Genomic DNA, 224,642 nt, shown 5'->3' with positions numbered 1-224,642 from the left:
CCGTGTCTCAGTCCCAGTGTGGCCGTTCACCCTCTCAGGTCGGCTACGCATCGTCGCCTTGGTGAGCCGTTACCCCACCAACTAGCTAATGCGCCGCAGGCCCATCCGTAAGTGACAGATTGCTCCGCCTTTCATTATCTCACCATACGATGAAATAAATTATCCGGTATTAGCTACCGTTTCCGGTAGTTATCCCAGTCTTACGGGCAGGTTGCCTACGTGTTACTCACCCGTCCGCCGCTAACCATCAGGAGTGCAAGCACTCCGTCAAGTCCGCTCGACTTGCATGTATTAGGCACGCCGCCAGCGTTCGTCCTGAGCCAGGATCAAACTCTCCAATAAAGGATGAACAAATCATTCGATCAACGACCGAAGGATTTTTCATCCGAGATGGAAGGAGTCTCAAACCCGAAGGTAAGAGGTGTTCCATCAAGGTGTTTGACTTGCTCATTTTGAAACTGACGAGAAAATTAATTCTCTTAGGATGGAATTTCAATTGACACAAAGTCGATTTAAAATCCATCTATTTAATACTCACTCGTTGTTCAGTTTTCAAAGATCAACTTCACTTATCAATCCGGCGCTTCAAAATGGCCGGAATAATAATATACCATATCGATCTGTATGTTGGCAACCAGAAATACTTACCAACTCTCTGATCGTTCAGCCGTTTTTGCGGCCGGAATAATAATTTAACACATTCGCTTTTGAAGCACAAGTTATAATTTTTTCCAACCGGTTTAATTGATGTGTTCAACTTGACCGGACATTTATCTTAACATGACTGTTTTGATAATGCTAATTGTATATCCTTCCAGCTGTATCTCTATTTCGGATTCTTCTATATGAAGGTTCAGCATCTAGAAAAAAACCCGCGTTTCCGCGGATTTTGGACTTGAGACAATTAGCTGTTATTATTGTAGCGCCTTTGTAAAGACTTGAAACAAGACGCCGAACTTGTCGGTAACCATTCCGTAAGCCGGACTGAAAAAAGTCTTTTGCAGCGGCATCTCAATGATGCCTCCCTTGCACAAAGCATTAAAGATCCGCTCCGTTTTCTCCGCATCATCCGTAGTGAGGCAGATGGATAACATTCCGCCCATTTGCTGTTTCTGTCCGGGAAAAGCATCGGAGAACATAAACTCCGATTCTCCGACCTTCAACGACGCGTAAGACACGCGGTCTTTCATCTCCGGAGGCAAAGGAAATTCGGGGTTTTCCGGCATTTCGCCAAAAGTCTGCATATAAACGATCTCGGCTTCCAACGCTTCTTTATAAAAAGCGATAGCTTCTTTAGCGTTCCCATCCATCGTTAAGTACGGAGTTAATTGCATGGCCATGAGTTTCACGCTCCTCTTAAGTAGTCCATGCTATCATACAATCATTTCAAGTGGTTTTCCACTTGCTCCAACTTCAGCCGGTCTTCCTCCAGACTTTCTTTTGCCCGTTCTATCGGCTCTTGGTTCATACGCCCTTCAGCTTGGGCCACTGAGTTCTCCGCTTTGTTCAACGCATTGCGGGCGTTCTGCACCGTCTCCTCAGACGGATGGGATTGTGCCTGCTTCAAGGCCCGATGAAAATTCTCAACAGATTCCTGGGCGTGGGATATCGGGTTTTGCGATTGTAAACTGGAAAAGGGATTTTCCTGCACGATTATTACCTCCTCAAAATCGGTTTCTTCTTCTTTCCTAATCTGAGACAAAGCCGTGGATATTATACTTCAACGCCCATGTACCCACTCAGCGCGAACCCTCTCCCACTTCATTTTGCCCCTGTCCCCCCGTTCCCTTATAATTATTAAATTAAGGAGCTTTAACAGGGAGGAATTTTATAATGAAAGATTTCGACAAGTTATTGGAAAAATACGCCGAGTTGGTCGTAAAGGTAGGTGTAAATATACAGCCCGGGCAGGTTCTCATCGTTCAATCTCCGCTCGAGACCGTTCAATTCACCCGCTTAATTGTTTCCAAGGCTTATGAAGCCGGTGCAAAATATGTTCAAGTCGAATGGGATGATGAAATGATCTCACGCATTCGATACGAGAAGGCCCCGGATAATTCCTTTGAGTATTACCCAAAATGGCAGGCTGATATGATGGAGCAATTGGCCGAAGGCGGAGGCGCTCTACTGCACATTAAAGTTCCCGATCCCATGCTGCTTAAGGGAGTTGACGGAACGAAAGTATCTACAGCTGTTAAGGCTGCAGCCATGGCCCGTGAGAAATTTCAAGGCTACATTCGCACTAATAAAGTCAGTTGGTCGCTGATTAAGGCTCCGACTCAAGCTTGGGCAAACAAAGTATTTGCAGATCTGCCTGAGTCCGAACGGATTGATGCGATGTGGGAAGCGGTATTTTTAATGAACCGGGTTGGCAACGATGATCCCGTGGCCGCTTGGCAAGAACATATCGGCAATCTGAAACAAAGACAGAATTACATGAACAACAAACGCTATAAGCGCCTGCACTATCGAGCTCCTGGTACGGACCTCAAGGTGGAGCTTCCGGAAGGACATCTGTGGCTCGGGGGCGGCGATCACAATGAAGCTGGCGTCTATTTCGTAGCGAATATGCCGACCGAAGAAATTTACTCCATGCCCCATCGGACAGGGGTCAACGGAACAGTTACAAGCACTCTACCTCTTAATTTGAATGGACGGCTGGTGGAAGGCATCCAACTGACGTTTAAGGACGGAAAAGTAACGGACTATCAAGCGAAATCAGGTCGTGAGCACCTTACTTCCCTGCTCGCCACTGATGAAGGAGCTTCCTTCCTTGGCGAAATCGCGCTCGTACCGCATGACTCTCCAATATCGCGTTTGAATCGTATTTTTTACAACACGGGGGTAGATGAAAATGCCTCCTGCCACTTTGCGCTGGGCAGCTCTTATCCAGTGAATATTGAAGGGGGCACCAAACTTTCCAAACAGGAGCTTTTGGCTAAAGGGGCGAACGTCAGCTTAACGCATGTCGACTTTATGATCGGCTCGGCTGAATTAGACATCGATGGCGAACTGGAAGACGGAACGATCGAACCGGTTTTCCGCAAAGGGAACTGGGCTTAATATTTGAATCTTCCCATTAAAAAGATCATTGTCTATGCTCATCCATTGGATTAGCGAACGACAGTGATCTTTTTATTTTTGCACAAAAAGAAGACTCCGCGGTTTGGAAACCGCAGAGCCCTCTAAACGTGGGAAGCGATATTACGAGATTAAGCAATTTTCCAATTGCTAGGGTATTCTACCGGATAAGAAACGAAGCAATTTCTTTCGTCTCTTCCTTTTTCCAAGAGAGTTCATGGTGAATCAACGCCTTTCCGGAGCATAAAATATATGACATCCGTCTGCTTTTGATCATTACCACTTCCCACTTATCTTATATATAACCGTCACATCGTCCATGAATCAATTTTCCAAATAAAATCTACAATCGTTCGGCAATCCGTTCGGCTGTCTTTTGCCCGTTAGCGATACAGTCCGGAATACCGACTCCATAATAGGAGCAACCCGCCAAAAAAATACCTGGATAAGCTGCGGACATTTTCTTCTCCAGCGATTGCACCAGCTCATGATGCTTAATATGGTAATTCGGCATCTCCTCCAGCCACTTGGTCACCAAATGTGTGACTGGCTGAGCTTCAATACCTAAACTGCTTTTGATATCTTGAAGAGCGACCTGCAGCAGGTCCTCTTTTGACATACTTTGAAGCTTGCCGAACGACGATCCCGAGCTCTTATAGAATAGGCGCACCAAAAGACGGCTCTCTGCTGAAGTATGGCTCCATTTGCGGCTAGTCCAGGTACAAGCGTTGCATATAACATCTTCCGATTCCGATACGATAAAACCGGTCCCGTCCGCGGGCAATTGCTCGTCGGGAATATCGAAGCCGAGATACACGCTGATCATTGAGCTATTTTTTAATTCGTTAAAATCTTCGTTCAACTCAGAATCATTAAGAACGGATTGGGCCACGGCATGCGAAGTGGCAAGTACGGCGCAATCCGCTACAATCTCCCTTTGATCGGATAGCGTAATCGTATATTGCTCGCCCGACTTTGCAATCGATTCGGCTCCCACTCCAATTATAAATTCCGCCTCAGGTAGTTCGCTTTCCATCTTGTCTACCAAAGTCGAAACCCCGTTTTGAAAGGAGAAAAATTTACGGTCTCCCTTCCCCTTGAAAACCTGACGGTTTTCCGCCAATCCCTTCATGATACTGCCGTACTTGTTTTTGTAATCCAGCAAATAAGGAAGTGTAGATGCAATCGTAAGCTCATGGAGCTTGCCGGAATAAACCCCGGACAAAACGGGACCGATCTGCTTTTCCACAATCTCTTTGCCGAGAAAGGCTTCGAGAAATTGGCCTACCGAATCATTTTCGGTAAATTGTCCGTCGTTCGTTGTGTAGTAATCCTTTAAGGCTTCCACTTTTCCTTCGGCCGAAATCAGCTCGCTGTTCGCCAGCGATTCCAGGCTCAACGGGATACCGAACACCGCCTCTTCCGGAATCGGCTTCAGTCTGCCATCCGCGTATATGAACGATTTGCCTGTTGCATTATAGACAACCTCGTCCCGCAGGCCCAACTCGTCGATCAATTGATCCATATTAGGCTTCCTCGTCACGATCGAGTCTGCGCCAGCTTCCATGACAAAACCATTGCTTGAAATAGTATTGATTTTACCGCCCAATTTGCCGTAAGACTCCACGACCACAATGCGGGCATCCAGATTCCGCTCCTTAATCTCGCGATTCAGATAATAGGCCGCGGACATGCCTGTAATACCTCCGCCAATGATGACGACTGTTTTCAAATTGATTCCACCTCGATTAGAGAACTGTTTCACATACTAAATTACATGATACCCCAATTACGAAGCGGGAAACAATGATTGCAGTCACTTTGCGGCGGAAATGTGAAAACCCGGCCAGATTATGGCCGGGCTGTTTACTTATTGGTGATTCGTGCCTGTATAAATCAGTATGGCATCGCGCAGAAATTCCGCCGTACCCGGTCGGGTTTGATCGTAATAGGCCTTGAAGCGCTCATCGGCCACATACATTTGCGCTAACCCCGCATGTGCATCCTTGGAATATTGATCCCAATAAAAAGTGAGCCATTGCTTATGCAGATCAGCCGCCTGTTGTGCCGCTTCTCCGGCAGGGTCACCAGTTTGCATCCCTTCTGCCAAGGCTGCGAACATATCCCGTTCCAATCGCTGAACTTCCTCATATTCGGCTTCGGTCATATTTTTAAGCTTGGCATTCGATTTATCGACCGTTGCGTCGCCGTATTGCCCACGGATTTCCGCCCCGTATTTCGCTTCATTTTCATCAATCAGCTTCTGCTTGAAGCCTTCGAATTTTTCTTGATCCGTCATCGTTATTCTCCCTTCCTGCGCGGCAATCGTCTTGTCTACGTTGGCGATTAGCGCGTCTAATTGCTTCTTTTTGTCCAGGAGCCGTTCACGGTGTTCGATCAGCGCTTGGGTCCCGTCAAAGGATGGATCGGTGAGCAACATCTTGACTTGTTCCAGGGAAAAATCAAGCTCCCGATAAAACAAAATTTGCTGCAGCCGGTCTACCTCTGCCTGACCATAAATCCGATACCCGGATGAATTTATTCTCGCCGGCTTGAGAATATCAATTTCATCGTAGTATCGCAGCGTCCTCGTACTGATTCCCGCCAGACGCCCCAGCTTCTGAACCGTATATTCCATGTCATCGCCTCCCGACAACCCAAGTGTACTCCTTGACGTTGCGTCAAGGTCAACAACTAAAATAAATTTACCCTAAAAAGTGAAAGATCACACTAAGGCGCAGCACACGGCGTGCGGTGCTGAGTTATTAATCGAGAACGGACCATAGTCGTTAGTTACACCGATACACATTTGGAGTTAATGCGCCTATTGATGCTTTAGTCTCTTTAGCTAACCTTTGCGTTCTGATACCCTGATTCGCTCGTGTCGATCCAGTGCATCAAAGTTTCTCTGCTGTGTTTAGGTTTGAGGTTTGCTGTGGTTAATCTGTTGTGGTTACTTTGTTGTGTTTACTTGTTTTGGTTAGTTTGTTGTTCTAATTGTGTCCCTCGTGATCATTTTCTCTGTTGCGTTTAGTTTGTTGCGTTTAGTTTGTTGGGTTTAGTCTAATGTGTTAGTTTCCCTTTTTGTTTGGTTTCTCTGGCGTAGCTTGTTACTCCTGGTCGACTATTGTGCTCGGTTATCCAAGCTTGCGCTGATATGCTGATGTGCTAATGTTCTGGTCAACATTTCGACGATCCCATGCCTAACGGTCATGAGAGACCTTAAAGTACTAAAAAAGGTAAGTTTGAGCGGCTAACGGACATAGAAGACCTTATTTGTCTGGTTTGAGGCTCAATCTGCCGAATATCCTACTGTTAAGGTCTCTGGTGACCGTTAGATTTAAAAAGCGGCAAAAAAGAGCTGATTAACGTCTCTCATGTCCGTTAAAATTCCAAATCTGCTCAAACATCAGCTGATGATGACTTAAGTAAAACAAAAGCATATAAAAATCCCATCCTATAGAAATCAGGATGGGATAAACGATGTGAAAGCTATGCGACGAATCGCAGCTTACCAAGCGTAGGCTTGAGGCGCTTCTCCGCCAGGTCCGGGGAAGATTTCGTCCAGTCTTTTCAGCTCGGCTTCGCCGAGCTTGATGTCGACGACGCGCAGCGCGGTCTCCAGCTGCTCCAGCGTCCGCGGCCCGATAATCGGCGCGGTCATCGCCGGATGCGTCAGCGTCCAAGCCAGCGCGACGTTCGCTTCGCTCTCGCCGAGCTCGCGGCATAGCTGCTCGAATGCTTCCAACTGGGCGCGATGCTGCTCGACGCGCCCCGGGTTGTTTGCCCGCTTCGAGCCCGGCGCCGGACGCAAGGCATTCCCGCCGAGCAGGCCGCCGTCCAGCGGGCTCCAAGCGATGACGCCGATGCCATGCTCATCGGCAGCCGGCAGCACTTCCAGCTCTGGCAATCTGCAGAGCAGGCTGAATTTATGCTGCTCGGAGACCAATCCGAGCATCCCCTTCGCCTTCGCCTCGTATTGCGCCTTCACCAAGTCGCGTCCAGCAAAGTTACTGGAGCCGACATAGCCGATTTTCCCCTGATGCAGCGCAATATGGAACCCTTCCCAAAGCTCGTCCCAAGATACATTCCGGTCCACATGGTGCATCTGGTACAACTCGATGTGATCGGTTTGCAGACGGCGGAGCGATGCTTCCAAATGCCGGCGCATTTTATAGGAAGATAGCCCGGCCGCATTGTTCGGCCCGTCATTTGCGTCGTTCATTTCACCGTAAAACTTTGTGGCCAGCACAACCTTTTCCCGGCGTCCGCCGCCTTGCGCAAACCACTTGCCGATGATTTCTTCCGTTCTACCGGCATTTTCGCCCCAGCCATAAATATTGGCGGTATCAAAAAAGTTGATCCCCGCATCAACGGCCGCATCCATAATTTTGAACGCTTCGCTTTCTTCCGTATCGACTCCAAAGTTCATCGTTCCCAAGCACAGCTTGCTCACTTTTAATCCAGAACGTCCCAAATAGCTGTATTTCATATCGTTATCGCTCCTCGTGTATGTTTTATATTTTTCCTTCGCAGTAACCCAGCCCTCCACCACCTCCCTTCCATCTCGCTAACAATCTGGTATCATTAATGTAGCTTCAAATCTTTTTATCAAGAAAGGTAGATCCAATGAGTTCACCCTTAACACAGCGGATAATCAAACTGCTCTGCGGCCGCATCTCCTATGACCGGGGCGAGGCATATCTCCGGCAGAAAAAAGTGAGCTTCACGCATACCGATCCGGAATCCGGTCAATATCAGGCGAATGTGTACGGGACCGATTCGCATCGTGTATACGTGCATATCGATCTCAACGGAGATGTAAATGCTGAATGCAATTGCTCCGCCTTTATTTCATATAACAACTACTGCAAGCATATAGCAGCCGTACTTCTGGGCATACATGAGATGGAAAACGGCTCCTTTTCACCGGTGCATTCCATCTCATTACTGCATCAGGAAGACCGCTATGATTCAACCTCTCTATTAGAAGAGACAAACAATGGATTGGGGAGCAGGAACTTTCCTAAACCGCCAAACGGTTCGACGCGCGACGTCTGGCTGGCCCGCGATATGATGGGACTGTTCGATCCCAAAACGCCGCGGAGGAACCGGAGTGAAACTCGTTTTGACTCCCGTACCCGCATCCAGGCTGAGTTTATTTTGAAACTGGTGCCTTACGGGGCAGGCAGGCATATTTTCGGCATCGAGCTAAAAATCAGGAACAAACGGCTTTACATCGTAAAACAAGTCCGTGAATTTCTCGAATCGCTGGATGCTGGAAGACAGGTGCTCTTTTCCGAACATTTCACCTACGACCCGGCACTGCACAGCTTTGAACGCACCGACGACGACATCATCCGCCAACTGATTGCCGTCTCCCGAAATGAACGTCTTTATCGGGAAAGCCTCTCTGCTCAGAACAATTCGGTACGTCGTTCCAGCGGCGTTGAAGAACGAATACTGCTAATTCCTCCTTATGCGTGGAACCAGATGCTCCCGAAACTGCTGGCGGCTGCGTCCGTAAAAATTGAACCGAAACGTGGTCCGGCTTGGAACCTGAGCTTGTCCGATGAACCTCTTCCGGTAATGTACTATTTCGACCAGTCCGACGAGGAAGGATATCGGCTTGGCGTTCAAGGGCTTGATGAGCTTACGATCCTGGAACCGTACGGGCTCGTGCTGGCCGACAAGAACCTGCTGAAGCTTCCGGAAGACGGCTGCCGCCGTTTGGCCGAAATAAAAAACATGCTGGAAGCCTCGCGCCGGCAGCATATCCGAATTGCCTCCGAACAAATCGAACCGTTCATGCAAAAAGTGCTTCCCGGCCTCCTGAAGCTTGGAAACGTAGAGATTGCGGACTCCGTCGCGGACCGCATGGTTCAAACGCCGCTCAAAGCTCGGCTCTATCTGGACCGAGTACGGAATCGCCTGCTGGCCGGTCTCGAATTCCAATACGGGGATATCGTATTGAATCCCTTAGAAGAAGGAACCGGCAGAGGCAGCGAGCTCATCGTGCTGCGAGACGACGAAACGGAACGAAGCATCCTCGATTTGATGGATGAGAGCGACTTTACAAGAACGGAAAGCGGATATTTCCTTGTCGATGAAGATGCGGAATACGACTTCCTCGTGCATGTCGTGCCAAGGCTGGAACAAATGCTGGACGTCTACGCCACTTCGGCGGTCAAGGTCCGCATACGGCCGGTGTCTGCTCCTCCCAAAGTATCCGTCCGGCTCGGCGAACGTACGGATTGGCTGGAGATCTCGTTTGACTTGAACGGAATTTCCGAACAGGACATTCGCGGTGTGCTGGAGGCGCTGGAAGTGAAGCGTAAGTATTACCGCCTCCCCGATGGGGCGCTGATGCCGCTTGATAGCGAAGAATTCAAGCATATCGTTAATTTCATGAACGAAATTGGTCCACATCGGCTGTTCGAGGACGGAACCGGATTTACCGTCCCAGTGACCAGAGGACTGCATCTGTTGGAGGAACAACGTTACGGCAACACGATCAAGCTTGGAAAGAGCTTCCGCCAACTGCTGCATCACATCAAAAATCCGGACAACCTGGATTTTCCCGTACCCGAATCCTTGGCCCCGGTGCTGCGCGATTATCAGGCCTATGGATATCACTGGATGAAAATGCTTGCTTACTACCGCTTTGGCGGCATCCTGGCGGACGACATGGGACTGGGAAAAACGCTGCAAAGCATCGCTTTCCTCGTCTCCGTTTTGCCGGAAATCCGGGCTCAGGAGCTGCCCGCCATCATCGTCGCTCCCGCATCGCTGGTGTACAACTGGCGGAACGAGCTCAAGAAATTCGCTCCGGAAATCCGCTGTGCGATCGCCGATGGAAGCAAGGGAGAACGCCTTCGAATCCTTAACAACACGCGGGATACCGATGTGGTGATCACCTCTTATCCGCTGCTGCGCATGGACATAGAACAGTTTGCCGCCAAGTCGTTCCACACGCTCTTTCTCGACGAAGCCCAAACGTTCAAGAACTATACGACTCAGACGGCGCATGCGGTCAAGGCCTTACAGGCCAAGCACCGCTTTGCTCTCACAGGTACACCGGTCGAAAATGCGCTGGAGGAACTTTGGTCGATTTTTGATGCCGTATTCCCGACCTTGTTCCAAAACCGTAAGCAATTCAATGATTTGACTCGAGAACAGGTCGCCAAAATGATTCGTCCTTTCCTGCTCCGCCGCCTGAAGACCGACGTGTTAAAAGAGCTTCCCGAGAAGATTGAATCCGTGCAGGCATCGGAATTGCTGCCGGAACAGAAGAAGCTGTACGCCGCCTTTTTGGCTCAACTTCAGCAAGAAACCTTGAAGCATTTGAACGAGGACAGCTTCCAGAAGCACCGCATCCGGATTTTAGCCGGATTAACCCGGCTGCGCCAGCTATGCTGCCATCCCGCCTTATTTGTGGACAACTATGAGGGCAGCTCCGCTAAATTTGAACAGTTGCTGGAAATCGTCGAAGAGTGCCGCAGCGCAGGGAAACGGATGCTGATTTTTTCCCAATTCACCGAAATGCTTGGCATGATTGGCAAAGAGCTAGGATACAGAGGCGTACCTTTCTTCTATCTTGATGGAAAAACGCCGGGTTCCGAGCGAGTCGAGCTTTGCACCCGATATAATGAGGGCGAGCGCGACCTGTTCCTGATTTCTTTGAAAGCCGGAGGAACTGGGCTTAATCTGACCGGGGCGGACACCGTCATTCTTTATGACCTGTGGTGGAACCCTGCGGTCGAACAGCAGGCGGCCGACCGGGCTCACCGGATCGGGCAGACCAATATCGTTCACGTCATCCGCCTGGTTACTGAAGATACCGTTGAAGAAAAAATGTACGAGCTCCAGCAAAAGAAGAAAGACCTGATCGACGAAATCATTCAACCGGGACAGGAAGCCGTATCCTCTCTGACCGAGCAGGAAATACGCGATATTTTAATGATTTGAGCCATGTTAAAATAATTAACGAATTTAGGTTACTTCCTCCCGATTATACTTTCTTCTATTCACATTAATGAATGTCGGGATGTTTGTTCTTCATGTCATTATGTAATAAACAAGCCGGACTGGACACACTCCAGACCCGGCTTGTTTTGATGTTGCCTGTTATTTTATGGCGAAGACGTCCCGTAAACCTCAAATTCGTACAGCGAGTAACCGTAGGGGGTTCCTCTTTCCGAGCCTAACATTCTCACGTAACGTGCATTATGTGGCGAAAAATCGATCTCATCCACTCCCCCATTACCATCTGTCGTTGAATTTACATCCGTCCATTGGACCGGGGTACCGCTCGAATCTGTCGAGACCTGTATCTTATATTGCTTGGCGTATGCAGCTTCCCACTTCAGCGTCACGCCGGAGATGCTTTGCACACTCCCGAGATCCACGTAAATCCATTCCGGATCGCTTCCTTCATTACTGGCCCAACGCGACATCAGATTGCCGTCAAATGCTTTGTCAGCTTCAAATCCTGAGCCCTCGATCGAGCTGGATACGGCCGGCTTGTTCAAGGCGAGGTTTATGATCGGCTGCTCTGCCTGCCCCTCCGGCACCCACCAATTGCCCGTGATAAATAACAAATTCAGCAAATTATAAGTATCGCTAAAATAGTCCTCGCGCTTGTTCTTCATCCAGTCCCAACCGGCGTTAATCCAGGCCTGATTAGCACTGTCGGCGGTTCCGGCCGAAATAAAGGGCGCTACGAACACGGCAGTTGCATAATCGCCAATGGCGGTGCCTTTCAAATTGTAGCCGTTCTTGATATTGGCCGGCGAGCCGTTGGCCTTTGTCTTGATCCAGCCGGTTATCTTATCTGCAGCGGCTTTACCTCTCGGATCCCCGTAGAAGGCGTAGTCCATCACTACTCTTAACGGAAATCGGCTGGCGTTATAATAATATTGATTTGTTTCCTTAAATTCATCCAGATACCATTCAGGGGCCGGTTTCGGCGGATTGCCTACCACAAAATCGGATACCAGCCCGGTTGTCGGCGAATAGGCGGCTGTGAACTGATCATATACCGAATATAAATTGTCGATGACCTGGATCCATCCCGCATCTCCGGTCACCTCATAAAATGCTCGAAAATGACTCAACATCCAATCGGAGGGTCTGGTATTCAAAGCATCCTTGGCATCCCAGTCGCCAAGATTAAGTCTGTTGTTCGTTGTGACATAGCTTACTTTGATACCGTCATTGATCATTGTTCGGGCTTCGTCTAAATAATTAACGGCCCCATCCGAGCCCCACTGCTGATGAGCCAGAATTAACGAATAGGCAATATCAAGATCGCCGTCGGTAGCCGAACCGAAATGGCCTTGGGCTTTAGGACTGTCAGCGACAACCCAACCCATCAGATGGGGATTGCCCGAACTCTTGTAAGCGCGTGCAGTTTTAAACAAACCGTTGTAAATATTCTGTGCATTGGGGTCATGGCCGGCCATCAAAACCGTTATGATCATGCCGTACCCTTGACCTTCGGAGGATCCCAGCGCTTTGAAGCCCTCCGGATCTCCGGTAATATCTCCCTTGACATAATATCCTCCGGGGAGTGAGGACAAATCATGCTTCAAATACGTGGCCTTCCAGTAATCGTAATAATCGGAGACAGATTTGTTCATCGCATTTTGAGTAACATGGCTCGGTTTGATCATTCCGGGGTAATCGACTTGCTGGGGAAAAGGTTTACTTATTCCGGCGGCGTACGAGGTCTGTGCTGGGATCCCAAAACCCGCGGGGAGCAGGAGCGCAAGCGCAAGAAGCATCTTCAGCACCTTCGGCTTTCCATGGCGGATTGGGAGCGCCTTTGTCCTTGTTAAATCCATGATCATTCCTCCTTAAGTAGTAAATAAATGAACTACGCTAGCGGAAGATGTCTTAGCAAGGATGTCCTATAAAGGCATCATATTACAATTTCAGGTAAATATAAACCACTTGAGCTCCACGTCTGTAAAGAATGTTTGTAAATAGCGGTAACGGGTAACTATAAATAAGGAATTACCACAGAACAGTCACAGAAGGAGGACATTAACATGCCACATCAAGATAATCAATCTTTTCAAGATGAAGCAGAACTGCGGAATAAACCGGATCATGAAGGGGATTCCCTTGCTGAAAAGAAAAAAATGGAGAACGGCGTAGATATCGAGCCCGAGGCCGATGAATGGGTTGCCAAACCGGTAGCCTTTACTGAATCGGACAGTAAAAAAGAATAGATTGCAAATCACAACCGCCCGGAATACCGGGCGGTTTTTAATTATGCTGTTATATAAAGCGAACCGGAAGGGCTAAAACCTGCCTTAGTCGAATAATTGATTAATGAATAGTAAATTCTTGTTATGAAACGGAGAGGATAAGCATGGGGGTGTTTGCGGACGATTTGCTGCAGGACAAGGTTGTTTTAATCACCGGCGGAGGAACCGGCCTCGGGCGGGCCATGGGCAGCAGATTTCTGGAATTGGGAGCGAAACTCGCCATATGCGGCCGGCGTGAGGATATGCTAATTCAAACAGCGGAAGACCTTGGAACGGAACATAATGAGATATTCTATAAAAGTTGCGATGTAAGAGATCCCGACCAGGTTCAAGCCCTTGTGGCTGCCGTAGAGGAACGATTCGGCCGCATCGATGTGCTCGTCAATAATGCAGCAGGAAACTTTATCAGCCCTACGGAACGTTTGTCCCATCGTGCCGTAGACGCCGTACTGGGCATCGTGCTTCACGGCACATTTTACATGACGCTCGAAGTCGGAAAGAGCTGGATCGGCCGTCAGCAATCCGGAACGATGCTGAATATTGTGACCACTTATGCCAACACAGGGTCGGGATACGTTGTCCCTTCCGCTGCAGCGAAGGCCGGCGTTCTGGCATTAACCCGCTCCCTCGCCGTTGAATGGGCACCTTATGGAATTCGGCAAGTGGCGATCGCCCCGGGCCCGTTTCCGACGGATGGGGCCTCCTCTCGCCTCTCTCCTACACCGGCTCTGGAAGAAAAAATGATGTCTCGCCTCCCCCTTGGTCGAACCGGGTCACCGGAGGAACTGGCGGACTTGGCCGCATTCCTCGTTTCGGATGCCGCCAGCTATATCAACGGTGAAGTCGTTACCATAGATGGCGGGGAATGGCTGCGCGGTGCCGGCCAGTTTAACGATCTTTCTTCCGTCAGCCCCGAAGAGTGGGATCGTCTCGCAGAATTGACCCGTAAGGGAAACAAAAAATAAAGCAGGCTTGCTACAGCAAGCCTGCCTTCCTTAGAAAACCTTTAACTAAATAAATTTGATAGCGGACCCGATCCGCTTTAGCTAAACTCCAGCAAGTTTCTACCGTCACAGCCCGAGCTTTTAACAACCGGGCTGCCGCTGTGCGGGACGAGCCCGGCAGTTCATGTAACCGGAGATTAAAATGATGAGACTTCTTGGAAATCGTGCGATTTATGTCTTTAATCAAGCGCCGGGCTTGGGGAATACTGCGATTACCGGGGTTGGTAATCAGCGTTTGTCCGAGACTGCTGGCGCGAACCTGGGATAATCCGTTTGCTTCGTGTAAATCCAGATACCACTCCAAGCCGTAACGCTTGGCTAATTGATACAAGGCGCCCGCTAAGGGATGACGGGCGGCCATGCCGGATTTGCGGGGAAAAGTGCGGTTTAAATCTGGTACGCCGCGGATGTTTTTCCGGAATGCACTCTGATTTACAATCGGGACGATTATTAATGTCCCTTTGCGAATTTTGAGATGTTGCGTCAGAAACTGATTCGCCAATTGCTGAGCTGCCGCTACACTAGCTCTTTCGTTACCGTGAATCCCCGACACGACCATGACATGCGGTCCTTTGCTCTCCCCTCGGATCACATAGTACGGCGTAGCGTAAGGCGTTGAAGCAGCCAAGGTTAGTCTTTGAACCGGCATGAGACTTCACCTCCCCCGACCTGATAGGTATTTATATGCAAGGTCAGGACAAGAGGCTTGGACGGGAGTTTATTCCTGCGGCCTTTTATTCCGCCGGATCATCATCACCATAAGTAATAAAGCAGGCATTGCCATTTGAATATACGGGTAATATCTATTTAACACGAGATCTATTCCCACCCACAAATGATGGGAAAAGTTAGGGGATATGAAAGAAGCGGAATAAACCATCAAGCCTACGGGGATTACCCATTTTTTGTAGCCTGTCGCGGTGATCTGAGAGAATCCAATCGCTGCCCCGATATAGAATAAAAGTATTTTCGTACCCAAACCAATGAAAAGTACGAGTACAAACAAGACATCCATTCTTTCAAACACTTCCGCAAGTTCGATTAATTGTACAACTTGCAGCAAAGGAAATACAGTCATTTCGACAATCGTCGGACCCAGCACAAGCAAATTAATTTGATTGATGACGATTAAAGCGACTGCAACAACTATATACGTGATAAGAACTGAGGCGCGGAGATGCTTCGCTTTTTTTACGAGCGGAAAGAATACGAGAAATAACAGCGTCTGCGCAAACGGAAAAGAAACAATTTCCGGAACGGCAGCATCCCATACAGGCTTTATCCCGTTTTCAAGAACAGGCAGCATATATTCAAATTTAATCATGCCTTCTCCCGCAATCATAATGACCAATAGGAAATAGCTTACGATCACAATAGGAAGCAAGACTACGCATACCAAAAATACCATATGAATGCCATAACGTGCACTGTTGGCAAGGACCAGTAAGGTAATTAGCATAATGATCGGCAATGGAGTCCGATTAAGTAGCGCAAATGCACCAAGCTCTCCTAAATCCCTGAGATTTCGCGAGGATTCATAAGCAAAATACAAGGCAAAAATAAGAGCAAAGATGGTACCTATCCACTTTCCCAGATAATGACGGCATAACTCGAATAAATCCCTTTCCGAATCTCTCCGGTAAATGCCCAAGTAAATCAGGAGCAATAGAAAGCCTAATCCTGCGCCAATCAGCATAGCAATCCAAGCATCCTGTTTCGCTTCTACACCCATTTGGAACAGCGTCGTACTACCGACTTCAAACAAAATCAAGCCTGCAATCAACTCAAAGTTTCTGCTTTTTCCAGAACTCATTTCATTCAACCCTTCTACCGATTGTTCAGTTCAACTTCCATCTTTCCAATCAAATTCCTTGGTGAGATTTTTGAATGATTTTTTAAATAATCCCGGGCGCTTTACTGATACTTTAACTTGAACATCGAGCTCGATATTTTCATAATGCTCCGGCCAAGAACCTTTAATCTTCCTCCAGTCATTCGGATATTTCCGGTGCACTTTATCAGCAAATCCAGGCAAATCAACTCGCATTTTTTTTAAAGCCTTCCAACCGATATCAATATAATCGAGAATTTCCTTTTCTATGTTTCTCTCGATGATTCGGATGCTCTCCGGCTTGGTCAGATCATCCTTACATTGAAATTCCAACAGATTTCCGGCGGCTTTTATTCTAATTTTCATTTTATAATGGTCTCCTACCTTTTCCGGCGTAACCTTTGTTTTGGAAGTTATGACGCGGAACGAGGAGTTTTTATGCTGTAAATCATCTTGTGTACAGCCGAAAGAAATCGTACTCCCCTTTACCTGATCCGATAGCCAGGAGATTCCAAAGCTTTCCTGGCGATTCATCCATCCTACAAAATGTTCCCTGCGGAAAACCCCTAAACGTGAAATTTTTAGCTTACCCGGTGAGGATGTCAATTTCTCAGCTTCCTGTGATTCCAGTTCTCTACTTTCCCCGCCCGTAAATCGGATCTCGGGTACGCCGGCCGCTCCGGAATCGGAAGTAATCTTTTGTGCCAACTGATACATTTTGATTAAAGGAAAAATTGAGGAAAAGCTGGTTTCTTTTCGTAAAATTTCAGATAGAGCCGCACCCGGCATTTTTTCTGGAGGAATTAACTTTTTAAGAATATCCTTTGCTTTTCCATCAGTGATAGCAACAAGTACCGTCTCCCGGGCATCAATATTCCGGAAATACAGGTCAAGGATTTGCATTAACCCTTCCTTCGCCGCTTCCTTACCGATGATCAAAACGTCCGTATGCCCAAAATACAGCCTACGCGGGTTTTCAACATAACCCAGGTCCGCAGCTTCGCGAATGGTTTCCCCTTTAGTAGAAAAGACATGTATACTCGGATTCGCCCCTCCCCCTCCGCCGCCTTGGCCGGTCCCTACGCTGGACGGAACGATGATTTGATAAGACATCACCCATTTTCCATCCTGTCTGTCAAATCCGGTGGCGATCGTAATACCGATTTCATTCAATTCCGTACGGTTCCAACATCCAGTTATCATCAAGCAGACGATTAGTATGATGCAGCCTAAAACAGCTTGACGCATGGGTTCAACCTCCTATTTTTCCTTCCGGCCCTCTTTTCCCGCAGAAGGCTGCCGCATCTTATTTTGCATACTGATATAGGCAGGACGTGTCTTCATGAATGGCCAAGGGACCCGGATAAACACGTCTTTAAGATTGGACATGCTGAGCGGAGCTACTGGCAAAAAATAAGGGACACCGAATGAGCTTAATGAAACAAGATGAATAAAGAGCGGGATAATTCCCGCGAGAATTCCGAATAACCCGAAACTCCCCGCCAGCAGCATTAGAGCGAATCGGACAAGCCGGGCAGCTGCGGACATGCTGAATGTCGGAATAACAAAGCTTGAAATAGCGGTGAAGGAAACGATGATAACCATCGCTGCGGAGACAAGCCCAGCCTGAACTGCCGCTTGTCCTAAAACAAGCGCTCCGACGATGGAAATCGCCGGTCCGACGACCCGGGGCATACGAACGCCAGCTTCCCGAATGACTTCGAAAGTCAATTCCATGATTAAAGCTTCCAACAATGCGGGGAGGGGGGTCCCTTCCCGTTGTGCGGCCAGACTAATTAACAAAGTTGTCGGGATCATCTCCTGCTGGAAGGTTGTTACGGCGATGTATATAGATGGAAGTAGCAAGGCGCTTATAAATGAAAATAGACGAATCAGGCGGAGAAACGAGGAAATATCGTATCTTTGATAATAATCTTCGCTGGATAAGAAAAATTTGAAAAAAGTAACCGGTAAGAGAAGCACAAATGGCGTACCATCCACAAGAACCGCTACAAGACCTTCCAGCAGGTTGCCAGCGACGCTGTCCGGCCGCTCCGTGTTCATCACCGTCGGAAACGGAGTAAACGACACGTCTTGAATAAATTCCTCAATATATCCGCTCTCCAGAATGCTATCCGTTTGTATGGCGCCAAGACGCGCAAATACCTCTTTCACTACATCGGGATTTGCAATACCCTGAATATAAGCAACACTAACTCGCGTCTGAGTAAGACTGCCGATAAATCGATCTTCAAATCTCAAATCTGCCGATCGGATTCTGCGTCGCAGCAGCGATATATTGGTTGAAATATCTTCGGTAAATCCCTCTTTCGGTCCGCGAATGACCGTTTGGGAGGAAGGTTCTTCAATAGCCCTTCTCATTCCACCGGGCAAAGAAACTGTGAAAGCCTCTTTTATGCCATCTATCAATACAACGGAATCCCCCCCCAATATTGCTTGAATTACCTCGGATTTTGTGAGGGCCAGCTTCGTGTCTCTTGCGGGCAAATCCTCTTTAACATTTCGAAAAGGATCCTTGACCATGATGCCGTTGATGTCCTCTTGACCAATTTTTATAATAAGATCATTTAACTGAGTCTGATCAACCAAGCCATCAATGTAACAAATTGCAGCATATGCGGCGTTTTCTCCCGGATGAACAAACTCCCGTATGATAAAATCTGAGCTTCCGCCTAAAGTCTGCCGGAGTACAGTAAGCTTTTCCGACAATGAGGATGTGAGATTCACCGATTCTTCCTGACCGGATATTCCTTGGTCTATCGACACAGGGTCTTGGAGTTTTGCGTTTTTTTGCTTCTTCAATCTTAAGCGGAAGTGTCCAAGCTTGTTCATACGCGCAACCTCCTGTAACAATGTGGTATCTTGTAATATACCCTTAGCCAATTTCTGTATACTCTTAGGAGATAGCAGATAAAAAAGCCTAAGCATTTCGCTTAGGCTTTGAACATATTCGTTTCTACTCCATTATTAATTTTCTATAGTAGCTGCTTTACTCTTATCCCTGGACACAAAGTAGACGACTAAATACAGGACGATAAACAGCACCATAAAACCCGCGGAATATCGGTACATTTCAGCGTAATTCGTAACCGAAGCAATGGCACCCAGTAGGATCGCGCCGATCGCCACACCGAAATCGGTAGAGTTATAAAACATACTGTTGGCCGCCCCATATTGATCCGGGGAAGAAGTGCGCAGCATCCAAGCCTGAATCGTCGGCTGAATCGCTCCAAATCCAAGCCCGTACAACAATGCCGACACGATCAATAACGGCAGCGACGTTGCGAAGGACAACACCGTCATGCTGGCCACCACGAGCAGCGCTGCGGGAAGTAATACGGCCGCATGTCCTCTGCGGTCAAACACCCGGCCGGAAATCGGACGGATAATAATGATGGTGACCGCATTAAACAGGAAGAACAGACCTACCTGCTCCAGATGGACGAATTCTCCGAACAGTGCGATAAAGCTGAGCAGCCCGCTATATGTAATAGACAAGACTACATTAAGCAATGCCGGAAAAATCAGCTTACGATTGAAACGCCCCCGTTCCGCCTGCTTGACTTCCCCGCCGCTCGGTTCAATCCGAGGAGCCGCCGGTAGCGAGCGGGTAAGCAAGAGGATCGGAATAATTAAAACAACAGTTACCGTCCCAATCACGGTAAGCGTGCCGAAACTCGACTGTTTCATCACATTCAAACCGATCATCGGTCCGACGGACATCGCCAGGCTGGTAGACAAGCCGAAATACCCGATTCCTTCACCCATACGGCGAAGCGGGATGATTTGCGAAACTAGGGTCGGAAGAATTGTGCTGGCAATTCCGAACCCGATGCCATATCCTGCTCGCATAACTAATAGCGTGCCCACGGATCCGGCGAACACATAGATGCCGGTTGTAACGGCCGCAATCACCAGACCGGCAAACAGCAGTGCATTACGGGATAGTTTTCTCAGTAAAGCCGCCGTCATAAATCGCGTAACGATGGCAGAAAGAGCAAATACGCTTGTTACCAGACTTACCTGCAAATCGCCGGCTTGAAATTCATTTTTAACGTAGGCCGGAAATGACGATAATAACATCTGTAGATTTAAAAATAATAAAAACGCACAAAGCGTTAATGAAATAAACGATTTTGTCCATAAGATTCCCTGTTGTTCTTCTTGATGCATATTTTCTCTCCTATCTCCTGTCTATTCCTTCTCGTTAGTATCTATTATTTGTGTGACATGTTCATTGATCCGCAATAGAAATTCCGTAAGCAGGGCATACTCTTCGGAAGACAAACAGCGTTTGACCTCTTCCGTTACTCCCTCCTCGATGGGTAATGTTTCGCGAATCAGTTCCTTTCCCCGTTCTGTGCTGTAAACAAGGAAAGATCTTCGGTCCTGCAGGCCCGTTTGTTTGTACACCAGACCTTTGCTTTCCAGATGATCCAGAATGCGTGTCGTGGTCGGCTTATCCTTTCCGGTCCGCGACGCAATTTCGCGCTGAATCATTCCTTCGGAACGGTCAATCTGATGCAGAACCGACCATTGTTCAGGCGTAATGTCATGTTCTTTCAATCTTTTTTGCAATAGAGTCGCTATTTTTCTGTAAGTGACACCCATAATAAAACCAATGGCCAAATTTCCGCTTTGGTCTAGTGTAGTCATTTGAATGTTCCTTTCACTCTTGAATAATAGTTGCATAGACAACTATATAAAAGACAACTATATTTGTCAAGTCGTCTTGCAACGTGTAAAACCCGCCAAGGCTTTATCCCGGGCGGGCTAATAAGGAAGTCGTCATGCTGTTTAGGTAAAATAAGTTTAATGTCAGGTTAGGTAACCCGAAAAGTCCCTGTACCGAACGCACAGAGCGTGCCATCCTCCAGTCTGGAGAACGCCTGAGCGGTAATCGACTTGCGAGAAGAATGAAGCAGCTCGGCGGTAGTCGTGATGCGCCCTTGCCCGGCTTTGGCAACATAGTTCATATTGAGGTTTGTGGTGACCACGCTTGCCTCCGGCTTGGCAATCATGGCCAGCATGCCCATAGCCGAATCGATCACTGAAGCATACACTCCGCCATGAACAATGCCGATCAAATTCAAATGATGACGCTGGATTTCAAACGACACGACAACCTGCCGGTCATTCACCGTTTCGATCGTGCATCCGAGTACGTCCCAGAATGTGCCTGCCGCCGCCCGATTCCACTCCTCCCATTTCGGGTGCCTCCGAAATGAATCCGCTTCCATGATTTTGTCCTCCTCGCCGCTTGTCATCTACGTCGTCACGTCTAAACTGTTTTGCTTGCCTCATCCTTTATCGAAATTCACGCTGTCCTGTTCGCTATTGTTTCGCGCAGCTTCTTCTTCGATCAACTTCCGGCGCAGCACTTTACCGGCCAGCGTCTTGGGAAGACTATACCTGAATTCGTAAACCTTCGGGACCTTATAGGCGGCGAGCTTCTCCTTGCACCATTGCTTCAGTTCATCCGCATCCGGCACCGCTCCAGCCCTAGGCACAATATATGCCTTCACCGTCTCGCCCCGATAAGGGTCAAAAATTCCGGCGACGATTGCTTCCTCCACATCGGGATGCTCGAAAAGCACCTCCTCCACCTCCCGGGGATAAATGTTGTAACCACCCGCGATAATGAGGTCTTTTCTTCGGTCCAAAATATAGAAATACCCGTCTTCATCCATTCTCCCCAGGTCCCCGGTCAACAGCCAGCCGTCCTTTAGGCATTTGTAGGTTTCCTCGGGCTGATTCCAGTATCCCTTCATCACCTGAGGACCCTTGACCGCAAGCTCCCCGATTTCCCCGAGGGGAACTTCTTCAAGCGTATCCGGCTGAACGATTTTAGCGTCGGTATCTGGAAAAGGAATGCCGATCGAGCCGGTCTTTCGTTTCTCCCAAATGTTATTGGCATGCGTCACCGGGGACGCCTCCGTTAGCCCGTAGCCTTCGATCAGCTTGCCTCCGGTAATCGTCTCGAATCGGGTCTGAACTTCCAGGGGCAGCGAAGCTGCCCCGCTGATGCAGACATTGATTGAAGATAAATCATAACTCCCAATCGCCTGATGATTGATAATCGCCACATACATGGTCGGCGCTCCGGGGAACACCGTCGGCTTCTTTTTATGGATCGTCTGAAGCACCTGGTTAATCTCAAACCGGGGAACGAGAATCAGCGTTCCGCCGAGGGCGACAGCCTGGTTCAGCAGTACAGTCAAACCGAATACGTGAAAAAACGGCAGCGCGGCCATATACCGTTCCATACCTTGCCTGGAGCGATAGAACCACAGCTTGGTTTGCAGGGTATTGGCGACCAGATTGGAATGAGTCAGCATGACCCCTTTCGCAAACCCGGTCGTTCCTCCTGTATATTGCAGCAGCGCAAGGTCTTTGTCCGCACTCACTGGTACCTGAATCGGATCGCCCGAAGATTGCTTCAGCAATTCCTTAAAGGATAGTACTTGCTCGTTATAGGTCACGTGCGCGGCCATGCCGTCTTTTTTGGCTTTGATCGGATACAGCAAGTTTTTCGGAAACGGCAGCGCATCTTGAATGGAAGTCACAAGGATAAATTCCAAAGGCTTTGTGCCCATCGAGTTCTGCACCCTTTGGACAAGCGCGTCCAAGGTAACGATCAGGCGAGCTCCCGAGTCCGTCAATTGGTGCTCCAGCTCCCGAGGCATGTACAGAGGATTGGTCATCACAACGATGCCGCCGATCAGAAGCGTACCATAGTAGGCGATGACCGCCTGCGGACAATTCGGAAGCATAATCGCTACACGGTCCCCCTTGTTAATTCCGAGGCGCTGCAGCGTTCGGGCAAACCGATAACTTTTTTCCAACAGCTCGGCATACGTCATTTTTTTTCCCAGAAAATCAAGCGCATGCACCTGTGGATAGCGTTCTGCTGTTTGAATAAGAAACTGGGCTAAATTTTGCTTCGGATAATTATAGGTCGGTGGTACTTCGACAGGATAATGTCTTAACCATGGCTTGTTGGACAACATCGCCTTACCTCCCATCCGATCAGCTTCATTACACCACGTACTTCTCCGCCTCAATAACTTTGGATGCAATTTGGCGTTTCAGTTCAAGCGTATTTACGGCGGAGCGTTTCGTCAACTTTTTAAGCACGGATAGCTGCGTGCGGAGCACATCACCGGACTCCATGGCCGCGAGCACCTCTTTTGCCCAGGCTTCGATCCAGCCAAACTGCTCCTGGACAAACGCTACCGTCATAGCGATTGCGAGCCCGGCCTTGTCTTCTCCGGAACGGTCGATACATTTTTTAGTTCGGGAGAGAGCGCTTTCCATCGCAAAAATCGAAATCATGATATCCGCCAAATGGCTCAAAATTTCCTGCTCCTGCTCCAGCTTCAACTGGTATTTTTGCACCGCTTGAGCTCCGGTCATCAGGAAGATCTTTTTCGCCATGGCAAGGAGATGTGTCTCCGGCTCTAACGTCCCTTCGAACTCCTGCGTCGGCATAGGCTCCATCAATTCCGCCTGAAGCTTCATCGCTTTTTGCATCAGAGGCAGCTCGCCCTTCATCGCCCGTTTGACCAGTGTTCCCGGAATGAGCAGCCGGTTGATTTCATTCGTTCCTTCAAAAATCCGGTTAATCCGCGAGTCGCGGTAAATCCGTTCAATCGGGTACTCTTGAATGAAGCCGTAACCGCCGTGAATCTGGACACCTTCATCCGCCACGAAATCCAGCGCCTCGGACCCGAATACCTTGTTGATGGAGCATTCCAACTGGTATTCCGCAATCGCTTTGGCGGACTGGTAGCCGACATCCGCGCTGCCATGATCCACCTCGGCCAGACTAATATCAAACAGCCCGGCAGTCCGGTAGACCATGCTCTCCAGTACAAAGGTGCGGATATTCATCTCTGCCAGCTTTTTACCGATGAGCGGAAAGGATGAGATTTTACGGCCGAATTGACTCCGTTCATTAGCATATGCGGAACTGAGCTCGATGGCATCCTTCGCCGCGCCAACACACCCGGCAGCCAGTTTGAAACGCCCGATGTTCAGAATGTTGAACGCGATCAAATGACCTTTGCCTACTTCCCACAGCAGATTCTCTACCGGCACCTTAACATCCTCAAGGATCAACGGACAGGTGGACGAGCCCTTGATGCCCATTTTCTTCTCTTCCGGTCCGATACTGACGCCGTCCATTTCCCGCTCCACGATGAATGTGCTGAAATCCTTGCCGTCGACCTTGGCATACACGATAAAAATATCAGCAAACCCCGCATTTGTGATAAATTGCTTCGTGCCGTTCAGCACATAATGCGAACCGTCTTCCGACAGCTTCGCCGTCGTTTTGGCACCGAGCGCATCCGACCCGGAGGACGGTTCCGTCAGGCAGTAGGCGGCGATTTTCTCGCCGGTGGCCAGCAGCGGCAAATATTTTTGTTTCTGGGCTTCGGTGCCGAAATAAACGATCGGCAGTGTCCCGATGCCGACATGTGCGCCAAAGGAGAGCGCAAAGGAGGAAGCCTTCGTCAGCTTTTCATTAATCAGCGTCGTGCTCACTTTATCCAGCCCCATGCCCCCGTATGCTTCGGGAACATCAGCTCCAAGCAAACCCAGCTCACCGGCTTTGTTCAAGAGCTCCACCGTCAGCTTGTAATCCAGCTTTTCGACCTCTTCATCGCGGGAAGCGACCTCGCCTTCCACAAACTGCTCCGTCGTTTCCGCGATCATCCGCTGCTCTTCGGTAAAATCCTCCGGCGTCACGATCCCCCGGTAGTCCACATCCTCAATGACAAAGCTGCCGCCCAGTACTTTGCTTTTGCTTATCGTCTCATGACTCACTTGCGATCCTCTCCTTTGGTTTGAATTTGGAGCAATAATCTGAGGCATAAATATGAGCACAATTATGATCAAACATTTGGAGTATTCATTTGGCATTCATTTGGAGCAAAGATTGGAAGCTTACAAATGGAGCGTTCCATCTATGCTTACTTTCGAGCTTTTCTCTGCCAGCTTTATCTGCTAACGAACCGTACAATGCTTATTCAGAGAAAAATGACCTTTTTCCAGATCTAACGAACTCCAGCGGCGCTATTGAGTAAATTTATGCTCAATAAGTACCACTTTTCTCGAAATAAGGTTACTGAGGTTCGTTAGAATCTCAAATTGCCGTTTTTTTGCCAAATAAGGTTCGCTGAGTTCGTTAGGGTGCATAGTGGACGCATCGGGGCTAATCCCTGGGCCATCATAGGTGCGTCGCGAGTGCTTTATGAGTGCATTGAGTGCATCGTATACTCCGTGTTCTTCCTTAGTGCAGAACTTTAGCTTGCTTTCAGGCCTTTTCCCTGCTAACGAACAGCACTGTGCTTCATCCCTAAGCATGAACCTCGAACACGCCAGCCGCGCCCATTCCTCCCCCGATGCACATGGACACCACGCCGTATCCGCCTCCACGGCGGCGAAGCTCGTTGATCAGCGTGGCGGTGAGTTTGGTTCCGGTGCAGCCGAGCGGATGGCCAAGGGCAATCGCTCCGCCGTTGACATTGACTTTGTCTTCGTCGATGCCGAGCTCGCGGATGATGTGCAGGCACTGCGACGCGAAGGCCTCGTTTATTTCGAAAAGCGAGACGTCGTCCAGGCTGATGCCCGCCATCTCAAGCGCCTTCGGAATCGCCTTCACTGGGCCGACGCCCATCAATTCCGGCTCTACGCCGGCCAAAGCGAAGGAGCGAAACGTCGCGAGCGGCTTCAAGCCGAGCTGGTTGGCGCGCTCTCGGCTCATGAGGGCAACCGCGGCCGCACCGTCGCTCATCTGCGACGTATTTCCCGCTGTTACCGTGCCGCCGGCTTTAAAGCCGGGCTTCAGCTTCGCCAAAGCTTCCGGCGTTGTATCCGTCCTAACCCCCTCATCGGTATCGAAAACGACTGTGTTCCGTACCAGTTTTCCGCTGTCCCCAATTTGGGAGAGCTCCGCCTGAATCGGAACGATCTCTTCTTTAAACCTCCCCTCGGCAATCGCCTTCGCCGCTTTCATATGCGAGCGGAATGCGAATTCATCCTGATCTTCACGGGAGATGCCAAACTTCTCCGCCACCCGTTCGGCCGTATGTCCCATGGCCATATACACTTCCGGCATCTCATCCACAATTCTCGGATTCGGCGATACCTTGAACCCGGTCATCGGCACATGGCTCATGCTTTCGACGCCTCCAGCGATCATTATTTCCGCATGACCGAGCATGATCCGCTCCGCAGCAGAGGCGATCGATTGCAGACCGGAGGAGCAAAACCGGTTGATCGTAATTGCGGGAACCGTCACCGGAAATCCGGCATACAGCGACATGATACGGGCAAAATTAAGCCCCTGCTCACCTTCAGGCATCGCGCAGCCGATGATGATATCATCCACATCCTCTTTATTCAGCCCCGGCGCCCGTTCAACGACGGCTTCCAACACCGCTTTCCCGAGATCGTCGGCACGGGTCTGTGCCAAACTGCCCCGCTTGGCCTTGCCCACCGCCGTTCGTGCCATAGACACAATCACTGCTTCTTTCATAAACTCACCCTCCCTTTCCTTTTTCTAATTCCGCAGCGGTTTGCCTTTGGTGAGCATGTGCTGCATCCGTTGTCTTGTTTTCGGCTCGCCGCATAAGCTCAGGAATGCTTCCCGCTCCAAGTCCAGCATGTGCTGCTCCGTTACCCAAGAGCCGGGCGGAACATCTCCTCCCGCCAGCACATGGGCCAGCTTGTTGGCGATCAGCAGATCATGGTCACTGATATATCCGCTCTCCCTCATGCCCAGCGCTCCCAACCGCAAAACCGCTTTGCCTTCCGTACCGACTACACGCAGCTTCGTTTCGGCAATCGGTTCGTATCCCGATGACGCCATGCGAAGAACCGCCTGTTTCGCTTCATAAATCGTATGGTCGGGATTCAGCACGACCCGGTCCGACGGTCGTAAGTAGCCCAACTTCTTCGCATCATGTCCGCTAGTCGATACTTTCGCCGTTCCGACCGTTTCGAAGATCCGGTTAATGTATGGCTGCAGATCCGCTTCAGGCAGCCCGGCCTGTTGACTGGCCCGCAGGGCAAGCTCCTTGCAGCCGCCCCCGGCGGGAATGAGGCCGACGCCGACCTCCACCAATCCATAATAGGTTTCCGCTGCTGCGATTACCTGATCGGCGGGCATACAAGCCTCCACACCTCCGCCTAACGTCATTCGATGCGGTGCGGCTACTACCGGTTTCTCAAAGCGTTTCAGGCGGTACATCGTGTTCTGGAACAGGCGGATAATATCATCCACTTCATCCCATTCCTCATCCTGCGCTTCCATCAGCAGCAGCATCAGATTGGCCCCGACACAGAAGTTTTTGCCTTGATTGGCGATGACCAACCCGTTAAAATTACTGCGAACCTCCTCTACACTCTGCGAGATCATCGCCAAAATATCCCCGCCGATCGCATTGTTCGGTGAATGGAATTCCAAACAGGCCACGCCGTCGCCGAGATCGATCAGGCTTGCTCCGCTGTTTCCCTTCACCACCCGGTTTTGCGCTTTCAGGTCCCGAAGCGAGATGACTTCCGGCGGCTGTTCCACCTGTTTATAACGCCCATCCGATACATGGAACAGCTTACCGTCTTCTTTCTTATAAAAAGAGGTGTTTCCCTCCGCGATCCAGTCTTTCACCCAAGCCGGAACCGTCATCCCCTCGGCTTCCATCCTGGATACGGACTTGACCAGCCCGATCGCATCCCAGGTTTCAAACGGACCGAGTTCCCAGTTGAATCCCCATTTCATCGCTTCGTCGATTTCCCGCACGGTATCGGCGATTTCACCCCGTTTTTCGGCGGCATAGATGAGCACTTGCTTCAAAATGCTCCATGCTAAATCCGAATACCGGTCGCCTCCGGCCAACAGCGCAGCAGTTTTGGCCTTGGCGCCTTTCGCCAGCTTGGCGGCCTCCAGCGACCCTGAAGCCGCCTTCCCCTGCGGCCGGTACTCCATACTTTGCAAATCAAGAGCCAGGATTTGGCTGCCTTCCGGCCCCTTGACCTTCTTGTAAAAGCCCTGGCCGGATTTTTCGCCCAATCTGCCCTGCGCCACCATCTGCTTCAGCACCTCAGGCGCCTCAAACACGGATTTCTCCGATTCATTCGAAACGTTCGAAAACACATTGTCCGCCACATGAAGGAAGGTATCGAGCCCGACCAAATCCAGAGTGCGGAACGTTGCGCTCTTGGGCCGTCCCATTGCGGGTCCGGTGACTGCGTCCACTTCCTCTACCGTGTAACCTTTTCGTATCATCTCGCTAAGGGTAACGAGCAAGCCGTAAGTACCGATCCGGTTGGCGATGAAATTCGGCGTATCTTTGGCCAGTACGACCGTTTTTCCCAGCGTACGCTCGCAAAACCCGCTTAAGTCCGCTACCAGCCCGGCATCCGTCGTTTCACCGGGGATGATCTCAAGCAGTTTCATGTACCGGGGAGGGTTGAAGAAGTGAGTGCCTAGGAAATGCTTCCGGAACTCCGGAGACCTTTCTTCCGCCATCGCATTAACGGAAATCCCGGAGGTATTCGTACTGACGATCATTCCTGGCGACCAATACTGCTCCACTTTGGCCAAGAGTTCTTTTTTCACCCCCAAATTCTCAACGACCACCTCAATGACCCAATCGACTTCCTTAATCTGCGACAAATGATCCTCCAGATTGCCCGGGGTAATACGCTCGGCAAAATCGTTATCATAGAGCGGAGCCGGCTTACTTTTCGCCATTCCTTTGATCGCCGAAACCGCCAGCCGGTTGCGCACACTCGGGTGCTCCAGTGTATACCCCTTAGCGGCTTCCGCCTCGGTCAACTCGGTCGGGACCCTATCCAGCAGCAAGCAGGGAATGCCTGCGTTGGCAAGTACGGCGGCGATTCCCGAGCCCATGATTCCGGAGCCGATAACGGCCGCTTTGCGAATTGGTTTATTCATATTCCGAACCCTCCATTTCACTTGTTCATCTCATATAGCTAGAACACCGACATCTCCAACAACTCGGCGATATCCCGGGCCTGGACCTGATCTTCGACCTCCTTCATCTTGGTGCCGTCCTCCAGCATGGTCAGACAATAAGGGCAGGCGCTGCTAATCACCGTCGGCTTTACCTCCAGCGCTTGCTCCGTGCGGGCCAGGTTGACGCGCTTGCCGCCCGTCTCCTCCATCCACATCATCCCGCCCCCGGCTCCGCAGCACATCGCATTCTCCCGGGCACGTTCCATCTCGACGAGTTCCACGCCCGGGATCGCTTTGAGCACATTCCGGGGCTGGTCATAAACATCGTTGTAGCGACCCAAATAACAGGAATCATGATAAGTGATCCGCTCCTTCACTTCATGCTTGGGCGTCAGTCTGCCTTCCGTGATCAACCGGTCCAGCAGCTGCGAATGATGCCATACCTCCACGCCTTCCAAACCAAACTCCGGGTACTCATTTTTGAACGTATTAAAAGTATGCGGGCAAGCGGTAACGATTTTCCGGACCCCATATTTCCGGAAAATCTCAATATTCTCCAGGCAAAACTGCTGGAACAGCAGCTCATTGCCCATACGGCGCGGGGTGTCCCCCGAGTTTTTCTCCTCGTTTCCGAGAATCGCGAAGCTTACGCCGGACTCTTTGAGCAGGCGGGCAAACGCCCGCGAGACTTTGCGGCTGCGCAGATCATAAGAGCCCATCGAACCGACGAAGAACAAATACTCAAACTCCGGATTCTCCTTGACGGTCGGCACGGTGATCCCTTCCACTTCCCCCGTCCATTTGGCGCGGTCGTTGCGGCTGATACCCCAAGGATTACCCTGCCGCTCGATGTTGGTAAGCGCCCGCTGGCCTTCCTGCGGCACGCTGCCCTGCATCAAGACGAGATGACGGCGCAGATCGATAATTTTGTCCACATGTTCATTGCCGACAGGGCACTGGTCTTCGCAATTGCGGCAGGTCGTGCAGGACCAGATCTCCTCCTCCGTCATGACGTCGCCGATCAGCTCCAGACTCACGGGATCTGCACCTTGCTCCCGCTTTTGCCAGGTTTCCTTTTGCCAATCCAGTGTCGGCCGGATATCGGTAATTCCCACGGAATCATTCCAATTCACTCCGGGAGTCATTTCCCCCGTCATTCCATGCGTGGACAGCCCTCCCGGCGCGAACGCAAACTCCGGTGCCCAAGGCGATTTTCCCGTGATAGCGGTGCCTTTTTCGGTCAAATGATCCCGCAGCTTGGTGATCAGATGCATCGGAGACAGCGCTTTACCGGTGTTCGAGGCCGGACAAACATTCGTACAGCGACCGCATTCTACGCAGGCATAGAAATCCAGCATCTGTTTCTGTGTGAAATCTTCGATTTTCCCGGCGCCGAAGCTTTCCGCTTCTTCATCCTCCAGATCGAGGGATTTCAATCGGCCGACCGGCTCCCTGCGCCGCAAACCGATATTGATAGGAGCCGTAATAAGATGAAAATGCTTCGACTGAGGTACATAAACAAGAAAGGAGAGCAAAATCAGGAGATGCAGCCACCAGAACACGTAAAATAAAATTTTCGCCGCCAAGGCCGAAAGGCCGGAGAACGCTGCTGCTATAAGTGAGGAAGCCGGAGCCAATGCCGAAGGTTCCAAATCGAGCCATAGACGCTCGAAGCCCAGCGACAAAACCACCGAGAACATAAGCGAGTAAATGAAGAAAACGACCAGACTGGGTTTCCAGCCTCTTTTCAAACGAGGGAGCTTCTCGCCGTAACGACGGTACGCCGCATAACCCATAGCGATCAGAATCAGCAGAACCGTCAGTTCCTGCAGCAATCCGAATACGTCATAGGCCGGGAGCGGCAGATGCCCTCCCTCCGTCAATCCTTTTACGATCAGATCGATCGCTCCGAACTGCAAAATGATGAATCCGTAAAAAATGACGAAGTGCATGATTCCGCTTTTGCGGTCCTTCAACAATTTCTTTTGCCCGAACACCTGAGCCAGAAATTCGCCCCAACCCCCTTTAAGACGTTGCCCGAAATCCGAGGGCTGCCCAAGTTTTAAATAAAGGTAGCGATGATAGACGACCCTGCAGAACAAAAAAATGCCCCAGCCCGTCACCGCCAAAAACAATGCCAAATTGATGATCTGCCACACCATCCCTGCCCCCACCCTTCTTCAAGACTAGTTAGAATTTCTTTAGTCCAAGCCTAGGTAAGCGTTTACAACGTGATTTTAAAAAATGGCGCTTCTATTGACAAAGCGCTTGGGTTCCCCTAAGATTAAGAAAAATGAATGAGTATTCATTCAGTTGACTTAAATTTTAGCATTGAGGTGTCGTCATGACAAGTAGGAAACAGGAAAAATTTGAAATGATTTTGGACGCCGCCGAAAAAGTCATTGCGGAGAACGGGTTTCACGGGTCCCAGGTATCCAAAATCGCCAAGGAGGCCGGAGTCGCGGACGGTACGATTTATTTATATTTCAAGAAGAAGGAAGATATCCTCATCTCCCTGTTCGAGGACCGATTGGGGAAACTGGTCGCCCTCTTCAACGCCAACATTCAGGAATCGAATACGGCGGCCGAAGCGCTTCACAAAGTGTGTGAAATCCACTTCACCCAGCTCGAGCAAAATGTGGCCCTGGCTTATGTGACTCAAATCGAGCTGCGCCAGAGCTCCCTGGAACTGCGCAAGGCGATCGGCTTGTCGGTAAAGCCCTATATTCAGTTGATCGAGCATATTTTAAAAAGGGGGATGGAAGAACAGTCGTTCCGCGCTGATTTGGATACGAAGCTGACTCGCCAGCTCATCTTCGGGGCCATGGACGAGGTCGTCACTTCCTGGCTCATCTCGGGACGGAAGTATTCCTTGTCCGCTCAGGTTGACGGAACGGTGGATTTTTTTCTGAGAGGTTTACGGTAAAAGGTTGTCTCAATAATGATCATTTTGAGAGGAGACGTGCCTGATGAACATTTACGTAATTCTGAAGCAGACCTTTGATACGGAGGAAAAAATCGTTATTCAAAACGGTGAGATTCTTGATGACGGTGTGAAGTACATTATTAATCCGTACGACGAGTATGCCGTGGAAGAAGCTCTTCGGCTAAAAGAACAGCATGGCGGTACCGTGATCGTCGTATCCGTAGGACCGGATCGGACCGCCGAGGCGCTGCGAACCGCACTGGCGATGGGCGCCGATGAGGCGGTGCTGATCTCTGACCCGTCGATCCGGACCGATGAGTCCGGTATCGCCGCCCTGCTCGCCTCCTACTTCGGAAGCCAAAGCTATGACCTTATTCTCGGCGGCTACTTCTCCGTCGATAACGGCGCGGGACAGGTCGCTGTCCGGTTGGCCCAGCTGCTGGACATTCCTCATGCTTCCGCGATCGTGAAGCTGGATGTATCCGGCGGGCAGGCCGTCGCCGTCCGTGACGCGGAAGGTGACAGCGAAACCGTTGAAATATCCCTTCCTGCGCTGTTCACTGCCCAACAGGGCCTGAATGAGCCGCGGTATCCCTCCCTGCCCGGCATCATGAAAGCCAAGAAAAAGCCGTTTCAACAGCTCGGCTTGAACGAGCTTGGCATCGATGCGGAATCCATCGTATCCAAGACCGAACGGATCGAGCTTTTCAACCCGCCGGAGCGCAAAGCGGGGATCATTTTGCAAGGCGGATTGGCCGAACAAGCTGCTGAGCTGGTTCGACTGTTGAAGACCGAAGCGAAGGTTCTATAGCTGATGAAAGCGTCAACGTCTACTTATTGAGGAGGGATATTCATGAGTAAAACGTTTATGGTCGTAGCGGAAACGCGTGACGGGAAATTGCGCCAGGTTTCTTTGGAAGCGCTTCAGGCCGCGGAATTGGCAAAAGAAGACGGCGATCAAGTGACCGCCGTTCTGCTCGGATATGAACTTGAAGGACCCGCGGAAGAGCTGGCCCGTTGTTTTCAAGGACGGGTTCTCGTCGTGGATCACCCGGATTTAAAGTCCTATTTGGCGGAAACCTATATTTCCGCGCTCTCTCAAGTCTTGAGCTCCATAACCCCTGACTTGGTTCTGTTCGGTCATACGACCGTTGGCCGCGACCTCGCCCCGCAAGTCGCTTCCCGCCTCCAGGCCGGTCAGATCTCCGATGTAACGGCGATCGAAAATTCTGGCGGCGATATCATTTATACTCGCCCGGTCTATGCGGGTAAAGCCTTCGAGAAGAAGCGGCTCATTGGAGGATCCGGCATTATTACCCTGCGCCCCAACAACATTACGCCCGCCGGACCGGCTTCCTCTCCGGCTGAAATCGCCGCTTTCGATTATACACCTGCGTCTTCCTTGCGCTCGGTGATCAAGGATGTGGTCCGTAAAGCGACGGGCAAAATCGATTTGACCGAGGCGAAGGTCGTCATCTCCGGCGGACGCGGCGTCAAAAGCGCCGAGGGCTTCAAGCCGCTCGAAGATCTGGCCGAGGTGCTGCATGGAGCTGTCGGTGCTTCCCGCGGCGCCTGCGATGCTGGCTACTGCGATTATGCCCTCCAAATCGGGCAAACCGGAAAGGTTGTGACGCCCGAAATTTATATCGCCTGCGGGATTAGCGGCGCTATTCAGCACCTCGCCGGCATGAGCCAGTCACGCGTTATTATCGCGATTAACAAAGACCCGGAGGCGCCAATCTTTAAAGTTGCCGATTATGGCATCGTCGGCGATCTGTTCGAAGTCGTTCCTCTTTTAACCCAGGAATTCAAACAGGCGCTGGCCTGATTTCTTAAATAAATACACTATGGGGAATTTTTCATACCCGGCATTATTCCCAGAAACCTGGTCATCCAGGTTTTCTTTTTTTTCCCGAGGCGGTACGTCATCCTTCGTTCCCTGCATTCATTCCTGACCTGGGCGATACTGACTTTCGGATTATGAAATGTCTTCAATTCCAGTTCTCTTCTGTAAAATTCTTCGTAACTCAACTTGCCCCTCTCCCTTCCTACTCCATCGCTGTTCCGCTATGATATTTGTTACCATTATCTGCTATGAAATCAGGAAGAAAAAGTGTACACTATGTAAAACGCGTTTCCCCTTTTAACGTGCAAAGGCCGATGACATAAGGAAAAATGACAGTTGGACATTGCATTTCGGGGGATGACCGGATTGCTTTGGGGAGGTGTAATATGCTTACGGCAGAACGTTACATTACGCTGCTAAACCACTTTGCCGGGCCGGTGTCCGGAGAGCAGGATGAGTATGAAGCGACGCTTGAAGATTTAACCGAACTCTTTCATTGTACGGAACGGAACGTGAAACTGATCGTCCGCAAGCTTCAGGAGGAGGAATTGATTTGCTGGCTACCTGGTCGTGGCCGCGGTAACCGTTCCCGGATTCGTTTTATGGTCAATCGGGATCTGTTTCTGCTGGAGTTTGCCAAGCGGCTGGCGCAAAAAGGGGAATACCGGTCGGCTTTCGAGTTCCTGCATCAGTTCGAAGAGGATAAGACTATTTTGGACCAGTTTATTAAATGGTTGAATGACCAGTTCGGCGTGGAAAAAATCACCGCGGATGCCCAGGGAAAGGACGTATTCCGTCTCCCCGTTTATCGCTCTCCCGTCTCGCTGGACCCGTCGATGCTTTTTTTCGGGTTTGATTCCCATCTGGTACGGCAATTGTTCGACCGGCTGGTGGAATACGACTCTGAGCGTGAGGAAATCATGCCGAGAATCGCCCATCACTGGGAACATAACGATTCTGGCACCGAATGGACTTTTTATTTGCGCAAAGGGATTCAGTTCCATCATGGCAAGGTTCTAGCTGCAGAGGATGTGGTTTTTACCTTGGAACGATTGCGGACCTCGATGAATTCCTGGCTGGTCAACATGATGAATAGCGTAGAAGCAATTGACACCAGAACCGTAAAAGTCACCCTGCGGCAACCCAACTGGCTGTTTCCCCGCTTAATGTGCTCTTCCTGCGCCTCCATCGTACCTTCGGATTTATCCGCCAAAGAGGAACGGAGCTACTGGAGATTGCCCAGCGGCACGGGGCCGTTCAAAATCGTACATTGGTGCAACAACCGCATAGAATTGGTAGTAAATGAGGGGTATTTTATGGGAAGGCCTTACTTGGACGGGGTTAAGCTTATTTTTATGCCGGAGAACATCCCTAACGCATCCAAATTAAAATGGGAGCATCTCGTGGCGAATGAATCGCATACTCCAGCGAAGGCTGAGGGAGACTGGCAGCGAATCGAAACGCTCAGCAAAGGTTGCAGTCTTATCAGCTGGAACCGAAATAAGGAAGGCCCGCAGCAATCCCTCTCTTTCCGGCAAGCCGTTAATCTGATCATCGACCGCTCGGCCCTGATTCAACATTCCGGAAAATCCGGATATCCCGCAAGGAGTTTCTTACCGAGGGAAGAAGCCGCACTGGGCGTCCATTGGCATGATGCCTCCGCCGCCAAGCGTTTGCTTGAGCAATCGGGCTACGACGGCACCCCCTTCGTGCTGATTACCGGGGAATCGGAATGCGAGGATGCGGAGTGGATTCGCCAGCAATGCGCCTCCATTGGTATACCGGTTATCATCCGTTACGAAGAAAAAAGCTCGCTCACCAAAACGGAAACATCCCAGGAGGCGGATGCCTTGCTGATGTGCCTCGTTTTTGCCGATGATGAGGTTTGTGAATTGGAGAGCTTCCTGCAGGAGAACAGCATGATTTATCAGCATCTCGATCCGGGGCTCAGACAGTGGATCTTCGGGATTACTAATGAAATTTTCGCCACCCCGTCCAAAGGAAGACGCAGCGCCTTGCTTCAGCAGATCGAATACCGGCTGCAGGACGAAGCCCAACTGCTGTTTCTCGTGCACCAGAAGCTCAACACCTACGTTCACCCCTCCATCCGCGGGCTCGTTATCAATAATCTGGGCTGGATGGATTTTAAGGATATCTGGCTCACAAAAAGGAACGAGTCTGAACTCGATGCCCGAAGAGCTTGAAAATGCAAAAAAGCGTTTGACAGCCGAACTGTCAAACGCTTTTTTTCTAAGTATATAATCCTGCTTAATTAAAAACTTTTACGCGGCTTTCGATCGGTGCGAACTGTTTCTCGCCAGGCTCAGCCACGATGCTGCCGAACGGCATTTGAGCCAGCAGTTTCCAGCTCTCAGGCAGGTTCCATTCCTTAGCTACTTGCTCGTCGATCAACGGGTTATAGTGCTGCAGCGATGCGCCTACGCCTTCGTTTGCCAGAGCCGTCCATACTACAAATTGCAGCATGCCGTTGGATTGATTGGACCATACAGGGAAGTTGTCGGCATAAGCCGCGAATTGCTCCTGCAATCCTTGAATAACGGCTTGATCTTCAAAGAACAAAACGGTGCCGCGTCCGCTGCGGAAAGCGCCCATTTTCTCTTCCGTCGGAGCAAAGCTGTCAGCAGGTACGATTTTACGCAATGTTTCCTTGGTCAAATCCCAAAACTTGTCGTGCTGCTCACCAAACAGAACAACTACTCTTGAACTTTGCGAGTTGAAGGAAGATGGCGTATGATTAACTGCTTCCTCCACGATCTCTTGGATCCGGGATTCCGATACCGGAATATCTTTGCTAATTCCATATACGCTGCGTCTTGTTTTAACTGCATTTAAAAATTGACTCATTAAATTTCTCTCCTTCTTGCTTTTAAATTATTTACTTACGTTTTTTAAGTGACTATGGATAGTATATTACATGAACATAATTTGATTTGCAAGCATGAGATTGCAATAATTAGATTTCCCCCAATCTTTTTTGTTAAGTCTGGGTTATAATGGGAGAAACAAGCACCTTTGGGGGAGGTCACTTTCTTGGCAAGAACTAAAATTTTCATCAGTTCCGTAAATGAAGACGGCCTAAAACCTTTGCGCCGCAACGTTTTCCGGGAGCTTGAAGCCTTGGGGCACGAACCGGTCATGTGGGAAGAAAATTTGGGCCCCTGGCCCGCTCATGTTGACCCCGTGGTCCGCTGTCTGGAAGCGGTGGAGGAATGCGACATCTATCTGCTGTTTATTGGCGGCAAAGCCGGTACATATCATTCAAAAGCGAAGAGAACTGTAACACATATGGAATTCATCAAGGCGCATGAGCAGGAAAAAACGATTCTCGTATTTGGAGACGTCGAGGTCAAAGCCGCTTTCTTCGGGCAGGTCAAGCCTATTCTCGATCAATATATCGACGGTTTTATTAACAAAGAAGAGCGATTTCCAACCCCGTCACATATGATGGAAATGCTACAAGGAGACGAACGGGTTCCGCAAAATATCGATCCTTATGTCTGGTACTTGCTTTATGACATGCTAATGCGGAAAGTGTATATTGACGACTTGTCACTCGGGGTAATGATAGATTGGAAGGTGTATTTCAGCGATCTGCTGCGGAGAGGTTCCCTGTTGCTGCCTTTGGAGGATTCCATTGAGCAGAATGCCGACCGGCTTGACCGGTTTGACGAAGCATTCGAGCTTATGACCGGCTTGTTACCGAATCTGCGCATTTCCGGATTCCGACAAGCCGATAAGTTCCTTGAATTGATTATGCACCGCTTATCCGGCGGGTCGATCGAGCAAACTTATGGGCCTTATATGTCCGAATGCGTTGGGTATTACAGTGATTGCTGTGCAGCCACACTTTACGAGCTCCGTGAAAACGGCCTGAATCTGGTGTCTAAATCGGGAAGCGCGGCTTCCGTCGCCCTGTTTGCACTGGACGATAAGAGCTCTTACGCGGTGCTCACCGTCGATTTAGGCGATCCTGGAGAACAAGTGTTTTTTAAAGAAGCGAAGAGTATGTTCTACCACTGCATCAGGACGGGAAATTATGTCCTTACTCTGCATTATCCGGCCGATCCGGACTGGAATTATAAGAAATTCATCCACTACAAAGAAAGTGTCAACCATGCTATAATGAGTAAAAATCCGCTGATCATCGAAATTATCAAACTTTTTTTGGGAGGAATGCAGCCATGAGTACTGGAGTATTCGTATCCAAGAACGGCCGGGTAAGCAAAGCTGTCGGAATTCAGCCCAAGGAAGCGCTGTTGTTTGCTCCCTTAAATAAAAATTCCTCGCAAATATTGCGTGAACAGCGCACCGCCATGAAACGCAACAACAAACAAATTAAAGACCGATTTGCCCAGGCCTCAAAAAGGGCATAAACACAAACCGCTCTACCGGTTCTTTGACCGAATAGAGCGGTTTTTTTGTTTCTGCGAGATAATGCAATTAGGCCAACAATTTCAGGCCGACGGCTGCGGACAAAACCATCGCGATGAAGATAAGCCGCTTAATATCTTTGGACTCTCCAAAAATAAACATGCCGACCAAAGCGCTACCGACCGTACCCATTCCTGTCCATACGGCGTAGGCGGTCCCCATAGAGATCGACTCCATAGCGAACGAGAGCAGCACCAGACTCAATATAAAGCCTCCGAACAGTAAGGCAAAAGATTTAAAATCCCGCGACCGGTTTAAGCGGTTGATTCCGGCAACTCCGACGACTTCGCCCAAACCGGCTAGAACTAATAATAGCCATGCCATGTTACTGCACCCCCTTCGTTTGAGGCTCCACGGTAACGATTTTCAATCCGATCACTCCGGACAACAGCAAAAGAATCAGCAACAGCTTCATGATCCGGAACGGTTCCCCGAAAAGCACCATTTCGGCAATTACGGTGCCAGCCGTTCCGATTCCGGTAAATACCGCATAGGCGGTTCCGACCGGCAATTTCTTAGTTGCAAGGATAAGCAAATACATGCTCATGATCAAGGCAAAGCCGGTTCCTGCCCATGACCAGACATCGTGCGAATGCTTTAAACCGATAACCCAGCCGATTTCCAGCAGTCCCGCGACCCAAATGAGATTCCAATAACGTTTCATGATCTTCTCCCCCTCCAGTTTCCGCCGTATATCTTCCCTCTCGGCTAACAAACAATAAGCCCGGGAAGATATCTGGCTTCGATATCCTCCCGGGCTTTTATCCCTCCGTGTCCGCAGAGTATGCTCTGCGTGTTCCCTCTCGGACCAAGACCGGCGAACCGCCGCGGAACCCTAGAGAACAAAGTGACACTAATATTACACGATTTGGATAACCCGGTCAAGAGGGCGGTTACTTTTTCCTAAACAGGCCAATAAGCATATATAACACGAAAATAGCAACCCCGCCGATTATAACACAACGAATGAAACGAACACCCACCGCCATCCAATCACTCCGGAACGAAGAAGCCGATACGAACAAGCACAGGATGCCCAACAGCATAACGGCTACAGGCAATAGCCACTCGAATTTCTTCATCGCGGAGTTCCTCCCGTTTCTTCCACCGGCGAAGGAAATGGAAATGTGACTTCAAACCGGCTTCCCGTTCCTGGTGTGCTTATCACATAGATCTCCCCGCCTTGCAATTCCACAAGTTTTTTAACGATGGACAGACCAAGTCCGGTTCCTCCAAACTTTCGGGATCTGGATTTTTCCACGCGGTAGAAGCGTTCGAATATCAACGACAATTCATTCTCGGGAATTCCCACTCCCGTATCCTCCACAGCAAATAGCAACCGGCTCTCTCTCGTGTCAACGGTGACAATGATCGAGCCTTCTTCCGTGTAACTTATCGCATTGTCGAGCAGATTGATCACGATCTGTTCCATTCTCAGCCCATCCCCTCGCAGCCTAGGAAGCGGGCCATGGCAATCCAGCTTGAGCTCCAGCCCCTTCTGTTTGGCCCTCCACTCCATTTTGTGGACGGCCTGTTCCACAATTTCCTCGAACTCCAGTAGATCCGGATTCAACTCAAATCGGCCTTCTTCCATTTTGGCCAGTTCGAACAAATCATTGACCAGCCGTTGCAGGCGAAGGCTCTCCTGCTCGATAATTCCGAGATATTGATCCCGCTCTTCATCGGTCTCATACAGCCGGTTCTTCAGCACTTTGGCATACCCCTCGAGATAAGTTATCGGAGTGCGGAGCTCATGTGAAATATTGGCAAAAAACTCCTGCTGGGAATCCCGGTACCTCTGCAAATGTGCCGCCAGATCATTGATGGATTCCGCAAGGGAACCCACCTCATCCCTACTGGATATATCCAGCCGGGTCTCCAGCTCCCCTGCCGCGATTTTTCGCGTGGCACGCTGCATTTGAAGTAAAGGCCGCGACAGGATCTGCGCAATCAACCAAGTGATTCCAAGCGCTAGCAAAAACGCCCCAAGCCCCGCCAAAACCAGCAACTGGCGAACATTGCGAAGTGAAGATTCCATATGAGATGAAGAGGCCAGAACATATAGGGCTTCCGTTTGACCGTCTCCATGGCTGACAGGCATCCCGATCATAAAAAAACGCTGGCCACGGTCATCCGTATATTCCTCCCGAACCTTACTTCCTGAAAGAATCGAGGAGACATCTTCCGATTGAATAAATGACCGGTCAGCCGGAATATGCCGTCCCGAATGAAGTACAATGTTCTCTTTTCCATCTACATAAAAAACGCTGACTTCAGAAAATTCAGCAAAGTCCTTGATCATTTCCTGGGTCGTCGTGTTCGGAGAGGAAGCCATGGCTACCATATGCTTGGACAGTTCTTCTACCCTTGTCGTCATCTCGGTACGATAGAAGTTGGAGAACATCACATCAAGAGCAAATCCAAGCGCCACCAGAACGACCAGAAACACACCCACAATAATTAAGCCCAGCTTTTTTCCGATCCGATTGCTGATCATGGCCCTGTGTTACCGTCAAAAAACTTGTAGCCGATCCCCCAGATGGTCTGGATGGGGTTGTATTCCAATCCGGCTTTACTCGTCTTTTCCCTTATATTCTTCACATGGGTATCCACGACCCGGGGGTCACCAAAATAATCGTTCCCCCACACCCGTTCCACCAGCTCTTCTCTAGGAAATGCACGTTTCCCGGATTCAGCCAGAGCAACCAGAAGATCGAATTCCTTCGGGGTGAAATCTACCGGCCGGTCTTTGACATAGACCTGACGGCCTTCCGGCAAGATCAGCAGATCGGTAAAGCTCAGCCTGAACTCAGGCTGGACCGCCTGCTTATTTACGACAGACCTGCGGATCAAGGAGTAAATGCGGGCGATCAGTTCCTCCGGTTCAAACGGCTTCGTCAAATAATCATCCGCCCCAAGTCCCAAGCCGCGCACTTTATCCTTCGTCTCCGAGCGGGCGGTCAGCATAAGAACGGGAACCTGGCTGCGGGCCCGGATCCCTTGGCAAACCTGCCACCCGTCCATATCGGGCATCATCACATCGAGCAGGACGATGTCGAATTCCTCCCTGTCGATCCACGCCAGCGCTTCATGTCCGTTCGAGGCTTCCTTTGCCTCAAAGCCTTCTTTTAGCAAGTAAATACGGAGCAGATTCCGCATATTCCATTCATCATCCACGATGAGTACCTTTAACTTCATAAGCTATGTCACCTGCTACTATCGATTTCGAAATATGTTTATATTATATCTGATAATTATGTAGAAAAAATGAAGCATGTTGAGCGGATGGGACGGCCTCCGTCTCGGCATCGCCAGGTGGTTTATATCTATCCTAACGGACACAGCGGCCGTTATTTGGGCAAAATAGATCGGTTTTGAATTCTAACGGACACCACAGCGCTTAATAAGGAGTTTTTACCCAGCTGGGGTCCCTTTTTTAGCGAATAAGGTCTCCTGTGTCCGTTAGATTTTCAAAACAGCGAATTTTCTGGAGATAACGGCTCTGGTGTCCGTTAGAAGTTGCGGTTTCAACAAAAGAGCCCCGGCACTCAACCCCGGAGCTCTTTTGTTGAAACATCATCAGATCACAAATTGGAGGTATCGTCAAAGCGGTATCCGCTTTGCATCATAGTCCCGCTTTGCTGCATTCCATTTCCCTGATGGCAGTTTTGATACATTTGATTGAGCTCTCCCTCGGACAGCTGTGGATGCATCTTTTGCATGAACGGCAGCATGTCCCCGAATGAAGGAGTCCCGTCCGCCGCATAAACGGCAGTTCCGATCCCTAGCGTCAACAGGATGGCTCCCAAGCCGGCAATCCATTTTTTGTTCACAGTGTTTCGCCTCCTTGGACCCCATATTACTTAATAAGTTTGTGGTTTTTGTGGGGACCGTGTGAAAACGCCGTGAACAAAACTAATGTCCCATGCTTCCGTGGCCTTCGCCTTTAGCGGATACGATTTCGAGCATCTCGTCGATCTCGGCCTGTGCCGCATATGTCAGGTCCTCTTCATTCCCTGTCAGCCAAGCATGATTGTAAGGACCCTCCGCCGGAGTATCCTCATACTTGGGCTGAATGGACATGACATAGTCCATCACGGAGCCGGGCATCTTGTTCTTATCCGTAAAAATGAGCGGAGCATGCTTGCCGAGATGGGAGAACGGTGCTGCCGCTATTGCAAGTTCCGGTCTTCCCTTATTCAGGAAGGACAAATTATGGCCCGGTGTCGTAATTCCCCAGCCAAAGCCGGTTTCCGGGTCTTTGAATTTTGCAAAAGCGATCGCGTTCTCATAGACATCATCACCAGCGATTCGCGTTACTTTTCCGTAGTTCTCTAATTTGCTCTCAACATCCTTCGAAACGGCCGCTTCGGGTCCGATCAAATAAATATGAGCCTGGCCGTTTCTTTTTTTCAACGCTTTCTCCGTTTCCGCCGGAATGGCGTCTTTCGTTACATAGAGAAGCGGCTCCGGCATATGGGCAATCCAATTGACTGCGGGAAGCGTATATTCCGGATTATCCAAGGAGCCCACAACGACGGATTTTGGAAGCTCGCCGGCGGCTTCTGCGTAATAAGCGTCAATGGCTTCCGCGACGGCCGCAGGCTCGTCCCCTTGAATATGATCAAATTTGAGCTTCATTTGCTTTAATTCAACCTTTACGGCTTCAGAGACGGGACCAACAAGCACGGCTTGAACTCCGCGATTGCTTTCCGCCCCTGTAGGTGCGAGGCGCTTCAGTTCATCAGCTGTAACCCTCGGTAACCCGTCCTTTGTCACGAACAATATCGGCCCGTTGTTGGGATGGTGAACCAGATCGGCACTGGCAGCCGCGATTCCCCAGTTTCCGGGATCCACCAGTACCACGCTTCCCGGAGTATTGCTCTTGGCGGTTGCGGGCCATAACGACCTCGACACCAAAACCGCTGCTTCAGCCGGATCCGATGAATTGACCCTGGTAGTATTTTTGGTTGCGATCCAAGGGGCTTGCCCTTGTCCACCCCCTTCTTCTGCGGCCGTGGCCTTCACTGCATTGCTATTGCTCCCCTCCGCGCCGCTGCCGGCCGATGACTGGCATCCGGCGATCACAACGCCGGTGAGTAAGAGTAAGGATAGGCCGATCGTCCATTTTTTATTGTTCATAATAAATCCCTCCATTTTCCATATTTCCATATTTCCGGCCTTATAAACTTACCCCGAATGTATGGAGAAACTGTGAAGCGGATATGGAGATTTCGCAGGGTCGACTTGTATCACCGATTTCTTTGATCTAACATAGACACAGAGGGATTGAGATCTACTCCAATATAGACTTAGATAAACAAAGGAGCGAAATCATGAACAACAAACTATTCACACCGTACACCATAAAAAATGTCACTTTAAAAAACCGGATCGTCATGTCCCCAATGTGCATGTACTCTTCTCCGAACAAAGACGGGAAAATCGCGGATTGGCACCGGATCCATTATGCAACCCGGGCCGTTGGCGGCGTGGGTCTGATCGTTGTTGAAGCGACGGCTGTTCTGCCGGAAGGCCGGATTTCTTATCGCGATTTGGGCATCTGGAACGATGAACATGTCACCGGCTTAAAAGAAATTACGGACCTGATTCACCAAAACGGGGCCAAAGCGGCGATTCAGCTTGCCCATGCCGGCCGGAAAGCCGAGCTGGACGAGCCGATTTATGCTCCGTCGGCCATTCCTTTTCCGGGAATGCAGACACCTGTCGAGGCTGATGGTGATTACATACAGAAGGTTGTCGGCGCATTCAAGGATGCAGCCCGCCGGGCGAAGGAAGCCGGATTTGATATTATTGAGCTGCACGGCGCCCACGGTTACCTGATTAATCAATTTCTGTCCCCGCTAGCTAATAAAAGAAAGGATCAGTTTGGCGGTAGTGCGGATAATCGGTATCGGCTGCTCGGTGATATTATTGAGGCCGTTAAGACCGTATGGGACGGTCCGATCTTCGTCCGCGTTTCCGCTAATGAATATGACGAAAACGGAAATACGCTCGACCAATATATTGAATACGCACGTATAATGAAAACCCAAGGCGTAGATTTGATCGACTGCAGCTCCGGCGCTGTAGTGCCTGCAAAAATCAACGTCTTTCCCGGTTACCAGGTAGATTTATCCGATCAAATCCGCAGCCAGACCGGCATCGCAACCGGAGCCGTCGGTTTGATTACCAATACCGCTCAAGCCGAAGAGATTCTAAGCAATGAACGCGCTGATTTGATATTCCTCGGACGGGAATTGCTCCGCAATCCGTATTGGGCTTTAAATGCCGCCAAAGAGCTTGGCGCCGAGATCGACCGGCCTCAGCAATATGGGAGAGCCTGATCCCACCGTTAATTCCATTGAAGCGTTAATGAAAGATAAGAGAAAGAGGATCACATAAGGAGTTGGCAAAAGAATGACAGATAGAGCAAGCAATCCGTCCATAGGGCGGGACCCGCAAGCGCCAGTCAAGCGGGTGCTTATCATGACCGCGGTCGAGGCGGAACGGGACGCCGTGCTCCGCGGTTTGAGCCACGCTTCTGCTGCGGGGGCTTCCTCCGCAGCAGAAGCTGGCAGCGGGCCGGCCGTTGACGTGCGGCTGGCCGGGGTCGGGCCTGCGCTGGCCGCGGCGGCTACGGCGGCCGAGCTGGCGGCCGGCGCTTACGACCTCGTCGTCAGCGCCGGCATTGGCGGCGGCTTCGAGAGCCGCGCGCCGGTCGGCTCGCTCGTGGTCGCGAGCGAGATCATCGCCGCCGATCTCGGGGCGGAGACGCCGGACGGCTTCTCCAGCGTGGACGAGCTCGGCTTTGGCTCGGCCCGCGTGACCGTCCATGGCGGCCTGGCCGCACGCTGGGCTGATGCTGCTCGGGACGCCGGCCTCCCCGTTTGCCAGGGACCCGTGTTGACCTTGTCCACGGTCACCGGCTCGGCGGCCACGGCGGACCTGTTGGCCGACCGTGTCCCCGGTGCGGCCGCGGAGGCGATGGAAGGCTACGGTGTCGCCGCAGCCGCCCACCGCCTGGGCATTCCCGCGCTGGAAATCCGAGCGATTTCGAACCGCGTCGGCCCGCGCCAGCGCGAGCTGTGGAAGATTGGCGAAGCGCTTCAAGCGCTTGAACAAGCCTGCTCATTACTACCGGAGGTGCTGCAATCATGAATATAGCTTTTTCCCCTTGTCCCAATGACACTTTTGTATTTCATGCCCTGGTGCATGGGCTCATTCCCGGTGCGCCGGAATTTGATGTTACTTACGCGGATATCGACATAACCAACGGCCTCGCAGCCTCTGGCAACGGTCCCGATCTCCTGAAAATTTCATACGCCGCCCTGCCTTGGGTGCTGGACGAGTACGCTTTGCTGCCTTGCGGCGGGGCGCTCGGCCGCGGCTGCGGTCCGCTCGTCCTGACGGCGGACGGCCAGCAAGACCCGGCAGCCCTTACCGGTAAACGGGTCGCCGTGCCGAGCGAACGCTCGACCGCCTACCTGCTGTTCCGGCTATGGGCCGCACAAAACGTGCCGGGCGGCATCGGTGAAATCGTCGTACTTCCGTTCGACGAAATTATGCCGGCCGTACAAAACGGCTCCATCGACGCCGGGCTCGTCATTCATGAAGCCCGGTTCACGTATCCGACCTACGGTCTGCATATGCTCGCCGATCTTGGCAGCTGGTGGGAGTCGGATACCGGCCTTCCCATCCCGCTCGGAGCCATCATCGCCCGGCGCTCGCTGGATTTGGAAGCCGTCTCCGGTTGGATCCGCGCTTCCGTCGAATACGCTTGGGCCCATCCCGAAGCCTCTGCGGAGTACGTACTCCAGCATGCTCAGGAAATGTCCCCGGACGTCACAAAGGCCCACATTAACCTATACGTCAACGAATACACGGCGAATCTGGGCGATGACGGTTACGCTGCAATTACGGCTTTGCTTGATCGAGCTGCCCGGGAAGGGCTAGTTCCCGCAGTCGATCTCTCCCGGCTTAAAGCGGGATCCAATGTTACTAAATAACAAATAGGAAATAAAAAACCACCCTGAGGCGATTATATGTCCCAGGGTGGTTTGCTTTAGGTTCGCGCGGTGCTCCCGGCGCGCCTTCACTTCTGCTTATCCTCGCATCTGCTGTTTGTCCGCATATCAACCTATCCACTAGTCTGCTTTTGCAATCAGAGGTTCGATGGCTAACGAACCCTACAATCGTTATTTATCGTTTTTTCCCTCTTCATGTTTTTAACGAACTCAGTAAACCTTATTTGGCAAAATAACTACCCAATAGACCCATCTTCGCTCAAATAGCGAGTCTGAGTTCGTTAGCTTCAAAAGGTACTGAAAAATGGGCACATAGCGATGCTCAGATTCGTTAGAACTGTTATTCAAAGCAATTCAAATTACTTGCCTAACACTGGCCCACTTCTTACGCCCCGCCAAACCGTTGACGGTATCCGCATTTGCGGCACAATTCTTCCACCGCAATACGGCGCGAGAATCCGTCGTACAACCGGTTCGCCCGTTCACCTTCCACGATTTCCGAGAACGGTGTCTTATAGACATTTCCCAGGTTGATAACGCCTTCCCCATCCAGACAGCAAGGAATGACCGTCCCGTCTACAAGGATTCCGGCTTGATTGCGAAGCGCATGGCAAAAACCGCGGCCGTCGTCTTCCTTAGCCCTTAAATCCGGCCAGTCAAATTCATGATCCTGATTCAGGTAAATGCGGTCAGCCAGTTTAATGCCGCTGCCGGGCACCACCTTCTCTTCGATCCGAAAATCCAACCCGAATTCCTTCTCGATCAACTCCAACGTCGCCCTGTTTCGGCTGCGTTCAAGGTTGGTCTCGTTGTCCTTCGTTAAATTCCATAGACGGAACGATACGATCATCTCGGAGGCTGCCGTCGCTTCCCTCACGAAGGACAAAACACTGGTGATATACCCTTCTCTGTCCGTCGATCCCTCATGCCCGTCAAAGCTGTGCAAAGAGAAATTCATCTGCCGGAGCGCCGGCTTACCTAACAGCTTATGAGCGTTTTTGCGAATCAATGTACCGTTGGTCGTAATGTTGACTTTAAACCCTTTTTCATGACTGATATCCAGCAACTGATCGATTTTGGGATGCAGCAGCGGTTCTCCCTTGACATGAAAATAAATATAATCGGTGTGCGGCTTGATATCATCAAGAATTTTGCTGAAATCCTCCACCGAGATAAATTGAGATTGACGGTGGGTCGGAGGACAAAAACTGCAAGCCAGATTGCAGATACTCGTTGTTTCAATATAGAATTTTTTGAATTTTTTCATAATTACCTTTAACCTGCTTCTCTACGGTATTTTCACACATAGAACCTATTCTATCGTATTTTCTCATTCATCCCAACAGCAAATTTCTAGGGGTGGCAGCATTAGTCAAAAAATTGCATGTGCGGCTTGTCCGCCTTGTAGTATTCCATGCGATCCGCCAACGTTCCGGTATGAAATTCAAATTGGTGTCCGTCCGGATCCAAGAAATAAACCGACTTATAATCCCGGGCATCCCGGCTGCGCCCCTCCAGTACGACAGCACCCGCCTGCTCCAGTTTATCCTTCCATCGATCCAAATCTGCTTCCTCGACCGTGAAAGCGATATGCGTATATGTATGGACGTCACTGTCCCGTTTGACATCTTCCTGATTCAAGGCAATCCAGAGGCCATTGAGGTCAAAATAAGCCAAAGACCTTCCCTTTACAAGCAGCTTGGCATCAAAAACGTTCTGATAAAATAAAATGGACTTTTCCAGATCCGATACGGAAAAGCAAAAATGGTTTATTCCTTGCAGCTTCATCCTGTTCCCTCCGTTTCGATCCACCCAGCGGGACCGGAGCTCCCGATCCCGCCGATTTTGGGCGTACAACGCCGGTATGCGCCCATCGCAGAAACTATGCTGTTACCGGCTGCACATTCAACTCCACATTCTCAATAATGATCGGAGTCCCTGCCAATATCATATCCAAGCCTAGGCGGAGCGTCAAAGCTGAAGGATCAATGGAATATAGCCTGCTCTCTTGCAGCATCCCATTCACAAACAAACGGGAATAACTATTCAAAGACAAGCCTTCAATCGCTTCTACCGGTTCCCCAACATCGTTTGTAAATTGGCTGGCTTCAACGACCGTCAAAGCTGCTAATTCGGTATCGGGAATATAAAAATATCTGTAAACCCTCGGCACAATCGTTATATCCGAGCTACCCGGCGGGCCTTGCGGGCCTCGGGGACCCTGAATCCCTTGTTCTCCTTGTGGTCCCTGAGGCCCTTCCGGACCGGATACACCTTGTTCTCCTTGTGGTCCTTGAGTGCCTTCCGGTCCTTGTAACCCTCGCTCTCCTCGTTCTCCTTGAGGTCCTTGCAATCCTTGCGGTCCCTGCGAGCCCTCCGGTCCAGGTGCCCCGCGTTCTCCTTGCGGTCCAACCGGACCCGGCATTCCTTGTTCTCCCCGTTGGCCCTTTACTCCTTGCTCTCCTCGTTCTCCTTGAGGGCCCTGAGGTCCTTGTAACCCCTGCAATCCCTGAGGTCCCTCCGCTCCAGGTGTACCTCGGTCTCCTTGCAGCCCCTGTAAACCCTGTGGTCCCGGAATTCCCTGTGGTCCCTGAGCGCCCTCAGGTCCAGGCGCACCGCGGTCTCCTTGCGGTCCAACCGGACCCGGAACTCCTTGTTCCCCCTTCATCCCCATCGGCCCCGTCGGTCCGGCGGGGCCGCGTAGTCCATCTCTGCCTTTTCTCCCGGGCGGACCCGCAGCTCCAAACACTCTCCGCTGGATGGGCTTTCTCCGCTTTCTCTTACGCCCCAACGATCCCTTCCGGCCCGGTATTATCGAATGTTTTGCCTTACCTGGCGAGTCCAATTGCCGCGATTTGCGTTTAAGCCTACCATGGCCGGGGCGAGCCCGCCAATTACATGGTTTGGGCGGAGGACATACGCAGGAACGACTTCTTTTCTTTTTATAGGAAAAGTGTCTTTTCCTCTTAAACAAAGGATCACCTCCCATTGTCCTATAACCTTCAATATCATATGTCGATCTCCCGGCTATGAAATAGACGAACTGCCTGAAATCAGGAACATTTGACCTCAAGAAGGAAGAAACGCCGTTTCATCGAGAAAAACTGATCATTAACTGTTAAGGAATCGAGGATTGTCTCGATATCCTGCTGATTAGGAGGTGAATCCATAATGCCAGTAATCAAGCCTGTTTTCACTGCTGTTGCCAGTGCTCCGGTATCTACCGGCGGAGTAATCACCACTTCAATAACTCCGTCCATTACCCGCTATTTTGCAACGATAACGGCTGCTATGATCGGAGCAACCGACACTACAATTACTGCCGCAAGCTTTACGGATGACGCGGATGCGGCCATCACAACGTTGCCGGCTTTGGCTGCCAGCGATTATTTCAACGTTTATATTAACGGGGTTTTGCAGCAGGCGTCCTTATCGACGCTTTCCACCGCCAGTCTGGTATTGGACACGGTTGATTTGATCGAAGGAGTTCCGGTCCAACTGGAAATTGGAAGCTTTACGGGTGTAACTTCGGATATTACGACCCAGCCCGTCATATCGGCTCCCACCATCACGATCATCACCTGATTCTCCGATGAACATGGATCGACCCGGCCAATGGCCGGGTCACAATTCCATAGTTACTTCGAATCCAGAGCTGGAATCCGCCCAGTACTCTTGGCCTGTTGTGCATAGTATAGAGCAAATAAGAAGAAAAGGTGATGTAATGGCCAGTTTTCGTAAAGCTTATTTGCTTAAGCAGCGTTATTCCGCACGAATGCTAAGACAACGGGGAATTCATGGCATCGGGGTCGGCTTTAAAGAGCCGTCGAAACCGCATAAAGGAGCAGCCATCATCGTATATGCGGACGCAATTTCCGCTGCGTCCGGCAAAAACAGGAAAGGCAAATCTAAGCCCAAGGCCCTCTCTCTGCCCGCAAAACTGAAAGCCGAAATTCCGGTGCGCATTGTGAGATCAACCAAATTTCATAAAAACAGCTTGCTTCCCTCACGCTTCCGTCGAAGAATTCGACCTGTCCCTGCCGGATACAGCGTGGGTACTCCTAATGTCTCGGGAACCGTAGGCTTGATTGTCAGCGACAAAAAAAAGCCCGGAAGCCGATTTATTCTAAGCAACAACCATGTGCTGGTCAACGAAAATTCGAATCGGCCTTCCGCGACGGTCCAGCCGGGCGGAGCTGACGGCGGTACCGTACCTCGGGACAAAATCGGAAGCGTGCAACGATTCGTCAAGCTTCACAAGAATAAGCCCAACTTCCTCGATGCGGCGCTCTCAAAGCCGCTGCGCCGCAACCTTCTATCCCCGTCTTATGCGGTTTACGGAAATGTACCTGGCTTCGTCCGCTCTTACGCCATTGGCGACAAGTTCAAAAAGGTCGGCCGGACAACAGGAGCCGTTACCGGAACCGTTGAATCGATTCACACGGATATTCAGGTCAACTATGGAGATTACGGTAATTTGGGAACGATCACTTTCAAGAACCAGAGCGTAATCCGGGGCAAGCGTCCGGTATCGCTAGGCGGAGATTCCGGTTCTGTTTGGCTGACACGCCGGGGCAATCTTGCCGCAGCCGTTAATTTCGCGGGTACGGAAGAAGGCCGTCTCTCCATCGCCTATCCCGTCGAATGGTTCATGAAGGTATTCGGTACCCGTGTCGCGCGCTCCGGTAGACGTTCGATCCTGGCACCGGCTAGAGGCGGTAAGCAAAAATACATGTGCGTTCGTCCGTTAGGTCGTAAAACGGAAAAAACGCTGCGGCCAAAACAATGCCGCTTTGTATCCAAATCATAAAATAAAAAGAGGAAAGCCCCTTTTCCTAGCGGCTCAATCGGCCGGGTCAAGGAATGCTTTCCTCTTCATATGTGGTCGTACTTTACGCTCTTATTCCATAAAGTCCTTCAAACGCTTGCTGCGACTTGGATGTCTGAGCTTCCGCAACGCCTTGGCTTCGATTTGACGAATCCGTTCCCGGGTTACGCCAAACTCTTTACCTACTTCTTCCAAGGTCCGTGTTCTGCCGTCATCCATACCGAAGCGCAGCCGGAGCACGTTTTCTTCCCGCTCGGTTAGCGTATCCAACACTTCTTCCAACTGTTCTTTCAAAAGCTCATAAGCGGCTGCCTCCGCCGGAGCCAGAGCGTCATGATCTTCGATAAAATCACCCAGATTGGAATCGTTCTCTTCACCGATCGGCGTTTCCAGGGAAACCGGTTCTTGGGCGATCTTCATAATCTCCCGAACTTTCTCAGGCGTAAGATCCATTTCCTTGGCGATTTCTTCCGGCGTCGGTTCCCGTCCGATCTCTTGCAGAAGCTGTCTGGATACACGAATCAGCTTATTAATGGTTTCCACCATATGCACCGGAATCCGGATCGTTCTCGCTTGGTCGGCGATCGCTCTTGTAATGGCTTGACGAATCCACCATGTCGCATAGGTGCTGAATTTGAAGCCTTTGGAGTAGTCAAATTTCTCAACCGCTTTAATCAAGCCCATATTTCCTTCCTGAATCAAATCCAGGAAGACCATACCGCGCCCTACATAGCGCCGGGCAATACTCACGACCAGTCGCAGGTTCGCTTCAGCCAGACGACGCTTGGCCTCTTCGTCCCCCTGCTCGATGCGTTGAGCGAGTTGAATTTCCTCATCGGCGGACAAAAGAGGTACCCGTCCGATTTCCTTTAAATACATACGGACCGGATCATCGATTTTTACGCCTGGCGGCAGCGTAAGGTCATCTGTAAAATCAAGTTCACTGCGCTTTGTCAAATCCTCTGTCATGGCTCAGACCCCCACCCTAATAAATGGAAAAGAATAACAAGATTTTTCTCTAACAACGGTATACTCTATTTGACAAATTAGTGCTAATATGCTATTATATAAGCGATGTTGATTAAGTTAGCCCATTGATTTGACTATCCGTCATTTTAACATATTTATTATGGCTTTACAAGATCATTTTTTACTAATGGAAATGAACGCTGGTCTATAGAGATCAGCGTTTTTTTATTTTCTTCATATAATTCGGTCTTAATCCTGCTGTTCCGTGCGCTTTTCCCAAACCTGCTGCAGTGCTTTCTGGAAAACTTCCAACGGCTGAGCTCCAGATACCGCATATTTCTCGTCCAAGACAAAGAACGGCACCCCGCGGACCCCGATTTCTCCAGCCAACCGTTCATCTCTCCGAACTTCATCCGCAAAGGCGTCAGATGCTAATATATCGGCTGTTTCCTTTCCATCTAATCCAATTCCTTCGGCCAGAAAAATAAGTGTATCCATATCGCCGATATGTAGAGAATCCGTAAAATAAGCTTTAAATATCCGTTCGGACATCTCGGCCATTTTTCCTTGCTCCCCCGCATAATGAGTCAAGCGGTGAGCATCAAACGTATTCGTCGGAATCATAGTGTCGAACCGGTAAACCAGCCCCTCTTCCGAAGCTTGCCCCGCAACACGGTCATTGGCTGCTTTCGCCTCATCCAACGACATCCCGTATTTTGCTGCCAAAATCTCCTGCATACTCGTCCTGATTTCCTTCGGAGAGGAAGGATCCAGCTCAAAGCTGCGAAACACAACTTCCACTTCATCTTTATGAGGGAATTGCTCCAGCGCTTTTTCGAATCTTCTTTTACCGATATAACAAAACGGACAAGCGTAATCCGACCAAATCTCCACCTTCATAACGTATTGCCTCCCATTTGCTTCTTAGCTGTCTCAGCGAATCAAGCCAAGCTCTTTGGCCTGTTCTTCTGTAAGTATAAATTGCTCCGTCTCCCAGATCTCATCATCATTTGTAATTCCGAACATGCTCATCACTTGTTTCCATATGCCTTTTTCCAGAGCTTCATGCTGGGTGATCATAATTTTCATGGACCCATTGCCCCCTTTTCCGTTCGTCTTCCGCCTTATTCCCTGATTAACCGGATCATCGGATTTTGAAGCTAAAGAAGTTCTACGTACAATGAGGAGCAAATATTCCATGGCTTAGGTTACCCCGAATAAAAAAGTCCAATTACAATTACGAATTAATCCATAAGTCCTATGGCTTTATGTGCCATTTATGACGAATATAATAACATACCCCTTTCTCAGGTCGCAAATCATTCCCGGATTTCCGGGACAAGATTCGGCTTAAATACGGGATAATACATGCTATGCAGGAGGTTAGGCCTGGAATAACCCGATTATAAGAGAATCCTCTCATCATGTCTCTACGTTGCTCCTATCCCGCAATGAACGAACTTACTATTTCCATAAAGGAGTGTACTTTCTCTTGAAAACAGGATCCTTCCTCCGCAGATTTACTTTGAGCATGGTATTTGCTCTAATGATTTCGTCTTTCGGCTATGCGCTGAAACCGGCTTTGGCAGAACCAGAGACGAGCACATTGACCAAGACGACCTGGCTCTGGCATACTCAACTAATTCAAACTTCACCAGCCGAACTTCTTGATTTTTCCGAATCCCAAGGAATCGATATTATTTATCTTCAAATAAGCACTAAAGTGCAACCTGCTTCCTACAAGAGCTTCATCCGTCAGGCTGGCGAGAAAGGAATCGAGGTCCATGCGCTAAACGGTGCCCCAGACTGGGCCCTTGCTACTAGCAAACCCAAATTGGATGCTTTTATGAAATGGATTAACGATTACCAGGCCACAGCTGCTCCCAATGAAAAGTTAAAAGGCATTCACGTCGATATCGAGCCGTACCTGCTTCCGCAATGGAAGACCGACTGGGCTTCCCTGGTCGGGCAATGGCAGAAAAATGTCGACGATCTCGTAGAACAGGCGAACGCGGCAGAATTGCCTCTTTCCGCAGCGTTGCCTTTCTGGCTGGACAATGACAATTACAAGGTTCCGGACAGCGATCAAACCTTAAGTTCCTGGATGATTTCCCGCTTTGAATCCGTTACGCTGATGTCTTACCGCGACAATGCCAGCGCCATTTATAATACGGCCAAGGGCGAGCTTTTAGAAGGAGAGCGGCTGAACAAAAAGGTGTACACCGGCGTGGAAACAAAGCCCTCATCTGAAGGCAACTTCATTACTTTCTATGAGGAAGGTAACGGCGTTCTGAATGAACAAATGCTTGAGCTTGAGAAGTTAGCCTCCACTCATTCGTCCTTTGGCGGAATAGCCGTGCATGACCTGGTCGGATGGATGGACCTGGTTCAACGGGACAAGCCAATAAACTAAGAACATTAACCCCGGTCAGAATCCGTAAATATCGGATATGGCCGGGGTTTTGTATTTCATTAGGCCAGCCTATTTATTCCTTGACACAATCAGTACATCACGGGCGGTTGATTTTCGAATTACGCCAAGTCCAATAGCGGGACTGATACTCAAGCATCTCTGCCAACGTCTTCGCGTCTGCCCCATTATAATCTGAGTAGCTCCTAATTTGTCCGCTTTCGATAAAAGCGTATCGGCTATCCTGCAACGCCGAGGGCTGGTCAACAGATCAAATGTCCCTCCAAGCCGTTGCGTTAATCTTTTTATTTGTAACAATTCCTGATCTTCTTGTAGGGAAGCCTGTTTACGTATATCCACAAACGCGACATGCCATTCCGCCTTCAGGCGGTAAGCAAGCCTGAATCCATGCCGAATAATCCTCTCGGCATTCGGGCCTTTGTCTACGCATACGAAGATCAATTCTTTTCTTCGCCAAGGACCGCGGAGCGAATTTCCGCGATCCCAGGACTCCAGCCTTTCGTCGACATCATCGGCGATCTCCCGCAACGCCAATTCACGCAGAGCGATTAAATTCCCGATCTTAAAGAAGGACTGCAATGCTTGATCTACCTTGGAAGAAGCATAAATCTTGCCTTCTCTTAATCGCTGTTGGAGCATCTGCGGAGTCACATCAATCAATTCCACTTCATCGGCCTTCCGAAGTAAATCATCGGGTACGGTTTCCCTTACCCGTACCCCTGTCACCTGCTCTACCGCATCGTTCAGGCTCTCCAGATGCTGCACATTTACCGTGGTAATGACGGATATACCAGCATCCAAAATTTGAAGAATATCCTCGTACCTTTTCACGTGCAGGCTTCCGGGGATGTTCGTATGGGCCAGTTCGTCAATTAAAACGACCTCGGGATAGCGACTTAGCACAGCTTCCGTATCCATATCTTCCAACTGTGATCCCCGGTAAACCGCCTTGCGCCGTGGAATGATCTCCAAACCACCAAGCTGTGCGACCGTTTCGCGTCTCCCATGCGTTTCAAGCAGCCCAACGACAACATCGACCCCGTTGCTTCTCAGCAGGTTTCCTTCCCGAAGCATGGTATAGGTTTTACCGACACCTGGCGAAGCTCCAATATACACCTTGAACGTCCCCCGGTTAAGCCGTATCTTCTGCTGCTCCGCTTCTTCGGGAGTATGCCTGCGGAATGTTTTAGCATTTGCATTCGGGAGGCCTTGTTCGTATTCATGATGTCGTATCGGCATAATACGCTCTCCTTCTGTATCCGCCCGGTCGGCCATCAGGAACAAATCGGTATGCGTTAGCTTGCGCAGTAATCCATGGATGACGGAGCCTGTAAAGATTTCCTGCAACCGGCTCAGTTTGGAGTGCCCCATTACAATCCTCGTCACCCCCATTCTGGTTGACAATTCCTTCAGCTTGACCGGCAAAAGACGGCGGCCCGGCAAAGGCCACTCCGTAAACTGGGCGCCAATCTTACTACAGAGTTTAACAATCGAGCGTTTAAAAGCCTCCTGCTCCTTCGTAAGCTTGATTCCTGGCTTCACGAAACTGGCCACAATCAAATCACCGTTCAGACGTTTAGCAATCTGTTGTCCTCGGCGAATATAGATTGAAGCGTTCCAGTGATATTGCACCGAAACGAGAATCCGTTCCGAGGCCCCGGAAGGGCCCGACAGTCCTTCTGTTTCACGATGGCGGTTCAACAACTCATTCACGCCTTCGGCTACTAACCGCAGCGATAATTCGCGCAATACCGCCAGATTGTCGCGGCGGCAAATCGATGGATGTACCTTTTTTCCGAGCAATCCCGCTTCGATCCGTTTCATCACCGTTTCCGGCGCAACATCGATCAACCGGACTTCATCCGCCAGATCCAGTGTCCCCGGCGGGATAGTCTCTTCTGCCTGAATACCGGTTCGCTGTAAGGCAATCTCATCCGCTCCTGCCAGCTCATATGCATTGATCGTGGTAATCACGCTGATTCCTTGTTTGAGCAGAAACAGGATGTCCTCAAGCCGGGTGTTGAATTTAGCCCCAGGCCGGTTGCGATGTGCCAGATGATCGACTAGTACCACCTCCGGATTCCGCTTAACAAGCTCCTCCACTGGCAAATCCTTTTTTTCCTCACCATTCTTCATCCAATGGATACTTGGAATCCGGTCCAATCCGGCAAGTTGCTCTACTGTCTCGGGTCGTTGCAGTGTCGTCACCGCACAGATCACGACATCGATACCCCGCTCCTTTAACTGCTGACCCTCCCTAAGCATTTGGTAGGTCTTTCCCGTACCGCTGGCGGCTCCAATCAATATTTTGAATTTTCCATGCTTTAGCCGCTCGATCGATTCCAGCAGCTCTTCCGGCGTTTTTCTGCGAAAGGTCGTCATCGCTGGCATTTCGCTCCTATCATCGGCTCATTCCGGCCATTTCCTTTTGTAAGGCCAAATTCAGCTTAAGCACGTTTACTCTCGGTTCGCCGAATATCCCCAGATCCCTACCTTGTGAAGCCTCTTTGATAAGATTTCGTAACTTCTCTTCCGAAACTCCGGACAACTTGCTTACACGAGAAATTTGAACTTCTGCGGCTTTATTCGTGATATGCGGGTCCAGCCCTGACCCGGAGTTCGTAATTAAATCAATAGGGACCAGGTTTACCGGTATATCCGGATTATTCTTGGACCAATCGTTCAACGAGGCCTGCATCCGCTTCATCAATTCAGGATTCGAGGGTGCATAATTGTTAGAACCCGACCCTTCGGCATTGTATTCAATGCTCGACACGCGGCCTTGGAACCAATGAGGGTCCGTATAGGATTGGCCAATTAACTCGGAGCCGATAACGATTCCTTCGCTATTCTTCAACTGACTTCCGTTAGCCTGATGAGGGAACAACAGCTGAGCTAAACCTGTGCTTGCCAGCGGGTAAAGAACGCCGCAAATAACGATCAAAATAAGACTGAACCGCAAGGCGGCCCAAAAAGTAGTTCCGAATGAAGCTGTCAATGAAGCGCTCTTGGTATCTTGAGTTTGGATATGATTCATGAAGGAAAACTCCCTTTCCACTTTTTAAGGGGATCCGGTTTGCCGAAGCAAACCGGTCTGCATATTTGTTAAATCCACAAATGAACCACCAGGTCAATCAACTTGATGCCGATAAACGGGGCTATGACACCACCGACTCCATAGATCAGCAAATTTTTGGAGAGCAGCCGCTGGGAGCTCATCGGTTTATAGGCGACGCCGCGCATCGAGAGCGGTATCAACAACGGGATAATAACCGCATTGAAAATCAAGGCCGACAACACTGCGGATAACGGGGAGCCGAGCCCCATGACATTCAGGGTATTCATTTGCGGTACAGCCAGCATGAACATTGCCGGAATAATGGCAAAATACTTGGCAATATCATTTGCGATACTGAACGTGGTTAGCGCACCGCGGGTCATCAGCAGCTGTTTGCCGATGGCGACCACTTCGATGATCTTGGACGGGTCGGAATCGAGATCGACCATATTGGCCGCTTCCTTCGCAGACACCGTACCGCTGTTCATCGCCAGGCCGACGTCCGCTTGGGCCAGCGCCGGAGCATCATTCGTGCCGTCCCCGGTCATGGCGACGAGTTTGCCTTGCGCCTGTTCACGGCGGATCACCGCAATTTTGTCCTCGGGCTTACTCTCGGCTATAAAATCGTCGACCCCGGCTTCACGGGCGATCGTTGCCGCCGTCAGCGGATTGTCCCCCGTACACATGATTGTTTTTATGCCCATCTTCCGCAGTTGATCAAAGCGTTCCTTCATTCCCGGTTTCACCGTGTCCTTCAAATAAATAATCCCGTAAATCCGGCCGTCTACGGCAACGGCAAGCGGAGTTCCGCCTTCTGTCGCAACGTGTTGGCTCTTCTGTTCCAAATCGCCCGGGATGGTTCCGCCTTGTGCTTGAACCCATTCGCGCACGGCATCTACCGCTCCCTTACGGATTTTGCGGCCATCTTTCAAGTCGATGCCGCTCATCCGCGTCTCCGCCTTGAACTCCACAATTTCTCCGCCCTCAGCCATTTCCGCGTCAAATGTAAATCCGCGCACCTTCGTAAACTCGATGACGGAACGGCCTTCCGGCGTCTCATCCCGGAGGGACGCTATCGCCGCCCAAGCGGCAAGCTCGCTCTCTTGTTCCCCTTGCGCAGGAAGGAACTCCGATGCCATACGGTTCCCGTACGTGATCGTTCCGGTCTTATCCAGGATCATCGTATTGATATCCCCTGCCGCTTCCACCGCTTTACCTGACATCGCCAACACATTGAACCGGGTGACCCGGTCCATGCCTGCGATGCCGATGGCGGACAGCAGGCCGCCGATGGTCGTAGGTATGAGACAAACGAGCAAAGACACGAGGACGGGAATTTCAAGCTGAATGTTTAAAAAGTCGGCGATCGGCTTTAACGTGACAACCACGATCAAGAAGATCAGTGTCAGTACGGTAAGCAACGTGCTCAGAGCAATTTCGTTCGGCGTCTTTTGCCGTTTCGCGCCTTCGACCAGCGAGATCATACGATCGATGAACGATTCTCCGGGATCGCTGGTGATCCGCACGACGATGACATCGCTCACGACCAGCGTGCCGCCGGTCACCGAACTGAAGTCACCGCCAGCTTCCTTGATGACCGGGGCGGATTCCCCGGTGATAGCAGACTCATCCACAGAGGCTAGCCCTTCGATAATTTCTCCGTCGCCGGGAATCATCTCGCCTTGTTCAACAACGACGATGTCCCCCTTGCGTAAGTCCGTAGATGGCACTTCGCGAAGCGCTCCGCCTACAAGCTTATTTGCAGTTACCTCTTGCTTCGTCTTTTTCAGCGAATCAGCCTGCGCTTTCCCCCGCCCTTCAGCCAAAGCTTCGGCAAAGTTAGCAAACAGCACCGTGAAGAGCAGAATCAGGAATACCGATAAATTAAAACCGAATCCATTACCCGAACCGGACAGGTTCGGAAACAGCAGAAGGAGCATTACGATGGCCATGCCGATTTCGACCACGAACATGACCGGGTTTTTCATCATTGTGGCCGGATTCAACTTGACCAGGCTTTCCACCGCAGCCTTACGAATGATTGGACCAGTAAGCATAGTTTTACGACTGTTCGACATCCTTTAACCCCTCTTTCGCTTATCCTAAAGTTAAAAACTCGGCAACCGGGCCCATAGCAATGACCGGTAAAAACGTGAGCGCACCGATAAGGAGCACCGTTCCAATCAATATGCCGACGAACAGGCGGTTGTCGGTACGCAAGGTACCGATCGTTTCCGGAATCGGCTCCTTGGACATCAAGGAACCCGCAACGCCCAGCAAGGCTATGATGGAAACATAACGCCCAAACAACATGACCAGCCCGGTCGTAATGTTCCAGAACGGTGTATTGTCCGCCAGTCCTTCAAAGCCGGACCCGTTATTTGCGGCAGAGGAGGTGTATTCGTACAGCACCTGGGATAAACCATGGAAACCGGGGTTCGTGATTGCACTTTGCCCCAGATCCGTCATAAAACTGATCGCAGTCGGCACAAGAATGATAAACGGATGCGCCAATATCGCAATGGCGATCAGCTTCATTTCCTTAGCCTCGATTTTGCGGCCCAGAAATTCCGGCGTCCGGCCGACCATCAGGCCGCAAATGAACACACCTAGAATGGCGTACATCATCATGTTCATAAGGCCGACGCCTTTTCCGCCGAATACGACGTTCAGCATCATTTGAACCAACGGAACCATCCCGCCGAGCGGCGTTAAAGTATCATGCATATTGTTGACACTCCCTGTCGTAGCGGCCGTCGTTACAGTGGTAAACAGCGTGGATCCGGCGATCCCAAAGCGAACTTCTTTCCCTTCCATGCTTCCTTGCGCAGCATCGATACCCAGTGCGTTGATTGCCGGGTTCCCCGCTTTTTCCGAGAAATAGACGGTGGATAAAAAGACGAGAAATAGAATCATCATGGCGGAGAAAATGACCCAGCCTTGTTTCTTATTCTTGGCGAACAATCCGAATGTGTATGGCAATGCAGCACCCATCATCCACATCGACCACATTTCCACGGCGTTACTCAAACCGTTCGGATTTTCAAAGGGATGTGCGGAGTTCACTCCGAAAAATCCCCCGCCGTTCGTCCCCAAATGCTTGATCGACTCGAGCGAAGCGACGGGCCCCATCGAAATTCGCTGCAACGCGCCATCCAGCGTATGAACCGTCAAGGTCGGATCCAACGTCTGTGGAACCTGCAGTGCCACGAGAATTAAGGTAACGAGCAAAGCTGCCGGCAGAAATACACGGACATGTGCTTTAATAAAATCTTCAAAGAAGTTTCCTATCGTTTGCCCTCTCTGCGTCAAACCGCGGATAAATGATATCGCTACACACAAGCCGCTGGCGGCTGAGGTAAACATCATCATCGTAATGACGGCCATTTGAGAGAAATAAGACAGGGCCGACTCTCCACTATAATGCTGTAGATTCGTATTGGTCATAAAGCTGATGACCGTATTGAATGAAAGCGACGATTCCATGTTTCCCATCCCATTAGGATTCAAGGGAAGAAACTGCTGAATCCGCAGAATCAAATAGCTTACTCCCACCAGAACGGCGTTCGTCACAATCATGCTAAAGGCGTATTTTTTCCAGCTCATGCCTTCACGGCGTTTGAAACCGACCAGCTTATAGATCAGTCTTTCGAAACCTCCGAATATGTTGTCGGTACGGTTCGATTCCCCGGAAAACACATGGTATAAATAAGTGCCCAGCGGTTTCACCAGTACAATGATGACGCCGATCACAACTAACATTTGCACTAAATCCATTGGGATCCCCCTCAAAAGTAGGCTTTTTAAAATTTCTCAGGATGAATCAAGGCATAGATCAAATAAAGAAATACGAACAGGACGACCAACCCGATCCCTATCATGGCGTATCCCCCTCCTTTAATTCCTGTTAATCCCCGGTTTCCGGAATGCCGTTTGCTAAAAATCCGACCTCGCAGGAACCCGAATGAATCACATAAGTCGCTCCAAGGCCCTTGTAAATCATTCTCGGATGCTGCTCCGGCGTAATCACGATTATTGGGCTCGATGTCCATTGACGGCATAACTGCAAATATCGACATGTTAAAGTTAGCGTAGTTTCAAAAATAAAGACCCTCCCGATCCGAAATTCGGGAATCCTCCAAGTTTTCTCATCCTCCGTCTTCACCCGGATCACTTGAACCGTCCCCAATTTACGAGCCCGTTTCTCCTCAGTTTTGTTGTTCACGAGAACCGCAACATTCCGCCGCTTAGACAACAGCAGCCGTACAAAATTCAGCCCTGCCTGATTTGGCGCAGCAATGAGGATACAATCTTCCTCCACCTTTGTTTCCTCCCTCAGATAATAGCAAGACCTAAAGCCCCTCCTGGTGAGGTAGACTTTACTAGTAAGCTCAATCCAGTACTTTGCACAGCAAAAAAGCCGCAGGAAAGGAAGGAACCTTTCCGCAGCTTCTGACATGGTGTTCATAACCATGGTGAGCTTATGGCGGTTGCCTCTCCCAATTACGCTTACGAGGTTAGCTGTCGGATTCGGGCGCGAGAGTCGCCCTACGCTGGAAATTAAGGATATTTCCGGCGATTCACCCCATGAAACGTTCCGATCCCAGATCGGCGTTTCGTTGGTTCCCCCGCTACTGCGTTAGCAGAATTCAGCGAAAAAGACATTATTATTCATTTCGATTTTTCATAACAATTTCAGTCAATTTTTCAATTTAGGCAATAAAAAACCACAGAGGCACCTTGGCGCTCTGTGGCCTACTCATACGGCTGACAGTTCACCCATCCTCTCTTCATCCACGCTTACGAAGTTAGCTGTCGGATTCGGGCGGTGAGAGTCGCCCTACCCGAACGGAATCCATGGTTTCCGTCCGGGATTCACCCCTGTCCGTTTGCGGTCTTTAACTCTCACATTAAAGACGGCAAACGAACGAAACGGCTTCTTGGCCTAGGAGCCAAGATAGATGCGCCGCAATTTGGTTCCCCCGTTTTCCCGTTGCCGGGAAATTCAGCGATCGACAAATGGTATGATATTTGTTTCATGGATTGAATCATAACTCCGGCGCCGAATCCAGTAAAGTCAGGCAACCGGTTAAAAACAGTTTGCAATTGCCAATTATATGAAACGGGAGCGTTTTCATAATGGTTAAACTCTCTCATTTACGTCATATCTCTTTAATGCTTCATTTTTCATTCCATTATATTAAAGGTCATTAAACGGTTATTGCCCTAAGAAAAATACTACGGCTACAATACAATTGTAAACGTTTACAATTATTCCGGATAGAAAGCGAGGGGTATTCATGCCGATTCGTCAACAAAAGAAAGCCTTATTGAATCAAGTTGTAGGTTCATTGATTTTCAAAGGGTTGACTGCTTCTCTATTCCTTTGCTTCTCTTTTATCCTCGTGGCTCAGATCCCCTACGCTCACGCCGAATCCATGCTGACCATCGATTCTCCGGCGGAAGGTGATCAGGTACCTCCGGGATGGCTGCGGGTTACGGGAGGGTATACCGAAACTTATGACATCAAATTGATTATTAACGGAACCGAACAGCTTAACTCCGTAAGAGAGGACTTAAATGGACCCGAAAGCGGCACTTGGTATGCGGATGTCGACGTATCCAAATACGACGGCAACATCTCGCTGATTGCCAAGGGAGTGCAGAGTTCGTCTCGTTATGGAATCTCCACGGCTACGACATCGGTGTATGTCAATAATCCCGAAGCCAGCCTCCCTGTTGTGAAGATTACAAATCCTTCGGACGATGAAACCGTCCACGGCTCGGTCCCTGTAAAAATCACCGTCGACGCCAAGAATTCCGTTGAGCTGGTAGAGATTCGAATCAACGGCGGGCCATGGATGAAAGCAAAGCAAACCGGGAACCACTATCAATTCAAATGGGACGCCAAAAATCTCGGTAACCGGACCTCCAGTCTGGAGGCAAGGGCCTTCGACGAATTCGGCAATGAAGGCCGGAGCACTACGGTTTATGCTCATACCGGGAACTGGGCTCCCGAACCGGTTACACTTGAAAAGCAAGACCGTGCGATGTGGATCTGGGAAAAAGCCGCCTACAATCTCTTTTTGAACCCGGGCTCCAAATCGGCGTTAAAAGCGCTTGCCGATGATACCGGAACCTTCGGCTCCGATCCGATCACCACCTTTTATATCGGCGTTTTTCCGTATGAGGGTGTAGACATCCTTGAAGACCAGCCTGAGGCTGTCCGGGAGTTCGTAAAGTGGGCGCATGACAACGGCTATCGGGTCCACGCCTGTATCGCCGGAGGAACCGTACCTCCCTATTATGGCGCCCTGGCTCCATATCACGGCAATGCAATCCATGAGATGGAAAAGGTCATCAATTACAACCTCTCCTCCTCCGCAGATGAGCAGTTTGATGGGGTGAATGTCGATATCGAGCCTTATATTTTACCTGAGTTTAAGACCGATAAACCGGCCGTACAGCTTCAATATTTAGATGTGCTTCAAAAAATGATTCAGCGCAGAGACGCCGCCGGCATTGACCTTCCTTTCGGCCCGGCGATCCCGAGATGGTTTGATAGCAGCGACACTTCCAGCAATATTACTTGGAACGGTCAGACCAAGTGGCTGTCCGAGCATGTACAGGACATCAGTGATTATATTTCAATCATGGATTACCGGGACACCGCCGAGGGCGGTCCTGGCATTATACCTCAAGCTCAGGCCGAGCTTGCCTATGCCAATGCGATCGGGAAACCGGATTCGGTCATCGTAGGGGTGGAAACGCTGGACATTGCCAACAGCGGAGACCCCGAAACAATCACATTCCGGGAGGAAGGCCGGACCTATATGGAGAGTGAACTGGATAAAGTTTATACTGCCTTTTCCGGAGATCCGGCTTTCGGCGGCATTGCGATGCACCATTATGACTCGATACGCTGGCTTCCTTCCGCTTGGGGACCTAGTGGATTTAAGTGGACCATGAATCCGCCGGATACAGCTCCTCCTACCGGAGTAAGCAGGGAACCGCAAGCCACTGCGTTCGATTTCAGTACCATTGAACTTTCCTATGGCAGAGCCTCCGACGATTCCGATATTGAGGAGTATATTATTTACCGCGGCACCGAGCCCGGATTTACGCCGGATGATTCCAACATCGGGGGAACGTCGAGAAACCTGACTTATCGCGATACCGGATTGCTTCCTAACTCCGTTTATTATTACAAGGTAGCCGCCGTCGATATCAGCGGGAACATCGGTCCAGTTTCTAGCGAAGTTTCAGCCGTGACCGGAAATACGACCCTGCGCCCTATGATTATCGGGGACATGAACATCGTGTTTAACGGCACGCAGGGAAAAGTAACGCTACAAGTCATCGATCTGGAAACCGGCGAAGGAATTACTGCTGACGTTCATGGCCGGTTTACCTACAACGGCGGAAAATATGTAGATCTGATCACAAATGCTGCCGGATCCGCCACCGCTACTTCCGAAACGCTACCTAAGGCAGCGGGGCTTGTCGGCTTCTGGCCGCAACGAATCGCCGCCCAGGGATATTATTGGGCTTCCGCTTATGACCGTCCGCATACCGTTACCGTGTCTTGGCCAGAAAATGAGTGATCTGAGTAAACGAAAGGGACTGCCTACGGGTCAATAAGACCTGTAGGCAGTCCCTTTTACATTTTGGCAACTGCTTTAGCTGTCGATTTGCCAGTCGCAATAGCCCGGTGTTAGTTAAGATCTCCCGGACGCCAAGATCTTACCGCGCCAACCATATCCGCTGCATTCTGAGTGATCGTTTCGTAACGCTTTTCCCGAATGAGAGCAGGATTTACCAGGCATCCGCCTAATCCGACCGCTGTAGCACCCGCCTCTAAAAATCCATGAATATTGTCGAGACGCACGCCTCCCGTCGCAATCAAAGGAATCCGGTCGAGCGGGGCGGTTATCTCTTTCAGGTAACCCACTCCAAGAGAGGCCATCGGAAACACCTTCACCGCAGTCGCTCCCGCTTTCCAGGCCTTCACGATTTCCGTAGGCGTCATCGCTCCGGGAAAAACGGCTATTCCTTGTTCAAGCGCATAAGCCACAACCGCCTCATCCAGATTCGGGGAAACCAGATATTCCGCCCCAGCCCGGACCGCTTCTTTGGCCTCCTCGAGGTCCAGCACGGTGCCTGCCCCAATCTTCATCCGTTCTCCGAATGTCTCTCTCCAGCTTGAGATCATTCCTAGCGCGCCTTCCGTATTCAACGTCACTTCAGCAAACACAATCCCTCCCAAGCTAAGCGCTTCGGCAACAGCTTTCCCCTGCTCCTTCGGCACACCGCGCAGGATAGCAATGATTTTCTCCGCCTTCAGCCGATCCAATAAGGAAGTTGTCATCTCGTTCCCCCTTAATATGTATTTGAGTCTGCCTATATTTTAACCTATAGACCATGACTTGAGGAGCTTGACCCGATATAATGAAAAGGTAGTGTAAACCTTTCCATAGGAGTGATAATTATGAAGCTGACTTATTTGGGACATTCCTCCGTGCTTATCGATACGGGCGAATTCACACTCATCATCGACCCCTTTCTGACAGGAAATCCGGTGGCTTCGGCCAAAGCCGATGAAATCAAAGCCGATTATGTACTCCTGACCCATGGACATTTCGACCATATCGGAGATGCTGAAGCTATTGCCAGAGCCAACGGGGCCACGATCATCGGAATTGTGGAATTGGCTGACTTCTTCAAAAACAAAGGATTAACAACCGCTGGCTTGAATCTGGGCGGATCGTTCGTTTTCCCGTTCGGGAAATTGACCTTGACCCCCGCCCTCCACAGCTCATCCGTAGAGATTGACGGCACCAATGTGTATCTGGGCGTAGCAGCAGGAATCTTGCTGGATCTCGGCGGATTCGTTCTCTATCATGCCGGCGATACGGCATTGTTCAGCGACTTGAAGCTGATCGGAGACCGGCGACAGATCGATCTTGCTTTCCTGCCGATCGGTGATTATTTCACTATGGGACCGGAGGATGCGCTGCTTGCGGCCGAATGGCTTCATCCCAAGCATGTCGTCCCTATTCACTACAATACCTTCGGACTCGTCGCCCAAGACGGAGCGAAATTTGTGGATCAATTAAAACACAAAAACATCATCGGCCATGCGCTCAAACCAGGAGAAAGCCTGGACACCCCCAGCCTGGACCAATAACTGCAAAAGTAAAACAAAACTCCACAAATCTTCCTGGCGAAGGTCTGTGGAGTTTATTTATTTATGAACATTCAAAACAATAATTAAAGGTTCAGTCCGTTAACTCCTTGCCCTTTGTCTCGCTTCCCAGCAGCAATACCGCCACGGCGCCAACCAGGATAGTAATGAAGAAGATCCAGAATATTGCACCGATGGACACCTGCCGGGCAACCAGCATACCGACAAGGTAAGGGCCGATAATGCCTCCCACCCGGCCGAAGGAAGCAGCCAAACCTACTCCCGTAGAACGAACCCGAGTCGGATATAATTCGGGCGTATAAGCGTACATCCCGCCCCATGCTCCAAGATTAAAGAACGACAGACAGATTCCTGCCGCAATGAGCATGCCTTCGCTTGTCGCATTGCCGAACCAGGCAGCGCTTGCCGCAGTCAGCAGCAAATACACGACAAGCACGAATTTCCGGCCGAATTTTTCGATAAAATAAGCGGCCGTGAAATATCCCGGCAGTTGCGCGAGCGTCATAATCAGTACGTATTCAAAGCTCTTCACCAGGCTGAAGCCTTTGAGCATCATAACGTTAGGAAGCCACAGAAACATGCCGTAATACGAAAAAACGACTGTAAACCAAAGGATCCAAAGCATAATCGTAGAACGTCTATGCGGGCTCGCCCAAACCGATACGAACCGTTCCCGGACCGATAGCTTTTTTTGCCGGCCTCCGGCGATGTTCTGGGTAAAGCGAGGCGGGTCCTGAATCGATTTGCGCAAATAAAGCGCATAGAGAGCCGGTATTGCTCCGATCAGGAAAGCGGCCTGCCAGCCGAATTTCGGAATGACGAAATAGGCGATCAAAGCAGACAGTATCCATCCGGCGGCCCAGAAACTTTCCAGCAGAACTACCATTCTTCCCCGGTCCTTTGCCGCTACCGATTCCGATACAAGCGTGGATGCCACCGGCAGTTCCCCGCCCAGTCCAAAGCCGGCTACAAAACGCAGCAAGCATAATACCGCAAACCCGGTTGCCGCTGCGGACAAACCGCTGGCGATCGAAAAAATAAGGAGCGTCCAAAGCAGCACAGCTTTGCGGCCGTACTTGTCCGCCATGATGCCGGCGATCGCCGCGCCGAACGCCATGCCGACCGAATTAATGCTGGTGAAAAACCCGGTCTGCTGCGGTGTCAGGCTCCATTCGGCCGCCAGTGCCGCGGCGATAAACGAAATGATGCCTACGTCCATCGCATCGAACATCCAGCTGAGGCCGGCGCTCATTAGCAGCTTCCGCTGTTTGGGCTTAGGCGCAATTTCAGCAGTATTCATTTGTATTCCCCCACTCATCCTCAAAATCAATTTTTCTATCTCATATCTTGCATCTTATTTTAGCAAATAATGCTATTTTTTTCACAAAAAATTTGACAGCACAACCATACCGATCCCTTTCACATTTAAATGACCGGAATGTAGTTCTGTCACAATATCCTCGCCAAAAGCTACTTCCCATTTCCCCAGCTCCGGTAAAGAAAAGGTTTGTGATGAAGATGAAGCATGATATAGAACATATAAATTCCGGGCCGGGTCTCCTCCTGCATGTTCCCTTAACGTAAAAGCAACGGCGGATTCCGCACCCGCTGTCGGCTCGAACCGAAGGTGCCGGGAAATCTCTGCTGCGGTTTTCAATCGGAAAGCAGGATGCCGTTTCCTCAGTTCAATCATCTTCCGAATGGCCTCAACTTCATCCTGATATGCCGCACACCGGGACCAATCCAGTTGATTTACGGCCGGGGGAGCCTGATAGCTGTTGCCTATCCCGCCCTTGGTACGCAGAAATTCCTGGCCCGCATGAAGAAACGGGATACCTTGACTGGTGAGCACTATTCCCGCAGCCAAACGCTGCATGCGCCTGCGTTCATTTTTATCGGCTTTCGCGGCGGAACAGGACAGTTTATCCCATAGCGTATGATTATCGTGACATTCGGCAAAATTCACGCACTGCGTCGGCTCAGACGCAAATCCGTGCACTTCATTGTTATAGGAAATCGATCCGACGACGCCTTTCATGATTTCCGGCTCCAACCCTTTCCCTCTGCTCACGAAGCCAGTTTGATCAGGCTTGAAAATATCTCCCTTAAGCGCATTTCGAAGCTCCCCGTTAAAATGGGCAATGCCCGGCATCCTGCCGGCTTGCTGTAAATTAGCCCTGCGCTCAGCCTGAAGCTCCGTCTCCATAATCCATCCCTCACCGAGCACTAGAATAGACGGATCGATTTCATCCAATCTCCGGCGGATTTCGTTCATCGTGTCGACATCAAGCAAGCCCATCAAATCGAATCGAAACCCGTCCACCCGGTATTCGGTTGCCCAGTAAACAACGGAGTCAATAATATATTTAGACATCATGAACCGCTCGGAAGCACAATCATTGCCGCAGCCCGATCCGTTCGAGAAGCTCCCGTCCTTCTTGTAACGCAAATAATAACCCGGCACCAGCTTCGTGAAATGAGCAATGTATCCGTCGTAAACGTGGTTGTAGACCACATCCAGAATTACCCGTAATCCCTGTTCATGCAGCGCTTGAACGGCTTGCTTCAGCTCGCGGATCCGGAGCCCGGGCTGAAAAGGATTGCTGGCATACGAGCCTTCCGGCGCATTAAAGTTTTTCGGATCATATCCCCAGTTGTACTGCAAATTCTCCTTGCCAGTCGCTGCAGTCTTTTCTTCGTCCACACTGGCTTTTGCAAAATCCTGAACCGGAAGAAGCTGCACATGGGTGATTCCCAAATGCTTCAAATGGTCCAATCCGGTTAGAATGCCTTGCGGCCCCCTTGTTCCCGTTTCCGTGAAACCCAGGTATTTCCCCTTATGCTGGATCCCGCTCTCCGGGTGAAGTGAGAAATCCCCGACATGCACCTCATAAATGATGACATCGGTTGCCGAAACAAGCGACGGCTTATCCGGGGTCCAGCGTGCAGGATTGGTTTTCTGTAAATCCAGAATAACGCCTTTGTCCCCATTGATTCCTACTGCTTTGGCATAAGGGTCTACCGCCTCGTTCCAGTTGCTCCCTACCCGGACGACAAAAGTATATAATACCTGGTCCAGATTGCGTTCCACCGTCAATACCCAAGTCCCCGAATCGCTCCGGGTCATCACAAGATCCTCAAACGATTCGCTCTCGGCATTCGGATATAATCTTACCTTGGCTTCCGAAGCAGTTGGAGCCCAAAGCCGAAATTGCGTCCGTTCCGGGCTATATTTCGTACCCAGATCGTTACCGTCATACCGGTATGCCTCATCAAATTCGCGCGAAAAAACAGAGATCCCCCCGGTTACGGCTGGATCTCCATAGTCAGTTACCATTTTTCTTTCCTGCTGAACCGCCAAATCGGTCCCTCCTCGATATCGGATACATTCTACACTTCATTTATAAACATAAAGTGTTCCTCCGAACTTCAAGTTATACGCACGGGACAATTCGGTTGCAGCAGAGTTGGTTTATGCGGTCATACCGCGGTCTTTTTTCATCATTAACCGTTGTCTTACAAAAAAAGCGGCGAGCAGTGCCAGCAAAAATATAGCATAGGACAAAATCAGCAAACGGAGATCCATGTTCGGAAACACGATCGAAGCGCTAAGAATTCCGAACAGCCAAATACTCGACAGATTGCCGATAATATTGGACCAAGTGTAGGATCCCGTCTTCAAATTGGACACCGCCGACATAAATGAAATGAGATTATTAGGCATGATCGGAACGGTACGCAAGAAGATAACGGCCCAAACGCCGTAACGGTTCAGGCTTTTTTGCCAGCGTTCATACTTCTGCAGCTTGGACAGCCACCTTCGGTTAAACCAGTCGGAAAACAGAAACTTGCAGAGCATATAGACAGCCATGCCGGCTACCGAACCGGCGATCCAGCTGGCCAGCAATCCGTTCATCACGCCCAGTACGGAAATGTTCAGCATAACGATTGTGGCAAATGGAAAAATGCCGATGATGCCTTGGATCAAAGCAAGAGGAATCGTAATCAGTAAAATCCAAAAGCCTTCGATCTGAGTGACTTCGAGCAGCCACCCGGTAAATTGTTCAATCCATTCATTCAATGTAGTCCTTCTCCATTCTCCTCGTTCCCGTCTATTCTTCTTCCTAAAATGACCAAATCGCGCTCAACCCCGTCCAGGTTCGCCACCCGCGGTAAAAAGGCCCATTCTTCGAAACCGAATTTACGCAGCAGGGAAAGACTTGGCTCATTATGTGCAAACACAAAACCAAGGAGCGTCTTTACGGAAATACTCGGACTAAACTCGATGGCCTTCTTCAGCAGTATGCTTCCTAGACCTTTGGCGCGATGATTCCCCGAAATATAGATGCTGATTTCCGCAGTCGCGTTGTAAGCCGGTCTTCCGTAAAAAGATTGAAAGCTAAGCCAGGCGACAATCTCATCACCGGATTTCATGACCCAAAGCGGCCTTGAATCGGGTAAATGCTCCTCGAACCAGCGCAGCCTGCTATCCACGGTAACCGGCTCCAGATCGGCTGTCACCGTCCGCCCGGCAATTGTCTCATTGTAGATCGATACAATGGCTTCCAAATCGGACAGCTTGGCGTCTTCAATCGTGTAACCTTCAATTTCTGATTTGTACATAGTGTTCTACCGTCGGGAAGGGATCGTAAAAATGATGCAGCAGCGCCTTCCATTCTTCGTATTGGGGCGATTTTCTGAAGCCTATTTCATGATCCGCAATGGAGTTCCATTTTACGAGTAAAATATATTTATCCGCAGTTTCTACACACTTATGGAGCTCATGGTCTATGTACCCGTGCATCTGAGATATAATTTTGGAAGCTTTGCGGAAATTGCTCTCAAAATCGTTGATAGTTCCGGGCTTCACGCGCAGCTCGGCTACCTCAAGTATCATCACTTCATCCCCTTCCATTTTTATGATTATATCATGTACTCAGTGCTTTATGAATCCAAATCGCGGCGATCGAACCTTCCCCCATGGCGACGGTAACCTGCTCCGCATGAACGCCCAGATCTCCGGCTGCGAATACGCCCGCGATGTTCGTCGCCTTACTGCGTGGGTCGGTTTCGATATGCTTATTATGGCTCAGAGAGACTCCGAGTTGACCAGCCAGTTCCGAATGAACCTTATTCCCTCCAAATGCGATAAATCCCCGTTCCGCCTCAAAAAGGCGCCTATCCTTCATCACCACGGCTTTAATATCACCTTCGTGTCCTTCATTCCCTGTTCTCACTTCCTCAATCTCACCCTCCTCATAACCGATGTTTAACGATTTTAGAGACTCCATTCTGTCAGGGGAAACCGTTTCTGATTCATGATTCAAATAGATCAATTCCTTAGTCCGATCCGCAAGAATCATCGCCATATCGGCCCCTGCATTTCCCGAACCCATCAGCACCGTGCGCCGATTCTGAATTTCATGTCCGTCGCAATCCGGGCAAATATACACCGTGGAACCCAAAACAGACAGAAGTCCGGGAATATCGGGGAATCGGTCCATCACTCCCGTTGCCAGCAGCAGAGTTGCAGCTCTATATTCCGTCCCGTTCGCTCCTGTTAATTTAAACTGTTCATCGGTTTGTTCCGCGTGCAAGATCCGGTCGTGTTTGAAAGAAACCCCTAAAGATTCAGCCTGCTTTTGCCCCCGGCTGCGGAGCTCCGGACCCGAAATGCCGTCCGGAAACCCCAGGATGTTGCGATAATTTCGGCAAATGGCCGATCTGCCATCCCCTGCGTCGATAACAAGCACTTGATGGCGGTCATATCTGCCTAATTGAATGGCTGCCTGTAATCCGGCGATTCCGCCGCCCACAATAATACAATCATAAACCATGCACATTCTCCTCTCCGATCTTCCTGATTAATGTCCCCGCGGATGAATCGTTAAATGCATCCCGGCCTTCTGTTTCACTCCCTGTGCATACGAGGTAATGAACCGGGAGAACCTATGCGGTATATTAAACACATTTCGGCATTTTTAAAGGAGGTGAAATCATGGATAAAATTTTGGTGAAGCTGCTCGGAAACGGAGTCATCGTAGTTGCCATGATGATGATTCTCAGCAACGCCTCTTTTATCGGTTCGCTTCTTACGGCGGTTGCACTATCCGCTTTGGCTTATTTGTTCGGCGATTTGTTCATCCTTCCGCGGACCAACAATATGATTGCGACCCTCACAGACGGGGTGTTGGCTTTCGCATTTATTTGGGCCCTTTCCGCCAATGCTGCCTGGACCCTCTCCATGGGCGAGATTTTATCGACCGCCCTCGTGCTTGGCATATTCGAATATGCCTTCCATATCTGGCTGTTGAGAGACGGCATCCGGCGGGACAGCAGCGTACGTGTGCGATGATCTTACAGCGGTGCAAGCTATGAAAAAAGCCTATTGCTATACGGGAAACTCCGTTCGGGACTGACCCCATAACGTGAGACAAATTAAAACACCTTCAAGAGAATGCAACCATGTCGTAAGATATGGAGACAACCTTGGAGGTGTTTTTGCGTTGGCAACAAGAGTAAGTTATCCATTAGAAGTTAAAATGAAAGCTATTGAAATGAGACTGGCTGGTATACCGGTGAAGGAAGTCATGGAGCAGTTAAACATACGAAACAAGACACAGTTGAAAACTTGGATGAAATGGCATCGGAATGGGGAGTGGAACCGGTTAGAGCAGCCCGTAGGTAAACAATACAGCTATGGCAAAGGACCCGAATATACTTCGGAGTTAGAGAGGGTAAAAGCCGAAAACCGGTTTCTGAAACAACAACTAGATCTGCTAAAAAAGTACAGAGAACTCGAGAGGAGGTTTCGTCAAGGATCGTAGTAGAGTGGGTCGAGTCTGTCCGGAGCGAAGTTAGTGTGAAGCAAGCGTGTGAATGGATAGGTGTCCCTCGCGCCACTTATTATCGCTGGAGGGCCGAATATAAGAACCGACCTGAGGACCACATGGTAGAGAAAATTCGCGAACTATGTATACAGCATAAATATCGTTATGGATACCGAAAAATAACCGCCTTGCTTCAGAGAGAGGGCACGGTAAACCACAAACGCGTGCAACGGATCATGCAGCGTGAAGGGCTGCAATGTCGTGTCAAAACCAAGAAACGGAAACCCACAGGGCAACCAGTACATATCGCGGACCATCTGTTAAAGCGACAGTTTGAAGCCGATGCACCTATGCAAAAACTCGTAACGGACATTACCTATTTGCCGTTTGGCGGGAAAATGTTGTATCTGTCGAGTATTTTAGACTTGTTTAACGGAGAGATTGTGGCATACAGTATAGCTGACAAGCAGGACACTACATTCGTGCTAGACACACTCCGTCAGTTGCCATCTCTACGAGGCGCAATACTCCATAGCGATCAAGGCAGCGTCTACACATCCCAGGCGTATCAAGAAGCTGTAAAGGGAAAAGGCATTACCATGAGCATGTCCCGCAAGGGTACGCCCGCTGATAATGCCCCCATCGAATCGTTTCATTCCACGCTAAAGTCTGAAACGTTCTATCTCGAAGGTTTAACCTGTACGACGACGGCAATCGTCGAGCAGACCGTTCGAGACTACATCTTTTACTATAACTCAATTCGCATTCAAACAAAACTAAACAACCAGTCACCGGTAGATTACCGACGACTGGCTGCCTAAACTTGTAAGGTGTTTTGATCCCTGTCTCACAAACGGGGGTCAGTCCCGTTCAGCAATAGGCTTTTTATAATATCTTAGGAGCCGAGGACCACGCGGTCATCCGACAGCTTATGCCCGCTGATGCGCTCAAATTCGCCGATCAGGCGCTCCATCGTCAAATCGCGCTTCGTTTCGTCATCAACGTCAAGAATGATGCGTCCGGCATCCATCATGATGAGCCGGTTCCCCAGACGGATCGCCTGCTCCATGTTATGGGTAACCATAAGGGTCGTCAGCTTCAGCTCGCTGACGATATTTTGCGTAAGCCGGGTAACCAGCTCGGCACGGGCCGGATCAAGCGCGGCCGTATGCTCGTCAAGCAGAAGGATTTGCGGTTCCGTAAACGTCGCCATCAACAGGCTGAGCGCTTGGCGTTCCCCGCCGGACAAGGTGCCTACCTTCGCTTTGAGCCGTCCTTCAAGTCCGATGCCAAGGCGGCTGAGCTGTTCGCGGAACATGCCGCGACGTTTGGAAGTGACTCCGAAGCTTAAGCCCCGTGTTTTCCCCCGGGAATAGGCCATCGCCAGATTCTCCTCAATCGTCATATGCGGGGCCGTTCCGGCCATCGGGTCCTGAAATACCCGGCCCACCCACTTGCTGCGCCGGTATTCCGGCAAGTGGCTGATTTCATGGCCGCCGATCCGTACTTCACCGGCATCAGGTTTCAATACGCCAGAAATCATATTCATCAGCGTCGACTTACCGGCCCCGTTACTTCCGATGACCGTTACGAAATCACCTGGACGCAAATCGAGATTCACGTCGATCAACGCGATCTTTTCATCGGGGGAACCGGGGTGAAACAGCTTGGATACATGATTCAGTTGCAGCATCAGAGCCCACCCCCCACTTGTTTACGGTCCGGCATCGAGATCATTTCCTCGGAGCGGATACGCGCCAGGCTCTTTTGCTTCCACGTCCTGCGAGCGGATGGGACAACCAGCGCGATTACTACAATCACCGCCGTAATCAGCTTCAAATCGGTCGGTTCCAGCCAGTCGATCCGCAAAGCCAGCGCTACGACCACACGGTAGACGATGGAACCGAGCACGGCCGCTAAGGTGGCGAAGAATACGGTCCGCGCTCCGAAGATCGCCTCGCCGATAATGACGGAAGCCAACCCGATTACGATCATTCCGATCCCCGAAGAGATGTCGGCAAAGCCGGATTGCTGGGCGATCAGCGCACCGGACAATGCCACCAATCCGTTGGAAATACTGAGCCCCAGAATAATCGTATTGTCCGTATGTGTTCCGAAACTGCGGATCATGCGCTGATTGTCCCCGGTCGCGCGGAGCGCCAACCCGAGGTCGGTACGCAGAAACAGATCAAGCAGCACTTTTACAATTACGACGATAATCGGCATCAAAATTAGCGGCGCAATGGAGTTAAACACCGTATTTTCGCCAAGCAAACTGATGTTGGGCTTACCCATAATCCGCATATTAATCGAATAAAGTGCGATCATCATCAAAATCCCGGACAAGAGTCCATTGATTTTCCCTTTCGTGTGCAGCAATCCGGTTACCGCTCCGGCAACCAGGCCGCCCAGCACGGCGGCAAGGGTAGCGATCCAGGGAGAGCTTCCTCCCGAGATCATAACCGCGGCGATCGCACCGCCCGTTGTAAAGCTCCCGTCAACCGTTAAATCCGGGAAGTCAAGGATACGAAACGTAATGTAAACGCCAAGTGCCATCAAGGCGTACAGCAATCCGGATTCGAGGGCTCCAAGCATTTGGGTCGTCATGATGTATTCCTCCTACATTTTAGGCAAGGCCCTATTGGATCAAATTGTTCTCCTGATCCTGAACTTCGTTTTTCATGGCGTCGGTCACTTCAATGCCCTGCTCGGCAGCGGCTTTTAAGTTGAGGATCAGATCCAGCTTGTCAGGAACCGTCACACTCATGTCGCCTACCTTCTTGCCATTCTTGAGCACCTCTACCGCCATCTGGCCGACTTGATAGCCGTGGTCGAAATATTTGAAGCCGACCGTTGCAAAAGCTCCGTTCTCTACGGTATCACGGTCTGCGGAGAAGAAAGGAATATCATTATCGTTCGCCACTTTGATCACTGAATTGACGGCTTCGACAACCGTGTTATCCAATGTAATGTAAATGGCATCCGCCCGGCCTACCAGAGATTCCGCAGCTTGTTTCACTTCGGAAGTATTGGTTACCGCAGCTCTTACCATTTTAATGCCGCTCTTCTCCAATTCCTTCTCGGCAAGATCAGCCATGACAACCGCATTCGGTTCGCCCTGATTGAGTACGACGCCTACATTTTTTACATCCTTAAAGTTCGTTGCGATGAAATTCATCAGCTTCGTAATCGCTTCAGGATTCGTATCGGAGGCGCCGGAGATATTACCGCCCGGTTTCTCCAAATTATCGACAAGCTTTGCATCGAGCGGATCTGTCACGGCTGCGAATAAAACCGGAGAATTCTTCACTTGACCGGCGAGTGCGATAGCCGGAGGCGTAGCGATCCCCAGAACCAGATCATATTTCTCGCCCGCGATCTTTTGAGCAATGGACATGTTGTTCGTAGGATCGGCTTGGGCATTGCTATAATCTACGGTCAGATTTTCTTTTTCAATCAAGCCTGCATCTTTCAACGCCGCCATGAAACCTTCCCGGGTTGCATCCAGGGACGGATGCTCGACGTACTGCGAGATTGCGATTTTGTACGAGCCTTTTGCCGTATCATTCGCAGCTCCTTCATTCGACGTATTTGCCGCGTTTCCGGCGCCGGTGTTCGTGTTAGCGGAGCCCGGCGTCTTCGCCGTGTTGTTTCCGCAGCCCACAACGCCGATCAACAGAGCCGTCACCGCCAAAAACATGCTTAGCTTGTTCCTCTTTTTCATTCTAAAAACCCCTCTCTCATTTTAATAATGTCGGCCTGAAAGATTTAGGCCATGAAAGCATGATCCTGTTACCGCTTTTACAGATGAAAGTATTAAAGCAAGAAGGTGTGAAGGGATGCAGTCCCGCTCACCGATGTATTATTCCTATATTAAATGGTGGTCAATTATCCGTCAATCAAAAAAAGAGTCCGTTTTCAGGACTCTAAACTTTGGAATCAAAAAAATGATGTTGTGCTTTCAGTCCGCTCTCTGTCCATTCCAAAATGCCGAACGAATACCTCGGCTGTCTCCTTTTATCGGTGGGTGATCCCGGATTAAAAAGCAGGATTCCATCCTTCCGTTCAAGCAGCGGCTGATGGGAATGACCGAACAGGATCGCATCCAATGTCTGGCCGGCAAACGTTCGAAGCGCTTTGTCCTTGGCGGTGCCCCGTCCTTCCGGCAAAAAGCCATGAGTGAGTCCGATTCTTGCGGCTCCACCGCCCACCGTGATCACCTTATGGTATCCAAATCTGCGGACTATCTCGGCAGGATCGTTATTGCCTGCCACCCCTTCAACCGGAGCCAGCGAGGCAAGCTGATCCAGCACATCGATGGAAGTCCAGTCTCCCAAATGAATGATCATATCCACCCGGCGAAAAGTTTTCAGAAGGGCAGCCGGCAAGGCCTTCGCTTTGCGCGGCATATGCGTATCCGACAAGACTCCGATCCGCATCCTTCCTACCTCAGCGGCGAAGCGGCCATCCGGATATAAGTATGCCTGCGCCCTCGAATCGCTATCGACAAAGCCATGATGTTCTCGGGGTTCGCCATTCCGGAATAACCGGCATCGCCGATATGCAATATATCGGCGCCTGCACGCTTGGCGCTGAGTGCGATCGTCCGGACTGTGCCTTCATCGGCACCTTCCTGACTCGTACCGATCGCAGCTAATGCCAAGGCGCCTTTCTCTTTCACCTCCGCGATGATTCCCGCAAGTTCCTCTTCCCGGAGTCCCGGAACGGTTCCCGGCGCCGGAAACAGAACGATGTCGGCGCCCGCTTCGGCAAAAGATACGGCGGCCTCCCTGTCGATGACGCTTCCCCGCGTGCCGGCGCCATGCATTTTACCGGCGATGATCAAGCCGCCGAAATGCTCCTGCGCGGTTCCGATCGCCTGTAGGATCTGGGCATTGGTCACCCCGGTCTTTGGGTTGCCCGTCAGGCAGACGAAATCGCAACCCAACTCTTTCGCCTTTGCCAGACTGCGGGCCGTTGCGCGGCGCCCTTCCGGCAATACGTTCAGGGATTCCACCGCATCGGCCGAAGCGTCCACCGGCTCCAGATTGATGCCGACCGGCAGCCCGGTCAATCGTTTGATTTCCGCAATCGGGTTCGAGACCGTTCCGGCTCCGCTATCCGGATTGAAAATATCGAACGGAACAATACCGCGTACCTCCGGCTGAAACACATCAAACACGTTGAGCAGAATCAAATCCGCTCCAAACGCCTTCGCCAACTCGGCATTCGTGATTTCCGGCAGCAGCGGCTGCGAGACGACGACCGTCTCCGCCATCACCGTCCGGCCTTCTGCGGCCAGAATGGCGCCTTTGAGCTCCTCACGCCCCATTTGCCGAAAATTCGAAGCCCGGCAATCCAATATTCTTTTCATAGGGTCACCTCACTAGTTCTAAGATAAAGGTTAAAACCTCTTAAGATATACTCTGGCCTCATAGGGGCGCAGTTTCAGACGGGTAAGATCCTCCCCTTTTTTGGGCTCGAAATTGGAGATCAACAGCTCCATTCCTTCAGGCTCCAAACCGTCTGGCATTTCAAATACCGGCTCTTGACCGAAAAAATTCAAAATCACAAGCAGCTGCTCATTCTCCAATGTTCGGGTATACGCGTAAATTTCTTCGTGAAGCGGTAGCAGCAGCTTGTATTCGCCATAAACGATCACTTTATGTTTCTTCCGCAGCTCGATCAGCTTCTTATAATAATGATAAATCGAATCCGGATCTTTCATCGCCCGAACCACGTTGATTTCCATGTAATTCGAGTTGACCTTCAACCAGGGCTGCCCCGTCGTAAAGCCCGCATTCTCGGTAGCGTCCCACTGCATGGGCGTCCGCGCATTATCACGGCTTTTGTTGTGGATCGCCCTCATGATGTCTTCTTCGGGAACGCCTTGCTGCCGCTTTTCCTCATAATAGTTCAGCGTTTCAACATCCCGGTATTCATCGATAGAGTCGAACGCGACGTTGGTCATTCCAATTTCTTCGCCTTGATATATATATGGCGTCCCTTCGAGCGTATGAATGAACGTTGCCAGCATTTTAGCCGACGGTACCCGGCATACGACATCGTTGCCGAACCTGGAGACCGAGCGCGGCTGGTCGTGATTGCATAAATAATTCGCATTCCAGCCCCGGTTGTGAAGAACAATCTGCCAATTGCTCATGATTTTCTTAAGTTCGATCAGGCTCCAGGGGACCATATCCCATTTCCCGCTTCCGGCAGAGGCGGCATCCAGGAACATATGCTCAAACTGAAACGTCATGTTCAACTCACGCCGGCCATCACCTACGTAGTCAAGCGCTTGCTCCGGCCCGAGACCGGACGTCTCTCCAACCGTCATAATATCGTAGAAATACAACACTTTGTCGTAAAGATTTTGAAGCAGGGTGTGTACGTTTTCCAGATTGGAGAACATGTCATAAGCACGAACCGTGGGCGACTGATGCGGATTTTCCGCATCCGGCAGTCCCTGCTGCTTGACGATATGGGCGATAGCATCGAACCGGAAGCCGTCGACGCCCTTTTTCAGCCACCACTCGACCATATCATGCAGCTTCTCGATCACCTCCGGGTTTTCCCAATTCAGATCCGGCTGATATTTGGAGTATAGATGAAGGTAATATTCGTCCGTCTCCGGATCATACTCCCATACCGACCCGCTGAAATAAGACTCCCAGTTGTTCGGCGGACCTCCGTTCTTCCCTTTGCGCCATATGTAGAAGTCCCGTTTGGGATCATCCTTGGATCTCTTCGAATCAAGAAACCAGGGATGTTCATGTGAAGTATGATTAAGCACCAAGTCCATCATCAGTTTCATGCCGCGGATATGAATCTCTTTCAGCATGAGATCAAAATCCGCCATCGTCCCGAATTCCTTCATTATATCGCAGTAGTCGCTAATATCGTATCCGTTGTCGTGATTAGGTGATTTGTAAATCGGGCAAACCCAGATTACGTCGACGCCGAGGTCCTTCAAGTAATCCAGCTTGGATATGATCCCCTGGAGATCCCCGATTCCGTCTCCGTTCGAGTCCATGAAGCTGATCGGATAGATTTGATATACCACGCTCTCTTTCCACCATTTCGGATTCATCTGCCATGCCTCCTTATTTTCCTTATCTATAACATACCCGATTCAGCAAGGTTTCCCGCATCTCACATGAAAGTCAGCGGCTCCCCGATTCGATAACCTTGTAGTATAATTAGAAAATCTATTCCAGAAGAGGTGGATCAAAAAGTCATCTTTCCACGACGAAGAGGATCATGAAGCGGATTCGACGTCGAATCTTGAATTCAGCCGGGCCTTCCGTTGCTCACGTACCTAATGTACGCTCCGCTACTCAGCCCCTAGCTTCATCCAACCTTCTTGGTCCTGAAAACCTGACTTTTTGAACTTGCACTAGAAAGGAACACATCCATGAGTCTTACTGTAGAAAATACTTCTGTTTCTCAAGCGCCAAAATCACGGTCAAGCCGCATGAAGGCCGCGATCATTCTGGGCAGCTTATCGGCCTTCGGCCCGCTGTCGCTGGATATGTATTTGCCCGCCTTGCCCAAAATGGCTGGCGATCTTCACACCAGCGCTCCGATGATTCAGCTCAGCCTGACGGCTTGTCTGCTCGGTCTTGCCCTCGGACAGCTTATCGTCGGCCCGCTAAGTGACACGCGGGGGCGCCGCGCTCCGCTGATTATATCGATGGCTGCTTACGCCATCAGTTCACTGCTCTGCGTTTTCGCACCGAACGTGGCCGTCTTGAACATACTTCGCTTCATTCAAGGTCTGTCCGGCTCCGCCGGCATCGTTTTGTCCCGTGCGATCGTGCGGGATATGTATTCCGGCTCCGAGCTGACCAAATTCTTCTCGCTGCTGATGCTGATCAATGGCGCGGCACCGATCCTTGCTCCGATCTTCGGAGGACAGCTGCTGACCTTCGTCTCGTGGCGCGGCGTATTCGTCGTCCTCACCCTGATCGGCGTCTTAATGCTGCTGTCCGTATTGCTCGGCCTTCCGGAGACCTTGCCCAAAGAGCGCCGTCAAAGCGGAGGTCTGGGCGAAACGCTATCGACCTTTTCGCGGCTGCTCCGCGACCGGCTGTTTATCGGCTACTGCCTCTGCCAGGGACTCATCTCCGCGGCGATGTTCGGATATATTTCGGGATCTTCCTTCGTCCTGCAAAACCTGTTTCATGTCTCCGAGCAAACGTTCAGTCTCATCTTTGCCATGAATGGTCTCGGAATCATCTTTGCCAGCCAGATTACCGGACGCCTGGCGGGGAAAATCGACGAGTCTACCTTACTCCGTTTCGGTATCGGCCTGGCCGCCGCCGCGTCGCTTGTGTTGCTTGGCGGCATTTTGACGGGCGGAGGCTTGGCCGCCGTGTTGATCCCGCTGTTCTTTGTCGTATCCTGCGTAGGTATCGTCGGCACCGCCAGCTTTACGCTCGCCATGCAAAACCAGCGGGACTCCGCGGGGAGCGCTTCCGCTTTGCTCGGCCTGCTGCCATACATTCTCGGAGCGGCCGTCGCGCCGCTGGTAGGTCTCGGCGGCGAAGAGACCGCCTTGCCGATGGGCCTGGTCATTGCCATCTCCGATGTCGGTGCCGTCCTGTGTTATCTTTTCCTCGTTATGCCCATGCGTAAACGGGGTTAATAAATGAAGATTAATCCCCAATCCAAACCGAAAGTGAGGAATAGATCATGTCGAAATTACTTAATGGCATAGGATTTGCTTCCATCATCGTCAGTTTTCTTGCAGGGATTACCCAAGGTATATATGGAAGCGGGTGGCTGGCAGCTCTTCTGCAAATCATTGGCGGGATTGTGGTCGCGATCATATTTTTTGCATTAGCCCTCATCCTTGATCGTTTGGACGAAAACCGTGAATACTTGGAGATCCTGCTTGATAGAACGGAAAAGCCAGTCTCAACTACTTCTCCCTATCCGGCTAACGCCAGACCTAAAGCGAAATCGAAGTCAGCCTTGGAATCTTTAAAGGATTTTAAATTGAATGCAAAAGACTAATCCTAGGTTATAGAAAAAAGGTGGTATCTTCGTGTTCCGTTCAGGTAAACCCGTAAATTCGCCTTCCGATCAAGAATTGGTGGAGCAAGCCCGTTCCGGTCATCAGGATGCGTTCAACCTGTTGATGGAGCGGCACCGCCACCATGCGCTTCACTGGGCGCGACAAATTGCCGAAGACCCTCACCTGGCCGAAGATATCGTCCAAGAAGGGTTGATCAGTGCTTTTACATACTTGGGTTCGCTGAAACAAATCGAAAAATTCGTTCCCTGGTTCCGCCGCATCATTACCAATCAGGCTTTAATGCATGTAAGACGGGGAGGACCTTACGCCAAGGAACGCCCCTTCTCATCTTGCATCAGCAAATCCGTTGAATATTCGGGTAAGGATTTTGAACAAATCGAATTCATTCTCGCCACACTTGCCAGAAATACGGCCATGGAGCACGAGCAAAACGAAGACCCCGTTAGGGAGATCATCATGCTCGATACTTACGAAATGCTGCGCGCGATGCTTCAAGACCTGAGTACCCGGGAACGCGAAATATTCGAAGCCCATTTCTTCAGTCACTATTCTCCTCAAGAAATTGCTGCTATGTATTCCACCTCTTCCGGCAACATCTACACGATCCTATCCCGCACAAGAAAAAAGATCAGCCAGGCAAGATATGAAGCCAACCTGGCAAACTATTTGCAAAGCCGTCAGCAACTATCATCTCCGCGAACTCATAATCAGCTTCAGGAACCGGCCGTCTATTTTGGAGAAATTTGGGATACCTTTGCATTAAGTATCCAGCACGCATTGCAATATACGGACTTCACTCATTACACGATGACTGAAATTATGGGCCTTTCCGGTCTGGCTTTCCGGCTTCAAGTACACCGTGAGCGGACCGATTTTATCGGGGTGACGGCTTTTGACTGGCGCAACGTTTTTGGCAGAGGATTGTTAAACCTTGGCTTTGCGGCTCGCTCGGTCGGGGACGGAAGCCGTATTCCGCAATCCCATGAATTGCTGGTCGAGGCGTTCTCGTTCATTCACCGTACGATTGATCAGGGCCAGCCTGTCATTGTATGGGGCGTAGAACTGCCTACCTTCGCCGTTATCCACGGCTATGATGATGAACGTCGGTTATTTCGCATCACCGGATTGTTTGAGCAAACTCATCTCGGGTATGACCAGCTTGGCCGCGAATGGAGTGCCGATTTATTCGCAATATCGTTAGGTACGCCCGCTCCTGTGACCCCTTTAGATGCGCTGCATGGCGCGCTCGGCATGATCGTTACCCACGCCGAAGGACGGGAACGAACGCCGCACGCCGATTATGTGCAGGGATTGTACGCCTATGATTTATGGATTAGCGCTCTTTCCAGGGACCACATCGATCATTTTGGTCATGCCTACCTTGTATGGTGTACAGCCAATGCCAGGTCCTTTGCCGTCCAATTTCTTGAACTGGTAACCAGTCGTCCCGAGGTTTACGGCAACCGGAATTCCCGCCTTGCAGGCGATGCTGCTGATTACTACAGGAAGACTGCGGACGCTCTCCGCCAAATGTGCATGCTCTTTCCATTCCCTGGCGGAGGACACCCCGAAGAACCAGAATGCAGAAAAATGGCTCTCCAGCTGCTAGACCACGCAAAATCAAACGAGGTTCTGGGACTGCAAACTTTAAAAAAAATATTTTTATCGTTATGCGACTCGTAAAAAGTGTAAGACTCTTCCCCTTCCTGGCATCAGAATCTAAGTAACGTGATTCAATTCCATGGGGGGTTAGGAAATAATGATCAAAAAAACGAAGATTGGCAGGCTGGTGCGCGGTACTTCTATTAAGTGCAGCGGCTCTTAGCGGCTGCGGCTCTGAACGTTCCGCAAAGACCCAAAACACATTCCTTTTTAGAGGAGATGCGGCAAATACCGGGGTTTCTGCCACAAAAGGCTTGCCTGCTCTGAAGGGAGAAAAATGGAGTATCAAACTGGACGCGCACTTTCAGAGTTCTCCGGTAATGATGAAGGATACATTGTATTTTGGATCTGAGGAAGGAAGGTTTTACGCGGTGGATGCCAACAACGGGAAAACGGTCTGGCAAACCGATTTTCCGGGAAAGATTAGGTCATCCGCGGCCGTTCTCGAGGACGATCTGTACTTCACGGACACGACCTCCACTTTGTATGCATTGGAACGGGAGACCGGGAAGCTGAAATGGAAGCAAAAACTGGACGATAGTCTTAAAGATGAAGGACTGCCTGACTTATGGGATTATTATATCGGGTCACCGGCGGTGGACGGAGATTATATCTATGTAGGCGGCGAAGGTCCGAGATTCTATGCCTTAGGACGAAAGGACGGCTCCATCCTCTGGGAAACGGAAACAGCCTCGTACGTACATGGCAAAGCGGCTATTGCAGACGGAAAAATATATATCGCGGATATGAGCGGCGAGGTCACGGCCCTGGACCAGCAGACAGGCAAAAAATTGTGGTCGGCTAACTTCGGCACGGTGCAATCCAGCATCACTTATAAAGAGGGAATCATTTATTTCGGTTCACGAGATCAATATGTCTATGCACTTGACGCCAATACAGGTGATATCCGGTGGTCCCACCTCTCACCGGGCGGATCCTGGGTCGTTTCCTCTGCGGCCGCAAGTGAAAAGCATGTCGTCATCGGTGCTTCCGACTCCAAGGTAGTCCACGTGTTTGACCGGGAAGCCGGCGAGCACAAACTGGATTTCAAGCTGGATAGCCGCGTGTTTGCTTCCCCCGTGATTGCGGATAACATCATGTATTTCGGTTCAGCTTATACCGACGGCGGCAAAGCGAGAGATGCTTTTTATGCGGTTGACCTAGACAGCGGCAAAGAGCTATGGAGATTTGAGGGTACGAAGTCTCCGATTCTTTCCACGGCGGTCGTCGCAGATGGGGCCGTTTATTTTGCTACTCTTGACGGGTACTTGTACGCGCTCCATTAGACGTGTGAAATAATATAAAAAAGACGGCGCTTAGGTTTATAATCCTTGCGCCGTCTTTTTTGTTATCCTTACACTTCGATAAATCTGCGTTACTTTAACCCCATTACTTCAAATCCATAGATCCGCGCGGCCGTGTCCCCGCCTTGGGTCGGCTTTTCTACGACAAGCCGGGCATAGCGGGCCGAAGTCAAAGCGATAGCATGCTTGCTGACGCCCTTCGCATTGTCGGTCACCTGCACCGAATCGGTCCAGTTTTCCCCGTCCATGCTGAGCTGGATTCGGAAGCTGCGCGTATTGAAAGCCGCAGCTTCTCCACCCGCTTCCGCGTGTTTGATGACGAACTCGCTGATCTTATGTTCAGCGCCCAGATCTACAGTCAGTGTGTGAGGAGCATCGCCCACCGCGCACCATTTCGTCTTGTCGTCACCGTCCAGGGCAAACGGCGGAGCTTCCTTCTCATTCACATAACTCGAGGCCGTCGCTTTCTTGCCAAGGGCTAGATCGGATACCCCGCCGGCAGCTTCCTTAGTGACGGTGATCATTTGCCGCTTCACCACATCTTCGCCGACTTCATTGACAGCCTTCAAGGTTACTTCGAAGCTGCCTTCTTCCTTATAAGTCACCTTAGGGTTTTGCTCCGTGCTGCTTGAGGGTTCCCCGCCAGGGAAGCTCCACACCCAGCCTTCCGTCACTTCCGAGGACTTGTCGGTAAACTGCACGCTTTCGCCCGGAGCGATTAACGTACGGTCCGCTTCAAAAGCGGCGATCGGCTTCGGATAGGCCGGCCAGTTGAAAGTGACCGAGGCCGGTTTTCCCTGTTCATACTGCCGATTTACGGGAATGACGACCATTTTCGTGGCGGTCTCCTTGTTCAACCGCTTCATTTCAGGCACATAGTAGACCGTGTTCCCGGTCATCCCCATCAACTCATAAGCGCCGTCCGGCTTGACGCGGTAAACTTGGTAATACTGCACGTCGCTGCCGTCCTTCGGCGCTTCCCAAGCCAATCGCGCATCGCCGTAGATCCCGTCCCGGAAGTCGTTCTCCGTCACCTTCAGGCCGGTCACAACTTTCGGTTGTTTGGCCTTATCCTGCTTTTGCGTTACCGCAAGTTCTCCAATAAACGCCTCATACCCGGCTACTGGTTTGGAAGAGACAAATTTGAGCGAAATACTGCTAATCGTGCGGCCCTTATACTTATTGAGCTGGACACTTCCCTCTTTCCACGAACCTTCGTCTCCTGCCGTTGTCCATTTTTTCGGTTGGAAAAATACCGTCTCTTCAGGTGCATCCGAGAAAGATACCCCGATTTGAACCGCTCCCTCCACTGCTGCATTATCCTGATAAATCAGCGATAATTCCGTCGTTGCTGCAACCGGAATATTCGTTTTATACAGTTTCACTTGGGTTGGATTGTCAGAGGACAGATCTCCTGTCACTTTCAACGAGCTGCCGCCGTAATAAGACTTGGTGTAATCGAAGTCCGGAGTCAGCGCTTTCCCTGTGCCGCCCGATTCGGAGATCCAGCGCCATGTCGGCAATATATCCTGCAGGCTTCGATTACTCCAGTCCTTCTCCCGCATGACTTTACCGTTGACCGCAAACATGTGGCCGTTGCCGGTATTGAAATGCGTAATAAACTCGGTTCCGGAAATCACGCTCTTATCGGCAATATCATAGGCGATTCCCCGCCAGGCGTAAGGATCTCCGGCTTTCGCTCCGTCCAGATCCGCAGTTGTCCCCACCGACGGATTACCACCAGGTCCGACCCAGAACATCTCCTCTTTGTCCATATACTGTTCATTCGTCTCCGAGCTGTTAAACGCCCAATCCGGGCGATAGATACCAAGCGATGTAGTTGCTTTTTTTCCGTCCGGGAACAGAATCGGCCAATTGTAGCTGCCCTCATACCCGTTTGCCTCTACGTCGATGCCGGCGAATAAATCGTAAGGACTTCTTCCGAGTTCATTCGCTTTCATCGGGGAGTTCAGATACGGAGTTACGTAATCGTATTTTCCGTTCACTTCATCTTTGTATTGCCAGCGGAAATCCAGGAACATCGAGTCGGATACCCGCTGGGTCCCGTTTTGGAAAAACATCTGGTTTTTGTCGGTCAGCGCACCCTGCCACTTGATGTTACCCTCGTTAATCATGGAATCGTACCAGATGATCTCCAGCTCGGAGCCTTTGATTTTCTGTAAATATGCAAGGAAGCGCTGCATGTCCGCGGCATCCTCTTTGGAAGCTCCCTGCGTCTCCTGATTGATGAACCAGCCGTCAAACCCGTAATACCGGGCTGCCTCCACCAACTTATCCGCCACGGGGAATGTACCGTCTTCCCTTTGCTGCAGCAAATCATGCATCCATTCCAGCTTTCCGCCATGCTCGGTCTGCGGCAAGAAAACGGTTCCATAAACCGACACCCCGTTCTTATGTGCCGCATCGATCACATCCGCGCTTGGGGAAACAATCAATCCTTCGCCGGCCGAACCGCCCCACATGACGAGCTTGTCGATATACTGCCAGAAGCTGAACGTATACGTGTGAAACTTCTCGGACCCTTGGGAAGGAGCCCCGCTCGTGCTCGGAAACATGGAGGACAGCGCGATGACCTTCGCCTCCGGCTTGGCGTTTGGATTCACGATCTCCCCAAGGAAGCGGTCTTTTTGAAGCTTCACCGTACCCCGGTTAAACGCCGCGTCTTTATCGGTAGCCGGAGACCATTCCAGCAAAGTATCCGGATACCAGTAAGACGAATGCGGCTGAGCCGCTTCCGCTTTTCCGGGGGTTCCGAGAATCACACCGGCGAGCAGCATCGCTCCGGCTGCAGTCATCAACCTCTTTTTCCACTTCGTCTTCGTAAAATAGTTCAGCTTCACTCTCTTCATCATTCAACCTCCTGTGTTTTGGGCTATGGAAAATAGAGAAACGGTCGTACCAGCCGCCCGTTTCTCCAAATTTCTATTTTTGCTCGGCTTTCCAGGCATCGAACTGCTTTTGAGCTTCCGCAATGACTTTATCGATTCCGGCGTCCTTGAACTTCTGGAGCGCCTTCGGCAAATATTCGTCCGGATCTACCGATCCGGTGTACAGCGCCGGAATAAACTCTTTGGCTACGTTCGTGACCGCTGCAACTTCCGTCTTCACAGGCGCGGTATCAAAGTTAAAGCCAAATGTAGGCGCAACGATCGCCGACGAGTTGAACTTTTCAAAAGCATCCCATTTGTCCTTCGGCTCGCCTTCATGCAGGTAAGTCAGGAACATGTTGCCCAGCGCAAAGCCCGGCATCGCATAATTTTCATTCATTGCCGGAAGATCCTCGATGTAAGGGTCCTCCACCTTTTTGTAGTGAACGTCTTCAATTCCGTATTGAATCAGATTGCGCAGATAAGCGTCCGTATTCAGCAGGTTCAGGAACATCATCGCCCGCTCCGGATTTTTCGAGTAGGAAGAAATCGCGAGCATGGATCCTGCGGCAGAGCTGGTGTAAATAATCGGATCATGCATCGGTTTGGTCACGATGTCGTAACCTGCGCTTCTAGACCAACCGAGTTCGGCGTAAGGCTGCGTGATTTCGCGGTCAACCAGCCATTTGCCGGTTTTCATATTGTCGATGCCTTCCAAAGTGGCGACATCCTCACGGACATAACCCGCTTTGTAATATTTACGCATCGTCTGCAAGGCCGCTTTGAGTTCAGGTGATTCAAGAATGTTCACATATTTATTGTCTTTGGTATCGATGTACATGCCGATTGGAATCTCATCGCCCAGCACAAAGTCGAATGGCAGATACGGCTTGAAGTTTTTTGGAACGGCCAAAGGTGTAATGTCAGCCGGCTCGTTCTCTTTAATCGTTTTAAGGAGCGGTTCCAAATCTTCCAGCGTCGTTACGTTGGAAATGTCGAGATTGTATTTATCAAGGTACTTTTTGTTAAAACGCCAAACGAATTGTTGTGCCAATTCTTTGTTGGCCGGAATCCCGTAATTGACCCCGTTCACTTTCGTACCTTCAAGGAAACGCGGATCGAGCACTTCCTTGATGCCTTTGCCGTATTGGTCAATCAGATCATTCAACGGCATGAACGCGCCTTTAGCGGCATTCGGCAGATAATCAAAAGCCCAGGAGCTGGTGAAGGCGATATCATAATCTTCGCCGGAGCTGGTTATAACCTGCATCCGCTGGCTATAGTCGCCCCAGTCGATCATCGTAATTTCGAGCTTGGCATTGATTTTTTCGCCTACGTATTTATTGATTTCTTCCTGCACCTTCGGCAGGTCTTTCTGGCTTGGACCGATCAGGTACAGCTTCAGCGTGACCGGGTCCAGCTTGGAGACATCGATAGTTCCGTCGCTTTGGACGGCTGCTTCTTCCTTGGCCGGCTCACTGCTTTTCTTGTTTCCGCCGCAGCCCGCAAGAATTGCGGACAACGCCAGGATCAGCGCCAAAGCCATAAAAAAGGATTTCTTTTTCATTTTGTTTCCCCCTACGTACAAGTTGTATGAAGAGCATCTATTGAAACCGCTATGTGCCCGGCCGGGCAGCTGCGTGATTCTACGGCCGGGATGACGCGGAAACAACCATGAGTATGCGGCCTGTACGGCCTGGAATCAGCCTTTAACCGAACCTACGGTCAAGCCTTGCACAAAGTAACGCTGGAAAAACGGATACGCAAGCACGATTGGAAGAGTTGCGAGCACCACCATCGCCATTCGCACGGTTTCCGTCGGTAAGCCGGCAGCCGCGTTAAAAGTACCGAGATTCTGGGCGTTCTTAATCAAGAAGTCCATGTTCTTCTCGATCTTCATCAGCAAAAACTGCAGCGGCGGCGTCAATTCCGGTTTGTTGTAATAGAGCAGCGCATTGAACCAGTCGTTCCAATAAGCCAGGCAGGCGAACAGCCCGATTGTGGCGATGCCCGGCAGCGACACGGGAAGCACGATTCTTATAAACGTCTTGAGTTCGCCCGCCCCGTCAATTTTGGCGGATTCTATGATTTCATCAGGAACCGTAGTCTGGAAAAACGTACGCATAACGATGATCGAAAAAGCGCTCAAGGATAACGGAAAGATCAAGGACCAAATCGTATTCTGCAGATGCAGGAACTGGGTCATTACGATGTAACCGGGAACCATCCCTCCGGAAAACAGCATCGTGAAAAACGCCAGGAAGCTGAAGAAGCCACGGAATTCAAAGCTCTTTCTGGATACCGCATAGGCATAGGTCGTTACCAGAATCAAGGTGATCAACGTACCCATAATGGTGACAAGCAGCGTGACTCCGAACGATACTAGCAATTCATGTCCCGTCTGAAAAATATAGCTGTAAGCTTCGGTGCTGAATTTGCTGGGCCAAAGGCTGAAGCCTTCGAGCGCCAGCGTCTGTTCATCGGTCAAAGATATAATAATAACGAACAGGAACGGGAATACGCATGAGAAGGAGAACAGGCCGATGAGGATGTTAAAAAGCACATTCCAACCCGGGGTGATCTCATTGAAATCCCGCTGTTTTTTTACGTCTAACTGAGCTGAATTTGATATCATCTGCTAACCCCCCCGCGCTCTAAAAGATCGCATGATCTTTTTCAATTTTTCTGACGATGGCATTGGCGACCAGAATGAGCACCAGTCCGACCAATGATTGATACAAGCCCGCAGCGGTACTCATACCGATATCACCCATATTGATCAAGCCGCGATAAACGAAGGTATCGATGACATTGGTTACAGGGTATAAGGCTCCCGCATCCTTCGGCAACTGGTAAAATAATCCGAAGTCGGACCGGAAAATGCCGCCGATAGCGAGGATCGTCAAAATAATCATGAGCGGTTTGAGCAGCGGTACGGTAATATAGCGGATCTGCTTCCATTTGGTCGCCCCGTCAATGACGGCCGCTTCGTAATAAGACTTGTCGATTCCGGTGATTGCCGCGAGATAGATAACGCTGTTGTATCCAACGCTCTTCCAGATCCCGACGAATACAATGATGAACGGCCAATACTTCGGTTCGGAATACCAGCTGATCCGTTCTCCTCCGAAGAAGGTAATGATCTGGTTCAGCGTACCCTTATCCATGCTCAGGAAGGTAAAGGCGAAGTAACTGATAATGACCCAGGACAGGAAGTGCGGGAGAAACATCCCGGTTTGATATACCTTCGCCATCCGTTTGTTGACAAGTTCGCTTAGGATTATCGCTAAACCGACGGAGATCACCAGACCGAGAAAAATAAGGGCCAGGTTGTACAATATCGTATTTCTCGTAATTACATAAGCATCGCTAGTCGTGAACAAATACTCGAAATTTTTGAATCCTACCCACTTGCTGTTGAACACGCTGGCGAAAAATCCGTCGCGGCTGATTCGGAAATCTTTAAATGCTAGGATTGAACCGAACATCGGCAAGTAGGCAAAGATGAGGAACCAGACGGTTCCGGGTATAACCATGAACAGCAGCGCACGATTTCTGATGACTTTTTTCCAAAATGCTGCCACGTTCATTCCTCCTTTGCCTGCTGTCCCCTTTGGAAGGAATTAAAGCGTTTCCAAGGGATGCTGAAATGTTTGCTGGACACGTGATGAAACCGCTTCGTCATGGATCCCCTAAGATCAAAACAAAGCTTCGGCGGCTGAACCGCCCCTTCTGTTTCGCTTGCCCTTAACTAACTCTATTGTGCCAAGTAAGCGCTATCTTCAACAAGTTGAAAAACCCTAGAATTCCATGGATAAATTAAAGACCGACTTTAAAAAAACAACAAGCGCAACCTTTTCGGTTGCGCCTGCCACGCCGATCCTCTCAGGAAATGAGGACTTATTTAGTATACATATGACGCAGTTCCGTCGGCGAAACTCCGGCATATTTCTTGAACTGGCGATAGAAATAGGAGGTGTCCAAATACCCGACGCTAAGCGCGATCTCCGTCGTTTTGCGGTCCGTATGCATCAGGAGCTGGGTCGCTTTTTCGATCCGGTATTGGTTTACAAAGTCAGAGAAACTATGGCCCAACTCCTGCTGGAACAGCTGGCCCAAATAATTCGGATGTAAGCCGACTTTCTGGCTTAATGTCTTCAGTGACAATTCATCGGCATAATGCCGGTGGACCTGCTCAACCAAAAAGGCTACGTGCGGGCTATATTCCCCCCGGACGGTGTCTTGCCTTTCCATGCTTTTGCTGACCGTTGCGGTTACATGCCGGATCAAGGAGGGCAAGGTGCTGATCCTGCTTAACGGACCGAACACCTCGCTGTAGTCGGGATTCTCTTCTCTCTCTTTCGCCGCGAGCATTAATTGCAGAGCTGTGTTGACGCAGGCTTCGCGCGGCGTTAAATTCTCCCGGCAGGCGCTCCAAAGCACCTCCCCGATGAAATGCTCCACCGGCTCCGTATTGCCTTCAATCAGCAGTTCGACATACTTCTCGCTGTTCCACTCGATCATCGGGGACGCAGCTGTACCCTGCTCATCTGCATCGGTAAACCGGATTCGATCCGTTCCAGTGATCAGGAAACGGTGGAATACCGATTTTGCCCGTGCATAGCTGAACTGCACGCCTTTAAAGTCGGCCCCCGGACCCCCTTCGGAAATCCAAAAACTCGCCTCCAGGCTGCCCGGCAAAGCTTGAGCCGTAGCCTTCACCTGCCGTTGAACCGCCGCATCGTCTTTTTGACCACAGGAAGCATAAAGAATCACCATATCCCCGTCCGGGTCCATAAAACTAATGACTTCCGTCTCCCTTGGCTTCAAGCGTTCCATTGCCCGGATAAGCTCCCGGCATGGATCGGCCATTATCGCACCGACTTTCTGAATGATATCGCAGTTCTCTGTCAGGATCGGCCGTATGACATACAACCGGTACTTTTCACGGTCTAGCGGCAAGCCCAGCAACTGGGCCCGATGTTTGAACTCCTGGCTTTCGATCTCCCCGCTGACCCATCGCTGAAGAATATTGCTGCGCAAAACCTCCCAATCCTCTTCGAATTGGACCTGCTGAATCTCCTCCCGCTCCCAATCCCCGCGGATATGGCGGATCGTTGACTCCAGTTCCTCGAGATTGATCGGTTTTAAAATATAATTTTCGATGCCAAGCTGAATGCCTGCTTTGACATATTCAAATTCTTCATACCCGCTCAGCACGATGAATTTAGTCTTGTTCTCTTCGTTGTCTTTGATCTTCCGGATTAATTCCAGCCCGTTCATACGCGGCATCATAATGTCCGTCACCAGCAAATCTACGGGCTCCTCACGGATCATCTCCAGAGCGCTTAATCCGTCGTTTGCCGTTCCCGCGATCTCGATTCCATATTTGTTCCAGTCCAAAATGGAGCTTAAGCCCTGAGCAATCAGCGGTTCGTCATCTACAAACAATACTTTTTTCATCACATGAACCCCTCCCTGAGCAGCGGTATTTCAATCCGTATCGCCGTTCCTTTGCCCTCTTCGCTGCAAACGGCGATTCCAAAGTCATCCCCATAGTTCATACGTATTCTTTCATGGACATTGATCAGACCGATGGACGCTTGGGCGCCTCCGGCCGCTTGGGACGGAGAAGCAAGCATTCGAGTGATTTCCTCCAGCCTTCCGGCCGGTATCCCCTTACCGTTATCGACTACCGTAATCACGATTCTATCCCGTTCCAGATCCTTTACGGCATGAAGTGAAATAACATTATCGCTCTCCAGTGAACGGAAGCCGTGCACAATGTAATTTTCCACGATCGGTTGTATAAGTAGCTTGATAATCCGGCAGCCGCCGATTTCGTCGTCCATTTCGATATCCACCTTCAAGCGGCCCTCATAACGCATGCGGAACAGGTCCAGATAAATGGAGCACAACTCGATCTCTTCCTGAATCGTCACGATCGTATCCTTTTTGACCATGCTTCTGAACATGACGGATAAACTGTAAATCATTTGCCCCACATCTCTGGCTCCGGAAGAATACGCCTTCATCCGGATCGATTCTAAAGTGTTGTACAGAAAATGAGGATGGATTTGCGACTGAAGCGCGACAAGCTCGGCATGCTTCTGCCGGATTTCCGACGTATACATCTTGTCGATATAAAGCTCCAGCCGCTCGCACATATCGTTAACGCGCTGCGAAATCTGCTGAAGCTCATCCTCGCCGGGCATCTGGATCCGCGTGGTGAGGTCGCCTTCCCCGATCCGGCTCATGGAACGGATGATACGCTGGATTTTCTTGGAATATTTTCGCATGATCGTACTCGTAATAATAAAGCTGGCGGCGATGAACAGCAGCGTAACGATAATCAGGCTGTTCCTCAAAGAAACCGTACTGGCGTGTATCGATGATTTGGACACGATCCCGACGACCGACAATTCCGCATTTCCGACACTCAGCACATTCACCTTGGACATTTCGTCCAGTTGAATCCATTTTCCCGTATTATCAAGCTTGGCCTGGAACGGATAAGTCTGTCCGAAGTAGCTATCCGTTGTCTGAGAATCATAAATAACCGTTCCCTGAGAACTCATCACCAGGATCCGGCCATGCACTTCAGGCGCACGGGAATTAAGCCAAGCGGATATTTGCCCGGCATCGAATTCAACCATCATCATCCCCATCTTATCCAGCGTCCAGGGATCCTGAAGCTCACGGGAATAAGAATACCTCATTCGGGACGCGGCAGGATCGACGGTATCCCAAAATCGCCCATACTGATGAATCGTATCCCAAGCATAAATTTTACGGCGGTCAAACCAGTTTTCCCACTCGCTCTTGGAACCGGTTTCATATTTCAGCTGCTGGCTTTCCGGACGGATTTGCATGTAAAAGTCTAACGGATAGCTATATATCGTAACCCCCGTAGCCCCCGGATTTTGTTCCAGATAAGATTTCAGAAGCGAGCTGAATGAGCGAATACGCTGTTCTCCCGGCCTGCTGAATAAATTCAGGCGATGGCTCAGATAACTTTCGTACCTGTTATTCAAAAAATAGACCAGGTCATCGCTTAACGCCGCATCGCCGTATATTTGCTGTACCGTGTTCTGTATGTTCTCATACTGCCGGTTCAAGTAAATGCTAAGCACATGCGCGGTCTTTAAATTGGCGTCGGTCTCCTCCCGGATGATCCGCTGTACTTGGAACTCGTACGCCATTACGGCGGCAATCAGGAACAAGATCATCATAATAGCGGAATACAGCAAAATAATTTTGTTAAACATTTTCCGTTTCAAGTGATTTAGATAAAAACGGCGAAATTTGTTCAAAGCGGGACACTTCCTGTCCTGACGTTTTTTGGTTCGCGTTTCAGTGTATCACCGCCAAGCGCCTGAGTGCAATCCGTATTTTCTGGAAGCCGATACCAGCTATTTTAATATTTGAATTCTTGGCGGCCCCTGACTATAATAGACCTTGATCCCCTAAGATCACCTCAACATAAAGTTACGAAGTCCGTCATGTGGCTTCGCCTTCCTTTCTTTTCTACGCTTGCCCCCTAAGATAATTTAAGGGGGTTCTTTCCTGATGTTTCTCACTCAGCAGAAACTGCAATCACGCATCCACGAGATATCGTCCTACCGGTACCGCGACAGCAGACCGATTCCTTACTTCTACCGTCTTGAAGACGAACGCAAAGAAATCAATCCTTCGATCCCAGCCGTTTCGGATACATGGGACATTATGAAGACCGGAGATACCTGGAGCGGCCGCGACTTGTATTTGTGGCTATCTTCTGAAATTGATATCCCTCAAGAATGGGCGGGACATAAAATACTTGGCCGCTTTGATTTCGGCGAAACCGGGGCAGGTAACAACTCCGGCTTCGAATCCCTGTTTTATTTGCAGGGTAAGCCATATCAGGGCGTGGATTCCAATCATAAAGAAGTATTCCTGCCGGAGACGCTGGCCGGGACGAAGCAGCAACTGCTTTTCCGTCTATGGTCCGGACTTGAAGGCGGCGGGCAGCCGAGAAACCAGACTCACGGCGTCAAGCTGGCGGAGATCTGCTGGCTGGACGAGACCGTGGACGATTACTACTACACCATTTTGGCAATTTCGGAAACGGTGAATGTGCTCGACGAGAACCTGCCTGAGCGGGCCAAGCTGCTGCAAGCTGCCGACCAGTCTCTGGCTTTGATCGATTGGCGGATACCCGGATCGGATGAGTTTTACGAATCACTCCATGCGGCAAGAGATTTTCTCAACGACAAAATCGCCGGTATGGACAAATCGTCCCTGGTCAACATTACTTGCGTCGGTCACACGCATATCGACGTGGCTTGGCTCTGGCGCCTGAAGCATACCCGTGAAAAATGCGCCCGTTCCTTCTCCACGGTGATGCGATTGATGGAAATGTATCCGGAATATACTTTTTTGCAGACTCAGCCTCAGCTTTACGATTACGTGAAGGAAGACTATCCTGAGCTGTACGAATCCATCCGGGAACGCGTAGCGGAAGGCCGCTGGGAAGCCGGCGGCGGCATGTGGCTGGAAGCCGACTGCAACCTGACCTCCGGAGAATCGCTCGTGCGTCAGCTGCTCGTTGGTACCCGTTTCTTCAAGCAGGAATTCGGAGCTGACTGCGATTATTTATGGCTGCCCGATGTATTTGGTTACAGCTGGTCTCTTCCGCAAATTTTGAAAAAGTCGGGCATTCATACGTTCATGACGACAAAGATCAGTTGGAACCAGTACAACCGGATGCCGCATGATACGTTCAAATGGCGCGGCATCGACGGGACTGAAATTCTGACCCACTTCATCACCACCACCGAGCCATGGTCCCAGCCGGGTTCCTGGTTCTATACGTATAACGGGCAAATCACCCCGAAAACGGTAAAAGGCAGCTGGGACGCCTACCGCGATAAAGAGCTGAACCAGGAGCTCCTGCTCTCTTACGGTTATGGGGACGGCGGCGGCGGCGTTAACCGCGACATGCTGGAGATGCGGCGCCGGCTCGACAAGCTGCCTGGAATGCCGAATCTCGGCACCGGCACAGCCGGCGATTATTTCCGCAAGCTCGGCGAAACGGTCGCTGAAAGCGACAGCTATGTGCATACTTGGGACGGTGAGCTGTATCTCGAATATCACCGGGGTACGTATACAAGCCAGGCGCACAACAAGCGGATGAACCGCAAACTGGAGCTTCTGTATCGTGAAGCGGAATGGCTAAACGCCATGCAAAGCGCAATGAACGGCAGCTGGGCGTCGTACCCCGGCGCAAAGCTGCATGAGGGCTGGAAGATCATTTTGCGCAACCAGTTCCATGACATCATCCCGGGCTCTTCGATCCGGGAGGTCTACGAAGACAGCAAAATCGAATATGAGGAAGCGGAACAGCTCGGATTGCAGGCATGGGAAGCTGCTGTTAGCGCGGCCGTGGATCTAGGTACAGCGGGAAATCATAATGAAGATGCTGACACGGACAAAGTATCCTCCAGAATCTTTACGGTATGGAACTCCTCGCCTTGGACGGAAACCCTGCTTGCGGAAATACCGGTTCAGCCCGGTATGGAGTCCGGCATTTGGACCGATGAATCCGGCAACCGATTGTCCGTACAGCGCGGCGATAACGTTTGGAGTGTGGAAGTGCCGGATATTCCGTCCCTCGGATTCTCCATTATCCGGTTCAACGCTGCCGCTGCAATCCCTGCGGAGCAGTCATCTCCGTTCATTCTGCGAGAACGCGGAATTAGCACTCCATTCTATGAACTCGACTGGAATGAGCATGGTCAGCTTACCCGTCTATTTGACCGGGAGGAACAAAGAGAAGTGCTTGCCGCCGGCCAGCGGGGCAACCTGTTCCAGCTGTTCGAGGATAAGCCGCTCGCCCATGAAGCCTGGGATATCGATATTTTCTATCAGCAAAAATCGCGGGAGCTCGGAGATCTTCAAGACTGTCGTGTGACCGAATCCGGTCCAATCCGCACCGTGGTTCACTTTAGCTGGACCTACGGACAGTCCAAGATCGAACAAGACATGATCCTGTACGCTGCTAGCCGCCGAATCGACTTCGTCACCGAAGCCGATTGGCATGAACGCCAGCAACTGCTCAAAGTGGCCTTCCCTGTCGACATCCGTTCCACGGAAGCGACTTATGATGTGCAGTACGGCAACGTGAAACGGCCGACTCACTGGAATACGAGCTGGGATGCGGCCCGATTCGAAACCGTCGGCCACCAGTGGGCGGATCTGTCCGACAAAGGCTACGGCGTGAGTCTCATGAACGACTGCAAATACGGATACGACATTAAGGATAATGTGCTTCGGCTGTCGTTGATCAAATGCGCGATTCACCCGGATATCGAAGCCGATCAAGGTTACCACCGGTTCACCTACTCGCTGTTCCCGCATCAAGGGGACTGGCTGCAGGGCGATACCGTACAGGAAGCGTGGCATTTGAACAATCCGCTGCGCGTGTCGGAAGGCGCTGCCGCTTCGACCGCGGCACGCTCCATGTTCAAGCTGTCCGGCCGTACGGCGATGATCTCTGCGGTGAAAAAAACCGAAGACCGCGACACCGTCATCGTCCGCGTGTACGACTTCTCGGGCAGCCGCAAAGCGCTCCAATTGGAGAGCGATCTGACCATCGCCGCTTGGCGAGAATGCGACCTGATGGAACGTTCGGAAGAAGAGTGGCAGTCCACTGCGGCGGTTTCCTTCGTCCTGAACCCTTATGAAATCAAGACGTTCGAAATTGATTTGAAAGCTTGATCCCAAGCCTAAAAAATCCCCCCGCGGCATCGTGAATGATGTCACAGGGGGATTTTCTATATTGATCATTTGAGAATATGCGGAAAAACATATTCTACCTACTTTCTTTGCTTTCTCACTATATAAGATGAACTAAAGAATAAGATGCAGGCAAGGGAGTAAAATGATTCCGAAGAAAGCGGAGCGGTCGCCTTTGGTTCTGGATTTCTACCGAATTAGATTCTATTAAATCAAGAAATCTGGAACCAACAGCGATTTGCAGGAACATTTTACGTACTTGCCCCCCATCTGTTTGAATAGACCATCTTATATAGCGCTCGCCCTACTTATACATTTCCACCGATTGCACGTACTTCCGGCGAACCGTGGCCAGCTCGTTCTCCGTACGCTGCTTAGTCGAAGTCAGTTCGGAGACCAAGCGTCCGATTTCCCGCCGTCTCCCCTGCACTTGCTCCAGTGCATCCTTAATTCTGCCTTGGACCATCCAGTCGGCAATCAAGCCGTCGAAGAAATAGTCCGAGAATTTTAACAACCCGCCTACCTCCAGCCCGGCCGTATTCAAACTGCCGCCCACATCCTGGAGTTCCTTTTCGAACCTCCGCAAATTGGTTTGCGCCGCGTAAATATGATCCATCGCCTCGTCGATCCGGCCGTGTTTAATATGCGTGGAGAGCATACCGCCGCCTAGCATATCGTAAGTTCCCCAATTTCGTGCCGATTGAAGCCCTTCTTCCGCTCGGGCAAGATCGTCCTGAACCGAACGGCCGGCCCGGACAGCCTCGTCCAGTTCCCTGACTTCCACAGTAAGCACAGCTTGACGCTCCGCCAGGTCCATGAGCTCCGGGTCGCTGTCAAGAATCTGCTTCTCCTTGGACTGGAAAATGCGGTCGTAGTCGTTTTTCCAAAACTTGACCTCTTGAAGCTGACGTTCCAACTGCCCGATTTGCTCCTCCGCATCCCGGACCGCCCGATCCGCCTCTTCATATCTTAGCCGGGCCGACACGACCTCCCTCTGCTCCTCATCCAGCTTCTCCATTTTCTTTCCAATCATCGTATACAGCATATTGGACAAAGACATGCCGGTGAGCCGGTCGACGTCCTTTTCTTCCGCTGCCAATCTGTTTCTGGCTTCCTGCCTGGACTTTTCCAAACGGGAAACCTCTTGTTTCAACTGATTCAGACGATTCTCCCACTTTTCCTTCTTGCGTCCCTGTTCCTTCAGTTCGGCCATACGTTCGTTAAGATCTTCGAACAATTGCTTCACATCCTTTCATCTCTTGCTGTCAGCCTGCCAGTTCAATAAACCCAACTTACTAAGTTCCTCCTGTTCCCGCCATTCATACACTTCGCTCAAACGGTACCGACAGCTCCCTGCCGGCACGACGGATCACCAGCATAATCATAAACATGGCGATGAATGTAGCTACGCTGCTAAACAAGACAACCGCTACCTCCTGAGTGTTCAATACGAAAGGATAAGCGATCATGTAAAGAGCGGAACAGCCGAAGTAAAACCGCCAACGAAACCGGATCGAACTGGCCAGGTCCCCTTTTCCCCGGATACTCGCCAGTTTAAAGCTTCCGTCGCAGATACTATAAATGAGAACCCACTGCAAGAGTGTTTCGGCCAGATTGAGAACCAGAAGAAAGTTCAGGGACAATACCGGTTGATTCAAGTGCAACTCATGAGCCTGAAAAAAACTCGGGATCGAGATTACGCTCAGCGCCAACGACGCCCACATCCCAAGAGTAAAGCTGTGTTCTTTTTTTCGTAATTCCGACAAAGCCGACAAGATCATAAGGTACCCAATGACATTAGGGAGCAGGTCCACCACTACTCGAATGTTAAAAATGACAAAAACCATGCCATAACCGATTCGGTAAAATAAAGTCTTCATAGTCCCGACCTCCTGTCTTTCACAAAGTCGGCAACTTCCCGATTGGTCAGATAAGGAGCGAAATCCACGAATATTCGTTCTTTGGACGAAACTCCCTGGTCTGTCTCCAGCTCCATATACAAAAGGAAGCGATATACATCAGTCTTAGCGACCGGGCCGGCGCTATCAGGAAGATCAAGCTGATACGTGACAGTAGCCCATTCCCCGGACTTGAAACTTAGAGGAAAAGGAACCTTCTCCAAGGGGACGCCGCTATAAATACCTTGTGAGGAGAAATTAATCTCCTTTTGCTCCAGATTCCGGATGCTCGCGGCATCCAGGATCACATTTAACCGGTCCGACAACTGCGGCAAATAAGCGGAAGTTATGCCGGTCAACCGGGCATCTTTCGTAAACTTGAACCGCGTATACCCCGCTTTCTCCGATGAAGAGCCCCAGGATGAGCCTTGAAGCGGAGCTTCTCCAGGCTTCGGGTCGGCAGGATGCACCTGGATTTCACCGATTTCCATTTCTTTCGAGGAATTATCGTCAAAATGCGCAACAACCCGATGAATCACCAAAGGTCCATTTTCGGGAAATTCGGGCTGTACCAGATCAAAATCCATAATTTCCACACGCATCGCGCCTTGGGTCTGATGGGTGTAAGTGTTTACTGCCGGGTTCGGCCAAATCTGAACATTGGGAAGCTCGGGAATCTCGATCCAATTTAATTTCGTTTTGGCCGATTTATTCTCCAAATACAGCAGATCAAAGGAGAAGCCCGGTGAATTTTCCACTTCTATATAATGGTTGAAAAAAAACGGCTCCGGCAGCTGGGACTTGTGATAATACCACAAATTACCTCCCCAGCTCCCCGCCACCAATACCAGCACGATAACAAAAATGATTCGTTTCATTGCATTTCCTTTCCTGTTGGAGTCGCAAAAATGCGCGAGGGTATGCAATATAAACGCTTATTGAAGACAAATAGTTGCCCGCTAAATGGATTGGAGCCTGTTACGGCTTAGCGTTTCTCCCAAGGGAATCCGCCGTTTTTCTCCGCATGCTCGACAATGAGTTCGCAGATACGGTGACTTTCCAACGCGTCCTTCAGGGAAATGGAAGGCTGTTTATTTTCACGGACACAGGTCAAAAAATGATCGATGATTTGCGTAAATCCCCGGCGGGACAGCACCGGCTCCCAGTCATTGAATTTCTGCCTGGACTCTTCTCCGCCGGCAAAATGGGCCGTCGTGTTCAGACCGTCTACAATCCACTTGTTCCCCGGATTCATGACCTCCAGAATCTCATCATTCGTTCCCGAATCCCGGTTCATAATTCCGGTGCAGACAAAACCGTTCCCTTCCAATTGCAACTGGGCGTGATATAATTTCCCTTCTTGTACGAACGTGGAGATTCGCGGTGCTCCGATAATTTCCCCCGGGGCCATGAACCGGATCGTATCAATAACATGAATGTAATCGTCATACACGAATCTGCGAGCGAAGTCCGGCGAGAAAAGGCGATTTTTTTGCAGCATAACCATGCGACGATCATTCTTCTCCTTCATCGCCGCCACCATCGGGGCAAACCGGCGGTTAAAGCCGACCATGAGAATAACGCCAAGCTGCTCGGCCAGCGCCGTCAGTCTCTCTGCTTCCTCGTAATGATAGGAAATCGGTTTATCCACGTAGACGTGAACCCCGCTGCGCATCAACTGCTCCGCTATGACGACATGCGACTCCGTTGACGAATGAATAAACGCCGCATCAATGCCCGACGCGATCAATTCCTCCACCGTCTGCACCGCTTCCCGGACCCGGAACTTAGCGGACAGCCGCCCCAACGTCTCCCTGTTTCGCGTACAGAACACAAGCTCGATATCCTCCCGCGCCGTAATCACCGGCAAATACGCCTTTTGCGCAATATCTCCTAATCCGATTATCCCGATTCTCATCAAAATTCCTCCTTGGAATGTTTGTTATATATGTAGTAATTGAAATACGAGTGTCACTGTGCTGACTCCATTGTGGCATATGGGAGGGTGGGTGTAAACTTAGACTAATCTTCTCTGCAAATCCCGAATATCACTCCACGATATAAGCTTAATCCGCTCATTAATAATCAATTGCTTAATTTCAATATCGTTTAATAGAACATACTCCATTTCCCTTTCTCTAAAACAGCTCGTTATCACTTTTAACTGCTCGGTTATTTTAGCTGGATGAACAGTCAACTGGGTAATCCCGGGTTTTAAATTCTTTAACATGTCAACCATCAGCTTCTTCATTGTACTGTATCCTGTGTTGGAATCGAAGCCATATGGGAGGGAGACTATGTCATCAATCAATAAAATTCCTCTGTCTTTTGCCGAAGAAATCCGTTTGTGAAATAATTTCAGCTGATCCGGATTAAAGAAAGGCTGTTCTACGATCCGCTTAGGTAAATTGAACGGCAGCCGGTATTTTCCACATAAATCAAAGGTGATTTCTAAGAAATCTCTTCCGGTGGATAATCCCATAACACTCCCGCCATGGCTATCCAAATGAGTCGGATTCATCCCTTTCAAGATGGCACTTTGAATTTGAGATTCAAGCTCCATGCGAACCTCGCTCTCATCTGCGTTTCTTTCTAGATAAGCACTGTCAATGTGAAAATAACCTTCTTCTGTGATTAAACTATTCAATGTTCTTTTTTGACATACAGGCTTATAAGATTGCGACCCACCACTTGTTAGAGTAAGATGTATCCCAATATTCCTTACCCCCTTTAGATTGCTTAACTCAATTGCCTCATTTGAGTCCAAGCAAGGCATCATAATCGATGTGGATGTAATGGAGTTATTTTCGAACAAACTAACAATGGCTTCGTTGGTTCCTTTTGTTATGCCAAAATCGTCTGCATTGATGATTAACAAACGGTCATCTGCCGCAAAGCCTAATTTTCGTATCATAATTCTTCCTCCTGTGAGTGATGAATTGTACAAATAAAAATAAGGACGCAACCACGGCGAAGTGTTTGCGTCCTTTTAGTTCGAAGCATTAAGTTACAGCCATTATACAATAGGAATTCCAAATGTAAATAGTAATATTTCACTTTGATAAACTTATGAAATAATCATCAACCACACATAGAGCCCGCTTAACGTAATGAACAAGGTCGGCACCGTCAGCAGAATACCGGTTTTAAAATACCGGCCCCAAGTAATTTTGATCCCTTTCTTGGATAAAACATGCAACCACAACAAGGTGGCCAAGGAGCCGATCGGCGTGATTTTCGGCCCGAGATCGGAGCCAATGACGTTCGCATAAACCAGCGCTTCCCGCACCAGTCCTTCGGTATTCGTACTATGAATAGCAAGTGCATCGATCATAACGGTAGGCAAGTTGTTCATCACCGATGAAAGGATGGCAGCAATGAAGCCCATGCCGACCGTGGCGGCATATACCCCCTGATCGGCCAGCCACTGAATGACATCCCCCAAGTGAGCGGTCAAACCGACATTGCGAAGCCCATACACCACGACATACATCCCGATGGAAAAAACAACAATGGACCAAGGCGCTTCTTTAATCACTCGCCGGGTTTCAACCGCAGGACTGCGACGCGTAGCTATTATAAAAAATAAAGCCACAGCCCCTGCAGCCAGCGATACCGGAATTCCAATGAATTCAGCAGACAGGTAGGCGATTAGCAGCAGACCGAGAATGATCCAGGCCAGTTTGAACATGCGCGGATCGCGGATGGCATCTTGCGGTTTTTTCAAGTGTGTCAGGTCATAATTGCCCGGAATTTGCTTACGGAAAAACAGGTAAAGTACCAGCATGCTCGCTCCAAGCGAAACCAGGTTTGGTACGAACATGCGGATCGCATATTCCATGAATCCGATGCCGAAATAATCGGCGGAAACGATATTCACCAAGTTGCTGACCACAAGCGGCAGCGAGGTGGTATCCGCAATAAAACCGCTAGCCATAATGAACGGCAGCACCATCCGGTCATCGAATCGAAGCGCCCGAACCATGGCCAACACGATCGGCGTCAAAATCAGGGCAGCGCCATCGTTTGCAAACAAAGCCGACACGGCTGCACCAAGCAAAATGACATAAACGAACATCCGCTTGCCGCTCCCTCCGGCTAGTGAAGCCATATGCAGCGCAGACCATTCAAAAAAGCCGATTTCATCAAGCAAAATCGATATGATGATAATGGCAACGAAGGCTAGTGTGGCGTTCCAGACAATCGCCGTTACATCCCCTACATCCGTGAAGCTTACTACCCCAAACGCCAAAGCCAGCACCGCTCCGCCCATGGCGGACCATCCGATGCCGAGCCCCTTAGGCTGCCAAATAACAAATACCAAAGTAAGTAGAAAAATAAATCCTGCGATATACTCCAACTTCAAAGTCTCCTCTACCGTCAATTACAGCACCTAATGTCCACTCACCATGGACAAAAACATGCAATTATCCACCTAAAAGTGGACATTGGGTTCATATGGCGTCTGGCAAGTAGAAGATCTATATCCAGACACTCACAATTCAAAAATCACTATATACGGATGATTAAAATAGTTAGAGGGCAAAAATCATAATCAGAAAATGTCCACCTTTTGGTGGACATTCTCTTCAATAATCCGTCTCCAAAGGACAATCCATTCCCAAACAGCTGCCACTCTTCATTGCGAACCAAAAATTCACTTTAAATTACTCTGCTACACCTTCATTACTCCCTTGCTCGGCAACCACAAATGCTCTCCGGTTTAGCCAGCCAACCCCCGCCGCAATAACGCTAATCGCAGCAGCGAACAGGTACATATTCACAATTCCGAACCACTCGGCCATACCGCTCATAAACAACAGAGAAAGTCCAAAAACGGTATTTAGCAACGTGGACTGGGCGGAAAATACTTTTGGCAGAAGCTCCGGACTTGCACTTCGCTGAATCAAGGTTCTTCGGGAGACAGCGGCAAGCTCCGTGAAGGGTCCGGTCAACAGGACGATAAGCAATGCCAGCGGCGCAAAATCATTCAATGCGAACCAGACCGTCAATACGGCGTAACCCAGCATACCTAACAACATCACCGCAAAAATCCGTTTTTCCAGCCGTTCCACGAGAGCGACGACCAACAATCCGCCGATGACGGCTCCCGCAAAATAACTGGCATTAATATAACCCCACCACTGCTCATCTTTGAGCAGGATCTCATTAACGAACACCAGCATAAATGCTCCGACCCAGACGGATCCGCCAAGCATGTCGGTCATGTCCATCAAGGTCAATGATCGCAGACGAGGTGATTTCCACAGGGCGACCCAGCCTTCTTTTAGCGTATCCCAGCGGGAAGGTAATTTGATCTCTGCCTCTCCTGCACCTTCATCAAGCTCGCCAATCCCCTTAGTACGGTCAACTTGATCTCTCCCCGTGCGCACATCCCAAACACTACGGCGTTTCGGTTCAGTTGGGTCCTCGATCAATAATGTAACCGCCATGGCTAAGCCGTAGCCAACCGCCACGACAACCAGAACCGGAAAGGAGCCGAACGCTGCGACCAGCACGCCGCTGATCGCCCAACCTGCAAATTGTACGATCTGGTCGGTCGTGGCCACTATGCCATTCGCCTTCATCAGCGCTTGATCAGCCACGAGCCGCGGCACCAACGCATTGCGGGCGGGAGTCGTCCAGCCGTCGAGAAACGAAATACAGATGATGATCGTATAGACCGGCAGGATTTGCTCCCCTCCGACCCATGGCGACAGATATCCCGCCAGCAGGACGAACAGTATAAACTGACCGCACTGAGATACAGTAAGCAAGAACGGGAGCCTGTATCTATCCACCATCAGAGGGGCGATTAACCCGCTGAACAATTGTGAGGTCACCCGCAAAAAAGGTACCAGCGTCGCAAAGACGACGGAACCCGTCCGATCCAGAATAAAGGTAGTAAGTGCAACCAAATAGAGGACATCGACGGTGTTGGACAACGTCTGCGACCCCCATAAATAGTAAAAAGACCGTTTGAACATACTTTGTCCGCTCCTTATTCAATTGTGTAGTTAGTTCCCGGGTGTAACGTGTAAATTACCCGGGACTAAGAATGAATTTGAAGAAGCGATAAACTCAAATCGGTCTCATTAGTATAATTAACTCCTTAATATTAATTTGGCTAGGCCAACTCGATCACGCTTGACCCGCTGCGATTTGCTTAATCAGATCCGGCATCCAGTCCATCACGTTATCAAATTCATATCCTGCTGCCTTCGCTTTGGAGGTATCCATCACCCAGGAGGAAGGAACGCCAAACGGCGACTCGTTCTCAGGCTCAACCTCTTTCTCGGAAAGAAGTCTCGCCTCTTTCCCGGTTTCCCTTTCAATCATAGCAATCATACGGGAAATCGTCAGTTCCCCGTCAGAGCTGGCATTCACCGGACCAATCAAATCCGAGCCTCCCAGCCATAGAAGGAACGCCGCCGTTTCCGCCGATGTAATGAACGACATCGCGGCCTCCGGATTCGGCAGACCGATCGGCGTCCCGTTCATGACACGCTCCACATGGAAGTGAAGTCTCCGGGTGTAATCATCCGGCCCGAGCACGATCGGAATCCGCATGGCTGCCACGGGAAAACTTGCCTCTTGAAGGAACGCCGCCTCAGCCTGTCTTTTGGCTTCCCCGTATTCCATCTCGCCCCGTTCTCCTGCAGCCCACTTGTATTCATAGGGGTTAAAATCCTCTTCACTCAGCGGAGACTTGACGAAGCCGTATACGGACAGCGTGGAAGTTAGAACATAACGCCCCACCCTTCCTTCAAAAGCGCGCACCGCTGCCATCGCTTCATTCGGCGAATAACAGATGTTATCGTAAATCACATCCCACGGACCTGCTTCCGCCGCTTTGGCCAGGGATGATTCATCACTGCGGTCCAAGACCAGCCGGTTCACCGGTCCCGCAAATTCCGCATCCGTCAATCCGCGAGTCGCCACCGTTACTTCATGAACGCCTTCCTGAAGCAGCAAGTTCACCAGTCTTTTGCCAAAATACCTCGTTCCGCCCAACACGAGCACTTTTCCCATTCCGGAATCCCCCGTTCTCCTTAATATATTGGCAATACTTCCATACCCTGCTGATTACCTTCCGGTTATAACTGCATTGCAATTTCTTAACGGCTGCCGAACAAGCTCTTCATCAATCCCAGTCCGCAGAGCATGGAAAAATAGAAATATCCCTCTTGGGCCGCCACATCTTTATATAACGAGTAATAGGGCATTTTTAGGTACAGGTTCAGCACTGGATAGAGCATTAAAATTAAACTCGGGATGACCACGAAAAAGAAAAGCGGACGATGAAACTTTCTTTTGTTCGGCAAGCCTCCAAGCAGGCTGACATAAGCACCGAGAACAAGGCCGTAGACGATATTGCCGATCAGGCTGTAACTGATTTTCAGAACCTTCTCCGGATTTTGTTCCATCATCCCCACAAAACGGTTGCCGTAGTAGACCAGGACAAGCGCGCCGAGAATCCACAGCAAATAATAGAAATATCCTTTGGATTTATTCATGAACCGACTCTCTCCCATGTATCAATTTGCGAATCGCTAGTTCCCCGTCATCCCTGCTTTTACCCGTTTCAACTGCGCGACGATGATTATGCTGATGACGACGAGCAGGAACCAGGAGCTGATTTTGCCGATATGCACGAGCCGCCATACCTTCTCTTGATCCGGATAGCTCCAGGCTCCGAGGAACGTCGAAATATTTTCCGCCACCCAGATAAAGAAGCCGATCAGCAAAAAAGACAACGTCAACGGCATCCAATAGGTTCTGCCCAGCACCGTGAAATGTACGCGGGTCCGAATAAACACAATCACCAGCAGTCCCGTCAGAATCCATCGGTAATCTCCGATAAAATGATGCGTAAAAAAGTTAAAGTAAATCGCCGCGCAAAGCAGCACCGAATAAATCGCTCTGGGCCAACCGGTCATTTGCAGGTCCATCCTGCGCCAAGCCTGGCAAATGTAACTTGCAACGCTGGCATACATGAACCCGCTGTATAGCGGAACTCCGCCTACCTTGCTCCATCCTTCCCCCGGATACGACCAGGAGCCCATATGTACTTTGAACAATTCCAGCCCGAGGCCGATCAAATGAAACACGCAGATGACCTTCAGTTCGTCCATCGTCTCCAGTTTAAACACGACCATGCCCACTTGAGCAAGCAAACAGATCAGTAAAATGAGATCATACCGGTGCAGACCGGGAATCGATACCACTTTCGTCAATGCCAGCGTCCCGAAAATAACGACCGGAAAAACGCAGCACAACGCCTGCAGCCAGGCGAATTGCAATAAACTGCGGATAAAAGTCATAATTCATTCTCCCTTAACGCTACAACCTGAAGGCTCGGCCAGATCCGCAGCCACTCCTTATCTCTGATCCTGTCCATAAAAACGTTGCGATTCTGAAAAAACGGACTTTGCCTTACTTGAAAACCAAGTAGATCATCCAAGCCGAACGGTGCCACAATATCAATATTTACACCATCTGCGCCGTCTTTTAGCCGGGCACCTATGGCAGTTGCCGTCTCAGGCCAGTGCAGCATGGCATCCTCGACCGAACGGTAGGGAGGTTCACCGTTTTTCAGATGCATCCGTGCCTGATTTTTGACCGACCAATTCAGCGACGAATTTATTTCTCGTAAGCGGGCGTCGTATTCTTTTTCCGCCTCTTCCTCCAGGAAATCCGGGTCGTAATAAAGCACGTCGACATCATGTAGCGGAGTTCTTACAGTGTATCCATGCAAAACATCCCAGACAAAATTGCGGAAATATCCCGCCGCAATGCAGCCCTGGGGCAACCCTAGCGCAGCAACCGCCTCCAGATCAGCCATCATTTCCGGCTGTTTGCCGATCGCTCTTTTCAAGTCATCGACATTGGAAATATGAAAGTCAGCCATGAGCTTTACGTTCTGCAACCCATCCCCTCCTCCCTAACTAAACTTCCGAAACCAACAGTTCCTATATTATACATCAGAAAAACCGGAGGCTGGTACATTCAGTTTTAGATTACTCTTCGCTTCTTCTTTGTGTAGCTTCCTTCTTAATCCTCGCTTCCTTCTTTATCGACAGCTCCTTCTTTATCTACGCTTCCTCTTAATCTGCGCCTCACCTTAATCCACACTTTCTCTAATCCATACTTTCTCTAATCCACACTTTCTCTTAATCCACACTTCTCTTAATTTACACTTCTCTTAATTTACACTTCTCTTAATTTACACTTCTTCGTTATCTACGCTTACTCTTCGACTTCTAACGGACACACGGGACTCTATTGAAGTCAAAATCACTTGGATTTCAGTTTAACGGTCACAGGAGACCTTATTTCCATCAAAACAGCGTCAAAGTCGATGCAATCCAACGTTTAACGGCTCTCCTGTCCGTTAAATTCCTAAACTCGCAAAATAACAGGAATTAACGTCCGCTATGTCCGTTACATTTGGCTCATTGGCTTTTCTATTGCTGGCTCCTGACCAGCTACCCTCATTAAACACAAAAAAGCGGCTATATCCTCATCGGAACATAACCGCATTTCGTAAAACTGTACTTGATTGGAGTGATCAGTGATCATACCGCCGACTTCAACGCTTCATCCTTGGGCAGCAGCACGGTCAGTAACCCGATCAACGGCAAGTAGGAGCAAAGCTGCATGATGAAGAAGATGCCCCACTGGTCGGCAAAATGGCCGAGCACCGCCGAGCCGAGACCACCCAGGCCGAAGGAAAGTCCGAAGAACAGGCCGGACACGAGGCCGACCTTGCCCGGAAGCAATTCCTGCGCATAGACGACGATAATTGAAAAAGAGGAAGACATGATGAACCCGGCCAGCACGACGAGTACGCCGGACCAAAACAAGTTGGCGTAAGGCAGCAGCAGCGAGAACGGAGCCGCTCCGAGAATCGAGAGCCAGATGATGTTCTTGCGCCCGTAGCGGTCGGCCATCGGGCCACCGAAAAACGTTCCTACGGCAGCGGCCGCAAGGAAAGCGAACACGTACCACTGGGCGGCACTTTTGCCGACGCCATAATGATCCATCATGAAGAAGGCGTAGAAGCTTGAAATGCTGATGGAGTACACATTTTTGGAGAAAAGCAGCAGAATCAGCACGGAAATCGCCAAACCTACTTTCCTTTTGCTCAGTCCGGTTCTCTGTTTTTCGCTCGGGTTCTGGGCAGCACGGCGCGGACGGGGCCGCACATTCAGCGAGGCGTACCAACGGGCGACAAAAATCTGAATAATGATCGCCGCAATCGCCGCAAAAGCGAACCAAACCACGCTGCGTTGTCCCAGCGGAATAAAGATGAGCGCCGTCATAAGTGGTCCCAACGAGGTTCCGATGTTGCCGCCAACCTGGAAAATCGACTGCGCCAAACCGCGGCGCTCCCCTGCTGCCAGATACGCAACTCGGGAGGATTCCGGATGAAACACGGAGGAACCCAGCCCGATCGAAGCCACAGCCAGCAGAATAATGCTATAAGCTGGGGCGTATGCCAACATCACAACGCCGATCAGGGTAAAGCAAACCCCGAGCGGCAATATGTACGGACGGGGACGGATGTCCGAGTATAGCCCGACCAGCGGCTGGAACACCGATGCCGTAATATTCATGGCGAACGAAATCCAGCCAATCTGTCCGTAGCTTAGCGTCAGCGAGTCTCTCAGAATCGGGAACAAGGCCGGAATAGCCGATTGCATCGTGTCGTTAAGAAGGTGTACCATGCTGATCGCAAACAGGATCGGATATACCGTCATAGCCTGCGCAGTAGGCTTGCCTGCTGCCTCTTTGTTCATGTCAATCTCTCCATCCGATCTTCTATCTTTGTCTATAAATTAGAAATTAAAATTGTCCGGATCCGACCCGAACCGTTGATTCAGGTTCAATGCATCGATAGCCGCAATATCCTCGGCGCTTAACTCGAAATCATAAATATCGGCGTTCTCTTTAATCCGACCTTCGTTGACCGATTTCGGAATCGTAATGACGCCAACCTGCAAATCCCAGCGCAAAATAACTTGTGCCGCGGTTTTTCCGTATTTTTTACCGATGGATACCAGGGTTTCGTTCTCAAGCAGATTACCCTGTCCGAGCGGGGACCAAGCTTCCAAAACAATGCCCTTCTCCTTTGTGAACTTCAACAGTTCTTTCTGGGTCAACTGCGGATGAAGCTCCACTTGGTTTACAGTCGGGACAACCTCCGCGTCAGCCAGCAAATCCTCCAAATGATGAATCTGGAAGTTACTCACACCGATGGCGCGAACTTTACCTTCTTTATAAACTTTTTCAAGCGCACGCCAAGTTTCTTTATATTTGTCCTTCACCGGCCAATGAACCAGGAACAAGTCGATGTACTCCAAGTTCAATTTCTTTAAACTGGTTTCAAAAGCTTCCAGCGTCGTTTCATAGCCTTGCATGTTGTTCCACACTTTAGAAGTCACAAAGATTTGGTCCCGGGACAATCCGTTCTCTTCCATCGCTTCGCGGATCGCCTGTCCAACACCCTCTTCATTATTGTATGCAGCAGCAGTATCTATACTGCGGTAGCCGGCGCGAATCGCCGCTTTGACTGCTTGGATGACTTCTTCACCTTCCTGAGCCTTGTATACCCCCAAACCAAACCATGGCATCTCTACTCCGTTGTTAAGTTTTACAGTGTCCTGCAAATTGTTAGGCATGAATAATTCCTCCTTAGGTTGGGTTGTGTTAAACAAAATGTTCCAAGTCTATTATGACCGACATCTGTCCAAATTTAAAGCCGTCTAATACAATCGGCATTGTTGTATCGTTTGCCGCAACATCTCCAGCTCTATCTCTTCCATTTCATAGCCAGTCCCATTCATATCATGGGCAGCCTCCCGAGGGATGATCCCTTGCAGTGCGAGACACCACAGCATCCGCAAAATATATTTGTCCATCGGCTGCGTAAACGTCGACATCGCATAAGCGTCCACTCTGGATGACAAATCCATAAATTGGGGGTAATCCTTGCTGCGGTAGGCCGTGATCAAGTCGCTTTGGATATTTGGAAAAGCGGCTCCCAAGCCGACCAGTGCTCCGGTTGCCCCGCACATCAATGAATAGCCGAACATCCGGTCCTCCCCGGTGATGAGCAGCTTGCCCGGAAATTCGGACGAGAAGAGTGATGACACTTCCTGCAGCGTCATCACGCTGTCCAGCGCGGCCATTTTCATGCCGACGACAGACGGCATGCCGAGCAGCTCCCTCAGTACCTCCTTCGAATAGGCGAGTCCTCCCGCTTCTTCATACAAATAAAATAGAATCAACGGAACGCCAAGCGCTGACAGCTCGCGATGATATTCGATGATCGCGGCATCCCGCCGGGAACTCTCTAATTCCTTAAAAATCACCGGGGGAAAAACCAGCAGCGCATCGGCTCCACCGGAAGCAGCCTCTTCCGCCATAGTGATACTATTTTGCCGCCATTTTTGCAGACGAAGAGGTTCGGATAACGTAGTGTCAATTAATGAACCTACTCCGGCAACAAGCAATTGCGCTTCATTTAAATGTGACTTCCAGGATTGAAAAATTCGTTTTCGCTCCTCCGCCTGCAAATGAAGTCCTCTGCCTGTATGAACCCATACCGCGACACCCGCGATTTGTTGCCGGCTCAGATATCCCGCGTAAGCCTCCTGTGCCTCGCTGTGGATTTCTCCGTTTTTATGTCTGGGAACAGGGACTGCCGGAATAAGTCCGCCGGTCATGGCTTGGACGGTTTTAGCCAATCTTTGCTCCATCGTCAGAACCATGCTGCCGCCTCCTTAATTCACTATTTCCTACTAACTATGTATAGTTGTCACGACTGCCTCAAAAACCAGTCTCTTCCCTTATCCCTGTACCAGGAAGCCACATCTTTAAACGAGGTTACATTGGCCGCGTCGACCAGATCCTCGGCATTCCGCAAATGAAGCATCCAGGCTACAAGACCGTGCTCCGGATGAAAATAAAGATCATGAAGCGCCCGTTCCGTTTTTGAGCCCTGTTTCATGCTGTAGGCACTGCCCGGCTTTTGAAAAACCGTATGCATTTGCAGGCTTTCCGCCCCGCGCAGCGCATATTCCAGCGCCATCTTGCCGGTTCCAACATTCCCGGTACCCGACACCGGCGGCACCGGTTTCCGAAGGTCTCCTTCCAGTTCGAGTCTCCGGAGCGCCGTGAGGATCCGTAAATTCCGCCGGCTTAGATCGGGACCGCCATAAGCGGCGCCCACTTTTCCGGCAAATTCACGTCCCTGGTCATAGAGCCGGTTGGCGTAAACGACATAGTCCGGCACACTTTCCCCCTCTTCCAAAAGAGCGCGGAATGCGTTCAACTGGAAGTCGTCTTCAAACACCGTGTTCATCAGCTTGATGCCAAGCACGAGTTCGCCGTCCGGAAGACAGGACTTGATGCGGTGCGGCACTTCACGCAGCCAGCGGAGCACGGTATCCTGCTGTTTGGCCCGGCCTGAACCGGCCAGCGTAGGGCTGAAGTCTTTTTCCATTTGCAGCGGGCCCGGGAATCCGCACTCCTTCCAAACTTCATATAAACCTCTCGTCGTGTGATGGTACTCTTCCATGCGGAACTCGGCTTCTTCCGGACCCGGCAAGTGATATTTGCAGGACGGAACGACCACCATACCGGCCGTTTTACCAATCTCCAGCGCTTGACGGGCAAATTCCAGGTAACTCGGGAACGAGCCGTGCCATCCCCTCCCTTGCCAGGTGACGTTCCAGCCCGGCTCCCCCGTCTCCTTGCCCGTGATTGTGTCCACAATCATCCGGGTTTCCTTCACCGCCCATTCTTCCATGGAGCGGGTGCCCGCCGCATTTTCCGCAATCACTGTTTTAAGCACGACAAAGCCGAGACCGGCATCGGCATCATCCTGAACTTGACGTAAATTTAACGACAATTGGCCCGACGCCTTGCCGAACGGATTCCGGATGGCATGAATTCCGTAGCGGGAAGAGACGTCGAGCCCATAAGTTTCAAGCAAATAAGATTCGACTCCGGACGGAAGGCCGCCCTGAAACCGTTCATAATCCTTAATTATTCGGGAAGCGTCCTCATTTGCAAGCAGAGGACGGGCAGGCAGAATCAAACCGTTGTTCATCTTCATCCCCCTATATCGGATTGGTTCCGGGGAGACAATTTCTCCCCAATGAAGATTCTATTCCACAACCGGCATTAACTGTCCTGCCCTGAAGCCCTATTTTCCAGCAACAAAAAATCTCGGGCAAACTCCGCCAGAAACGCGGCGCCGCCTGTCAACGCCTCTTCGTCGATGGTCATTTGCGGATGATGCAGCGGAAATCCGCCATGACCGGCTCCGCTCGCGCCTACGAGAAGAAAAACGCCGGGCACCTGTTCCATGTAGTAGGCCATGTCCTCGCTCGTCATCGGCGAGCGGACCAGCATTTCAATCGCCTCCGGGCCGTAAAGTGCCCGGAGTGCGGCTTCGGCGCGCCGGATCAGGGCGGGGTCGTTGACGGTCGGCGGGTAGCCGAACTCGTAATCGACCTCAGCCCGGGCGTTCAGCCCTCCGGCGACCGCCTCCGCCAGCGCGGTGACCCTGCGCTGCATCTGTTCGCGCGCCGCGTTGCTGACGGCGCGCACGGTTCCGCGGATCTCGACGCGATCCGCGATGATGTTGGGCAGGCTGCCGCCGCGGATGGAGCCCATGCTGAGCACCACGGGCTCAGCGGGGTCGACCTCACGGCTGACCAGCACCTGCAGTGCCGTAAGCACCTGCGCGGCAGCGATAATGGCGTCGACGCCCTGATGCGGGGCGGCGCCGTGCCCGGCACGGCCATGGACCGTGATGCCGACATGATCCATGCTCGCCATCACGGTCCCGGCCTTGACGCCGAAGCGTCCGGTTGGCAAGTCCGGCCATAAATGCAGGCCGACTATGCCGTCCACGCGCGGCGACTCCAGCACGCCGGCCTCGACCATATGCCGGGCTCCGCCCAGCATCTCCTCGGCCGGCTGAAAAATGAACTTGACCGTCCCGCGCAGCTCCTGCTGCGCTGCGGTCAGCATCGCGGCGGCGCCGAGCGCCATCGCCATATGCCCGTCATGGCCGCAGGCATGCATGACGCCGTCGTGCCGCGATGCGAAGGGCAATCCTGTCGCCTCTTGCAGCGGCAGCGCATCCATGTCCGCGCGTATGGCGATGCACGGCCCCGGTCGTCCGGTGTCCAGCAGCGCGACAACCCCGGTGCCGGCTACGCCCCGGCGCACTTCCAGTCCTAACTGTTCCAAATAATCGGAGACAAAAGCCGAGGTGATCACCTCTTTGAATCCAAGCTCAGGTACCTGATGAAGACGGCGGCGAATCGAAACGATTTCCTCGCCAAGCGATGCGGCGGCCTCACGAAAATTCACTTTATTCATACTGCGCTTCCTCCAGATTCAGCGTATAGATCTGTCTCGGGCGCCCTCGTCCGGCAGGCTGCTCTTCTCCGACGATGCTCGCCATCTCATATTTCTCCAGTGCCGCCATGATTCGTCGCGCGCTTCGCAGCGTAATTCCAAACCCTTCAGCCAGCTGAGAAGCCGTAAAAGTAGACGTCCCCAGCCGGCGGCAAAGCGACACCAGCTTGTTGATCGTGCCTACGCTGAGTCCTACTTTCTTAGCCATGGATATCAACTCGGGATTCTCGCTGCGGGCGGAGTACTCCAGCGTCAAGTCCGACCCGAGCGGACCATAGACGATTCCGTCCTGCATAATCAAATAGCAATTTCCCCCACCTCCGGATTTCGCCTTCAACAGCGCCTCCTTGGCTTTGCCTTCCGCTTCGTTCGCGGTACGACCGATCCCGATCCCGATGCTGGCGTTCCACTGGAGCCGTTCCATGACCTCCAAAAGCAAGGGAGCATCCTGGAATTTGCGGGTGACCTGCTCTATAATGCCGCGTGTCGTAATAAATGAAACCTCATCCGAATCGCTCCACTTAATAAGCGACTGCGTTTCTTCACCAAAGTCCACGAGGATTTGCTGGAGGATGATTTTTTTTCGCTGGATTTCGTATTCGGAGGCGGCCTCCTTGGCTACCTTGGCAAAATTGTCGATATTCATGATCCCTACGGCGATTTGAGTGCTGCTTAAGCGTACGCTTTTTCCTTCCAACAAAGCCCGGTTCAGGCAATCGCGGATGGCGGACTGAGTCGGAACGACCCGGTAAGCGGGAACGCCGAGTTTTTTCAGCTTCTGGTATACCGAGGTTACGCACGTAACGGTCACGGAAACACGGCCGTTTTTCCATAACTCATAATGATAGGACACCAGTTCCTCGTTGGTCATTCCGGATTCATAGGTTTTGACCAGGAGCTCATCTACCGGCAGGCCGATCTCCTGCAGCGGTTCCTCTACTTCGTTGTATTGCAGGACATCCATGCTCAGCCTCAATCCCTTTTGCATATCCAGTACGTCTTGACGATAGAGATCGAAAAGCACTTTATACAGGGCTGTTCCCGAATAGTAAACGTGTACCATCGGCTTGTCGGGAGCTGCCGCAAGCGCGATCCGGTACGGGATCGGACCGGTAAACAGCAAAATATCCGCCTGGTCCCTGATCCGGTCGACCACCTCGAGCGTTTCCCGCTCATGTTGATATGGCGCCGGAAACATAGCCAATTCCGCAAAATAAGAACCGAATTCCAGTACAGCTTCCACCAAATCCCGGGGCCCAATCACCGCAACCCGCAGCTTGATCGTCATGGCCGGCACCTCCCGTTCCCTTTTTTAAGCATCGTCAACAATGACCCACAACCCAATCAGATATATGGGATGACTAAGCCTCTAACTGTTCGCCAAAATCTCTAACCTCGGCAAGTGACCGTTTCGTGTTTAAAACGACTTGTTCGTAGTCCCCCATATACTCGAATGAAATGTATCCTTCATACCCAAGGTCCAACAATTTTTGCAAAATTGCGGCATGACCCGCATCCCCTTGCAGCACCGGTACCGGCACACTTTGACTCCAGTCTTGATGGTTCCACCTATAATCTTTGAAATGAACATGATGAATATCGTAAAAAAACTGCTCCAACACCGGAATCGGCTCCAGATAATCGACAAAAAGATTAAAGCCGTCATAAATCAGCTCCAACCCTTGCCCTTCCCCCTGACCTTCCCCGGATACGTCCCTCAGCAATGCCGCCAGGCTCTCTGCAGTATCCGCAAAAGTATTGTTGTGAATTTCAACCGCCAATCGAACTCCTTGCGCCCTGCATATGTCCAATGCTTCATCCAAACCGGAAACCACATCGTCCCATTCCACGGCCAGCGCTTCTCTCGACGCTTTGTGTCCGGCAAAAGTTCTGATCCTCGGGCAACCAATCTCTGCGGCCCACTCCGCCGCCCGCCGGATCCGTTCCAGCTCCCCCTTCCTTTCCTCTTCCCCTTTGGAAAAATAGATATATTCGCTGATGGCCGGAACTTCAAGTCCGCGGCTCTCAAGCAGTTTGCGCATGTCTTCCGGCGTTCCGCCGCGTTTGCTGTAGCTTTCCAGGTGGCCTACCCACAGCTCCACCCCTTGCAGTCCTAGGTCCTGCGCCAAATCCAGCGCCGCTTCTATCGGCGCCTGCTTCAAACCGGTTGAACACATGCTGAAGCGAATACGGCCCTCTCTGGCGACATTCTTCCGGTTCCGTCTCGCGGGTTCAAACATGCTGTCGCCCCCTAGTTCCAACCCGCCCCGGTCCACGAGTTCATGCTTTCTATCGCTCTTTTTATCCCCGGGTTCAAACATGCTGTTCCACCCCCGTCCGGTCCGAGCGGTAAACGGCTTCCAGCGCTGCGATGACCGACCTAGCATATTCGCCGCTGCTGTCCGGGTCCTGTTCGTTCCCGATCGCTTGAAGCAAGTCCTTGAATTGAAGCACAAACGGGTCCTCTTCGGGAATCGGTTCCACTTGCTCGTACTCTCCCCCCTTGCTGATCCACAAGCCTTTTGCAGAAATCAGCTTGGCCATGCCGTGGGAGAAAATCAATTCCGTCTCATCCTTGGGCGGTCCTTCATATCCGGATTGAACAATAACACCGCTGAGTCCGCTATCCGTCTCCAGAAAAATACAGCCGCTGCCCTCCACATCGCCTCTTGGTCCTTCATAGGTTACCGAAGCCTTCACTCGATGGACACGGCTATCCGTCAACCATTGAATTTTGTCGATGGAATGGGCGCCCAGATTCATCAGAATCCCGCCTCCGGCCTTGGCTTTTTCCAGGAACCAGTCCGGTCTGTTGTCCCGATAGTAATAGAGGTGCCGGGTATCGTGAACAGCCAGCAATCGGCCGAGTTCGCCGCTTGCAATCAACTGCTTCGCCTGAATATTGGCCGGCCAATAATGCTGCGTATGCCCGACCATCAACTTGACGCCCGCGGTTGCAACCGCTTGCAGAATTTCATCACATTGATCAACATTTAACGCCATCGGCTTCTCCAGCAGCAAATGACAACCCTGTTTGGCGCACCATACCGCACAGGAGGCATGCAAATGATGAGGCAAAGCAATTACCGCGATATCCGGCTTCTCCTTGGTCACCATTTCTTCATAATCCCGGTAAAAAGAGATCCCATACTCCTCCGCCAAAGCCTTCCCCTTGGATTCGTCCGTATCGGCTACAGCCGCAGCTTCCAACGTCCCAACCTGCCGGATCGCTTCCAGATGATTACGCGAAATAATACCCGCTCCAATCAATACTACTCGGTAGACCATATAGTTACCTCCTCTCATCGCGAAGTCATACTTTCCTTCTCTCTTGTATCTCCCCCATACATTCTTTCGTTGTTATCCCTTAGCCCCGTCTTCCTCACATGGACAAATGACTGAAATGTCCACCTAAAAGTGGACAAAGAGGACTTTTATCTCAAACAAGCAAATTGTCTATATTCAGTATCCTACTGCTCCAAATCCACTTCATAGAGCATCATCCGAATTCGGTGCCAGACACCCGTTACTTGATCCCCGCAGAGTTGCTGCCTTGCACAAAATATTTCTCCGCGAACAGGAAGACAAGCAGGATCGGGATAAGGCTCATGAGCGCGGCGGCGACCATGTACTGCTCGTTGCCGGACCATTGCCCGGCCATCGACAGGATGCCGATCGGCAAAGTGAAGTTTTCCTTGGAAGTCAGGAAAATGGCCGGCGACAGGATCTCGTTCCACTTCGTCATAAAGGTGAAGACGGCCAAGGTCGCAAACGTCGGTTTGCACATGGGCAGGAAGATGCGCCAGTAAATCTGGATCGGATTACAGCCGTCCAGCTTCGCCGATTCCTCATAATCCTTCGGAATAGCCAGAAACGCCTGGCGCATCAGAAAGATGCCAAACGGCTGGGCCAGCCACTCGATAATCCAGAGCGGAGTTAAGGTGTCCAGCATATGCAGAGATTTGAAAATAACAAACTGCGGAATGATCAGCACGACCGGCGGGATCATCATCGTGCCAAGCACGACGAGGAACAGCGTATTTTTCAACGGAAATTTCAATCTAGCAAAAGCATATGCCACCATAGAACAAGAGAACAGCGCGCCGACTACGGACAGCACCGTAACGATGACGCTATTGGTCGTATACTGTCCGAACGGACCAAGCTTCCAAACCTCGGCGTAGTTGTTCCACTGTACGGGATCCGGGATCCATTGAGGCGGCACCTTGGTATATTGAGCGTATGATTTTAGAGAGTTAAAAACGGTAGTAAGAAAAGGCATCACCATGATCAGGGAGCTCAGAATGATGACGGTGTATCCTGCAATTTTTCGGGTTCGGTTCAGCTTCATGACGTCACTCCTCCCTTCCTCATTCGTAATGCACCCATTTTTTCTGCAAAAGCATTTGCACGACGGTAAGCACAAACAAGATGACGAACAGCACCCATGCGATCGCGGAAGCGTAGCCCATGCGCAGGAACGAGAATCCTTCCTGATACAAATAAATCATAAGCACGAGACTTGCTTTATGAGGTCCGCCGGCCGAAGAAGCATCCATTGCGCCTCCGGTCATGACGTAGATCTGTTCAAACGCCTGGAACGTAGAAATCGTACTTAGAATGAGCACTAGAAACGTCGTACCGGAAATAAGCGGTACCGTAATGTTCAAAAACTTGCGGAAGGTGCCCGCTCCATCGATTTCCGCAGCCTCATATACATCGCTTGGAACGTTTTGCAATCCCGCCAGAAAGATTACCATGATGTACCCGATCCCCTTCCAAACCGCAATGATGACCAGCAACGGAATGACGAGATGCTCATCCTGCAGCCATTTTTGCGGATCGAGGCCGATTTTGATCAGAAATGAATTGGCGAACCCGAATCTAGGGTTAAAGATTGCATCCGATACATACATGATGACAGTCCACGAAGAGATTACGGGGAGAAAATGCGCCAGCCGGAACAGCTTTAACGCACGCAGCTTCTGGTTCAGCGCTACCGCCAAAATCAAAGCCAGTACGGTTTGCAGCGGCACAAACAAAATCGTGAAATAAAGCGTGTTCCACAGGGCCTTCCAAAACACAGGCTCATGAAACAGCTTCGTATAGTTATCCAGCCCCTTCCATTTCGGCGGATTCAGGATATCGTAATCCGAGAAGCTGAAATAAAGTGATGCGAGCAGCGAGCCTAGTACAAAAACAACAAAATGGATGAGATAAGGGGTCACCATCAGGAGCCCCCACTTGCCGTCACTGTTCAGTTTTTTTCTTCGAATTTTCTTGGGCTCAATAGCGCGACCCCTTTCAGCCTTTACAGTTCCTGTGTTTTCTACCATGCTCATCACACTTTCTGTAGCGATTTAAGGGGCGGAGGCCGAAGCCTCCGCGCATGTTATCCTATCCTACTTTTTATAGAATTCGTCCAGAACCTGTTGTACCTCAGTATCCGCTTGTTTCAAAGCCTGATCGGCAGGAATTTCTCCTTCGAACGCCCGGTTGATATTGTCGTTAAACTTTCCGACCCATTCGCTCCATACGGCATTGACGTCCAGCGTCCCGGCAAACTCGAAGCTGTCGAGGAACGCCTGTTTATTTTCCGGTTTCCCGCTTAAGAACTCCTCGGAATTCGCCACTGATTTTTTCACCGGAACCGCTTCGCCTAGGGAAGCCCATTCCTTCTGGACTTCATCCTCCGTCGCCCAGAATTTCACCCATTCCCAAGCCGCGTCGCCTTTCGCCCCTTCGGCCTTTTTATTGATGACCCAGGAGTTCGCGATGACCGGCGAAAAGCGTTTGCCGTCCGGTCCCTTCGGCAGCAGCGTCACATCATAGTTCAGCTCCGCCGCGTTAGCATCGATGGTCCGGGCGTAAATCCCGATCCGCATTGCGGCCGCCTTGCTCGGGAATGGCGCCATGTTGCTCTGGAAGCTCTTCAAATCGGAAGGCGTCGGCAACAGCTCCCGCTGCATTCCGTCCACAATCCAGTCCAAAGCCTGCTTGTTCTCCGGCGTATTGATCACCGATTTCGTAAGCGTCTCATCCAGCACACCGCCTCCGTACGATTTCAGCACCGTCATCCAACCTTCAGTAATACTGAAGAAGGTAAGTCCATATTGGCTCACTTTATTTTTGTCGAAAGCCGAGTCATTCGCGTACTTCCCGGTGGAATCCTTGGTCAGTTTCTCGGCCGCCGCCTTCAAGTCATCCCAGGTCCAATCCTCGGTAGGATACTCCACCTTCGCTTCGTCAAACATATCCTTGTTGTAATAGAGCACCGCGATCTGGATGCCCTGAGGTACGCCCCAGTATTTTCCGTTTGCGTCTTTATTGAAATCCAGACCGAAGTAATCGTCCTTTTTCAAGTCTTTTTCGATCAAAGGCGTCAGATCCTTCAGCACCCCGCGCTCCGCATATTTCGGTACGAGCACCCCATCCGACAACCATAGATCCGGCGCGCTTTCCGCAGCGATTTGCGTGTCGAGCTTCTGGAAAAACTGATTATATGGCGATGATTCCGTCTTGATCGTAATATTCGGATGCTCGGATTGGAATTTGTCGATCAGTTCCTGCATTTTGGCATCGGACTGGGCGGAAGAATAGAAACCGAGCTTAAGCTCCACCTTTTCCGCTTTTCCGCCTTTATCGCCGTTTCCTCCCGCTCCCGATTTACTCTTTCCGTCGGAGCAGGCTGTCAGGAGCAGTGCGGATACCAGCGTTATACTGAGTAAGAAAGTACCCCATGATTTAAACTTCCTTTTCATTACTTGACCCCCTAATCATTGAGTTTCCCACCAATTAAAGCGCTTTCTAAAACTTGTGACTAAATTGTGAACTTAATCTAAAGTTAAGGTATCTTCAATTAAAGGTCAACGTCCTTAAAAAGACCGTAAACCGTTTTGATCCCGTTAGACCTTTACGATATAAGTATCTTCATGTTCCTCCGATGGGGTGTTATTTTCCCGCACCAGCAGGACTTCCCCGGTTATATGCCTTCCGGCAAATTGATACCCGCGAGGACCTTGATGGGAAAAAAGAGCATGAACGCGTTCGGCTCCATTCTGTATGGTCAATGCTGTTACCAGCTCTTCGGAAACGGTATCCCCATAACTGTCCAACACCTCAATCCGGGAGATGTCGGGCTGATCACAGTCCCGAGTGCGGCACGGATACAGGACGGTCACAAATTTGGAAAGCCCGCTCCCTTTTTGCCGGAACATTGCTTTGAGCGAGGTGACTTTATGGTTATAATCCCGGGCTACCCATGACGCATCCACCAGCGCCTCCGCCGGCTTGACCGGAATGATTCGCAATGCCGGCTCCTGTCTCGAGGAGGAAGCAAGCAGGGTTCCGTCAGCTTCCACTTCAACGTTCAATCCCTCGGCAAAATGAAACGGCAAAGTATATTCATGTTCCCCATTACTTTTGCAGGTATCGACGACAATCCAGTAATCCGGCTTAATAAATAAAATTTGTCTTCGCACCAATACCGGATCGTTCAGGCGTAAGTACCCGTCATGAGATGCCTGGACATAATCGTAGCTTTCCGTCTCTGTTCTCCAGAAACGGTCCATTGGATTGGCAACATGATTCCAGTTCCAGGAATCCACGTACTTTGAAATCGTCTCTCCGTCCACAGCTACCGTGTTATGCTGCAAGGATTCCTTAAAATATCGCCTGAAATCATTTTCCATGTACGTGTATCGGCCCGGATCGGTCAGAAACTCTCTGCCGTAAGCAAACAGACTGATATGCAGCAAATCGTCATGCCCGTGCGCCCGAATGACATCCATATGGCCGGCGTCAAACACCAGATACCGGGCATCCGGCTTCCAGTCGGTTCTCATCACATAGTAGCCGCTTTGCGCCAATTCCACAGAAGCAGCCTTCGGCTCTTGAATGTGGAGTTGCTCATAGCGTTTGTAGCCTTTTTCTCCGTAGTACCAGATTCCCTCGTAATCCAGCTTGTCGTATCCCATCCGTTTCAGATCGCCCCTTGCGAACAAAACGGCTCCGCGCGTCAGTACATCCCGAATATCCGTTCCGTCGCTGTCTCCAAGCATCGGCTGGCGGCCGTCCGGTTGCACCAAGGCTAGCGATGCGCTGTACATGCGGTCTAGCGAATTCCGCAGCTCCGGCGGGAGCGGTACGTCGTTCAGTTCCGCCAGCCATACCGGTTCAAACAGACAATGCAACACTTCATGGTGGTACATCGTACACTGTTCGTTATGCATACCGTCCTCAAAAACCTGGACCGGGCACATTTCGGCCAATCTTTGCACCGCTTGCTTCAGCCACGTCTCCGATTCCTCGATATCCGGGAACATCAGCGCAAGCTGGAATAGGCCGTTCGTTTCGAGGAATCCCCAATTGCTCTGCCGGTCATGCGGCGTGTAGGCGATATTCAGATACATACCGTGCCGCCGAACGGCTTCCCGGAATAACGTCTCTTCTTCGCTTTGCCACAATGAGGATTGCCGAACGCAATAATAACCCTTCAGCCAATTCACAATCCGAATTCCGCTGTCCAGCTTGCGCCATGTATCCTTGACGTTATAGGCCCGGCTTTGGCTAGCCAGAACTTCCTCCTCCGTCAGCGGGTTTTGCCGAATCCAGTCCTTCATTAGCGATATATACGCTTCGGCGTACCTTTCTTCACCGGTCAGCCAATAGGCCTGCCCCAGCTCGCTCATATACCTGGCCCGGTTCAGCATGACCATCCACTCGATGTCTTCGTTATGGCGATAGCTCCAGTTGATCCCGTCCGGAAAAGCCACCTCGGTTTCACACCGTTCCATATCCCAACGATGCGTATATATAAACGTGCTGCGGCAGGCAAGATCGGCCCGGTACAGCACTTCAGCGGCTTCCTCCGGCCACTCGCTCAGACAAGTATTCACAATAAACGAACGATCCGACGACTCCCAAAAATAGACTCTGTCATGCCGTATTGCCGGATTCATCAACTCTCCCCCTTCTGTTCAGCAAAATGCCTTAATGGTCGCTTAGCCACTCCTTCAAATGGCGCCTTACGAACTCGTCATCATTAAGATGCGGGTAGGCTGTATAGACACGATCAATCTCTTCCAACTGGCCTGGGGACAGCTCCTCATCGGGATTCAGGCACCAGCGCCCTTCCAGCAGGCCCTGACGCCGAAGCACTTCGTGGATTCCCGGAATGCTGCCGCTAAATCCATGGGACGGATCGAACAAAGCCCCATTGACGTCCGTTATCTCTTGGCCGCGCGTCAACAGCTCTACCGGAATCGGCCCCTTCAAGTCCCGAATCGCATGAATTTCTTCCATCAGCGCTACGGCCTTGGCCGTCCATACAGCCCAATGTCCTAACAAACCGCCGACGATGCGCTTCTCAACGATTTCGCCATGGACCGGAAAACGGTAAGTCGTCAGCAAATCGGAGACGATGTTATCGTCGTTACCGGTATACAGCGCTACTTCGTCCCTGCGACTCGATTCGCATACGGCCCGGACTACGTCGATCGTTTCATAGCGGTTGAACGGCGCCATTTTAATCGCCTTCACTCCAGGCAGCTCGGCTAACCGGCGCCAGAACGAGTAGCCAAGACGTCTGCCGCCTACCGCAGGCTGAAGATAGAAACCGAATACGGGAATGACCTTTGTAATCGCTTCCATTCTTTCGAGCAGCTCGTCTTCATTCCATTCCTTCAGTCCGCCCATGCTCACAAGCCCCAGATCATAGCCGAGCTTTGCCGCCAATTCCGCCTCCGCCAAGGCCTGCTCGGTCGGGCCGCATATTCCTGCAATTTTCAGAAACGGACGTTCGAGCCCGGCCGCGTCCACTTCTTCTGCCGCAAGCCGCAGCACCGGCTCATAGAGCCCGATTCCTGGGTCTCGAATTTCAAATTGGGTCGAATGCACCCCAACCGCCATACCTCCGGATCCCGAAGCGATATAATACCGGGTCAAAGCACGCTGCCTGGCCTCATCCAGCTCACGCGAGGCATTCAGGGCCAGAGGATGTGCCGGGATCACGGCCCCGCGTTGAAGCAGCTCTTCAGCTGCCTGGGATAATTGCTTGGCCTCTTTCATTAAAACGCACCCTCCCGCTCTTGAAAATGCGTCGGTTTACCTAAAGTCGCCCCGCCGGCCAGGACCCATTCCACCGTCCACTGAATCATTTGTCTCAGCGGTACGCTCGGATAGCCCAGGAGGTGATGACTATTCGAAGCATTGCTGAGCAGCGCCGTCAGCCCTTCTTCTCCGGTAAATACCGGCTTCGTCCCGAAGGCTTCACCGAAGCGCTCGGCCAGCCACCGCACGGACACCGCTTCCGGCCCGGTCACGTTAAGCGTCACCGGCGGGGAGCCGCAATGAAGCAGCGAACGGATCGCCATCTCATTCGCATCTCCTTGCCAAATGACGTTCACAACTCCCATGTTCAGATCGATCGGACGCCCTTCTTTTACGGCCGTAGCTACCTCTAGCAGAATCCCGTAGCGCAAATCAATTGCATAATTTAACCGGAAATTCAGAACAGGCGTCCCGTTTTTACGCGAAAAATATTCGAACACCCGCTCCCGGCCAAGACAAGACTGTGCGTATTCGCCCACCGGCGAAGGTGCCGTCTCCTCCGAAGCTCCCCCAAGGGCAACTTTCGTGAACGGATAAATGTTGCCGGACGAGAAAGCGACGATTCGCGAATCCTTAAACTTCTCGGCCACTCTTCCCGGTAAATAGGCGTTCATCGCCCATGTAAAATACTCCTTGCCTGTCGTGCCGAATTTATTTCCGGCCATATAAATCACATTAGGGATGTCCGGCAGCCCGGACAGCGCCTCTTCATCCAATAAATCGGCCGCGATCGTCTCAATACCCTCGGCCTCCAGCTCTTCCTGTAACGTTCCCGACGAGAAACGGGAAACTCCGATGACTTTGGCGTTTTTTCCGGCTTCCCGGATACCTCGTTGCGCAAGCTTCGCCAGACTCGGTCCCATCTTGCCTCCGACCCCGAGAACGAGAATATCCCCCTCCACTCCTGCCAGATCCCGGATCAGCCGATCGGAGGGCGTGCTCAGCTTGTTCTCCAGCTCACTTATTGTTTTCATTCCATTCACCTCTTCTAGTCGATGGATGCTGATGCGAATAAATTTACCTGTTCACATTTCCATGTTAGGATCCGCCCGATTAAAAGACAACGACTTTAAATGGTCCTTAAAACGGTGTGCAAGCCAAAAAAGCTTACAGGGCAAACACAAAAAAGGCCGAGAAAGATCTCCCGGCCTTGCCATATGGCTCGAAAGTAGAGACACGCGTCTCCGTCTTTCGTTAAAATGAAATCATCGCGCCTGTTTCGTCGAAAATCGCAGACGGATTCCAGCAAACTTCCCACACATTATACTCGGGATCGGCAAAATAGGCCGAACGACCGCCCCAAAATGCCTCTTCGGGCTCCTTGAGGATCACCGCCCCGGCTTGCCTTGCTTTTTCGATGGCCGCATCAACCTCTTCCGGCTCTTCCACATTCACCGCCAGCGTGATCCCCCGAAATGAGGGTTTTGCATCCGCCGCCGGCACAGGGACCGAATCTTCCAGGTTGGCGTCCTTCACCAATTCTCGGTAAGGGAACAGGCTCAGCAGCACTCCGGCCGTTGTGAAAACACAGTAATCGTCAGAACTGGTCGGGGTGTCTTCCCATCCTAATCTTGTGTAAAAAGCTCTAAGCGCCGCAAGATCCAACGCGCCTAAAGTGACCAAAGTAACCCGCTGCGGTATCATTCGTATCCCTCCCAATCGGTATTGTATTCTATATCCTACATCAAAATTTTCCGATTGACTAGGCCGTCTCTCTGCCCTTCCTTAATTTTTGTCTGGCCCGGTAAAGAATGATTTTAAAATGCGATAAAGGAATTCCCATCAAATCAGCCGATTCCTGATATGAAAATCCGTGGATATCGTATAACAATACGGCGTGCTGCTGATTAGGAGGCAGCATCGATAGCATAGCGTGCAGTTCCTGCCGGCTTTCCCCTGTAAGCACGCTGGCTTCCGGGGTTTCCTCGCTCGGAACATTGTGGAAAAATTCATTTTCATACACTGAAGAACGGCTCTCCTTCCGCAATCTGTCAATATAGGCATTATGGGCGACACGAAGCAGCCACGCCTTTGTTCTTCCGCCTTCCAAATTGTCCAGCCGGCTGCATGCACGGTAGAACGTTTCCTGCATCAAGTCCTCTGCATTGTGGTGATTCCGGCAAAGATAATACAGATAACGGTAAACATCGTTCTTATATTCACGGTAGATCATATCCATAGATGACTTATTCATATGGCCCCTCCTCAAATTCTGAACCCGTAGTCGAGCAGCTTGACCGTGTCTGACCAGACACCCTGCTCGGTGGAATGAAGCACTACGGTGATCAGTTCTCTCTCTTCCCGGGTAGCCGAGCCTACCAAACAATACCCGGCTTTTTCTGTATATCCCGTCTTAATTCCGTTTGCCCCTTGAAAAAACCATTCTCCGCTGCTGTTCAACAGCTTGTTCCGGTTCTGGAATAAGTGCTCTCCCTGACCTTGGGCTGCTGCTGCATATTCGGATTCCCCAACAATTTCATTAAATTCTTCGAGCTTCATCGCTTCTCTGGCAATCAGAGCCATGTCGTAAGCGGTCGAATAATGATCCGGGTCATGCAAGCCGTGCGGATTCACAAAATGGCTCTTGACCGCCCCGAGTTTCTTCGCTTTCTCATTCATTAATTCGGCAAAATAAGACATGGCTTGTTCCGGGCTTTGCTGTGTCCCTGTCTCCAGTTCAGCCACATAAACGGCGGCAGTTCTCGCCGCATCGTTGCCCGAAGGGAGCATTATGGCCGCCGTCAAATCCCTGACCGTCAATCGCTCGCCTTGCACAAGTCCGGCCGAGCTTTCGTCCGACGTTCTCAGCAATACCTCGTCCCCGACCGTTACCGTATCATCCGGCGAGCTTCTCTCCAATAAAATGAGCGCAGTTAAAATTTTCGTAGTGCTGGCCGGATACATCTTTTTCTTTCCATTATCGCTGTACAGCAGCTCGCCGGAATCCCGGTCCATAATCAGTACGGCCTGCCCTTCCACACCTGCCAGTTCAGGGGTTCGCACGCCGCGCCATTTTTGCTCTACTTGTTGAATGAAGGCATTACCGTGCTTCTGCACGTTTTGAAACGATAATTTGTCATGAAACAGGATTATGAGAATAATAAGAATCAGTAGAAAGTAACGCTTTTTTCTAAACAAGCTGCCAACCCCTCTTTATATCCAAAACGTTGTTTATGTTTAACATTATGCCGCCCAGAGTTTGCGTGCCGGATAAGAAATTCTTAAGATTCCCTTAAGATTTCACTGCGAATTCCTTAAACTGGAACTAAAACCCATAAAGATGAAGTGATTATCCATACAAAAAACAAAAAAACGGCTGACCCAAGGTCAGCCGTTTCTATCCATTCCTTTTAATTTTGGCGCCGATCCATAACGTCCAGTGGCAGCCGGACCGTAAATACCGTTCGATCGTCATCGCTTTCCGCGGAAATTACGCCGCCATGCAGATCGACGATATGTTTGGCAATCGCGAGGCCGATGCCCGAGCCCCCCGTATGCGCGGCGCGTGATTTTTCCACCCGGTAAAACCGGTCAAACAAATGCGGCAGATCCGACTCGGGGATCGGATCGCCATAGTTGATCACCTCGGTGACGACCTCGTTTCCTTCAAGGCGGCCGCGAATATCGAGCAGCCTGCCGTCGCTGCCATAACGGATAGCGTTGGTGATCAGGTTCTCGTATACCCGGCGCAGCTTATCCCCGTCGGCTATGACGAATAACGGCTGCTGATTCATAAACAAGCGGCATTCCATCTTGTTCTCCTGCAGCTGCCACCCGAAATGGGCCGTAATCTGGTACAGCATTTCCGCCAGATTGATTCTGCTTTTGTGCAGCTTCATTTCTTTATTTTGTAGCCGCGTGTACTCGAACAAGTCTTGAAGCAGCTGCTTCAGGCGCAGCGACTCTTCATAAGCCATATTGACGTAATGGCGAAGCTCCACTTCATCGCGATACCGGTCTTGATCGATCAGTCCCAAATAACCGGTAATGGAAGTAAGCGGCGTTCGCAGGTCATGCGATACGTTCGTAATCAGCTCGTTCTTCGTTTGCTCGGCTCTTCGTTCTTCCTCCATGGAGGTACGCAGCCGTTCGACCATCCGGTTGATATCCGTCGCGAGTTGTCCTAACTGGCCGACGTTTTCCACCGGAATTTTAGCTGCTGAGCCTTCCTCGACGCGATGGACTTCCTCAATCAGCAGTTTGAGGTATTTCTGCTCGTGTCGCCGGACGCTCCGCCGGTAGAAATAAAGCGCGAACAGCAGCATAATCGGTACGCCCGAAAGGTAGTAGGCTTCAGGAAACCCGATATTTCGGCCGACCCACAAAATAACCGTATTGAAGGTGACCCGCGGATAGAAGAAATAGAAAGCTCTCGCCAGAAATACCAGCAGCAGCAGGGAAACGAGCGAGGTTACAATCGTCCAAAACAACCAGGCAAGAAATCTTAAACTAGCCTTCAATTTTGTAGCCGACCCCCCAAACCGTCCGGATCAGCTTCTCTCCGTCCATTTCTTTCTCCAGCTTGTCCCGAAGACGGCTGATATGCACTGTAACGGAGTTGTTGCTCTCGAAATATTTATCCTTCCAGATCAGCTCGAAAATCTCCTCCGAACCGAACACGCGGCCTGGATGGCTAGCCAACAAAAATAAAATGCCGAACTCGATCGGCGTCAATTTAACCGGCCTGCCGTCAACCATAGCGGTATGGGTCTCTTTATCGATTTGCAGGGACCCCAGCTTGATCAGATGATCCTGAGGCTGCGGTGCGGGTTGAACCGCATAGGAGGATCTGCGCAGAAGCGACTTCACCCGGGCAACCAGCTCCAATGGATTAAACGGCTTGACCATATAATCGTCCGCCCCGGTCATGAGCCCGGTGATTTTATCCATGTCTCCGTCCTTGGCGCTTAACATTAGGATCGGGGTAGTCCGGGTTTCCCTGATTTTCAGGCATACCGAAATTCCGTCCATTCCCGGCATCATTATATCCAGCACAACCAGATCGATTTCTTCCCGCTCCATCATTTCAAGTGCGAGGAGTCCGTTATCCGCCCGATGAACGGCATATCCCTCATTAAGCAGGTAGATTTCGATCAGCTTGGCTATCTTCTCATCATCATCGACAATCAGAATTTGTTTGCTCATTGTTTTACTCATCCTTTATTTGACCTGGCTTAACTCACCATTCTATCATACCATGAGCTCTCGCCCCTAAAACTAATAAAAGGTTAAAAAAGGATTACGAAGTTATTAAGATTAACTATCCTTCAATTTTCCAAAGAACCGGGAAGAGTAACCGCAAAGCTTGTTCCCTGACCCGGTTCGGACTGCACCGTAATTTCTCCCCGGTGGATGTCCACGATTTTTTTTACGATCGATAGGCCAAGTCCGCTTCCTCCCACACTCCGGTTCCGGGATTTGTCGGCCTTATAGAAACGTTCGAACAAGCGCGGCAAATCGGCTTCCCCGATCCCGATGCCGGTATCGGCAAAGACAACCTCCATACCGCCATTGTTCGGACGAAGCGAAATTTTAACCGCTCCGCCCTCCGGCGTAAACTTGATGCTGTTGTGAAGCAAATTCACCCAGACCTGTCTCAGTAAATCTTCGGCTCCGTCGATTTCGCATTCCTGCAATTCAAGCTCGACTTGTATGGTTTTGGCCATCCATTGCGGCTCGCTGGCCAGCACGACCGCTTGCAATTGACGGTCCAGCCTAAAGCGGCCGGTTGCAAATGCGCCGGGATCGCTTTCCAGAGACGATAGCTTCAACAGATTATCACTCATTTGCGACAACCGCTGGCTCTCGCGCTCAATAATGTCCAGGTAATGTTCCCGTTTTGCCGGGGATATAGCAGGATTGCGCAACGCTGTAGAAAAACCCTGGATGGAGGTCAGCGGAGACTGGATTTCATGCGATACATTGGAGATGAAATCCTGCCGCATCGTTTCCATTCTGCCCAGTTCACCGGCCATTTCATTAATGCTGTGAGCAATCTTTTCAAACTCCCGCTGATTGCTTCGATACTCCAGCTTGACCGAAAAGTCGCCCTTCGAGATCCGCCGCATCGCATCGATTATTGCCTTTAACATCGCCATTTCTTTACGGTGTAAATAAATACCGAACAGCAGCATGCAGCATATAAACAAGATAATCCCAAATATGAAGTTGATGAGCTGAATGACATAATCCGAGGATGGACTCCCTGTATAACCATAGAGCGCCTTGGTAAGATAAATCGCACCTGTCCAGCAAATCGTCAAAACCAAAAAGAGGGCGGTCACCTGTAATAAATGCTTTAGAATATTCCAGGTGACCTTAAGAGCTTTTACCGTTCCCGTTTTCAATCTCCGACCACCTCCAGCCGGTACCCGAGGCCGCGAATCGTCCGAATCTTGAATCCGTATTTATCCACGGAAAAACGTTCGCGCAGCCGGTTTATATGCACGTCAAGCGTCCGCTCGTTGCCTTCGAAATCGTATCCCCAAATCTCCTCGATCAATTGCTCGCGAGTCAAGGTTCTTCCCGGGCTGCTGCCGAGCCTGAACAACAGTTCGAATTCTTTTAAAGGCAGTGTGAACTTTTCGTTATCAGCCACTGCCTCAAAAGTACGGCGATTCATACGGACGCTGCCGATCGCCACGGTCTGAGAAGCAATCACCTGGTATCGCTTCAGCAGCGCTTTGACCCGAACGATCAATTCCGCCGGCTGAAACGGCTTAACCAGGTAATCGTCCGCGCCGAGATCGAAGCCTTTCACAATCTGCTTCGTTTCTCCCTTGGCGGTCAGCATCAGAACAGGCATTTCATACAGCCGCTGAAGCTCCTGGCACAGTTCCCAGCCGTCCATCCCGGGCATCATTACATCGAGAATGACCAAGTCGGCCTTCTCTTGTTCCAGAGAGGCGAGAGCTTTCAAACCATTCTCCGCCTCATCCGCTTCCATCCCCGCTTCCTCCAGAAAGACCCGCACAAGCTCGCGGATATGCGGATCATCATCAACAATAAGTATTTTAGGCATAACTCTCAGTCCCTTGCTTCATCTAAAATACCTTCGGCAATTTGCAGCTGCTGCGCCGCGAATTCCCGGTACATTTCGTGATTCTTCAGCAATTCGTCATGCGTTCCCCGGCCGGTGACCGTCCCTTTCTCTACGAAGATGATCTGATCCGCCCCAACGACCGTCGACAAGCGATGCGCAATCACGATCGTTGTACGACCCGCCATCAGGTTATTCAGCGCTTGCTGAACGACCTGTTCCGAGCGGCTGTCCAGGCTGGATGTCGCCTCATCGAGCATCAGGATCTTCGGATCGCGCAGCAGCGCCCGGGCAATCGCGATCCGCTGGCGCTGGCCTCCGGACAGCTTGACGCCCCGCTCGCCTACATCGGTGTCATACGCGTTCGGCAGCTCAGCGATAAACCCGTCGGCATAAGCCATTTCCGCCGCTTGCCGGAGCTCTTCGTCACTTACGCTGCGCTCGACTCCGTAGCAAAGATTCTCCCGGATCGTGCCCGCAATCATTGGACTATCCTGGGACACATATCCGATTATTGAGCGCCAGGACCGCAGCGAGAAGCTATCGATCGGCTCCGTGCCTAGCAGAATTCGTCCTTCATGAGGGAGGTAGAACCGCTCGAGCATCGAGAACAGCGTCGTTTTCCCTCCGCCGCTCGGACCAACCACAGCCGTCACCGTACCCGGTTCCATGCGGAAGCTGACTTCCTTTAGCACAGGTTCTTCTTCCTTGTAACCAAAAGAAAGATCTTCGATCGTTACCGGACGGTTGGCATAATCGACTTCTTTGCCAGTATCGAAGGCTTCCTCCTCCGCTTCCAACGTTTCCATGATCCGCTCTGTGGCGCCCTTTGCTTTTTGCAATTGGGTGAAAAAGGTCGTTAGCTGCGTCATCGGCATGACGATCTGAATCAGGTACAATATAAACGCAACCAGTTCCCCTGCCGTCAACGCCCCGGAAGACACCTGCATTCCCCCATATCCAATGACAACGACCAATAGCATCATCATCACGACGGATATGAGCGGACTGATCCAGGCCATCACCAGCCCTTCCTTCACTCCGAATTTCAGCAGGCCAGTAATGCCTTTGCTTCCGCTGGCATATTCTCTGGGCTCGGCGTTGGAAGCTTTGACCAAGCGGATTTCCGACAACACCTGGCTGAGGGTAGCCGTAAACGAAGCCGTCTCATCCTGCATTCCGACGGATATTTTGTACATTTTCCGCCCCAGCGGATAAAGAACCAACGCAGCTAGAGGAATGACGATGAACATGATCACCGTCATCTTCCAGTTTAAATACAGCAATACAATGATCGAACCGATTATGGAAATAATGCCGCTGAAAAAACCGGCGACGTGCTCGGAGATCAGAGTCTTGATCACACCCGTATCATTGGTCATCCGGCTTACGGATTCCCCGGTCCGGTTATTGTCAAAATAAGACACCGGCAGGACCAGCAGCTTTTTCCACAAACGGTCCCTCAGCGAAGCAACCATCTTCTGACCGATATAATTCAGCAGAAAAATCCCCAAGCCCGACGCGAGCGTTTGACCCGCGAATGCGGCAACCAGGGCGATAATTTGAGTCCGGTCCAAAGCGGCCAACGAAAAACCGTCAACCAGATTTTTTGTAAACATCGGGATGACCAGCCCGACCAACGTGGAAACTACGCTAAGCAGCACTGCCGTTGTCAAAAGTCCTATCGACGGTTTTGTTTCCCGCATCAAGCGGAAAAAGGCCCCTTTATTTGATTTATCTGATGCATTCGATCCAGACGACTCAATGGCTTCTGCCGTTCCATTCAATGCCATGTTTATTTTCCCCTCTCCATTCCTTATCTAGTATAGGGAAAGGATAAACTAAGTATTTAAACTGAATGTAAACAGCATGAAATCGAATTTAAAGATTTTCTACCTCAACGCTGATGACATGATCGATATGCCGCACAAAATGATAAATTTCGGTGGTGTATTCCCTTTCCGATGCGGAGATGACCATATCTACCCGTTGACGGCCTTCCTCAAGATCTTTAATTTTCAAGCGCCGAATCCGGTGCTGGTTTCTTTTCGCTCCCGGGCCGGTACCATCCTTACGCTCGATAATCCGGATGAGCTCCGCCACATCTCCGTGATCCCCCATCACGACCTTGATGGATACGTCGCGCTGATTCAACTTGTAGGGCCCGATCCATTTGATCAAATAAGGAATAAAGTTGACCGACAGAATCAGCAGAATGACCGCTAGAGCAGCCTCTATATAGAAGCCTGTTCCGATCGCAATCCCGATCCCGGAGGCGGCCCAAATCATCGCGGCCGACGTCAGGCCGGAGATTCCCTCATTACTTCTCCGAAGAATCGCTCCGGCCCCTAGAAAACCGATCCCGCTGACAATTTGCGCGGCCAGACGCATCGGGTCCATATTCGGGTGATCCGGACCGGCGAACTTTTCAAAGGCTTCGATCGAGACGATCGTAACCAGGCAGCTCGCGATACATATGACCATACTCGTTTTGATCCCCAGCGGCTTCTGTTTCAATTGACGGTCAATACCGATAAACAGACCGAATAATAATGCCATGCATAGCTTAAAAATCATTTCCAAATCGATCTGCTCCATAATACCTCTCCTTAAACATTATAGAGTGAGTATAAGTGTATTCCGCGGTTTTGCGCAAATGCACTTTACTCTACTTTACCCGCAAATCTAATAAAGTCTTTAATCATAAAAAAAACCCGCTCCTAGGACCGGGGGTAATGAATTGAAATTGGTTTATAGTCCGGCAATACGCCGGTAAGTCGTCTCGTCCGAAACAATATATAACCGTGCATCCGGGGGGATTAGCTGATCCAGTTTCCGGTTGATCCCCAGATCATTGCGATCGGCAAGCAAGGTCGCTCCCTGACTCAACAAATCCTGAAAAGCATCCCGATAAGTTTTCCAGCCTTGCTGAACCTTGACTTCATAAATATCATCACCATGCTGACGGCTAAGCAACTGACGAATCACATCCGAATTACCTTCCTGCAGTGCCGACCTTACGGCCAGTCTTGAAATGGCGTCATGCGACAAGACAAATTCATTGACCTGAACATAACGGAAATTCTGAATATTTTTTTCCTGCGTGATCTCTACCGTTGTATGTACATGCGGCGCAAGCCGCTCGATGCTGGAGGCGATGAGCAGAGATTTCCCGTCAATCAGCGACGCTTCTTCGATCCGCGAATCCGCAAATATAATAGCCGCTCTCGCTTTTGAAATGTTCGCCTTCTCCAGAATATCATCTGCCGCTGGATCTCCAGAGACGAAATGAACCTGATGCAGATGCTCCAATGGATGTTGATTGGATTCATCGATGATCACAATTTGGCTTTTCGGGGAGTAGCACAAAATTTCATCTACCGCCGATTGCGCTTTTTTGCTCCAGTTTATCAACAGGACATGTTCCTCGCCATGAAAGTTCAAAGTCCCGGCTCCTCTCTGCCGTTGAAGGCTGCCCAGAGAATCGATGACCTTCCCGATAACCAAACTGAGCAGGCCGATGCCAAAAATGTATAAAAAAATTGTAAATGCTTTGCCGAATTCCGTCTTCGCAAAATAATCACCATAGCCTACGGTCGCCATCGTTGTCATAACCCAGTACAGCGCATTAAACCAGTTTCCGAAGGTACCCGGTTCCAGCAGAAAAGCGATGGTCGCGCTGGCAACGATAAAACCGAGAATGATCAAAGCGATTGACGTTTTCCGTAAACGCATTAATTTCGTGGTAAATCTAAGAAAAAAATGCACTGGCCTGCCCCTCTCCCTGGTTGACCCTTAGATGATGAGGCTGCTGACCGCAAAGGCAGTCCCGATAAATACAAGACAAAGAAAGAGCCCCACGGCCACATTTCCTTGCTGCAAATGATCGGATACTTTAAACCCTGGGGTCACCAGTTCGAAGATCCAATAGGCTGCGATAAGGCATACGTATCCGACAGCAAACCATAGGATCATAAACCAGATCGACGTGTTTGTGTACGCAGCTACGCCCAAAATAATGGCCGTACCAATAAACTTTCCGCCCATAGCTAAAGCGGCCGCCTTGTTACCTTTTTTCAATTCTTCCATGTCTTTATACGGCGTCATCCAGCTAAAAATCACCATGCCCAGCAATTGCAGCCCGATAATGACAATTACGCTCACTATAATATTTATAAATACCATTACTTCGCCCACCCCCTAAATTTCGCAAAGGCCGAATCATAATCGGCAAAATCATGCACTTCCTCAAGCACGACGGAAGCTGTCTTCTTCTTCTCCAGGTCTTTATATCGCGCGTCATCAATCGGCTGCTTGATCCGGTTGCCGGTCGGCAGCTCCAGCACGGCGAAATTTCTCGTCTTTTTCTGGTATTCGGTCTTATACACACCAACCAGATCGACATCGGTCGTGACGGACACTTTCAATTCGGCGATATCCTTATCCGCCGCGGTCTTATCGGGATACGATTTAATCGTATTCCAGGCCGATAACCGGACTTCATTCTTCTGGTTTTCGTCCGTGGTCAATTCTGCATCCATAAACTGCAACACCCAAACTTTGTCCCCGGTTGCGTAATTGCCGTCATTCGGCAGCAGTTCATTGTCAGGCAGAACCGTCATATCGCTTCCGATCAGATCTCCGACGGTTCCTTCCTGAATGCGATAATCCCAAGGTACGCGTACCGTCGACAAAGAAGTTTCCGAGCCGGAGTCGGTATGAAATACGCTGGTTGAGTTACCGCAGGCGCTAAGCACCAACAGCAGAACCCCGGCCAATAATAGCCAAAGCGCTCTTTTGTTTCGCATTTATTTCACTCCCATCGCTATAAAATGACTGGCATTGCCCGTGATGGGGCCGCCCGCTCTGCCCAACAGGCCGCAGGGAGTCCCGTTGATAACAAACATGCCGGTCAGTAAATGAAGTTCTCCTACAGCCGTATTGATTTTCGCCAGCTCAGCCCGTTTCTGGTACACCGACGGAAACAGCACACTGCTGTCGAAGCCTTCTTGATCTTCGATTTCCAATTGACCTTCAGCGTCATACATGCGCACCGAACCGCCCTCGCGCCCAAACATCGATTTGGACACAAAGCTGCCCGAGAAAACCGGCTTATTGTAAGTAGGCAGTACATAAGCCGAGATGGCTTCTCTTTCCTTCTCATTGAACAGCAGGCCAAGTTCATACAGCCCCCACACGGCTGCCAATAAACCTTTCGATTGCAGCAAAAGGCTGTGCGGAGGATTAAACAGCGTAAGCCTCTCCGTCTCAATCGCAAACGCCATGGCTTCTCCGGCATCGTCTACGGCCATCCATTCCTTCGGATAAAGAGCAAACATCCTCCGGATGATTTCCCCGGATTTGTTCTTTAAATAGCCGTCATCAAACCAAAGCTCCAGACAATCCTCGCACGTCATTTCCCGTCCGCTGTGGCGGACAAGCGCTTCAATTGTCCCGGAATCCTCCATATGTTGGCCATAAGCCACACATGCTGCAGTATCCGGTTGTTCCACCGCCCATGCGGCGGCAACCAAATCCTTCATCCCCTTATTCGGAGATGATAATCCAGCCTGTTCCAGAATCCAAGGCGTAGCTATAGAAGATTCCACATAACCCGTCGGCGTATCTGCATTCAATTCGAGAAGCTTGATGCTGCCGTCATTGGATATCGCAAAGTCGAATCGCGCATACCGGCTGATCAACCCGGGTTCCGCCAGCTCAGTTTGATCCAGCAATTCCCACATCACCGGCGGAATGCCCAGCAATTCATAAAGATCCGGACGTCGATGAACATAGCGGACCGCTTTGTCCAGAATTCCCCATAACGCTGTTGCCGCTTTCTCCAACTCTTCATACAGCGGCTGCTTCATGAGTACAATCTGATCGATCCAATACTCTTCATCCTCTATATCAGCCCAGGTAAAACCCAGCTCAAAAAGCTGCTTTACGCGGGATTCCCGGTCGCTATGCGGAGTACCAATAACTTCAAACGCTTGACCGGTCATCCTCCGAAGAACCCTTTACTCGAACTTGATTTGGAACTGGACGATCCTGAAACGGAGCTCTTCGTGCTGGATTTCGAGCTGGATGACGAAGATCCCAGTCCGCTGGATTTGCCCCCGATGCCTCCCGGGCTCGACGACGTGGAGCGTCTAACAATCGATCCCTTTGTAGAAGTCGACGTTTTAGGCGGCACGACCGAGCCTGCTACCGGCTTGTTCTGGAAAGTACCGCTGGAATAGGAACGAGGCTTATATGCCGTATTCGTTCCGGTGTAATATCCGCCACGGCTTTTATGCCAGCCGCTTGAGGAATAATTCGAACCGCTGTTAAACAGCAAATGATACAGCAGCATATCGTCCCAGCCGAAGCCGGTTCCATAGCCACCATAATTGTTGATAACCGTCGTTCCGCCTGAAGCCGCGCCCGTTCCTCCCGTGTCTTCCTCCTGTTGCTCGCCTTGTTCCGCGAGCGGCAGCGGGAGATTCCAATCGACGTTCTTATCAAAATACGCCTTTACTTCTTCATTGGACCAAGCCACGAGTTTAGGTTCATCTCCGGCAGCGTCGCTGCCAGCGGCCGTAACAGCACCGCCAGGAACTAAAAATGCGTTCGCCAGCAACGCAATCCCTAGGGAAGTCGATAATACCCGGAGCGGCTTGCCATCCGGTGTAAACAGCTTCGATGTACCTTCTTCTTTCTTCTTGTTCTCTTCGTTAGTCAAAACAGTTCCTCCTTTCGGAGCCTACTCGTTCCGAACCGGTACGAGCAATAGCTCCAGTATCCCCTCGTCTACGTTCAACCGGCCTTCCACCGTTTCAAATTCACGTCCGCCCACGACGATATAATTTACATGCTCCAGCGCCGTGATCATCGCCGGACTCCATGCGCGCTGGTCAATTTGTTCAATATTTCCGTCAGACATTTTCTCAAACATTTTAACATTCATGCTGTTCTCCACACTGACCCATCCTTTCCAAATAAACGACTATTTAATGATACGAGGTTGACGTCCGATAGTTTCATCTCACAACAAAAAACAATACACATTTTACGGGAAGGATTTGTTCGCTGCTTGCTTGATCTTCCTCCGTTGTTCCTTGGTGCAAAAGACGGGAAATACGAGCGATAGGGCTATTGTTGCAAATACCATCAGTTCACCGGCCATCATCAAGGTCATCATTACAAATACCATATAACAAATCGGCGTAAAAAGAATAAATCCGGGAGCCGCAAAGATCGCGGATGTCCAGCCCGAATCGTTAATTCGTCTGAGCATCGACAGGTTCAGGCCGATTAAGCTGAAAATCAGCGGCCACACGAACAAATAGCTTCCGCCAGGCAAATATAAACAAGTTGCCGCGCTAAGCAGCAGCCAAACCAACAATGTCCCGCTCCAGACATTCTCCGCATGGTTGTATCTGGAAATCCACCGGATCAACAGCCATATGATACCGATTGTAACCGCCAAGAATCCGGCAAACCAATAAACGCTAATTATCGGGTCCAGCCCGATGACTCGTAACTGCTCCCGGCTGACGCTGCTGCGCACAAGGCTCCATGCAAGTGCTGCAACGCCGTATACCACTCCAAGCAGCAGGAGAAAGATGGCAGCACCGCCCAATGTGCCTTTAAGACTGATTTTGCGGCGGCTCATCCCGTGCCATAAAGTCAGCACATACAGTAATACTGTAAAGGCCAGGATCCAGATTGCCCAGGACTGAGGGTAGTGGACCATTTTCCAGCCGAAAATATTAAAATAGACAGCATCCTCTTGGCGAACATCCTTCAAATTCAGGTCTCCGAAATGCCGGGTTAAACTAAGCATATATTCGCCATGATGTTGAAGACTCGCCTGATCCAGATTCTCCGGCGTATCCAACTCGTCATGATAAGCATTAGCTCCCATGCCGAAAGCAAAATTCAGCCCTGCTAATCCTCCTTCTTTAAACACGGTCATATCCGTGTCGTTCGGCATCAATTTGTAAACATTGTATATCAGAGAGTATCCGATAGGATTCGGTGCGGCCTTGATGAATTCGGAGATCAGCCACCCGTTCCGGTCACTCGTCTCGAACATAAACGACGGACCTCGATTCCCGCGGGCCTCAAAGTTCAGGACAACTCCCGGCTCTCCTGCCCACGGATGTTCCGCCATAAACGCTCTGGCCCCGGTCAAACCCAGTTCTTCTCCATCCGTCATGAGCAAGATCAAGTCGTTCTTCAAGGGACCGGAGGTTTGCAAAGCGCGAACCGTTTCCAGCATGGCGGCAATCGCTGCTCCGTCGTCCGCTGCCCCTGGTGCTGCCGGCACCGAATCGTAATGCGCGGCAATCATGACCGGCTTGGTGTTCGCAGTGCCTGGAATCCGGGTTACGATATTTTCGAGATTGACCATCCCCGCTCCGTTCAATACCGCCTGACTTTTATGTATTTCCGGTGTTAAACCGAGTCCCTTCAGTTCCGACATTAAGTAATCTCGCACGGTATCATGGGCTGCCGAGCCTACTGGATGCGGTTCTTCGGCGATGATTTCAAGCTGTTTCATGGCACGGGCCGCAGAGAAATCTTCAGGCGGTGCGTTCAAATTCGCAGATTTCGGAGCCTTGATCTGCAGCAAACCGATAAGAATTGCGCCTGCGATGCACAGAATAATTAATGCACTCTGCAGCCATTTAAACGGTCCTCTTCGGGCTGCCAGACGCGTGTCGCCTAAGGATGTAGGCAAATAATCCAAAGTACCCCTCCTCAACAGGAATGATTGGAAAAATATTCTTCCACCATCATAGTCAACAACGGAGGAGTTGCCAAGCATTTTTCCCGCTCAAACAGAGCGGGTACGCCCTTCAAATCACATCCACCGCAAGCTCCCGCTCAGGATCGGATAAATAATCACAGCTGCCCCCAAAGCTAAGCGGAAGATGCCTTCAGCAAAGGAACCGGTGTCGATCGCCATAAATTTCGGAAGAAGACGAATTTTACGTTTCCATGGCCAGAACAGGGCGACTCCCTGCTCATTGAGCATATCGATTAATGAGTGCGATCCGTAAGCAAGGATAAACGTCCAGAACAACAATTCCGGCATCGCCGTCGACAAGCTGGTCAACAACAATATAAATAGAAGCGAATGTGTCAGCGTCCGATGCTTAACTTTAAGCAAATGCAAAATCCAAGATACCGGAAGTAATATCTTCGCCATGGTAGAGCCTTTCTTGTCGATATCGGCCAACGGTCCGACCAGGCATCCCAGAAGCAAGGCCGCGCCCGCCTCCCATGTAAGTAATGGCTGGTGATAATAAGACAGTACGCACTCGGCCGTCAATAAGCCGGCCAGGCTGTGTGTTTTCTGAAGCATATGTAAGTCCTCCAAGTCGTTTCTTGATGTCTCAGGTCATTATAGCATCGGGTTTATCGTAAAATATGTATTTTCATTATATCGGACAAGAACTAGTGTTCGCAATATGATATTTTGGCGGGAAAATAAAGTAACGGGAGTCTATTACTCTATTAAAAAATTAATATCCTTCTCAAAATAACAGTGGCAGCAGGAACTCGCGGGTCGAGTCCACTACTGCCACAAGCTTCATTTATACATTTTCTGTAATGATGAACGAAGCTTTGCTGCAAAGCATAGTATAGATTACTTATACAAAGGAGGAATCGCTGATCATGAGTCTTCAACATGGAAGTTACCAGCATAATGTGCTCTATCAGGCTGACAAACATCTGGTTCAAAACTTGCACGATGCAAGAAATCGGGTTCACCAAATCTGCAACCTGCATGCAAACAAGGTCGTTAAAATTGACACGTTAGACGGTCAAACGTTCGTAGGTAGAATCGTTAATTGTAACAGGGGCATATTGTACTTAGCAGTACGCAACCCCTATCATGGAACACAACGTGCATTTTGGGGAAGTCCTTTTAACAACGATGATGAACTCATTCTAACCTTAGTGCTATATGAATTGCTCGTTATTACTTTGTTATCTACTTAGAACGTTCTAAGAACAATGACCAACAAGATGTAAAGAACTAAAATTGTTGCAGTCGATGTAAACACGCCACCGTATCCTCCACCATTGCATTCACCCATTAATTTCCCCTCCTCAAGAGTAATTAGATTACACAAACATACTATGTAACTCCGTTTATCCTTGTATGGACTATAACCCATTTGCCATTTGATTTTGCATTTAAACTGAAAATATCTTCGCTCATTATAAAAAGGGCTATTCTGCAGGTGACGATCGCTCGCCATGTCAGAATAGCCCTTTGATTCAGAGGTTAAAACTGCCTCCGCGTATTTAATTAGAACTTGGCGGCCAGATCAGCAGCACGTTTTACGCCGTCCATAACGATAGCTTCGGCGCGGTCAGGAAACTGGTTGTGACCTTCAACAATCACGGTTTCCGGGTTCGTGATTCCCCAGAATGCAAGCGATGTGGTCACGTATTTCATCGACATTTCCATGTCCGCCATCGGTCCTTCGGAGTAAACTCCGCCGCGTGCTTGCAACAAAGCTACTTTCTTGTCGCCTACGAGCCCAACCGGACCTTCAGCCGTATATTTAAACGTTTTGCCAGCTTGGTTCAAGTAGAACATGTAAGTGAGCAACTGTGCCGGAATCGTGAAGTTCCAAAGCGGGAACGCGAAAACCACTTTGTCGGCGCCAAGAAATTGATCCAGGTAAGTATTCGCCAGATCGGCCGCTTTCTGTTCCTCCGGAGTCGTAGGAATATCTTTACCCAGTTTGAACAAGCCGGTCAGCATATCGTTGTCATAGTACGGCAGATCCGCTTCGAACAAGTTCAGCTCGGTGACCAAGTCATCCGGATGAGTTTCTTTATACGTTTTTAAGAAACTTTCATAAAGTTTAACTGTGACCGATTGATCAACCGGACGGTTATTTGCTTTAATAAATAATACATGTGACATTATAGATTTCCCTCCTGGTGTCTATATACTAACTATTATTCTAGTACTATATTATTTATAGTACAGGATGGAAATCGGCCTGTCAAATGAAGATTTTTACTATAGTTATATCCCCAAACTCGCTGAAGCAAGAGAATTCCTGCTGCGTTGAGCTGCGGAAGCCATATTTTTCAAGGCCGCTACAGTTTCCTCCTGGCCTCTTGTTTTAAGACCGCAATCCGGGTTGATCCAGAATAGTTCGGGATCCAATACCTGAAGCGCCCGGGAGATCATCGCGACCATCTCCTCTTCGGAAGGTACCCGGGGACTGTGAATATCATACACCCCTAGCCCGATGCCAAGCGGGTACGTATTCTCTTCAAAGCTGCGAATGAGCTCGCCGTGGCTCCGTGAAGTTTCGATGGAAATCACATCGGCATCCAGTGCCTGAATGGAATCCAGCATATCATGGAATTCGCAATAGCACATATGCGTGTGGATCTGTGTCGTCTCCCGCACCGTTGAGGTAGAGATCTTGAACGCCTTAACCGCCCAATCCAGATAAGCGCTTCTATCTTTCGGTTTAAGCGGAAATCCTTCCCGAAGCGCCGGCTCGTCGACCTGGATCATTGTGATCCCGGCTTCCTCCAGTGCCTCCACTTCCTTGCGAAGCGCGAGCGCGATCTGGTATGCCACGGTCTCTCTGGATATATCGCTGCGAACAAAGGACCAGTTTAGAATCGTGACCGGACCGGTCAGCATCCCTTTCACCGGTTTGGAGGTCAGCGACTGAGCGAACGCCGTTTCTTTTACCGTCATCGGCCGGTCGAATTCCACATCGCCATAAATCAGAGGAGGCTTCACACAGCGCGTTCCATACGATTGAACCCAGCCCCCGCGAGTAAATGCGAAACCGGGAAGCTTTTCCCCGAAAAACTCAACCATATCCGTGCGCTCGAATTCCCCATGGACAAGCACGTCCAGTCCGATTTCTTCCTGAATGTCAATCCACTTCTTGATCTCCGCCGCGACGAACTCATCATATTTCTCTGTTGACCATTCGCCCTTGCGCCATTTTTGTCTGGCAGCACGAACCTCTGCGGTTTGCGGAAAGCTGCCGATCGTCGTCGTTGGCAACAGCGGCAAATTCCATTTGGCCTGTTGTTTCAAGCGACGGCTGGAAAAAACGCTGCTTCGTTCCGATGGCTGGACAGAGATGGTGCTCACCGCTTCCTGAACTTCTCTCCGGCTGCGTGATGCATCGCCGGCCAATCGTTGTAAAGCCTCCTTGCTCTTAGCGAACAGAGCTGGAGCATCTCCTGTCTTCGCTGCAATGGATAAAGCGTTAATTTCATCCAGCTTTTCTTCCGCGAAAGCTAACGATTCTTGAAGGACGGAAGGCAGTCCATTCTCCGCTTGTGCCGATACCGGTACATGCAGCAGGCTGCATGAAGGTTGAATGATGTATTCAGAGGAACCCGGAATCAATGCGGCAATCGCTTCTAATAATACTTGCGCTTCGGGAAGATCGGTCCGCCAGATATTGCGGCCATCGATCAGTCCTATTCCGAGCGTTTTGTCCGCCGGGAATCCATATTGACGAAGCGCCTCAAGGTTCCCCGCTTTACCGTGCACGAAATCGAGACCGATTCCTTTTACCGGAAGACTCACGATTTGCTCGTAACGTTCCGCCGAATCGAAATAGGTTTGCAATAAAACCGCCAGTCCCGGAACTTCTTGTGCAATCGCTCCATAAATTTCTTGAACCAGCTCCAAATCCTCATCCGATACAGAGGTAACCAGCGCAGGCTCATCGATTTGTACCCAGGATGCTCCTTCTTCCTGCAGTTCACGCAAGACCTGCACGTACAAGGGCAGTAATTTGCGGCTCCATTCCTCGATACTAAAGGAAGGTGTCCCCTTGGACAGCTTCAAAAACGTGTACAATCCGAGCAGCACAGGTTTCCCCTCGATGCCAAGCTCAGACTTGGCTTCGCGATAAGCTTCCAGCGGTGTGTTTTTCGTCAATTCTGGTTCCCTTCCGCCAAGCTCAGGAACAATATAATGGTAGTTCGTATTGAACCATTTCGTCATTTCGCTCGCTGCGGCCGATTCATTGCCTCTCGCTATGGCATAATACGTGGCGAGCGGTACCGGGCCGCCTTTATATTCAAAACGCTCCGGAACCAGTCCGAACATCACCGTCATATCCAGGACCTGATCATAATACGAAAAATCACCTACCGGGATCAGCTCGATCCCTTTTTCCTGCTGAAGTCTCCAATGAGTCCTGCGAATATCGGAAAGGCGGTCGTGAAGCTCCCCCTCGTTAATTTTCCCGTTCCAGAACGCTTCAATCGCTTTTTTCCATTCCCGTTCTCTGCCGATTCTTGGAAAGCCTAGATTACTACTGACATACTTACTCATCGAATTCTCCCCTTTTTCCCTTTAAAATTTAACAAAGCTATGCATTTCCTATGTCCTCGCGGTGCGCAAAAAAGGCCCTCTCTAGTCAATGCTAAAGAGGACCTTCGTGTATATGTGCGATGGCTTTCATCTTTAACACCTCCCTATCTCCCGTAGGTACAGCAGTGTTGCTAGAATAGGCAGGTCTCCTGGCTTCAGAATCATCACCCGATGCTGCCTTCCCAGTGTTCTTGAACACCAGTGGCTATGATTGCATCTCGGCTTCTCTGTTACAGTGGCGGGACCGCGCCGGCATTTGCACCGGACTTCCCTTTTAAGCTTCAACCGCGGCTGAAGCACCTATTCCCACAATTATGAAGTTGTGAAGTTCGTTTCACTAATCTTACAAGATGTGCAATTATTAATCAATACTAACTTTGTCGGAATTAAATGCTGTTCTAATAATTATCCCTTACTGCCTTATTCAACATCCCGATGCAGCGATCCAGATCCGTTTTCACCTGCTTTTTGTAAAGTTCGGCTTTCTCCGTACCGTCATCCGTAAATTGATACAGCACAATCTCCTGGAAATCCACGCTGGGATCGCTGCCTTTAAGCTGCTTGGTCCGAAATAATACGCCTTCCTGCACTAATTCGTGCAGAGCCCGATAAATTTCGCTTTGCGGAGGAACGTAACCGAACGGCGCGAATTCTTGCTTCAACTCCTCAAGCATTTGATAACCGTATCCCCGGCGCTGCTCCACTTTTGTAATTAAAAATAGCTTGATATATGCCCTTTGGGCGATCATAAATGCCATGTTGACACCTCCCGTTACAAGAACAATATAGCTCAACTGTGAAAATTTCACAATAGTGGCTAGATACGTGAAAAATATTATTTTTCTATTGTGAATTTTTCATATGTTGAAATAATATTAACAGGCTAATATTTGGCCTCAATTGTTACGATTTTTCGACATGCGTATAAATGTGCTTTCCGTCACAAGGGCTATTTCGGTTTGCCTTTAGTCTTAAAATATAAAAATTTAAATATCTCTCCGTGAAAGGAGCTGCGCCTATGAAATATGCAAAACCCGCCTTTCTGGTCCTTTCCTGTCTGGTCATCATCCTGGCGGTCTGGTACCCCTCCCCGGCTATTCCGGCCGAAGAAACGGGCTCCGAGCAAGAAGTTGCTGTGGTTAATCAACCTCCGGTTGAGCCGGTCATCCGGCGTGACGGACAGACTGTCCATATAGAAATGACAGCCCAAGTGACCAATGTGGAAATTTCGGAAGGGGTTTTCTATAACGCATGGACCTTTAACGGCACGGTGCCTGGCCCGGTAATTCGGGTCAAAGAAGGGGATACGCTCGATTTCACGCTGAAAAACATGGACCCCGACATGCCCCATTCGATGGATTTCCATGCAGTTCATGCAGCCCCGAGCAAAAAATTCATCGACGTGATGCCGAATGAACAAGGAACTTTTTCTTATCCGGCTACGACGCCCGGCGTCTTTATGTACCACTGCGGTACAAGTCCGGTTCTGCTCCATGTAGGCAACGGAATGTACGGAATGATCATCGTCGAACCGAAGGCCGGGTATGAAAGCGACGCCGAGATCGACCGGGAGTATACAATCGTTCAAAGCGAGTGGTACAGAGAGCATGACGAAGAGGCGTTCATGAATGAACCGCCGGAATATGTCGTTTTTAACGGTGATGACTTTACGCTCAAGGAACACCCTCTGCTCGCCAAAGTTGGGGATCAAGTCAGATTGTACGTCGCCAACGTAGGACCTAACGAAGTGTCCTCCTTCCATGTCGTCGGCACCACGATGGACCGGGTGTATATCGACGGAAATCCGAAAAACTTGATGTTCGGGCTGCAAACGGCCATGATTCCGGCAGGCGGCGGAGCGGTTGTCGAATTTACCGTAACCGAAGAAGGCGACTATCCGATCTTGACCCATCAATTGAAAGACGCCAACAAAGGAGCGTCGGCCATTTTGCGGGTTACCGCGGACGGTAAGGATCACGGAGAGCCATCCACCATGAGCCATTAACAAGAGTCAAGCTTTCTAAACCAGAAATACATGTGACAGAAATCACAATGGGTCTGAATGTGCGTTTTATAATGAAGAAGAGGTGATTCATGATGGATCGAAAAGATGCCAAAATCGTTGAATTGGATGTTAGAGAGCAGCTACGTAACAAGCTGGAGCCGTTCCAGCTCATTATGGATACCGTCAAAACGCTGGAATCGGACGATATTTTTGTCTTGCACGCCACGTTCAAGCCAACTCCATTGTTGGGCTTCCTCAAAATGAAAGGCCTCGTCGGAAAAGCCGTCCAGCAGGATGACAAGGAGCACTGGATTACTACCTTCGTAAGCAAAAAAAATAAACAATGGCTCGACGAGTCGAATTCCGAGGACCTTGCTTCCCAGGATACGATAAACCAAGCATCAACAGAGTGCAACGGACCCGTGCCTGAGGAACGGCAATCCAAGCTGATCGAGCTTGATAACCGAGGCCTAGAGCCCCCGCAGCCGATGGTAAGAACGCTTGCCGCGGTGAATCGCTGCAAGCCCGGAGATCAGGTCCGGATCCATAATGACCGGGTACCCGTTTTTTTGATCGAGGAATTGAACAGTCTGGGCTGCCCTTTCACTGTTGAAGAACAACCGGATGGATCGGCTATCGTAACTATCACAAAAGCATAGGGGGTTGAACATCGTGTCAAAAATGTCCCGCCTCCCTTTCCTGTTTATTATTACGGGCATATTCGGATTCATATTATTCCATGCCACCTCGCTGATGTCGTTGACCGCTTGGATCGGCGATGACATCCGGGGGCCGGCCGGCTGGTTTCACGTTCATCTGTTTGTTCTGGGATGGGCATCCATGCTCGCTATGGGAGCAGTCTACCAGCTAATCAACGTAATTTTGCAGACTACGATTTATAGCGAACGGCTGGGTTATATCCACTACTTCTGTTTTACGATTGGACTATTCGGGTTACTGTTCGGCTTTATTCAAGGAGAGATTTCTTGGATTGCCGGATTTGCGACTCTCGCATTTATCGGGCTGGTTCTGTTCGTTTGGAATATGGCATGTACCTTGTTCCGCGCGGCCAAGTGGGATGCGATTACAATCAGCACTACTTGCGCCGTTTTTTACCTGCTGCTGACCGGTCTCTCCGGCATGACCATGGGGCTTGACTTCGCCACCGGCTGGTTGGGCGATCCGCATGAGAACCTGTTCCACACACACATCTGGCTCGGAACGCTCGGCTGGTTCGGTCTTTTGATCACCGGCTTTAGCTACAAGCTGTTGCCGATGTTTTACTTGTCGCATGAATATGACACCCGCCTTCAATGGGTAACGCTCGGATTATGGAATCTCGGCGTACTGCTCGGAGCTGTTTCGCTCCTCATCGGGACGACGATATGGCTGACCTGGACCGCCCTGGTCATCATTATGCTGGCGCTGATTGCCTACAATATCCACCTGCTGCAAATCCGCAATAAGCGGCATAAGAAAAATCCTGGGGCCGGAATTGGCTGGACGATTTACGGGAACCAACTGTTCGCGGTGTTTGCCGCGGCTCTTCTGGTGAAGCTTGCAACCGCCCCTGATCAACTGATGGACACACGAACGATGCTGATGATCGGCTGGGTCTATCTGAACGGCTGGGTATCCTTTATGATTCTCTGTTATGCTTCCAAGATCGTTCCGTTCCTTTGGTGGACCCACAAATACGGCAAGCAGGTCGGAAAGCCGGGTACACCGGTCATGGCCGATCTGTTGAATGAGAAAAAAGCAAATCTCGGGCTCACGCTTATCGCATGCACCCAATTGGCCGTTCTGGTCGGCATCGCCCTGAACTCTTCGTGGGTGATTGCCTTATTCGGCGCCTTGTTCTCACTAGTCTCGCTTGCCTATATTGCGTTGATTGCACTCGTCTTCTCCCGTTAATCCCTTGATCCAATAAACTATATTTTTATGGAGGGCTCAAAAATGGACCGCACTGCACAAATTCGCGAAATGCTAAAAGAAGTTTATGACCCCGAGCTGGGCGTCAACATTGTCGATCTAGGGCTTGTCTTCGACATCCGGGATCTGGGTGATCAAATTTATGTACAGATGACACTCACTACCCCGGGATGCCCGATGCATGACACGATTGTCGGGGGCGTCAAATACGTGATAGAGGATCAGTTGAACGTCGCTGTCGTCGATGTCGATCTGGTCTGGGAACCCCGTTGGTCCCCGGAAATGATGTCACCGGAAGCCAAACGCGAGTTGGGATTTTAAACAAAAAAAGCACCTGCAACGTGCGAAAGCCGTTGCAGGTGCTTTTTTACTTTTCTCCCTTGCTGAACTAAAAAATCAATTATATAGACTGAGTTTAGAAATTGATGCAGGCAAGGGAGTAAAATGATTCCGTCAGAAGCGGAGCGTTCGCCTTTGGTTCCGGATTTCTACCCCTTAAGAATTTATAATATCAAGAAATCTGGAACCAACAGCGATCGAAGGAACATTTTACGTACTTGCCACCATCAGTTCACATTAGCTCAGTCTATATTTTGCCCGCATTGATTATTTAGTTCAGCCCATTCCCCTTTTATTTGACGATTAACTTCCCTGTCATGGCCTTATGATTTTTGCCGCAAGAGATATTACAGGAAAACACAAACTCCCCCGTTTTATCCGCTACGAACGTAATAGTCTTTCCGCCTCTTACTTCCTTATTGTATCCCTTAATTTTCAGCGAGTGCATGCCTTGTTCGTTTTTGAGCGTGATCTTTACGGTATCCCCCTGCTTGACTTTAATCTCCGTCATATCATAGCCCGTGCTGCGGGCGTGAACTGTAAATTGCTTAACAGGACCTTTCCCGGCCTGACCTATAGCATTTTGATCTCCAATCTTACCGCAAGCCGGCAGTACGACTAAAGCCGCTGTAATGGCGAGGGCAAGAGTGCGTTTCGTTAATTTCTCGATCATACGGCTTCCTCCTTTTACAGGTAAACACCTCTAAACTTATTGTATGATGCCTCTTCCTCCCCGCTTGTGATTCCCATCACAAATGAGTCGTTATCGTTTTATTCGCGTACTTAATCCAAGAAAAAGCCCCTTTGCACATTAAAAAGCAGGGTGGATCTTGATCCACCCTGCTTACAGAGGCCTTGCTTAGCCTTATCTAATTTTACAGCATTGTTTTGATTTCATCCTTGATTCCTTCGGATTGTGGTCCAAATACGACCTGAACAGCACCTTTGCCGAGCCTCATAACCCCGGAAGCACCAAGCTTTTTCAATCCGGCGTCGTTTACAATCTTCTCATCTTTAACGATAAGACGCAGACGTGTGATACAAGCATCCACGGATTCGATGTTGCTAGGTCCGCCAAGTTGAGTCAAGATTTGAGCAGAACGGCTGTTTGAAGATACAGCTCCACCAGAAGTTGTTTCTTCTTCTACAACCTCAACATCATCAAAATCATCTTCACGGCCCGGTGTTTTCAGGTTCATCTTCACAATAAGGAAGCGGAACAACACATAGTATACCAAGGCGGTGACGAGACCCACTGGAATGAGTAACAGCGGTTTTGTAGAAATTCCGTAGTTTATCGCATAGTCAATGAAACCGGCCGAGAAACCAAATCCAAGTTTCATGCCAAGCGCGGTAGTAACATACGCTGCGATACCGGATAATACGACGTGCACACCATAAAGAACAGGAGCAACGAACATGAACGCAAATTCCAGAGGTTCAGTAATACCCGTCAAGAAAGAAGCAAATGCAGCACCCACGAAGATAGACGCAACCGTTTTACGTCTTTCTGGTTTAGCTGTATGGATAATAGCGAATGCTGCTGCTGGAAGACCGAACATCATAACCGGGAAGAACCCTGTCATGAACATACCTGCTGATCTGTCTCCCGCGAAGAAACGATACAAGTCACCATGAATAACATCGCCTGCAGCGTTCGTGAAGTCGCCGATTTGGAACCAAACGATCGAGTTAATAATGTGATGCAGTCCAAATGGTACGAGGAGGCGGTTAGCAACAATATGAATTGCGGATCCTACCCCGCCAAGGCTTGTAACCCAGTTGCCGAAGGTATCCAGAACACTTTGAATCGGCCCCCAGATCAAACCGAAAATCAAACCAACGAAAATCATTGTAAAAGCGGTGACCATAGGAACGAAACGTTTGCCTCCGAAGAAGCCGAGCCAATCCGGAAGCTTGATCTTATGATATTTATTGTATAGAAAAGCTGAGATACAACCTACAAAGATACCCCCGAGAACACCCATGTTCAATTTAGTATCCGCGCCTGCTTGCATTAAGCCCGGAAATATTCCCGGTACGATAGCAAGCACTTTAAGTAAAATTAACTGTCCAATGACGGCTGACAAAGCCGCAACGGCGTCACCCGCAAGCCCGATCGCAACACCGACTGCAAAAATTAAAGGCAGGTTGTCAAAGATCGTGCCCCCGCCCGCAGTCAGAAACGGGGCGATGTAAGTATTAAAGAACCCCCCAACACTATCTCCGAAGTGAAAATCTTTGATGTAATCAACGGCGCCGAAGCGATTCAGGATTGCTGCCGCTGGTAACGTTGCTACCGGTAGCATCAATGACTTCCCGATTTTTTGAAGAAAAGCCAACATTCCAAATCATCCTTTCCTTTTTGTAGTACTATCTAAGACTTCAAAACCGCTTTTAAAATGACATCTCTGCCTGCTGTCACAGGTCCGGTGAGTGTCTCTAGTCCGCTAGCCACTTCGTCAGCGTTTGTAACAATGATCGGGGTGATGACCGGATATCCTGCTTCTTTGATTTTCGAGATGTCGAACTCGATCAGGACTTGCCCTGCTTTCACCTTATCTCCCGTAGACACATGGGAGTTAAAACCTTCCCCTTTTAAAGACACCGTGTTGATCCCGATGTGGAACAAAAATTGCATTCCTTCAGCATTCTCAACCATTACCGCGTGACTGGACTTAATGACATGGACCACGGTCCCGTCGAACGGCGCAATCAGTTTCCCCTCCTCAGGCTCAATAGCGATCCCCTGCCCCATATGCCCTCCGGCAAAAGCCTCATCGGGAACCTCCGACAAAGGAACGGCCCGCCCTGTAACCGGCGCGGCAACCTCTACAACTTTAGACTCAGCAGATTTCTTTCTCCATTTTGAAAACATCTTTTGGACCCTCCTATCCGAATTGAGTGAGTGACTGCAGTGTAAAACAACGGCTAAATCCCCACTATTTTATACCGATTGCATGTTGCATGATGTTTAATATTATGCCTGGCGAGTCGATGTATTATTTTCAAAAGGCAATAAAAAGAGCCAAGAAAAGAAGCCTATTGAACTAGGTCAGCTTTCCTTGGCTCATGCCCATTAGCAGTAACGGTAACACGCCATATGAAATCGGTTTTTTGTTATGTGCTAATCATAAATCAAGCATCTCCCACTCGTCAATAGAAATTTTGAAAGCGGTATCTATTCGAATGGATTAGGGGTCCTGGTGGGATACTAGCGCTCAAAAGACGAAACGGGGCCTCTCATGAAACCGATATTTGCAATTTATATAAAAGATCTGCGAGGAATCGTCACGAACTGGGCTGCGGCGGTGATTATAGGCGGATTGATCATCCTCCCTTCGCTCTATGCCTGGTTCAATATAAAAGCTTCCTGGGATCCTTACAGCCAAACTTCCGGGATTCGGGTTGCGGTCGTAAACCAGGATGCAGGGTCGACTTTGAGGGGACAATCCTTGAAGATCGGCGATGAAATCATCTCCTCACTTCGAGAAAATCATAATATAGGATGGATATTCACCAGCGAAGATAAAGCGATGAAAGGATTAAAAAGAGGGCAATACTACGCCGTAATCGTGATTCCCGATTCCTTTTCCGCGCGGATTGCTTCGGTATTAACGCCAACCCCGGAGAAAGCCGAGATTCTCTATTACGTGAACGAAAAAATAAACGCGGTCGCTCCGAAAATCACCGCCAAGGGCGCGAGCTCTGTCACCAGCGAAGTTAACCGGAATTTCATCAAAACGGCTAACGGGGCGATCTTCAGCATCTTCAATCAGATCGGACTAGAACTAAAGCAGGAGCTTCCGTTAATCCGTAAAATGAAAACCTTGGCATTGCGATTTCAGGAATTGTACCCGGAAATCAACCAGGCAGCAGGGACGGCTGTAGATGATTTGCATGCCACTCAAAACATCGTAGGCAAAGTTCAGAATGAGCTGCCGCATGCCGCTGAATTGGCGGATAAAGGAAAGCAATGGGCCGACAACACTTCAGCTTTTCTGAACCGGGGCGGCGAGGTTTTGGAGACATCTTCTCCTATCGTAAAAGATACCCTTATCCAGTTGACGCAAGCGGCGGACCTGGCATCCCGTACCACCGGACTTCTGTTGGCGAAATTGGAACAAGACAATGAAGATGAAAGTAAAGAATTGCTGACTCCGCAGCAGTCCGAGCATCTGACCCAGGGTCTTTCCGTTGCGGCGGGTATGGCCGAATCACTCGCTGACATGCTGGCACGTTTGGAGCCCTCGGCGCCCGGGAACAAACTGACCGGAGCCGTTGCCGAACTTCGCCAAGCCGGCGGCGAATTCAATCAAATGGCCGGTCTCTTCCCTGGCGTTCGCTCCTCGGCCGTTGAGACCGGAGCCGCTCCCGGCCCTAAAGAAGCCGCAATAGCAGCGCTGACCAAGCTGCATGGCTTGGCTGAATCGGCCGCCGACCGGCTTAACCGGCTTTCCGGCAACTTCGACAATATCATTCAGCCCGCTATTAAATCGGCGATGGATACACTGAAGCAGGAAGCAAGCCATGCCGGGAAATTACTTCAGGAAGCGACGGGTGATCTTCCCGTCATCGACAAGGTGCTTACCGATGCCGGAAAAGGGCTTACTGCAGCTATTAAGGGGGCCGAGGTGATTCGCAAGGAACTCCCGACAGCCGAAAAAAAGCTCCAGGAAGTAACCCGGAGGATCACCTCGCTCGAGAAGGAAGGAACCTTGGAGGATCTGATCGGATTACTAAGCCTGGATTTTGCCAAGGAAAGTGAGTTTTTCGCCGAGCCGGTCATTTTGAAGGAGAACCGGGTGTTCCCTATTCCGAATTACGGTTCGGCGATGTCTCCGTTTTTCACGACGTTGTCGGTTTGGGTCGGGGGATTGCTGCTTGTATCCATGCTTACCGTCGAGGTCCATGACCGGCTTGACGGTATCCGCAGTTACCACGAATATTTGGGGAGGTTTCTCACCTTCTTGACGTTGGCGCTTCTGCAAACCGTGTTCACAACCGTGGGTGACCTCCTGATTCTCGGCACGTACGCCGCCGATCCGATCCGATTCGTACTGTATGGGCTGCTGCTCGCCGCGGTATTTATGCTCATCATTTATACGCTCGTTTCCGTATTCGGGAACGTAGGAAAAGCGATGGCCATCGTCCTGCTGGTATTACAGTTAGCCGGCTCGGGAGGCACATTCCCAATCCAGGTGACTCCGCCGTTTTTTCAAGCGATCTATCCCTTCCTTCCCTTTACGTACGGCATTAGCCTGATGCGGGAAGCTGTCGGCGGGAGCGTGCAGGACATCGTCACCAGAGACATTTATGTATTGTTGCTCTATGCGGGATTATCACTCGCTTTGGGACTTGGGCTCAAAAAGTCCGTAAATAAGGCGGCCGCCAAATGGGTCGAGAAGGCCAAATCCGGCCACTTGATCCATTAGACGCCGCCCAGGCGTGATGTCTTATGAGTTACAATAATTGGTTACAAACGACTCGAAGGATCGTCGCGGTACGGGTCGACCAGACCGGCAGCGTAAATATCCGAGTTCAGCGAACGATTACTCCGGAAAGTGTCATAGACATGGCTGCTGCGGTTGTCCTCATCCACCAGGACAAGAATCTTGCCTTCATCCAGATAGGACTCGTACGCTTTCGCTTCATTTTCCGGGATACCGAGACCGATCAGTCCTCCGGCAAGGCCGCCCGCTCCAGCCCCGGCAGCCATCCCGGTCAACGCCGCCGCAATCGGACCTGCGGCAATGACCGGACCGATCCCGGGAATGGCGAGAGCTCCGATGCCTGCCAGCAGACCGGCTACGCCGCCCAACAAACCGCCTGTCGTCGCGCCCACGGCTACGCCTTCCGGCGCCTTGCTTCCTGTCTCATCCTGGATCGCTTCACGATCCCGGCGGTCCCGGGACAACACGGAAATCTCTTCCGCTGAAAATCCCTGCTGTTGGAGTGCTTCGATGGCAGCAGTAGCTTCCCTTTCGCTTTCAAAAACACCGACTATTTTTTTGCTCATAGGGATCAACCTCCTGGTAAACTGGTTTCCCTTCATTACCCGTAGGTTGCGGGCCTCAAACCCTTCCCCCTTCTATTTGCCATTCCCTGGACGGACCCGGCGGGTCGCGGTTGCCTCCAAGGGATCATCCGGCCAATAATGCTTGGGGTATCGGCCCTTCAGGTCTTTTTTCACATCAAAATAGGTGTTATTCCAAAAGCTGGTTAAGTCTGCCGTCACTTGCACCGGCCTGCTGGCAGGTGACAACAGATGCAGCGTAATCGGAATCCGTCCGTAACCGATCCGCGGCGTTTCCATCATCCCGAACACTTCCTGGAGACGCACGGATGCATAGGGCGCTTGCGGCCCGTCATATTGGACCGGGATCTTTGAACCGCTCGGCACGAGCAAATGGGTTGGAGCTTCTTCGTTCAGCTCCTGTACCAGCTGCCAGCCAAGGCGATTTTCAAGGATTTGGTGTAGGGACAAGGTCTGCAAATCCGACTTTTTGCGGAAGCCGGCCACGTAGGGAGCAAACCATTCGGCCGCTTCCTTCGATAGGGCCTCGTCAGAGACGTCCGGCCATCGTTCTTCATTCATCTGCCGCAAGAACAGAATTCTGGCCTGAAGCTGCCTCGATTTAGCATTCCAAGGCAAAATGGTTGGCCCCTGCTCCGCCACGATTCGCAGCAGGGCCTGAAGGACCAGCTCCGGCGAAGGCTTGGGATCCGGTTGATCCTTCAGCACGATAGCGCCGAGGGACAAGATAATTCGTGCCCGAACGGCTCCGATTTCCTCGTTCCATTCAGCCGTCTTCTCTTCCTTCAGCTCGTCCCCGTAATATTCGGTCAACCAGGACTCTTGCATCGGAGCAGCCAGAAGAATCCTGCCTTCCGGGCCCTCGTCATCCACCTCGGCGATCGCCAGAAAGTCTTCCGCGCTAAGCGGTTGCTGGCGGGCAAAAGCCGCGCCTCTGCCGGAACGCAGCAAGTACCTCCCGTCTCCCCGGCGCCGGGCGATTCGATCCGGATAAGCAAACGAAATGAGTAGGCCGCACATGTTCCACCAGTCTCCGGCGGCATCGGTAACGACCGAATCCGGCAGCTGAGCCTCCAGCCGGTTCTCCCACTGCCGGCTGACCGTAAGCAGCCGCTGGATGTCCGCGCTGCCGGCCGTATGCCCATCATTGTGGGTAGCATGGGCGGCATGATGTATAATGCCGCTATCTCCGCCGGCGGCCATTAGAATCGCGAGGCGGCTGCGCAGGTCGCCGTCGCTTCCCGCGGCCGGGCCTTTGATGAGGCCCGGCTCCTCCAACAGCGCGGCCATGCGGCAGGCTGCACGCCCAAGGCCGAGCGGCCGGGCGCGCAGCAGCATATGCGCGAGCCGCGGATGCAGGCCGAGCGCGGCCATGCGCCGGCCGTGGCCGGTGATGCGGCCGGCGGCATCGAGCGCGCCGAGCTGGCGCAGCAGCTGCACGGCCTGGCCGTAAGGCGCCGCCGGGGGCGCGTCGAGCCACGCCAGCTCGGCCGGGGACTCGGCGCCCCAGGCCGCCAGCTCCAGCGCCAGCGGCGTCAAGTCCGCCTCCAGCATTTCCGGAGGCGTGCTCGGCGCAAGCGCCCGGTCCTCCGCCTCCGTCCAGAGGCGGTAACACGTCCCGGGCGCCGTGCGGCCCGCCCGGCCGCGCCGCTGGTCGGCGGCATCGCGGGCGGCACGCACCGTGACGAGCCGGCTCATGCCGGTGCGCGGCGAGAACAGCGCGGTCCGGCGCAGCCCGCTGTCGATCACGACCGTGACGCCTGACACCGTCAGGCTGGTCTCCGCGATCGACGTGGCCAGCACGACCTTGCGCCCGCCATCCGGCGCCGCCCCGATCGCCCGCTGCTGCTGCTCTTGCGGCAGCGCGCCGTACAGCGGCGCCACCGTCACGCCCGCGGGCACCTGCCCCGCGAGCGCCGATTCGACCCGGCGAATTTCACGCGCGCCGGGCAAAAAGACCAGGACGCTGCCCTCATGCTCGGCCAGCGCCCGATGCAACGTCCGCGCGACCGCCGCTTCCAGCGTTTCCCCTTGCGGACGGCCGGCAAACACCGTCTCCACCGGGTACATCCGTCCCCGGCTTTGAACCACCGGCGCATTCCCGAGCAGCTCCGCCACCGGACTCGCGTCCAGCGTGGCGGACATCACCAGAATGCGCAAGTCTTCGCGCAGCAGCTGCCTGCTCTGAAGCGCCAGCGCCAGTCCCAGATCGGCATGCAGGCTGCGCTCATGAAATTCATCGAAGATCAGAAGGCCCGTGCCGATCAGCGCCGGGTCATTCTGCAGCATTCGCGTGAGAATACCTTCCGTAACCACCGTAATTCTGGTACGGGAGGACACCTTGCTCTCGGTGCGGATCCGGTACCCCACCGTCTCCCCTACTCGCTCGCCCAGTTGCCCGGCCATATAGAGCGCGGCCGATCTGGCGGCGAGCCTGCGAGGCTCCAACAGAATCATCTGCTGTCCTTCCATCCAGGGCTCGTTCAATAGCTCCAACGGCGTACGCGTCGTTTTTCCCGCACCCGGCTCCGCAATCAGCACGGCGGCCCCGGCTGAATTCAATTGTTCCCGAAGACTAGGTATCACTTCATCTATAGGCATCAATAATGTATTCATCTTTATCTCCTTACGGGGTTACACTATTTCAAAATCGAACAATCCGGCATAAACAAGCCTTCACGGATAACTCATTTTATCATACTCGAAAAGCCCGGTGTTTTCTTTGATGCACGGGAATCTCTCTTGTATAATTAGAAAGGGTTTGCCGGTCACGGGAGGGAAATTTAACGATCATGAATCCGGACGGAACCCTTTGGAGCTTCTTGCTGATCCTTCTACTGGTCATGATGACCGCTTTTTTCGTCATCGCGGAGTTTTCTCTCCGCGGATTGCGTTCCGGCCGGGCGGAGGCACTGCTTCGCGAGGGCCGCAGATCCGGGGCTGCACTGGTAAAACTGATGCGCAGGCCGCAACAGGCGCTCTCTGCCTGCCAGCTCGGCATCACGGTAACTTCGCTTCTTCTCGGATGGTTGGCGCAGCCGTTGGCCCAAGTTTGGCTGAACCCCCTCTTCAGGGTGGTCATGCTTCCGGAAACGCTCGAAGCGGTATTATCCTTTGCCATAGCCTTTCTGGTAATAACTTATTTGCATGTAGTTCTAGGCGCAACGGTGCCCCGAATGCTGGCCGCTCAAAAAGGCGAATCCTTCGCTCTCGCCGCGTCCCGGCCGCTGCTATGGTTCACCGGGCTGATATCTCCTCTGGTCTGGCTCCTCAATCGCTCTTCCGGCCGTATCGTCTCCATTCTGGGGCTACGTTCCACAACAGGGAGCGAGGATGCGCACTCGGAAGAGGAGCTTCAGGAGCTGCTCAGCGCAAGTCTGGAGCACGGAGAGATCAACAGCAATGAATATAATTATTTGAGCCGAATCTTTGCGTTCGACGAGCTGTCCGCCAAGGATATCATGGTTCCGCGGACAGATATGGTCTGTCTATATGCCAACAAAACGCGGGAAGAAAACCTGGAGATCATCAAAACGGAGCAATATACCCGGTTCCCCGTGATCCGCGAGAATAAGGACGACATCATCGGCGTGATCAATACCAAGCAGCTATTTTTGATTTATGAAGACCAGCCTGATGCTCCGTTAGCTTCGCTTGTTCGTCCGGTAATGACCGCTTCGGAAAACATCCCTTTAACCAAGCTGCTGTCCCGCATGCAAAAAGAACGCTCCCATATCGCCCTCCTTATCGATGAATACGGCGGCACTTCCGGGATGATCACGATCGAGGATGTGCTGGAGGAAATCGTCGGTGAAATCCGCGACGAATTCGATACCGAGGAGGAGCAGGAAATTACGATTCTCAAGGAGAATCATCTCATCGTAGACGGCAAAGTTTCGATTTCCCATATCAATGATCTCCTGCTCACGGATCTGGAGGACGAAGATACCGATACGATCGGAGGCTGGGTGTACGGCCATGACATCGATATTGAAGAAGGAACCCGGCTCAATTATGGCGAGTTCAGCTTTACGGTGCTGGAACGGGAGGATAGCCGCATCCGGAAGATCGAGATCGAGAAAATGGATACTCCCTCACAAATTGAAGAGACTGACGGTTTTTAAAGGAAGTGAAGCACAATGAAACGGGGACGATTTGCCCCAACACCCTCCGGCGACATGCATCTCGGAAATGCAAAAATCGCCCTGCTCTCCTGGCTGCAGATGAGGGCGGCTGGCGGAGTATTTATACTGCGGATTGAAGATATCGATATACAACGCTCCAAACCGGAAATAACGGAACGGATATTGGAAGACCTTCGATGGCTCGGGCTGGATTGGGATGAAGGCCCGGGTACCGATCCCGCCGGCGGCCCTTATTGGCAAAGTCAGCGCGGGTCTTATTATGAAGAAGCCCTTCGGAAACTTCAGGAAGCCGGAAGGCTGTATCCTTGTTATTGCAGCCGGGCCGAGCTGCTGGCCGTTGCCGGAGCGCCGCACGGACTATCGTCCGAAGGTGCGCCGTATCCCGGAACCTGCCGCAGCTTAAGCCTCGAAGAGCGCCAGGAACGGGAGGCCCGCAAGACGCCGTCGCTCCGGTTCGCTATCGGAAACGAACCGGTCCGCTTCCTGGACGGTATATTCGGACCGCAGAGCTTTCCGCCGGGCAGCGGCGGTGACTTTGTGGTACGGCGGGCGGACGGGATGTATTCCTATCAGCTCGCCGTAACGGTCGATGATGCTCTGATGGGCATCACCGATGTGCTGCGAGGCGGCGATCTGCTGGACTCGACGCCTCGCCAGCTTGAGCTTTACGCCGCACTGGGCTATACACCGCCGGCGTTTGCGCATGCTCCGCTGCTGCTGGGCGAAGACGGTCGCCGGCTGGCCAAGCGCCACGGCGATCTCGGACTCGCCAGCTTGCGGGCTGCCGGTACACGCCCTGAGGCCGTCATCGGCTGGCTGGCCTATATCAGCGGATTGATCGACCGGTTCGAGCCGATTGCCGCCACTGAACTGATCTCCGGCTTCAGTTTGGATCACGTTTCCCGGGAACCGTTTATTCTGAAGCCGGCTCATTTACAGCAGCTCTTAACCTGCCATTAAACAGTAAAACCTTCAAACCCCCATTTACTGGGGCTTGAAGGTTTTATTAATTTCTTCCTTTTACACGGTTACAGCAGAGATTCCGCACCGTCGATTACGATTCTTGCACCGGTTACATGAACAGACTCGTCGGAAGCCAGGAATGCGACCAGGTCGGCTACATTTTCCGGCTGGCCAGGTCCGTCGGCCAGCGGTTGCGCCCCCTCGGGATACTCTACCGGAATAATGATCTCTTCCAGCTCCTCGCTGATTTCGGAGGTTGAATCAATATTTGTGGCGATAGCTCCGGGACAGATCGCATTGACCCGGATTTTGTATTTGGCCAACTCCAGGGCCGTCATTTTCGTAAAAGCAACTTGCCCTGCCTTGGTCGTACTGTACGCCGACATCCCGAACCCGGCAAACCGGTCGTTCCCGTTGATCGAGCTGGTGATAATGATGCTGCCTCCCCCTTGTTTTTTCAAGTGGGGTACGGTATATTTCACGGTCAGAAACGTGCCGTTCAAGTTAATGCGCAGCGTTTTTTCCCAATCTTCGAAACTCATTTCGTCCACCGGTGCCAAAGCGCCGTTAATACCCGCATTTGCAAAAACGATGTCGATGCCGCCAAACGTCTTTACGACCTCTTCTACCGCTTCCTCCATCCGCACCGGATCGGACACGTCTACATCGAAAGCGCGCGAAACGCCGCGGTAAATATTGTTGATCTGGTGTTCCGTTGTGCGGGTGCGATCATTCATCAGATCAAAGAGCGCGACCTTGGCCCCTTCGTTTGCCAGCTTGATCGCCGTCGCTTTGCCAATTCCGGACCCCGCTCCGGTCACGATCGCTGTCTTTCCCTGAAAACGCTGACGATTGCTTTGATTTTCAGCCATGATGCCACACGCTCCTATTATTAAATGGGTTAAGGACTTAGTAAAGTTCCTGTCTCAAGATTACCCAAAAAGAGGTGCGGTTTAATCACCCGCCAAGCTTACAAATCCTTTTTCCTGAAAATTGCAAGCGATATTTGATACGATATAAACACCACCAGCGCCGTAGCGCTCGCAATAAGGACGCTCGCTGCCAATGAATGGGCGGATACCCATTCCAGCGGTCGGGAAATGTCCTCGCTGCCCAGCAATGACGATACCGCTCCGTTGCTGACCATAATGATGATCATCATCGCCATATTCAGAAACTGGGCTCCCTTCAATCCGAGCCAATAATAGAGCGGCAAGTAGATGGACGTAAACAGCGTCATGGAAATGAATGTTCCAATTACGAGCGAAGCGTTTATTTTTAATGTTCCGTAATCCACTAAATCCGTGACCATGTTCATCAATAAGCAAACAGCGATCCCCAAAATCAGAAAAATAAAGGAGGACGCATATTTCGAAAAAATGAGATAATTTCGTTTCACCGGAAGGCTGACCAGAAATTGCTGGTTCGGCAGTCTCATATCCGTCCCGATCGCTAAAATGAGCAGCAGGCCCGGGAGCAATCCATATAGGAGCGCAGAATCATTACTTTGGATAAATCCCGAAAAAATGAATGCATAGATTACAATCAGCCATAAATAACGCTGAACAAGAATGAGATCCTTGCGAACCAAGCAGATGATTTTAGGCATGCTGTTTACCCCCTTTAGACGTAAAATACATAATATCCTCCAGGGTAGGCCGTTGATAAAGCACTTTGTCCCCGAATAGCTTTACCGCTTTATCCCGGTTTCCGGACAGCCCTTCGAATCCAACCTCCGTCTCGCGGATCCCGATCATTTCTTTACGGATGTCACCGTCCAGCAATTCCTTCGCGCCCTTGACGATCGAGTATCTCTCCAAGATTTCATCCTTGTTATCCGAAAATACAAGCCGGCCGCGGTCAATAAACGTCACATAATCGGCTACCCGGTCTAAATCCGTCGTCAAGTGCGATGAGAAAAGAATCGTATTTTCCTCCTCCAAAATATAGTCCGCCAGAAGGTCGAGCAGTTCCCGCCGAAAGACAGGATCCAGACCGGCCGTCGGCTCGTCCATGATCAGGAGCGAGGGATGATGCGACAGAGCCAGTGCGATCGCATATTTGGTCTTCATGCCTTTGGAGCAATCCTTGATTTTTTTCCGGGACGGCAATTCAAACAAATCCATATATTTAAGGTAAAGATCTTCATCCCACCGGGCATAAAAAGGAGCGATAATCCGCTTCATCTGTTCCATGGACAAATACTCGTAAAAAATATTTTCGTCCGAAATATACCCGATTTCTTGTTTGTAATTTCCTTCCGTCGCCCCGGCATTTTGACCCAACACGGTGATGACTCCCCCGTCAGGTACGATCATCCCCATAATTGCCTTGATAATCGTGCTCTTACCGGCCCCGTTTGGCCCGATAAGTCCCGTAATATAACCGCGCGGCACCGGAAAAGAAATATCGTTCATCGCATAGCCGCCATAGCTTTTGGATAACCCCTTCACTTCAACTGCATTCATTTATCAGGACCTCCCTCATTCTCCAGCAATCTGATCCAATCGATTAATTCATCCACGCTGACGGGAATGCTGCGGCTTTCCTCCAGCAATTCTTTGATTTTGTCCTCCAGCATGCGTATCCGCTGTTCGCGGATAAACTCCTGGTTTCCTCCGGCCACGAAGGAACCCTTCCCGACCACGGAATCGATAAGTCCCTCTTGTTCAAGCTCGTTATATGCGCGTTTTGTCGTAATGACGCTGATTTGCAAATCCTTCGCCAATTGGCGGATGGACGGCAGCGGGGTTCCAGGGAGTAGTTCTCCCTGCAAGATGCTCCCTCGCATCTGTCTGACAATCTGCAAATAAATCGGCTCGCCCGAAGAAGGAGACAGTAAAATGTTCATGGTCACCTTCCTTATCACTGTTCACTTTGTCGTTAATGTATATATACAATATATACACTATACACGATTCAGTCAATATAATTACAATAAAAAAATAAATGCAAAAAAACAGCCCCTGACCCGGAGCTGTTCCTTGTATTATGCCATTACCCGGTTACACCGGAGACGTAATTAATAATTCTCTATTCCGTAAGACCTTGTCCGCTTGGCTGCTGAAACCAATGCTGGAGCATTTCTTGAAATTTCTCGCTCGGTGTCGGAGTGGCGATTAGCCAATCCTCATCCTCTCTGGAACTGGTACGGATCAGCCAGTTCATATGATGATTATTGATAAATTTAGCGCTCTGTCTCTCCCAGTTCTCTCCATGACGGGCATAGAACCTTAGGTCTCCGTGAGACACGCTGGTTTTCATGCACTTGGCGAGTGCAATGATTCCCTCTTGGTCATCCGATACTTTGGACAACTCCGCTAAAATATCATCCATCTCCAATTCATCCAAATGCTTCACGATTTCTTCAAATTGACGCCTGGACAGCAGTAGAGCCGGTAATTCTCCCGGGGTATGCATATTCCATTTCAGCTTGCCGGCCAGCACCCCGCATGCTTTGTTTACCTCGCCAATCTCATCCATCCGGTGGAGGGTCGGATCCTCAGGCATCCTCTCCAGCGTGACGACCCGCTCGTTTGTAATATGTAAAAATTCTTCGTTTATTTGCGTTCCGGTTTTGTATTTCATCCAGCAGGCTTTATCCGAGAACAACAACGCGGCCAGTCTGGAGAACATCTCCTGTGGAATTGCGATATCTCCCACAGCTCTATTTATGACGCCTTTTGCAATCAGAGATTCGCGGACATCATCCCGGTTCTCCGCTGCTTCATTCTGCAAATATCCCCGAAAGGGATTCTCCACACAGTCCAGGCAATCCGCGCCCAGCAAATCCGCCAAATAAAATAATTCTTTTGAATCTAGCGTTAAAGCTGATTCTTGCGACGTATTAGCTACTATCATTCTATTAACCTCCTTTGCTTCAATTCGTCGATTGCTCTCTCTTTATGAACATAAATTGATATACTGTTATTTTTCGGGATGTTGTAATCATACCACTGTTTAAAATGCTGTTGATCGGAAATTTATGGTAATCTATTACAAAGTACCCATTAATCTAGGAGCTGAATCACATTTTTTTACGCAGTATGAAACTTATTTTCGTATTTATCCGTAATAAAATGAAAAGGCAACCATAGAATTCTATCATTTTTGGCTGCCCGTCACAAAACCTTAATTGAATTATAATGTAATCTTAATCTATTTTTAAGATTTCTGCTTTACAATGTGTATTATGAGACCACTGTATAGAGGTGATTAGCTATGAAAATTTTAATAACTTTCCAAGACAACCAAGTTCCCGTATATTTTAACACCGATACCAAACAACCCGTACAACGTACATTGAAACTACTGACTAGTGCACTGGAAAATAAGATTCGCACCGGAAAACAAGCTTTGAAGAAATGCCTGAATTCATTGATCAGTATCGAAATTGAAGGCTCCGAGGCGATCCTTCACAGCAAGAGCGAGTTTGATTCCTTGGCTCTTTCGCTTTATTAAGCCAAAGCACGTAACACTTTGCATGTTACAGACATATTTATGATTTATGAAAATAAAGAGGCCCGGGCGACGGTTAATAAGCTGTCGTCTTGTGGGCCTCTTCTTCATGCATCGCCTTCTCGATCCGGATCAGCAACAAACGCAGCAGATTCACACGCATCGGTTCATAGGTGCAGGTTTGTATTTTCTTAATAATAAACCGGTCTATGGCCATATTCCTCATCCTCCATCAGGTAATCTCTCAGCAGGAACATTTTTCCTGCCTTGTTCTTACTCCTAATTTAACCCGATTCTCGAGGTTTAAACGGCTAAACGCCGCGTCTGACAAGGATTCTTAGTGTTCGACATGTTTCTTCCGGTTCGCTGACTTGCTACCTAAGCCGTCCTTTAATTCCTAATTATTCCATTTGTTGCTCGAAACGTCTACGCTGCTCCCCTTTCCCCCGGGGGGCCTCTTTTTTACCGGTTGTTCTCCGATCATTTCTCTGGCGTTGCCGCTCCTTCGAGGCTTGGAATTTCAATTCCCTCCGGGTTTTACGGTAATTATCAAGCCTTTTACGGTCCAGCTCGCCGCTGTTTACGGCCTCTTGCACCGAGCATCCGGCTTCCCGCTCATGCAGGCAATCTCCGAACCGGCATTGCGCAGCAAGTTCTTCAATATCGTTAAAGGCCTCGGACCAGCCGCCTCCGGCATCGTTCCATAGCTGCAGTTCCCGCATTCCCGGCGTATCGATCATCACCGCTCCTTGCGGGAGCACGAACATTTCTCTGTGAGTCGTCGTATGGCGGCCACGGCTGTCGCTTTCCCGGATGTCCTGGGTAAGCTGGACCTCCTCATTGGCGAGCCAGTTCAGGATCGTCGATTTGCCCGCGCCCGAAGAGCCGGTTAGAGCAATGGTCATGCCGGGCTGCAGCAGGGCCTCCAGCTCTTCTCTTCCCTGATCTTGGGCGGCACTGACCGCGATGACCGGAACTCCCGGAGCGATATTTTCCGTCTCCCTTACAAAATGTGCAGGATCCTCACAAAGATCCGCCTTGCTCAACAAAATGACAGGACTCGCTCCGCTATTCCAAGCCATAACCAGATATCGCTCCAAACGGCGAAGATTAAAATCCAAATTCAGTGCAGCCACGAGCAGCAATACGTCAACATTTGCGGCGATCATCTGCTCTACCGGCACCGAGCCTGCAGCCCTACGGGATATCCGGCTGGATCTCGGCAGAATACCATGGATCATGCCGTCCTTTTCCCCGTCGGAAAAATACCGCAGTGCTACCCAATCCCCTACAGCCGGATAGTCGCTTCTATCGGGAAGCTCATGTTGAAGCTTCCCGGAAAGTTCGGCCCATCCTTCCCCCCGCTTCGTAATTACGCGGTATTTATGCCCGTGACCGGCTACGATCCGTCCAGGTTCGGCATCTTCCAGCTTCAGCTCTGCAAAAGCCGTCTCCCATCTAAGGCCCCAACCGAGCATATTCATATCCAGGGTGTTATCTTGCATACTGTTTACTTTTAATTTTGAGTTCAAATCGAATTCCTCCAATTCGCTATATAGTTGCTTCTTTTCAAAGGGACAATAAAAACAAAAAAGACGCGGCCAAAAGCACCCGCGCCCTCATCTCCGCAAGAACAGCAAATAAAACTCCGGAGACGAAAAAACCGCAGGACCGTTACGGTCCTGCGGCAATATTCCATTGTCAAGACAGTTCTATCGTTGTTCCGATAAACAACGAAAAACGCCTGCTAACAGTTATCCCGTTCAGAGACCGTAATCATATGTTGGATTGTTGTGAATACCGTTTGGTTTACTCCGTACATAATTACCAGCCTCCTTGAAAAGATTTGTCTACATCATATTCGAATCAGGAAACATTTGTCAACCTGTACTTGAAATTCACTTCGCCGTTAAACAGGATGCCTGAAGCAATGGAGCGACTTCATCCAATTCCTTGATCGTGTGCCAAGGTGTGCCGCCCTCCAGATCAGGAGACCAAACGTGCTTTCGAAGCAGCCATATCCCACGGATTCCTATCTGAGCGGCTCCCCAGATGTCGTTGCGGGGATGATCGCCGACAATCACCGTATCCTCCGCACGGACGCCAAGTTTTTTCAATGCGAGTCGGTAGATTCTTTCATCCGGCTTTTTGATGCCGATATCACCGGATACGACTATTGCGTCGAAACGATCCCTCAGCTCCAGCAGATCAATTTTCCTATGCTGCAAATGACTAAATCCGTTCGTAATGATACCCAACTTAAGTCCCAGCGAACGGCAAGCCTTTAAAGTTTCAATCGCATGCTCCATTATACGGGCGTGAGACATGTAGTTTTTATCATAATAAGACTTCAGCTCCGTCAAATCCGGCTTGACTATCCATGGCAGTTCCTGTATCAGTTCCTTGAAAAAGCCCTCTTTCGGACGGTATCCATCCGCGTCGCTCTCAATCATATATTCAATAATCCGTTCCGTCTCCTCCGGACCGCTGACCTTCACCCGTTCGCTTATTAATTGCCTGGCGAATCCCCGGAAAGTCCGGTCTCGGTCCATGAGCGTATTGTCCAAATCGAACAAAATCGCTTTAATCTGTTCCATACCTACTCCCCCATTTCTGTATATCTCTCTCCCTCTATTGTAAAACTGCCTGTCAAATTGTCTCGGCAAAACAAAAAAGCGCATCTCCTTTTACGGAGCTTGCGCTTAAGTCAGGTTAAATCTTTATAGCCTACTATATTACCTGTTTGGGACGGTGCGTGAGCAGCATTTCCTGATCCGTGATATATAGCGGAAAAGGTGGTATCTCTTTGAGATAATGCTCCGTATGCAGCAGCCTGAAATCAACCTGATATGGCGCTTGCGGTTTCAAGACAGGCAGCTTGCCGGTTTCCTCCATATACGTATCCACCGCTACCTGTACGAGATCCAGATAATAAGGAATTTCCCGGTCTGCCTCTGCAAAAATCTCGTAAGTTTCACGCGACAAATAAAATTTCTGGTCACTCACCCCGCCCAAATAACGGGACAATCGTTGCAAATCCAGACTTCCGTCAGGTAACAGCAAGGATTTGCGGTTAATTCCTTCCGGCATATCGGTCTCATATTTTCGAACGGCTTGTTTTACTTCTTCCAACGACACCTGCACGGCAGGAGGGGAACCGGCGACTTTACTGCGCTTACGGTTATTTTTCATCCAGAATAACATGAATGGTACCTCCTAACTTGGATTTTTCATGGGTAGGAAGCGCTTTCAATACTATTGTATCCTTAAATTTTAAATTTGAACGCTATTTATGCAAATCTTCATAGAAAAGTCATACCCTGGACAAGCCATGCCCGATAAAGGGCACGTCTCTGGATATTCTTTGGCGTTTGCGGTAGGATGTTAATGTTCGGCAACCAAATTTACTTTAGGAGGACTCTCATGCAAGACGTCATAATCATCGGAGCGGGTCCTTGCGGACTATCCGCCGCCATCGAATGTCAGCGGCGCGGCTTACATACGCTCATTCTTGAAAAAAACTGCCTCGTCCATTCGATTTTTTCCTATCCTACACATATGCAGTTTTTCAGTACGGCAGAAATGCTGGAGATCGGCGACATCCCTTTTGTTTCTCCCAACGAGAAACCTTTCCGTCACGAAGCGCTCGCCTATTACCGCCGGGTTACCCAACACTACGGCGTGCATATTGCCGCTTACGAAGAAGCTACCCGGATCGAACGTCAGCCGGACGGCACTTTTATCGTTCATTCCATCACCCGCAGTGGTGAAAAGTGGGAATACCCTACTCGTTATGTAGTCATTTCTACCGGTTATTTTGACCATCCAAATATTTTAGGAATCCCTGGGGAAGATACCGATAAAGTAACCCATTACTTCCAGGAAGCCCACCCTTATGCAGGGATGAAAGTTGCGATCATCGGGGGCAGTAACTCCGCAGTCGATGCCGCGATGGAATTGATCCGTGTGGATGCCGAGGTTACGGTTGTTTACCGCGGCAAGGAGATGTCCGAATCCGTCAAGCCTTGGGTGAAGCCTGTGTTTGAAAGCATGGTAAACAAGGGGAAAATCAAGCTTTTGCTGGAATCGAGAGTGATCGAGATCCATAAACGGGAAGTTATCGTAGAATCCGTGGATATGCGGGAAAGAACCGTGCTTCCGAATGATTTCGTCCTCGCTTTGACGGGCTTTCGCCCGGATCGGAAATTGATGCTGGACGCCGGCGTGGAAATGTCCGGCGAGATGGAGAAACCGGTCTTTAATCCGGAGACGATGGAGACGAATATCCCCGGCATCTATGTCGCCGGCGTTATCGCTTCCGGCCGCAACGCAAACGAAGTATTCATCGAATCCGGACGCGATCACGGACGCCTGCTCGCAGAGCATATCAGCGATCTGTTATCCGATAAGGCATAGACTCCATAGGAATGGAGTAAGGAGAGAATTTCATACATGAATCAAATCGATGTTGTATCACTTTTACTTTTGCTCATGGCCGGGTTGGGAATTTTCAGCAGCAATATGCCGATCACCGTTGCTATGATTGTCCTGCTGCTGATCCGTGTTCTCCATATGCATTACGCCTTTCCCTGGTTGGAGAAATACGGTCTTACGGTAGGTATCATTATCCTGACTATCGGCGTAATGGCCCCCGTCGCCAGCGGGAAGCTGTCGCTTCAAACCCTATGGTCTTCCTTCTTTCATTGGAAGTCTCTGCTCGCCATCGCTGTAGGAATGCTGGTCGCTTGGCTTGGCGGGCGAGGCGCCACCCTGATGGGCAGCCAGCCTACCGTAGTAGCCGGACTCCTGATCGGCACGGTGCTTGGCGTCGCCTTTTTCCGCGGCGTGCCGGTCGGCCCATTGATCGCTGCAGGAATCCTTTCGCTGTTTATCGGCAAAATGTAAAGCATATTGGAAAAGGCTGTCTCTTGAACATTCATTCAAAAGACAGCCTTTTGTCTTACTTCAAATTCAGGATATTTTATTTTTTAAAAATGTCTTTACACCATCATACATAGTTAATAATCCAATAACTACAGCCAGAGTTCTAACGACCATTTCAGCACTCAAAAGATTTCCCATTACTTTATTAACGTCATAATAAGATCCTGTAATAAATACTGGCGAGAACATAATTAATATTCCTACAATGATGCTGGTTAAAAGAATTAGTATTTTGCCACTCCTGCTATCGGCAAGGGCAACTTGAGAACCTTGGCCAGCCCTGGCCTCAAATATACCTTAGCTATCATTGGCGCAAGCAACACGCAACTGCGCGGCTTGACATCAACAATGTCGAGGGTATTGGTAACCTTGCGATCTCATTATATTGATATCGTTTTAAATTTCTGCAATACTACATTAATTTAAGCCACGACAACGTAATATTAGCGGAACGGATGCAATTGTGCAGTATTTTTGGGCTTGTAGAGATAAAGTTACTCAGAATGAGGAGTAATGATGTATTTTTGCAGTAATGCTTCCCTTTCAAACCGGTTAATAAATAAATTACTGCACTTTTGCATGATTCCTCTAATATTCCTCAATAATTCCGATATGTATGCTCCAGCATGATTACAACGCTTATCCAAACATACCTTCAGCAATGGATTGCAGGTTTACCCATTTACATCAGGGCTTACCTACCGAAAATAAGCTGCGAAAGTTGAGTTACAATTTATTTAATTGTCCTACATCAACTTGAAATTATACAACCTTGTATAGAAAAAATAATCGCCCCAGTGTGCCGGTACTCCGGCAACTGAGGCGATCCATCTTTTTGATCCATTTACTGATGATTCAGGTTTTGAATATTATACAATTGCGCGTAGACGCCTTCCGGCTTGGCCATCAACTCTTCATGGGTGCCCCGTTCGGCGACCGCCCCATTCTTCATCACGATAATAAGATCCGCATGCGTAATCGTGGATAAGCGGTGAGCAACGATCAGCGTGGTCCGGCTCTTGGAAAGATCCTGCAGCGATTGCTGGATCAGATGCTCCGATTCCAAATCAAGCGCTGATGTTGCTTCGTCCAGAATGAGGATCGGCGGATCCTTCAGGAATACGCGGGCAATGGCAACCCGCTGCTTCTGGCCACCGGACAGCTTCACGCCCCGTTCGCCCACTTCGGTATCATAGCCCTGCGGCAGCGCCATGATAAATTCGTGCGCATTCGCCGCTTTTGCCGCGGCTACGACGTCTTCGTCATCCGCTTCGGGATTGCCCAGTTTGATGTTGTCTCGCACGTTCCCGCTAAATAGGAAGTTATCTTGGAGCACCATACCAACCCGGCTGCGCAAGCTTTCCATCGTCCAGTCCCGGACATCCTTTCCTCCGACCGTCAGCGTACCCTTCTGGATGTCATAGAAGCGAGGAATCAAGCCGACAAGAGAAGACTTTCCGCCTCCGCTCATCCCGACAAAAGCAACCGTCTGCCCCGGGTTGACCTGCAGCGAAATATTTTTAAGCACCCAGTTCCCTTGCTCCTGATATTTAAACCATACATTCCGAAAAGTAATACCATGAGTGCCGGCCGGCATCACCTCTGCACCTTTGGCATCCGTCATTTCATACGGCTCCTCCAGCAATTCCAGCACTCTTTCCCAGGAAGCGGATGCTTGGGTCAGGATTGTGGAAGAGTTGATCAAGCGTTTCAGCGGTGCATATAACCGATCGAGATAGCCAAAAAACGCAACGAATGTTCCCAGCGTTAAATGACCCTGGATCACCTGGTAACCCCCGTATCCGATGACAAGCAGCGGCGCAATATCCGTCAGTGTATTTATAATGGCGAATGTCCATGCATTCCATCGGCTGTGCGCCATTGCCCTGCTAAGATATTTACCGTTGATCCCCTCGAACTGCCGCGCATCGTGGCGTTCCAGCGCAAAACTGCGGATCACCGAGATCCCCTGGATCCGCTCATGCAAATAAGCCTGGATCCCGGCCAGCGCGGCGGAGCGATCCTTGGTAAGCTTCTTCAGCCGCTTGTACAACACTTTGACCGCGATGGCATAAAGCGGAAATATGGAAATCGCGACAAGGGTAAGCAGCGGGTTAAGATAGAACATGAAACCTAGCACGAACACCAAAGTGAACGAATCCAGCCATACATTCATCATGCCGACTTCTACGATATTCTTCGTTTGCTCGGCGTCATTGATAAAGCGGGAGATGACTTCACCCACTTTAGTATTCTGATAATAGCGGAGCGACAACCGCTGTAAATGGGCATACAGCTTGTTGCGCAGGTCGAACAGAATTTTGGCTGTAATGAACTGAGCGAAATATTGCCTTGCATATTCGACAGGTCCCCGCACTATAACGAATAAAAAGAATGTACCTCCAAGTACAACCAAAAGCCGGTTTATTTTTTCAGTTATATCCACGGCCTGATTGAGCAGTATGTCATCCACTACATACTTCTGAACGAGCGGTAATAGGGACGGAATCCCAAATTTCAAAATCCCGATGATCAAGGTTAATATAATCCACTTCGTATAAGGCTTAACAAATTTAAAATAAGCTTTCCATTGTTTCAACTCGGCTGCACTTCCCTCTGCTTTTCTCTACAAAAATGAACAATTGATTTTGAAAAACAAACCATAGAGGACTTTTTGGGTCTTATTTTATCAAAATCAGTATTTTCCTCGTTAATAAGATCCTTCCGGGGCCTTATTTGTCTTAAACATGCTTGAAGTGGGCTATCCAGGTCTCAGTTTGCAAAATAAGACCCTAAAAGCACCTTATTTCTCCTGTAAAGCTTATATTCTCTCAAATAGCGCCCCTAAAGTCCCTTTTTTCTCATTCCGATCAACATGGACTGAATCACTTTTGCAATCCTATTTCATTTGCCAATCTCTCTGCATACGCATCAAGACGCGTTTCGATCAATTCGGCGGTCAGTCCTTGAAAGCCAAGATCTTCCCAACCTTTATATACCCCGGGAGGACCCGGCAGTACCTCAATCAAGGTAAGTATGTCCCAATAAGGATCCGCTGCCTCTATCACGCTTCCAGGAGAAGCCAGATAAGCTTCCATAAAAGCATCCGCCGTTTCCACTCCGTACAGTTGAACCAAATTCAATCGGCAATGACCGGTATCGATCCCTGCAGGACCTTGGCATGCATTTACCCAATCCACGACGCCGCTCACGCGGTCCTGCAGCCAAAGCACATTGGCCGGGTGATAGTCCCGATGAATGAGACGAGGCACATAATTGGGGGCCGGTCTCTTAACGCGCTCAATCAGCTTGGCCCAAGCGGAAGGAGTAGTCGTCCATGCAGGTACCTGAAGATCTTCTATTTTATTATAAGTAAAATAGTTCCATACTATCGGTTCATTCATCGAAGCCTGATTACCATGCAAGGCGGCTGCCGCTTCAGCCAGTCCCCGAATCCAGCTCTCTGAGGGACTCGCTGGCAAAACTACCTTACCCGGGAGACGGCTCATCAGCACCATCGGCAATCCGCACCGCTCGCCAGTCGGATCTGCGGCAATCCACTCCGGAGAAGGTATTCCGGCCGATTTCGCGGCCTGCAATGCTGCCGTTTCATGCTCGGCCAGATCCGGCTCAGCCTGAAGCCAGACTTTGTCCGTAAATTGACGCAGTACCCAATTCAGGTGCTCTTTATCGTCAGCCAATGAAATTTCCAATGCATACACCGCAGAAGAAATTCCCCCTTGCATCGGCATCACTTGCTCCACTCTGGCCAATTTTCCGGTCCGTCTACCCGCTTGCTCCTCAACCCAAGTAAGTACCGACTGCGGCAGTAGCTGCCCTTCCGCTCTAACGTTTATTTCCATACAACAGCCTCCCTTCTTTGGACAACCGCGTATTTTTCCCGTAAAGCTGTATTTGTAAACACAATAATGATATACTCCATAATAACATGTCACTGCCTGTAACGCGGCAAAAGATGCGGCGCATAAGTACCAGCCCCACTTTCACCGCTTCGCAACAAAGAACAGGCAGCGAAAGGCAGCAGCCGCATTAGGAGGATAACCATGTCACGTCGATTTGTAATCGAGGCCGTGATGGTGGCGATTTACGGTGAATTGCTGGTGCCTTCAGCACCTGTCGAATATATTGTCCCTTACACCACCGTCATGGAGCTCTATGAATTTCAAAACAGTCCGGAACCGCTTATGAACGATCCCTCGGACGACCTGCACGTCAAGAACAAGATCAACGAACTGATCTCTTATCTGGAAGAACCGCTGAACCGGAAGAAGCTGGAACGGGCGCTTGCCGTCCCTTGGTCAAAGAGTCCTGCTATTCTGTTTGGCGACAATATCTCCTGGATCGTCATCAACTCGGTTGACAATGAACAGTACGGCGAATTGCTCGATCCTATCGAAACCGAAATCGTGCTTGCCGCGCAGCGGGAGAACGCCCCTATTTTAACAGACCAGCTAGAGCTGATCCGCCGGATCATCGCCGCCGAAGCCCCGGTTCAGGTATTTGATATCGGAGATTTCGACTTTGCGATGGAGGACAGCATTTTCTCATAAACAGCATTATTACAAAAGATAAGCACAGGGTACAGAAGAAATTCTGCATCCTGTGCTTCTTCAATTCCGGCTATTCTTTTTGCAGGGTATAGGTATTAAACTCCCCCTGAGGTGCAGTATTAAAATAATTCGTACCGTTCACCTCATACCGGATCGCGTAGGTGATCCCGCCGCCCCCGTCTTTTACGCCCTTTATTTGGACCTCGCCAACTGCCGGAACGGTTAATACCCTCGGTTTATGCTTGATCATAAACGCATCGCCTACGGGCGCTCCGTTTACTAGCACCTGAACGTAATCGCCGTCTTCCGCAGCATAATCCCAGACCCAGATTTTCGTATCCGCGTTTAGCGACTTATGCGTAATCGTATAATCCTGTTTGCCGATGTTCTTGTCCTCCTTCAGCAGTACCGCACCGGCGAGCAGCGATGTGGAGGTCCGATCGGCCAGCGCTTTCACGGCAGCATCGGACGTATCTACGGATTGGCTGGAGAACATATAAACGATCATAACAATAAAAAATGCAGCGATGGAAAACGCGCCGAACCGCTTATAGGACGATCCGTTCTTGTTCCGGTCGCCACCAGCCTTCGGAGTGACAGGCTGCTCCGGTCCGGAATCCCCGGCAAACGGCAGCATTTCTCCCGATTGCTGCCGGGTCGTATCGGCGTCCGCCGTCCGCTGCTGAGCTTGCTCACGCTTTTCAACCTCACCACGTTCACGATCGTGCCGATAATGTTCGCTCATTTGCCATCCCTCCCGTTAAAGCGGCTCTTTTCCGGTGAAAATAAAGACTCATTAAAATCCGGCATAATATAATCTGGACCACCATCACTATGGTCCACACCATATGTCTGCTGTCGCTCTGCACTTCGTATCCAAAATTCAGTATCAGCAATGCCACGCTCACGATGATCGTATTGATGAGCATTATTTTTACGTAGGGAAACATCCAGGGCAACTTGTCATACATCTTGCGGAACGCCGGAATCATCAGAGATAAGCCGATAAACAATCCAAACAATGCCGTCAAGAATACGCCCGTGTTCGGGACTGCAAACCCGGATTCCATTACGGTTCCCATATCCGAGAGCGTCATAATCGGAACCAGAAACAGCATGGGAAGCAGCCAGGTCATAACCGCCAAAAAATAAATCCACGCCGCGATGGTACCCAATACAGATTTCCAACTACGCATAATGTGCTATACCTCCTCAATATCGGCAGCATCGATGACTACCAGCTCTTCTTTATAGATTTCCGGCTTGGCGGTCAAACGGAGCGCCTGGCGGTTGACCGAGCGTTCGGCCACATTTCGGACATATCGTCCGTTGCCGAAGGATTCTTGAGTTACAGCATGTTCAAATACCCGGTACAGCTTCTCTCTTGCTTCGTTGCTGAGAACGAAGCTGCCTGAAGAATAAAAACCATCCGCGATGACCATAAGCTCATCGGGCGAGTAATCCGGAAATTCGATAATGTTCGGAAAGCGGGATTTCAAGCCCGGATTGGTCGCCAAAAACTCCATCATCTCTTCTCCGTAACCGGCCAAGATCACGACAAGCCGCTCCCTGTGATCGTCCATCAATTTTACCAGGGTATCGATCGCTTCCCGGCCGTAATCCTGTTCATTCCCCTTCGCAAGCGCATAAGCTTCATCAATGAACAGTACACCGTCCAATGCCTCGTTGACCACATGCGTAGTTTTTAACGCCGTATGTCCCACATAGCCCGCTACCAGGCCGGAGCGGTCGGTCTCGACCAGCTTGCTTGTTTTGACGATTCCCATGTGATAGAGCACATGTGCAATTGTCCGTGCCATCATCGTTTTTCCCGTGCCGGGATTCCCCATGAAAATCATATGGAAGGTTTGCGGCTGTTCTTTTCCAAGGCCCAGCTTTTTGCGTTCATTCTCCATCTTCAACCTTGCGTGCAGACTCCGCACATAGTCTTTGACCTCATCCAGCCCTACGATCCCGGAGAGCGATTGTTCAAGATCAAAACCGGTGTCGCTCGTCTTCTCCGGTTGAATGTCCGTCTCGATAATTTCCGTCAATCCCTGTACGGTAACGTCGTCCTGATCGGCGACCCTTGCCGATTGGTTCCGCATGATGTTCTCAATCCGGTTACGAACCATTCTGGCATTCCCGGTATGCGCGGAGGCTGCCTTCCTAGCTGCCATCAATTGATCATACAGCATCGTTTTGGCCGGTTCCGTCAGGGTAAAGCCTTTCTCGGCGATCATTTTCAAAGCGATCCGGTAAAGTTCATCGCCGCTGTAATCAGGAAACTCAATGGTCAAAGGGAATCTGGAGGCGAGACCCGAATTGGATTTCATAAAATCCGTCATTTCCTTGTTGTACCCGGCCAAAATAACGACGATTTCACCCCGGTAATCCTCAATCAGCTTCACCAGGGTATCGATCGCCTCTTTCCCATACCCGCTTCCGTTATCTTTCAATGTATAAGCTTCATCAATAAATAACACGCCGCCCAACGCGCTGCGGAATACCTCTTCGGTCTTTTTTGGCGTATGCCCGGCATATTCCGCGACAAGTCCGTTGCGGTCCGTCTCCACCAGATGACCCTGCTTCAGCAGCCCCATTTCTCTAACCATATTCGCGACAACTCGTGCCATTGTCGTTTTGCCAGTTCCCGGATTACCCGTGAATACCATATTCAGCGATTGGGAGGAATCGACCGTGATTCCTGCCTGCTTTCTTTTTTCATTAGCCAGCAAAAGTTTATACTGAATGCGGAGAAAATCCTTAACTTCTTCCAAGCCGATAATTTCGGACAACGACTGCTCCAGATCAAACACCGTTTTGTCTGCAAATCGGAAATCCTCGGGGCAGAGAAGATCCATTTCGGGGTTTGCAGCTTGTGCAATCCTCTTGCCCTGCTCCAAAATGGCCCTTTCAATCACATTTCGGACCAGCCGGCCATTGCCGCCGTCATTCCTTCCCTTGATCTGGCTCTTCTCAAATAGTTCAAGCAGCTGCCCTTGGCATGACTCGCTAATACGGTATCCCTTGGAAGCCGCCGTTATTTCCGCGATCGCAGCCATTTCTTCAGCCGTGTAATCCTCGAATTCGATCTGTACCGGGAACCTTGATTTCAGCCCGCTGTTTGTTTTGAGGAAACGCTCCATTTCATCACGATATCCGGCCAGAATAACGACGAGATCATCCCTGTGATCCTCCATCGCCTTGACCAGTGTATCAACGGCTTCCTGTCCGTAAGTATCATGCTTATCCCTGCACAGCGCATAGGCTTCATCTATAAAAAGAACGCCGCCCAACGCGGCTTGAATCACGTCATTCGTCTGCTTGGCCGTTTGTCCGGTATATTGTCCGACCAGGTCCGCCCTGCTGACTTCCCGCAGTTGGCCTGTCGACAACACTCCGATCGCCTTAAGATATTTTGCGACGATTCTGGCAATGGTCGTTTTGCCCGTACCGGGATTCCCCGTAAATATCATATGCCTCGTAATGGATGACGATAAGAAGCCCGCCTCTTCCCGCATATGCTGGACCTTTCCGTGGTTTTCCAGGCTATACACATATTCTTTGACCTTATCCAGACCGACCACGGCGTTTAATTCTTTGCGGACTTCGTCGATTTGCGCGTTCGTTTTGTCCGGAAACCACTCGGACTCCGACAGATCCACCGTTGTAATCACAGCGGCTCCTGTGTTTAAACGAACCAGCGGCCGTCCCGCGACATAATCAAGACTAGCCTCCGTCATTGGGGGCAGCGGATTTCTTAATTTGTAATCGGATAAAGCTTTATATATAAAATTGAATATGTACTCCTCGATCGCTCTGATTCCTGTCGTTTTTTTGTACCGGGAACTGCAGCAAGCGACGAAATTGTCGGTAAAAACCACGCGGAGCGACAGCTGATTCTTGCAGCGCAATTCCATATCCCGCAGCAGCTTTAACGTTATAGCACGAATATCCTGCTCCGAATAATCCTCAAACCGGATCAAGTCCCCTACGACTTCCATCACTTTCGGGCTCCACGCCTCTTCAATCCGGCTCTTGGAGCTGCCCGTAACAAACACGAAAAATTTCCCGTTCGCGGACAGCTCACTGACCGAGTTATGGGCCAGCACCCCGGTCGCCTCCACGAGGACGTTGTTCTGCATCGCGTACCGTGCGCCTAATTGGTATTTCCCTTGTACGATCAGTCCTGAGAGAACATCAATAAAAGCCTTGTGAGCCAATTCGAAACGCTCTACGATGACAACATCGGAGTTGGTATACATCGCCTTATATAAGTCGGAGAGGAAGAGCCCCTTGTCGGACAACGCAGGATATAACCCAAGGTCGATCCGGGACGGGACTTCATAGCTGAGCAGCTTCTGCTCCTTCAGAGCAGCAACGGTCGTGTGCACCAGCGTATGCTTCCCCATGCTTTCCCCGCCGATAAGAAACAGCGTATTTCTCGGTTTATCTCCGTCAAACCCGCTCACAAACGGCCTTTTCATTGCAATAAACAAATGCTCCACCGCCGGTCGCTGCCCGATAAACTGCCGGAGGACATCCTCTTTGGCGAGCGCAATACTCTTATCCAGTGAGGTAGCCGTTACAGTATCCCGGATTGTTCCGCTGTAAGGAATTTTATCGTTCCCGCCGCCTGAGGCGGCCGCTTCCGCTTCGTTACGCATTCCCGGATCCGCCGAGGACCCCGGTATGGATGCGATCGGCTTCACGGAACTTGATTCTGGTGTCGATTTCTTCGCTATAAACCCATATTTACGAACCGATTCGATAATCTGATATTCAGGAAAAATAAATTTCAGAATCTGCCTGATGTCCAACGATAAGCCCCCGTTCAGTAACAACGAATAGTAAATACCCAATCTCTCTTTTTCGTCATGGAAGGTATGGAACCCTCTGAGAATTAAGATAAAATTTAGAAAATTAGGGCTTAAGATATAGAATTCTTTTTTCCATTATAAAAAAGCAAAAGACCGTCCCACGATCCGGGTACGGCCTATTGCATTAGAAAACACTTATTTTTCTGCCTCAATTCTCATATTCATAATCAATATCATCTTCGGCAGCATTATAAACAACCTTCAGCTTATGACCGTCCAAGTACCATTGGTCATGCTCTTCCATAAAAAACGTGATTCCCTCCACCGTGGAGGAAAGGCCCGGAAACACCGGTTCTTCGACCTGAATTCCCAATGAGAAGCCGGGGTGAATCTTACCTCCCGCGCTGTATCTGGCGAATAGCCGCACGGTCTGTCCTTCTTCTAAGCTCAGCTCTTTTTTAAACCAGTTGGCGGCGTCTCTCGATATTTCGATCATGTGTAATCCCTCCTATACTCTCTTCATTTTAGACCAAACCGGCATTTTTGCAAAAAAATAAATTGACACCTTTACAAAACGGGTGTTAAAATCTCAAACATACGAGATCAGCAATTGAATTTATTACCATTAACTAAGAAAGGGTGACGACGGTGTTTAAGATGTTTAATCAGAGCGCATTTGATCATGCGACATACACACAACTGAATACCGAAGTAACCCGACCGGCTTTGAAAGCGTTCTGATCCGACCTTTCGTGGCCAATGAGCATCTGGGAAAGCAGCTTTTTCATTCTTGGCGGCGGTTACTTCGAATTGAAGTAGCGTACGCATTCATATGTTCTGAATTATTAAGGCATATCGTTTTCGGACGATGTGCCTTTTTTGCTGTTTTTTCGGCTTCACGGGTTATTTCGGAATAGAAAAAGGAGGAAACCTCACTATGTTTGCAGTGCTTAAAAATTTGGGATGGTTCTTTAAAAGGGAAAAGAGGCGCTACGTGATCGGCCTTGTCCTGCTGATTTTGGCGGGAGTCCTGGAACTTGCCCCACCCAGGCTGCTCGGTAAAGCCATTGACAACATTGCCACTGGCACCGTTACCTGGTCATCATTGACCACCTACATTCTGCTCATCATCGCGGTGCTCGCTATTATTTACCTGATAACGTACATATGGATGCATAAATTGTTCGGTGGCTCCAACCTGGTAGAGCGCCTGCTCCGCACCCGCTTTATGAACCATCTTCTTGGCATGACTCCGCCGTTCTTCGAGCGTAGCCGTACCGGGGACTTAATGGCCCGGGCAACGAACGATCTTCGTTCCGTAGCCGGGACGGTCGGGTTCGGTATGCTGACGCTGACCGACTCCACCGCCTACCTTTCGGTTATTTTTATCGCCATGAGCACGCTGATCAGCTGGAAGCTGACTTTGGCCGCGATCATTCCTCTCCCTTTTATCGCCCTGGCGATGAAAATTTACGGAAAGATCATTCATGAGCGATACACCCTCGCACAAGACGCGTTCGGAGACATGAACGATCAGGTGCTGGAATCCGTGGCCGGTATTCGCGTAATCCGTGCCTATGTTCAGGAACGGAATGATGAGAAACGGTTTGCGGACATCACGAATGACGTGTATAAAAAGAACCTGGCGGTGGCCAAAGTGGATGCCTACTTTGAACCGACCATCCGCCTGTTCGTAGGACTCAGCTATGCGATCGGATTGACTTATGGCATTTATCTCGTATTTCATAATGAATTGACCCTGGGCGATCTCGTATCTTTCAATATGTACCTGGGGATGATGATCTGGCCGATGTTCGCCATCGGTGAACTGATCAATGTAATGCAGCGCGGCGGCGCCTCGCTGGACCGCGTAAACGAAACGCTGAATGTTCGGCCCGATGTACAGGATCCCGAGCATCCGGTCGAAGTGGCTGTACCGGAGAGCATTGAATTCAAGGATGTAACCTTCCGGTATCCTACCTCGACGATCAACAATCTGGAGAATATCGACCTGTCGATCCAGCGCGGCGAAACGCTAGGTATCGTCGGCAGAACCGGCAGCGGGAAGTCGACGCTATTGAAACAATTGCTGCACGAATATCCGTCCGGTACCGGAGAACTGGTCATTTCAGGTGTACCGATCGGCCAAATCACATTGAACCGCCTTCATGGCTGGATCGGCTACGTTCCGCAAGAACAAGTCTTGTTCTCCAAAACGGTGCGGCAGAACATCCAATTCGGACGCTCCGGCGCATCGGATGATGTCATTATGGAAGCGATTCGCACCGCTGCCTTCGACCAGGATCTAGGCACCCTGTCCGACGGACTGGATACGCTCGTCGGCGAGAAGGGCGTCGCCCTCTCGGGCGGACAGAAGCAGCGCGTCTCGCTGGCGAGAGCCTTTATCGCCGATCCCGACATCCTGATTCTCGACGACGCCTTGTCCGCGGTCGATGCCCGGACGGAAGCCCGGATCATCGAGAATATCCGGAGCAAACGCTCCGGCAAAACAACCCTGATCTCCACCCACCGCTTGTCGGCGATCGAACATGCCGACTGGATCGTGGTGCTGGAAAAAGGGCGAATTATCGAGCAAGGTACTCATGAAGAACTGCTTCAGCAGAACGGATGGTACCGCGAACAATACGAACGCCAGCAGGTCGAATCGAACCTGACTGACGGGGAGGTGTCCTAAGATGCACACCCATACGGGAAAATCACTGTTCAAATACGCCTTAACGGCGAAAAATACATTTATTCTGGCGCTCATCATGCTGGCGATCGGCGTAGCCGCCGAACTGGCCGGGCCGTTTATCGCCCGGACGATGATCGACGATCATATGCTGGCGATCGAGAAGCCTTTTTTTGAAACAGCGGCTGCCGGCGACAAAACCGTTTCTTATGACGGTCGCTACTACAAACGCGGCGACCGGTTTGCAGATGGAGAAGCACGCGGGCCAGAAGCCCGTGTGCTGCAGGTCGGCAAGTCATTTGTCTTCGTAAACGCTGCCGTAGCCGAAATATCAGGCGATCGCAGCTTCAAGGACGGCGTGCTGACCTTCAACCATAACGGCAAGGTCACCGAATACCCGGCTCAAAAGCTGACAGCTTCCGAGGTATTTGCTTTTTACAAACCCGAGGTTCCGGGAATATTCACTTTGGTCAGCTGGTATTTCGTTTTCTTGGCGATCTCGATCATCATGGAATTCGGAAAAACCTACTGGCTCCAATCCTCGGCCAACAAAGTTATTCAGAAGCTGCGGATGGATGTGTACGCGCATATTCAGCGCCTGCCGGTTCATTTCTTCGACAACCTGCCGGCAGGTAAAGTCGTCTCCCGGGTCACGAACGATACGGAGGCGGTCAAGGATTTGTTTATCGCCGTCCTATCCAACTTCTTCTCGGGCATCATCAATATGCTGGGAGTCTATGTAGCTCTATTCTTACTGGATGTCAGACTCGGCCTGATCTGTCTATTCGTTGTACCGATCATCTGGCTGTGGGTGGTGCTGTACCGGAAGTTTGCGACCAAATACAATACGATCATCCGCTCCCGGCTGAGTGAGATTAATGCCATCATCAACGAATCGATTCAAGGCATGTCGATCATCCGGATCTTCCGCCGCGAAGCGCAGACCAAGGAAGAGTTCGAAAACCTGAACGACGATTACATGAAGCATCAGAATAAAATGCTGAATTTGAACGCATTTACATCGCACAACCTGGTTAATGTAATTCGCAGCTTCTCCTTCGCCGTCGTACTTTGGTACTTCGGATCTGCGCAGCTGACAGGCGCGGGCATCATCTCCCTCGGTGTGCTGTATGCTTTCGTCGACGTGCTCGGCCGGCTGTTCCAGCCGATTACCGGGATGGTCAACCAGCTTGCGGCTCTGGACTCGTCCCTCGTATCCGCCGGACGCGTATTCACGCTCATGGATGAACCGGGCGAACCCGTAACCGACGGATCTATGCCGCGCTACAAAGGTAATGTGGAATTTAAAAACGTCTCCTTCGCCTACAAGCGCGATTACGTGTTGAAGAACATTTCCTTCGAAGCGAAGCAAGGCCAAACCGTGGCCCTGGTCGGTCATACCGGTTCAGGCAAAAGTTCGATCATCAACCTGCTGTTCCGGTTCTATGATCCTCAAAAAGGAATCATCACGATCGACGGTCAACCTGTAATCGACTTGCCGAAGCAGTGGATCCGCCAACATATGGGGATCGTGCTGCAAGACCCTTACCTTTTTACCGGCACGATTGCTTCGAACGTGAGCCTGGGCGACGAGCGCATTTCACGCGAGACGGTCCAGAAAGCTTTAGAGGATGTAGGCGCAATGCGGATTCTATCGCATCTGCCTAAAGGGCTGGATGAGCCGGTCGTGGAAAAAGGCAGCACCCTGTCCGCAGGCGAACGCCAGCTGATCTCGTTTGCCAGGGCGCTCGCCTTCGATCCGGCGATCCTCATTCTCGATGAAGCTACCGCCAACATCGATACGGAAACCGAGGCACTGATTCAATCCGCGCTCGAAGTGCTCAAACGCGGGCGGACGACATTTATTATCGCCCACCGTTTGTCCACGATCCGCGGGGCGGATCAGATCCTCGTCCTGCACCGCGGCGAAATTGTCGAACGCGGCACCCACGAGGAATTGCTGGCGCTCGGCGGACGCTATTATCAAATGTACCGGCTTCAGCTTGGGGCTGCTGCCGAAGCACCGGAAGCAACCGGCATAGCAATGCAGCCGGCCGTAAATCGCATATAATTTACAAACCCAGTCGGAGATGAGGCCTAGAAGCCTCTCTTCAGCTGGGTTTTTATTTGTCTATCAATAATATCACTGCGAAACAAGAACGTTTGTTCTATGATTCGCTTGTATTTCCATTTTAATTGAAGGTGAGGAGTTAGTATGATCCAGAGAATATCTACTCCGTTCAGTTATTCCTCGGCGGTAGCTGCCGGAGACTATGTATTCATCGGACTGCATCGCGGTTTTGGCGACACGTTCGAGGAACAGATCCGGGATGTATTTGTTCATTTAAAGAACACTCTTGAGCAATGCGATACTTCGTTGGATCAGATCGTCCAAGTTTCAGTCCATTTGAAGCATATTGAGAATTTGCCGGCAATGGAACAAATTTTCTGCGATTATTTTGCACAAGATCAATATCCCGCAAGAATGACCGACACCACGGAGTTTTTTGATAAGGATTGCTTGCTAATGATCGAGGGGATTGCCTACAATCCCGGTTTGACAACGTCGCGCCATACATAATTACAAGAAAGAAGCCGCTCTGCGAGTCTTCAACTAAACTCGCAGAGCGGCTTTCCTTTATTTTGCTTGTTATTTCAACTGCTCAATCTCAACGGTATACTGATTTGATACATAGGTTTCAGTCTTGGAATCCGTAATGACCTGAGGATACATCATATCCGGGTCCGGAGACAGCAATTCATAATATACGATCGCTTTGTTCTGCTTCGTGAATTCTACCTTGGCCACCCGAATCCCATATCCGGGATGAGGCTGCTGATACCGGGTCAAAGTCACCTTGTTGACCTGATCGTTGATCCGCTCCACGCTAACTGACACGTTTTGGCGGTTTTTTTCTTCGTTTTCTTTAAATTCCTTCACATACTCGGCCGCATTGTAGACCATTCTGGCCGCCTCGATGCGAGTCAGCGGGGAAGTCGGATAGAACTTTCCTTTATCATCCAGCTCGGTAATTTTCATCAGAAGCAATCTTTGAATACTGCCCGAGTAGAGAACATTTCCCTGATCCGCATCCTTTACGTCGATATACATTTTGATCATCGGATAGTTCCCGGTTGAAGATATCGCCTGATCCAGAATATAAGCGAACTGTTCCTTCGAAATTTCGCCGTTCCATTTGAATTTGTCAGGCAGCTTGATTCCGCGGTCTTCTAATGCTTTTTGAGCTGAGTAATACCATGAATTTTTACCGTGGTGCTTATTTGAATTCTTCTTACCTTCTTTCCCTTCCAACCCGAGTGCCTGGACGATCATATAAACGCCTTGAGCTCCGGTCAGCTTGCCTTTGGGAACGAACTTGTCTTTGGAAATACCTTGGATTACACCTTTTTGTTGCAGCGACTCAGTAATTTTTGCATCCTGTCCGTGGACATCGTTAAAAGCCGATGCCGATGAAGCAAGCAGCAAAGAGCCGGACAAGACCAAAGCGGCCACTGCGTTCAGCTTATTCTTTTTCATGTGGAATCACCTCTGCCCCCTAGACGCAGGAATTATAAGAAAGGTTGCATATTTTTTCCTTATAAATTAAATATACAGGCTGGATAATATCCTCACCCTCCGGCGGACGCTTCGCCGTCATCAGCTTCAGATTGAAGCCAGGTTAGCCAGCCGTTGGCCTCCAGGACCTCCAAATATTTGCTCAAACGGGGATGCAGCGGCTCCGCTTCGGCACCAAATTTTCGTTTGATGTTCGATGCGATTTCGGCAACGGTATACTGTCCATTGCAATGAGATACCACGCTGCTTCCGAGCTCATCCAAATGAACCTTTATCCAGGCTGGCTGTTTCAAATAACGGATGGATTGCCGCTCCAGCCAGCTGGTTCTCGGCAACAACAGTGTTACTTTTCCCTCATCGTCTTCTACTGTATCGAGATGAGGACGGAGCAATGGAATCATTTCAAGTAAATTACTGACCGGACGTTTAGTTCTTCGACCCATTACATCATCCTCCTAACTTTTTTGAGTAATCCCGTCTTTGCTGCGAAGCGAAATCACCGTTAGCAGGATCGTTACAGCCAGGAACACGATAAATGGAAGCAGGTGATTCTGTACGGCCAATGTACCGGGAACCTGAACACCCGCCCAAATCAGAATCGCAATAATGACACCGACCAGAGATTCTCCAGCAATTAAGCCGGAAGCCAGCAGCGTTCCTGTCTCGATCCGGCTCTTCAGCAAGCCTTCGTTACGACGGGATACGAATTCTACGAACCACCGTACTAAACCGCCGACCATAATCGGAGTGCTGACATGAACCGGCAAATAAATGCCCACAGCCACAGTCAACGAATTCAACCCAAGAAATTCAAATACAATCGCTGCGGCAACCCCGATAAAAATCAGATCCCAAGGCAGATTCTCGGACATGATTCCTTCTACAATCAGCCGCATCAACACGGCTTTTGGGGCGGGCAGCTGCTCCGAACCTAAGCCATAAGATGCATTTAGCACATTCAAAATAAACCCGATGACCAGACCGGATACAAGCACGCCGATCATCATGGCAACCTGCTGCTTCCATGGTGTGCCACCGACCAGATAACCGGTTTTGAGATCCTGCGAGATGTCTCCAGCTACCGCTAGAGCCACGCAAACGATCGCGCCTACGGTAAGAGCCGTCACCATACCGGCGGTTCCCGATACGCCTGTGAGCTTATACAGGACGGTCACGATTAGCAAGGTGGCGATGGTCATCCCGGAGACGGGAGAAGACGAACTGCCGACTAGTCCGACAATCCGTGAAGCGACCGTAACGAATAGAAATCCGAACAAGGCGATGGCTACGGCGCCTAATATCCCGACTTTCGTAATCGGGTCAAACGCCAGCAAAATGATGAGTACAAGAATGAGCGCAAATACCCATTTGGCCGGAATATCCCGGTTAGTCCGGTCCAGGGTTACCTTCTCGTCACCGCGTGTTGCTAAGCCCCGCAAGGTGGCTGCCAACGAGCTGAATAGCATCGGCAGGGTCTTCACCAGCGTGATTAACCCTCCTGCGGCTACCGCACCGGCTCCGATATATCGAATGTAATCGCCCCAAATTCCCCAAGCGTCAAGTTGGCTGATCGGGGTTTGTGAGGGAGCGATCGATCCCGTGGCTCCAGCCCCGAAGAAACCGATCATTGGAATAAGCACCAGCCAGGCCAAAATCCCTCCTGCCAGCATTTGTCCGGCAATGCGCGGGCCGATAATATACCCGACACCCAGTAAGGCGGGATAAGTATCCATGCCGATTACTGCATTTTTAAATTTGAATACCGCTGTCTCGATCTCGGTTCGAAACAACTTCAATCCGTCTCCTAGCGCTTTCACCAGTCCTCCGACGCCAAACCCGAGCATCACCATGCGGGCGCTACGTCCCCCCGTCTCACCGGAAACCAGCACCTCGGCGCAGGCGGTTCCTTCCGGATAAGGCAGGGTCTCATGTTCCTTAACGATCAGCAGACGGCGCAGCGGCACCATCATGGCCACCCCGAGAAACCCGCCGACCAGCACGATGAAGCTGATCATTTGCTGACCCGGATTCAAGTCCCACATATACAACGCCGGAATCGTAAAAATTGCGCCTGCAGCTACGGCCTCTCCGGCTGTAGTCATCGTTTGGACGATATTGTTCTCCAGTATCGACTTTCTACGGAACAAACCGCGGAGCACCGCCAGAGAAATTACGGCTGCCGGAATCGAGGCGCTGACCGTCAAACCGATTTTCAGTCCCAAATAAGCGTTAGCCGCCGCAAACACGACCGCTAGCACAATCCCCAAACTGATCGCCACTGCAGTTAATTCGGGCAGGGTTCGGGATGCGGAGATGTAAGGTACGAATGCTGCTGAGGAATCGGTTGGTTTTTTCTCCATGGCGAAATCTCCCTTCACTGTGAAAAAGCAGTAATATAATACCCGATCCCCATCTTTTATAAACGAAAAGCCCGGATTCGCCTCCCTGAAAGGATAGGAAAATCCGGGCTTTCCAGCTGTCATGATCCAGCCTTTTAAGCGGCAGTATTCATTTTACGGCAAATCTCGGCGCAACGCCGGCAAGCCTCCGCACATGCTTTGCAATGCTCATGCTCATGCTTTTCACATTCCTCTGCACAAGCATCGCACGCTTTCGCGCACAGTTCGCAAATTTCCATCGCAAACGGCGTATTCCGGGACAAAGCCTCGGCAGCGAAAGCGCAAATGTCGGCGCACTCCCGGTCCAAACGGATGCAATCTCTCAACATTGCCAGTTCATATTCTTTAAGACTGGATACATAGCAGTAATTACATGCATTCATACATTGGAGACAAGCATCGATGCATTCACGGTATTTTTCTTGGATCATAGTTCAAATAACCTCCCGATGATGAGTTGCAAGTGTAAACACGCTCATTTATGTATTACCTTTATCGCGAGATCCTGAAACGGATAGGAAATAATACCCTGTCTGTTGTTGGTTAGTCCGATTGCCCGGCTTCTTTCTCCATTGCTTTCAATTGTTTGGCCAGCGCCACCTTGTCAAAGTGTTCGCCGATGAACACCGCCACATTCGGAACGTCGCCCTGCGGGGTAATTTTGAGGTAATCGGCTTCCCGGTACGCATATTGAAACAAAAACCGGCTCGACGTATCGGAAAATTGTAATATTCCCTTGCCTCTGTAAATTTCCCGGGGCAGGTCCTTAATAAATTGTTCAAACTCCACACTGTCTACCGGACCGGAAAAATAATGGGTATAGACGGTCACATGTTCATGAGATGCATGCGAGTGTACGTCATGGTCATGGTGGTGGTCATGTTTTTTAGGAAGATCATGATCCTCCTCTTTTCCGGATACATGATCATGAACATGCTCAATCCGCGTACCGTTCTCCAGCAAAGATGGCAAGTCAACTTCGCATTTAACGGCCGGAATGATGCGGGCAAAAGGATTCAACCGGGTAAGCAGATCCTTCATTTCCTGCTGCTGCCCGGGCTCGATCCGGTCGATTTTGTTCAGAATCAAGTCCGAACCGCAGCGGATTTGATCCAGCATCAGACGGTACGTCTTTCCCTGCTGCGACGAATAGAGCTCTGCCAGATGGGCTGCGTCAACGACTGTAATCATGGGACGGATGTCCAGCTTCAAGTAAAGGGAAGATTCCGTGACCGCATCAAAAATCTCCATCGGGTTGGCTGCTCCCGTCGCCTCAATTACGACCAGATCCGGCTGATCCCCCTTGATCAGTTCGTATAACTGCATACTCAAATCTCCCCGGATCGTACAACAGATGCATCCGCCAAGCATTTCGGCCATAGGCACCTCCTCATCGACGAGCTGGCCGTCCAGATTGACCTCTCCGATCTCATTCATAATGACCGCCGGCTTCAATCCGAGATCCTTCCAGTATGCAATCAGCCGCTGAAGCAAAGTCGTTTTACCGCTTCCTAGAAAACCGGACAAAATATATACCGGTGTCATTTCACTTTTTTCTTTGTCAATGTCTCTTTCCATTTTGCATTCCTCCGTCAATCCATCCTCTTTCCATGAAAGCGAGTTTACACCAAGCCGCCGGTTCATGCAACTTTCATGACGGCCTGGGCAGAAATAGATGTCCCTGCACCAGACCGAAGTGAACGTTTTTAGCGGTTTGTGGTAAAGTATATATACCGATCCTACATCCAGAAAGGATATGAGCGAAATGAAATCCGTTGATGAGCATCGCAGCGAAGCGCCTCAGGAAGTGGCCTGCATGGTAGTGACTGTATCCGATACGCGGATTGTAGAGAATGATACGAGCGGCCAGTTGATGCAGGAACTCCTTAATGCGCATGGTTATAAAGTTGTCAGATACACGATCGTGAAGGACGAATATGACGGCATCCGTCAATTGTTGCGCGAAGCGGTATCCAGCCGGGAAATCGAAGCCGTGCTGCTTACCGGTGGTACGGGGATTGCCCCGCGCGATACAACTTACGAAGCTGTTCGAAGCCTGCTGAATAAAGAGCTTCCTGGGTTCGGAGAAATATTCCGTTATTTAAGCTACACCGAGGATATCGGTCCTGCCGCCATTTTAAGCAGAGCCATCGCCGGAACGATCGGAAATATGGCCGTATTCTCAATGCCGGGTTCGCAAGGGGCCGTAAAGCTGGCCATGGAAAAAATCATCTTGCCCGAGCTGCGGCATGTCATGCGGGAAATTTATAAAAAATAAAGGTAATGCCAGGTCAAATAACTTCAGCAACTAAAAAAATCCCTCTTCCATGGGTAACATTCATTCCTTGGAAGAGGGATTTTATTTATTAGCGATTGGGCTGCAAGTTCATTCCGTCCAGCACTGATTTAAACACAGCTTTAATGTCCTCGCTGTATTTGCTTTTTTGAATACCGCTTGAAGCATAAACAAGCGCGGCGTTGCCCTTCTCGGAAATTACGGATGTCTCGGAAGCCGCAGCGGCTTTAGTCGATCCATTAATGGCTCCATACATTTCACCGATTTCCCGGACCCGGTCGCTTTCGCTCGGATAAACATGTACGATCACAAAATGACGAGCATCGCCGTTAATGAAATAACTGTAGCTGATATTGCCGTCAAGGCCTTCCGCATACGTTTCATGCGTAAGCCGGATGCTTCGTTTGGAGCTTTCCGCTTTTAATGCTTTGAGAAGCGCGGTATTCAGCGTAGTGCCGCTGTTCAATTGGCGTTGGTTACCTTCCGCATAACTTTTCATATTATACATATCCAATTCATCCTTGGCCATCCGCTTTCCGCCCTCACTGCAGCCTGCAGTGAGAGTCAGCGCCAGCAATGATCCCAGGCCTATCGCCCACCATCTCATAGCTATCCCTTCCTTTTCAAGGTTGGCTTCGCATCCTTCGATGGTGTTAGAATACCTCTTCGGCGACCATTTTATACCAAGGCCAGCAAATAACCGCGAACCGCTATGGCAACAGTGAGATCACTTGGCGGCCTTCCGCTTTACCGCCCAATACGGTAGCTAATGCCTCCGGTAGCCGGTCAAGCTCATATACCGTAATCCAATCTGCAAGTGCCGTTTCCGGTTTCCACACTCCGGCCAACTGCTCCCACAGCTTCAGTCGCAGCTTCATCGGGCAGAGCACGGAATCGATGCCAAGCAGGTTGACGCCCCGCAAAATGAACGGATAAACCGTGGCATCGAAGTTTCCTCCGGCAGCCATGCCGGACAGAGCGACCGAACCGCCATAACGTACGCTCTTCAGCAAATCGCCGGTAACGGCCCCGCCAACGGGATCGACAACGGCGGCCCACTGCTCTTTGCCGAGCGCTCCTTTCGCACCGGACTCCGCTTCCGTCCGGTTAAGCACCCGGCTTGCGCCGAGCGCCAGCAGCTTGTCCGTCAGTCCGGACTTGCCGGTCACGGCGACCGTTTCAAAGCCGAGCTTGCTCAGGATCGAAACCGCCATGCTGCCGACGCCGCCGGTCGCCCCTGCGACTAGCACCGGACCGCTATCCGGTGCCAGTCCATTCGCCAACAGGCGCTCCACCGACAAGGCTGCCGTAAAGCCGGCTGTACCGATGCCCATCGCCTCCAGCGGCGACAAGCCCTTCGGCAGCGGAACAAGCCAATCCGCCGGAACACGGGCGAACTCGGCGAACCCGCCTTCGTGGCTGACGCCAAGCCCATAACCCGTACACAGCACAAAGTCGCCGATACGGAACCGTTCGTCCCGGGAGTCCGTCACCACGCCTGCCAGATCAATTCCGGGAATGAACGGATACTGCCTTACTATTTTTCCGTCAGGAATCGATGCCAAACCATCCTTGTAGTTGACACTGGAATAATGGACACGAACAACAACGTCTCCTTCCGGCAGGTCTTCCAAGGTAATTGACTCCGTTCCCGACCGGAATCCCGATTCATCCTTATGCACGCGAAATGCCCGAAATTGCTCCATGTTGACTTCCTCCTCAGGTGGTAAGTACGGTATCTGGTATTGCCGTAAAGAATATTTTATATCATGAATTTCTTATTAAATGCGAGTTCAAAAAGTCAGGTTTTCAGGACCGAGAAGGTTGGATAAAGCTAGGGACTGAGTAGCAGAGCGTACATAGGGTACGTGAGCAACGGAAGGCCCGGCTGAATTCAAGATTCGACGTCGAATACGCATCATGATCTACTTCGTCATGGAAAGATGACTTTTTGAACAACCTCTATAAATAAGGATGCTCATGTTTGGCCAGCAATACCTGCCAGCGGCGTTCCACTTCCTGCTCAAAGGACTTGAGCGCTACTTCATTCTCCGGCTTGATCAGATGGCGTGTTTTGCCCATCGTTTTCAACCAGTCGGTCAACGGTACCCGTTTTCCTTTATCGTCCGGATTGTACGTAATTGCCGTTTGTCCATGTTCGACTTCATATAGCGGGAAGAAGCAGGAATTTACGGCTGCATCCACGATATTAGTTCCCTCATCGTCCTTACTGATCCAGTTGAGCGGACACGCTATTAATATTTTACCATAAACAAGGCCTTCATTCTGCGCATACCATTGGGCTTTCGCCGCTTTCTTCACGAGATCCTGCGGATACGCTTCACTTCCCGTAAATACGTAAGGGATATTCGTCGCCGCCATGATTTGCGCCGTATCCTTGTGATGGAACACTTTCCCTTGCTGTGCAGAACCGAGATTCGAAGTCGATGTCCGGTGACCGAGCGGCGTCGAATAAGACAACTGTGCACCTGTATTCATATATCCTTCGTTATCGTATTCCACAATAATCATCCGGTGATTCCGCAATGCCGCGCCGATCGCCGGTCCCATCCCGATGTCCATACCACCGTCTCCGGTCACCATGACAAAGGTAAAGTCATCGCTTAAGCCGAGCTTATCGAACTCGCCTCTACGCTTGCGCTCCCAGAACATTTCCACTAATCCGGACAGCGTAGCCGCCCCGTTTTGGAACAGGTTATGGATGTAAGTCGCTTTGTGGGACGAATACGGATACCCGGTCGTTGTCACCATGGCGCAGCCGGTATGGAACAGCGCAACAATGTCACCTTCGATGCCTTTAAAGAACAGCTCCAGACCTGAGAAAATACCGCAGCCCGGACATGCCCCGTGACCTGGTGCAATCCGTTTCGGTTTCTTGGTTAAAGCCCGCAGCGGAGGAATCCGGACGCCGAGCTTGCCGGTTTCTTCATTCCGGGTCACCGTAATCAGCCCGGTCTTCAAATCTTCAAACCGGAGCGGATTCATCATGCGCTTCGGCGCCTTTTCTTTGTCGCCAGGCGTATGCCCGTAATAATCGAACGGCACCTCAACCCGGTCTTGCTTAGCGGCGTCGATTGCCAGAGAGAACAAATGATGTCCGTCCTCGGCATAAAATTCTTTGCCGCCAAGCCCGTAAACCCGGCTAACCACCTTGGTCGAGTGATTTCCGTAAGTGAACAAGGCCGCTTTGATCTCATTCGTCATATTCCCGCCATGAGCGCCATAAGAGTCGGCACGGTCACCGACCGTCACCGCCTTGACATGTTTCAGCGCCTCTGCGATTTGCTTCTGCGGGAACGGGCGAATGACGTTCGGCGCGATGGAGCCCGCCTTGATCCCTTGACGACGCAGTTCATCAACGACATCCTTGATGATCTCCGAAGCCGAATTCATCAGGAACACGGCCACTTCAGCGTCCTCCATGCGGTAAAGATCCAGCATCGGATATTCACGGCCTGTCAATTCCGCATATTCGTCCGCAATCCGTTCAAACACCCGCTCCGCGTTATACATGCCTTGCGACTGCTGATAACAGTTGTTGATATAATCAGGCTCATTCATATAAGGACCGACGGTAATCGGATTGTTCCGGTCCAGCGTATGGAGGAATCCGGCCGGCGGGGTCTCTCCGACGAATTTGAGCACGTCTTCGCTATGTGCGAACGTGCTGACTCTCCGTTTTTGATGAGATGTGAAATAACCGTCCGAGGCTACGAGCACCGGCAAACGGACCTCCGGATCCTCGGCCAGCTTGATCGCCATGATATTCATATCGTAAACGGCTTGAGGATCACGGCACATCAGAATCGGCCAGCCTGTGTTCAACGCAAAATACAAATCCGAATGGTCCCCGTGGATATTAAGAGGACCGGAGACGGACCGGCAAACCAGATTCATGACCATAGGGAAACGGGTCCCCGACTGTACCGGCATTTGCTCCAGCATGTACATATAACCGTTAGCGCTGGTCGCGTTAAATACGCGCCCGCCACCGGTCGATGCCCCAAAACAAATCCCTGCGGAGCTGTGTTCTCCGTCCGAGGGAATCAGTTTAACGTCATGCTGGCCGTTCGCCTTCATAAGATCCAGAAATTGAGCTACTTCCGTGGATGGTGAAATCGGAAAATAGCCCATGATATGATAATTGATTTGCTGGGCGGCGTAGGCCGCCATCTCGTTACCCGACTCAAAAACGACGCGTTGTTCCACCTTGGCCGTTCTGCGTTCTTTTTCCAAATTGATCGCCATGCAGGTATACCGCCCTTCCGAATATATTATTGGACCACTAAATCGAATAAGTGAGGAACACGATGCTCATCGGCATAATTGTCTTCCTCACGTTCCCCGGACAGCGCGTCCGTTGGGCAGGCGTGAATGCACTTCAGACAGCCTTTACAATATTGATAGTCGATTCCCTTCAGGAACATTTGCGGACGGCCTTTCTTGTCCGGCAGCTCTTCCCAGACAAAACAATTGTCCGGACAGACGTTGTCACATTGGGCGCAATGGATACATGATTCTTCTTTGAAGTGAGGCATCATCCCTGAGCGGGAAATGCTGAGATCCTTCAGGATGCTGTTGCCGGGGTTCACGATCAGTCCCCCAAGCGGCTGAGTCTCATACCCTAGAACCGGCGTGTCCGCCCGTACAAAGGCTGGCATACTTGCTCCTTCAGGCAGAGCAAACGTCTGGAAGACCACTTCTTGATATCCGCGTTCAAATGTCGCCAAAGCCGGCGCTACCGTCTGCGGGTATTTCTTTTCAAGCGACTTGCGGATGACACCCTTCATCGTTTCTGGGTCCAGAAACGGACATAACCGGAACATCGCCCCCAACATCGCCATATTGACGCGGTTCTTCTCTTCCAGCGCAATTCCGGTCGCATCGATGACGGCAATCGTTCCGCCGATGAGCTTCATTCTTTCTTTCAGTTGTTCCGGTGTTTTGCGCGAATTTACAAGCACGGTGCTGTCCTCATAAATCCCGCTGATCACGTTAACCGTCTTCGCGAGCGCTTCCTGAAAAATACTAACGATATGCGGTCTTTCTACCGGAGACGTATCCCGGATGGAAGTCTCCAAATCGCAAAAGCGAATATGGGCTTTTACCGGCGAGCCTTTTTTCTCAGAACCATAGGACGAGAAGCTGACCCCATTGAGACCAGCGCCCTCCACTCCGGCTTCAGCCAGCATTTTTCCGGCAAGGTTAGCTCCGAGCCCTCCAATTGATTCAAGGCGGATTTCAAAAAAACCGAGTTCGTTCAGTTTCGGCAAATGTACCACGCGTTTGACTCCCTTCTTCGTCACTGTGAAATCATAACGACGTAAAATGAGTAAAATTTAAGTCTCACAAAAATAATCCTTATTTAATGTTTCAATTTATCATAGAAACAGTGTGACGAATGTAACAAAAGTCATATGGACAATCTCAAAATACAATTGTGCGTTGGTTGTCATATATGATGCTGATTGTCGATCAAAACATGTCGAATAAAGCTCCCGAAATATCCGAAAAACTCGATTCCTGCGCTTTCCCGAGAAATAATTTATAGTCATTTCCAAGCATAGAAAAAGCCCCGACAGTCTTGTTCAGACTATCGGGGCAACCTCTTCTTTTACTCATCCAGGTGGCTCATTCGCTCCTCGATCATTTTTTGTTTTAATTCCCAGGCTTCCTGGCTAAGATTGACCCGGTAGATTTCCGGATTCAGCTTGCGCAGGTACTCGGGCCAGAACATATTTAGCTGGGCCTGATGATAGGTGCGGATCTCCTCCAAATCCGGAAGATCATACACCAGTTCACCCTCTACGAAAATGGGCTCCAGCATCGGGACCGCTTCATAATCCTTCACCGACTTCTTCAGATAAGGATGTACGGGATCGAACAGGCGCAGCTTTCCGCCGGAACGAGCCTGTTCTTCATGCGGCAGACAGACATAGTCGGCAATAGCTTTACCGCTCTCCTTGCTGACGATGCGGAGCACATCCTTTTTCCCCGGCGAAGTTACCTTTTCGGGATTGCCGGAAATTTTGATCGTCGGCTCCATGACTCCGTTCCGTTCGCGTTCCACAAGCTTGTATACCCCGCCCAATGCCGGCTGGTCCGCCGCTGTGATCAGTTGAGTCCCTACGCCCCAGACATCGATCTTGGCTCCCTGAGCCTTAAGGTTGAAGATCGTGTTCTCGTCCAGATCATTAGAGGCCACAATCTTCACATAGGGCAAACCCGCCTCATCAAGCATTTTTCGGGCCTGAACGGACAGGTAGGCGAGGTCTCCGCTATCCAGTCGTATACTTCCGAGCCGCTTGCCTTCGGATTCCAATTGCTTGGCCGTCCGGATCGCATGGGGAACCCCGCTTTCAAGCGTGTCAAAGGTATCGACCAGCAGGGAGACGTAATCCGGCAGCGCTTTGGCATAAAGCTCAAACGCCTCCTGTTCGGAATCGAAAATCTGCACCCAGGAGTGGGCATGCGTACCTTTGGTTGGAATGCCGAAGGTTTCGCCGGCGAGCAAATTCGATGTTGCGTCAAAACCGGAAATGTAAGCGGCTCGGGCTCCCCAAACCGCTGCATCGGCTTCCTGTGCCCGTCGCGATCCGAATTCAAGCAGCACGTCGTTTTCCGCTACCCGTTTGATCCGCGAGGCCTTCGTAGCGATCAGGGTCTGAAAATTCATGAAGTTAAGTAAAGCCGTCTCAATCAACTGCGTCTCCATAATGGTGCCTTCCACCCGGATCAGCGGCTCATTCGGAAAGCATAAGTCCCCTTCTTTTAACGACAACAGCGTCCCGCGAAAAGAAAAGTCCCGCAGCAGTTGCAAAAACTCAGGCTTATAATTTTCTTCCTGTTCGGCCAAGTAAGCAAGGTCTTTCTCGGTAAAGCGCAAATTCCGGATGTAATGGACGATCCGCTCCAATCCCGCGAACACGGCATATCCGTTACCGAAAGGAAGTTTACGGAAATAGGCTTCAAAAACAGCCTTACGGTTATGGCTTCCATGAATCCAGTGCGCATAAATCATATTAATTTGATATTTATCCGTATGCAGTGCCAAATGTTCGCTCAGCATGATGTCTCATCCTCTCTGGCTGTCCTGATGACAGAAAGGGCAGCATTATCCAATAGATTACAATGGTTCTCTCTTTTAAACTCTTTAAATAGAGTATGTATAGCCCAACTGGTTGGGGCTAAGTGTAGATGGACAGTTGCGGCGTGAAATCGGTAAACCGGTACAGCTGCGCCGGACGTTGCGAATACTGATTGGACAGCATCGGTTTGTCGTTCTCATCGCGCACTTCTTCCAAAATGCCTTGACGGCTTCGCGTTGAGGTAATTTTGCGAATAAAATTAAGCTCGGCAAAATCCGGAACCACGGTTTGAATAACCTGGTACAGCTCACCCAACGTAAAATGCGGCGGCAAAAACTGCTTGGCAATCGTCGTTTGCAGCATTTGCTGCTGAATTCTCCGGTAAGCATCCTCCAAAATTTCGCGATGGTCAAAAGCCAGGTCCAGCTCTTCCAGGGCTTCCCGCACCGTAAACAAGCCTACCTCCTGCGCATCATCCGCGGATTGGCGCTTTTCGAGCACCCACTCCTCCACCAGCGCAAAGAAAGCGTGCGATATGATCCATCCGCGCGGATCTCGTCCCGGCTTGCTGTAGACACCCAAATACTCCAGATGGTGACCGTCTACCCCGGTCTCCTCCTTCAATTCCCGGCGCGCCGTCTCAAAAAGGGATTCATCCTCCTGGGAAAACCCGCCCGGTAGCGCCCAAGCGCCGGCAAACGGCCAGCTTCTGCGGCGAATCAGCATGACTTTGAGGTCAAAGCGCGGCAGCGATTTCGTGGATGCTTTCCGCTCCTGCCTGGTCAAGGTAAACATGACAATATCAGCCGGTATGCCGTCCGGCGTCCGGTATTTTTGTACTTCATCCTCCGGCTCGGCTTGCTGCTTCTTATTGCTCATTACGATCACCACATCAGTCATATGATAACGCTTTGTTCACGCATGAACATGGCGTTCCAGATAATTAATCATGTTAATAATTATTTATAATAAGATGCACTTAGTTCGTACTTTCACTCCGCTCGCGCGGCAGACGAAATGTTGCCGTAGAGATGCAGGCGAGTGTTCCTTCTTCGTTACGAACTTCCGCGCGCAGGGTCATCGTGCGCTGGCTTTCATGCAACAGAAACGCCGAAGCAACCAGTTCTCCCTTGCGCATAGCGCTTAGAAAATTGACGTTCAAATGAGTCGTTACCCCTTGGGTGCCTTTTCTAATCGCAGCCACCAGCGTACCCATGGCTTGATCCATCATCGATGACAAAACTCCGCCGTGAACGATTCCCATCGAATTCAGATGTTGATCCCCTGCCTTCAGTCCGATCTCAACCCGGCTACTGTCTGCAGAAATCAGCTTCATTCCCAATAGACCCCAGAATGAATGCTCTTCCTTACTCATAATTTCGTTCCAATCCATGAATCGTGACCTCCACCCTGTTTAGGCATCCTCTATTTAGACCATGCCCGTTATGTACTTCTTTTATGTCATGGTACCGATTCAACCTTATGAAGAATAAAAAGGTGCGGAAGATAACTCCCGCACCGACTTCAACCAATTACTCGCCATAGCCGGAAGTCGCTGCCGGCTCGCTGCCTGCCTCCACATTCACTTTATCGGAGACCGTATCCCGGATGACCGAAATGACGAGCTGCAGCAAATAATTGATATCGCTTTGACTTTGCTGGAACTCGGTGACAACCGGAATGCCGTCCAGCTCGTCCTGCAGCTCCTCAATTTCACGCTCGATTTTCTCCACCATAGCCTTGTTCTGGAAACTTTCGAAGGCTACGATTTCTTTCTGTTTCTTCTTGATCGAACTGATCAAGGTTTGAACCCGCTCATGACGCTGAATTAGCTGCTCTGCCTTCTGGAACTGCTGGACTTCCTCGCTAGTTCCAATTAATGCGGCCAATTCTTTCGCTTTCGACATAATATCTTCGCGGATGACCAGGTCGCGGGAATCGAATTTCGGTACCACGCAATCACTATGATCCTGATGGTTATGATGTTCTCCCAAGGTCTTACCCCCTCATTACATTATAACTTCTATGAATCTTCGTTATTTCTATGTTTTTAGGCCATAGATACAGGCTCGGGCACAATGTTGCCCTTAATGTACCAGGTCATTGGATCCGTGATTTCCACGTTGACGAATTGACCGATCAATTCGGGACCGCCTTCGAAGTGAACCAGTTTATTGCTGCGCGTTCTGCCTGCAAGCACGCTGGCGTTGTTCTTGCTCTCGCCCTCCACGAGCACTTCCACAATTCGGCCTTGCATCGTGTCGTTGCTTATGCGGCTGTTCTCGTTCACTACGTCATTAAGCCGTTGCAGTCGTTCTTTCTTCACTTCCATCGGCACATTATCTTCCATTACTGCGGCTGGCGTTCCTTCACGTGGTGAATATAAGAAGGTGTATGCGAAGTCAAACCGAACCTCACGCATCAAGGAGAGCGTCTCCTGGAATTGCTCCTCCGTCTCGCCCGGGAAGCCGACGATAATATCCGTCGTCAACACCGCGCCCGGAATGGAGGCTTTAATTTTGCCCACCAGCTCTAGATAATGCTCACGCGTATATTTCCGGCTCATCTTCTTCAGCACTTCGCTGCTGCCTGATTGCACCGGTAAATGGATATGTTCCACCAGATTGCCGCCTTTGGCGAGCACCTCGATCAGATGATCGTCAAAATCCCGTGGATGTGAAGTTGTGAACCGCACTCGCGGAATATCGATCTTGCGGATATCATCCATAAGATTCGCAAACGTGTATTGAATATCGGTAAAATCCTTACCATAGGCGTTTACGTTCTGACCCAGTAGCGTAATTTCCTTAAATCCTTGACGCGCAAGCTCCCTAACTTCGGCGATGACATCCTCCGGACGGCGGCTGCGTTCCTTGCCGCGGGTAAACGGAACGATGCAATATGTACAGAATTTATCGCAGCCGTACATAATGTTGACCCAGCCCCGCATGCCTTCGCGCTTCTTCGGCAGGTTCTCGATGATGTCGCCTTCCTTGGACCAAACCTCGACAACCATTTCCTTACTGAATAATGCTTCTTGAATGAGATATGGAAGACGATGAATGTTATGCGTTCCGAAAATGAGATCGACAAACCCGTGCTTTTGCATAATCCGGTTGACGACGCCCTCTTCTTGAGACATGCATCCGCAAACCCCAAGCAAAAGATCCGGTTTTTCCGTTTTTAGTCCTTTCAAGTGACCGAGTTCTCCAAACACCTTATCCTCGGCGTTCTCGCGGACTGCGCAAGTGTTCAACAAAATAATGTCTGCTTGCTTCCGGTCCTCGGTAGGCTGATATCCCATTTGTTCAAGGAGACCCTTGATCGTTTCGGTATCATGCTCGTTCATTTGGCACCCGAACGTATACACAATATAATGTCTGCCGTTCCCGATCGCTTTCATCTCGTCCGGAACCGCCGTTTCATACAGCACCTGAATATCTTCCTTGCCGCGTTGCTTCTCTATGCGGTGATTCGGTTCCGAAAGAATCTGGATCTCCCGTCCGCGGATTCTGATCTTCTTCCCCCGCTCGTCCTCCGAAATGACCTTCGCGTCCGAGAAGTCAAAATACTTGGAGTAATCCTTACTCTCCTTAGCCATGATGCCGGCTCACTCCTTTTGCCAATCTATCTATTTCAGTGTATTAGAAATTCAATCCAAAGCCAAAAAATGCATTACACCAAATTATATCATGATTCACAGGTGATATCCAGATTATCAAGCGTGATCGAATACCGGAATATAGGCGCAGCAAATAGGCCCGTTCCTGGGAACGGGCCGAATTATTTTGAAGCAGGTCTTTAAATTAAAATCCTTTGTATTGTGGTTCTTCGTTTTCCAGCTGTTGAACTCTGTTTTCCACTTGGGTGACGATTTGCTGGGTTTGTTCCGCCGCACTCGTAAACAGGTTCTTAGCATCTTGATTCTGCGTATTGAGTGCGAATTGCTCCAGGTTGGCCTGAGCGCTTTTCAGCGAGGCCAGCGTTGTTTTCACTTGAGCTGCCACTGTCATATTTTTCACCACCTTGTTCCAAATCTGCATATTGCACGAACCATAATGTAACCTCGGTTCTTCTTCGTTATTCGAGTACAAGGATGCCAGATTTTGCTTTAGTGAAAATACCGCTGGCTGCGCATAATTGGAATAATTCACTTACGGGTTTGAAAGGAGCAGAGTTATGCCGATATGGTTGGAAGTCATTGTGCGAACACTGTGTTCCGCAGTGATCCTCTTTATTTTGACACGCATGCTGGGCAAAAGGCAGATCTCCCAGTTGTCCTTCTTTGAATACATTACCGGGATTACGATCGGGAGCATCACGGCTTACCTGTCCGTGGACGTCGATACTCACTGGTATTTGGGGATCATCTCGATGGGGGTCTGGTTTCTCGTTTCACTCGGCATCGAGTATCTTCAGATCAAGAGCAAATTAGCCCGGGATTGGATCGACAGTAAGTCAACCATTCTGATTAAAGACGGCAAGATTCTGGAAGAAAACTTGAAGAAGGAAAAATTGACGAACGACGAACTGCTCGAGCAGCTGCGAAAAAAGAGCATTTTCCAGACTGCCCAGGTTGAATTTGCCTTGATCGAACCAGATGGTGAAATCAATGCCCTGCTCAAAAAAGAATACCAGCCGCTCACCCCCTCCCATCTTGGGATTAAAGTATCCCCTGAGCCGGAACCGCAGACCGTCATTATCGACGGAAAAATTATGGATGAGCCGCTGGCCACGAACGGATTGAACCGGCAATGGCTCCACACCGAGCTGGAGAAGCTGGGCGTTTCCCTGGATAACGTGAATTTAGGCCAAGTTGACGGATACGGTCAATTTTATGTAGATCTTTACGATGATAAAATTCAGGTTCCCGCTCCACAGGAAAAAGCTACACTCCTTGCTCAGCTTAAAAAATGCGAAGCCGATCTTGAAATGTTTGCCCTCTCTACAAAAGAAACGTCCGCAAAACAAATGTACGGAGCTTGCTCCGAAAGACTGCTGAAGATTATAGATGAAGTTAAGCCCGTCTTGTCCAGATAAAGTGATAAAAGGAGGATCGCCCGAATGTCCAAGCAGAAGAACAAAAAATCAACTCCGACTCAGCAACAGTACCAGCGTTTATCGGCTGACATCGAACCGAAGCGCCCCGCTTTTGTCAATTGTCTTCGCGCTTTCCTGGTTGGGGGGCTTATTTGCCTGATCGGGGAATGCATTCGCCAAGCTTTTATTCATTACGGTGGATTTAGCGATAAGGAGGCCGGCAACCCGACGGTCGCGGTGCTTGTCATTCTGTCGGTCATCCTGACCAGCTTGGGAGTTTACGATAAGATCGCGCAATGGGCCGGAGCCGGAACCGCGGTACCGGTCACCGGGTTTGCCAATTCCATGGCCTCTTCCGCCATTGAGCATAAGAGTGAAGGTCTTGTTCTTGGAGTCGGTGCGGGAATGTTTCAGTTAGCCGGATCGGTAATCGTTTTCGGTACGGTGGCGGCTTTTATCATCGGCCTTATTTATGCCATATTCGTGCCGGACTTTGCGGGAGGAGGCCATTAACCTATGCTAAAGGGACATCAGAGCTGGATTTTTGAGAATAAGCCTAAAATTATCAGCACCGCGACCGTAGTTGGTCCATTTGAGGGACAAGGCCCGCTGGCCAATGATTTTGATATCATTCACGCCGACCTTTACCTCGGGCAAGACAGCTGGGAGAAGGCGGAAAAAGTTTTGTTCGAAGAATCCGCTTCACTAGCCATCGAACACGCGGGTCTGACCAAAGAACAGGTGCAATTCTTCTTTGGAGGCGACCTGATGAATCAGATCATCAGCAGCAGCTTTGCGGCCAGAACGCTGAGCATCCCCTACCTCGGTCTGTTCGGCGCATGCTCGACTTCCATGGAAAGCTTGGCGCTGGCTTCGTATATCGTCAATTCCGGCGGCGCCAATTACGCCTTGGCCGGAACCTGCAGTCACAATGCCAGCGTCGAGAAACAATTCCGTTATCCTACGGAATACGGCTCGCAAAAGCCGCCGACCGCCCAATTCACCGTTACCGGTTCGGGTTCGGCCGTGCTTTCGCTCGAAGGAGATGGTCCCGTAGTGACCTCGGCCACGATCGGACGGGTCGTCGATATGGGGATCACCGACCCGTTCAATATGGGGGCAGCCATGGCGCCTGCCGCTGTTGACACGATTGAGGCCCACATGCGGGATTTACAGATCAAGCCCTCCCATTACGATCTGATCGTGACCGGCGATTTATCAAAGGTTGGCTTCGAAATCGCCAACGAGCTGCTGGAAAGACACGGCGTTCCCATCCGTGAAACCAATTATCAAGATTGCGGCATGATGATCTATGACTACGAGAATCAAAATGTTCAAGCCGGAGCCAGCGGCTGTGCTTGCTCAGCGGTAGTCACCTACGGTCATCTCCTGAAAAAAGTGAAAAAAGGCGAGTTGAAGCGGATCCTTGTTGTAGCCACCGGAGCCTTGCTCTCCCCTCTGTCCTTTCAGCAAGGCGAAAGTATCCCGTGCATTGCGCACGCCGTCTCCATAGAGAGCGGAAACTAGATAACAAAAAGGACCCCGCCATTCGGCGGGGTCCTTTTGCAACTATTAATTAGTCAACGATTTCAGCCGTGTCACCATTGTTGGCGCCTGCTGCGTTCGCTTCGTCTGTATCGATATGCATGTCCAGCGCAAAGGAATCCGAAACGCGCGCGATTACATTTTCAAGCACCAGGCCGCGCTCGCCACCCAGGCGAACTTTAAGCAATTGCTTGTCCGCAATGCCCCATTTTTCGGCATCGGAAGTGTGGAAATGGATATGGCGCGCAGCTACGATAACGCCTTGCTCCAATTCGATTTCGCCAGCCGGGCCTTTAACCTTGATTCCCGGAGTACCTTCAATGTTGCCGGATTCGCGAACCGGAGCCTTCACGCCGATAGCGAAGGAATCGGTACGGGAAATTTCCAGCTGGGAAGCAGGACGTGCAGGTCCGAGAATGCGGACTTTGTCGAATTGTCCCTTAGATCCGATTACAGCCACAGTTTCGTTTGCTGCAAATTGTCCGGGTTGGGACAATGGCTTGAATTCTGTCAATTGATAACCTTGACCGAACAACGCCTCGATGTGTTCTTGTGTCAGGTGAATATGACGTGCCGATACGCCGACAGGTACAGTTTTGCTCATGTTTGAAACACTCCTCGTATATTCTCTATATCGATGACGATTCACATCGTTACCCATTATACACCTATTTCAAACAAAAAGGAAAAGGTGTCCGCGTATGGCGGACACCTTTTTTGGGTCTTAAACGAATTCTGCAACAAGTTTGTCAAACTCCGCTTTTTCCAAAGCAAGCGATTGTTGGGCAAGTGGTTCCTCTTTGAAACCATGCACCATATTTTCGTAGCTCTTCTTTTCCTTGTTCTGATAAATAAGACCGGTAATCATGCTGCCCGTTTCCATCAGCTTCGACATTGCCATCGCCCGGTTGCTTGGATCATAATCCGGCACCGTGTCCAGATTGATGATATTTTCCTTAAACCAGTCGTAAGTGTTGACTTTATTAAAAGTCACGCAAGGACTGAATACGTTGATGAGCGAGAAGCCTTCATGCTGAATCCCCTGCTCGATCAAGGAAGTCAACTGCTTCAGATCGCTGGAGAACGATTGGGCAACGAAGGTCGCTCCTGAAGCCAGCGCGATTTCCAGCGGAGAAAGCGTGGATTCCACAGATCCTTCCGGCGTACTCTTCGTTTTGAAGCCCTCTCCGCTACGAGGCGAAGTTTGGCCTTTCGTCAGTCCATAAATCTGATTGTCCATGACAATGTAAGTGATGTTGATATTCCGGCGGATCGCATGTACCGTATGTCCCATACCAATAGCGAAGCCGTCTCCGTCGCCACCGGAAGCGATAACCGTCAAATCACGGTTCGCCAGTTTGACGCCTTGGGCGATCGGAAGCGCACGTCCGTGAATCCCGTGCAGACCGTATGCGTTAATGTAACCGGAAATCCGGCCGGAACAGCCGATCCCTGAAATGACAGCCAGGTTTTCCGGCTCAAGCCCAACTGCGGCGGCAGCGCGTTGAATCGCCGCTTGGATGGAGAAATCGCCGCATCCCGGACACCAGTTTGGTTTGATGTTATTACGGAACTCTTTAAAGGTTGCCATTCTTCACCAACTCCTCCTGAGTCAAATTGCCGGCTGCATTTTTGCATCTTTCGAATATTTCCGCAGGCAGGAACGGATTCCCGTCATATTTCAGAACGTTCACGATTTTGTCGTGATGTCCGACATTCATTTTGATCAAATTAGCCAATTGGCCGGTTGCGTTATTTTCAAGAACGACGATTTTCTTTGCTTTCTCCATTTGCTCCCGTACTTCTTCAACCGGGAAAGGATGCAACAAGCGAACCGTCATGTGGTTTGATGTGATGCCTTCTCCGTTCAAACGCAGGCGAGCCTGGTCGATCGTTCCGCCGGTAGAGCCCATGCCTACGATCAGAAGGTCCGGTTCTGCGTGAGGCGCGTGCAGGTGGATCGGATTCTCTACATCGAGCTTAGCCAGTTTACGGAAACGTTTATCCATCATCTTCTTGCGGTTCACCGGGCTTTCCGAAGGACGGCCCGCTTCATCGTGCTCCACACCGGTCACATGATGAATGCCGTTTTTCTCTCCGGGAAGGACCCTCGGCGAGATGCCATTTTCGGTAAATGCGTAACGGTTGAACATGCTCGAATCTTCGCGGTCCGGAATATCCTTGACCATATAGCCCCGGTCGATTTGGATTTTTTCGAAATCCAACGCTTCGCAGGACTGTTTACCGAGCGACAATTGAAGATCCGTCGCCAGGATAACTGGCACCTGATACTTCTCGGCCAGATTGAAGGCCTGAATCGTATCGTAGAAACATTCTTCGATCGAGCTTGGTGCAAGAACGATCTTAGGGATTTCCCCGTGCGTTCCGTAGATCAGGGCGCTAATATCGCTCTGCTCTTGTTTGGTCGGAAGGCCCGTACTAGGACCGCCGCGCTGGGTGTCGACAATAACGACAGGGATTTCGGTCATACCGGCAAGTCCGATCGCTTCCATCATGAGCGACAGGCCCGGCCCCGCCGAAGCGGTCATCGTCCGTACCCCTGCATAACTGGCTCCGATCGCCATCGTAATTGCAGCAATTTCATCTTCCGTTTGAACCACGGTTCCGCCAAACTTCGGCAGCTTTTTGATCAGATATTCCATAATTTCCGAAGCCGGAGTAATCGGATATGCACTCATAATCCGGCAACCGGCTGCCAAGGAGCCCAGTCCGATCGCATCGTTACCGATCATGAACAGCTTTTGCTTGCCGTCGGCCGGTTCCAGCTTAAAGCCTTCAAGCGGTCCCCCTGCAAGTTCCAGGACAAATTCCGCGCCCCGTTTGACCGCTTCAATGTTCTTTTCCACGATCGCCGGACCTTTACGTCCGAATTCTTCTTCCACTGCTTTATTGAATACTTCGAGCGGCAATCCCAGAAGCGCCCAGGATGCGCCGGAAGCGACCATATTCTTCATCAACGAAGTGCCCAGTTCCTCCGCAATGCTCGTAATCGGAACGGCGAACAACTTGGCATCCACGCCTTCCGGAACGACCGGTCCGAATTTAGCGTCCGCCACGATAACTCCGCCGCTGCGAAGCTCATGTGCATTAAAATCGATACTCTCCTGGTCGAAAGCGACTAAAATGTCCAAGTCGTCGGAAATCGCGCGAATCGGCTTGGTACTGATCCGGATTTTGTTGTTCGTATGACCGCCTTTAATACGTGAAGAAAAATGCCGATAGCCGTATAAATAGTAACCCAGTCGGTTCAAGGCCGTTGAAAAAATCCGGTCAGTACTTTCAACACCTTCACCTTGCTGTCCACCGATCTTCCAAGACAATTGACTAATCAAGATCGCCCACCCCTTTATGGTATCGCACTATAATTTAGTTGATATTAGTGCAGACAGAATGTAAACCTGTGAGGAATAGCATAATTACCCCAGACATTTGTGAACATTCTGTTTCAGAGTCATGTCAATTTTATGTCGCAAACATATAAAAAGCAAGCGTTTTCTACCCTTTTTCATATAGTAGTTTTCGATGAAACCAATCTCTTAATTGGATCAATTAAAGCGCTTTCTTTTTTTGTGGTAACCACGCCTTCAAAAAAGACAGTGCATTACCGGACAACCAGCCTCTAACAAGCTCCTCCGGATAGTGGCGAAGCAGCAGATTCGCCCAGTCCAAATAATGACCCGAATGACGCAAATCCTTGATATGACTCTCGATTCCGTCGAAATCCGAGCCGAACATGATCGCCTTCTCTCCGCCTAAAGAGCAAATATGCTCGATATGGGGAAGGAGATCGCTCGCTTCTACCACAGAGGATTTTTTAACGAACCACGGAACAAAGGTGATCCCTATTCTGCCTCCTAGAGAAACGATGGCTCGAATTTGATCATCCCTTAAGTTTCTGGCATGAGAGCATATACGGTACGCGTTGGAATGGGATGCGATGAAGGGGATCCCTTTTTGCTCCGCCCGCTCAGCCAGTTCCCAGAAGCCTTTAATCGATAAATGAGATACATCGAGTATCATGCCTAGCTTATGACAAGCCTTGACAAGTTCGAGCCCCCGGGTGGTAAACCCTCCTCCCCGCGGTTCAAGAATGCCATCCGCAGCCCAATTGGCATAATTCCAGGTCAATCCCAGACAGCGGACACCCCGCTCATAGCAAACCTGCAAATAGTGAAAATTCCCTTCCAGTCCGTCCGCACCTTCTATCGAGAGCAGTCCCGCGGGCTGCCCGGCCGCCTCAGCTTCTACCAGCTCTTCAACCGAGGTAATAGCCGCCACACCGGATTGCAGCACTTTTTGCTTAAACAAATCTATCTGGTCCAGAATATGCCCGAAACCGGGCTTACCGAGCCGCTCCGAGAGATATATCGCAAAGCATTGAAGGCCCACCCCGCCCTGCTCCATCCGCTTCAGGTTGACATCCAGACGAGTGTCACGCGTAAACTCTAACTCCGAATCCAGCTGCATTTTACTGAGCGCATCGCAATGAAAATCTACGACCTTATACGCCAAGCCGATCCCTCCGCTCTCTTAACTTTATTACCCGATTCGGGGAAAAGAATGCAAAAAAACCTGTCTACTCTATCGTAAACAGGCCTCTCCCGCAATAATTGCAATTATTTTATCTAGGTTCTACGATCAATTTAATAGCAGTGCGATCTTCGCCATCGATGACGATATCCGTAAAAGCCGGAATACAAATCAAATCGACACCGCTTGGCGCCACAAATCCCCGGGCAATCGCTACAGCTTTGATAGCTTGGTTGAGTGCACCCGCCCCAATGGCCTGAAGTTCAGCAGCGCCGCGTTCTCTTAGTACTCCTGCAAGCGCACCGGCAACGGAGTTAGGATTGGATTTTGCTGAAACTTTTAATACTTCCATGGTTAGTACCTCCTGGGAATAGGTTTGATTGATCCCACTACTTAGAAGATATTCGTGAGACTTCAAAAAATTCCTTCTTTTTTATTCGGAGGCACCTTCCATAAAGCTTAATCCATAATCCATTCGTCTTCGAGCAGACGGATCTTCTCTATTTTCTTGGCATGGCCCGTAGCTTCGTCAATGTCGACTACACAGCCGTGAAACTGCCATTTGCCTTCATCAACCTGAAAACGCACCGGCAACTGGGTCGTAAATTTGCGCAGCACGGCGGAGCGCTCCATACCGAGTATACCTTCACGGGAGCCGACCATGCCGGCGTCCGTCAAATAGGCCGTACCTTGCGGCAACACGGTATCATCGTTACTTTGGACATGGGTGTGCGTTCCGACGACCAAAGAAACCCGACCGTCAAGGTGCCAACCCATGGCGATTTTCTCCGAAGTTGCCTCCGCATGAAAATCGACCAAGATGCATTTGTGCTTCTTGGATAGTTCATCGACGATATCGTCCGCCATCCGAAACGGGTCATCGATCGCCGGCAAAAACGTGCGCCCCATCAAATTGACGAGAGCCAGTTCCTTTCCGTTAGCCTTGATTATAGTAGAGCCTAGCCCAGGCGTGCCTGGCGGATAATTCGCAGGCCGAACCATGCGAGGCTCGTCATCGATAAAGTCAAAAATCTCCTTGTTATCCCACGTATGATTGCCCATCGTAAGCCCGTGGATGCCAAGCTCAAAAAATTCCCTAGCGATTTTGGCGGTAATCCCCCGCCCGGACGCCGCATTTTCTCCGTTGGCGATAATGATGTGCGGATTGTATTTTGATTTCAAGCGCGGCAGCGTTTCCTTTAATGCTTTACGCCCCGTATTTCCTACAATATCTCCAATAAACAGAACTTTAATGTCGGTTCCTCCTCAATGTCGGCTTCTGACAGAATGAAAAAGCGGCCCACTGAGGGGCCACTTTTCAGCATAACCTTTACTTAGCGTATTCAACCGCCCGAGTTTCGCGAATGACGGTAACTTTGATGTGGCCCGGATAATCGAGCTCACTCTCAATCGTCTTCGTAATATCTCTCGCCAATCGGAACGCTTCCGCATCGTCGATCTTCTCAGGCTGCACCATCACGCGCACCTCGCGGCCCGCTTGAATAGCGAAGGATTTCTCCACGCCCTCGAACGATTCGGAAATCTCCTCGAGCTTCTCCAGCCGCCGGATATACGTCTCCAGTGTTTCACGACGCGCTCCGGGTCTCGCCGCCGACAAGGCGTCAGCTGCGCCAACCAGCATCGCAATGACCGAAGTTGCCTCGCAATCCCCATGGTGCGAAGCGATACTGTTGATAACGACCGGATGTTCCTTGTATTTCTTAGCCAGTTCCACGCCGATTTCGACATGAGATCCTTCCACTTCATGATCAAGCGCTTTACCGATATCGTGCAGCAGTCCGGCCCGTTTGGCGAGCGTAATGTCCTCGCCCAGTTCACCGGCCATAAGTCCAGCCAGGTAAGCTACTTCCATGGAGTGCTTAAGCACATTTTGTCCGTAGCTTGTCCGGAATTTGAGACGTCCCAAAATTTTGATTAAATCCGGATGCAGCGCATGAACGCCGACCTCGAAGGTGGCTTGTTCGCCATACTCGCGGATCCGTTCATCAACTTCACGGCGGGATTTATCAACCATTTCTTCAATCCGTGCCGGGTGAATACGTCCGTCCGCCACCAATTTCTCGAGTGCGGTACGGGCAATCTCACGGCGAATTGGATCAAAGCCCGACAAGATAACCGCTTCCGGCGTATCGTCGATAATCAAATCGATACCGGTAAGCGTCTCCAGAGCACGAATATTGCGGCCTTCCCGACCGATAATCCGACCCTTCATCTCTTCGTTAGGCAGCGATACTACGGAAACTGTAGTTTCCGCGACATGATCCGCCGCGCAGCGTTGGATGGCGAGCGTGATGATTTCGCGGGATTTCTTGTCCGCTTCTTCCTTCGCCTGCTGTTCGATGTCCTTAATCATTTGAGCCGTTTCATGGCGAACTTCCTGTTCCACATTGTTTAAAATGATGGTACGGGCATCCTCCATGCTCAAATTCGAAATACGTTCAAGCTCTTGAACCTGACTCTTGTAAATCAGATCAATTTGCTGCTGAGTTTCTTCAATCCGTTTCTCTTTGCCCGCCACTTGCTCTTCTTTACGTTCCAGCGATTCCAATTTTTTATCCAGCGACTCTTCCTTTTGCAACAATCGTCTTTCTTGTCGTTGAATTTCATTCCGACGTTCACGAATGTCTTTATCAGCTTCGGCTCTTAGCTTATGGACTTCGTCCTTCGCTTCAAGAACCGTTTCTTTCTTCAGTGCTTCTGCGTCTTTCTTCGCGTTTTCCAAGATTTGACTTGCAGCTTGTTCCGCACTGGAAATTTTAGCTTCTGCAAGAGATTTGCGAATAAAATATCCGATTCCGAACCCAAAGAATAAAGCGGCTGCAACGAGAACGATCCAGATTCCTGTACTCATCTGTTCACCTCCCCGTTGTTTCCTCCAAGGCATTCCTTGGGATGTTTGCAGTTGTAAATTTTCTCATTCATCATCATACAAAGAATTCATTACAGGCCGTTTAAGGCAAGGCTTTCCATGTGTGAGTGATGCAAAGTTTCCTCCAGCCACAAACGGAAAATTTGGCCTTCATGATTTACAAAATAGAGAATCCTCACAGAGCCCATAATTTTGGAAGGAAAAAAAGGGCCCAAGTAAAAATAGATTCATGTTCATTTTATTATTTGATGAAAGAAATTGTCAAGCAAATGACAAGCAATGTCCGTTTTGCCAAACTAATCATTCTCCCACTCTTCTTCATCGCTGAATCCGTCTTCCCGCCCCAACTCGCGAATGACTCTGGAAACCAGGGATCCGGAGTATCCTCTCCGCATTAAAAAAGACCCTGTCTTGCGTTTCCGGTCAGCCGGTTCTCCTGTCGAAGTACGCCACTTCTTGGCTGCCAGCTCCATGGCGCTTTCAAATTCATCATCTTCGCTGACGGTTTGAAGGGCCTCCTCGATTAACGGCTTTGGAACCCCTTTCTGGCGGAGTTCATGACGCACCCATAACTTACCCTTCCCCCGGCCCCGAACGCGCTGGCCGGCCCATTCCTGAGCGTATGCGGCGTCATTGACCAGACCATCTTCCGTCAACCTGCGAACAACCTCGGCCGCCGTCTCCTCGCCCCATCCTTTTTCACCGAGACGCATAGTAATCTCGTAGGCTGTGCGAGGCTTGCGGCTTAAATAGTGCAAGGCATCGGCATAGGCCTGCTGCCGTTCATCGGCAAAAACAATCTCTTCCAACTCGCTCTTGGTAAATACAGCGCCCTTGATCATTCTGTACTTGATCATGACGTCTTCGTGAACTTCCAATGAGTAAGACCCGAACGAAATACGATACCGGAACTTCGGACGCTTCAGCAACGATACGGAGGTAATGGCCAGTTCGATGTCCTCGGGAAAAGCGTCAATCCCGTCGCCGCCCCCTTCCTCCGCCAGTTCGTTCGAAGAATTACCCCCGGCAGTGCCGCGGGTCATCTCCCAAAAACTTTCGTCCGAAATGTCCACGATCTCGCCCGGTTCATCCTTCCGTCCCTGTTGTCCTTTCGGCCGACTACCGCGGCTTCCATATCGTTGATCCACCTTTCTTCCGCTCCTTTGTCATTTCATATAATCTCGATTATATCAAAAAAGCGCTCTGTTCCGGGATCCCCCGGGCCACAGAGCGCTTCGTCAGCATCGGTTTATTCTTCTTCGAAAAGCGCCTGTTCTTCTTGTGACTCAGCTTCAAGTTCGCTAGCTGAAGCAGCAGGCACCGAAGTCGTCAAGTTGCTGGCTTCACGAATCTTCTGTTCAATCGCATTCGCAATTTCCTTGTGCTCTTTAAGATACTGCTTCGCATTCTCGCGTCCTTGTCCCAGACGTTCCCCTGCATAGGAATACCAGGCACCGCTCTTATCCACGATATCTTTCTCAGCGCCAATATCGATAATACTGCCTTCTCTGGAGATACCCTCACCATACATAATATCGATTTCCGCCTGTTTAAATGGAGGCGCAACCTTATTCTTGACGACCTTAATCCGGGTCCGGTTACCTACCATATCATTCCCCATCTTGATCGTTTCTACACGACGGACGTCAAGACGAACCGTAGAATAGAACTTCAAGGCACGACCGCCTGGAGTAGTCTCGGGATTACCGAACATAACGCCGACTTTCTCACGCAATTGGTTAATAAAGATGGCAATCGTCTTGGATTTACTGATGGCACCAGACAATTTACGCAGAGCCTGGGACATGAGACGGGCTTGGAGACCGACGTGGGAATCCCCCATCTCGCCTTCGATTTCCGCTTTTGGAACCAAAGCTGCTACGGAGTCGATAACGATGACATCCACCGCGCCACTGCGTACGAGGGCTTCGGCGATTTCCAGAGCCTGTTCGCCGGTGTCCGGCTGAGACAGCAACAGTTCGTCGATGTTTACGCCCAGCTTGCTTGCATAGGAAGGATCCAGCGCATGCTCCGCATCAATAAATGCGGCTTGTCCACCGATCTTCTGAACTTCAGCGATGGCATGCAGCGCTACCGTTGTTTTACCGGAAGATTCCGGTCCGTATACTTCAATGATCCGGCCGCGGGGAAGTCCCCCGGTACCGAGTGCGATATCTAGTGCCAACGATCCGCTGGGAACGATCTCCACTTGCATATGCGTGGATTCTCCCAGCTTCATGATCGAACCTTTACCGAATTGTTTTTCTATTTGACGAAGCGCCATTTCCAGCGCAGCTTTACGATCTGACAATCAGCTCACATCCTTAAATATGATTGGATACATGATTACTACATTTATAATTGTACCTTGTTTTGGAACGTTTGCCAAGCATTTTTTCGAACATACATTCGTAATTTTTTTGAGCCTGAAAAATCCTCCTTTCCCACTTAATTCCGTCTAACAACAAAAAAAAGAACCACAGCAAAACAATTCAGTTTGCTGCGGTTCTTCCGCTGTGTTCAATTATACTCCGCTGCCGCAGAACTGGCAAGGGCACGCCTCTAGGCTTCGGCGGCTTCCGTTTTAAGCTGCTTCCAGAGGTGATACAACACCGTTTTCGCAGAACGAATGCGGATCGTATCCCGGTTCCCTTTCAAATTCAATTCGAACACGGCAGTGTCGCCGCCGCGGCGAGAGATCCCGATGTATACAAGGCCGACCGGCTTGCGCTCAGAATAGCCTGGACCGGCCACCCCGGTAATCGACAAGCCGAAATCCGTATCTACAATCATGCGAACCTGCTCGGCCAGCACCTTGGCCGTTTCCGCACTGACCGCACCCGGGGCATCCTCGCCCTCCAGCAAATCATGAGGCACGTTCAGCAGCTTCTCCTTCATCGCATTGGAATAGCAGACGATTCCGCCGAGAAACACAGTTGCACTGCCGGGTATGCTTGTAATCGACTGCATCAGCAGCCCCCCTGTGCAGCTCTCCGCCGCGCTGACGGTAAGTCCCCGCTCTGTCATCATATCGACGATCGTTTTCTCGATAGGGACATCCTCTTCGGCATAGAGGTGATCCGACAGGCGCGAAGCGATTTCTTCTTTCAGCTTATCCAGCTTCTCCATAGCCTCGCTTTGTGTCTTTGCCTTGGTCGAGATCCGGATCGTTACTTCGCTTTCCTTAGCGTAAGGGGCAAGCGTCGGATCGGATTGATTTTCTACAAGGTCAAGCAGACGGGTCTCAAGCCCGGACTCCCCGATGCCGGCGAACTTAAGCATTTTGGAATAAAGCGGCTCCTCCTGCGTCAAAACATGCTGCAAAATCCACGGCTTGGCCTGCTGTTCAAACATCGGCTTCAGCTCGGAAGGCGGTCCCGGAAGCAAAATATAAAACTTTCCGTTCTCGGCGACGGCATTGCCAACCGCAAGTCCGGTCTCGTTAGGCAAAGGAGTCCCACCGTCAATAGCAAGAGCCTGCCGGCGGTTGTTTTCCGTCATCGGAACGCCGCGTCCCTGGAAAAACCGGTCGATATTGTCCATAGCCATCCGGTCGATATGAAGCGATCTTCCAAGCACCGCAGCCACGGCGTCTTTGGTCAGATCATCCTGAGTCGGACCTAGTCCGCCGGTGAATATGAGCAGATCAGCCCGCTCGGAGCCGAGTTTGATGGCCTGTGATAAGCGTTCTACATTATCGCCAACCACGGTTTGAAAATAGACGTCAATCCCAATGGAAGCTAGTTCCTGAGACAAATATTGTGCGTTTGTGTTTACGATTTGGCCGAGCAGCAGCTCGGTACCGACTGCGATGATTTCTGCCTTCACTGGTCATGTCTCCTTCCGGAGGATAGCGTTCGTATTACATTTTTGAAAAGTTAAGCACGTTCTTATTTTTTACGAAATAGTCAATTCCCGAGTAAATCGTAATAAGAGCAGCCAGCCAAATTGCGATTTGATCAAAAGGGAAGTGTATCCATTCGAACGGGAAATTGTTCAGCAAAAGCGCTGAGATCGCGATAATTTGCGTAATGGTTTTTGCCTTACCCCATTTGCTGGCGGCGATCACCGAGCCTTCAAGCAGCGCCACTTCGCGCAAGCCGGTCACGGCAAACTCCCGGCTGATGATAATGACCGCAATCCAGGCGTCGCATTTCCCCATTGCGACAAGCGCAATGAGTACGGCAGCAACTAACAGCTTATCCGCCAAAGGATCGAGCAGTTTGCCCAGATTCGTAACGAGATTATGCTTGCGGGCGATGTACCCGTCAATCCCGTCCGTACTTGCCGCCACAATAAACAAAACAGCGCCGATCAACTGATTTACGGGAAGCGAATAATTTCCCAGCGTCAGCCCATATGACCACCATTCCAAATCCAACAGCAAAAATACAAGCATCAGCGGAATCATAAATATACGGGCTAACGTGATGCGATTGGGCAGATTCATAGGATTGCCTCCCCTGACAGATCATACTCGCAAGCTGGTGTAATGCGGACTTTGACCAGATCCCTCATACCGGCTAAACTGCCGACCGCCGCATGATTATCAACACCCTGCCTGCTATGCTTGTTTCCGTTATCTTTAGCGGAAGAACGCTGAATCTTTATCAACGTGCCGGCACGCCGTTCCTCGGCCTCTTCCTCATCATATTTTATGTAGGTCGAATACCGGACGGTACTCCGAAAGAGCGGCGAGCCCTCTTCATAATTAAACATCGGGTTTCTGACTTGAATCGGCCTATCCCCAGTCGAAGCCCCGAGTGTAACGACTTTCACTATTTCTGTCATGAATTCGATCCCCCATTGCTATAAGCCATGCTCCCATTTTAAAAACCTAATTAAGTATAATATTTCCGAAACAATACTGTCAAAACCACATATAACAACCAAAAATCGATGTTCATTGAAAAAAAGAGCCCCGCGCGGAGCCACTGGCACAGCGAGAGACCGGATGCTTGCTTATTTCATATTCGTAAATTGCAAATCAACGGTAAGATCCGCTTTACGGAGCATTTGAATAATCTGCTGCAGGTCGTCCCTGCTCTTGCCGGTGACGCGGATTTGATCGCCTTGGATCTGGCTCTTCACTTTCAGCTTGGAGTCCCGGATCAGCACGTTAATCTTCTTAGCGTTCTCCTGATCGATTCCCTGTTTCAGGTTGATCCGTTGACGGACCGTGCCGAGCGAAGCCGGCTCAACCTTTCCGTAGTCCAGGTTTTTGATCGGCAAACCGCGCTTGATCATTTTCGACTGTAAAATATCGATTACCGCATTCAGCTTGTACTCGTCATCGGACAGGATCACCAGCACATCCTTTTCGACCTTCAACTCGCTTTTGCTGCCTTTAAAATCAAACCGGTTGGCAATTTCCCGCTCGGTCTGGTCGATCGCGTTGGTCAATTCCTGCATGTCCATTTTCGATACGATGTCAAAAGAACTTTCAGAAGCCATCATTCACATTCCTTTCCAATAGAGGTAGTTCAAAAAGTCACCTTATTCAACACATATCATAATTATATGTAAAAGATTTCGCAAAGTCGAGTCGACGCGCTTTCCCAATAAAAAATAAAGGACGTCCCTGACCGTTATCCGGTCAAAGACGCCCGTATTATTCGGCGTTATTTGCACTACCGTCACTGCTGGTTCCATCGGTTGTGCTGTTATCCAATCCATTGCTTCCATTAGCCGATCCTGCGTCGGCACTGCCCAGGTTTAACTGGATTTTGGAAGTGTTCTTCCCGTCCGTGACCACTTGGTCTCCGACGGTAATCGTCGTATTCGAAGACGCACCCGACTTAATGAACAAGCCTTCCGGTCCCAGTTCATAGGTGAGAACCTCACCCTCGGTGGTATTGTCGAAATACAGTTTTTCTCCGCCCTTGTCGCCTTTGCGGACTTCTACCCAGCTTTTGCCCGTAGCATTGATCACTACCTGGACAGGCTGGCTTCCGGCTGATTGAACCAGAAATTTGGTCGTGCTTCCTTCCTTCCCGTCGGGAGCGACAACCACAGTCCCTACGCCGGTATCCGTACCGGTGTCAGTACCTGTATTCGTACTACCGTTACCTTCCGTACCGTTGCTGCCGTTATCGGTTCCATTGGTACCGTTATTGCCCGCAGTACCGTTTCCGGCAGTACCCTCATTGCCTGTACCCGCATTAGTCCCGTTCTGTCCCGTGTTTCCGGTCCCGCCGTTTCCTTCCGATCTGGTGTCCGTCACCGGTGTTTGATCAGGCTGGTTGTCCTTGGCCTCGTCGCTTTTGCCCCAAACCGTGAAATACATATAAATCACTACGAGAATCAGCACGGCAAACGACCACATCAGTGTCGTCGACAACCATTTAGAATTTCTCTCCGCCGTTCTGGAACTGCGCCGCTTCTGAAGTACAGGCTCCATCGTCGGTTCAGGGGCCACATCCGGAACATGCTGCTTATGTTCGTTCAGCAGTTCATCCGGGTCCACACCCACCGCTTCGGCATATGTCTTAATAAAGGCCCGCACGTAGAAACTTCCCGGTAAAACTTTATAATCCCCCGCCTCGATGGCTTCCAAATACCGCTTGCGAATTTTTGTCATTTCTTGAACATCATCCAGAGACAAGCCTCTGGCAAGTCGGGCTTCCTTTAATTGCTGGCCCAAATCCGACACGACCATCACCTCCTGTAATTATTAAATATCATGAAATCCATGTATGGATTTATTTACATATCTTAAATTTAAGTTCATAGCTCATCGCTATAATAATTTGTAGTGAACGTATCATTAACGATTTGCTCGTCAGGATTGTTACGCAATTCTATAATAATGTCAAAATCGTCATAATTATATTCGGATTCCTTGATAAAAACATCCGGATGCTCAATAACGATTGTCGAAGGCATTTTCATCAAGTCACGAATCAGTTGGAAGTGCTTTTCATTGGAACGAAGCGTGCTCACGATCCCGTCGATGATAAACACGTTATTCGGGTTCATTTCGTCCTCGGACAGTTGACTGCGCACCGTCTGCCTGAGCAGCGTCGAGGATACGAAGGTCCATCGCTTCATCGCGCAGACGCTCCCTGCGATAATGGACTCCGTCTTACCCACGCGGGGCATTCCCCTGAGGCCGATGACCTGGTGACCGTCCCTTTTTAATACTTCACCCAAAAAATCAACAAGCAACCCAAGCTCATCCCGGGTAAAACGGAATGTTTTGTGGTCGTCGGAGTCCCTAACGATGTAACGGCCGTGCCGCACGGCCAAAAGATCGACCAACCGGGGGCTTCGCAGGGCGGTAACCGTAATGCTGTCGACCTTGCGGAGAGTCCGGTCAATCAGAGCGATTTTGTCGTCATCATCGCTTTCCAGAAGCAGACCGCGGGTTTCCCCCTCCACTCCGTTAATCGTCAAAATATTAACTTCAAGCATCCCGAGCGTAGAGGCAATATCCCCCAGCAAACCGGGACGGTTTTTATGTATTTTATATTCCAAATACCATTGTTTCGACTCCATCCATACACCTTCTCTAAGTCCTCTACACTATTCGACAAAATCGGCCCGATTTCCTGCACAGTTCATGAAAAGTCAGCTGCCGGATCAATGGCCAAAAAATGCGAACAGAATATGAATACGTGTTTTATGATATATAAAATAGAATTGAAAGGCAAGCCGCGGTATTTAGATTGGAGAAAAGCCCCCTGTAAGGGAGCTTTTCTGACCGGACTATGCGTTTTTCTTGGCCAGCTTAACCATCAGTCTGGCTATGGTTCGGCGTTCCTCTTCACTGCCCACGTCCCAAATTTCCTTCAGTGCGCGGTTGGACTCGTTTTGAGGATCCACCTTGTCGTCAAGAAACCCGCCGATTTCATAAGCGAGATTAGCGATAGCTTCCTCGCTCATGCCCGTATTTTCCGCGTGTTTGACGCGGTCACCGAGAAACTTTTTCCAGTTATCGAAATTTTTGAGTACTGTTGACATTTATAAATCCTCCTTCGATTGGCGATTTAAAATCAACAGTTGTAATATGCGATGATTACCGTGTCTTTATTCGCTCAGACGGTCTGGGTAATTCCGTCAACACGAATTCCTTTAAGTTACCCAGCCACCGTTGGGACTAATTATTTGTCCGGTAATATATCCCGACTCCGGCAACGCAAGAAAATAGACGAGCGAAGAAATTTCCTGCGGAGAAGCCAGTCTTCCGGCGGGAATTTCTTCCTCCAGCTGCTTCAGTTCATCTTCGTCAAAACGGGCCATCATTTCCGTCTTTACCGCGCCGGGAGCAACGGCATTCACTGTAACGCCCGAAGGCGCCAATTCTTTGGCCAACGCCTTCGTGAAGGCATTTACGCCTCCCTTGGCTGCAGAATAAACAACCTCGCAAGAACCGCCTGAAATCCCCCATACCGAGGACACGTTAATGATCCGCCCGAACCGCTGAGAAATCATGTATGGCATAAAAGCCTGGCTGCACAGGAATACGCTCTTCAGATTTACGTCCATCACGTCGTCCCATTCCGCTTCATCCACATCGGAAAGCAGTCCGTAATGGGATATGCCGGCGTTATTAACGACAATATCAGGCCTTAACCCATGACTCTCCAATTTATCCTTCATCCGGAGAATTTGTTCCTTGCTCCGTAAATCGGCCGAAACCGTGTACACCTTAGCTCCCTCTTCCATGCACTTGCGGGCGACCTCGTTAGCCGCCTCATGCGAGTTCATGTAGTGGATCACAACATTCATACCGACCGACGCGAATCGGAGCGCAATTTGCGCTCCGATTCCCCTGCTGGCGCCGGTGACCAATACGGTCATCTCACCGATGTTCTTCTCTATCCCATGATTTGATACCATCTTACGGACTCACCACCAGCGAGACGGACAGCTGTTCCCAATCGATATGCTCACGCAATCGAGTGTTTACCTCTTCCAGCGTCAATGACTCATAGACGGGAAGCACCTGAAACAAATCCCCGCCGCGGAAGCGGTAGCGGGTGAACTCATGAGCGATATTTTCCGGAGAGTTAAGCATTCTTAAATAGCCGCCAATCTTCTTCTTGCGGGCACGTTCGAAATCCTCTTCGCGGAACCCGGCGGCCGTCACGCTCTTGATTTCCTCGGTGATAACCTGCATCAGACGTTCCGGGTCCTTCGTGTCCCCGCCGATCGCGGAAAAGGCATAATTCGGGTTGCTGTTGTACTCGTGAGAGAAGCTGTCGGATATCAAATCAAGATCATACAGCTTCTGGTACAGCCGGGTGCTTGAACCGAGCAACAAGTCCAGCGCCAGCTTGGTTGCAAGATCGCGCCGCAGCAGTTCCTCGCCTTCAAATCCCAGCTTGGTTTCCTTAAAGCCGAACAGGCATTTAGGGAGTGACACAGGCAGCTTGGATTCGCGGCGTTTTTCATTAACGGCAAGCGGTTCTTCGTCAAACAGGCGGTCGATGACGCCTTGCGGCTTATATTCCTTGGTGGCCTGGTTTTCCCTAACCAGTTGGAATACTTCCTCGGCATTCACGCCTCCGACGATAAACAGCAGCATATTGCTTGGATGGTAAAATGCGTTATAGCAGGTATACAGCGTTTCCTTCGTAATCGTCCCGATCGACTCCACCGTACCGGCAATATCGATATGTACCGGGTGGACGCCATACATCGCTTCAATCAGGCCGAAATAAACTCTCCAATCCGGATTGTCGCGGTACATGCCGATTTCCTGGCCGATAATTCCCTTTTCTTTTTCCACATTCTGATCCGTGAAATAAGGATGCTGCACAAAGTTAATCAACGTTTCCAGGTTTTCCTTGATATTCTCGGTGGCCGAGAATAAATAAACCGTCTGATCAAAGCTAGTAAAAGCGTTGGCGGAAGCCCCTTGGGAAGCGAACTTGGCAAAAATGTCGCCTTCCGGCTCCTCGAACATTTTGTGCTCAAGGAAATGGGCGATTCCGTCTGGTACAGAAACCTCGTCTTCTCCGGCTACCCGGAAATGATTGTCGATAGAACCGTATTTCGTCGAAAAGGTAGCGTAGGTTTTCTGGAATCCCGGCTTGGGCAGAACGTACACCTGCAGCCCGTTATCCATCGTTTCGCGGTACAACGTTTCCTGTAATCTGTCATAAGTGATCGCTTCCACCGGTCATCCCTCCTTTTGCCCTGTTAAAAAGTAAATGGTGTCAAGCTGGAACGTTTCGGCCGCATCGACCACGTCTTTCGTGCCCACCTGCTCCACTTGGCTTAACAGCAGTTCCGCCGGGCGGTCTTTCCCGGAAAGTACCCGGTTAAAGTCGTAAGCGATCATTTCAAAGGCCGAATCCTGCATTTCAAGCAGACTGTTGCGGATCATCGCCTTGGTCTGGCTTATTTCAAGTTCAGAGATTTCTCCGGCACGCATACTCGCAAGCTGGGCCTGAATAATGGTAAGCGCCTTCTCGTAGTTCTCAATCTCGATGCCCGACTGAATCGTCATCAGACCTTTATGGCCGTCATAACGGGAAGCCGCATAATAGGCCAGGCTTTCTTTCTCGCGTACATTCATAAACAGCTTGGAATGCGGATAGCTGCCCAGAATTCCACTGTAAAGCAAGGCGGAGGCATATCGTTCGTCCCCGTAAGTAATCGGCGTGCGAAGACCGAGGTTTAGCTTGCCCTGATTGACGTCCAGGCTTTCTTTGATGGTCCGTACTTCTTTGGAGACAACTTCGCTGTGCTCTGGAGCATACTCTGGCGTAGAGGAGCGCTTAAGATCGAACATCTTCTCTACAAGCTCCTGCACCTCCGAAAGGGAAGTATCCCCGACTACATACAGATCCAGGCTGGCCTGCTCCAGCCAATTCCGGTAAGCGGCGTATAGCGAATCCGGCGTTATGCCGTCCAGATCGCTGCGTTGTCCGAGCGGATGCAGACGGTAAGGATCATCTTTGAACATCTCCTCGATGCAACGTTCCGCTGCGTACCGGATTTTATCATTGATGATGCTCTCCAGCTTCTGGCGGACATTTTCCCGTTCGGAAGCTACATAGGAAGGCC

At 50.4% G+C, this 224,642-nt stretch carries 200 protein-coding genes, 1 rRNA gene, 2 pseudogenes and 4 riboswitches (1 of these 207 cut by a window edge); of the genes and pseudogenes, 43 read left to right on the top strand and 160 right to left on the bottom strand.

Features of this window, described 5'->3' with window-relative positions:
- The 3 genes from KJS57_RS07565 to KJS57_RS07555 all read right to left on the bottom strand — a co-directional run.
- A 16S ribosomal RNA gene (locus KJS57_RS07565) occupies positions 1-342 on the bottom strand; the annotation flags it as partial.
- A 572-nt stretch (positions 343-914) separates the two neighbouring features.
- A complete protein-coding gene (locus KJS57_RS07560) occupies positions 915-1,340 on the bottom strand; it encodes a VOC family protein (protein WP_213654277.1) in 426 nt (141 codons plus the stop codon).
- Between the two features lie 41 nt (positions 1,341-1,381).
- Entirely contained in the window at positions 1,382-1,651 is a 270-nt protein-coding gene (locus KJS57_RS07555) for a hypothetical protein (protein WP_211024155.1), read from the bottom strand.
- Positions 1,652-1,833: 182 nt separating this feature from the next.
- Here KJS57_RS07555 and KJS57_RS07550 point away from each other — a divergent pair, with 182 nt between their 5' ends.
- On the top strand, positions 1,834-3,063 hold the full coding sequence (locus KJS57_RS07550; RefSeq protein WP_213654276.1) for an aminopeptidase: 1,230 nt from the start codon (positions 1,834-1,836) through the stop codon (positions 3,061-3,063).
- Between the two features lie 361 nt (positions 3,064-3,424).
- Here the strand turns inward: KJS57_RS07550 and hemG are convergent, their stop codons facing one another.
- The 3 genes from hemG to KJS57_RS07535 form a co-directional block, all read right to left on the bottom strand.
- Entirely contained in the window at positions 3,425-4,813 is a 1,389-nt protein-coding gene (hemG, locus tag KJS57_RS07545) for a protoporphyrinogen oxidase (protein ID WP_213654275.1), read from the bottom strand.
- 138 nt (positions 4,814-4,951) lie between these two features.
- Complete coding sequence (locus KJS57_RS07540; protein WP_213654274.1) at positions 4,952-5,719, bottom strand: MerR family transcriptional regulator; 768 nt, start codon at positions 5,717-5,719, stop codon at positions 4,952-4,954.
- 873 nt (positions 5,720-6,592) lie between these two features.
- Positions 6,593-7,573: an aldo/keto reductase gene (locus KJS57_RS07535; RefSeq protein ID WP_213654273.1), complete on the bottom strand. Its 981-nt coding sequence runs from the start codon at positions 7,571-7,573 to the stop codon at positions 6,593-6,595.
- A 137-nt stretch (positions 7,574-7,710) separates the two neighbouring features.
- On the opposite strand from KJS57_RS07535, the gene KJS57_RS07530 reads away from it, so the two are divergent.
- Complete coding sequence (locus tag KJS57_RS07530) at positions 7,711-11,049, top strand: DEAD/DEAH box helicase (protein ID WP_213654272.1); 3,339 nt, start codon at positions 7,711-7,713, stop codon at positions 11,047-11,049.
- A 164-nt stretch (positions 11,050-11,213) separates the two neighbouring features.
- On the opposite strand, the gene KJS57_RS26405 is transcribed toward KJS57_RS07530, so the two are convergent.
- On the bottom strand, positions 11,214-11,612 hold the full coding sequence (locus KJS57_RS26405) for a discoidin domain-containing protein (protein ID WP_280520368.1): 399 nt from the start codon (positions 11,610-11,612) through the stop codon (positions 11,214-11,216).
- A gap of 6 nt (positions 11,613-11,618) precedes the next feature.
- Positions 11,619-12,866, bottom strand: a pseudogene (locus KJS57_RS07525) (family 8 glycosyl hydrolase); the annotation flags it as partial.
- Between the two features lie 267 nt (positions 12,867-13,133).
- Here KJS57_RS07525 and KJS57_RS07520 point away from each other — a divergent pair.
- Both KJS57_RS07520 and KJS57_RS07515 read left to right on the top strand, forming a co-directional pair.
- On the top strand, positions 13,134-13,316 hold the full coding sequence (locus KJS57_RS07520; protein ID WP_211024140.1) for a hypothetical protein: 183 nt from the start codon (positions 13,134-13,136) through the stop codon (positions 13,314-13,316).
- A 143-nt stretch (positions 13,317-13,459) separates the two neighbouring features.
- Positions 13,460-14,320, top strand: a complete 861-nt coding sequence (locus KJS57_RS07515) for an SDR family oxidoreductase (protein WP_213654270.1) — start codon at positions 13,460-13,462, stop codon at positions 14,318-14,320.
- A 10-nt stretch (positions 14,321-14,330) separates the two neighbouring features.
- On the opposite strand, the gene KJS57_RS07510 is transcribed toward KJS57_RS07515, so the two are convergent.
- From KJS57_RS07510 to KJS57_RS07455, 12 genes are all read right to left on the bottom strand, one after another.
- Positions 14,331-15,008 carry a succinylglutamate desuccinylase/aspartoacylase family protein gene (locus tag KJS57_RS07510; protein WP_213654269.1) on the bottom strand — a complete coding sequence of 226 codons (678 nt, stop codon included), beginning with the start codon at positions 15,006-15,008 and terminating at the stop codon, positions 14,331-14,333.
- Between the two features lie 69 nt (positions 15,009-15,077).
- On the bottom strand, positions 15,078-16,172 hold the full coding sequence (locus KJS57_RS07505; RefSeq protein ID WP_213654268.1) for a GerAB/ArcD/ProY family transporter: 1,095 nt from the start codon (positions 16,170-16,172) through the stop codon (positions 15,078-15,080).
- 30 nt (positions 16,173-16,202) lie between these two features.
- A complete protein-coding gene (locus KJS57_RS07500) occupies positions 16,203-17,438 on the bottom strand; it encodes a Ger(x)C family spore germination protein (protein ID WP_213654267.1) in 1,236 nt (411 codons plus the stop codon).
- A 12-nt stretch (positions 17,439-17,450) separates the two neighbouring features.
- Positions 17,451-19,043, bottom strand: a complete 1,593-nt coding sequence (locus KJS57_RS07495) for a spore germination protein (protein WP_213654266.1) — start codon at positions 19,041-19,043, stop codon at positions 17,451-17,453.
- A gap of 135 nt (positions 19,044-19,178) precedes the next feature.
- Entirely contained in the window at positions 19,179-20,384 is a 1,206-nt protein-coding gene (locus KJS57_RS07490) for an MFS transporter (protein WP_213654265.1), read from the bottom strand.
- A gap of 21 nt (positions 20,385-20,405) precedes the next feature.
- Positions 20,406-20,867: a MarR family winged helix-turn-helix transcriptional regulator gene (locus KJS57_RS07485; protein ID WP_213654264.1), complete on the bottom strand. Its 462-nt coding sequence runs from the start codon at positions 20,865-20,867 to the stop codon at positions 20,406-20,408.
- Between the two features lie 167 nt (positions 20,868-21,034).
- On the bottom strand, positions 21,035-21,451 hold the full coding sequence (locus KJS57_RS07480; RefSeq protein ID WP_211024123.1) for a PaaI family thioesterase: 417 nt from the start codon (positions 21,449-21,451) through the stop codon (positions 21,035-21,037).
- A 60-nt stretch (positions 21,452-21,511) separates the two neighbouring features.
- Entirely contained in the window at positions 21,512-23,221 is a 1,710-nt protein-coding gene (locus KJS57_RS07475) for an AMP-binding protein (RefSeq protein WP_213654263.1), read from the bottom strand.
- Positions 23,222-23,249: 28 nt separating this feature from the next.
- Positions 23,250-25,040, bottom strand: coding sequence for an acyl-CoA dehydrogenase FadE (locus KJS57_RS07470; protein ID WP_373316810.1), 1,791 nt, complete (start codon positions 25,038-25,040; stop codon positions 23,250-23,252).
- Between the two features lie 532 nt (positions 25,041-25,572).
- A complete protein-coding gene (locus KJS57_RS07465) occupies positions 25,573-26,754 on the bottom strand; it encodes an acetyl-CoA C-acetyltransferase (RefSeq protein WP_213654261.1) in 1,182 nt (393 codons plus the stop codon).
- Between the two features lie 24 nt (positions 26,755-26,778).
- Complete coding sequence (locus KJS57_RS07460; RefSeq protein WP_213654260.1) at positions 26,779-29,175, bottom strand: 3-hydroxyacyl-CoA dehydrogenase/enoyl-CoA hydratase family protein; 2,397 nt, start codon at positions 29,173-29,175, stop codon at positions 26,779-26,781.
- A gap of 38 nt (positions 29,176-29,213) precedes the next feature.
- Positions 29,214-31,358 (bottom strand): (Fe-S)-binding protein, encoded by a 2,145-nt coding sequence (locus tag KJS57_RS07455; RefSeq protein ID WP_213654259.1) that lies wholly within the window; start codon positions 31,356-31,358, stop codon positions 29,214-29,216.
- Between the two features lie 182 nt (positions 31,359-31,540).
- Between KJS57_RS07455 and fadR the strand changes: the two genes are divergently transcribed.
- From fadR to KJS57_RS07435, 4 genes are all read left to right on the top strand, one after another.
- The gene (fadR, locus tag KJS57_RS07450) at positions 31,541-32,122 is read left to right on the top strand and encodes a fatty acid metabolism transcriptional regulator FadR (RefSeq protein ID WP_213654258.1); all 582 of its coding nucleotides are present in this window, start codon (positions 31,541-31,543) and stop codon (positions 32,120-32,122) included.
- A gap of 43 nt (positions 32,123-32,165) precedes the next feature.
- Positions 32,166-32,933: an electron transfer flavoprotein subunit beta/FixA family protein gene (locus tag KJS57_RS07445; protein WP_213654257.1), complete on the top strand. Its 768-nt coding sequence runs from the start codon at positions 32,166-32,168 to the stop codon at positions 32,931-32,933.
- A 42-nt stretch (positions 32,934-32,975) separates the two neighbouring features.
- Positions 32,976-33,950 carry an electron transfer flavoprotein subunit alpha/FixB family protein gene (locus KJS57_RS07440; protein ID WP_213654256.1) on the top strand — a complete coding sequence of 325 codons (975 nt, stop codon included), beginning with the start codon at positions 32,976-32,978 and terminating at the stop codon, positions 33,948-33,950.
- 404 nt (positions 33,951-34,354) lie between these two features.
- Complete coding sequence (locus KJS57_RS07435; protein WP_213654255.1) at positions 34,355-36,172, top strand: SgrR family transcriptional regulator; 1,818 nt, start codon at positions 34,355-34,357, stop codon at positions 36,170-36,172.
- A 64-nt stretch (positions 36,173-36,236) separates the two neighbouring features.
- On the opposite strand, the gene KJS57_RS07430 is transcribed toward KJS57_RS07435, so the two are convergent.
- Entirely contained in the window at positions 36,237-36,833 is a 597-nt protein-coding gene (locus tag KJS57_RS07430; protein ID WP_211024105.1) for a nitroreductase family protein, read from the bottom strand.
- A gap of 186 nt (positions 36,834-37,019) precedes the next feature.
- Here KJS57_RS07430 and KJS57_RS07425 point away from each other — a divergent pair, with 186 nt between their 5' ends.
- Positions 37,020-38,174, top strand: coding sequence for a DUF4062 domain-containing protein (locus tag KJS57_RS07425; protein ID WP_211024103.1), 1,155 nt, complete (start codon positions 37,020-37,022; stop codon positions 38,172-38,174).
- Positions 38,171-38,362 carry a hypothetical protein gene (locus KJS57_RS07420; RefSeq protein ID WP_211024101.1) on the top strand — a complete coding sequence of 64 codons (192 nt, stop codon included), beginning with the start codon at positions 38,171-38,173 and terminating at the stop codon, positions 38,360-38,362. The genes KJS57_RS07425 and KJS57_RS07420 overlap by 4 nt, the downstream gene beginning before the upstream one ends.
- A gap of 67 nt (positions 38,363-38,429) precedes the next feature.
- Here KJS57_RS07420 and KJS57_RS07415 read toward each other — a convergent pair whose 3' ends face one another.
- From KJS57_RS07415 to KJS57_RS07385, 7 genes are all read right to left on the bottom strand, one after another.
- Positions 38,430-38,744: a DMT family transporter gene (locus KJS57_RS07415; RefSeq protein ID WP_211024099.1), complete on the bottom strand. Its 315-nt coding sequence runs from the start codon at positions 38,742-38,744 to the stop codon at positions 38,430-38,432.
- 1 nt (position 38,745) lies between these two features.
- Positions 38,746-39,084: a DMT family transporter gene (locus KJS57_RS07410; protein ID WP_211024097.1), complete on the bottom strand. Its 339-nt coding sequence runs from the start codon at positions 39,082-39,084 to the stop codon at positions 38,746-38,748.
- Positions 39,085-39,168: 84 nt separating this feature from the next.
- A riboswitch (guanidine-I (ykkC/yxkD leader) is annotated at positions 39,169-39,270 on the bottom strand.
- A 43-nt stretch (positions 39,271-39,313) separates the two neighbouring features.
- On the bottom strand, positions 39,314-39,502 hold the full coding sequence (locus tag KJS57_RS07405; protein WP_211024095.1) for a hypothetical protein: 189 nt from the start codon (positions 39,500-39,502) through the stop codon (positions 39,314-39,316).
- Positions 39,499-40,917, bottom strand: a complete 1,419-nt coding sequence (locus tag KJS57_RS07400; protein WP_213654254.1) for a sensor histidine kinase — start codon at positions 40,915-40,917, stop codon at positions 39,499-39,501. The genes KJS57_RS07405 and KJS57_RS07400 overlap by 4 nt, the downstream gene beginning before the upstream one ends.
- Positions 40,914-41,618, bottom strand: a complete 705-nt coding sequence (locus tag KJS57_RS07395; protein ID WP_213654253.1) for a response regulator transcription factor — start codon at positions 41,616-41,618, stop codon at positions 40,914-40,916. The genes KJS57_RS07400 and KJS57_RS07395 overlap by 4 nt, the downstream gene beginning before the upstream one ends.
- Before the next feature lie 386 nt (positions 41,619-42,004).
- Entirely contained in the window at positions 42,005-42,253 is a 249-nt protein-coding gene (locus tag KJS57_RS07390; protein ID WP_213654252.1) for a hypothetical protein, read from the bottom strand.
- Between the two features lie 82 nt (positions 42,254-42,335).
- On the bottom strand, positions 42,336-43,562 hold the full coding sequence (locus tag KJS57_RS07385) for a cell wall-binding repeat-containing protein (protein ID WP_213654251.1): 1,227 nt from the start codon (positions 43,560-43,562) through the stop codon (positions 42,336-42,338).
- A 194-nt stretch (positions 43,563-43,756) separates the two neighbouring features.
- Between KJS57_RS07385 and namA the strand changes: the two genes are divergently transcribed.
- The 3 genes from namA (at position 43,757) to KJS57_RS07370 (ending at position 46,429) form a co-directional block, all read left to right on the top strand.
- On the top strand, positions 43,757-44,767 hold the full coding sequence (gene namA / locus KJS57_RS07380) for an NADPH dehydrogenase NamA (RefSeq protein WP_213654250.1): 1,011 nt from the start codon (positions 43,757-43,759) through the stop codon (positions 44,765-44,767).
- 73 nt (positions 44,768-44,840) lie between these two features.
- Positions 44,841-45,581 (top strand): futalosine hydrolase, encoded by a 741-nt coding sequence (locus KJS57_RS07375; protein WP_213654249.1) that lies wholly within the window; start codon positions 44,841-44,843, stop codon positions 45,579-45,581.
- Positions 45,578-46,429, top strand: coding sequence for a 1,4-dihydroxy-6-naphtoate synthase (locus KJS57_RS07370; protein WP_213654248.1), 852 nt, complete (start codon positions 45,578-45,580; stop codon positions 46,427-46,429). Before KJS57_RS07375 ends, KJS57_RS07370 begins: the two co-directional genes overlap by 4 nt.
- A gap of 403 nt (positions 46,430-46,832) precedes the next feature.
- Here KJS57_RS07370 and KJS57_RS07365 read toward each other — a convergent pair whose 3' ends face one another.
- The 4 genes from KJS57_RS07365 to KJS57_RS07350 all read right to left on the bottom strand — a co-directional run bounded on the left by KJS57_RS07365 (position 46,833) and on the right by KJS57_RS07350 (position 49,084).
- Positions 46,833-47,714, bottom strand: a complete 882-nt coding sequence (locus tag KJS57_RS07365; protein WP_213654247.1) for a radical SAM/SPASM domain-containing protein — start codon at positions 47,712-47,714, stop codon at positions 46,833-46,835.
- A gap of 101 nt (positions 47,715-47,815) precedes the next feature.
- Positions 47,816-48,235, bottom strand: a complete 420-nt coding sequence (gene fosB, locus KJS57_RS07360) for a metallothiol transferase FosB (protein WP_213654246.1) — start codon at positions 48,233-48,235, stop codon at positions 47,816-47,818.
- Between the two features lie 94 nt (positions 48,236-48,329).
- Positions 48,330-48,872: a DUF4183 domain-containing protein gene (locus tag KJS57_RS07355; RefSeq protein WP_213654245.1), complete on the bottom strand. Its 543-nt coding sequence runs from the start codon at positions 48,870-48,872 to the stop codon at positions 48,330-48,332.
- Positions 48,873-48,895: 23 nt separating this feature from the next.
- Positions 48,896-49,084, bottom strand: a complete 189-nt coding sequence (locus KJS57_RS07350) for a hypothetical protein (RefSeq protein WP_213654244.1) — start codon at positions 49,082-49,084, stop codon at positions 48,896-48,898.
- 534 nt (positions 49,085-49,618) lie between these two features.
- Between KJS57_RS07350 and KJS57_RS07345 the strand changes: the two genes are divergently transcribed.
- Together KJS57_RS07345 and KJS57_RS07340 are read left to right on the top strand one after the other, a co-directional pair.
- Positions 49,619-50,032 carry a DUF4183 domain-containing protein gene (locus tag KJS57_RS07345; RefSeq protein ID WP_213654243.1) on the top strand — a complete coding sequence of 138 codons (414 nt, stop codon included), beginning with the start codon at positions 49,619-49,621 and terminating at the stop codon, positions 50,030-50,032.
- A 139-nt stretch (positions 50,033-50,171) separates the two neighbouring features.
- Positions 50,172-51,257 carry a chymotrypsin family serine protease gene (locus KJS57_RS07340; RefSeq protein ID WP_213654242.1) on the top strand — a complete coding sequence of 362 codons (1,086 nt, stop codon included), beginning with the start codon at positions 50,172-50,174 and terminating at the stop codon, positions 51,255-51,257.
- 90 nt (positions 51,258-51,347) lie between these two features.
- On the opposite strand, the pseudogene rpoD reads toward KJS57_RS07340, so the two are convergent.
- The 3 genes and pseudogenes from rpoD to KJS57_RS07325 all read right to left on the bottom strand — a co-directional run.
- A pseudogene (gene rpoD, locus KJS57_RS07335) lies at positions 51,348-52,211 on the bottom strand (RNA polymerase sigma factor RpoD); the annotation flags it as partial.
- 282 nt (positions 52,212-52,493) lie between these two features.
- Positions 52,494-53,144: a DsbA family oxidoreductase gene (locus tag KJS57_RS07330; protein ID WP_213654241.1), complete on the bottom strand. Its 651-nt coding sequence runs from the start codon at positions 53,142-53,144 to the stop codon at positions 52,494-52,496.
- Between the two features lie 33 nt (positions 53,145-53,177).
- A complete protein-coding gene (locus tag KJS57_RS07325; protein WP_213654240.1) occupies positions 53,178-53,333 on the bottom strand; it encodes a hypothetical protein in 156 nt (51 codons plus the stop codon).
- A 403-nt stretch (positions 53,334-53,736) separates the two neighbouring features.
- Here KJS57_RS07325 and KJS57_RS07320 point away from each other — a divergent pair, with 403 nt between their 5' ends.
- On the top strand, positions 53,737-54,657 hold the full coding sequence (locus tag KJS57_RS07320) for a hypothetical protein (protein ID WP_213654239.1): 921 nt from the start codon (positions 53,737-53,739) through the stop codon (positions 54,655-54,657).
- 69 nt (positions 54,658-54,726) lie between these two features.
- Here KJS57_RS07320 and KJS57_RS07315 read toward each other — a convergent pair whose 3' ends face one another.
- The 6 genes from KJS57_RS07315 to KJS57_RS07295 all read right to left on the bottom strand — a co-directional run bounded on the left by KJS57_RS07315 (position 54,727) and on the right by KJS57_RS07295 (position 62,054).
- Entirely contained in the window at positions 54,727-57,057 is a 2,331-nt protein-coding gene (locus KJS57_RS07315) for a histidine kinase (RefSeq protein ID WP_213654238.1), read from the bottom strand.
- A 19-nt stretch (positions 57,058-57,076) separates the two neighbouring features.
- Positions 57,077-57,712, bottom strand: a complete 636-nt coding sequence (kdpC, locus tag KJS57_RS07310; RefSeq protein ID WP_213654237.1) for a potassium-transporting ATPase subunit KdpC — start codon at positions 57,710-57,712, stop codon at positions 57,077-57,079.
- A gap of 68 nt (positions 57,713-57,780) precedes the next feature.
- Entirely contained in the window at positions 57,781-59,811 is a 2,031-nt protein-coding gene (kdpB, locus tag KJS57_RS07305) for a potassium-transporting ATPase subunit KdpB (RefSeq protein ID WP_213654236.1), read from the bottom strand.
- Between the two features lie 19 nt (positions 59,812-59,830).
- Positions 59,831-61,510 (bottom strand): potassium-transporting ATPase subunit KdpA, encoded by a 1,680-nt coding sequence (kdpA, locus tag KJS57_RS07300; protein WP_213654235.1) that lies wholly within the window; start codon positions 61,508-61,510, stop codon positions 59,831-59,833.
- Positions 61,511-61,536: 26 nt separating this feature from the next.
- Complete coding sequence (locus KJS57_RS26765; RefSeq protein ID WP_354006027.1) at positions 61,537-61,614, bottom strand: potassium-transporting ATPase subunit F; 78 nt, start codon at positions 61,612-61,614, stop codon at positions 61,537-61,539.
- Between the two features lie 26 nt (positions 61,615-61,640).
- Positions 61,641-62,054 (bottom strand): hypothetical protein, encoded by a 414-nt coding sequence (locus KJS57_RS07295; RefSeq protein WP_244861436.1) that lies wholly within the window; start codon positions 62,052-62,054, stop codon positions 61,641-61,643.
- A gap of 170 nt (positions 62,055-62,224) precedes the next feature.
- A riboswitch (cyclic di-AMP (ydaO/yuaA leader) is annotated at positions 62,225-62,398 on the bottom strand.
- Positions 62,399-62,515: 117 nt separating this feature from the next.
- A riboswitch (cyclic di-AMP (ydaO/yuaA leader) is annotated at positions 62,516-62,754 on the bottom strand.
- A gap of 279 nt (positions 62,755-63,033) precedes the next feature.
- Between KJS57_RS07295 and KJS57_RS07290 the strand changes: the two genes are divergently transcribed.
- Positions 63,034-65,337 carry an Ig-like domain-containing protein gene (locus KJS57_RS07290; RefSeq protein ID WP_211024055.1) on the top strand — a complete coding sequence of 768 codons (2,304 nt, stop codon included), beginning with the start codon at positions 63,034-63,036 and terminating at the stop codon, positions 65,335-65,337.
- A gap of 110 nt (positions 65,338-65,447) precedes the next feature.
- On the opposite strand, the gene KJS57_RS07285 is transcribed toward KJS57_RS07290, so the two are convergent.
- Positions 65,448-66,101, bottom strand: a complete 654-nt coding sequence (locus tag KJS57_RS07285; protein ID WP_211024053.1) for a bifunctional 4-hydroxy-2-oxoglutarate aldolase/2-dehydro-3-deoxy-phosphogluconate aldolase — start codon at positions 66,099-66,101, stop codon at positions 65,448-65,450.
- Between the two features lie 120 nt (positions 66,102-66,221).
- Between KJS57_RS07285 and KJS57_RS07280 the strand changes: the two genes are divergently transcribed.
- Positions 66,222-66,920, top strand: coding sequence for a metal-dependent hydrolase (locus KJS57_RS07280; protein ID WP_213654234.1), 699 nt, complete (start codon positions 66,222-66,224; stop codon positions 66,918-66,920).
- A 91-nt stretch (positions 66,921-67,011) separates the two neighbouring features.
- Here KJS57_RS07280 and KJS57_RS07275 read toward each other — a convergent pair whose 3' ends face one another.
- The 6 genes from KJS57_RS07275 to KJS57_RS07250 form a co-directional block, all read right to left on the bottom strand.
- Entirely contained in the window at positions 67,012-68,238 is a 1,227-nt protein-coding gene (locus KJS57_RS07275) for an MFS transporter (protein ID WP_213654233.1), read from the bottom strand.
- Positions 68,239-68,319: 81 nt separating this feature from the next.
- Positions 68,320-70,299 carry a type I pullulanase gene (gene pulA / locus KJS57_RS07270; RefSeq protein WP_213654232.1) on the bottom strand — a complete coding sequence of 660 codons (1,980 nt, stop codon included), beginning with the start codon at positions 70,297-70,299 and terminating at the stop codon, positions 68,320-68,322.
- Positions 70,300-70,410: 111 nt separating this feature from the next.
- Positions 70,411-71,019, bottom strand: a complete 609-nt coding sequence (locus KJS57_RS07265; RefSeq protein ID WP_211024044.1) for a TVP38/TMEM64 family protein — start codon at positions 71,017-71,019, stop codon at positions 70,411-70,413.
- Positions 71,016-71,561: a GNAT family N-acetyltransferase gene (locus KJS57_RS07260; RefSeq protein WP_213654231.1), complete on the bottom strand. Its 546-nt coding sequence runs from the start codon at positions 71,559-71,561 to the stop codon at positions 71,016-71,018. Before KJS57_RS07260 ends, KJS57_RS07265 begins: the two co-directional genes overlap by 4 nt.
- Positions 71,542-71,835, bottom strand: coding sequence for an antibiotic biosynthesis monooxygenase family protein (locus tag KJS57_RS07255; RefSeq protein WP_211024040.1), 294 nt, complete (start codon positions 71,833-71,835; stop codon positions 71,542-71,544). Before KJS57_RS07255 ends, KJS57_RS07260 begins: the two co-directional genes overlap by 20 nt.
- Before the next feature lie 31 nt (positions 71,836-71,866).
- Complete coding sequence (locus KJS57_RS07250) at positions 71,867-72,775, bottom strand: NAD(P)/FAD-dependent oxidoreductase (RefSeq protein ID WP_213654230.1); 909 nt, start codon at positions 72,773-72,775, stop codon at positions 71,867-71,869.
- 161 nt (positions 72,776-72,936) lie between these two features.
- On the opposite strand from KJS57_RS07250, the gene KJS57_RS07245 reads away from it, so the two are divergent.
- Positions 72,937-73,293 (top strand): DUF2512 family protein, encoded by a 357-nt coding sequence (locus tag KJS57_RS07245; protein ID WP_213654229.1) that lies wholly within the window; start codon positions 72,937-72,939, stop codon positions 73,291-73,293.
- A gap of 151 nt (positions 73,294-73,444) precedes the next feature.
- Positions 73,445-74,589 (top strand): IS3 family transposase gene (locus KJS57_RS07240; protein ID WP_213654228.1). Its coding sequence is split into 2 segments (ribosomal slippage): positions 73,445-73,718 and positions 73,718-74,589, totalling 1,146 coding nucleotides; the frame shifts between segments, so codons are not numbered across the junction.
- A gap of 74 nt (positions 74,590-74,663) precedes the next feature.
- On the opposite strand, the gene KJS57_RS07235 is transcribed toward KJS57_RS07240, so the two are convergent.
- The 6 genes from KJS57_RS07235 to KJS57_RS07210 form a co-directional block, all read right to left on the bottom strand.
- A complete protein-coding gene (locus tag KJS57_RS07235; protein WP_213654227.1) occupies positions 74,664-75,461 on the bottom strand; it encodes an ABC transporter ATP-binding protein in 798 nt (265 codons plus the stop codon).
- Positions 75,461-76,375 (bottom strand): ABC transporter permease, encoded by a 915-nt coding sequence (locus KJS57_RS07230; RefSeq protein ID WP_213654226.1) that lies wholly within the window; start codon positions 76,373-76,375, stop codon positions 75,461-75,463. Before KJS57_RS07230 ends, KJS57_RS07235 begins: the two co-directional genes overlap by 1 nt.
- A gap of 31 nt (positions 76,376-76,406) precedes the next feature.
- Entirely contained in the window at positions 76,407-77,492 is a 1,086-nt protein-coding gene (locus KJS57_RS07225) for an ABC transporter substrate-binding protein (protein WP_213654225.1), read from the bottom strand.
- 202 nt (positions 77,493-77,694) lie between these two features.
- Positions 77,695-78,207 (bottom strand): metallophosphoesterase family protein, encoded by a 513-nt coding sequence (locus tag KJS57_RS07220; protein ID WP_211024028.1) that lies wholly within the window; start codon positions 78,205-78,207, stop codon positions 77,695-77,697.
- A 5-nt stretch (positions 78,208-78,212) separates the two neighbouring features.
- The gene (locus tag KJS57_RS07215; RefSeq protein WP_213654224.1) at positions 78,213-79,142 is read right to left on the bottom strand and encodes a DUF7916 family protein; all 930 of its coding nucleotides are present in this window, start codon (positions 79,140-79,142) and stop codon (positions 78,213-78,215) included.
- A gap of 30 nt (positions 79,143-79,172) precedes the next feature.
- A complete protein-coding gene (locus KJS57_RS07210; protein ID WP_213654223.1) occupies positions 79,173-80,861 on the bottom strand; it encodes a glycoside hydrolase family 13 protein in 1,689 nt (562 codons plus the stop codon).
- 324 nt (positions 80,862-81,185) lie between these two features.
- On the opposite strand from KJS57_RS07210, the gene KJS57_RS07205 reads away from it, so the two are divergent.
- The 4 genes from KJS57_RS07205 (at position 81,186) to KJS57_RS07190 (ending at position 85,759) form a co-directional block, all read left to right on the top strand.
- Positions 81,186-82,418 (top strand): multidrug effflux MFS transporter, encoded by a 1,233-nt coding sequence (locus tag KJS57_RS07205; RefSeq protein ID WP_213654222.1) that lies wholly within the window; start codon positions 81,186-81,188, stop codon positions 82,416-82,418.
- A gap of 47 nt (positions 82,419-82,465) precedes the next feature.
- Positions 82,466-82,789, top strand: coding sequence for a hypothetical protein (locus tag KJS57_RS07200; protein WP_213654221.1), 324 nt, complete (start codon positions 82,466-82,468; stop codon positions 82,787-82,789).
- Between the two features lie 31 nt (positions 82,790-82,820).
- The gene (locus KJS57_RS07195) at positions 82,821-84,494 is read left to right on the top strand and encodes an RNA polymerase sigma factor (RefSeq protein WP_213654220.1); all 1,674 of its coding nucleotides are present in this window, start codon (positions 82,821-82,823) and stop codon (positions 84,492-84,494) included.
- 95 nt (positions 84,495-84,589) lie between these two features.
- Positions 84,590-85,759 carry an outer membrane protein assembly factor BamB family protein gene (locus KJS57_RS07190; protein WP_306434204.1) on the top strand — a complete coding sequence of 390 codons (1,170 nt, stop codon included), beginning with the start codon at positions 84,590-84,592 and terminating at the stop codon, positions 85,757-85,759.
- Between the two features lie 89 nt (positions 85,760-85,848).
- Here the strand turns inward: KJS57_RS07190 and KJS57_RS07185 are convergent, their stop codons facing one another.
- From KJS57_RS07185 to KJS57_RS07160, 6 genes are all read right to left on the bottom strand, one after another.
- Positions 85,849-88,647 (bottom strand): endo-beta-N-acetylglucosaminidase, encoded by a 2,799-nt coding sequence (locus KJS57_RS07185; RefSeq protein WP_213654218.1) that lies wholly within the window; start codon positions 88,645-88,647, stop codon positions 85,849-85,851.
- A gap of 73 nt (positions 88,648-88,720) precedes the next feature.
- On the bottom strand, positions 88,721-90,232 hold the full coding sequence (locus tag KJS57_RS07180) for an ABC transporter substrate-binding protein (protein ID WP_211024010.1): 1,512 nt from the start codon (positions 90,230-90,232) through the stop codon (positions 88,721-88,723).
- Between the two features lie 135 nt (positions 90,233-90,367).
- Positions 90,368-91,300 carry a carbohydrate ABC transporter permease gene (locus KJS57_RS07175; RefSeq protein ID WP_211024008.1) on the bottom strand — a complete coding sequence of 311 codons (933 nt, stop codon included), beginning with the start codon at positions 91,298-91,300 and terminating at the stop codon, positions 90,368-90,370.
- Between the two features lie 19 nt (positions 91,301-91,319).
- A complete protein-coding gene (locus KJS57_RS07170) occupies positions 91,320-92,249 on the bottom strand; it encodes an ABC transporter permease (RefSeq protein ID WP_211024006.1) in 930 nt (309 codons plus the stop codon).
- A gap of 316 nt (positions 92,250-92,565) precedes the next feature.
- On the bottom strand, positions 92,566-94,128 hold the full coding sequence (locus KJS57_RS07165; protein WP_213654217.1) for a response regulator transcription factor: 1,563 nt from the start codon (positions 94,126-94,128) through the stop codon (positions 92,566-92,568).
- Positions 94,128-95,978, bottom strand: coding sequence for a cache domain-containing sensor histidine kinase (locus tag KJS57_RS07160; RefSeq protein WP_244861435.1), 1,851 nt, complete (start codon positions 95,976-95,978; stop codon positions 94,128-94,130). The genes KJS57_RS07165 and KJS57_RS07160 overlap by 1 nt, the downstream gene beginning before the upstream one ends.
- A 256-nt stretch (positions 95,979-96,234) precedes the next feature.
- On the opposite strand from KJS57_RS07160, the gene KJS57_RS07155 reads away from it, so the two are divergent.
- Complete coding sequence (locus KJS57_RS07155) at positions 96,235-99,423, top strand: alpha-mannosidase (protein WP_213654216.1); 3,189 nt, start codon at positions 96,235-96,237, stop codon at positions 99,421-99,423.
- Positions 99,424-99,745: 322 nt separating this feature from the next.
- Here the strand turns inward: KJS57_RS07155 and KJS57_RS07150 are convergent, their stop codons facing one another.
- The 46 genes from KJS57_RS07150 to KJS57_RS06930 all read right to left on the bottom strand — a co-directional run bounded on the left by KJS57_RS07150 (position 99,746) and on the right by KJS57_RS06930 (position 148,068).
- On the bottom strand, positions 99,746-100,687 hold the full coding sequence (locus KJS57_RS07150; protein WP_244861434.1) for a coiled-coil domain-containing protein: 942 nt from the start codon (positions 100,685-100,687) through the stop codon (positions 99,746-99,748).
- Between the two features lie 73 nt (positions 100,688-100,760).
- On the bottom strand, positions 100,761-101,321 hold the full coding sequence (locus KJS57_RS07145) for a hypothetical protein (RefSeq protein ID WP_211024000.1): 561 nt from the start codon (positions 101,319-101,321) through the stop codon (positions 100,761-100,763).
- On the bottom strand, positions 101,318-102,217 hold the full coding sequence (locus KJS57_RS07140; RefSeq protein ID WP_211023998.1) for a hypothetical protein: 900 nt from the start codon (positions 102,215-102,217) through the stop codon (positions 101,318-101,320). Before KJS57_RS07140 ends, KJS57_RS07145 begins: the two co-directional genes overlap by 4 nt.
- Positions 102,218-102,324: 107 nt before the next feature.
- Positions 102,325-103,257, bottom strand: coding sequence for a Gfo/Idh/MocA family protein (locus KJS57_RS07135; protein WP_213654215.1), 933 nt, complete (start codon positions 103,255-103,257; stop codon positions 102,325-102,327).
- A gap of 99 nt (positions 103,258-103,356) precedes the next feature.
- Positions 103,357-104,253, bottom strand: coding sequence for a polysaccharide deacetylase family protein (locus KJS57_RS07130; RefSeq protein ID WP_213654214.1), 897 nt, complete (start codon positions 104,251-104,253; stop codon positions 103,357-103,359).
- A gap of 153 nt (positions 104,254-104,406) precedes the next feature.
- Positions 104,407-105,699 carry an arsenic transporter gene (locus KJS57_RS07125; protein ID WP_213654213.1) on the bottom strand — a complete coding sequence of 431 codons (1,293 nt, stop codon included), beginning with the start codon at positions 105,697-105,699 and terminating at the stop codon, positions 104,407-104,409.
- A 307-nt stretch (positions 105,700-106,006) separates the two neighbouring features.
- Entirely contained in the window at positions 106,007-107,326 is a 1,320-nt protein-coding gene (locus tag KJS57_RS07120) for an MFS transporter (RefSeq protein ID WP_213654212.1), read from the bottom strand.
- Positions 107,327-107,480: 154 nt separating this feature from the next.
- Positions 107,481-108,371, bottom strand: coding sequence for an NAD-dependent epimerase/dehydratase family protein (locus KJS57_RS07115; RefSeq protein ID WP_213654211.1), 891 nt, complete (start codon positions 108,369-108,371; stop codon positions 107,481-107,483).
- A gap of 86 nt (positions 108,372-108,457) precedes the next feature.
- On the bottom strand, positions 108,458-108,856 hold the full coding sequence (locus KJS57_RS07110; RefSeq protein ID WP_211023974.1) for a hypothetical protein: 399 nt from the start codon (positions 108,854-108,856) through the stop codon (positions 108,458-108,460).
- A 36-nt stretch (positions 108,857-108,892) separates the two neighbouring features.
- Positions 108,893-109,663, bottom strand: a complete 771-nt coding sequence (locus KJS57_RS07105; protein ID WP_211023972.1) for a DUF817 domain-containing protein — start codon at positions 109,661-109,663, stop codon at positions 108,893-108,895.
- Positions 109,660-110,250 carry a nucleotidyltransferase family protein gene (locus KJS57_RS07100; protein WP_213654287.1) on the bottom strand — a complete coding sequence of 197 codons (591 nt, stop codon included), beginning with the start codon at positions 110,248-110,250 and terminating at the stop codon, positions 109,660-109,662. Before KJS57_RS07100 ends, KJS57_RS07105 begins: the two co-directional genes overlap by 4 nt.
- A gap of 667 nt (positions 110,251-110,917) precedes the next feature.
- Positions 110,918-112,141, bottom strand: a complete 1,224-nt coding sequence (locus tag KJS57_RS07095; protein ID WP_213654210.1) for an MFS transporter — start codon at positions 112,139-112,141, stop codon at positions 110,918-110,920.
- Positions 112,142-112,180: 39 nt separating this feature from the next.
- A complete protein-coding gene (locus KJS57_RS07090) occupies positions 112,181-113,023 on the bottom strand; it encodes an aldo/keto reductase (RefSeq protein WP_213654209.1) in 843 nt (280 codons plus the stop codon).
- An 84-nt stretch (positions 113,024-113,107) separates the two neighbouring features.
- Positions 113,108-114,115 (bottom strand): dihydrodipicolinate synthase family protein, encoded by a 1,008-nt coding sequence (locus KJS57_RS07085; RefSeq protein WP_213654208.1) that lies wholly within the window; start codon positions 114,113-114,115, stop codon positions 113,108-113,110.
- 47 nt (positions 114,116-114,162) lie between these two features.
- A complete protein-coding gene (locus KJS57_RS07080) occupies positions 114,163-115,458 on the bottom strand; it encodes a hypothetical protein (RefSeq protein ID WP_213654207.1) in 1,296 nt (431 codons plus the stop codon).
- A 74-nt stretch (positions 115,459-115,532) separates the two neighbouring features.
- Positions 115,533-116,741, bottom strand: a complete 1,209-nt coding sequence (locus tag KJS57_RS07075) for a M20 metallopeptidase family protein (RefSeq protein WP_213654206.1) — start codon at positions 116,739-116,741, stop codon at positions 115,533-115,535.
- Positions 116,734-118,068 carry a helix-turn-helix domain-containing protein gene (locus tag KJS57_RS07070; protein ID WP_211023960.1) on the bottom strand — a complete coding sequence of 445 codons (1,335 nt, stop codon included), beginning with the start codon at positions 118,066-118,068 and terminating at the stop codon, positions 116,734-116,736. The genes KJS57_RS07075 and KJS57_RS07070 overlap by 8 nt, the downstream gene beginning before the upstream one ends.
- Before the next feature lie 73 nt (positions 118,069-118,141).
- Positions 118,142-119,101, bottom strand: coding sequence for a sugar phosphate isomerase/epimerase family protein (locus tag KJS57_RS07065; RefSeq protein WP_213654205.1), 960 nt, complete (start codon positions 119,099-119,101; stop codon positions 118,142-118,144).
- On the bottom strand, positions 119,094-120,068 hold the full coding sequence (locus KJS57_RS07060; RefSeq protein WP_211023956.1) for a Gfo/Idh/MocA family protein: 975 nt from the start codon (positions 120,066-120,068) through the stop codon (positions 119,094-119,096). The genes KJS57_RS07065 and KJS57_RS07060 overlap by 8 nt, the downstream gene beginning before the upstream one ends.
- Positions 120,069-120,306: 238 nt before the next feature.
- Positions 120,307-121,131, bottom strand: coding sequence for a carbohydrate ABC transporter permease (locus KJS57_RS07055; protein WP_213654204.1), 825 nt, complete (start codon positions 121,129-121,131; stop codon positions 120,307-120,309).
- Between the two features lie 19 nt (positions 121,132-121,150).
- Entirely contained in the window at positions 121,151-122,116 is a 966-nt protein-coding gene (locus KJS57_RS07050) for a carbohydrate ABC transporter permease (protein WP_211023952.1), read from the bottom strand.
- 66 nt (positions 122,117-122,182) lie between these two features.
- Positions 122,183-123,541: an ABC transporter substrate-binding protein gene (locus KJS57_RS07045; protein ID WP_211023950.1), complete on the bottom strand. Its 1,359-nt coding sequence runs from the start codon at positions 123,539-123,541 to the stop codon at positions 122,183-122,185.
- Positions 123,542-123,685: 144 nt separating this feature from the next.
- A complete protein-coding gene (locus KJS57_RS07040; RefSeq protein WP_213654203.1) occupies positions 123,686-125,740 on the bottom strand; it encodes an alginate lyase family protein in 2,055 nt (684 codons plus the stop codon).
- Positions 125,741-125,771: 31 nt separating this feature from the next.
- Positions 125,772-126,848 (bottom strand): dihydrodipicolinate synthase family protein, encoded by a 1,077-nt coding sequence (locus tag KJS57_RS07035; protein WP_213654202.1) that lies wholly within the window; start codon positions 126,846-126,848, stop codon positions 125,772-125,774.
- On the bottom strand, positions 126,848-127,864 hold the full coding sequence (locus tag KJS57_RS07030; RefSeq protein ID WP_211023944.1) for an NAD-dependent epimerase/dehydratase family protein: 1,017 nt from the start codon (positions 127,862-127,864) through the stop codon (positions 126,848-126,850). Before KJS57_RS07030 ends, KJS57_RS07035 begins: the two co-directional genes overlap by 1 nt.
- A 220-nt stretch (positions 127,865-128,084) precedes the next feature.
- Positions 128,085-128,534: a VOC family protein gene (locus KJS57_RS07025; RefSeq protein WP_213654201.1), complete on the bottom strand. Its 450-nt coding sequence runs from the start codon at positions 128,532-128,534 to the stop codon at positions 128,085-128,087.
- A 58-nt stretch (positions 128,535-128,592) separates the two neighbouring features.
- On the bottom strand, positions 128,593-129,084 hold the full coding sequence (locus tag KJS57_RS07020; protein ID WP_211023939.1) for an RNA polymerase sigma factor: 492 nt from the start codon (positions 129,082-129,084) through the stop codon (positions 128,593-128,595).
- 11 nt (positions 129,085-129,095) lie between these two features.
- Entirely contained in the window at positions 129,096-130,028 is a 933-nt protein-coding gene (locus KJS57_RS07015; RefSeq protein ID WP_213654200.1) for a D-alanyl-D-alanine carboxypeptidase family protein, read from the bottom strand.
- A 212-nt stretch (positions 130,029-130,240) separates the two neighbouring features.
- Positions 130,241-131,350, bottom strand: a complete 1,110-nt coding sequence (locus KJS57_RS07010; protein ID WP_213654199.1) for a sensor histidine kinase — start codon at positions 131,348-131,350, stop codon at positions 130,241-130,243.
- Positions 131,340-132,035: a response regulator transcription factor gene (locus KJS57_RS07005; protein ID WP_211021487.1), complete on the bottom strand. Its 696-nt coding sequence runs from the start codon at positions 132,033-132,035 to the stop codon at positions 131,340-131,342. Before KJS57_RS07005 ends, KJS57_RS07010 begins: the two co-directional genes overlap by 11 nt.
- A 122-nt stretch (positions 132,036-132,157) precedes the next feature.
- Complete coding sequence (locus tag KJS57_RS07000; protein WP_213654198.1) at positions 132,158-133,237, bottom strand: sensor histidine kinase; 1,080 nt, start codon at positions 133,235-133,237, stop codon at positions 132,158-132,160.
- Complete coding sequence (locus KJS57_RS06995; protein ID WP_213654197.1) at positions 133,234-133,911, bottom strand: response regulator transcription factor; 678 nt, start codon at positions 133,909-133,911, stop codon at positions 133,234-133,236. The genes KJS57_RS07000 and KJS57_RS06995 overlap by 4 nt, the downstream gene beginning before the upstream one ends.
- Positions 133,912-133,916: 5 nt before the next feature.
- A complete protein-coding gene (locus tag KJS57_RS06990) occupies positions 133,917-135,722 on the bottom strand; it encodes an ABC transporter ATP-binding protein (protein ID WP_213654196.1) in 1,806 nt (601 codons plus the stop codon).
- Positions 135,723-135,810: 88 nt separating this feature from the next.
- Positions 135,811-136,527, bottom strand: a complete 717-nt coding sequence (locus KJS57_RS06985) for an MgtC/SapB family protein (protein WP_211021483.1) — start codon at positions 136,525-136,527, stop codon at positions 135,811-135,813.
- Between the two features lie 153 nt (positions 136,528-136,680).
- Complete coding sequence (locus KJS57_RS06980; protein ID WP_213654195.1) at positions 136,681-137,697, bottom strand: potassium channel family protein; 1,017 nt, start codon at positions 137,695-137,697, stop codon at positions 136,681-136,683.
- A 27-nt stretch (positions 137,698-137,724) separates the two neighbouring features.
- Positions 137,725-138,114, bottom strand: a complete 390-nt coding sequence (locus KJS57_RS06975; RefSeq protein ID WP_211021481.1) for a DUF350 domain-containing protein — start codon at positions 138,112-138,114, stop codon at positions 137,725-137,727.
- The gene (locus tag KJS57_RS06970) at positions 138,114-138,737 is read right to left on the bottom strand and encodes a hypothetical protein (protein ID WP_211021480.1); all 624 of its coding nucleotides are present in this window, start codon (positions 138,735-138,737) and stop codon (positions 138,114-138,116) included. Before KJS57_RS06970 ends, KJS57_RS06975 begins: the two co-directional genes overlap by 1 nt.
- Positions 138,738-139,934 (bottom strand): glutathionylspermidine synthase family protein, encoded by a 1,197-nt coding sequence (locus tag KJS57_RS06965; RefSeq protein WP_213654194.1) that lies wholly within the window; start codon positions 139,932-139,934, stop codon positions 138,738-138,740. It abuts the gene before it with no gap.
- Complete coding sequence (locus tag KJS57_RS06960; RefSeq protein ID WP_213654193.1) at positions 139,931-140,653, bottom strand: hypothetical protein; 723 nt, start codon at positions 140,651-140,653, stop codon at positions 139,931-139,933. The genes KJS57_RS06965 and KJS57_RS06960 overlap by 4 nt, the downstream gene beginning before the upstream one ends.
- A gap of 21 nt (positions 140,654-140,674) precedes the next feature.
- Complete coding sequence (locus tag KJS57_RS06955) at positions 140,675-140,890, bottom strand: hypothetical protein (protein WP_213654192.1); 216 nt, start codon at positions 140,888-140,890, stop codon at positions 140,675-140,677.
- Between the two features lie 90 nt (positions 140,891-140,980).
- Positions 140,981-142,666, bottom strand: a complete 1,686-nt coding sequence (locus tag KJS57_RS06950) for a M20/M25/M40 family metallo-hydrolase (RefSeq protein ID WP_244861433.1) — start codon at positions 142,664-142,666, stop codon at positions 140,981-140,983.
- Between the two features lie 114 nt (positions 142,667-142,780).
- On the bottom strand, positions 142,781-143,284 hold the full coding sequence (locus KJS57_RS06945; RefSeq protein ID WP_211021475.1) for a metal-dependent hydrolase: 504 nt from the start codon (positions 143,282-143,284) through the stop codon (positions 142,781-142,783).
- Between the two features lie 637 nt (positions 143,285-143,921).
- Positions 143,922-144,023: a YjcZ family sporulation protein gene (locus KJS57_RS26400; protein WP_244861432.1), complete on the bottom strand. Its 102-nt coding sequence runs from the start codon at positions 144,021-144,023 to the stop codon at positions 143,922-143,924.
- Positions 144,024-144,238: 215 nt separating this feature from the next.
- The gene (locus KJS57_RS06940; protein ID WP_211021474.1) at positions 144,239-144,865 is read right to left on the bottom strand and encodes an FMN-dependent NADH-azoreductase; all 627 of its coding nucleotides are present in this window, start codon (positions 144,863-144,865) and stop codon (positions 144,239-144,241) included.
- 105 nt (positions 144,866-144,970) lie between these two features.
- A complete protein-coding gene (metE, locus tag KJS57_RS06935; RefSeq protein ID WP_213654190.1) occupies positions 144,971-147,271 on the bottom strand; it encodes a 5-methyltetrahydropteroyltriglutamate--homocysteine S-methyltransferase in 2,301 nt (766 codons plus the stop codon).
- A 161-nt stretch (positions 147,272-147,432) separates the two neighbouring features.
- A riboswitch (cobalamin riboswitch) is annotated at positions 147,433-147,629 on the bottom strand.
- A 79-nt stretch (positions 147,630-147,708) separates the two neighbouring features.
- Positions 147,709-148,068, bottom strand: coding sequence for a replication termination protein (locus tag KJS57_RS06930; RefSeq protein WP_213654189.1), 360 nt, complete (start codon positions 148,066-148,068; stop codon positions 147,709-147,711).
- A 260-nt stretch (positions 148,069-148,328) separates the two neighbouring features.
- On the opposite strand from KJS57_RS06930, the gene KJS57_RS06925 reads away from it, so the two are divergent.
- The 4 genes from KJS57_RS06925 to KJS57_RS06910 all read left to right on the top strand — a co-directional run bounded on the left by KJS57_RS06925 (position 148,329) and on the right by KJS57_RS06910 (position 151,568).
- Positions 148,329-149,315 (top strand): multicopper oxidase domain-containing protein, encoded by a 987-nt coding sequence (locus tag KJS57_RS06925; protein ID WP_213654188.1) that lies wholly within the window; start codon positions 148,329-148,331, stop codon positions 149,313-149,315.
- A 92-nt stretch (positions 149,316-149,407) separates the two neighbouring features.
- Entirely contained in the window at positions 149,408-149,974 is a 567-nt protein-coding gene (locus tag KJS57_RS06920; RefSeq protein WP_213654286.1) for a DUF2249 domain-containing protein, read from the top strand.
- 22 nt (positions 149,975-149,996) lie between these two features.
- Positions 149,997-151,229: a heme-copper oxidase family protein gene (locus KJS57_RS06915; RefSeq protein WP_244861440.1), complete on the top strand. Its 1,233-nt coding sequence runs from the start codon at positions 149,997-149,999 to the stop codon at positions 151,227-151,229.
- 42 nt (positions 151,230-151,271) lie between these two features.
- On the top strand, positions 151,272-151,568 hold the full coding sequence (locus tag KJS57_RS06910; protein WP_211021469.1) for a metal-sulfur cluster assembly factor: 297 nt from the start codon (positions 151,272-151,274) through the stop codon (positions 151,566-151,568).
- A gap of 310 nt (positions 151,569-151,878) precedes the next feature.
- Here KJS57_RS06910 and KJS57_RS06905 read toward each other — a convergent pair whose 3' ends face one another.
- The 3 genes from KJS57_RS06905 to KJS57_RS06895 all read right to left on the bottom strand — a co-directional run bounded on the left by KJS57_RS06905 (position 151,879) and on the right by KJS57_RS06895 (position 154,464).
- Complete coding sequence (locus tag KJS57_RS06905) at positions 151,879-152,259, bottom strand: cupredoxin domain-containing protein (protein ID WP_213654186.1); 381 nt, start codon at positions 152,257-152,259, stop codon at positions 151,879-151,881.
- A 202-nt stretch (positions 152,260-152,461) separates the two neighbouring features.
- Positions 152,462-153,931 (bottom strand): PTS transporter subunit EIIC, encoded by a 1,470-nt coding sequence (locus KJS57_RS06900; protein ID WP_211021467.1) that lies wholly within the window; start codon positions 153,929-153,931, stop codon positions 152,462-152,464.
- Between the two features lie 32 nt (positions 153,932-153,963).
- On the bottom strand, positions 153,964-154,464 hold the full coding sequence (locus tag KJS57_RS06895; protein ID WP_211021466.1) for a PTS sugar transporter subunit IIA: 501 nt from the start codon (positions 154,462-154,464) through the stop codon (positions 153,964-153,966).
- 367 nt (positions 154,465-154,831) lie between these two features.
- Here KJS57_RS06895 and KJS57_RS06890 point away from each other — a divergent pair, with 367 nt between their 5' ends.
- Positions 154,832-157,021, top strand: coding sequence for a YhgE/Pip domain-containing protein (locus tag KJS57_RS06890; RefSeq protein ID WP_213654185.1), 2,190 nt, complete (start codon positions 154,832-154,834; stop codon positions 157,019-157,021).
- Between the two features lie 41 nt (positions 157,022-157,062).
- On the opposite strand, the gene KJS57_RS06885 is transcribed toward KJS57_RS06890, so the two are convergent.
- Positions 157,063-157,605, bottom strand: coding sequence for a general stress protein (locus KJS57_RS06885; protein WP_213654184.1), 543 nt, complete (start codon positions 157,603-157,605; stop codon positions 157,063-157,065).
- Between the two features lie 72 nt (positions 157,606-157,677).
- Positions 157,678-160,239 carry an ATP-dependent helicase HrpB gene (gene hrpB, locus KJS57_RS06880; protein ID WP_213654183.1) on the bottom strand — a complete coding sequence of 854 codons (2,562 nt, stop codon included), beginning with the start codon at positions 160,237-160,239 and terminating at the stop codon, positions 157,678-157,680.
- A gap of 176 nt (positions 160,240-160,415) precedes the next feature.
- On the opposite strand from hrpB, the gene KJS57_RS06875 reads away from it, so the two are divergent.
- The gene (locus tag KJS57_RS06875; protein WP_213654182.1) at positions 160,416-161,747 is read left to right on the top strand and encodes a hemolysin family protein; all 1,332 of its coding nucleotides are present in this window, start codon (positions 160,416-160,418) and stop codon (positions 161,745-161,747) included.
- 15 nt (positions 161,748-161,762) lie between these two features.
- Positions 161,763-162,728 (top strand): tRNA glutamyl-Q(34) synthetase GluQRS, encoded by a 966-nt coding sequence (gene gluQRS / locus KJS57_RS06870; RefSeq protein WP_213654181.1) that lies wholly within the window; start codon positions 161,763-161,765, stop codon positions 162,726-162,728.
- 68 nt (positions 162,729-162,796) lie between these two features.
- Here the strand turns inward: gluQRS and KJS57_RS06865 are convergent, their stop codons facing one another.
- The 5 genes from KJS57_RS06865 to KJS57_RS06845 form a co-directional block, all read right to left on the bottom strand.
- Positions 162,797-163,603: an SDR family oxidoreductase gene (locus KJS57_RS06865; protein ID WP_211021460.1), complete on the bottom strand. Its 807-nt coding sequence runs from the start codon at positions 163,601-163,603 to the stop codon at positions 162,797-162,799.
- Between the two features lie 98 nt (positions 163,604-163,701).
- Positions 163,702-164,340 carry an ABC-2 transporter permease gene (locus tag KJS57_RS06860; RefSeq protein WP_213654180.1) on the bottom strand — a complete coding sequence of 213 codons (639 nt, stop codon included), beginning with the start codon at positions 164,338-164,340 and terminating at the stop codon, positions 163,702-163,704.
- On the bottom strand, positions 164,333-165,199 hold the full coding sequence (locus KJS57_RS06855) for an ABC transporter ATP-binding protein (protein ID WP_211021458.1): 867 nt from the start codon (positions 165,197-165,199) through the stop codon (positions 164,333-164,335). The genes KJS57_RS06860 and KJS57_RS06855 overlap by 8 nt, the downstream gene beginning before the upstream one ends.
- Complete coding sequence (locus KJS57_RS06850) at positions 165,196-165,582, bottom strand: GntR family transcriptional regulator (RefSeq protein ID WP_211021457.1); 387 nt, start codon at positions 165,580-165,582, stop codon at positions 165,196-165,198. The genes KJS57_RS06855 and KJS57_RS06850 overlap by 4 nt, the downstream gene beginning before the upstream one ends.
- 182 nt (positions 165,583-165,764) lie before the next feature.
- Positions 165,765-166,592 (bottom strand): hypothetical protein, encoded by an 828-nt coding sequence (locus KJS57_RS06845; RefSeq protein ID WP_211021456.1) that lies wholly within the window; start codon positions 166,590-166,592, stop codon positions 165,765-165,767.
- A 360-nt stretch (positions 166,593-166,952) separates the two neighbouring features.
- Here KJS57_RS06845 and KJS57_RS06840 point away from each other — a divergent pair, with 360 nt between their 5' ends.
- Positions 166,953-167,192 (top strand): hypothetical protein, encoded by a 240-nt coding sequence (locus KJS57_RS06840; RefSeq protein WP_211021455.1) that lies wholly within the window; start codon positions 166,953-166,955, stop codon positions 167,190-167,192.
- A 73-nt stretch (positions 167,193-167,265) separates the two neighbouring features.
- On the opposite strand, the gene KJS57_RS06835 is transcribed toward KJS57_RS06840, so the two are convergent.
- The 4 genes from KJS57_RS06835 to KJS57_RS06820 form a co-directional block, all read right to left on the bottom strand.
- On the bottom strand, positions 167,266-167,406 hold the full coding sequence (locus tag KJS57_RS06835) for a hypothetical protein (RefSeq protein ID WP_211021454.1): 141 nt from the start codon (positions 167,404-167,406) through the stop codon (positions 167,266-167,268).
- 184 nt (positions 167,407-167,590) lie between these two features.
- Positions 167,591-168,679 carry a ribosome small subunit-dependent GTPase A gene (gene rsgA / locus KJS57_RS06830; RefSeq protein ID WP_373316811.1) on the bottom strand — a complete coding sequence of 363 codons (1,089 nt, stop codon included), beginning with the start codon at positions 168,677-168,679 and terminating at the stop codon, positions 167,591-167,593.
- A gap of 408 nt (positions 168,680-169,087) precedes the next feature.
- Positions 169,088-169,786 (bottom strand): HAD family hydrolase, encoded by a 699-nt coding sequence (locus KJS57_RS06825; protein WP_213654179.1) that lies wholly within the window; start codon positions 169,784-169,786, stop codon positions 169,088-169,090.
- A gap of 133 nt (positions 169,787-169,919) precedes the next feature.
- Positions 169,920-170,393, bottom strand: coding sequence for a DUF3939 domain-containing protein (locus KJS57_RS06820; RefSeq protein WP_211021452.1), 474 nt, complete (start codon positions 170,391-170,393; stop codon positions 169,920-169,922).
- A gap of 219 nt (positions 170,394-170,612) precedes the next feature.
- Between KJS57_RS06820 and KJS57_RS06815 the strand changes: the two genes are divergently transcribed.
- Positions 170,613-171,605, top strand: a complete 993-nt coding sequence (locus KJS57_RS06815) for a YpdA family putative bacillithiol disulfide reductase (RefSeq protein WP_213654178.1) — start codon at positions 170,613-170,615, stop codon at positions 171,603-171,605.
- A 36-nt stretch (positions 171,606-171,641) separates the two neighbouring features.
- Entirely contained in the window at positions 171,642-172,094 is a 453-nt protein-coding gene (locus KJS57_RS06810; RefSeq protein ID WP_213654177.1) for a DUF441 domain-containing protein, read from the top strand.
- Positions 172,095-172,977: 883 nt separating this feature from the next.
- Here the strand turns inward: KJS57_RS06810 and KJS57_RS06805 are convergent.
- Both KJS57_RS06805 and KJS57_RS06800 read right to left on the bottom strand, forming a co-directional pair.
- Positions 172,978-174,732 carry an ABC transporter ATP-binding protein gene (locus tag KJS57_RS06805; protein WP_213654176.1) on the bottom strand — a complete coding sequence of 585 codons (1,755 nt, stop codon included), beginning with the start codon at positions 174,730-174,732 and terminating at the stop codon, positions 172,978-172,980.
- A gap of 286 nt (positions 174,733-175,018) precedes the next feature.
- On the bottom strand, positions 175,019-175,996 hold the full coding sequence (locus KJS57_RS06800) for an aminoglycoside phosphotransferase family protein (protein WP_213654175.1): 978 nt from the start codon (positions 175,994-175,996) through the stop codon (positions 175,019-175,021).
- A 201-nt stretch (positions 175,997-176,197) separates the two neighbouring features.
- On the opposite strand from KJS57_RS06800, the gene KJS57_RS06795 reads away from it, so the two are divergent.
- Entirely contained in the window at positions 176,198-176,704 is a 507-nt protein-coding gene (locus KJS57_RS06795) for an ADP-heptose synthase (protein WP_211021447.1), read from the top strand.
- Between the two features lie 70 nt (positions 176,705-176,774).
- On the opposite strand, the gene KJS57_RS06790 is transcribed toward KJS57_RS06795, so the two are convergent.
- The 4 genes from KJS57_RS06790 to KJS57_RS06775 form a co-directional block, all read right to left on the bottom strand.
- The gene (locus tag KJS57_RS06790; protein WP_213654174.1) at positions 176,775-177,449 is read right to left on the bottom strand and encodes a hypothetical protein; all 675 of its coding nucleotides are present in this window, start codon (positions 177,447-177,449) and stop codon (positions 176,775-176,777) included.
- The gene (locus KJS57_RS06785; protein ID WP_213654173.1) at positions 177,421-177,900 is read right to left on the bottom strand and encodes a hypothetical protein; all 480 of its coding nucleotides are present in this window, start codon (positions 177,898-177,900) and stop codon (positions 177,421-177,423) included. The genes KJS57_RS06790 and KJS57_RS06785 overlap by 29 nt, the downstream gene beginning before the upstream one ends.
- Before the next feature lie 6 nt (positions 177,901-177,906).
- Positions 177,907-181,527: an AAA family ATPase gene (locus tag KJS57_RS06780; protein ID WP_213654172.1), complete on the bottom strand. Its 3,621-nt coding sequence runs from the start codon at positions 181,525-181,527 to the stop codon at positions 177,907-177,909.
- A 208-nt stretch (positions 181,528-181,735) separates the two neighbouring features.
- Complete coding sequence (locus KJS57_RS06775; protein WP_211021443.1) at positions 181,736-182,023, bottom strand: HesB/YadR/YfhF family protein; 288 nt, start codon at positions 182,021-182,023, stop codon at positions 181,736-181,738.
- 441 nt (positions 182,024-182,464) lie between these two features.
- On the opposite strand from KJS57_RS06775, the gene KJS57_RS06770 reads away from it, so the two are divergent.
- The 3 genes from KJS57_RS06770 to KJS57_RS06760 all read left to right on the top strand — a co-directional run bounded on the left by KJS57_RS06770 (position 182,465) and on the right by KJS57_RS06760 (position 186,800).
- Positions 182,465-184,222 carry an ABC transporter ATP-binding protein gene (locus KJS57_RS06770; protein WP_211021442.1) on the top strand — a complete coding sequence of 586 codons (1,758 nt, stop codon included), beginning with the start codon at positions 182,465-182,467 and terminating at the stop codon, positions 184,220-184,222.
- 1 nt (position 184,223) lies between these two features.
- Positions 184,224-186,290 carry an ABC transporter ATP-binding protein gene (locus KJS57_RS06765; RefSeq protein ID WP_213654171.1) on the top strand — a complete coding sequence of 689 codons (2,067 nt, stop codon included), beginning with the start codon at positions 184,224-184,226 and terminating at the stop codon, positions 186,288-186,290.
- A gap of 144 nt (positions 186,291-186,434) precedes the next feature.
- A complete protein-coding gene (locus KJS57_RS06760) occupies positions 186,435-186,800 on the top strand; it encodes a RidA family protein (RefSeq protein WP_213654170.1) in 366 nt (121 codons plus the stop codon).
- Positions 186,801-186,869: 69 nt separating this feature from the next.
- On the opposite strand, the gene KJS57_RS06755 is transcribed toward KJS57_RS06760, so the two are convergent.
- The 5 genes from KJS57_RS06755 to KJS57_RS06735 all read right to left on the bottom strand — a co-directional run bounded on the left by KJS57_RS06755 (position 186,870) and on the right by KJS57_RS06735 (position 191,773).
- The gene (locus KJS57_RS06755; protein WP_211021439.1) at positions 186,870-187,757 is read right to left on the bottom strand and encodes a protease complex subunit PrcB family protein; all 888 of its coding nucleotides are present in this window, start codon (positions 187,755-187,757) and stop codon (positions 186,870-186,872) included.
- 92 nt (positions 187,758-187,849) lie between these two features.
- On the bottom strand, positions 187,850-188,239 hold the full coding sequence (locus tag KJS57_RS06750) for a PqqD family protein (protein ID WP_244861429.1): 390 nt from the start codon (positions 188,237-188,239) through the stop codon (positions 187,850-187,852).
- Between the two features lie 12 nt (positions 188,240-188,251).
- Entirely contained in the window at positions 188,252-190,156 is a 1,905-nt protein-coding gene (locus tag KJS57_RS06745; RefSeq protein ID WP_213654169.1) for an OPT family oligopeptide transporter, read from the bottom strand.
- A gap of 134 nt (positions 190,157-190,290) precedes the next feature.
- Complete coding sequence (locus KJS57_RS06740) at positions 190,291-190,626, bottom strand: four-helix bundle copper-binding protein (protein ID WP_211021437.1); 336 nt, start codon at positions 190,624-190,626, stop codon at positions 190,291-190,293.
- A gap of 112 nt (positions 190,627-190,738) precedes the next feature.
- On the bottom strand, positions 190,739-191,773 hold the full coding sequence (locus KJS57_RS06735; RefSeq protein WP_244861428.1) for a CobW family GTP-binding protein: 1,035 nt from the start codon (positions 191,771-191,773) through the stop codon (positions 190,739-190,741).
- Between the two features lie 187 nt (positions 191,774-191,960).
- On the opposite strand from KJS57_RS06735, the gene KJS57_RS06730 reads away from it, so the two are divergent.
- Positions 191,961-192,473, top strand: a complete 513-nt coding sequence (locus tag KJS57_RS06730) for a MogA/MoaB family molybdenum cofactor biosynthesis protein (protein WP_213654168.1) — start codon at positions 191,961-191,963, stop codon at positions 192,471-192,473.
- An 88-nt stretch (positions 192,474-192,561) separates the two neighbouring features.
- Here KJS57_RS06730 and KJS57_RS06725 read toward each other — a convergent pair whose 3' ends face one another.
- The 10 genes from KJS57_RS06725 to KJS57_RS06680 form a co-directional block, all read right to left on the bottom strand.
- Positions 192,562-193,098: a hypothetical protein gene (locus KJS57_RS06725; protein ID WP_211021435.1), complete on the bottom strand. Its 537-nt coding sequence runs from the start codon at positions 193,096-193,098 to the stop codon at positions 192,562-192,564.
- A 103-nt stretch (positions 193,099-193,201) separates the two neighbouring features.
- Positions 193,202-194,197: an acrylyl-CoA reductase family protein gene (locus tag KJS57_RS06720; protein ID WP_213654167.1), complete on the bottom strand. Its 996-nt coding sequence runs from the start codon at positions 194,195-194,197 to the stop codon at positions 193,202-193,204.
- 256 nt (positions 194,198-194,453) lie between these two features.
- Entirely contained in the window at positions 194,454-196,760 is a 2,307-nt protein-coding gene (locus KJS57_RS06715) for a thiamine pyrophosphate-dependent enzyme (RefSeq protein ID WP_211021433.1), read from the bottom strand.
- Positions 196,761-196,786: 26 nt separating this feature from the next.
- Positions 196,787-197,794, bottom strand: a complete 1,008-nt coding sequence (locus tag KJS57_RS06710; protein WP_213654166.1) for a 2-oxoacid:acceptor oxidoreductase family protein — start codon at positions 197,792-197,794, stop codon at positions 196,787-196,789.
- Between the two features lie 332 nt (positions 197,795-198,126).
- Positions 198,127-199,581 (bottom strand): nicotinate phosphoribosyltransferase, encoded by a 1,455-nt coding sequence (locus tag KJS57_RS06705; RefSeq protein ID WP_211021432.1) that lies wholly within the window; start codon positions 199,579-199,581, stop codon positions 198,127-198,129.
- Positions 199,582-199,699: 118 nt separating this feature from the next.
- Positions 199,700-200,479, bottom strand: a complete 780-nt coding sequence (locus tag KJS57_RS06700) for an NUDIX domain-containing protein (protein ID WP_211021528.1) — start codon at positions 200,477-200,479, stop codon at positions 199,700-199,702.
- Positions 200,480-200,579: 100 nt separating this feature from the next.
- Positions 200,580-200,993 carry a PaaI family thioesterase gene (locus KJS57_RS06695; protein WP_213654165.1) on the bottom strand — a complete coding sequence of 138 codons (414 nt, stop codon included), beginning with the start codon at positions 200,991-200,993 and terminating at the stop codon, positions 200,580-200,582.
- Between the two features lie 139 nt (positions 200,994-201,132).
- A complete protein-coding gene (locus KJS57_RS06690; protein WP_244861427.1) occupies positions 201,133-201,594 on the bottom strand; it encodes a YlbF/YmcA family competence regulator in 462 nt (153 codons plus the stop codon).
- A gap of 56 nt (positions 201,595-201,650) precedes the next feature.
- Positions 201,651-203,201, bottom strand: coding sequence for a tRNA (N6-isopentenyl adenosine(37)-C2)-methylthiotransferase MiaB (gene miaB, locus KJS57_RS06685; protein ID WP_213654164.1), 1,551 nt, complete (start codon positions 203,199-203,201; stop codon positions 201,651-201,653).
- Positions 203,202-203,406: 205 nt separating this feature from the next.
- Positions 203,407-203,613, bottom strand: a complete 207-nt coding sequence (locus tag KJS57_RS06680; protein WP_211021527.1) for a DUF1657 domain-containing protein — start codon at positions 203,611-203,613, stop codon at positions 203,407-203,409.
- A 166-nt stretch (positions 203,614-203,779) separates the two neighbouring features.
- Between KJS57_RS06680 and KJS57_RS06675 the strand changes: the two genes are divergently transcribed.
- From KJS57_RS06675 to spoVAD, 3 genes are read left to right on the top strand one after another with little or no spacing between them, the layout of a single operon-like run.
- Positions 203,780-204,640 (top strand): DUF421 domain-containing protein, encoded by an 861-nt coding sequence (locus KJS57_RS06675; RefSeq protein WP_211021428.1) that lies wholly within the window; start codon positions 203,780-203,782, stop codon positions 204,638-204,640.
- Positions 204,641-204,664: 24 nt separating this feature from the next.
- The gene (gene spoVAC / locus KJS57_RS06670) at positions 204,665-205,153 is read left to right on the top strand and encodes a stage V sporulation protein AC (RefSeq protein ID WP_211021427.1); all 489 of its coding nucleotides are present in this window, start codon (positions 204,665-204,667) and stop codon (positions 205,151-205,153) included.
- Between the two features lie 3 nt (positions 205,154-205,156).
- Positions 205,157-206,167, top strand: a complete 1,011-nt coding sequence (spoVAD, locus tag KJS57_RS06665) for a stage V sporulation protein AD (RefSeq protein ID WP_211021426.1) — start codon at positions 205,157-205,159, stop codon at positions 206,165-206,167.
- 49 nt (positions 206,168-206,216) lie between these two features.
- On the opposite strand, the gene pduL is transcribed toward spoVAD, so the two are convergent.
- The 19 genes from pduL to yfmF all read right to left on the bottom strand — a co-directional run.
- On the bottom strand, positions 206,217-206,789 hold the full coding sequence (pduL, locus tag KJS57_RS06660) for a phosphate propanoyltransferase (protein ID WP_211021425.1): 573 nt from the start codon (positions 206,787-206,789) through the stop codon (positions 206,217-206,219).
- A 120-nt stretch (positions 206,790-206,909) separates the two neighbouring features.
- Complete coding sequence (locus KJS57_RS06655) at positions 206,910-207,776, bottom strand: 2-oxoacid:ferredoxin oxidoreductase subunit beta (protein ID WP_211021424.1); 867 nt, start codon at positions 207,774-207,776, stop codon at positions 206,910-206,912.
- Positions 207,763-209,538, bottom strand: a complete 1,776-nt coding sequence (locus KJS57_RS06650; RefSeq protein WP_211021423.1) for a 2-oxoacid:acceptor oxidoreductase subunit alpha — start codon at positions 209,536-209,538, stop codon at positions 207,763-207,765. The genes KJS57_RS06655 and KJS57_RS06650 overlap by 14 nt, the downstream gene beginning before the upstream one ends.
- Before the next feature lie 217 nt (positions 209,539-209,755).
- A complete protein-coding gene (locus KJS57_RS06645; RefSeq protein ID WP_213654163.1) occupies positions 209,756-210,718 on the bottom strand; it encodes a dipeptidase in 963 nt (320 codons plus the stop codon).
- 109 nt (positions 210,719-210,827) lie between these two features.
- A complete protein-coding gene (locus tag KJS57_RS06640; protein ID WP_006286829.1) occupies positions 210,828-211,088 on the bottom strand; it encodes a stage V sporulation protein S in 261 nt (86 codons plus the stop codon).
- A gap of 107 nt (positions 211,089-211,195) precedes the next feature.
- The gene (locus KJS57_RS06635) at positions 211,196-211,990 is read right to left on the bottom strand and encodes a TIGR00282 family metallophosphoesterase (protein WP_213654282.1); all 795 of its coding nucleotides are present in this window, start codon (positions 211,988-211,990) and stop codon (positions 211,196-211,198) included.
- 76 nt (positions 211,991-212,066) lie between these two features.
- Positions 212,067-213,608 (bottom strand): ribonuclease Y, encoded by a 1,542-nt coding sequence (gene rny / locus KJS57_RS06630; RefSeq protein ID WP_211021421.1) that lies wholly within the window; start codon positions 213,606-213,608, stop codon positions 212,067-212,069.
- 314 nt (positions 213,609-213,922) lie between these two features.
- On the bottom strand, positions 213,923-214,774 hold the full coding sequence (locus KJS57_RS06625; RefSeq protein ID WP_244861426.1) for a regulatory protein RecX: 852 nt from the start codon (positions 214,772-214,774) through the stop codon (positions 213,923-213,925).
- Positions 214,775-214,875: 101 nt separating this feature from the next.
- The gene (gene recA, locus KJS57_RS06620) at positions 214,876-215,937 is read right to left on the bottom strand and encodes a recombinase RecA (protein ID WP_211021420.1); all 1,062 of its coding nucleotides are present in this window, start codon (positions 215,935-215,937) and stop codon (positions 214,876-214,878) included.
- Between the two features lie 251 nt (positions 215,938-216,188).
- Positions 216,189-217,454: a competence/damage-inducible protein A gene (locus tag KJS57_RS06615; RefSeq protein WP_213654162.1), complete on the bottom strand. Its 1,266-nt coding sequence runs from the start codon at positions 217,452-217,454 to the stop codon at positions 216,189-216,191.
- 34 nt (positions 217,455-217,488) lie between these two features.
- Positions 217,489-218,076 carry a CDP-diacylglycerol--glycerol-3-phosphate 3-phosphatidyltransferase gene (pgsA, locus tag KJS57_RS06610; RefSeq protein WP_213654161.1) on the bottom strand — a complete coding sequence of 196 codons (588 nt, stop codon included), beginning with the start codon at positions 218,074-218,076 and terminating at the stop codon, positions 217,489-217,491.
- Positions 218,073-218,417: a hypothetical protein gene (locus KJS57_RS06605; RefSeq protein ID WP_213654160.1), complete on the bottom strand. Its 345-nt coding sequence runs from the start codon at positions 218,415-218,417 to the stop codon at positions 218,073-218,075. The genes pgsA and KJS57_RS06605 overlap by 4 nt, the downstream gene beginning before the upstream one ends.
- A 171-nt stretch (positions 218,418-218,588) precedes the next feature.
- Positions 218,589-219,080: a YajQ family cyclic di-GMP-binding protein gene (locus KJS57_RS06600; RefSeq protein ID WP_211021416.1), complete on the bottom strand. Its 492-nt coding sequence runs from the start codon at positions 219,078-219,080 to the stop codon at positions 218,589-218,591.
- Positions 219,081-219,237: 157 nt separating this feature from the next.
- On the bottom strand, positions 219,238-220,278 hold the full coding sequence (locus KJS57_RS06595; RefSeq protein WP_213654159.1) for a helix-turn-helix domain-containing protein: 1,041 nt from the start codon (positions 220,276-220,278) through the stop codon (positions 219,238-219,240).
- 74 nt (positions 220,279-220,352) lie between these two features.
- On the bottom strand, positions 220,353-221,123 hold the full coding sequence (locus KJS57_RS06590; RefSeq protein ID WP_213654158.1) for a DUF3388 domain-containing protein: 771 nt from the start codon (positions 221,121-221,123) through the stop codon (positions 220,353-220,355).
- A 210-nt stretch (positions 221,124-221,333) separates the two neighbouring features.
- Positions 221,334-221,588, bottom strand: coding sequence for a DUF3243 domain-containing protein (locus KJS57_RS06585; protein ID WP_211021413.1), 255 nt, complete (start codon positions 221,586-221,588; stop codon positions 221,334-221,336).
- Between the two features lie 111 nt (positions 221,589-221,699).
- Entirely contained in the window at positions 221,700-222,467 is a 768-nt protein-coding gene (ymfI, locus tag KJS57_RS06580) for an elongation factor P 5-aminopentanone reductase (RefSeq protein WP_211021412.1), read from the bottom strand.
- A 1-nt stretch (position 222,468) separates the two neighbouring features.
- Positions 222,469-223,749, bottom strand: coding sequence for an EF-P 5-aminopentanol modification-associated protein YfmH (yfmH, locus tag KJS57_RS06575; protein ID WP_211021411.1), 1,281 nt, complete (start codon positions 223,747-223,749; stop codon positions 222,469-222,471).
- A 3-nt stretch (positions 223,750-223,752) separates the two neighbouring features.
- Positions 223,753-224,642, bottom strand: partial view of an EF-P 5-aminopentanol modification-associated protein YfmF gene (yfmF, locus tag KJS57_RS06570; RefSeq protein WP_213654157.1) — the 3' portion only. The gene runs 391 nt beyond the window's last position; the window shows 890 of its 1,281 coding nt (coding positions 392-1,281); its start codon lies beyond the right edge, outside the window; its stop codon occupies positions 223,753-223,755.

This window comes from Paenibacillus vini, assembly GCF_018403325.1.
Classification (GTDB): domain Bacteria; phylum Bacillota; class Bacilli; order Paenibacillales; family Paenibacillaceae; genus Fontibacillus; species Fontibacillus vini.
The sequence above is the reverse complement of the archived record's forward strand: the minus strand, read 5'-3'. Positions and strand labels throughout refer to the sequence as shown.

What these genes read in the sequence shown, in the direction of transcription:
- KJS57_RS07560 (WP_213654277.1), bottom strand. Translation starts at nt 1,340, where the DNA reads ATGGCCATGCAATTAACTCCGTACTTAACGATGGATGGGAACGCTAAA.
- KJS57_RS07550 (WP_213654276.1), top strand. Translation starts at nt 1,834, where the DNA reads ATGAAAGATTTCGACAAGTTATTGGAAAAATACGCCGAGTTGGTCGTA.
- KJS57_RS07540 (WP_213654274.1), bottom strand. Translation starts at nt 5,719, where the DNA reads ATGGAATATACGGTTCAGAAGCTGGGGCGTCTGGCGGGAATCAGTACG.
- KJS57_RS07535 (WP_213654273.1), bottom strand. Translation starts at nt 7,573, where the DNA reads ATGAAATACAGCTATTTGGGACGTTCTGGATTAAAAGTGAGCAAGCTG.
- KJS57_RS07530 (WP_213654272.1), top strand. Translation starts at nt 7,711, where the DNA reads ATGAGTTCACCCTTAACACAGCGGATAATCAAACTGCTCTGCGGCCGC.
- KJS57_RS07520 (WP_211024140.1), top strand. Translation starts at nt 13,134, where the DNA reads ATGCCACATCAAGATAATCAATCTTTTCAAGATGAAGCAGAACTGCGG.
- KJS57_RS07515 (WP_213654270.1), top strand. Translation starts at nt 13,460, where the DNA reads ATGGGGGTGTTTGCGGACGATTTGCTGCAGGACAAGGTTGTTTTAATC.
- KJS57_RS07510 (WP_213654269.1), bottom strand. Translation starts at nt 15,008, where the DNA reads ATGCCGGTTCAAAGACTAACCTTGGCTGCTTCAACGCCTTACGCTACG.
- KJS57_RS07505 (WP_213654268.1), bottom strand. Translation starts at nt 16,172, where the DNA reads ATGAGTTCTGGAAAAAGCAGAAACTTTGAGTTGATTGCAGGCTTGATT.
- KJS57_RS07500 (WP_213654267.1), bottom strand. Translation starts at nt 17,438, where the DNA reads ATGCGTCAAGCTGTTTTAGGCTGCATCATACTAATCGTCTGCTTGATG.
- KJS57_RS07495 (WP_213654266.1), bottom strand. Translation starts at nt 19,043, where the DNA reads ATGAACAAGCTTGGACACTTCCGCTTAAGATTGAAGAAGCAAAAAAAC.
- KJS57_RS07490 (WP_213654265.1), bottom strand. Translation starts at nt 20,384, where the DNA reads ATGCATCAAGAAGAACAACAGGGAATCTTATGGACAAAATCGTTTATT.
- KJS57_RS07485 (WP_213654264.1), bottom strand. Translation starts at nt 20,867, where the DNA reads ATGACTACACTAGACCAAAGCGGAAATTTGGCCATTGGTTTTATTATG.
- KJS57_RS07480 (WP_211024123.1), bottom strand. Translation starts at nt 21,451, where the DNA reads ATGGAAGCGGATTCATTTCGGAGGCACCCGAAATGGGAGGAGTGGAAT.
- KJS57_RS07475 (WP_213654263.1), bottom strand. Translation starts at nt 23,221, where the DNA reads ATGTTGTCCAACAAGCCATGGTTAAGACATTATCCTGTCGAAGTACCA.
- KJS57_RS07465 (WP_213654261.1), bottom strand. Translation starts at nt 26,754, where the DNA reads ATGAAAGAAGCAGTGATTGTGTCTATGGCACGAACGGCGGTGGGCAAG.
- KJS57_RS07460 (WP_213654260.1), bottom strand. Translation starts at nt 29,175, where the DNA reads ATGAATAAACCAATTCGCAAAGCGGCCGTTATCGGCTCCGGAATCATG.
- KJS57_RS07455 (WP_213654259.1), bottom strand. Translation starts at nt 31,358, where the DNA reads ATGGTGTGGCAGATCATCAATTTGGCATTGTTTTTGGCGGTGACGGGC.
- fadR (WP_213654258.1), top strand. Translation starts at nt 31,541, where the DNA reads ATGACAAGTAGGAAACAGGAAAAATTTGAAATGATTTTGGACGCCGCC.
- KJS57_RS07445 (WP_213654257.1), top strand. Translation starts at nt 32,166, where the DNA reads ATGAACATTTACGTAATTCTGAAGCAGACCTTTGATACGGAGGAAAAA.
- KJS57_RS07440 (WP_213654256.1), top strand. Translation starts at nt 32,976, where the DNA reads ATGAGTAAAACGTTTATGGTCGTAGCGGAAACGCGTGACGGGAAATTG.
- KJS57_RS07435 (WP_213654255.1), top strand. Translation starts at nt 34,355, where the DNA reads ATGCTTACGGCAGAACGTTACATTACGCTGCTAAACCACTTTGCCGGG.
- KJS57_RS07430 (WP_211024105.1), bottom strand. Translation starts at nt 36,833, where the DNA reads ATGAGTCAATTTTTAAATGCAGTTAAAACAAGACGCAGCGTATATGGA.
- KJS57_RS07420 (WP_211024101.1), top strand. Translation starts at nt 38,171, where the DNA reads ATGAGTACTGGAGTATTCGTATCCAAGAACGGCCGGGTAAGCAAAGCT.
- KJS57_RS07415 (WP_211024099.1), bottom strand. Translation starts at nt 38,744, where the DNA reads ATGGCATGGCTATTATTAGTTCTAGCCGGTTTGGGCGAAGTCGTCGGA.
- KJS57_RS07410 (WP_211024097.1), bottom strand. Translation starts at nt 39,084, where the DNA reads ATGAAACGTTATTGGAATCTCATTTGGGTCGCGGGACTGCTGGAAATC.
- KJS57_RS07405 (WP_211024095.1), bottom strand. Translation starts at nt 39,502, where the DNA reads ATGAAGAAATTCGAGTGGCTATTGCCTGTAGCCGTTATGCTGTTGGGC.
- KJS57_RS07400 (WP_213654254.1), bottom strand. Translation starts at nt 40,917, where the DNA reads ATGATCAGCAATCGGATCGGAAAAAAGCTGGGCTTAATTATTGTGGGT.
- KJS57_RS07395 (WP_213654253.1), bottom strand. Translation starts at nt 41,618, where the DNA reads ATGAAGTTAAAGGTACTCATCGTGGATGATGAATGGAATATGCGGAAT.
- KJS57_RS07385 (WP_213654251.1), bottom strand. Translation starts at nt 43,562, where the DNA reads ATGAACAATAAAAAATGGACGATCGGCCTATCCTTACTCTTACTCACC.
- namA (WP_213654250.1), top strand. Translation starts at nt 43,757, where the DNA reads ATGAACAACAAACTATTCACACCGTACACCATAAAAAATGTCACTTTA.
- KJS57_RS07375 (WP_213654249.1), top strand. Translation starts at nt 44,841, where the DNA reads ATGACAGATAGAGCAAGCAATCCGTCCATAGGGCGGGACCCGCAAGCG.
- KJS57_RS07370 (WP_213654248.1), top strand. Translation starts at nt 45,578, where the DNA reads ATGAATATAGCTTTTTCCCCTTGTCCCAATGACACTTTTGTATTTCAT.
- KJS57_RS07365 (WP_213654247.1), bottom strand. Translation starts at nt 47,714, where the DNA reads ATGAAAAAATTCAAAAAATTCTATATTGAAACAACGAGTATCTGCAAT.
- fosB (WP_213654246.1), bottom strand. Translation starts at nt 48,235, where the DNA reads ATGAAGCTGCAAGGAATAAACCATTTTTGCTTTTCCGTATCGGATCTG.
- KJS57_RS07355 (WP_213654245.1), bottom strand. Translation starts at nt 48,872, where the DNA reads ATGCCGGGTCCGGTTGGACCGCAAGGAGAACGCGGGGCACCTGGACCG.
- KJS57_RS07345 (WP_213654243.1), top strand. Translation starts at nt 49,619, where the DNA reads ATGCCAGTAATCAAGCCTGTTTTCACTGCTGTTGCCAGTGCTCCGGTA.
- KJS57_RS07340 (WP_213654242.1), top strand. Translation starts at nt 50,172, where the DNA reads ATGGCCAGTTTTCGTAAAGCTTATTTGCTTAAGCAGCGTTATTCCGCA.
- KJS57_RS07330 (WP_213654241.1), bottom strand. Translation starts at nt 53,144, where the DNA reads ATGAAGGTGGAGATTTGGTCGGATTACGCTTGTCCGTTTTGTTATATC.
- KJS57_RS07325 (WP_213654240.1), bottom strand. Translation starts at nt 53,333, where the DNA reads ATGAAAATTATGATCACCCAGCATGAAGCTCTGGAAAAAGGCATATGG.
- KJS57_RS07315 (WP_213654238.1), bottom strand. Translation starts at nt 57,057, where the DNA reads ATGACGACCTTTCGCAGAAAAACGCCGGAAGAGCTGCTGGAATCGATC.
- kdpC (WP_213654237.1), bottom strand. Translation starts at nt 57,712, where the DNA reads ATGAATCATATCCAAACTCAAGATACCAAGAGCGCTTCATTGACAGCT.
- kdpB (WP_213654236.1), bottom strand. Translation starts at nt 59,811, where the DNA reads ATGTCGAACAGTCGTAAAACTATGCTTACTGGTCCAATCATTCGTAAG.
- kdpA (WP_213654235.1), bottom strand. Translation starts at nt 61,510, where the DNA reads ATGGATTTAGTGCAAATGTTAGTTGTGATCGGCGTCATCATTGTACTG.
- KJS57_RS26765 (WP_354006027.1), bottom strand. Translation starts at nt 61,614, where the DNA reads ATGATAGGGATCGGGTTGGTCGTCCTGTTCGTATTTCTTTATTTGATC.
- KJS57_RS07290 (WP_211024055.1), top strand. Translation starts at nt 63,034, where the DNA reads ATGCCGATTCGTCAACAAAAGAAAGCCTTATTGAATCAAGTTGTAGGT.
- KJS57_RS07285 (WP_211024053.1), bottom strand. Translation starts at nt 66,101, where the DNA reads ATGACAACTTCCTTATTGGATCGGCTGAAGGCGGAGAAAATCATTGCT.
- KJS57_RS07280 (WP_213654234.1), top strand. Translation starts at nt 66,222, where the DNA reads ATGAAGCTGACTTATTTGGGACATTCCTCCGTGCTTATCGATACGGGC.
- KJS57_RS07275 (WP_213654233.1), bottom strand. Translation starts at nt 68,238, where the DNA reads ATGAATACTGCTGAAATTGCGCCTAAGCCCAAACAGCGGAAGCTGCTA.
- KJS57_RS07260 (WP_213654231.1), bottom strand. Translation starts at nt 71,561, where the DNA reads ATGTACAAATCAGAAATTGAAGGTTACACGATTGAAGACGCCAAGCTG.
- KJS57_RS07255 (WP_211024040.1), bottom strand. Translation starts at nt 71,835, where the DNA reads ATGATACTTGAGGTAGCCGAGCTGCGCGTGAAGCCCGGAACTATCAAC.
- KJS57_RS07250 (WP_213654230.1), bottom strand. Translation starts at nt 72,775, where the DNA reads ATGGTTTATGATTGTATTATTGTGGGCGGCGGAATCGCCGGATTACAG.
- KJS57_RS07245 (WP_213654229.1), top strand. Translation starts at nt 72,937, where the DNA reads ATGGATAAAATTTTGGTGAAGCTGCTCGGAAACGGAGTCATCGTAGTT.
- KJS57_RS07235 (WP_213654227.1), bottom strand. Translation starts at nt 75,461, where the DNA reads ATGCTGCAACTGAATCATGTATCCAAGCTGTTTCACCCCGGTTCCCCC.
- KJS57_RS07230 (WP_213654226.1), bottom strand. Translation starts at nt 76,375, where the DNA reads ATGACGACCCAAATGCTTGGAGCCCTCGAATCCGGATTGCTGTACGCC.
- KJS57_RS07225 (WP_213654225.1), bottom strand. Translation starts at nt 77,492, where the DNA reads ATGAAAAAGAGGAACAAGCTAAGCATGTTTTTGGCGGTGACGGCTCTG.
- KJS57_RS07220 (WP_211024028.1), bottom strand. Translation starts at nt 78,207, where the DNA reads ATGCGGATCGGAGTCTTGTCGGATACGCATATGCCGCGCAAAGCGAAG.
- KJS57_RS07215 (WP_213654224.1), bottom strand. Translation starts at nt 79,142, where the DNA reads ATGAAAAGAATATTGGATTGCCGGGCTTCGAATTTTCGGCAAATGGGG.
- KJS57_RS07210 (WP_213654223.1), bottom strand. Translation starts at nt 80,861, where the DNA reads ATGAATCCGAAATGGTGGAAAGAGAGCGTGGTATATCAAATCTATCCG.
- KJS57_RS07205 (WP_213654222.1), top strand. Translation starts at nt 81,186, where the DNA reads ATGAGTCTTACTGTAGAAAATACTTCTGTTTCTCAAGCGCCAAAATCA.
- KJS57_RS07200 (WP_213654221.1), top strand. Translation starts at nt 82,466, where the DNA reads ATGTCGAAATTACTTAATGGCATAGGATTTGCTTCCATCATCGTCAGT.
- KJS57_RS07185 (WP_213654218.1), bottom strand. Translation starts at nt 88,647, where the DNA reads ATGAAGAGAGTGAAGCTGAACTATTTTACGAAGACGAAGTGGAAAAAG.
- KJS57_RS07180 (WP_211024010.1), bottom strand. Translation starts at nt 90,232, where the DNA reads ATGAAAAAGAAATCCTTTTTTATGGCTTTGGCGCTGATCCTGGCGTTG.
- KJS57_RS07175 (WP_211024008.1), bottom strand. Translation starts at nt 91,300, where the DNA reads ATGATATCAAATTCAGCTCAGTTAGACGTAAAAAAACAGCGGGATTTC.
- KJS57_RS07165 (WP_213654217.1), bottom strand. Translation starts at nt 94,128, where the DNA reads ATGAAAAAAGTATTGTTTGTAGATGACGAACCGCTGATTGCTCAGGGC.
- KJS57_RS07155 (WP_213654216.1), top strand. Translation starts at nt 96,235, where the DNA reads ATGTTTCTCACTCAGCAGAAACTGCAATCACGCATCCACGAGATATCG.
- KJS57_RS07145 (WP_211024000.1), bottom strand. Translation starts at nt 101,321, where the DNA reads ATGAAGACTTTATTTTACCGAATCGGTTATGGCATGGTTTTTGTCATT.
- KJS57_RS07140 (WP_211023998.1), bottom strand. Translation starts at nt 102,217, where the DNA reads ATGAAACGAATCATTTTTGTTATCGTGCTGGTATTGGTGGCGGGGAGC.
- KJS57_RS07135 (WP_213654215.1), bottom strand. Translation starts at nt 103,257, where the DNA reads ATGAGAATCGGGATAATCGGATTAGGAGATATTGCGCAAAAGGCGTAT.
- KJS57_RS07130 (WP_213654214.1), bottom strand. Translation starts at nt 104,253, where the DNA reads ATGATACGAAAATTAGGCTTTGCGGCAGATGACCGTTTGTTAATCATC.
- KJS57_RS07120 (WP_213654212.1), bottom strand. Translation starts at nt 107,326, where the DNA reads ATGTTCAAACGGTCTTTTTACTATTTATGGGGGTCGCAGACGTTGTCC.
- KJS57_RS07115 (WP_213654211.1), bottom strand. Translation starts at nt 108,371, where the DNA reads ATGGGAAAAGTGCTCGTGTTGGGCGGAACGAGGTATTTTGGCAAAAGA.
- KJS57_RS07110 (WP_211023974.1), bottom strand. Translation starts at nt 108,856, where the DNA reads ATGAATAAATCCAAAGGATATTTCTATTATTTGCTGTGGATTCTCGGC.
- KJS57_RS07105 (WP_211023972.1), bottom strand. Translation starts at nt 109,663, where the DNA reads ATGACTTTTATCCGCAGTTTATTGCAATTCGCCTGGCTGCAGGCGTTG.
- KJS57_RS07100 (WP_213654287.1), bottom strand. Translation starts at nt 110,250, where the DNA reads ATGGCTGACTTTCATATTTCCAATGTCGATGACTTGAAAAGAGCGATC.
- KJS57_RS07095 (WP_213654210.1), bottom strand. Translation starts at nt 112,141, where the DNA reads ATGAACAAAGAGGCAGCAGGCAAGCCTACTGCGCAGGCTATGACGGTA.
- KJS57_RS07090 (WP_213654209.1), bottom strand. Translation starts at nt 113,023, where the DNA reads ATGCCTAACAATTTGCAGGACACTGTAAAACTTAACAACGGAGTAGAG.
- KJS57_RS07085 (WP_213654208.1), bottom strand. Translation starts at nt 114,115, where the DNA reads ATGGTTCTGACGATGGAGCAAAGATTGGCTAAAACCGTCCAAGCCATG.
- KJS57_RS07080 (WP_213654207.1), bottom strand. Translation starts at nt 115,458, where the DNA reads ATGAACAACGGTTTGATTCTGCCTGCCCGTCCTCTGCTTGCAAATGAG.
- KJS57_RS07075 (WP_213654206.1), bottom strand. Translation starts at nt 116,741, where the DNA reads ATGAATAAAGTGAATTTTCGTGAGGCCGCCGCATCGCTTGGCGAGGAA.
- KJS57_RS07070 (WP_211023960.1), bottom strand. Translation starts at nt 118,068, where the DNA reads ATGACGATCAAGCTGCGGGTTGCGGTGATTGGGCCCCGGGATTTGGTG.
- KJS57_RS07065 (WP_213654205.1), bottom strand. Translation starts at nt 119,101, where the DNA reads ATGTTTGAACCCGGGGATAAAAAGAGCGATAGAAAGCATGAACTCGTG.
- KJS57_RS07060 (WP_211023956.1), bottom strand. Translation starts at nt 120,068, where the DNA reads ATGGTCTACCGAGTAGTATTGATTGGAGCGGGTATTATTTCGCGTAAT.
- KJS57_RS07055 (WP_213654204.1), bottom strand. Translation starts at nt 121,131, where the DNA reads ATGAAGCTGAACCGAACCCGAAAAATTGCAGGATACACCGTCATCATT.
- KJS57_RS07050 (WP_211023952.1), bottom strand. Translation starts at nt 122,116, where the DNA reads ATGGTAGAAAACACAGGAACTGTAAAGGCTGAAAGGGGTCGCGCTATT.
- KJS57_RS07045 (WP_211023950.1), bottom strand. Translation starts at nt 123,541, where the DNA reads ATGAAAAGGAAGTTTAAATCATGGGGTACTTTCTTACTCAGTATAACG.
- KJS57_RS07040 (WP_213654203.1), bottom strand. Translation starts at nt 125,740, where the DNA reads ATGAATCCGGCAATACGGCATGACAGAGTCTATTTTTGGGAGTCGTCG.
- KJS57_RS07035 (WP_213654202.1), bottom strand. Translation starts at nt 126,848, where the DNA reads ATGAAAGAGGCCAAGCAATTATCCCAGGCAGCTGAAGAGCTGCTTCAA.
- KJS57_RS07030 (WP_211023944.1), bottom strand. Translation starts at nt 127,864, where the DNA reads ATGAAAACAATAAGTGAGCTGGAGAACAAGCTGAGCACGCCCTCCGAT.
- KJS57_RS07025 (WP_213654201.1), bottom strand. Translation starts at nt 128,534, where the DNA reads ATGATACCGCAGCGGGTTACTTTGGTCACTTTAGGCGCGTTGGATCTT.
- KJS57_RS07020 (WP_211023939.1), bottom strand. Translation starts at nt 129,084, where the DNA reads ATGAATAAGTCATCTATGGATATGATCTACCGTGAATATAAGAACGAT.
- KJS57_RS07005 (WP_211021487.1), bottom strand. Translation starts at nt 132,035, where the DNA reads ATGAGCAAACAAATTCTGATTGTCGATGATGATGAGAAGATAGCCAAG.
- KJS57_RS06995 (WP_213654197.1), bottom strand. Translation starts at nt 133,911, where the DNA reads ATGCCTAAAATACTTATTGTTGATGATGATCCGCATATCCGCGAGCTT.
- KJS57_RS06990 (WP_213654196.1), bottom strand. Translation starts at nt 135,722, where the DNA reads ATGGCATTGAATGGAACGGCAGAAGCCATTGAGTCGTCTGGATCGAAT.
- KJS57_RS06985 (WP_211021483.1), bottom strand. Translation starts at nt 136,527, where the DNA reads ATGGAGCAGATCGATTTGGAAATGATTTTTAAGCTATGCATGGCATTA.
- KJS57_RS06975 (WP_211021481.1), bottom strand. Translation starts at nt 138,114, where the DNA reads ATGGTATTTATAAATATTATAGTGAGCGTAATTGTCATTATCGGGCTG.
- KJS57_RS06970 (WP_211021480.1), bottom strand. Translation starts at nt 138,737, where the DNA reads ATGCGAAACAAAAGAGCGCTTTGGCTATTATTGGCCGGGGTTCTGCTG.
- KJS57_RS06965 (WP_213654194.1), bottom strand. Translation starts at nt 139,934, where the DNA reads ATGACCGGTCAAGCGTTTGAAGTTATTGGTACTCCGCATAGCGACCGG.
- KJS57_RS06945 (WP_211021475.1), bottom strand. Translation starts at nt 143,284, where the DNA reads ATGCTTCAGAAAACACACAGCCTGGCCGGCTTATTGACGGCCGAGTGC.
- KJS57_RS26400 (WP_244861432.1), bottom strand. Translation starts at nt 144,023, where the DNA reads ATGGGTGAATGCAATGGTGGAGGATACGGTGGCGTGTTTACATCGACT.
- KJS57_RS06940 (WP_211021474.1), bottom strand. Translation starts at nt 144,865, where the DNA reads ATGTCACATGTATTATTTATTAAAGCAAATAACCGTCCGGTTGATCAA.
- metE (WP_213654190.1), bottom strand. Translation starts at nt 147,271, where the DNA reads ATGAGTAAGTATGTCAGTAGTAATCTAGGCTTTCCAAGAATCGGCAGA.
- KJS57_RS06930 (WP_213654189.1), bottom strand. Translation starts at nt 148,068, where the DNA reads ATGGCATTTATGATCGCCCAAAGGGCATATATCAAGCTATTTTTAATT.
- KJS57_RS06925 (WP_213654188.1), top strand. Translation starts at nt 148,329, where the DNA reads ATGAAATATGCAAAACCCGCCTTTCTGGTCCTTTCCTGTCTGGTCATC.
- KJS57_RS06920 (WP_213654286.1), top strand. Translation starts at nt 149,408, where the DNA reads ATGGATCGAAAAGATGCCAAAATCGTTGAATTGGATGTTAGAGAGCAG.
- KJS57_RS06915 (WP_244861440.1), top strand. Translation starts at nt 149,997, where the DNA reads ATGTCCCGCCTCCCTTTCCTGTTTATTATTACGGGCATATTCGGATTC.
- KJS57_RS06910 (WP_211021469.1), top strand. Translation starts at nt 151,272, where the DNA reads ATGGACCGCACTGCACAAATTCGCGAAATGCTAAAAGAAGTTTATGAC.
- KJS57_RS06905 (WP_213654186.1), bottom strand. Translation starts at nt 152,259, where the DNA reads ATGATCGAGAAATTAACGAAACGCACTCTTGCCCTCGCCATTACAGCG.
- KJS57_RS06900 (WP_211021467.1), bottom strand. Translation starts at nt 153,931, where the DNA reads ATGTTGGCTTTTCTTCAAAAAATCGGGAAGTCATTGATGCTACCGGTA.
- KJS57_RS06895 (WP_211021466.1), bottom strand. Translation starts at nt 154,464, where the DNA reads ATGTTTTCAAAATGGAGAAAGAAATCTGCTGAGTCTAAAGTTGTAGAG.
- KJS57_RS06890 (WP_213654185.1), top strand. Translation starts at nt 154,832, where the DNA reads ATGAAACCGATATTTGCAATTTATATAAAAGATCTGCGAGGAATCGTC.
- KJS57_RS06885 (WP_213654184.1), bottom strand. Translation starts at nt 157,605, where the DNA reads ATGAGCAAAAAAATAGTCGGTGTTTTTGAAAGCGAAAGGGAAGCTACT.
- hrpB (WP_213654183.1), bottom strand. Translation starts at nt 160,239, where the DNA reads ATGAATACATTATTGATGCCTATAGATGAAGTGATACCTAGTCTTCGG.
- KJS57_RS06875 (WP_213654182.1), top strand. Translation starts at nt 160,416, where the DNA reads ATGAATCCGGACGGAACCCTTTGGAGCTTCTTGCTGATCCTTCTACTG.
- gluQRS (WP_213654181.1), top strand. Translation starts at nt 161,763, where the DNA reads ATGAAACGGGGACGATTTGCCCCAACACCCTCCGGCGACATGCATCTC.
- KJS57_RS06865 (WP_211021460.1), bottom strand. Translation starts at nt 163,603, where the DNA reads ATGGCTGAAAATCAAAGCAATCGTCAGCGTTTTCAGGGAAAGACAGCG.
- KJS57_RS06860 (WP_213654180.1), bottom strand. Translation starts at nt 164,340, where the DNA reads ATGCCTAAAATCATCTGCTTGGTTCGCAAGGATCTCATTCTTGTTCAG.
- KJS57_RS06855 (WP_211021458.1), bottom strand. Translation starts at nt 165,199, where the DNA reads ATGAATGCAGTTGAAGTGAAGGGGTTATCCAAAAGCTATGGCGGCTAT.
- KJS57_RS06850 (WP_211021457.1), bottom strand. Translation starts at nt 165,582, where the DNA reads ATGAACATTTTACTGTCTCCTTCTTCGGGCGAGCCGATTTATTTGCAG.
- KJS57_RS06845 (WP_211021456.1), bottom strand. Translation starts at nt 166,592, where the DNA reads ATGATAGTAGCTAATACGTCGCAAGAATCAGCTTTAACGCTAGATTCA.
- KJS57_RS06840 (WP_211021455.1), top strand. Translation starts at nt 166,953, where the DNA reads ATGAAAATTTTAATAACTTTCCAAGACAACCAAGTTCCCGTATATTTT.
- KJS57_RS06835 (WP_211021454.1), bottom strand. Translation starts at nt 167,406, where the DNA reads ATGGCCATAGACCGGTTTATTATTAAGAAAATACAAACCTGCACCTAT.
- KJS57_RS06825 (WP_213654179.1), bottom strand. Translation starts at nt 169,786, where the DNA reads ATGGAACAGATTAAAGCGATTTTGTTCGATTTGGACAATACGCTCATG.
- KJS57_RS06820 (WP_211021452.1), bottom strand. Translation starts at nt 170,393, where the DNA reads ATGTTATTCTGGATGAAAAATAACCGTAAGCGCAGTAAAGTCGCCGGT.
- KJS57_RS06815 (WP_213654178.1), top strand. Translation starts at nt 170,613, where the DNA reads ATGCAAGACGTCATAATCATCGGAGCGGGTCCTTGCGGACTATCCGCC.
- KJS57_RS06810 (WP_213654177.1), top strand. Translation starts at nt 171,642, where the DNA reads ATGAATCAAATCGATGTTGTATCACTTTTACTTTTGCTCATGGCCGGG.
- KJS57_RS06800 (WP_213654175.1), bottom strand. Translation starts at nt 175,996, where the DNA reads ATGGAAATAAACGTTAGAGCGGAAGGGCAGCTACTGCCGCAGTCGGTA.
- KJS57_RS06795 (WP_211021447.1), top strand. Translation starts at nt 176,198, where the DNA reads ATGTCACGTCGATTTGTAATCGAGGCCGTGATGGTGGCGATTTACGGT.
- KJS57_RS06790 (WP_213654174.1), bottom strand. Translation starts at nt 177,449, where the DNA reads ATGAGCGAACATTATCGGCACGATCGTGAACGTGGTGAGGTTGAAAAG.
- KJS57_RS06785 (WP_213654173.1), bottom strand. Translation starts at nt 177,900, where the DNA reads ATGCGTAGTTGGAAATCTGTATTGGGTACCATCGCGGCGTGGATTTAT.
- KJS57_RS06775 (WP_211021443.1), bottom strand. Translation starts at nt 182,023, where the DNA reads ATGATCGAAATATCGAGAGACGCCGCCAACTGGTTTAAAAAAGAGCTG.
- KJS57_RS06770 (WP_211021442.1), top strand. Translation starts at nt 182,465, where the DNA reads ATGTTTGCAGTGCTTAAAAATTTGGGATGGTTCTTTAAAAGGGAAAAG.
- KJS57_RS06765 (WP_213654171.1), top strand. Translation starts at nt 184,224, where the DNA reads ATGCACACCCATACGGGAAAATCACTGTTCAAATACGCCTTAACGGCG.
- KJS57_RS06760 (WP_213654170.1), top strand. Translation starts at nt 186,435, where the DNA reads ATGATCCAGAGAATATCTACTCCGTTCAGTTATTCCTCGGCGGTAGCT.
- KJS57_RS06755 (WP_211021439.1), bottom strand. Translation starts at nt 187,757, where the DNA reads ATGAAAAAGAATAAGCTGAACGCAGTGGCCGCTTTGGTCTTGTCCGGC.
- KJS57_RS06750 (WP_244861429.1), bottom strand. Translation starts at nt 188,239, where the DNA reads ATGGGTCGAAGAACTAAACGTCCGGTCAGTAATTTACTTGAAATGATT.
- KJS57_RS06745 (WP_213654169.1), bottom strand. Translation starts at nt 190,156, where the DNA reads ATGGAGAAAAAACCAACCGATTCCTCAGCAGCATTCGTACCTTACATC.
- KJS57_RS06740 (WP_211021437.1), bottom strand. Translation starts at nt 190,626, where the DNA reads ATGATCCAAGAAAAATACCGTGAATGCATCGATGCTTGTCTCCAATGT.
- KJS57_RS06735 (WP_244861428.1), bottom strand. Translation starts at nt 191,773, where the DNA reads ATGGAAAGAGACATTGACAAAGAAAAAAGTGAAATGACACCGGTATAT.
- KJS57_RS06730 (WP_213654168.1), top strand. Translation starts at nt 191,961, where the DNA reads ATGAAATCCGTTGATGAGCATCGCAGCGAAGCGCCTCAGGAAGTGGCC.
- KJS57_RS06725 (WP_211021435.1), bottom strand. Translation starts at nt 193,098, where the DNA reads ATGAGATGGTGGGCGATAGGCCTGGGATCATTGCTGGCGCTGACTCTC.
- KJS57_RS06720 (WP_213654167.1), bottom strand. Translation starts at nt 194,197, where the DNA reads ATGGAGCAATTTCGGGCATTTCGCGTGCATAAGGATGAATCGGGATTC.
- KJS57_RS06715 (WP_211021433.1), bottom strand. Translation starts at nt 196,760, where the DNA reads ATGGCGATCAATTTGGAAAAAGAACGCAGAACGGCCAAGGTGGAACAA.
- KJS57_RS06705 (WP_211021432.1), bottom strand. Translation starts at nt 199,581, where the DNA reads ATGCTGAGCGAACATTTGGCACTGCATACGGATAAATATCAAATTAAT.
- KJS57_RS06700 (WP_211021528.1), bottom strand. Translation starts at nt 200,479, where the DNA reads ATGAGCAATAAGAAGCAGCAAGCCGAGCCGGAGGATGAAGTACAAAAA.
- KJS57_RS06695 (WP_213654165.1), bottom strand. Translation starts at nt 200,993, where the DNA reads ATGGATTGGAACGAAATTATGAGTAAGGAAGAGCATTCATTCTGGGGT.
- miaB (WP_213654164.1), bottom strand. Translation starts at nt 203,201, where the DNA reads ATGGCTAAGGAGAGTAAGGATTACTCCAAGTATTTTGACTTCTCGGAC.
- KJS57_RS06680 (WP_211021527.1), bottom strand. Translation starts at nt 203,613, where the DNA reads ATGACAGTGGCAGCTCAAGTGAAAACAACGCTGGCCTCGCTGAAAAGC.
- KJS57_RS06675 (WP_211021428.1), top strand. Translation starts at nt 203,780, where the DNA reads ATGCCGATATGGTTGGAAGTCATTGTGCGAACACTGTGTTCCGCAGTG.
- spoVAC (WP_211021427.1), top strand. Translation starts at nt 204,665, where the DNA reads ATGTCCAAGCAGAAGAACAAAAAATCAACTCCGACTCAGCAACAGTAC.
- spoVAD (WP_211021426.1), top strand. Translation starts at nt 205,157, where the DNA reads ATGCTAAAGGGACATCAGAGCTGGATTTTTGAGAATAAGCCTAAAATT.
- pduL (WP_211021425.1), bottom strand. Translation starts at nt 206,789, where the DNA reads ATGAGCAAAACTGTACCTGTCGGCGTATCGGCACGTCATATTCACCTG.
- KJS57_RS06655 (WP_211021424.1), bottom strand. Translation starts at nt 207,776, where the DNA reads ATGGCAACCTTTAAAGAGTTCCGTAATAACATCAAACCAAACTGGTGT.
- KJS57_RS06640 (WP_006286829.1), bottom strand. Translation starts at nt 211,088, where the DNA reads ATGGAAGTATTAAAAGTTTCAGCAAAATCCAATCCTAACTCCGTTGCC.
- rny (WP_211021421.1), bottom strand. Translation starts at nt 213,608, where the DNA reads ATGAGTACAGGAATCTGGATCGTTCTCGTTGCAGCCGCTTTATTCTTT.
- pgsA (WP_213654161.1), bottom strand. Translation starts at nt 218,076, where the DNA reads ATGAATCTGCCCAATCGCATCACGTTAGCCCGTATATTTATGATTCCG.
- KJS57_RS06605 (WP_213654160.1), bottom strand. Translation starts at nt 218,417, where the DNA reads ATGACAGAAATAGTGAAAGTCGTTACACTCGGGGCTTCGACTGGGGAT.
- KJS57_RS06600 (WP_211021416.1), bottom strand. Translation starts at nt 219,080, where the DNA reads ATGGCTTCTGAAAGTTCTTTTGACATCGTATCGAAAATGGACATGCAG.
- KJS57_RS06590 (WP_213654158.1), bottom strand. Translation starts at nt 221,123, where the DNA reads ATGGAGTCGAAACAATGGTATTTGGAATATAAAATACATAAAAACCGT.
- KJS57_RS06585 (WP_211021413.1), bottom strand. Translation starts at nt 221,588, where the DNA reads ATGTCAACAGTACTCAAAAATTTCGATAACTGGAAAAAGTTTCTCGGT.
- ymfI (WP_211021412.1), bottom strand. Translation starts at nt 222,467, where the DNA reads ATGGTATCAAATCATGGGATAGAGAAGAACATCGGTGAGATGACCGTA.